The 230,092-nt window shown below is 58.2% G+C and carries 202 protein-coding genes, 2 tRNA genes, 3 rRNA genes and 4 pseudogenes (2 of these 211 running past the window's edge); 119 read left to right on the top strand and 92 right to left on the bottom strand.

What is annotated here, in order from left to right:
* The 21 genes from mtnA to KHO07_RS20245 form a co-directional block, all read left to right on the top strand.
* A protein-coding gene (gene mtnA, locus KHO07_RS20345) for an S-methyl-5-thioribose-1-phosphate isomerase (RefSeq protein WP_150732395.1) crosses the window boundary here: on the top strand, positions 1–450 show its end. The gene continues 627 nt to the left of window position 1, outside the view; 450 of the gene's 1,077 nt are visible here — the last part of the coding sequence; its start codon lies beyond the left edge, outside the window; it ends in the stop codon at positions 448–450.
* 425 nt (positions 451–875) lie between these two features.
* The gene (gene gyrA / locus KHO07_RS20340; RefSeq protein WP_150732396.1) at positions 876–3,530 is read left to right on the top strand and encodes a DNA gyrase subunit A; all 2,655 of its coding nucleotides are present in this window, start codon (positions 876–878) and stop codon (positions 3,528–3,530) included.
* A 249-nt stretch (positions 3,531–3,779) separates the two neighbouring features.
* A complete protein-coding gene (gene serC / locus KHO07_RS20335; protein ID WP_150732397.1) occupies positions 3,780–4,865 on the top strand; it encodes a 3-phosphoserine/phosphohydroxythreonine transaminase in 1,086 nt (361 codons plus the stop codon).
* The gene (pheA, locus tag KHO07_RS20330) at positions 4,865–5,959 is read left to right on the top strand and encodes a prephenate dehydratase (protein WP_016770924.1); all 1,095 of its coding nucleotides are present in this window, start codon (positions 4,865–4,867) and stop codon (positions 5,957–5,959) included. Before serC ends, pheA begins: the two co-directional genes overlap by 1 nt.
* A gap of 13 nt (positions 5,960–5,972) precedes the next feature.
* Positions 5,973–7,085: a histidinol-phosphate transaminase gene (gene hisC / locus KHO07_RS20325; protein WP_212625333.1), complete on the top strand. Its 1,113-nt coding sequence runs from the start codon at positions 5,973–5,975 to the stop codon at positions 7,083–7,085.
* Between the two features lie 28 nt (positions 7,086–7,113).
* Positions 7,114–9,321 carry a bifunctional prephenate dehydrogenase/3-phosphoshikimate 1-carboxyvinyltransferase gene (locus KHO07_RS20320; RefSeq protein WP_244858312.1) on the top strand — a complete coding sequence of 736 codons (2,208 nt, stop codon included), beginning with the start codon at positions 7,114–7,116 and terminating at the stop codon, positions 9,319–9,321.
* On the top strand, positions 9,318–10,007 hold the full coding sequence (cmk, locus tag KHO07_RS20315) for a (d)CMP kinase (RefSeq protein WP_150732400.1): 690 nt from the start codon (positions 9,318–9,320) through the stop codon (positions 10,005–10,007). Before KHO07_RS20320 ends, cmk begins: the two co-directional genes overlap by 4 nt.
* 119 nt (positions 10,008–10,126) lie before the next feature.
* The gene (gene rpsA / locus KHO07_RS20310; protein ID WP_008065216.1) at positions 10,127–11,821 is read left to right on the top strand and encodes a 30S ribosomal protein S1; all 1,695 of its coding nucleotides are present in this window, start codon (positions 10,127–10,129) and stop codon (positions 11,819–11,821) included.
* A gap of 214 nt (positions 11,822–12,035) precedes the next feature.
* Positions 12,036–12,314: a hypothetical protein gene (locus tag KHO07_RS20305; RefSeq protein WP_212625331.1), complete on the top strand. Its 279-nt coding sequence runs from the start codon at positions 12,036–12,038 to the stop codon at positions 12,312–12,314.
* Between the two features lie 134 nt (positions 12,315–12,448).
* Complete coding sequence (ihfB, locus tag KHO07_RS20300) at positions 12,449–12,745, top strand: integration host factor subunit beta (protein ID WP_003369729.1); 297 nt, start codon at positions 12,449–12,451, stop codon at positions 12,743–12,745.
* Between the two features lie 27 nt (positions 12,746–12,772).
* Positions 12,773–13,012: a lipopolysaccharide assembly protein LapA domain-containing protein gene (locus KHO07_RS20295; protein WP_212625330.1), complete on the top strand. Its 240-nt coding sequence runs from the start codon at positions 12,773–12,775 to the stop codon at positions 13,010–13,012.
* Between the two features lie 349 nt (positions 13,013–13,361).
* The gene (locus KHO07_RS20290; protein WP_212625329.1) at positions 13,362–14,783 is read left to right on the top strand and encodes a sugar transporter; all 1,422 of its coding nucleotides are present in this window, start codon (positions 13,362–13,364) and stop codon (positions 14,781–14,783) included.
* Positions 14,784–14,892: 109 nt separating this feature from the next.
* Positions 14,893–16,233 (top strand): hypothetical protein, encoded by a 1,341-nt coding sequence (locus tag KHO07_RS20285; protein ID WP_212625328.1) that lies wholly within the window; start codon positions 14,893–14,895, stop codon positions 16,231–16,233.
* A gap of 107 nt (positions 16,234–16,340) precedes the next feature.
* Complete coding sequence (locus KHO07_RS20280) at positions 16,341–17,552, top strand: glycosyltransferase (RefSeq protein WP_212625327.1); 1,212 nt, start codon at positions 16,341–16,343, stop codon at positions 17,550–17,552.
* A gap of 2 nt (positions 17,553–17,554) precedes the next feature.
* Positions 17,555–18,589 (top strand): polysaccharide biosynthesis protein, encoded by a 1,035-nt coding sequence (locus KHO07_RS20275; RefSeq protein ID WP_212627667.1) that lies wholly within the window; start codon positions 17,555–17,557, stop codon positions 18,587–18,589.
* Positions 18,590–18,592: 3 nt separating this feature from the next.
* The gene (locus KHO07_RS20270) at positions 18,593–19,711 is read left to right on the top strand and encodes a capsular polysaccharide biosynthesis protein CapF (protein WP_212625326.1); all 1,119 of its coding nucleotides are present in this window, start codon (positions 18,593–18,595) and stop codon (positions 19,709–19,711) included.
* 104 nt (positions 19,712–19,815) lie between these two features.
* The gene (wecB, locus tag KHO07_RS20265; protein ID WP_212625325.1) at positions 19,816–20,946 is read left to right on the top strand and encodes a UDP-N-acetylglucosamine 2-epimerase (non-hydrolyzing); all 1,131 of its coding nucleotides are present in this window, start codon (positions 19,816–19,818) and stop codon (positions 20,944–20,946) included.
* 13 nt (positions 20,947–20,959) lie between these two features.
* A complete protein-coding gene (locus KHO07_RS20260; RefSeq protein WP_212625324.1) occupies positions 20,960–22,213 on the top strand; it encodes a glycosyltransferase family 4 protein in 1,254 nt (417 codons plus the stop codon).
* Positions 22,213–23,178: an SDR family oxidoreductase gene (locus tag KHO07_RS20255; RefSeq protein WP_212625323.1), complete on the top strand. Its 966-nt coding sequence runs from the start codon at positions 22,213–22,215 to the stop codon at positions 23,176–23,178. The genes KHO07_RS20260 and KHO07_RS20255 overlap by 1 nt, the downstream gene beginning before the upstream one ends.
* Positions 23,175–24,191: a glycosyltransferase family 4 protein gene (locus tag KHO07_RS20250; protein ID WP_212625322.1), complete on the top strand. Its 1,017-nt coding sequence runs from the start codon at positions 23,175–23,177 to the stop codon at positions 24,189–24,191. The genes KHO07_RS20255 and KHO07_RS20250 overlap by 4 nt, the downstream gene beginning before the upstream one ends.
* A gap of 114 nt (positions 24,192–24,305) precedes the next feature.
* On the top strand, positions 24,306–26,300 hold the full coding sequence (locus KHO07_RS20245) for a nucleoside-diphosphate sugar epimerase/dehydratase (RefSeq protein ID WP_212625321.1): 1,995 nt from the start codon (positions 24,306–24,308) through the stop codon (positions 26,298–26,300).
* 439 nt (positions 26,301–26,739) lie between these two features.
* On the opposite strand, the gene KHO07_RS20240 is transcribed toward KHO07_RS20245, so the two are convergent.
* A complete protein-coding gene (locus KHO07_RS20240) occupies positions 26,740–28,725 on the bottom strand; it encodes an acyltransferase family protein (protein ID WP_212625320.1) in 1,986 nt (661 codons plus the stop codon).
* A 108-nt stretch (positions 28,726–28,833) separates the two neighbouring features.
* Here KHO07_RS20240 and KHO07_RS29245 point away from each other — a divergent pair.
* A pseudogene (locus KHO07_RS29245) lies at positions 28,834–29,035 on the top strand (cell wall hydrolase); the annotation flags it as partial.
* A gap of 124 nt (positions 29,036–29,159) precedes the next feature.
* Here KHO07_RS29245 and KHO07_RS20230 read toward each other — a convergent pair.
* Positions 29,160–29,476: pseudogene (locus KHO07_RS20230) on the bottom strand (transposase); the annotation flags it as partial.
* A 53-nt stretch (positions 29,477–29,529) separates the two neighbouring features.
* Here KHO07_RS20230 and KHO07_RS20225 point away from each other — a divergent pair.
* Positions 29,530–29,891: pseudogene (locus KHO07_RS20225) on the top strand (transposase); the annotation flags it as partial.
* 102 nt (positions 29,892–29,993) lie between these two features.
* Here KHO07_RS20225 and KHO07_RS20220 read toward each other — a convergent pair.
* Entirely contained in the window at positions 29,994–31,640 is a 1,647-nt protein-coding gene (locus KHO07_RS20220) for a hypothetical protein (protein WP_244858235.1), read from the bottom strand.
* 271 nt (positions 31,641–31,911) lie between these two features.
* Between KHO07_RS20220 and KHO07_RS20215 the strand changes: the two genes are divergently transcribed.
* The 3 genes from KHO07_RS20215 to fabF all read left to right on the top strand — a co-directional run bounded on the left by KHO07_RS20215 (position 31,912) and on the right by fabF (position 34,556).
* Positions 31,912–32,247 (top strand): helix-hairpin-helix domain-containing protein, encoded by a 336-nt coding sequence (locus tag KHO07_RS20215; RefSeq protein WP_212625318.1) that lies wholly within the window; start codon positions 31,912–31,914, stop codon positions 32,245–32,247.
* A gap of 208 nt (positions 32,248–32,455) precedes the next feature.
* Positions 32,456–33,250 carry an SDR family oxidoreductase gene (locus KHO07_RS20210; RefSeq protein WP_212625317.1) on the top strand — a complete coding sequence of 265 codons (795 nt, stop codon included), beginning with the start codon at positions 32,456–32,458 and terminating at the stop codon, positions 33,248–33,250.
* Between the two features lie 31 nt (positions 33,251–33,281).
* Positions 33,282–34,556, top strand: a complete 1,275-nt coding sequence (fabF, locus tag KHO07_RS20205) for a beta-ketoacyl-ACP synthase II (RefSeq protein WP_212625316.1) — start codon at positions 33,282–33,284, stop codon at positions 34,554–34,556.
* On the opposite strand, the gene KHO07_RS20200 is transcribed toward fabF, so the two are convergent.
* Positions 34,537–35,109, bottom strand: a complete 573-nt coding sequence (locus KHO07_RS20200; RefSeq protein ID WP_150732423.1) for a TetR/AcrR family transcriptional regulator — start codon at positions 35,107–35,109, stop codon at positions 34,537–34,539. The two genes, fabF and KHO07_RS20200, sit on opposite strands and share 20 nt — an antisense overlap.
* Positions 35,110–35,285: 176 nt before the next feature.
* On the opposite strand from KHO07_RS20200, the gene KHO07_RS20195 reads away from it, so the two are divergent.
* The gene (locus KHO07_RS20195) at positions 35,286–36,137 is read left to right on the top strand and encodes a DUF1989 domain-containing protein (RefSeq protein ID WP_212625315.1); all 852 of its coding nucleotides are present in this window, start codon (positions 35,286–35,288) and stop codon (positions 36,135–36,137) included.
* 125 nt (positions 36,138–36,262) lie between these two features.
* Here KHO07_RS20195 and KHO07_RS20190 read toward each other — a convergent pair whose 3' ends face one another.
* On the bottom strand, positions 36,263–36,430 hold the full coding sequence (locus tag KHO07_RS20190) for a DUF2897 family protein (RefSeq protein ID WP_150732426.1): 168 nt from the start codon (positions 36,428–36,430) through the stop codon (positions 36,263–36,265).
* Between the two features lie 141 nt (positions 36,431–36,571).
* Positions 36,572–37,936 (bottom strand): ethanolamine permease, encoded by a 1,365-nt coding sequence (eat, locus tag KHO07_RS20185; RefSeq protein WP_212625314.1) that lies wholly within the window; start codon positions 37,934–37,936, stop codon positions 36,572–36,574.
* Between the two features lie 462 nt (positions 37,937–38,398).
* On the opposite strand from eat, the gene KHO07_RS20180 reads away from it, so the two are divergent.
* From KHO07_RS20180 to KHO07_RS20155, 6 genes are all read left to right on the top strand, one after another.
* Positions 38,399–38,632, top strand: coding sequence for a phosphopantetheine-binding protein (locus KHO07_RS20180; protein WP_212625313.1), 234 nt, complete (start codon positions 38,399–38,401; stop codon positions 38,630–38,632).
* Positions 38,633–38,770: 138 nt separating this feature from the next.
* A complete protein-coding gene (locus KHO07_RS20175) occupies positions 38,771–39,733 on the top strand; it encodes a lysylphosphatidylglycerol synthase transmembrane domain-containing protein (RefSeq protein ID WP_212625312.1) in 963 nt (320 codons plus the stop codon).
* Between the two features lie 16 nt (positions 39,734–39,749).
* Positions 39,750–40,508, top strand: coding sequence for a class I SAM-dependent methyltransferase (locus tag KHO07_RS20170; protein ID WP_212627665.1), 759 nt, complete (start codon positions 39,750–39,752; stop codon positions 40,506–40,508).
* Between the two features lie 176 nt (positions 40,509–40,684).
* Positions 40,685–41,635 carry a glycosyltransferase family 2 protein gene (locus KHO07_RS20165; RefSeq protein WP_212625311.1) on the top strand — a complete coding sequence of 317 codons (951 nt, stop codon included), beginning with the start codon at positions 40,685–40,687 and terminating at the stop codon, positions 41,633–41,635.
* Positions 41,636–41,637: 2 nt separating this feature from the next.
* Entirely contained in the window at positions 41,638–42,534 is an 897-nt protein-coding gene (locus tag KHO07_RS20160; RefSeq protein WP_212625310.1) for a DapH/DapD/GlmU-related protein, read from the top strand.
* A complete protein-coding gene (locus KHO07_RS20155) occupies positions 42,531–43,163 on the top strand; it encodes a hypothetical protein (RefSeq protein ID WP_212625309.1) in 633 nt (210 codons plus the stop codon). Before KHO07_RS20160 ends, KHO07_RS20155 begins: the two co-directional genes overlap by 4 nt.
* A gap of 131 nt (positions 43,164–43,294) precedes the next feature.
* On the opposite strand, the gene rffA is transcribed toward KHO07_RS20155, so the two are convergent.
* From rffA to rfbB, 4 genes are all read right to left on the bottom strand, one after another.
* Positions 43,295–44,434: a dTDP-4-amino-4,6-dideoxygalactose transaminase gene (gene rffA / locus KHO07_RS20150; RefSeq protein ID WP_212625308.1), complete on the bottom strand. Its 1,140-nt coding sequence runs from the start codon at positions 44,432–44,434 to the stop codon at positions 43,295–43,297.
* 144 nt (positions 44,435–44,578) lie between these two features.
* Positions 44,579–45,448, bottom strand: a complete 870-nt coding sequence (gene rfbD, locus KHO07_RS20145; protein ID WP_212625307.1) for a dTDP-4-dehydrorhamnose reductase — start codon at positions 45,446–45,448, stop codon at positions 44,579–44,581.
* A gap of 55 nt (positions 45,449–45,503) precedes the next feature.
* Positions 45,504–46,385, bottom strand: coding sequence for a glucose-1-phosphate thymidylyltransferase RfbA (gene rfbA / locus KHO07_RS20140; protein WP_212625306.1), 882 nt, complete (start codon positions 46,383–46,385; stop codon positions 45,504–45,506).
* Complete coding sequence (gene rfbB, locus KHO07_RS20135) at positions 46,382–47,464, bottom strand: dTDP-glucose 4,6-dehydratase (protein WP_212625305.1); 1,083 nt, start codon at positions 47,462–47,464, stop codon at positions 46,382–46,384. Before rfbB ends, rfbA begins: the two co-directional genes overlap by 4 nt.
* Before the next feature lie 271 nt (positions 47,465–47,735).
* Here rfbB and kdpF point away from each other — a divergent pair, with 271 nt between their 5' ends.
* The 6 genes from kdpF (at position 47,736) to KHO07_RS20105 (ending at position 55,883) form a co-directional block, all read left to right on the top strand.
* A complete protein-coding gene (gene kdpF, locus KHO07_RS20130; protein WP_007899818.1) occupies positions 47,736–47,825 on the top strand; it encodes a K(+)-transporting ATPase subunit F in 90 nt (29 codons plus the stop codon).
* An 8-nt stretch (positions 47,826–47,833) separates the two neighbouring features.
* Positions 47,834–49,528, top strand: coding sequence for a potassium-transporting ATPase subunit KdpA (gene kdpA, locus KHO07_RS20125; RefSeq protein WP_212625304.1), 1,695 nt, complete (start codon positions 47,834–47,836; stop codon positions 49,526–49,528).
* A 10-nt stretch (positions 49,529–49,538) separates the two neighbouring features.
* Positions 49,539–51,596, top strand: coding sequence for a potassium-transporting ATPase subunit KdpB (gene kdpB / locus KHO07_RS20120; RefSeq protein WP_212625303.1), 2,058 nt, complete (start codon positions 49,539–49,541; stop codon positions 51,594–51,596).
* A gap of 199 nt (positions 51,597–51,795) precedes the next feature.
* Positions 51,796–52,341, top strand: a complete 546-nt coding sequence (gene kdpC / locus KHO07_RS20115; protein WP_150732430.1) for a potassium-transporting ATPase subunit KdpC — start codon at positions 51,796–51,798, stop codon at positions 52,339–52,341.
* A 129-nt stretch (positions 52,342–52,470) separates the two neighbouring features.
* Entirely contained in the window at positions 52,471–55,116 is a 2,646-nt protein-coding gene (locus KHO07_RS20110; RefSeq protein WP_212625302.1) for a sensor histidine kinase KdpD, read from the top strand.
* A 68-nt stretch (positions 55,117–55,184) separates the two neighbouring features.
* Positions 55,185–55,883, top strand: coding sequence for a response regulator (locus tag KHO07_RS20105; RefSeq protein ID WP_150732432.1), 699 nt, complete (start codon positions 55,185–55,187; stop codon positions 55,881–55,883).
* Positions 55,884–56,833: 950 nt separating this feature from the next.
* On the opposite strand, the gene KHO07_RS20100 is transcribed toward KHO07_RS20105, so the two are convergent.
* Positions 56,834–57,874: a patatin-like phospholipase family protein gene (locus KHO07_RS20100; protein WP_150732433.1), complete on the bottom strand. Its 1,041-nt coding sequence runs from the start codon at positions 57,872–57,874 to the stop codon at positions 56,834–56,836.
* 220 nt (positions 57,875–58,094) lie between these two features.
* Here KHO07_RS20100 and KHO07_RS20095 point away from each other — a divergent pair, with 220 nt between their 5' ends.
* The 3 genes from KHO07_RS20095 to KHO07_RS20085 all read left to right on the top strand — a co-directional run bounded on the left by KHO07_RS20095 (position 58,095) and on the right by KHO07_RS20085 (position 60,111).
* A complete protein-coding gene (locus KHO07_RS20095) occupies positions 58,095–58,373 on the top strand; it encodes a hypothetical protein (RefSeq protein WP_150732434.1) in 279 nt (92 codons plus the stop codon).
* A 45-nt stretch (positions 58,374–58,418) separates the two neighbouring features.
* Positions 58,419–59,186 (top strand): CHAD domain-containing protein, encoded by a 768-nt coding sequence (locus tag KHO07_RS20090; protein WP_150732435.1) that lies wholly within the window; start codon positions 58,419–58,421, stop codon positions 59,184–59,186.
* A gap of 127 nt (positions 59,187–59,313) precedes the next feature.
* Entirely contained in the window at positions 59,314–60,111 is a 798-nt protein-coding gene (locus tag KHO07_RS20085) for a thioesterase family protein (protein WP_150732436.1), read from the top strand.
* Here the strand turns inward: KHO07_RS20085 and KHO07_RS20080 are convergent, their stop codons facing one another.
* The 3 genes from KHO07_RS20080 to KHO07_RS20070 all read right to left on the bottom strand — a co-directional run bounded on the left by KHO07_RS20080 (position 60,112) and on the right by KHO07_RS20070 (position 63,071).
* Positions 60,112–60,477, bottom strand: a complete 366-nt coding sequence (locus KHO07_RS20080) for an Mpo1-like protein (RefSeq protein ID WP_075949319.1) — start codon at positions 60,475–60,477, stop codon at positions 60,112–60,114.
* Positions 60,478–60,595: 118 nt separating this feature from the next.
* On the bottom strand, positions 60,596–62,077 hold the full coding sequence (locus tag KHO07_RS20075; protein ID WP_212625301.1) for a methyl-accepting chemotaxis protein: 1,482 nt from the start codon (positions 62,075–62,077) through the stop codon (positions 60,596–60,598).
* Between the two features lie 178 nt (positions 62,078–62,255).
* Positions 62,256–63,071, bottom strand: a complete 816-nt coding sequence (locus tag KHO07_RS20070; protein ID WP_212625300.1) for a TatD family hydrolase — start codon at positions 63,069–63,071, stop codon at positions 62,256–62,258.
* A 235-nt stretch (positions 63,072–63,306) separates the two neighbouring features.
* Here KHO07_RS20070 and KHO07_RS20065 point away from each other — a divergent pair, with 235 nt between their 5' ends.
* From KHO07_RS20065 to KHO07_RS20055, 3 genes are all read left to right on the top strand, one after another.
* Positions 63,307–64,728 carry a transglycosylase SLT domain-containing protein gene (locus tag KHO07_RS20065; protein WP_212625299.1) on the top strand — a complete coding sequence of 474 codons (1,422 nt, stop codon included), beginning with the start codon at positions 63,307–63,309 and terminating at the stop codon, positions 64,726–64,728.
* Between the two features lie 103 nt (positions 64,729–64,831).
* On the top strand, positions 64,832–65,266 hold the full coding sequence (locus tag KHO07_RS20060; RefSeq protein WP_075949315.1) for a DoxX family protein: 435 nt from the start codon (positions 64,832–64,834) through the stop codon (positions 65,264–65,266).
* A 248-nt stretch (positions 65,267–65,514) separates the two neighbouring features.
* On the top strand, positions 65,515–65,823 hold the full coding sequence (locus tag KHO07_RS20055; RefSeq protein WP_075949314.1) for a hypothetical protein: 309 nt from the start codon (positions 65,515–65,517) through the stop codon (positions 65,821–65,823).
* A gap of 8 nt (positions 65,824–65,831) precedes the next feature.
* Here KHO07_RS20055 and greB read toward each other — a convergent pair whose 3' ends face one another.
* From greB to KHO07_RS20040, 3 genes are read right to left on the bottom strand one after another with little or no spacing between them, the layout of a single operon-like run.
* Entirely contained in the window at positions 65,832–66,329 is a 498-nt protein-coding gene (gene greB / locus KHO07_RS20050; RefSeq protein ID WP_034150173.1) for a transcription elongation factor GreB, read from the bottom strand.
* Between the two features lie 34 nt (positions 66,330–66,363).
* Entirely contained in the window at positions 66,364–68,868 is a 2,505-nt protein-coding gene (locus tag KHO07_RS20045) for an ABC transporter permease (protein WP_212625298.1), read from the bottom strand.
* Positions 68,868–69,551, bottom strand: a complete 684-nt coding sequence (locus KHO07_RS20040; protein WP_007955651.1) for an ABC transporter ATP-binding protein — start codon at positions 69,549–69,551, stop codon at positions 68,868–68,870. The genes KHO07_RS20045 and KHO07_RS20040 overlap by 1 nt, the downstream gene beginning before the upstream one ends.
* A 10-nt stretch (positions 69,552–69,561) precedes the next feature.
* Between KHO07_RS20040 and KHO07_RS20035 the strand changes: the two genes are divergently transcribed.
* From KHO07_RS20035 to KHO07_RS20025, 3 genes are all read left to right on the top strand, one after another.
* Positions 69,562–70,167: an arylesterase gene (locus KHO07_RS20035; RefSeq protein ID WP_150732441.1), complete on the top strand. Its 606-nt coding sequence runs from the start codon at positions 69,562–69,564 to the stop codon at positions 70,165–70,167.
* Between the two features lie 56 nt (positions 70,168–70,223).
* Complete coding sequence (locus KHO07_RS20030) at positions 70,224–70,517, top strand: hypothetical protein (RefSeq protein ID WP_003226812.1); 294 nt, start codon at positions 70,224–70,226, stop codon at positions 70,515–70,517.
* Between the two features lie 291 nt (positions 70,518–70,808).
* Positions 70,809–71,780 carry a L,D-transpeptidase family protein gene (locus KHO07_RS20025; RefSeq protein WP_212625297.1) on the top strand — a complete coding sequence of 324 codons (972 nt, stop codon included), beginning with the start codon at positions 70,809–70,811 and terminating at the stop codon, positions 71,778–71,780.
* Positions 71,781–71,904: 124 nt separating this feature from the next.
* Here the strand turns inward: KHO07_RS20025 and oprI are convergent, their stop codons facing one another.
* Positions 71,905–72,156, bottom strand: coding sequence for an outer membrane lipoprotei OprI (gene oprI / locus KHO07_RS20020; protein WP_003183784.1), 252 nt, complete (start codon positions 72,154–72,156; stop codon positions 71,905–71,907).
* 639 nt (positions 72,157–72,795) lie between these two features.
* Between oprI and KHO07_RS20015 the strand changes: the two genes are divergently transcribed.
* Positions 72,796–73,083, top strand: coding sequence for a GNAT family N-acetyltransferase (locus KHO07_RS20015; RefSeq protein ID WP_020800382.1), 288 nt, complete (start codon positions 72,796–72,798; stop codon positions 73,081–73,083).
* 72 nt (positions 73,084–73,155) lie between these two features.
* On the opposite strand, the gene KHO07_RS20010 is transcribed toward KHO07_RS20015, so the two are convergent.
* On the bottom strand, positions 73,156–74,232 hold the full coding sequence (locus KHO07_RS20010; RefSeq protein ID WP_150736017.1) for a 3-deoxy-7-phosphoheptulonate synthase: 1,077 nt from the start codon (positions 74,230–74,232) through the stop codon (positions 73,156–73,158).
* 128 nt (positions 74,233–74,360) lie between these two features.
* Positions 74,361–74,804: a PilZ domain-containing protein gene (locus KHO07_RS20005; RefSeq protein ID WP_212625296.1), complete on the bottom strand. Its 444-nt coding sequence runs from the start codon at positions 74,802–74,804 to the stop codon at positions 74,361–74,363.
* On the opposite strand from KHO07_RS20005, the gene KHO07_RS20000 reads away from it, so the two are divergent.
* The 5 genes from KHO07_RS20000 (at position 74,803) to cysB (ending at position 78,757) form a co-directional block, all read left to right on the top strand.
* The gene (locus KHO07_RS20000; RefSeq protein ID WP_150736019.1) at positions 74,803–75,189 is read left to right on the top strand and encodes a thioredoxin family protein; all 387 of its coding nucleotides are present in this window, start codon (positions 74,803–74,805) and stop codon (positions 75,187–75,189) included. The two genes, KHO07_RS20005 and KHO07_RS20000, sit on opposite strands and share 2 nt — an antisense overlap.
* A complete protein-coding gene (locus tag KHO07_RS19995) occupies positions 75,186–76,139 on the top strand; it encodes a putative 2-dehydropantoate 2-reductase (RefSeq protein ID WP_150736020.1) in 954 nt (317 codons plus the stop codon). The genes KHO07_RS20000 and KHO07_RS19995 overlap by 4 nt, the downstream gene beginning before the upstream one ends.
* A gap of 26 nt (positions 76,140–76,165) precedes the next feature.
* Entirely contained in the window at positions 76,166–77,071 is a 906-nt protein-coding gene (locus KHO07_RS19990) for a 5'-nucleotidase (RefSeq protein WP_212625295.1), read from the top strand.
* Between the two features lie 94 nt (positions 77,072–77,165).
* The gene (locus KHO07_RS19985; RefSeq protein WP_150736022.1) at positions 77,166–77,669 is read left to right on the top strand and encodes a universal stress protein; all 504 of its coding nucleotides are present in this window, start codon (positions 77,166–77,168) and stop codon (positions 77,667–77,669) included.
* 113 nt (positions 77,670–77,782) lie between these two features.
* Complete coding sequence (gene cysB, locus KHO07_RS19980; RefSeq protein ID WP_007899921.1) at positions 77,783–78,757, top strand: HTH-type transcriptional regulator CysB; 975 nt, start codon at positions 77,783–77,785, stop codon at positions 78,755–78,757.
* Between the two features lie 6 nt (positions 78,758–78,763).
* Here the strand turns inward: cysB and KHO07_RS19975 are convergent, their stop codons facing one another.
* Both KHO07_RS19975 and KHO07_RS19970 read right to left on the bottom strand, forming a co-directional pair.
* A complete protein-coding gene (locus KHO07_RS19975; RefSeq protein WP_075949304.1) occupies positions 78,764–79,246 on the bottom strand; it encodes a GreA/GreB family elongation factor in 483 nt (160 codons plus the stop codon).
* A 2-nt stretch (positions 79,247–79,248) separates the two neighbouring features.
* Positions 79,249–79,656 (bottom strand): hypothetical protein, encoded by a 408-nt coding sequence (locus tag KHO07_RS19970; RefSeq protein WP_150736024.1) that lies wholly within the window; start codon positions 79,654–79,656, stop codon positions 79,249–79,251.
* A 124-nt stretch (positions 79,657–79,780) separates the two neighbouring features.
* Here KHO07_RS19970 and earP point away from each other — a divergent pair, with 124 nt between their 5' ends.
* Positions 79,781–80,923, top strand: a complete 1,143-nt coding sequence (earP, locus tag KHO07_RS19965) for an elongation factor P maturation arginine rhamnosyltransferase EarP (protein ID WP_212625294.1) — start codon at positions 79,781–79,783, stop codon at positions 80,921–80,923.
* A 48-nt stretch (positions 80,924–80,971) separates the two neighbouring features.
* Positions 80,972–81,541 carry an elongation factor P gene (locus tag KHO07_RS19960; RefSeq protein ID WP_007943632.1) on the top strand — a complete coding sequence of 190 codons (570 nt, stop codon included), beginning with the start codon at positions 80,972–80,974 and terminating at the stop codon, positions 81,539–81,541.
* Between the two features lie 151 nt (positions 81,542–81,692).
* On the opposite strand, the gene KHO07_RS19955 is transcribed toward KHO07_RS19960, so the two are convergent.
* From KHO07_RS19955 to KHO07_RS19940, 4 genes are all read right to left on the bottom strand, one after another.
* Entirely contained in the window at positions 81,693–82,706 is a 1,014-nt protein-coding gene (locus KHO07_RS19955; RefSeq protein ID WP_212625293.1) for an alpha/beta hydrolase, read from the bottom strand.
* A 34-nt stretch (positions 82,707–82,740) separates the two neighbouring features.
* The gene (locus KHO07_RS19950; RefSeq protein WP_075948184.1) at positions 82,741–83,160 is read right to left on the bottom strand and encodes an organic hydroperoxide resistance protein; all 420 of its coding nucleotides are present in this window, start codon (positions 83,158–83,160) and stop codon (positions 82,741–82,743) included.
* Positions 83,161–83,525: 365 nt separating this feature from the next.
* On the bottom strand, positions 83,526–83,987 hold the full coding sequence (locus KHO07_RS19945) for a MarR family transcriptional regulator (RefSeq protein WP_150736027.1): 462 nt from the start codon (positions 83,985–83,987) through the stop codon (positions 83,526–83,528).
* A 69-nt stretch (positions 83,988–84,056) separates the two neighbouring features.
* Positions 84,057–85,013 carry a LysR family transcriptional regulator gene (locus tag KHO07_RS19940; RefSeq protein WP_212627664.1) on the bottom strand — a complete coding sequence of 319 codons (957 nt, stop codon included), beginning with the start codon at positions 85,011–85,013 and terminating at the stop codon, positions 84,057–84,059.
* A 124-nt stretch (positions 85,014–85,137) separates the two neighbouring features.
* Here KHO07_RS19940 and KHO07_RS19935 point away from each other — a divergent pair, with 124 nt between their 5' ends.
* Positions 85,138–85,872 carry a sulfite exporter TauE/SafE family protein gene (locus tag KHO07_RS19935; protein ID WP_150736107.1) on the top strand — a complete coding sequence of 245 codons (735 nt, stop codon included), beginning with the start codon at positions 85,138–85,140 and terminating at the stop codon, positions 85,870–85,872.
* Here the strand turns inward: KHO07_RS19935 and KHO07_RS19930 are convergent.
* Complete coding sequence (locus KHO07_RS19930) at positions 85,862–86,716, bottom strand: LysR substrate-binding domain-containing protein (protein ID WP_212625292.1); 855 nt, start codon at positions 86,714–86,716, stop codon at positions 85,862–85,864. The genes KHO07_RS19935 and KHO07_RS19930 overlap by 11 nt on opposite strands.
* Before the next feature lie 95 nt (positions 86,717–86,811).
* Between KHO07_RS19930 and KHO07_RS19925 the strand changes: the two genes are divergently transcribed.
* Entirely contained in the window at positions 86,812–87,027 is a 216-nt protein-coding gene (locus KHO07_RS19925) for a DUF1127 domain-containing protein (RefSeq protein WP_212625291.1), read from the top strand.
* Positions 87,028–87,108: 81 nt separating this feature from the next.
* A complete protein-coding gene (locus KHO07_RS19920; protein ID WP_212625290.1) occupies positions 87,109–88,338 on the top strand; it encodes a winged helix-turn-helix domain-containing protein in 1,230 nt (409 codons plus the stop codon).
* A gap of 624 nt (positions 88,339–88,962) precedes the next feature.
* Here the strand turns inward: KHO07_RS19920 and KHO07_RS19915 are convergent.
* Entirely contained in the window at positions 88,963–90,309 is a 1,347-nt protein-coding gene (locus KHO07_RS19915) for a 3-deoxy-7-phosphoheptulonate synthase class II (protein WP_150736031.1), read from the bottom strand.
* 150 nt (positions 90,310–90,459) lie between these two features.
* Here KHO07_RS19915 and KHO07_RS19910 point away from each other — a divergent pair, with 150 nt between their 5' ends.
* On the top strand, positions 90,460–91,215 hold the full coding sequence (locus KHO07_RS19910) for a spermidine synthase (protein WP_150736032.1): 756 nt from the start codon (positions 90,460–90,462) through the stop codon (positions 91,213–91,215).
* A gap of 56 nt (positions 91,216–91,271) precedes the next feature.
* On the opposite strand, the gene KHO07_RS19905 is transcribed toward KHO07_RS19910, so the two are convergent.
* Positions 91,272–92,063, bottom strand: a complete 792-nt coding sequence (locus KHO07_RS19905) for a crotonase/enoyl-CoA hydratase family protein (protein ID WP_212625289.1) — start codon at positions 92,061–92,063, stop codon at positions 91,272–91,274.
* Between the two features lie 420 nt (positions 92,064–92,483).
* On the opposite strand from KHO07_RS19905, the gene KHO07_RS19900 reads away from it, so the two are divergent.
* Complete coding sequence (locus KHO07_RS19900; protein ID WP_075948176.1) at positions 92,484–94,157, top strand: DEAD/DEAH box helicase; 1,674 nt, start codon at positions 92,484–92,486, stop codon at positions 94,155–94,157.
* Positions 94,158–94,254: 97 nt separating this feature from the next.
* On the opposite strand, the gene KHO07_RS19895 is transcribed toward KHO07_RS19900, so the two are convergent.
* On the bottom strand, positions 94,255–95,022 hold the full coding sequence (locus KHO07_RS19895; RefSeq protein ID WP_150736034.1) for a class III extradiol ring-cleavage dioxygenase: 768 nt from the start codon (positions 95,020–95,022) through the stop codon (positions 94,255–94,257).
* A gap of 103 nt (positions 95,023–95,125) precedes the next feature.
* Here KHO07_RS19895 and KHO07_RS19890 point away from each other — a divergent pair, with 103 nt between their 5' ends.
* Positions 95,126–95,782, top strand: coding sequence for a thiopurine S-methyltransferase (locus KHO07_RS19890; protein ID WP_150736035.1), 657 nt, complete (start codon positions 95,126–95,128; stop codon positions 95,780–95,782).
* Between the two features lie 70 nt (positions 95,783–95,852).
* Here KHO07_RS19890 and htpX read toward each other — a convergent pair whose 3' ends face one another.
* Both htpX and KHO07_RS19880 read right to left on the bottom strand, forming a co-directional pair.
* Complete coding sequence (htpX, locus tag KHO07_RS19885; RefSeq protein ID WP_007973520.1) at positions 95,853–96,743, bottom strand: protease HtpX; 891 nt, start codon at positions 96,741–96,743, stop codon at positions 95,853–95,855.
* A gap of 319 nt (positions 96,744–97,062) precedes the next feature.
* Positions 97,063–98,274, bottom strand: a complete 1,212-nt coding sequence (locus KHO07_RS19880; protein WP_150736036.1) for a pyridoxal phosphate-dependent aminotransferase — start codon at positions 98,272–98,274, stop codon at positions 97,063–97,065.
* Positions 98,275–98,499: 225 nt separating this feature from the next.
* Here KHO07_RS19880 and msrB point away from each other — a divergent pair, with 225 nt between their 5' ends.
* From msrB to KHO07_RS19865, 3 genes are all read left to right on the top strand, one after another.
* Complete coding sequence (msrB, locus tag KHO07_RS19875; protein WP_150736037.1) at positions 98,500–98,895, top strand: peptide-methionine (R)-S-oxide reductase MsrB; 396 nt, start codon at positions 98,500–98,502, stop codon at positions 98,893–98,895.
* Between the two features lie 104 nt (positions 98,896–98,999).
* Positions 99,000–99,485: a glutathione peroxidase gene (locus KHO07_RS19870; protein ID WP_075948171.1), complete on the top strand. Its 486-nt coding sequence runs from the start codon at positions 99,000–99,002 to the stop codon at positions 99,483–99,485.
* The gene (locus KHO07_RS19865; RefSeq protein WP_212625288.1) at positions 99,482–99,943 is read left to right on the top strand and encodes a MarR family transcriptional regulator; all 462 of its coding nucleotides are present in this window, start codon (positions 99,482–99,484) and stop codon (positions 99,941–99,943) included. Before KHO07_RS19870 ends, KHO07_RS19865 begins: the two co-directional genes overlap by 4 nt.
* On the opposite strand, the gene KHO07_RS19860 is transcribed toward KHO07_RS19865, so the two are convergent.
* On the bottom strand, positions 99,927–102,248 hold the full coding sequence (locus KHO07_RS19860; RefSeq protein ID WP_212625287.1) for a response regulator: 2,322 nt from the start codon (positions 102,246–102,248) through the stop codon (positions 99,927–99,929). The genes KHO07_RS19865 and KHO07_RS19860 overlap by 17 nt on opposite strands.
* A 164-nt stretch (positions 102,249–102,412) precedes the next feature.
* Between KHO07_RS19860 and KHO07_RS19855 the strand changes: the two genes are divergently transcribed.
* Together KHO07_RS19855 and KHO07_RS19850 are read left to right on the top strand one after the other, a co-directional pair.
* Positions 102,413–103,303, top strand: coding sequence for an ATP-binding protein (locus KHO07_RS19855; RefSeq protein WP_212625286.1), 891 nt, complete (start codon positions 102,413–102,415; stop codon positions 103,301–103,303).
* Positions 103,300–103,782, top strand: coding sequence for a GAF domain-containing protein (locus tag KHO07_RS19850; protein WP_150736040.1), 483 nt, complete (start codon positions 103,300–103,302; stop codon positions 103,780–103,782). Before KHO07_RS19855 ends, KHO07_RS19850 begins: the two co-directional genes overlap by 4 nt.
* Here the strand turns inward: KHO07_RS19850 and KHO07_RS19845 are convergent, their stop codons facing one another.
* The 9 genes from KHO07_RS19845 to KHO07_RS19805 form a co-directional block, all read right to left on the bottom strand.
* Positions 103,783–106,728 carry an HD domain-containing phosphohydrolase gene (locus KHO07_RS19845; RefSeq protein ID WP_212625285.1) on the bottom strand — a complete coding sequence of 982 codons (2,946 nt, stop codon included), beginning with the start codon at positions 106,726–106,728 and terminating at the stop codon, positions 103,783–103,785.
* 48 nt (positions 106,729–106,776) lie between these two features.
* The gene (locus KHO07_RS19840) at positions 106,777–110,418 is read right to left on the bottom strand and encodes a transporter substrate-binding domain-containing protein (RefSeq protein WP_212625284.1); all 3,642 of its coding nucleotides are present in this window, start codon (positions 110,416–110,418) and stop codon (positions 106,777–106,779) included.
* A gap of 8 nt (positions 110,419–110,426) precedes the next feature.
* Positions 110,427–111,053, bottom strand: coding sequence for a response regulator transcription factor (locus KHO07_RS19835; protein ID WP_056856374.1), 627 nt, complete (start codon positions 111,051–111,053; stop codon positions 110,427–110,429).
* A 248-nt stretch (positions 111,054–111,301) separates the two neighbouring features.
* The gene (locus KHO07_RS19830) at positions 111,302–111,688 is read right to left on the bottom strand and encodes a response regulator (protein ID WP_212625283.1); all 387 of its coding nucleotides are present in this window, start codon (positions 111,686–111,688) and stop codon (positions 111,302–111,304) included.
* A 180-nt stretch (positions 111,689–111,868) separates the two neighbouring features.
* The gene (locus KHO07_RS19825) at positions 111,869–113,197 is read right to left on the bottom strand and encodes a deoxyguanosinetriphosphate triphosphohydrolase (RefSeq protein WP_150736044.1); all 1,329 of its coding nucleotides are present in this window, start codon (positions 113,195–113,197) and stop codon (positions 111,869–111,871) included.
* A gap of 109 nt (positions 113,198–113,306) precedes the next feature.
* Positions 113,307–114,470: an EAL domain-containing protein gene (locus KHO07_RS19820; protein WP_212625282.1), complete on the bottom strand. Its 1,164-nt coding sequence runs from the start codon at positions 114,468–114,470 to the stop codon at positions 113,307–113,309.
* 126 nt (positions 114,471–114,596) lie between these two features.
* Positions 114,597–114,941 (bottom strand): hypothetical protein, encoded by a 345-nt coding sequence (locus KHO07_RS19815; RefSeq protein ID WP_150736046.1) that lies wholly within the window; start codon positions 114,939–114,941, stop codon positions 114,597–114,599.
* A complete protein-coding gene (locus KHO07_RS19810; protein WP_150736047.1) occupies positions 114,938–115,327 on the bottom strand; it encodes a phage holin family protein in 390 nt (129 codons plus the stop codon). The genes KHO07_RS19815 and KHO07_RS19810 overlap by 4 nt, the downstream gene beginning before the upstream one ends.
* A gap of 1 nt (position 115,328) precedes the next feature.
* A complete protein-coding gene (locus tag KHO07_RS19805) occupies positions 115,329–115,643 on the bottom strand; it encodes a YqjD family protein (protein WP_008055105.1) in 315 nt (104 codons plus the stop codon).
* A 326-nt stretch (positions 115,644–115,969) separates the two neighbouring features.
* On the opposite strand from KHO07_RS19805, the gene KHO07_RS19800 reads away from it, so the two are divergent.
* A complete protein-coding gene (locus KHO07_RS19800; protein ID WP_150736049.1) occupies positions 115,970–117,178 on the top strand; it encodes an ammonium transporter in 1,209 nt (402 codons plus the stop codon).
* A gap of 1 nt (position 117,179) precedes the next feature.
* On the opposite strand, the gene KHO07_RS19795 is transcribed toward KHO07_RS19800, so the two are convergent.
* Positions 117,180–118,892, bottom strand: coding sequence for a monovalent cation:proton antiporter-2 (CPA2) family protein (locus tag KHO07_RS19795; protein ID WP_212625281.1), 1,713 nt, complete (start codon positions 118,890–118,892; stop codon positions 117,180–117,182).
* 207 nt (positions 118,893–119,099) lie between these two features.
* Between KHO07_RS19795 and KHO07_RS19790 the strand changes: the two genes are divergently transcribed.
* The 4 genes from KHO07_RS19790 to KHO07_RS19775 all read left to right on the top strand — a co-directional run bounded on the left by KHO07_RS19790 (position 119,100) and on the right by KHO07_RS19775 (position 121,203).
* On the top strand, positions 119,100–119,336 hold the full coding sequence (locus KHO07_RS19790; protein WP_150736050.1) for a glutaredoxin family protein: 237 nt from the start codon (positions 119,100–119,102) through the stop codon (positions 119,334–119,336).
* 169 nt (positions 119,337–119,505) lie between these two features.
* The gene (locus KHO07_RS19785) at positions 119,506–119,823 is read left to right on the top strand and encodes a transcriptional regulator (RefSeq protein WP_150736051.1); all 318 of its coding nucleotides are present in this window, start codon (positions 119,506–119,508) and stop codon (positions 119,821–119,823) included.
* 71 nt (positions 119,824–119,894) lie between these two features.
* Positions 119,895–120,785: a pseudouridine synthase gene (locus KHO07_RS19780; protein WP_212625280.1), complete on the top strand. Its 891-nt coding sequence runs from the start codon at positions 119,895–119,897 to the stop codon at positions 120,783–120,785.
* A gap of 139 nt (positions 120,786–120,924) precedes the next feature.
* The gene (locus KHO07_RS19775; protein ID WP_075948089.1) at positions 120,925–121,203 is read left to right on the top strand and encodes a hypothetical protein; all 279 of its coding nucleotides are present in this window, start codon (positions 120,925–120,927) and stop codon (positions 121,201–121,203) included.
* 77 nt (positions 121,204–121,280) lie between these two features.
* On the opposite strand, the gene KHO07_RS19770 is transcribed toward KHO07_RS19775, so the two are convergent.
* Both KHO07_RS19770 and mobA read right to left on the bottom strand, forming a co-directional pair.
* Positions 121,281–121,502 carry a YgdI/YgdR family lipoprotein gene (locus KHO07_RS19770; RefSeq protein WP_150736054.1) on the bottom strand — a complete coding sequence of 74 codons (222 nt, stop codon included), beginning with the start codon at positions 121,500–121,502 and terminating at the stop codon, positions 121,281–121,283.
* A 78-nt stretch (positions 121,503–121,580) separates the two neighbouring features.
* Positions 121,581–122,183 (bottom strand): molybdenum cofactor guanylyltransferase MobA, encoded by a 603-nt coding sequence (gene mobA, locus KHO07_RS19765; RefSeq protein ID WP_212625279.1) that lies wholly within the window; start codon positions 122,181–122,183, stop codon positions 121,581–121,583.
* An 81-nt stretch (positions 122,184–122,264) separates the two neighbouring features.
* Between mobA and moaB the strand changes: the two genes are divergently transcribed.
* Together moaB and glp are read left to right on the top strand one after the other, a co-directional pair.
* On the top strand, positions 122,265–122,804 hold the full coding sequence (moaB, locus tag KHO07_RS19760; RefSeq protein WP_096509798.1) for a molybdenum cofactor biosynthesis protein B: 540 nt from the start codon (positions 122,265–122,267) through the stop codon (positions 122,802–122,804).
* On the top strand, positions 122,788–124,014 hold the full coding sequence (glp, locus tag KHO07_RS19755; RefSeq protein ID WP_150736056.1) for a gephyrin-like molybdotransferase Glp: 1,227 nt from the start codon (positions 122,788–122,790) through the stop codon (positions 124,012–124,014). The genes moaB and glp overlap by 17 nt, the downstream gene beginning before the upstream one ends.
* Positions 124,015–124,076: 62 nt before the next feature.
* Here the strand turns inward: glp and KHO07_RS19750 are convergent, their stop codons facing one another.
* Positions 124,077–124,388 (bottom strand): hypothetical protein, encoded by a 312-nt coding sequence (locus KHO07_RS19750; protein WP_150736057.1) that lies wholly within the window; start codon positions 124,386–124,388, stop codon positions 124,077–124,079.
* Positions 124,389–124,616: 228 nt separating this feature from the next.
* Here KHO07_RS19750 and yegS point away from each other — a divergent pair, with 228 nt between their 5' ends.
* Positions 124,617–125,534, top strand: a complete 918-nt coding sequence (yegS, locus tag KHO07_RS19745; RefSeq protein WP_150736058.1) for a lipid kinase YegS — start codon at positions 124,617–124,619, stop codon at positions 125,532–125,534.
* Here the strand turns inward: yegS and KHO07_RS19740 are convergent.
* From KHO07_RS19740 to KHO07_RS19730, 3 genes are all read right to left on the bottom strand, one after another.
* Positions 125,518–126,174, bottom strand: coding sequence for a response regulator transcription factor (locus KHO07_RS19740; RefSeq protein WP_150736059.1), 657 nt, complete (start codon positions 126,172–126,174; stop codon positions 125,518–125,520). The genes yegS and KHO07_RS19740 overlap by 17 nt on opposite strands.
* Entirely contained in the window at positions 126,171–127,064 is an 894-nt protein-coding gene (locus KHO07_RS19735; RefSeq protein ID WP_150736108.1) for a sensor histidine kinase, read from the bottom strand. Before KHO07_RS19735 ends, KHO07_RS19740 begins: the two co-directional genes overlap by 4 nt.
* Positions 127,065–127,555: 491 nt before the next feature.
* Positions 127,556–128,026 (bottom strand): hypothetical protein, encoded by a 471-nt coding sequence (locus KHO07_RS19730; RefSeq protein WP_150736060.1) that lies wholly within the window; start codon positions 128,024–128,026, stop codon positions 127,556–127,558.
* Between the two features lie 461 nt (positions 128,027–128,487).
* On the opposite strand from KHO07_RS19730, the gene KHO07_RS19725 reads away from it, so the two are divergent.
* Together KHO07_RS19725 and KHO07_RS19720 are read left to right on the top strand one after the other, a co-directional pair.
* Entirely contained in the window at positions 128,488–129,423 is a 936-nt protein-coding gene (locus KHO07_RS19725) for a chemotaxis protein CheV (RefSeq protein ID WP_150736061.1), read from the top strand.
* A 161-nt stretch (positions 129,424–129,584) separates the two neighbouring features.
* Positions 129,585–130,391, top strand: coding sequence for an MOSC domain-containing protein (locus tag KHO07_RS19720; RefSeq protein WP_212625278.1), 807 nt, complete (start codon positions 129,585–129,587; stop codon positions 130,389–130,391).
* Positions 130,392–130,461: 70 nt separating this feature from the next.
* On the opposite strand, the gene KHO07_RS19715 is transcribed toward KHO07_RS19720, so the two are convergent.
* The 8 genes from KHO07_RS19715 to KHO07_RS19680 all read right to left on the bottom strand — a co-directional run bounded on the left by KHO07_RS19715 (position 130,462) and on the right by KHO07_RS19680 (position 139,769).
* Complete coding sequence (locus KHO07_RS19715) at positions 130,462–130,746, bottom strand: pyrimidine/purine nucleoside phosphorylase (RefSeq protein ID WP_150736063.1); 285 nt, start codon at positions 130,744–130,746, stop codon at positions 130,462–130,464.
* Between the two features lie 68 nt (positions 130,747–130,814).
* A complete protein-coding gene (locus KHO07_RS19710; protein ID WP_212625277.1) occupies positions 130,815–131,357 on the bottom strand; it encodes an exonuclease domain-containing protein in 543 nt (180 codons plus the stop codon).
* A 71-nt stretch (positions 131,358–131,428) separates the two neighbouring features.
* Positions 131,429–133,390 (bottom strand): acetyl/propionyl/methylcrotonyl-CoA carboxylase subunit alpha, encoded by a 1,962-nt coding sequence (locus KHO07_RS19705; RefSeq protein WP_212625276.1) that lies wholly within the window; start codon positions 133,388–133,390, stop codon positions 131,429–131,431.
* Between the two features lie 100 nt (positions 133,391–133,490).
* Positions 133,491–134,285, bottom strand: a complete 795-nt coding sequence (locus KHO07_RS19700) for an enoyl-CoA hydratase-related protein (RefSeq protein WP_212625275.1) — start codon at positions 134,283–134,285, stop codon at positions 133,491–133,493.
* Complete coding sequence (atuD, locus tag KHO07_RS19695; RefSeq protein ID WP_150736067.1) at positions 134,282–135,439, bottom strand: citronellyl-CoA dehydrogenase; 1,158 nt, start codon at positions 135,437–135,439, stop codon at positions 134,282–134,284. Before atuD ends, KHO07_RS19700 begins: the two co-directional genes overlap by 4 nt.
* Before the next feature lie 25 nt (positions 135,440–135,464).
* Entirely contained in the window at positions 135,465–137,081 is a 1,617-nt protein-coding gene (atuC, locus tag KHO07_RS19690; protein WP_212625274.1) for a geranyl-CoA carboxylase subunit beta, read from the bottom strand.
* A 3-nt stretch (positions 137,082–137,084) separates the two neighbouring features.
* The gene (locus tag KHO07_RS19685; RefSeq protein ID WP_212625273.1) at positions 137,085–137,954 is read right to left on the bottom strand and encodes an SDR family oxidoreductase; all 870 of its coding nucleotides are present in this window, start codon (positions 137,952–137,954) and stop codon (positions 137,085–137,087) included.
* A 12-nt stretch (positions 137,955–137,966) separates the two neighbouring features.
* Positions 137,967–139,769: an acyclic terpene utilization AtuA family protein gene (locus KHO07_RS19680; protein WP_212625272.1), complete on the bottom strand. Its 1,803-nt coding sequence runs from the start codon at positions 139,767–139,769 to the stop codon at positions 137,967–137,969.
* Positions 139,770–139,931: 162 nt separating this feature from the next.
* Between KHO07_RS19680 and KHO07_RS19675 the strand changes: the two genes are divergently transcribed.
* The 3 genes from KHO07_RS19675 to KHO07_RS19665 all read left to right on the top strand — a co-directional run bounded on the left by KHO07_RS19675 (position 139,932) and on the right by KHO07_RS19665 (position 142,564).
* Positions 139,932–140,555 carry a TetR/AcrR family transcriptional regulator gene (locus tag KHO07_RS19675; protein WP_150736071.1) on the top strand — a complete coding sequence of 208 codons (624 nt, stop codon included), beginning with the start codon at positions 139,932–139,934 and terminating at the stop codon, positions 140,553–140,555.
* Between the two features lie 93 nt (positions 140,556–140,648).
* Positions 140,649–141,455, top strand: coding sequence for an ABC transporter substrate-binding protein (locus tag KHO07_RS19670; protein WP_212625271.1), 807 nt, complete (start codon positions 140,649–140,651; stop codon positions 141,453–141,455).
* A 98-nt stretch (positions 141,456–141,553) separates the two neighbouring features.
* Positions 141,554–142,564 carry a GNAT family N-acetyltransferase gene (locus KHO07_RS19665; RefSeq protein WP_212625270.1) on the top strand — a complete coding sequence of 337 codons (1,011 nt, stop codon included), beginning with the start codon at positions 141,554–141,556 and terminating at the stop codon, positions 142,562–142,564.
* A 93-nt stretch (positions 142,565–142,657) separates the two neighbouring features.
* On the opposite strand, the gene KHO07_RS19660 is transcribed toward KHO07_RS19665, so the two are convergent.
* Complete coding sequence (locus KHO07_RS19660) at positions 142,658–143,206, bottom strand: RNA polymerase factor sigma-70 (RefSeq protein WP_150736074.1); 549 nt, start codon at positions 143,204–143,206, stop codon at positions 142,658–142,660.
* 382 nt (positions 143,207–143,588) lie between these two features.
* Here KHO07_RS19660 and KHO07_RS19655 point away from each other — a divergent pair, with 382 nt between their 5' ends.
* Positions 143,589–156,587, top strand: coding sequence for a non-ribosomal peptide synthetase (locus KHO07_RS19655; RefSeq protein ID WP_212625269.1), 12,999 nt, complete (start codon positions 143,589–143,591; stop codon positions 156,585–156,587).
* A gap of 207 nt (positions 156,588–156,794) precedes the next feature.
* Entirely contained in the window at positions 156,795–157,610 is an 816-nt protein-coding gene (locus KHO07_RS19650) for an alpha/beta fold hydrolase (protein ID WP_212625268.1), read from the top strand.
* 90 nt (positions 157,611–157,700) lie between these two features.
* Here the strand turns inward: KHO07_RS19650 and dsbG are convergent, their stop codons facing one another.
* The 4 genes from dsbG to KHO07_RS19630 form a co-directional block, all read right to left on the bottom strand.
* Positions 157,701–158,468 carry a thiol:disulfide interchange protein DsbG gene (dsbG, locus tag KHO07_RS19645; RefSeq protein ID WP_150736077.1) on the bottom strand — a complete coding sequence of 256 codons (768 nt, stop codon included), beginning with the start codon at positions 158,466–158,468 and terminating at the stop codon, positions 157,701–157,703.
* Positions 158,444–159,298 (bottom strand): TlpA disulfide reductase family protein, encoded by an 855-nt coding sequence (locus KHO07_RS19640; RefSeq protein WP_212625267.1) that lies wholly within the window; start codon positions 159,296–159,298, stop codon positions 158,444–158,446. Before KHO07_RS19640 ends, dsbG begins: the two co-directional genes overlap by 25 nt.
* Positions 159,298–161,040 (bottom strand): protein-disulfide reductase DsbD, encoded by a 1,743-nt coding sequence (gene dsbD / locus KHO07_RS19635; RefSeq protein ID WP_212625266.1) that lies wholly within the window; start codon positions 161,038–161,040, stop codon positions 159,298–159,300. Before dsbD ends, KHO07_RS19640 begins: the two co-directional genes overlap by 1 nt.
* Before the next feature lie 121 nt (positions 161,041–161,161).
* A complete protein-coding gene (locus KHO07_RS19630) occupies positions 161,162–162,112 on the bottom strand; it encodes a sel1 repeat family protein (RefSeq protein ID WP_212625265.1) in 951 nt (316 codons plus the stop codon).
* Positions 162,113–162,305: 193 nt separating this feature from the next.
* Between KHO07_RS19630 and KHO07_RS19625 the strand changes: the two genes are divergently transcribed.
* The 5 genes from KHO07_RS19625 (at position 162,306) to KHO07_RS19605 (ending at position 166,678) form a co-directional block, all read left to right on the top strand.
* Positions 162,306–162,986, top strand: coding sequence for a response regulator (locus KHO07_RS19625; RefSeq protein WP_150736081.1), 681 nt, complete (start codon positions 162,306–162,308; stop codon positions 162,984–162,986).
* Entirely contained in the window at positions 162,983–164,308 is a 1,326-nt protein-coding gene (locus tag KHO07_RS19620; protein ID WP_150736082.1) for an ATP-binding protein, read from the top strand. The genes KHO07_RS19625 and KHO07_RS19620 overlap by 4 nt, the downstream gene beginning before the upstream one ends.
* 117 nt (positions 164,309–164,425) lie before the next feature.
* Positions 164,426–164,908 (top strand): GNAT family N-acetyltransferase, encoded by a 483-nt coding sequence (locus KHO07_RS19615; protein ID WP_212625264.1) that lies wholly within the window; start codon positions 164,426–164,428, stop codon positions 164,906–164,908.
* Positions 164,909–164,965: 57 nt separating this feature from the next.
* Positions 164,966–166,372: an aspartate aminotransferase family protein gene (locus KHO07_RS19610; RefSeq protein WP_150736084.1), complete on the top strand. Its 1,407-nt coding sequence runs from the start codon at positions 164,966–164,968 to the stop codon at positions 166,370–166,372.
* Between the two features lie 81 nt (positions 166,373–166,453).
* The gene (locus tag KHO07_RS19605) at positions 166,454–166,678 is read left to right on the top strand and encodes an MbtH family protein (RefSeq protein WP_075948058.1); all 225 of its coding nucleotides are present in this window, start codon (positions 166,454–166,456) and stop codon (positions 166,676–166,678) included.
* 65 nt (positions 166,679–166,743) lie between these two features.
* On the opposite strand, the gene KHO07_RS19600 is transcribed toward KHO07_RS19605, so the two are convergent.
* From KHO07_RS19600 to soxR, 10 genes are all read right to left on the bottom strand, one after another.
* A complete protein-coding gene (locus tag KHO07_RS19600) occupies positions 166,744–167,643 on the bottom strand; it encodes a zinc ABC transporter substrate-binding protein (RefSeq protein ID WP_212625263.1) in 900 nt (299 codons plus the stop codon).
* Positions 167,644–168,543, bottom strand: a complete 900-nt coding sequence (locus KHO07_RS19595) for a metal ABC transporter permease (RefSeq protein ID WP_033041974.1) — start codon at positions 168,541–168,543, stop codon at positions 167,644–167,646.
* Positions 168,543–169,388 carry a metal ABC transporter ATP-binding protein gene (locus tag KHO07_RS19590; protein ID WP_150736086.1) on the bottom strand — a complete coding sequence of 282 codons (846 nt, stop codon included), beginning with the start codon at positions 169,386–169,388 and terminating at the stop codon, positions 168,543–168,545. Before KHO07_RS19590 ends, KHO07_RS19595 begins: the two co-directional genes overlap by 1 nt.
* Positions 169,385–170,311: a metal ABC transporter substrate-binding protein gene (locus KHO07_RS19585; protein WP_212625262.1), complete on the bottom strand. Its 927-nt coding sequence runs from the start codon at positions 170,309–170,311 to the stop codon at positions 169,385–169,387. The genes KHO07_RS19590 and KHO07_RS19585 overlap by 4 nt, the downstream gene beginning before the upstream one ends.
* A 35-nt stretch (positions 170,312–170,346) precedes the next feature.
* Complete coding sequence (locus tag KHO07_RS19580) at positions 170,347–170,919, bottom strand: DUF6162 family protein (RefSeq protein ID WP_212625261.1); 573 nt, start codon at positions 170,917–170,919, stop codon at positions 170,347–170,349.
* On the bottom strand, positions 170,916–171,245 hold the full coding sequence (locus KHO07_RS19575; RefSeq protein ID WP_150736089.1) for a hypothetical protein: 330 nt from the start codon (positions 171,243–171,245) through the stop codon (positions 170,916–170,918). Before KHO07_RS19575 ends, KHO07_RS19580 begins: the two co-directional genes overlap by 4 nt.
* Positions 171,242–171,784, bottom strand: a complete 543-nt coding sequence (locus tag KHO07_RS19570) for a thiamine pyrophosphate-binding protein (protein WP_150736090.1) — start codon at positions 171,782–171,784, stop codon at positions 171,242–171,244. The genes KHO07_RS19575 and KHO07_RS19570 overlap by 4 nt, the downstream gene beginning before the upstream one ends.
* A complete protein-coding gene (locus KHO07_RS19565; protein ID WP_150736091.1) occupies positions 171,781–172,980 on the bottom strand; it encodes a PepSY domain-containing protein in 1,200 nt (399 codons plus the stop codon). The genes KHO07_RS19570 and KHO07_RS19565 overlap by 4 nt, the downstream gene beginning before the upstream one ends.
* 358 nt (positions 172,981–173,338) lie before the next feature.
* The gene (locus KHO07_RS19560) at positions 173,339–173,797 is read right to left on the bottom strand and encodes a VOC family protein (protein WP_150736092.1); all 459 of its coding nucleotides are present in this window, start codon (positions 173,795–173,797) and stop codon (positions 173,339–173,341) included.
* A 203-nt stretch (positions 173,798–174,000) separates the two neighbouring features.
* On the bottom strand, positions 174,001–174,468 hold the full coding sequence (soxR, locus tag KHO07_RS19555) for a redox-sensitive transcriptional activator SoxR (protein WP_212625260.1): 468 nt from the start codon (positions 174,466–174,468) through the stop codon (positions 174,001–174,003).
* Between the two features lie 94 nt (positions 174,469–174,562).
* Here soxR and KHO07_RS19550 point away from each other — a divergent pair, with 94 nt between their 5' ends.
* On the top strand, positions 174,563–174,928 hold the full coding sequence (locus KHO07_RS19550) for an antibiotic biosynthesis monooxygenase (RefSeq protein ID WP_150736094.1): 366 nt from the start codon (positions 174,563–174,565) through the stop codon (positions 174,926–174,928).
* Here the strand turns inward: KHO07_RS19550 and KHO07_RS19545 are convergent.
* Both KHO07_RS19545 and KHO07_RS19540 read right to left on the bottom strand, forming a co-directional pair.
* Complete coding sequence (locus tag KHO07_RS19545; RefSeq protein WP_212625259.1) at positions 174,925–176,028, bottom strand: sigma-54 dependent transcriptional regulator; 1,104 nt, start codon at positions 176,026–176,028, stop codon at positions 174,925–174,927. The genes KHO07_RS19550 and KHO07_RS19545 overlap by 4 nt on opposite strands.
* A 44-nt stretch (positions 176,029–176,072) precedes the next feature.
* Positions 176,073–176,216: pseudogene (locus KHO07_RS19540) on the bottom strand (FMN reductase); the annotation flags it as partial.
* Between the two features lie 211 nt (positions 176,217–176,427).
* On the opposite strand from KHO07_RS19540, the gene KHO07_RS19535 reads away from it, so the two are divergent.
* The 4 genes from KHO07_RS19535 to KHO07_RS19520 all read left to right on the top strand — a co-directional run bounded on the left by KHO07_RS19535 (position 176,428) and on the right by KHO07_RS19520 (position 180,648).
* A complete protein-coding gene (locus KHO07_RS19535; RefSeq protein ID WP_212625258.1) occupies positions 176,428–176,697 on the top strand; it encodes a hypothetical protein in 270 nt (89 codons plus the stop codon).
* A 101-nt stretch (positions 176,698–176,798) separates the two neighbouring features.
* Positions 176,799–177,413 (top strand): LysE family translocator, encoded by a 615-nt coding sequence (locus KHO07_RS19530; RefSeq protein ID WP_150736097.1) that lies wholly within the window; start codon positions 176,799–176,801, stop codon positions 177,411–177,413.
* A gap of 205 nt (positions 177,414–177,618) precedes the next feature.
* The gene (locus KHO07_RS19525) at positions 177,619–178,776 is read left to right on the top strand and encodes an aminotransferase class V-fold PLP-dependent enzyme (protein ID WP_150736098.1); all 1,158 of its coding nucleotides are present in this window, start codon (positions 177,619–177,621) and stop codon (positions 178,774–178,776) included.
* Positions 178,777–178,839: 63 nt separating this feature from the next.
* Entirely contained in the window at positions 178,840–180,648 is a 1,809-nt protein-coding gene (locus KHO07_RS19520; RefSeq protein ID WP_212625257.1) for an aminopeptidase P family protein, read from the top strand.
* Here the strand turns inward: KHO07_RS19520 and KHO07_RS19515 are convergent.
* Positions 180,641–181,561, bottom strand: a complete 921-nt coding sequence (locus KHO07_RS19515; protein ID WP_212625256.1) for a LysR family transcriptional regulator — start codon at positions 181,559–181,561, stop codon at positions 180,641–180,643. The two genes, KHO07_RS19520 and KHO07_RS19515, sit on opposite strands and share 8 nt — an antisense overlap.
* Before the next feature lie 104 nt (positions 181,562–181,665).
* Here KHO07_RS19515 and KHO07_RS19510 point away from each other — a divergent pair, with 104 nt between their 5' ends.
* Entirely contained in the window at positions 181,666–182,664 is a 999-nt protein-coding gene (locus KHO07_RS19510; RefSeq protein ID WP_212625255.1) for a zinc-dependent alcohol dehydrogenase family protein, read from the top strand.
* On the opposite strand, the gene KHO07_RS19505 is transcribed toward KHO07_RS19510, so the two are convergent.
* Both KHO07_RS19505 and KHO07_RS19500 read right to left on the bottom strand, forming a co-directional pair.
* The gene (locus KHO07_RS19505) at positions 182,661–183,251 is read right to left on the bottom strand and encodes a 2-hydroxychromene-2-carboxylate isomerase (RefSeq protein WP_212625254.1); all 591 of its coding nucleotides are present in this window, start codon (positions 183,249–183,251) and stop codon (positions 182,661–182,663) included. The genes KHO07_RS19510 and KHO07_RS19505 overlap by 4 nt on opposite strands.
* A gap of 36 nt (positions 183,252–183,287) precedes the next feature.
* On the bottom strand, positions 183,288–184,016 hold the full coding sequence (locus KHO07_RS19500; protein WP_150736103.1) for an SDR family oxidoreductase: 729 nt from the start codon (positions 184,014–184,016) through the stop codon (positions 183,288–183,290).
* A gap of 92 nt (positions 184,017–184,108) precedes the next feature.
* Between KHO07_RS19500 and KHO07_RS19495 the strand changes: the two genes are divergently transcribed.
* Positions 184,109–184,669, top strand: a complete 561-nt coding sequence (locus tag KHO07_RS19495; RefSeq protein ID WP_212625253.1) for a TetR/AcrR family transcriptional regulator — start codon at positions 184,109–184,111, stop codon at positions 184,667–184,669.
* Positions 184,670–184,684: 15 nt separating this feature from the next.
* Here the strand turns inward: KHO07_RS19495 and KHO07_RS19490 are convergent, their stop codons facing one another.
* Positions 184,685–184,966, bottom strand: coding sequence for a hypothetical protein (locus tag KHO07_RS19490; RefSeq protein WP_150736104.1), 282 nt, complete (start codon positions 184,964–184,966; stop codon positions 184,685–184,687).
* Positions 184,967–185,132: 166 nt separating this feature from the next.
* Positions 185,133–186,020, bottom strand: coding sequence for a threonine/homoserine exporter RhtA (rhtA, locus tag KHO07_RS19485; protein WP_150736105.1), 888 nt, complete (start codon positions 186,018–186,020; stop codon positions 185,133–185,135).
* Between the two features lie 614 nt (positions 186,021–186,634).
* Between rhtA and KHO07_RS19480 the strand changes: the two genes are divergently transcribed.
* The 6 genes from KHO07_RS19480 to mrdA all read left to right on the top strand — a co-directional run bounded on the left by KHO07_RS19480 (position 186,635) and on the right by mrdA (position 193,968).
* A 16S ribosomal RNA gene (locus KHO07_RS19480) occupies positions 186,635–188,171 on the top strand.
* Between the two features lie 81 nt (positions 188,172–188,252).
* Positions 188,253–188,329: transfer RNA gene (locus tag KHO07_RS19475), tRNA-Ile, on the top strand.
* Positions 188,330–188,359: 30 nt separating this feature from the next.
* A tRNA-Ala gene (locus tag KHO07_RS19470) sits at positions 188,360–188,435 on the top strand.
* 248 nt (positions 188,436–188,683) lie between these two features.
* Positions 188,684–191,575, top strand: a 23S ribosomal RNA gene (locus tag KHO07_RS19465).
* Between the two features lie 154 nt (positions 191,576–191,729).
* A 5S ribosomal RNA gene (rrf, locus tag KHO07_RS19460) occupies positions 191,730–191,845 on the top strand.
* Together the 16S, 23S and 5S rRNA genes with 2 tRNA genes alongside form the textbook arrangement of a ribosomal RNA operon.
* A 230-nt stretch (positions 191,846–192,075) precedes the next feature.
* The gene (gene mrdA / locus KHO07_RS19455) at positions 192,076–193,968 is read left to right on the top strand and encodes a penicillin-binding protein 2 (RefSeq protein ID WP_212625252.1); all 1,893 of its coding nucleotides are present in this window, start codon (positions 192,076–192,078) and stop codon (positions 193,966–193,968) included.
* Between the two features lie 65 nt (positions 193,969–194,033).
* Here mrdA and KHO07_RS19450 read toward each other — a convergent pair whose 3' ends face one another.
* The gene (locus tag KHO07_RS19450) at positions 194,034–194,441 is read right to left on the bottom strand and encodes a lysozyme inhibitor LprI family protein (protein WP_212625251.1); all 408 of its coding nucleotides are present in this window, start codon (positions 194,439–194,441) and stop codon (positions 194,034–194,036) included.
* A 131-nt stretch (positions 194,442–194,572) separates the two neighbouring features.
* Complete coding sequence (locus KHO07_RS19445; protein ID WP_212625250.1) at positions 194,573–195,553, bottom strand: ADP-ribosylglycohydrolase family protein; 981 nt, start codon at positions 195,551–195,553, stop codon at positions 194,573–194,575.
* A gap of 192 nt (positions 195,554–195,745) precedes the next feature.
* Here KHO07_RS19445 and KHO07_RS19440 point away from each other — a divergent pair, with 192 nt between their 5' ends.
* Positions 195,746–196,234 carry an SRPBCC family protein gene (locus KHO07_RS19440; protein ID WP_150733188.1) on the top strand — a complete coding sequence of 163 codons (489 nt, stop codon included), beginning with the start codon at positions 195,746–195,748 and terminating at the stop codon, positions 196,232–196,234.
* A gap of 358 nt (positions 196,235–196,592) precedes the next feature.
* Here the strand turns inward: KHO07_RS19440 and inhA are convergent, their stop codons facing one another.
* Positions 196,593–197,279 carry an isonitrile hydratase gene (gene inhA, locus KHO07_RS19435; protein WP_212625249.1) on the bottom strand — a complete coding sequence of 229 codons (687 nt, stop codon included), beginning with the start codon at positions 197,277–197,279 and terminating at the stop codon, positions 196,593–196,595.
* An 89-nt stretch (positions 197,280–197,368) separates the two neighbouring features.
* On the opposite strand from inhA, the gene KHO07_RS19430 reads away from it, so the two are divergent.
* Positions 197,369–198,340, top strand: coding sequence for a GlxA family transcriptional regulator (locus KHO07_RS19430; RefSeq protein WP_150733190.1), 972 nt, complete (start codon positions 197,369–197,371; stop codon positions 198,338–198,340).
* Positions 198,341–198,461: 121 nt separating this feature from the next.
* Here KHO07_RS19430 and KHO07_RS19425 read toward each other — a convergent pair whose 3' ends face one another.
* Entirely contained in the window at positions 198,462–200,285 is a 1,824-nt protein-coding gene (locus tag KHO07_RS19425; protein WP_212625248.1) for a glycoside hydrolase family 15 protein, read from the bottom strand.
* A gap of 211 nt (positions 200,286–200,496) precedes the next feature.
* On the opposite strand from KHO07_RS19425, the gene KHO07_RS19420 reads away from it, so the two are divergent.
* Entirely contained in the window at positions 200,497–201,672 is a 1,176-nt protein-coding gene (locus KHO07_RS19420; RefSeq protein WP_212625247.1) for an MFS transporter, read from the top strand.
* Positions 201,673–201,723: 51 nt separating this feature from the next.
* On the opposite strand, the gene KHO07_RS19415 is transcribed toward KHO07_RS19420, so the two are convergent.
* Positions 201,724–202,470 (bottom strand): 3-oxoacyl-ACP reductase family protein, encoded by a 747-nt coding sequence (locus tag KHO07_RS19415; RefSeq protein WP_212625246.1) that lies wholly within the window; start codon positions 202,468–202,470, stop codon positions 201,724–201,726.
* A gap of 126 nt (positions 202,471–202,596) precedes the next feature.
* Between KHO07_RS19415 and KHO07_RS19410 the strand changes: the two genes are divergently transcribed.
* The gene (locus KHO07_RS19410) at positions 202,597–203,523 is read left to right on the top strand and encodes a LysR family transcriptional regulator (protein ID WP_212625245.1); all 927 of its coding nucleotides are present in this window, start codon (positions 202,597–202,599) and stop codon (positions 203,521–203,523) included.
* Between the two features lie 131 nt (positions 203,524–203,654).
* Here the strand turns inward: KHO07_RS19410 and KHO07_RS19405 are convergent, their stop codons facing one another.
* The 3 genes from KHO07_RS19405 to KHO07_RS19395 all read right to left on the bottom strand — a co-directional run bounded on the left by KHO07_RS19405 (position 203,655) and on the right by KHO07_RS19395 (position 207,295).
* On the bottom strand, positions 203,655–204,383 hold the full coding sequence (locus tag KHO07_RS19405; protein ID WP_075949104.1) for an aspartate/glutamate racemase family protein: 729 nt from the start codon (positions 204,381–204,383) through the stop codon (positions 203,655–203,657).
* Positions 204,384–204,442: 59 nt separating this feature from the next.
* Positions 204,443–205,981, bottom strand: coding sequence for an NCS1 family nucleobase:cation symporter-1 (locus KHO07_RS19400; protein ID WP_212625244.1), 1,539 nt, complete (start codon positions 205,979–205,981; stop codon positions 204,443–204,445).
* Between the two features lie 573 nt (positions 205,982–206,554).
* Entirely contained in the window at positions 206,555–207,295 is a 741-nt protein-coding gene (locus KHO07_RS19395; protein WP_212625243.1) for a phosphoadenylyl-sulfate reductase, read from the bottom strand.
* Between the two features lie 172 nt (positions 207,296–207,467).
* Between KHO07_RS19395 and thrH the strand changes: the two genes are divergently transcribed.
* Entirely contained in the window at positions 207,468–208,085 is a 618-nt protein-coding gene (gene thrH, locus KHO07_RS19390) for a bifunctional phosphoserine phosphatase/homoserine phosphotransferase ThrH (protein WP_150733196.1), read from the top strand.
* Positions 208,086–208,228: 143 nt separating this feature from the next.
* Here the strand turns inward: thrH and pabB are convergent, their stop codons facing one another.
* The 4 genes from pabB to KHO07_RS19370 form a co-directional block, all read right to left on the bottom strand.
* Complete coding sequence (pabB, locus tag KHO07_RS19385; protein WP_212625242.1) at positions 208,229–209,566, bottom strand: aminodeoxychorismate synthase component I; 1,338 nt, start codon at positions 209,564–209,566, stop codon at positions 208,229–208,231.
* Positions 209,567–209,738: 172 nt separating this feature from the next.
* Positions 209,739–210,725, bottom strand: coding sequence for an alpha-L-glutamate ligase-like protein (locus KHO07_RS19380; RefSeq protein WP_150733198.1), 987 nt, complete (start codon positions 210,723–210,725; stop codon positions 209,739–209,741).
* Positions 210,725–212,260 (bottom strand): inactive transglutaminase family protein, encoded by a 1,536-nt coding sequence (locus tag KHO07_RS19375; protein WP_150733199.1) that lies wholly within the window; start codon positions 212,258–212,260, stop codon positions 210,725–210,727. The genes KHO07_RS19380 and KHO07_RS19375 overlap by 1 nt, the downstream gene beginning before the upstream one ends.
* A gap of 5 nt (positions 212,261–212,265) precedes the next feature.
* Complete coding sequence (locus KHO07_RS19370; RefSeq protein ID WP_075949111.1) at positions 212,266–212,802, bottom strand: ATP-dependent zinc protease; 537 nt, start codon at positions 212,800–212,802, stop codon at positions 212,266–212,268.
* A gap of 391 nt (positions 212,803–213,193) precedes the next feature.
* Between KHO07_RS19370 and KHO07_RS19365 the strand changes: the two genes are divergently transcribed.
* From KHO07_RS19365 to prpD, 6 genes are all read left to right on the top strand, one after another.
* On the top strand, positions 213,194–213,913 hold the full coding sequence (locus tag KHO07_RS19365) for a GntR family transcriptional regulator (protein ID WP_212625241.1): 720 nt from the start codon (positions 213,194–213,196) through the stop codon (positions 213,911–213,913).
* Positions 213,910–214,800 carry a methylisocitrate lyase gene (prpB, locus tag KHO07_RS19360; RefSeq protein WP_212625240.1) on the top strand — a complete coding sequence of 297 codons (891 nt, stop codon included), beginning with the start codon at positions 213,910–213,912 and terminating at the stop codon, positions 214,798–214,800. The genes KHO07_RS19365 and prpB overlap by 4 nt, the downstream gene beginning before the upstream one ends.
* Positions 214,801–214,840: 40 nt before the next feature.
* Complete coding sequence (prpC, locus tag KHO07_RS19355) at positions 214,841–215,968, top strand: 2-methylcitrate synthase (protein ID WP_150733201.1); 1,128 nt, start codon at positions 214,841–214,843, stop codon at positions 215,966–215,968.
* A gap of 203 nt (positions 215,969–216,171) precedes the next feature.
* A complete protein-coding gene (acnD, locus tag KHO07_RS19350; RefSeq protein ID WP_212625239.1) occupies positions 216,172–218,766 on the top strand; it encodes a Fe/S-dependent 2-methylisocitrate dehydratase AcnD in 2,595 nt (864 codons plus the stop codon).
* A 67-nt stretch (positions 218,767–218,833) separates the two neighbouring features.
* The gene (gene prpF / locus KHO07_RS19345; protein WP_212625238.1) at positions 218,834–220,024 is read left to right on the top strand and encodes a 2-methylaconitate cis-trans isomerase PrpF; all 1,191 of its coding nucleotides are present in this window, start codon (positions 218,834–218,836) and stop codon (positions 220,022–220,024) included.
* Positions 220,025–220,217: 193 nt separating this feature from the next.
* Positions 220,218–221,702, top strand: a complete 1,485-nt coding sequence (prpD, locus tag KHO07_RS19340) for a 2-methylcitrate dehydratase (protein ID WP_212625237.1) — start codon at positions 220,218–220,220, stop codon at positions 221,700–221,702.
* Positions 221,703–221,835: 133 nt separating this feature from the next.
* On the opposite strand, the gene KHO07_RS19335 is transcribed toward prpD, so the two are convergent.
* Complete coding sequence (locus KHO07_RS19335; protein ID WP_075949118.1) at positions 221,836–222,654, bottom strand: pyruvate, water dikinase regulatory protein; 819 nt, start codon at positions 222,652–222,654, stop codon at positions 221,836–221,838.
* A 174-nt stretch (positions 222,655–222,828) separates the two neighbouring features.
* On the opposite strand from KHO07_RS19335, the gene ppsA reads away from it, so the two are divergent.
* The 8 genes from ppsA to KHO07_RS19295 form a co-directional block, all read left to right on the top strand.
* A complete protein-coding gene (ppsA, locus tag KHO07_RS19330; RefSeq protein WP_212625236.1) occupies positions 222,829–225,204 on the top strand; it encodes a phosphoenolpyruvate synthase in 2,376 nt (791 codons plus the stop codon).
* A 100-nt stretch (positions 225,205–225,304) separates the two neighbouring features.
* Positions 225,305–226,294 carry an alpha/beta fold hydrolase gene (locus KHO07_RS19325; RefSeq protein ID WP_150733205.1) on the top strand — a complete coding sequence of 330 codons (990 nt, stop codon included), beginning with the start codon at positions 225,305–225,307 and terminating at the stop codon, positions 226,292–226,294.
* A gap of 137 nt (positions 226,295–226,431) precedes the next feature.
* Complete coding sequence (gene rraA, locus KHO07_RS19320; RefSeq protein ID WP_075949120.1) at positions 226,432–226,923, top strand: ribonuclease E activity regulator RraA; 492 nt, start codon at positions 226,432–226,434, stop codon at positions 226,921–226,923.
* A 27-nt stretch (positions 226,924–226,950) separates the two neighbouring features.
* Positions 226,951–227,946, top strand: coding sequence for a zinc transporter ZntB (locus KHO07_RS19315; RefSeq protein ID WP_150733206.1), 996 nt, complete (start codon positions 226,951–226,953; stop codon positions 227,944–227,946).
* A gap of 63 nt (positions 227,947–228,009) precedes the next feature.
* Positions 228,010–228,258: a CrfX protein gene (locus tag KHO07_RS19310; protein WP_150733207.1), complete on the top strand. Its 249-nt coding sequence runs from the start codon at positions 228,010–228,012 to the stop codon at positions 228,256–228,258.
* Positions 228,259–228,260: 2 nt separating this feature from the next.
* Entirely contained in the window at positions 228,261–229,085 is an 825-nt protein-coding gene (locus KHO07_RS19305; RefSeq protein ID WP_034147984.1) for a mechanosensitive ion channel domain-containing protein, read from the top strand.
* Between the two features lie 90 nt (positions 229,086–229,175).
* On the top strand, positions 229,176–229,766 hold the full coding sequence (sigX, locus tag KHO07_RS19300) for an RNA polymerase sigma factor SigX (protein WP_017337463.1): 591 nt from the start codon (positions 229,176–229,178) through the stop codon (positions 229,764–229,766).
* A gap of 107 nt (positions 229,767–229,873) precedes the next feature.
* Positions 229,874–230,092, top strand: the 5' end (the start) of a protein-coding gene (locus KHO07_RS19295) for an OmpA family protein (protein WP_150733208.1). It continues 816 nt past the right edge of the window; only the first 219 of its 1,035 coding nucleotides appear in the window; its start codon is at positions 229,874–229,876; the stop codon falls past the right edge of the window.

The following is a 230,092-nucleotide window of genomic DNA, read 5'->3' as shown; positions in this document are numbered from 1 at the left end:
ACCGCGTGGGAACTGGCCAACGAGGGCATTCCCGTGACCCTCAACGCGGACTCTGCCGCCGCCCACATCATGAAGACCAAGGGCATCACCTGGGTCATCGTCGGCGCTGACCGGATCACCGCCAATGGCGACGTGGCGAACAAGATCGGCACCTATCAACTGGCGGTCAACGCCATGCACCACGGCGTGCGTTTCATGGTGGTGGCGCCGAGTTCGACCATTGACATGCACCTGGCCAGTGGCGACGACATTCCGATCGAAGAGCGTGACGGCCGCGAGTTGCTGGAAGTGGGCGGCGAGCGGGTCGGGGCGGATGTCGATGCCTTCAACCCGGTATTCGACGTGACCCCGGCGGACCTGATCGATGTGATCGTCACTGAAAAAGGCATCGTCGAACGCCCGGATACCGCGAAAATGGCCCAGCTGATGTGCCGCAAGCGCCTGCATTAAAGAATTGTTGTGCCTGAAAGGTCGCCATCGCTGGCAAGCCAGCTCCCACAGGGTTTGCACCCGCCAATAATCCTGTGGGAGCTGGCTTGCCAGCGATGGGGCCTTAAAAGTCAATAAACAACCACAAGCCAGGCCTCAAATCTTCGTACAAAGAAGCTCTAAGCCTCTCTCGTCCCCTTCAAGCCTGTCACCGGTCAACTAACTATGCTCCATGCGCATCAGGGGGATAGGTGCGTGGCGGCTCTTGTGATAACATCCGGCGGTTTCCAAGGTTGCCCCGCGGGGCGATCTTTACTGCGCAGATCCATGGCATAACTCGTTGATTTGTCGTAAGTCGGTGCATGGCACTCAGCCTGCAGCGGCGAGCTTCGTTGGTCCCATATGGATGTGACGAAGTTTCACCAGAAAAAGGAATCAGGCTTCTCATGGGCGAACTGGCCAAAGAAATCCTCCCGGTCAATATCGAAGACGAGCTGAAGCAGTCCTACCTCGACTACGCGATGAGCGTAATTGTCGGGCGGGCACTGCCGGATGCGCGCGATGGCTTGAAGCCCGTGCACCGGCGTGTGCTGTTCGCGATGAGCGAGCTGGGCAACGACTTCAACAAGCCGTACAAGAAATCTGCCCGTGTTGTCGGTGACGTGATCGGTAAGTATCACCCGCACGGTGATACCGCGGTGTACGACACCATCGTTCGGATGGCGCAGCCATTCTCCCTGCGCTACCTGCTGGTAGACGGTCAGGGCAACTTCGGTTCGGTCGACGGCGACAACGCCGCGGCGATGCGATACACCGAAGTGCGCATGACCAAGCTGGCGCACGAGCTGCTGGCTGACCTGCACAAAGAAACCGTGGACTGGGTGCCGAACTACGACGGCACCGAAATGATCCCGGCGGTCATGCCGACCCGTATTCCCAACCTGTTGGTCAACGGCTCCAGCGGTATCGCCGTGGGCATGGCGACCAACATCCCGCCGCACAACCTCGGTGAAGTCATCGACGGTTGCCTGGCACTCATCGACAACCCTGAGCTGACCGTCGACGAGTTGATGCAATACATCCCGGGTCCGGACTTCCCGACCGCTGCGATCATCAACGGTCGCGCCGGCATCATCGAAGCCTACCGCACCGGTCGCGGCCGCATTTACATGCGTGCCCGCTCGATGATCGAAGACATCGACAAGGTCGGTGGCCGTCAGCAGATCGTCATCACCGAACTCCCTTACCAGCTGAACAAGGCGCGTCTGATCGAGAAGATCGCCGAGCTGGTTAAAGAGAAGAAGCTTGAAGGCATCACCGAACTGCGCGACGAGTCCGACAAGGACGGTATGCGCGTCGTGATCGAGCTGCGTCGCGGCGAAGTGCCTGAGGTGATCCTCAACAACCTCTACGCCCAGACCCAGTTGCAAGCGGTGTTCGGTATCAACATCGTTGCGTTGATCGACGGTCGCCCACGGATCCTGAACCTCAAGGACCTGCTGGAAGCCTTCGTTCGTCACCGTCGCGAAGTGGTAACCCGCCGTACCGTGTTCGAACTGCGCAAGGCGCGTGAACGTGGTCACATTCTGGAAGGTCAAGCGGTCGCCCTGTCGAACATCGACCCGGTCATTGCCCTGATCAAGGCCTCGCCAACGCCGTCGGAAGCCAAGGAAGCGCTGGTCAGCACCCCTTGGGAATCCTCCGCTGTGGTGGCGATGGTCGAGCGTGCCGGCGCCGATTCGTGCCGTCCGGAAAACCTCGATCCGCAATACGGCCTGCGCGAAGGCAAGTACTTCCTGTCGCCAGAGCAGGCGCAAGCCATTCTGGAACTGCGTCTGCACCGCCTGACCGGTCTGGAACACGAAAAACTGCTGGCCGAGTATCAAGAGATCCTCAACCAGATCGGCGAGCTGATCCGCATCCTCAACAGCGCCACGCGCCTGATGGAAGTGATCCGCGAAGAGCTGGAAGTGATCCGCGCCGAATACGGCGACGTGCGCCGCACCGAGATCCTCGATGCCCGTCTCGACCTGACCCTGGGTGACATGATCCCGGAAGAAGAGCGCGTCGTGACCATTTCCCACGGTGGCTACGCCAAGACCCAGCCTCTGGCTGCGTACCAGGCCCAGCGTCGTGGCGGTAAAGGCAAGTCGGCGACCGGCGTCAAGGATGAGGACTACATCGCTCACCTGCTGGTTGCCAACAGCCACACCACGCTGCTGCTGTTCTCCAGCAAGGGCAAGGTGTACTGGCTGAAAACCTACGAAATCCCGGAAGCGTCCCGCGCTGCCCGTGGTCGTCCGCTGGTTAACCTGCTGCCGCTGGATGACGGTGAATACATCACCACCATGCTGCCGGTCGAGGAATACACCGAAGGTCACTTCATCTTCATGGCCACCGCCAACGGCACCGTGAAGAAGACCCCGCTGGAATCCTTCAGTCGTCAGCGCAGCGTCGGTTTGATCGCGCTGGAGCTCGACGAAGGCGACGTATTGATCAGCGCGGCCATCACCGATGGCGAGCGCGAAGTCATGCTGTTCTCCGATGGCGGCAAGGTGACTCGCTTCAAGGAATCCGACGTTCGCGCCATGGGCCGTACCGCTCGCGGTGTGCGCGGCATGCGTCTGCCGGAAGGCCAGAAGCTGATTTCCATGCTGATCCCGGAAGAAGGCAGCCAGATCCTCACTGCTTCGGCGCGTGGCTACGGCAAGCGCACGGCGATCACCGAGTTCCCTGAGTACAAGCGTGGTGGTCAGGGCGTTATCGCCATGGTCAGCAACGAGCGTAACGGCCGTCTGGTCGGTGCGGTCCAGGTGCTCGACGGCGAGGAGATCATGCTGATTTCCGACCAGGGCACTCTGGTTCGTACCCGTGTCGACGAAGTCTCCAGCCTGGGGCGTAACACCCAGGGCGTGACCCTGATCAAACTGGCCAATGACGAAACACTGGTCGGCCTGGAACGGGTTCAGGAGCCTTCGGAAGTCGAGGGAGAAGAGCTGGAAGGTGAAGAGGGTGCAGTGTTCGAGGGTGACGTCGTCATCGATGATGTTGCCGAAGACCAGCAGCTCGACGCCGCCGCTGACGAAGAACCACAGGAATAAGCGGGTAAACAGGGGGCGGATGAAAATTCGCCCCCTTGTTGTTTGTCCGTACTGAAATATCGACACCTCTGGAGATCCCTTGTGGGAGCGAGCCTGCTCGCGATGCAGGCGCCACGCTATGTCTGAAGTCTCGCGGTGATGCAATCGCGAGCAGGCTCGCTCCCACAAACCCTTGTGTCAGCAGGGGACCGGTGTCGGCTGTTAATGTGATTTATTGCGTGATACCACCAGATCAGAGCGAGATTGGATGTGAGCAAGAGAGCCTATAACTTCTGTGCCGGTCCTGCGGCGCTTCCCGAAGCTGTCCTGCAGCGCGCCCAGGGTGAACTTCTCGACTGGCACGGCAAGGGCCTGTCGGTCATGGAAATGAGCCATCGCAGCGATGAGTTCGTGTCCATTGCCACCAAGGCCGAGCAGGATCTGCGTGATCTGCTTAATATTCCCTCGAACTACAAAGTGCTGTTTCTGCAAGGCGGCGCCAGCCAGCAATTTGCCCAGATTCCGCTGAACCTGCTGCCGGAAAACGGCTCTGCCGACTATATCGACACCGGTATCTGGTCGCAGAAAGCCATCGAAGAAGCTTCGCGTTACGGCCACGTCAACGTTGCCGCGACCGCCAAGCCTTACGACTATTTCGCCATTCCCGGCCAGAACGAATGGAAGCTGTCGAAAGACGCGGCCTACGTTCACTACGCGCCGAACGAAACCATCGGCGGCCTGGAATTCCAGTGGATTCCTGAAACCGGTGATGTGCCGCTGGTGGCCGACATGTCCTCGGACATCCTGTCGCGCCCGGTGGATATTTCCCGTTTCGGCATGATCTACGCCGGCGCGCAGAAAAACATCGGCCCGAGCGGCATCGTGGTCAACATCGTGCGCGAAGACCTGCTGGGTCACGCCCGTTCGCTGTGCCCGACCATGCTCAACTACAAGGTCGCCGCCGATAACGGCTCGATGTACAACACGCCGCCGACCCTGGCTTGGTACCTGTCCGGCCTGGTGTTCGAGTGGCTCAAGGAGCAGGGCGGTGTCGAAGCCATCGGCAAGCTCAATGAAGTGAAGCAGCGCACGCTGTACGACTTCATCGACGCCAGCGGCCTGTACAGCAACCCGATCAACAAGTCGGACCGCTCGTGGATGAACGTGCCGTTCCGTCTGGCTGACGATCGCCTGGACAAGCCGTTCCTGGCCGGTGCCGACGAACGTGGCCTGTTGAACCTCAAGGGTCACCGTTCCGTGGGCGGCATGCGCGCCTCCATCTATAACGCCGTCGATATCGTTGCGGTCAACGCACTGGTTTCGTACATGGCAGAGTTCGAGAAGGAACACGGCTAATGTCTGAGCAAGAACTCAAGGCACTGCGCGTTCGCATTGATGCTCTGGACACTAAAGTCCTGGAGCTGATCAGTGAGCGTGCGCGTTGCGCCCAGGAAGTCGCGCGAGTAAAGATGGCCTCGCTGGCCGAAGGCGAAGTGCCGGTGTTCTATCGTCCTGAGCGCGAAGCTCAGGTGCTCAAGCGTGTGATGGAGCGCAACCAGGGGCCGCTGGGCAACGAAGAGATGGCGCGGCTGTTCCGCGAAATCATGTCTTCGTGCCTGGCGCTGGAGCAGCCGCTGAAAGTGGCTTACCTCGGCCCTGAGGGCACCTTCACCCAGGCGGCGGCCATGAAGCACTTCGGTCACGCCGTGATCAGCAAGCCGATGGCGGCAATCGACGAAGTGTTCCGCGAAGTGGCGGCCGGTGCGGTGAACTTTGGCGTGGTTCCGGTGGAGAACTCCACCGAAGGCGCGGTCAACCACACCCTCGACAGCTTCCTCGAACACGACATGGTGATCTGCGGCGAAGTCGAGCTGCGCATCCACCATCACCTGTTGGTCGGTGAAAACACCAAGACCGACAGCATCAGCCGCATCTATTCCCACGCCCAGTCCCTGGCCCAGTGCCGCAAGTGGCTGGACGCCCACTACCCGAATGTCGAGCGCGTGGCGGTGTCCAGCAACGCCGAAGCGGCCAAGCGGGTCAAGGGTGAGTGGAACTCGGCGGCGATCGCCGGCGATATGGCGGCCGGCCTGTACGGCCTGACCCGCCTGGCCGAGAAGATCGAGGACCGTCCGGACAACTCCACGCGCTTCCTCATGATCGGTAATCAGGAAGTGCCGCCGACCGGCGACGACAAAACCTCGATCATCGTTTCCATGAGCAACAAGCCGGGCGCGCTGCACGAGTTGCTGGTGCCGTTCCACGATAACGGCATCGATCTGACGCGCATCGAGACCCGTCCTTCGCGCAGCGGTAAATGGACCTACGTGTTCTTCATCGACTTCGTTGGCCACCATCGCGATCCATTGATCAAAGGTGTGCTGGAAAAGATCAGTCAGGAAGCAGTAGCACTCAAAGTGCTGGGTTCCTACCCGAAAGCAGTTCTCTAAGGGGCGGTAGCAAATGAGTGGCAATTTCCTCGCTCTGGCACAGCCGGGCGTGCAACAACTTTCGCCTTATGTTCCGGGCAAACCCGTGGACGAACTGGCGCGTGAGCTGGATCTCGATCCGGCCAGCATCGTCAAACTGGCGAGCAACGAAAATCCGCTGGGTGCCAGCCCCAAGGCGCTGGCAGCTATCCGCGACGCACTGGCCGAGCTGACCCGTTATCCGGACGGCAACGGTTTCGCGCTCAAATCGCTGTTGGCCGGGCAATGCCGCGTCGAGCTGAACCAGGTCACGCTGGGCAACGGCTCCAACGACATTCTCGAGCTGGTGGCGCGCGCCTACCTGGCGCCGGGGCTCAATGCCGTGTTCAGCGAGCACGCGTTCGCGGTTTATCCGATTGCGACCCAGGCGGTCGGCGCCCAGGCCAAGGTCGTTCCGGCCAAGGAGTGGGGGCATGACCTGCCGGCCATGCTCGCTGCCATCGACGCCAATACCCGCGTGGTGTTCATCGCCAACCCGAACAACCCGACCGGGACCTGGTTCGATGCCGAGGCGCTGGACGAATTCCTGCAGGATGTTCCCGAGCACGTGCTGGTGGTGCTGGACGAGGCCTACATTGAGTACGCCGAAGGCAGCGACCTGCCGGATGGTCTGGATTTCCTCGCAGCTTATCCGAACCTGCTGGTCTCGCGTACGTTCTCCAAGGCCTACGGCCTGGCGTCGCTGCGCGTCGGTTACGGCTTGTCCACCGCGGTAGTGGCCGATGTGCTGAACCGTGTACGCCAGCCCTTCAACGTCAACAGCCTGGCCTTGGCCGCTGCTTGCGCGGCGTTGAAAGATGAAGAATACCTGGCAGAAAGCCGTCGCCTGAACGAAGCCGGCATGCAGCAACTGGAAGCGGGTTTCCGTGAACTGGGGCTGGGCTGGATTCCGTCCAAAGGCAACTTTATCTGCGTCGATCTCGGTCAGGTCGCGGCTCCGGTGTTCCAGGGCTTGTTGCGTGAAGGCGTGATCGTGCGTCCGGTGGCCAACTACGGCATGCCGAACCACCTGCGCGTGACCATCGGTCTGCCGGCAGAGAACAGCCGCTTCCTTGAGGCGCTGACCAAGGTTCTGGCTCGTGGTTGATGTCACTGCACTGCAATCTGCTGAACCTATGATCGGGCGCCTGGTGGTGGTCGGTCTGGGATTGATCGGCGGTTCGTTTGCCAAGGGTTTGCGCGAAAGTGGCTTGTGTCGCGAAGTGGTCGGGGTCGATCTCGACCCGCAGTCGCGCAAGCTGGCGGTTGAATTGGGTGTGGTGGATCGCTGCGAAGAAGACCTGGCGGTTGCTTGCCAGGGCGCCGACGTGATTCAGCTGGCTGTGCCGATCCTCGCCATGGAGAAAATGCTCGGCCGTTTGGCGGGCATGGACTTGGGGCAGGCGGTTCTGACCGATGTCGGCAGCGCCAAGGGCAATGTCGTCCGTGCCGCCACTCAAGCGTTTGGCGGCGTGCCACCGCGTTTCGTGCCGGGGCACCCGATTGCCGGTTCCGAGCAGAGCGGGGTGGAAGCCTCCAACTCTGAGCTGTTCCGTCGCCACAAGGTGATCCTGACGCCGCTGGAGCAGACCGATCCGCAAGCCCTGGCCGTGGTCGATCGCCTGTGGCGCGAACTGGGCGCCGATGTCGAGCACATGCAGGTCGAGCGTCACGACGAAGTGTTGGCGGCAACCAGCCACCTTCCGCACCTGTTGGCGTTCGGCTTGGTCGATTCGTTGGCCAAGCGCAATGAAAATCTTGAGATCTTCCGTTACGCTGCGGGCGGTTTCCGCGATTTCACAAGAATCGCCGGAAGCGACCCGGTCATGTGGCACGACATCTTCCTCGCCAACCGCGAAGCTGTCCTGCGCACACTCGATACATTTCGCAGCGACCTCGACGCCTTGCGCGACGCGGTCGATGCAGGGGATGGGCACCAATTGTTGGGCGTTTTCACTCGCGCCCGGGTTGCCCGCGAGCATTTCAGTAAAATCCTGGCCCGTCGGGCCTATGTGGACGCTATGAATTCCAACGATCTGATTTTCCTGGCTCAACCTGGTGGCCGCCTGTCCGGTCGGATTCGCGTACCAGGTGACAAATCGATTTCCCACCGTTCGATCATGCTCGGCTCCCTGGCCGAAGGCGTCACCGAAGTCGAAGGCTTCCTCGAGGGCGAAGACGCCCTGGCGACCTTGCAGGCGTTCCGTGACATGGGCGTGGTCATTGAAGGCCCGCACCACGGTCGCGTGACCATTCATGGTGTCGGCCTGCATGGCCTGAAACCTGCGCCGGGCCCGATCTATCTGGGCAACTCCGGCACTTCGATGCGCCTGCTGTCCGGCCTGCTGGCCGCGCAGGATTTCGACAGCACCCTGACCGGTGACGCTTCGCTGTCCAAGCGCCCGATGAATCGCGTGGCCAATCCACTGCGTGAAATGGGTGCCGTGATCGAAACCGCCGCCGAAGGCCGTCCGCCGATGGTCATCCGCGGTGGCAACAAGCTCAAAGGCCTGACTTACACCATGCCGATGGCCAGTGCCCAGGTTAAATCCTGCCTGCTGCTGGCGGGTCTGTATGCCGAAGGCAAGACCACCGTTACCGAGCCGGCACCGACCCGCGACCACACCGAGCGCATGCTGCGCGGCTTCGGTTACCCGGTCACCGTCAATGGCGCGACCGCCTCCGTCGAGTCCGGCAACAAGCTGACCGCGACCCACATTGAAGTGCCGGGCGATATCTCGTCGTCGGCATTCTTCCTGGTGGCGGCTTCGATCGCTGAAGGCTCGGAACTGGTGCTCGAGCACGTCGGCATCAACCCGACCCGTACCGGTGTCATCGACATCCTGCGTCTGATGGGCGCCGACATCACCCTGGAAAACCAGCGTGAAGTGGGCGGCGAGCCAGTAGCGGACCTGCGCGTACGTGCAGCTAAACTCAAAGGTATCGAAATCCCGGAAGCGCTGGTGCCATTGGCGATCGACGAATTCCCGGTGCTGTTCGTGGCGGCGGCCTGCGCTGAAGGGCGCACCGTGCTGACCGGCGCCGAAGAACTGCGGGTCAAGGAGTCGGACCGTATCCAGGTCATGGCCGATGGTCTGCTCGCCCTGGGCGTCAAGTGCCAACCCACTCCGGACGGCATCATTATCGACGGCGGCCAGATTGGCGGCGGCGAAGTGCATGGTCACGGCGACCACCGGATTGCCATGGCATTCAGCGTGGCTTCGCTGCGTGCGACCGCGCCGATCCGCATCCATGATTGCGCCAACGTCGCGACGTCGTTCCCGAACTTCCTGGCGTTGTGCGCACAGGTCGGTATCCGCGTTGCCCAAGAGGCTCAGTCGTGATCAGCATTGCACCGGTCATCACCATCGATGGGCCAAGCGGCTCTGGCAAAGGCACGGTAGCCGGGATTCTGGCCAAGCGCCTGGGCTGGAACCTGCTGGATTCCGGTGCGCTTTATCGGCTGCTGGCATTTGCCGCGCATAACCACGGCGTTGATCTGACCAACGAAGAGCTGCTGAAAAAACTTGCCGCTCATCTGGATGTTCAGTTCATCGCGGCGACCGAGGGTCAGTTGCAGCGCATCATTCTGGAAGGCGACGAAGTCAGCGATGTGATCCGTACGGAAAGCGTCGGCTCCGGCGCCTCCCAGGTGGCTGCATTGCCCGCCGTACGCGAGGCGCTGCTGCAGCGCCAACGCGCATTTCAGGAAGCGCCGGGCCTGGTGGCTGATGGTCGCGACATGGGCACGGTGGTTTTTCCGGACGCGCCGCTGAAGATTTTCCTGACCGCCAGTGCCGAGGAGCGTGCGCGCCGTCGATACTTGCAGTTGAAGGGCAAAGTCGATGGTGTTAGTCTGTCGAGTCTGCTAGATGAGATACGTGCACGCGATGAGCGTGACACCCAGCGAGCGGTAGCCCCGCTCAAGCCGGCGGCTGACGCCATACAGCTGGATTCCACGGAATTATCCATCGATCAGGTGCTGCAACGCATCATGAGCGAGATCGCCATTCGCGATATCGCCGGGTGACCAAGAAGGCCGCAGGGGACCAGTCATAGTTCTGCGACGCTTCTTTTAAATGAAACTAACCCACACCGTCTGGGGTGTGGAGATGGGCGTATTCTTCGCCCTCATCAACAGGAATTAAAATGAGCGAAAGCTTTGCGGAACTCTTTGAAGAAAGCCTAAAAACCCTGAACCTTCAGGCAGGCTCCATCATCACCGGTGTTATCGTTGATATCGATTACCAAGCTCGCTGGGTAACCGTTCACGCTGGCCTGAAGTCTGAAGCACTCATCCCGCTTGAGCAGTTCTACAACGACGCTGGCGACCTGACTATCAACGTCGGTGACGAAGTTCACGTTGCTCTGGACTCGGTTGAAGACGGCTTTGGTGAAACCAAGCTGTCCCGTGAAAAAGCCAAGCGCGCTGAATGCTGGATTGTTCTGGAAGCAGCCTTCGCAGCCGAAGAAGTGGTCAAGGGCGTTATCAACGGTAAGGTTAAAGGCGGCTTCACTGTCGACGTTAACGGCATCCGTGCGTTCCTGCCAGGTTCTCTGGTTGACGTCCGTCCAGTGCGCGACACCACGCACCTGGAAGGCAAAGAGCTGGAATTCAAGGTCATCAAGCTGGACCAGAAGCGCAACAACGTTGTCGTTTCCCGTCGTAGCGTCCTGGAAGCCGAGAACTCCGCCGAGCGCGAAGCTCTGCTGGAATCCCTGCAGGAAGGCCAACAAGTCAAAGGTATCGTCAAGAACCTCACCGATTACGGCGCATTCGTCGATCTGGGTGGCGTCGATGGCCTGCTGCACATTACCGACATGGCTTGGAAGCGTATCAAGCATCCTTCCGAAATCGTCAACGTTGGCGACGAGATCGATGTCAAGGTTCTGAAGTACGATCGCGAACGCAATCGTGTTTCCCTGGGCCTGAAGCAACTGGGCGAAGATCCATGGGTTGCTATCAAAGCCCGTTACCCAGAAAGCACTCGCGTTACCGCTCGTGTAACCAACCTGACCGACTACGGCTGCTTCGCTGAGCTGGAAGAAGGCGTTGAAGGTCTGGTACACGTTTCCGAAATGGACTGGACCAACAAGAACATCCACCCTTCGAAAGTCGTACAAGTCGGCGACGAAGTGGAAGTTATGGTTCTGGACATCGACGAAGAGCGTCGTCGTATCTCCCTGGGCATCAAGCAGTGCAAATCTAACCCGTGGGAAGATTTCTCTGGCCAGTTCAACAAGGGCGATAAAATCTCCGGCACCATCAAGTCGATCACCGATTTCGGTATCTTCATTGGTCTGGACGGCGGCATCGACGGCCTGGTTCACCTGTCCGACATCTCCTGGAACGAAGTGGGCGAAGAAGCCGTACGCCGTTTCAAGAAGGGCGACGAGCTGGACACCGTTATCCTGTCGGTTGACCCAGAGCGCGAGCGCATCTCCCTGGGCATCAAGCAGCTGGAAAGCGATCCGTTTTCCGAGTACGTTCAAGAGAACGACAAAGGCGCAATCGTTAAGGGCATCGTGAAAGAAGTTGACGCTAAAGGCGCCATCATCACTCTGGCCGACGATATCGAAGCGACTCTGAAAGCCTCCGAAATCAGCCGTGACCGCGTTGAAGACGCGCGCAACGTTCTGAAAGAAGGCGAAGAAGTAGAAGCCAAGATCATCAGCGTTGATCGCAAGAGCCGCGTAATCCAGCTCTCGATCAAGTCGAAAGACGTTGAAGACGAGAAAGAAGCCATCCAGAGCCTGCGCGACAAGCCAGTAGCTGGTGACGCTCCAGTAGCAACCACCCTGGGTGACCTGCTGCGTGCTGCACAAGCGGAAAAACAGAACTAAGTTCTGACTTTCTGTAGAAAAGGGCGACTTCGGTCGCCCTTTTTTTTGCCTGAAATTTGCTGTTCCAGTGACCTGTATCAGGATCGTAGCAACAGCGTGAAACAAATCCCTCTTTCGGGATGTCTCTTTCCTTAACAGGATCAATCGTTTATTTGCAGCTAGTCTTATTCAGAAGCGAACGACGCTCGGCAGGGTGCCTGGCATAAGGAAGTGAATGAACAAGCTCATTGTCGCAATAGCATTACTGACACTGGCGGGTTGCACCACAACTGCCAAGACCCATGCGGTACGTGGAGTCAGCGGTATAGAGGTTGATTGCTCCGGGCTGGGCTCGGGCTGGGAGAAGTGTCACAAGCGCGCAGCGAAGGAGTGCAAGGGGGCTGGCTATAAAGTCGTCACCAGGTCGGATGATGCAAAGGAAGAGGACGAATTCCCGTTCGGCTTCAATCCCGCGGGCTACCTGACACGAACCATGCTGGTGATTTGCAGGTGAGGCAGTAACTGGCAGTGGAACCGACATCGTGTGATGCGTGAAAAGATGTCAAAACTCGGGCTGTTCAAATCCATGCGGGCATGCTAAAACCTCTGGAGCGATTTTCCTAGCTGCTTGAAAAAGAAGGGAAAAATATGACGAAGTCGGAGTTGATCGAACGAATTGTCACCCATCAAGGGCTGCTCTCATCAAAAGATGTGGAGCTGGCCATCAAGACCATGCTTGAGCAAATGTCCCAATGTCTGGCCACCGGTGATCGCATCGAGATCCGTGGTTTTGGCAGCTTCTCCTTGCACTACCGCGCGCCGCGCGTAGGCCGCAATCCAAAAACAGGTCAGTCGGTTAGCCTGGATGGTAAGTTTGTTCCCCATTTTAAGCCGGGCAAAGAGTTGCGAGACAGGGTGAATGAGGATGAGGAGGAAGGTCTTTGATCGTTATTGCAACGCAAGGGGATGCTGATGCGTAATCTTAAGCGCGTATCGCTCGCGGTATTCCTTCTGATGCTGGCGTTGGCGATACTGGTCTTCATACTTGAGAATCAGCAATCGGTTGCATTGCAGTATCTTGGGTGGGCGGGGCCCCGACTGCCGATGTCAGCGATTGCCCTGATTGCATTGCTGATTGGTATGTTGATCGGACCCTGTATCAGCTGGCTATTGGGCCGATCGTCACGAATTCGCCGAAAAAATCTGGCTTAAGTATTGCCTCTGGTTCCTCTCTAGAGAGTTAGGAAGGGCAAAGAATTGCCTGCAAAGGCCGCCTTGCGCAACCTGGTTCGATCCTTGTGTGGCTTAATCAAACATGCGAAGCTCACCGGCTAGCTAGATGGTGCTAAAATTTGAGTTCGCTATCGTGAGTCTGGCGATATGCGCAGCGATTCATATCTAGTGCTCGGACGAATCAGCATGAAATTAAGTCTACAGTGCTTGCCTTTGGTATTTCAGATATCAAAGTGCCTCCATCTCAAGTTTACATTGAGTGCCAGAAGGCTTGAGATCTATAGCAAGTATTTAATAGGGTGCGGAACGGTATGCCTTTGGTCAATAAATGAATAATAACTCATTCTTGTCAAAATTTTTTTTGTATGTGCCTGTGAAGCTGATCCCTGCTTTTATGGGGATCTTTTTCGTTTTTTTTCTGTATAAATTTTTCCCAGATGGACAGTACGTCAGTTATTCCATCTGTGTGACCTCTGCATTGATAGCGGCACAGTTATTTGCAGGATGGGTAGGTAACTCCTTTGTTTATTATTTTTCAGGCAGTGAGGATAAAAGAAGTTTTTTTTCTAGTTGTCTCGCGGTGATTTTTCTTATAGCTCCCGTAGCGGGCTTATTGGCGGCTACGGTTTGTGTTTTTTTTGTTGAAGATGATTTTGTTTTTATCTGTGTCTGGGGGTTATGCGTCAGTCAAATATTATTTTTCTTTCTCTCGTCTGTGTGCCAAGCGGATTTTCTGGTTTGGCAGCAATTGAAGGCTGCTGTCCTTCAGGCTGGGATACAGGCAATATTGATATTTACCTTGTTTGATGTACTGGGCGTTGATTTTCGGTATGCATTAGTTGCGTTGATGGTTGGATATGTTTCTGCATGTTCTATCCTTCTGTATAGCACTGTCAACAAGTATGGCTTTTCTAATCCTTTAGGTTTTTACGAACAATTCAAATCCGTAGTAAGTTCTTTGTATCAATATGGTGCAGCGCTATCTCCTTGGATATTTGGCATGCTGGTTATGGCTGCTGCGGATCGATTTGCGATTGGATATTATGGTATTGAGGGTGGTGATACTTATTTGTCACTGAAAGATTTATTTGCAGGGGGGGCAGGTTTATTAAGCATGCCGCTGCTGATGGTGGTGCACCCATTGGTGATCAAGCGATTCAGGGAGAAGCGCTTCGCAGCAAGTATTTTAGAGACTTCCTTCGGTTTCCTCATAGTCACGTTTTCGCTCCTTTGGTGTGCGTTAAGTTTTGTTGGGTTCGATTTCTTTGAGCGTCTGACTGGCAAATCGATCGACGTATCTTTTTTGATCGTTTTTTTCTCTTTTTTTAGTGTGTTTCTTAACTCATCTTCCGTGTATGTGCAGAAGAGGTTGGAAGTGCATCGCAGAATGAAGTTGTTGGCGGTGTTTTCTGTAGGTTCGGCGCTGGCTTCAGTCGTCTTCTCTCATATTGGGGGGAAGTTCTGGGGGCTTTACGGGATTTCAATGGGTCTAATGCTTGCCCAGTGTCTATATTTTTTTCTGGTGGCTTATAGCATTCTTAAGAAAATAAATATCTACCGCTGCGTGGTAATGCCGCTAATCGTTTCTCTTTTGACTGCTGTAATAGGAGCTGTCTATTATTACGCATTGAATAAGTGGTTTGGCTTTAGTGATTGGCGTGTCGCATCACTATTGTGGTTGGTCGGGTTTGCTGGTATGAGTCTCGTAGCTCTCTGGAAAGGAGTTCGGTGGAGTGAGTTTGCTCGGTGAAATGTTTGGTGAACGCTAATATAGGTCCAGGCCTCGTCAGAATCAGTAGTGAATATGCGGTTTGAACGAGAATCGTTAGTTAATTGTGTTAGGCAGGCAGGTAAAAATAATGACGTTATTAAATAAATTTAGAGTGTGGGTATCAAGAAACTTAGCTCCGATTATATTTCTTATAGCTTATTTTTTTACCGTTGTTCTGGGTAATATAATTTATAGTTTTCCTTTCGGGAAAACGCAGTTATTAAGGAGTGAATATACCGCAGATATATTGGGTTTCGATACCCTGTTCACTCCTGGGTACTGGGCGTTGCTATTTCTGCCGTTCGTATTAACACCTTTAGTCGTGATATTGGTGAAGAGGGGGGCGGGAAAGATAGTTTTAGATTTGTCCCGCTTTGTGGCAGAGTTTACTAAGGTAGAATATTCTTTCATATTGGCTGTGTGCTATGGCATTGTGTTATATGCGTTAGTGAAGGCCGATGCATTTACTCTGTTTTTAAATGGTGCTGATGCTGTGGCGTCAGTGGTGGCGCGTTTCAAGATTAGAAGTCAGGTTGGTTTTTTTCCATTGATGGTCCTGATGTCGCTCCTTCACTTCTTGTCTATTTACTCTTTAGTGCGATGGATGCGGGAGAGAAGTTGGTTTTGGGTTGGGGCTAGCATCTTTAATGGTATAGTCATGTCCGCATTTTTGATCATGCTGAATATGAAATGGCCTATCCTTATTTTTTATGCAGGCTTGGTCCTAACTATTTTTGTCTACGCTAAACGATATGCTTATTTGAAAACTGCGCTTGGAGGGATCCTGCTAATTGCCGTTTATCTATTGATCTCGGCATTTGTATTTCGTCTAGCCGCAACAGACCCTAATCAGGCGGCCGCGCTTGAATCGTCAGCAGTTCCAAATGTTTCACGTACTCAGGTCGCGAATGTTGGCGCGGCAGCAACGAAAAATGCACCAATGTTAATATTTGCTGCAGTTAACCGCATGGCAATAATTTATCCCTATTACTATCAAGTGTTTACAACGGAAGGTGCAGTGTGTGGCGGCGTTCTAGCGCAGGCTAAAGTTGGACCTGCATGTCGTCCAAGTACATTTATTTATACCAGGATGTTTAATGATGGTTTCAATGGGCGAGGTACTGCTCCTGCTGCTGTTCATATTTCCGGATATGCATTGGGGGGATGGCCGGTAGCCATTGGTTTTCTCGTTTTTGGTTCTTTTGTGCTCGCGTTGTTTACGTGCCTGCCACTACATGCGAATGCCGTGACGGGAGCGCTAGCAATTACAGGGGGCATAGCTGGGTATCATTACTCTCAATTACCCTTGGAAGGCCCAATTATTTATGATCATGGATTACTTTGGGTTTTTCTGATGTTGTTTGTTTTTACTGGGTATCGTTATCTGTTTGGATTCTATAAAGGCTCGCTAGTGGTCGCAAGAAAATAATATCAGTAGGCAATCGGTGCGCTCGTAGGGCGCACTTTTTGCGTGAGTCATCAAAGCATGTCTCGGCTACATAAGCATCGTTTCAGGGAGTCGCAAGGGAGGGGCGGATGAGCAAGCGGGTGGCTTTGTTAGGTTTCTATGTCGGGGATCAATATTTTGAGCAATTTTCAAAGGATGATCCTTTTCCACAGGTGGCGGCTTATAAGTTAGAATGCCGGTTTAGGCAGGCCTTGAATGTAGGTGGTGTTAACGTCGAGTCGGTTGCCAGTATTGCTGTTTCAACTTACCCGCGAAACAAAAAGATATACTTTCCAGGCTCGCACTTTATTGATGCGATGGGTAAAGGTGTCGTGACGCCCCTATTGAATTTGCCAATTCTCAAGCTGGTTTCTAGATTCTTGGGTGCGATTTTTGAACTTGGCCGGATTAGACGCGGTGGCGTCGATGCGGTGTGTGTGTATGCTGCGCATACTCCAAATTTGTTGGCGGCTTATCTGTTCAGAAAATTTTTCAATATTCCTTTTTTCGTATATGTACCGGACTTGCCTTCCTTTATGGATATGGGGATGAGAAGGTCGTGGCTTTTGAAATTCATGAAAAAAGTTGATGGTGGTATTATTGATCACCTGATGAGTGCATCTTCAGGGTTGTTTGTAGTTAGTAAACATATGGTGGAGGATAATAAAGCATGGTCCGGAAAGCCCTATCTGGTTCTTGAAGGCATCGCAGGGGGGGCGAACTCCGCCAGTGATACAATTTCCTACGAACGGGAAATGCCAGCCAAGAAAGTGATTTTCTACGGCGGAGGGTTGAATAGAGCTTACGGTATTGCCGAGCTTGTTGAGGGCTTTATTCAATCTAATCTCGATTATGAGCTTTGGCTTTGCGGGCGTGGAGATCTGGAAGAGTTTATTGTCGAGGCTACGAAGCGATGCCCTGCCGTTAAATACCTTGGGAATATTAGTCCAGCAGAGGTTTCATCGATTCAATCTCGTTCAGCACTTCTGGTTTTGACTCGTGATCCAAAAGAGACTTATACCCGCTACTCGTTCCCCTCCAAGTTGCTGGAGTATCTGGTAAGCGGCGTCCCGGTGTTAACCACTCGTTTGAGTGGGATTCCTGACGAATACTTTGAATTTTTTAATGTGATCGAGCAATTTTCAGTTTCCGGTATCAGTGATGCCTTGAAGGCGATTGATAACGCGGACCAGCAGCTTTTGTTGCGGAAGGCGGCGTGTGGTAAAATTTGGGCTTTGGAACGCAAGTCTAGCGCCGCCGTCGGTCGAAAAATTGTAAATTTTATGGAGAATTATAGTTGACTATTTTTAGCGATAAGAAATTGTTGATCACTGGCGGTACCGGATCATTTGGCAATGCGGTGCTGAAGCGCTTCCTCGACTCTGACATCGCTGAAATCCGGATTTTCAGTCGCGACGAAAAAAAGCAAGATGACATGCGTAAGCATTACGCCAGTTCGAAGCTTAAGTTCTACATCGGCGACGTTCGCGACTATCAAAGTGTCCTCAATGCGACAAGGGGGGTCGACTACATTTTTCACGCGGCGGCACTCAAGCAGGTACCTTCCTGCGAGTTTCACCCTATGGAAGCGGTCAAAACCAACGTGATCGGTACCGAGAATCTGCTTGAGGCTGCTATCCAGAACGAGGTCAAGCGAGTTGTCTGTCTGAGTACCGATAAAGCGGTTTATCCAATCAACGCTATGGGCATCTCCAAAGCGATGATGGAAAAGGTCATGGTCGCAAAGTCTCGCAATGCAGACGACAATAAAACCGTTATTTGCGGGACTCGCTATGGCAATGTGATGGCGTCACGGGGTTCTGTCATTCCTCTGTTAATTCAGCAAATTCGTGATGGAAAGCCATTGACGCTGACCGATCCGAACATGACTCGTTTCATGATGACGCTGGCTGACGCGGTCGATCTGGTTCTTTATGCCTTCGAGCATGGTAGTAATGGTGATCTTTTCGTGCAGAAAGCGCCTGCTGCCACTGTTGAGGTCTTGGCCAAGGCACTGACACAAATGCTCAAGAAGCCAGATCACCCAATACAGGTGATAGGTACCCGCCACGGAGAGAAGCTCTTTGAAGCGCTTTTGAGTCGTGAAGAAATGGCGTGTGCCGAAGATCGTGGCGAGTACTATCGTGTACCACCAGATTTGCGCGATTTGAATTACTCGAAATTCGTCGAGCAAGGTGAAGAGAAGATTTCTAGAACTGAAGACTACAACTCCCATAATACAGAACGCCTGGATGTTGAAGGCATGAAGCAGTTGCTGTTGAAACTTGAGTTCATGCGTGCCATCCAGCGTGGCGAGTATGCGACTCCGGAGGAATGATCAATGAAAGTATTGATCACGGGGTCGAATGGTTTTTTAGGAAAAAATCTTATTTCTCACTTGAGTGAGCGAGCGGATGTGGAAGTTGTGCCTTTCACTCGTGCAGACGATATCTCACTGCTACCCGAACTAGTGCGGGACGCGGACTTCATATTCCATCTTGCAGGTGTGAACCGTCCTAAAAGTCCGGAGGAGTTCATAAGTGGAAACACAGATTTAACCAAGGTTTTGTGTGATGCAGTTGCCGCTAGTGTAAAGCCGGTTCCTGTGCTTTACACCTCGTCCAGTCAGGCCGAGTTGGATAATCCTTATGGTATTAGTAAGCGCAATGCTGAAGAAGCTTTGCTCGCATTGACGCAGCAAACGAAATCTCCAGTATATTTGTTTCGCTTGCCGAATGTATTTGGAAAATGGGCTCGGCCTAACTATAACTCGGCTGTCGCTACCTTTTGCCATAATATTGTTCATGACTTACCAATTCAGATCAACGATCCGCAGGCACTTATCAATCTTGTTTATATTGATGATGTGGTTGCGAAGTTCGTCACGGTTATGGATGGGCTGCTGTCTGACGAGAGTTTTGCAACTGTCGAACCGCAGTACAGTATTAGTGTAGGTGCATTGGCCGATCAGTTGCGTGCGTTTCGTGATAGTCGCGCCAGTCTGATTACTGAGCCAGTTGGTACGGGGCTGGTTCGCGCTCTTTACTCAACCTATGTCAGCTATCTACCCCCGGAAAAGTTCACCTATTCCGTGCCTAAATATGGAGATCCCCGCGGAACATTCGTGGAGATGCTCAAGACGCAGGATAGCGGCCAGTTCTCCTATTTTACGGCTCATCCAGGCGTCACTCGTGGTGGGCATTACCATCACTCGAAAACAGAAAAATTCTTGGTTATCCGGGGGAAGGCATGCTTCCGGTTCCGGAATATCTTGTCTGGTGAGTTCTATGAGCTTTTCACCACTGGAGAGCAGCCTGAGATCGTTGAGACTGTGACGGGTTGGACTCACGACATCACGAATGTTGGGGATGACGAGATGATTGTGATGCTTTGGGCAAATGAGGTTTTTGATCGCGAGCGCCCTGACACGTATGCGCGTCCGGTAGGGGCTCAGCCGTAAATAGCACGATTTTGGTTAGTGTCGGATTCAGGCAGGACGCTTCAGCTTTAGAAGCAAGCGTCCGAAGCTTGCGTTCCGTTTTGATAGATTAGGTAGAGTTTACAATGAAAAAAATGAAGGTTGTCACGGTTGTAGGTACCCGTCCAGAAATCATCCGCTTGTCACGTGTGATGGCCAAGCTTGATCAATATTGTGATCATGTACTGGTTCATACAGGTCAGAACTATGACTATGAACTGAACGAAATTTTCTTTCAGGACCTGGGTATCCGCAAACCTGATCACTTTCTTAACGCGGCGGGTGCGACCGGTGCGGAAACTATCGGTAACGTGATCATCGCTGTTGATCGGGTATTGGCCGAGGTACAACCCGAAGCATTGTTGGTTTTAGGTGATACCAATAGCTGCATGGCGGTGATCCCTGCCAAACGCCGTAAGATTCCAACTTTTCATATGGAAGCTGGCAACCGCTGCTTCGATATGCGCGTACCGGAAGAGATCAATCGCCGCATTGTCGATCACACCGCAGACATTAATCTTACTTACAGTTCGATTGCTCGTGATTACCTGCTCCGTGAAGGGCTGTCTCCCGATATGGTTATCAAGACGGGTAGCCCGATGTTTGAAGTACTCGATTTTTACCGTGATGGTATTGAGGCGTCGGACGTACTGGTGCGTCTAGGTTTGGAAAAGGGCAAGTTTTTTGTTGTAAGTGCCCATCGCGAAGAAAATATCGATTCCGATGTAAACTTTAAAAAACTGGTAGATGTGCTAAATACTGTTGCAGAGCATTATGGTTGTCCGGTCATTGTTTCAACTCATCCACGCACACAAAAACGTGTCGATGCTATGGGTGTGACTTTTCACAAAAATGTAAAGCTGCTCAAACCGTTGGGTTTCAAGGACTATAATAAACTGCAAGTTGAGTCTAAGGCTGTACTGTCTGATAGCGGCACAATTAACGAAGAGTCTTCTATTCTAAACTTTCCAGCGTTGAATATTCGGGAAGCGCACGAGCGTCCAGAAGGTATGGAGGAGGCTGCTGTAATGATGGTCGGCTTGGAAGTGGAGCGTGCAATGCAAGGCTTGCAGATTTTGGAAGGGCAGGCTCGGGATGAGGAACGCGGCCTTCGCCTGGTGGCAGACTACAGCATGCCAAACGTGGCTGAAAAGGTGGTGCGGATCGTCCACAGTTATCGTGATTATGTAAATCGGGTTGTCTGGAAAAAGTACTAGTTGAGTTACGGGGATGATGGAGAGTAAATTAAGGATTTTAGTTGTTACTCAATATTTTTGGCCAGAAAATATGCGGATTAACGATTTAGTTCGTGATTTTGCTGAAGCTGGCCATGAAGTCACTGTGCTTACGGGTTTTCCAAATTATCCTGAGGGCAGCGTTTTTCCCGAATATAAAGCAAACCCTGATGATTTCAAGGAATACGTTGGTGCTCGTGTTGTCAGAGTTCCGCTTATGCCGAGAGGTAAGCGAAGTCTAAATCTGATTTTAAATTATCTTTCGTTCTTTATCAGCGCCTCAACGATAGGTGCTATAAAACTCCGTGGGCAGAAGTTTGATTCTGTTTTTGTCTATGCAGTCTCTCCTATAATGGCGGCTATACCGGCAGTCATCATAGGTCGAATGAAAAACGCACCCGTATTCATCTGGGTTCTCGATCTTTGGCCGGAAACACTTCGAGCCGTTGGTGTACTTCGACAACCCAATTTGTTGGCAATGGTTGGGCGAGTGGTTTCGTGGATATATAATCGCGCGGATTATTTGCTATTACAATCTAAAGGCTTCGTAGACAATGTAAAGCTATATTGCACCAAAGAGATCTCTCCAGACCGGCTTGTCTATTTCCCGAGTTGGGCAGAAGACGACTTTTCATCTCCATCACCAGTATCATCTAGTTTGCTTGAGCGCGATAACTCCGTTTTTACTGTTGTTTTTGCCGGAAATTTGGGGGAGGCACAGGACTTCCCAGCAGTGTTGGATGCAGCAGAATTGTTAAAAGGCAGAGTTCCTGTCCGTTGGGTGATTGTAGGGGACGGGCGCATGAGCGAATGGCTGAGCGAGCAAGTCGAGTCAAGACGCCTGGATAATGTCCTGCTTTTAGGGCGCCATCCACTGAGTGCTATGCCGAGTCTATTTGCTTGTGCCGATGCGCTATTGGTTTCTTTGAAAACCAACGATGTGTTCGAGAAAACTATTCCTGGCAAAGTCCAGGCTTATTTAGCTTCGAGCAAACCCATATTGGGAATGATTAATGGTGAGGCTGCACGGATAATCGAAGAGTCCGGTGCCGGTTTCGCCTGTTCCTCCGGTGATACCCAGGGTCTTGCAAGCATCACTCTAAAGTTAGCAACTACTGACGTCGCTCAGCGGGAACTAATGGGGCAAGCCGGCCGTTCCTATTATTTGCGCCACTTTTCGAAATCGACGCTTATGCTCCGTCTGGAAAAACTATTTCGCGAAGCGACTTTACGAAGGGCTGTCAAATAATGTCGCAATCTATATTTCTAACCGGTGCAACCGGTTTCGTGGGCGGGGCAATACTAAAGCGTTTGGTTGCCGAAAAATACACGGTTGTTGCGGCTTTACGTAACGGGCCTCAATTACTCGAAGATAATATCAAGATTGTCCACGTTGAAAGTTTTGATGATGCTACATCCTGGGAGGATAGCCTTGACGGTGTAGATGTTGTTATACATGCCGCGGCTCGCGTTCATGTTATGAATGATGCGGAGGCTGATCCTTTGGGGGCCTTTCGAAGGGTCAATGTGGAAGGTACGCTGAATCTGGCGCGCCATGCCCTCAAAGCCGGTGTCCGCCGCTTTGTTTTTATTAGTTCCATTAAAGTCAATGGAGAGGGCACACCTGCGGGTGTCGCCTATTCGCCGCAAGATGTTCCAGCGCCAGCAGACCCGTATGGGGTCTCAAAAATGGAAGCGGAACGGGGACTGCGCGAACTTGCCGCTGAGTCCGGGATGGAAGTCGTCATCATTCGACCAGTCTTAGTCTATGGTCCTGGGGTCAAAGCCAATTTTCGGAGTATGATGAATTGGCTCGATAAAGGCATCCCTTTGCCTTTTGGCTCTATCCATAACAAGCGCAGTCTTGTGGCGTTGGATAATCTCGTGGATTTGATTATCACCTGCATCAGTCATCCAGCGGCGGCTAATCAGACTTTCCTTGTCAGTGATGGTGACGATCTTTCTACAACCCAGCTTCTGCGGAAAATGGCATCAGCTCTCGACCGACCCGCGCGACTTTTGCCAATCCCCGCCAGGGCTTTAAGCGGTGTCGCTATATTATTGGGTAAGAAGTCACTATCAAACCGACTGTGTGGCTCATTGCAAGTAGATATCAGCAAGACGCGCTCACTGCTCGGATGGTCTCCCATTGTTTCTGTGGATGACGCTTTGAAAGCCACGGCACAAAATTTTCAGGAACGTAAAAAGCAATGATCTATTGGTGGCTGATCCCGGCGGTGGTTGGTATTTCGTTCGCATTGACCGCAGCTTTGCGACGCTATGCTTTGGCTCGCAGCATTATTGATATTCCAAACGCACGAAGCTCTCACTCTATCCCTACTCCTCGCGGAGGTGGTGTTTCCATAGTTCTTGCGTTTTTGCTGGTGTTGCCAGTGCTTGCATGGGCAAAATTGGATACCCTACCGGCACTAGTGGCAATAGGTGGCGCAGGGGCATTGGTAGCTGTTATCGGTTTCATGGATGATCATGGTCACATAGCTGCCCGTTGGCGTCTGCTTGGTCACTTTTGTGCCGCGGCCTGGGCATTGTTCTGGTTGGGAGGTTTTCCGCCGATTGCCATGTTCGGCATGAGCATCGATTTTGGTTGGGTGGGTTGTATTTTGGCCGCTTTCTACCTTGTCTGGATGCTTAACCTTTACAACTTCATGGACGGCATCGATGGTATTGCCAGTGTAGAGGCGATCTCTGTCTGCTTCGGCGCTTGTCTCATTTATTGGCTCAGCGGTTTCGAAGGTCTGATGTGGATTCCAGCGTTGTTGGCCATGGCAGTTGGCGGGTTTTTATACTGGAACTTCCCTCCCGCACGCATTTTCATGGGCGACGCAGGAAGCGGGTTTTTAGGCGTAGTGCTCGGTGCGATTTCGATTCAGGCAGCCTGGGTGTCGTCGCAGCTGCTCTGGGCCTGGTTGATCCTGCTAGGTGTATTCATTGTTGACGCGACCTATACCCTCATTCGGCGCCTTATCCGGGGCGATAAAGTTTATGAAGCGCATCGCAGCCATGGCTATCAGTTTGCCTCACGTAAAGTCGGGCGACATCTGCCGGTGACGCTCGGTGTAGTGGTCATTAATATGGTTTGGTTGCTTCCGATTGCTCTGTGTGTTGGAGTCTTTGGCCTCAATGGTTTGCTTGGTCTGGTATTAGCCTATGTTCCCCTCATTTCGCTCGCTATCAAGTTTCACGCCGGCGAACTGGAGAAAGCCTAAAGTGCATTTCTTTCCAGTTGATGGGGTTATAACCGCTGTTCCAGTGTTCAAATATCTGAATATCTGACATTAGTTATTCAGAGCTAGAAGCGTTCAGGAGTGTGAAATAGGCTTATGGATAATATACGGGCATATTTGTTAAGCCTTCCGCGGCGACGTAAGCGCATTTTACAAGTCATCACCGATTGCCTGCTTGTCTGGCTATCCTTGTGGATGGCGTTTATCGTTCGCTTGGGTATTGACGAAATGGTCAATCCCTTTACTCAGCACTTTTGGTTGTTTGTGTCTGCGCCAATTGTATCCATACCTCTTTTCATCCGATTCGGAATGTACCGCGCGGTCATGCGGTACTTCGGTAACGATGCGCTCATAGCGATTATCAAAGCAGTTACCCTGTCTTCGCTAATCCTTGGGGTTGTCGTGTATTGGTACAGCAACCATCAATATGTTGTACCTCGTTCAATAATTTTTAACTACTGGTGGCTAAGTCTGATTATGGTCGGCGGGTTACGCCTGGCCATGCGCCAATACTTTCTCGGGGATTGGTTTGCAGCTGCTCAGCATGTGCCATTTACCAATCGGAACGACGGACTGCCTCGTGTCGCGATCTATGGTGCCGGCGCCGCAGGTAATCAGTTGGTTGCTGCCTTGCGTATGGGGCGGGCGATGCGCCCGGTAGCATTTATTGATGATGATAAAAGCATTGTAGATCGCGTGATTTCTGGCTTGCAGGTTTATAAACCCAAGCATATTCAACGCATGATAGACGACACTGGAGCTCAGGAAATACTGTTGGCGGTGCCGTCGGCCAATCGTGGACGACGTCGTGAAATTCTTGGCTTTCTGGAAAGATTCCCGCTACACGTACGCAGCGTTCCTGGTTTTATGGACCTTGCCAGCGGCCGGGTAAAGGTAGATGACATTCAGGAAGTCGATATCGCCGATTTGCTCGGTCGGGACACAGTGCCAGCGCAGGCCGATTTGCTTGAACATTGCATCAAAGACCAATCGGTTCTTGTCACTGGAGCCGGCGGTTCTATTGGTTCTGAGCTTTGTCGTCAGATTCTGTCATTGCAGCCTACTACGCTTTTATTATTCGAACACAGTGAGTTCAATCTTTACAGCATTCTGGCGGAACTGGAACAACGTATCGCACGTGAATCTCTTTCGGTGCGTTTGTTACCGATTCTCGGTTCTGTTCGTAATCAGGGCAAACTACTGGATGTTATGAAGACATGGCATGTGAATACGGTGTATCACGCAGCAGCGTACAAACATGTCCCGATGGTCGAACATAACATCGCTGAAGGAGTATTGAACAACGTTATTGGTACATTGAATACTGCTCAGGCAGCTCTTCAAGCGGGTGTATCGAACTTTGTGCTGATTTCTACAGATAAGGCTGTTCGTCCCACTAATGTTATGGGTAGTACCAAACGGTTGGCGGAACTTACGCTGCAAGCTTTGAGCCGAGAAGTAGCACCGGTAATGTTTGGCGATAAGACTAACGTGTCTCAGGTGAACAAAACTCGTTTTACAATGGTTCGCTTTGGTAATGTGTTGGGATCTTCTGGGTCGGTTATACCGCTGTTCCATAAGCAGATAAAATCAGGTGGGCCTTTGACGGTAACCCATCCTAAAATCACCCGTTATTTCATGACAATTCCGGAAGCTGCGCAATTAGTGATTCAAGCCGGCTCAATGGGGCAGGGCGGGGATGTGTTTGTGCTAGATATGGGCGAACCCGTTAAAATCGTCGAGCTCGCAGAGAAAATGATCCATCTCTCCGGTTTAAGTGTTAGGTCGGAGAAGAACTTGCAAGGTGACATTTCCATTCAGTTTACTGGGCTACGTCCAGGCGAGAAACTTTATGAAGAGCTGCTTATTGGTGATAACGTAGCGGCTACTCAGCACCCGATGATCATGACCGCCAACGAAGACTATCTAAACTGGGAGGTACTGAAAGCGAGGCTTAGCGAGCTGTTGAAGGCCGTTGAGCAAGACGACTATTCTCATGTACGACAGTTATTGCGAGAGACCGTCAGTGGTTATACCCCCGATGGAGATATCGTTGACTGGATCTACCAGCAACGTCGCCTCGAACCTTGATTGATTGAAAGATCGCAATAATACGGTTACTGATGTCTTACATCCACTGACAACATTGAAGGCAGCTTTGAATGAAGCTGCTTTTTCAATTGATTGATGCGACGTCATTTAGATGCATTATTTTTCGCTTTGTTTAGCAGGAACTCTGGTGTCCCGACGCAAAAGTCGAAAAATTTACCTCTACCCCCAAGCCCGTCGACTTTCGTAAATCCATCGATGGCTTGCACCCCTTTAAAATATGGAATTCATGGAAAGATTGAAATTGTTTTTATTTTACCTCAAGACCCATATGTAGGGTCGGACCTTGAAGAGCTTTATGAGTAAAACTTAGAGATTGAAAGCGTTCTAGAGTCGAAACGGGTAAAGTGACGCATCATATTATGTTTATGTACGGAGGTCGGACGCCAGTGACGGTAGCTGGCGTCCTAATGCGTTAAGCCTAGTCTAGTTTAACTCCGTTTTTCTCAGCCCATTTGATGAAGTTTTTACCAACTTGGTCGCTGGCGTATTCAGAGTAGTGGAAATACTCGTCCCGATAGGCAGGCATTCCATCAATAACCATTGAGCATCCGCTGTTGGAGCAAAAAGTTTCGTTTTGGTCATAAAACAAAACGTTTGGATTGTGTTTGGTTATTTTCGCTGCAAGTCCATTAAAAATATGTAGCAAGCGCTCTCGAACTACAAGGCCGAATTTGCAGTCCTTCTCGGGTGATTTGAATGGGCGTGCAAAACAAGCTCTGGGATTATATCCAAGTGTGAAATGTGGCACGAAAATTACTACTTTTATTCCCAGTTTATCCATGTAGGATATCCGAGAGGAAAGCTTCTCAGCATAACTTTCATCGTCTACTAGAGTGATCCCACTGATAATTACAGTTTTTACAGTTCCGGACGATTTTATTATGTTATCAATGTATTCATTTTGCCGCTTCGGGCTATCGAGCGAGCAAGGGTTCCCAGGGAACTCGGCATTTACAATATGACCAGCATCGCAAGTGCCCATGGATAAAACAGTGGCATCAGGAGTTGCATGGATAATTCCTGGGTATAGGTGGTTTGCATAGGAGTTACCGATGATCACGGTCGTTGGAGGTTGATCCCTATTGGTAGAACAGAACCACCATGGAAGTGTTTTAGCGTACTCAAAATTGTAACGAGTTAGGCATGTATCATTTTTTGCATATTTCCATCCAGTGGTGGCCACAAACTGTTCGTTAATGGCCTTTGAATTTTGCACCGTAGGCCGGCTGGTCAATCCCCCGCTTGTGAACGTGATATAACCTATGGTTCCAACCGCGCCCATGAAGGCAAGAAAAAAAACCACCCGAACTTTCGATGAAATATTTCTAAGCGGTAGCTCTATCAGTCGATAGGTTAACCAAGACAGTACAATGGCAATTACAATCGCACTACAGCGCATTTCTATTGATGGGGTGCCACTGTTAATGATTCTAGCAAAAGTCAAAAGCGGCCAGTGCCACAGATAAAGCGGGAAGCTGATCAGCCCGAACCAGACAAACAGTCGACTGGATAGCACATTTTTGTTGAGCCATGCGGATGGTCCGGCACTGATGATCAGTGCGGCACCGAGCGTTGGCAGCACCGCCCACCAGCCGGGAAATTGATTGCTCTTTGTGGTCAATGCGAAGGCGGTGGCAAGAAGCGTCAACCCTGTTATAGACAAGATGTTTCGGGCCGTCTGGCCGCTTATTTCTCTCCAGATTTGGAAGTGTTGATGCTTGTGCAGGGTAACGTAAGCCAGCAACGAACCTACTAGCAATTCCCAGAAACGTGTTTGAGGGGAGTAGAAGGTCCCAACGGAATCGGAGTGCACGTTTAAAATGTTCAGGGCAAATGATATTCCGCCTACAAGGACGATCAGGATTAACGCGTTGACTCGTATTTTCCATGCTGCCCAAACCATCAGTGGCCAAACGAGATAGAACTGTTCCTCGATACCGAGCGACCACAAGTGCAAAAGCAGTTTGGTCTCAGCACTATTATCGAAGTAGCCGGCTTCCCCCAATAGCACAAAGTTCGATACGAACGCAGCTCCGCCGGCAATGTGTTTGCCCAGCTGTGTGTACTCATCAGCGAGCAGGCTGAACCACCCGAATCCCCATGTTGCAGCGAGCATAAGTAAAAGCGCGGGGAAAATTCGGTTAACTCGACGGGTGTAAAAGTCTAAAAAACTGAACCTGTTTTTTTCAAGACTTCCGAAAATTATGCTCGAGATAAGAAATCCGGAGATCACGAAGAATACGTCTACGCCAACAAAACCACCCTGTATTAGGGATGGGAAAGCGTGGAACGCGACCACAGATAGAACCGCGATCGCGCGCAGTCCGTCAATGTCGGGCCGGTATTTCGGGTGTATGGGCTGTTTGTCTAGCGCCGGCAGGGGCGCTTCAGAAAGGGCGGTCATTGTTGAGATATCCATTTAAAAAAAAGCCCCGCTTGGGCGCCGCGCATCGTACCAGCACCACCAACGTTTCCCGCCATTGATCGGGTGTTTTTTTTCTGGAGAAAAGTGATGGCAGTTACCGGAAAAAATCGCGGCATCCTCGCGCGGACCATATGGGGCGAAGCCCGCGACGAAAATGTAGTCATTCAGATCGCCATAGCTTGGACCATCCGCAACTGGCTGTTTGACGGCAGACCCAAGTCCTGGTGGCGAAGAATATGCCAGCGTTTGCCAGGTGCCGTACCAGTTCAGTTGCTGGAACAAAACCGATCTGACCGACTGTGCAACCGAAGCCGCTCAACGTCTGGAGTTCCGCGCCTGAGGAGTTGGGCTTAGTAAGACGAACGGGTGACATCAAGGACTGCGCAAAGCCAATCGACCCTCTCTTGGGTATTCAGTTGATCAATCAGCGCGTGCGCTTGTACTCTTCTGACATCAAGAGCGCGGTAGCCTTTTTTAAAATGGATTTCTCCCGCTCAGTGCGGGCGATTCGAGCTTCCAGTTCCTATATTTTCTGCCGCTCAGGCGTCAGCGCTTTGTTTTGCGGAGTGACGCCATTGCGCTCCTGCTGCAGCTGATTGACCCAGCGACGCAAAAGCTGACTCGACTATTCGAGCGAGCAGCAGGCTTCGATATGGCTATAGCTTTGATCGAGCACGAGGCCGGCGGCCTCGCGTTTGAATTCAGCAGAAAAGGAACGGTATTTGGTCATCAGACTCCTCTATGGCGAGCATTCTCGCCTAAATGAGTGTTCAGTTTCATTTCGAAAAAAGCATAGCCAGGCCTAGAGTGTTAGCGATGTTGCTCACAACCAAATACGACGACGGTTTGCCACTTCAGCGCTTCGAAAAAGTCCTCAGTCGCCACGGCGTCGATACCTTGGGCGCTGGATTATCCAGTGCAGTGAACACCAGCAGCCCTTGCTTAATTTGATGCGCGACCGGCTATTGGAGAGCCACGTCAACCACTGCGATGAAACGCGTGTCCAGGTAATGAAAGAGCCAGATCGAGAGCCCACCAATCAATGGTGGATGTGGGTGCAAACCGGTGGGCCACCGAATCATCCCGTTATCTTGTTTGACTACTCGACCAGCAGGGCGCAGAAGGTTCCGTCGCGGCGTCTGGATGCATCTTGAGCTGCTGGCTCCAGAAGAGATCGGGAGCACAGCATCGGTTTTCAACTGACGGCTTCAAATGTGGGCTTCATGGAGCAATTACGTTGTTTCTAGCTACTGATTGTTTAAGTTTATGCAGCAGTAACCACGATCGTTTTTTTGTTGGTTATTCTTAAAGTCTTTAGGCATCCATTCACACCTGGTTATTATGCCCGGGCTATTTTGTTTTTTTAAGAAGGGCAGTAATTTTCCGTCGGTAAGATCGCCGCCGTATCCTAACTCTGATACGTATAGAACATGCGTAGGACTTTTGTCTTTCAGGTAATGAAAGTAAGTCATATGATCGACTACTACGTGCTTCGCATTGCTTTCTGGTATATGGCAAAGTTTGCCTAATTCTTGAATTGATTTGATGTGGTTCTCCACTCCCATTACGGGTATAGATAAAGGTTGCCCGGGGATGGATGCGTATTCATAATCAGAATTTTTGATTAATGTTGGGGTTATTGAATAAAATAAAATGAATAGAGATGTGAGCGACAGTCCGGTTATAAATACGTGAGCTATTCGAATGCCTGTATTGAATGTTGCGTACTTTGATGTTTCTAATATTTTTGGAAGTAGTAATGCTAGTATTATTATCGAGATCGGTATGTATTGGGTCCCAGCATAAAAATTTTGAAGCTTGAAAAGCATAATGTTTATGAGGTCAGCCGCGGCTAACAGTGCGGCTAAAAGAGTGGCGCTTGATATGTTGCGCTGCACTAGAGATTTTAGAGCTATCCCTAGTGCGAATAAATGGGTGCCTATCACCAACAGGAAAAGAGTGTAATAGATAAGCGGGTTGATCCATCTTAATAACGCGTTGTCATCGGATAATGGCGGTAGCCAACCCGATTGGAAGTCTGGGGTGAAGGTGAGGTGTACAAGCAGGCGATGGGGGAACTGTATGGTGTTTTCCCAGATCAGGGAGAAAAAAGTATAAGGATCCTTCAATAATTGACTTGGCATTAAACTGTTTGCGTTTAGCATTGCCTGAATGGCAGGTGCATCGGTGCACCCACCTAGTAAACTTGCATTGCGCAATACTTGTACGCTCAAAGCTATAATGTAAATAATCAGTGCGGTACGAAGAAATACGTTAAAATTTCTTGTGCTAATCCATGCGGATGCTAAGAAAAAGGGTGTGAAAAAAATAGTTTTAGAGTGTGCATAGAAAAATACTGATCCAAGCACCGCCAGTGCAATGGTGCCGCCTACCTGTTGCCACCTCCCAACATTTATCGGCGGGTGCATCGCAGCGATGCAGAAAATTAGAATGGGCAGGAACATGAACTGTTCGGGGCGGGATAGCACCCAAAGATACGGTAATACGCCGAGTGAACCGAGGGCTGCCAGCAGTGTAAAGTGTCCACTCCAGCTATTTTTCGACTGCCTTAAGCACCAGTACGCCAAAAGTGCGAACCAAATTAACGCAAGTGCAATTCCGCTAATTCGTAAACCTAACGGGCCCAAATAGGCGTAAATAGAAGAAATCAAAGCTGCGGCTGGATAAAAAACCCATGCTACTTCGTGGCCGACAGTAGTCGTGCATTGTGGGAAAAATGATAGCATTTGCCCTTCTTCTAGAAAAAAGCGTGCAATCTTAAATTTCGTTACCACTTCATCTGAGTAAATTGGTAAGAATATTCCACTAAGCAAGGCGCAGATAAACACCATAGGCATTAGAAGTTGAAAGTGTTCCTTTAACGCTTTGTTCATGGAGAAGTCCGGCTTGCACGACAAAAAAGTGGGTAAAGCTACCACTACTTGAGGACTTAGTGAAGTACGTGGATGGGACTAGTGTCTGTCTTTCGTGCGGCCTGTCACCCTATATGGCTCAATGTGAGAGAAGGAGAGATCAACTTTTTGACGCTCGCTGATTCCTCACACTCTGTTACCACCTCAATTTTGACAACGCTCATCCAGTGCCTAAATTAAGGAAGCAGCTTCGGAAAGCTGCTTCCAAAATCAATGTCATGGAGCGTCATTTATGCGTACAGGCTTTATCTCTTCCTTGGTTTTTGCCCTACTCACCACTCTCTCAGCTGCAGGGATTGCAGCGCCTGCGGCAAAGTCGGAGGGTGAAACTGCTCCGATGGCACATCAGGTGTCAACAAAAGAGCAAATCGGTAAGATTAATTTGAATTCTGCCGATGCACCCACCTTGCAACGCGAGTTGGCCGGTGTGGGAGAGGCCAAGGCCAAGGCGATTGTTGCGTATCGTGAAACCAATGGACCTTTTGCGTCCATTGACGAACTGCTCGAGGTGAAGGGAATTGGCAAAGCCATTCTGGATAAAAATCGCGAGAAGCTAGAGGTGAACTAAGCTTGTAAGTCAGCGCCAGGGGCCGGTCATTGATCGGCCTTTTTGCATTCTGGCCACAGCTGCGAGGATTTGCCTTTTGTCGGCTCTATTTAAATTATGGCTATCATACGCTGCTTAAATTATGCCTATAATTAATTCGATTTCCGTCGAAGCGTCCTGAGCCTCAGGCGCTTGGCTTTCCCTTCAAGCATTTCCCTGGAGCATAGTCATGACTTCTACTCAGTCCCAAGGCACGGCCCTCGTCACTGGTGCATCTTCCGGTATCGGCGCGGTGTATGCGCAGCGTCTGGCGGCGCGTGGTTTTGATCTGTTGCTGGTCGCTCGCGATCAGCAGCGGCTGGAGGAAGCGGCGAGCACGTTGCGGGATGAGTACGGTGTTCAGGTCGAAGTGTTGAAAGCGGACCTGACGCAGAAGGACGACGTGCTCAAGCTTGAGCAGCGTCTGCGCAGCGATTCCAGCATCAGCCTGCTGCTGAACAATGCGGGTGTCGCGGCGGATGGCTTGTTGGCCAATGCCGATACCGACCTGCTGGAGCGAATGATTCAGCTGAACGTCACGGCGGTCACTCGTTTGGCCTCGGCGGCAGCAGCCAGTTTTGCCAAGGCTGGCCGCGGCACGATTATCAATATTGCGTCGGTGGTGGCGTTGTTCCCCGAGCGTTTCAATGCCACTTACAGCGCCAGCAAGGCTTATGTGTTGAGCCTGACTCAATCCTTGAACGCCGAGCTCGATGGCACCGGGGTCAAGGTTCAGGCTGTGCTGCCCGGCGTGACGCGTACCGAAATCTGGGAGCGCTCCGGAATCGACGCTACGCAGATTCCGGCGGAGATGGTCATGGAAGCGGGTGAAATGGTCGACGCGTCGTTGTCGGGCCTGGATCAAGGTGAGCTGGTGACCATTCCGTCACTGCCAAATGCTGCCGACTGGGATGCTTTTGTCGCGGCACGTCTGGTCATGGCACCGAACCTTTCCAAAAGCCAGGCCGCTGCGCGTTACAAATGAGCGCCGTCAATCGGCATGAGGTAGTTGCGGTATGAGTGATCGTCGAGTGGTTGTAACGGGGATGGGCCTGGTGTCTCCGCTGGGTAACGGGGTCGAAGCGGTCTGGGCACGCCTGTTGGCCGGGCGTTCCGGGTTGCGCAACCTGCCGGATGCGGTGGTCGCCGATTTACCGGCCAAGGTCGGTGGTGCGGTGCCGACTGTGGCGGACGATGCCGAAGCGGGGTTCGACCCGGACCGGGCAACGCCGCCCAAAGAACAGAAGAAGATGGACCGTTTCATTCTGTTCGCCATGGAAGCGGCGCGTCAGGCGTTGGAGCAGGCCGGTTGGCAGGCGCAGACTGCCGACGCCCAGGAACGTACGGCGACCATTATCGGCTCGGGTGTGGGTGGTTTCGGTGCGATTGCCGATGCCGTGCGCACAACAGACAGCCGTGGCCCACGGCGTTTGTCACCGTTCACCATTCCATCGTTTCTGGTCAACCTGGCAGCGGGGCACGTGTCGATTCAGCACGGTTTCAAGGGGCCGTTGGGTGCGCCGGTGACGGCGTGTGCCGCCGGGGTGCAGGCGATCGGCGATGCGGCGCGATTGATTCGTTCCGGTGAAGCGGATATCGCGGTGTGTGGTGGTACCGAAGCGGCGATCGACCGGGTCAGTCTTGCCGGCTTTGCAGCGGCGCGTGCGTTGTCCAGTGGTTACAACGACACCCCGGAGCGCGCCTCGCGGCCGTTCGACAGTGGGCGCGATGGCTTCGTCATGGGGGAGGGCTCGGGCTTGCTGGTGATCGAGTCACTGGAACACGCCTTGGCCCGAGGTGCCCAACCGCTGGCGGAGCTGGTGGGTTACGGCACCACCGCAGATGCGTATCACCTGACCGCAGGCCCGGAGGATGGCAGTGGTGCACGTCGCGCGATGTCGCTGGCGTTGGCTCAGGCCGGTATCTCGCCGGAACAGGTTCAGCATCTGAATGCCCATGCGACCTCAACACCGGTTGGGGATCTCGGAGAGTTGGCGGCGATCAAGTCGTTGTTCGGTGCGGATAACAAGATTGCGGTGACATCGACCAAATCGGCAACCGGGCATTTGCTTGGTGCGGCGGGGGGGATTGAAGCGATCTTCACCCTGTTGGCAATTAGGGACCAGATCGTACCGGCGACCCTGAATTTCGATAATCCGGACCCTGCCGCCGAAGGCGTGGACATTGTTCACGGTAAAGCCAGGCCGATGAACATCGAGTACGCATTGTCCAACGGCTTTGGCTTTGGCGGGGTGAATGCCAGCGTGTTGTTCAAACGCTGGAAGGACTAGTCTCGGACTGGTTCAAGTGGGTGCGCGTGACGTCGAGAATCTGCTGGGCCAGCTCGCGGTTCTCGACACTGCGCGAAAGCAGCAAAGCACCCACCAGTGTCGACATGATGACGATGCTGCGCTCTACCGTGTTTTCACCCGCAAGCGTGTCCTGAATTTGTTGAAGGCGCGCATTCAGCACCACATCGGAAGTGGGACTCGGCTGCCCGCGCATGCCGAGTTCCGACGACATGGTCGGCAGCGGGCACCCTTCATGGGGCGAGGTCTGGTGCCATTCGGACAAGTAGGTATTGATGAATACTTCCAGCGGGCGATCCGAAGCGAATATCTGGGCACATAACCCATCCACCTGTTTGCCTGCTTCTTGCAGCGCCTTTTCCACCAGTTCGTCCTTGGACTTGAAGTGCGAATAAAAGCCACCGTGAGTCAAGCCCAGCGCCTTCATCAATGGTTGCAGGCCGGTCGCGCCGATACCGTCACGGCGAAAGCGTTCTGAAGCTTCCTTGATGATGCGTTGGTGGGTCTGGGCTTTATGGTCCTGCGAGTAACGCATCTGATATCTCCACATCAATGCCCCCCATAGTAACCAATGAAAATTGGATGGTGACTGTACTTCTACTTCTAAAAAGCATGCAGATGCGTGGATCTTGGTTCGAACGCGTTCGAGTCCTGGCACGAATAGTGATTACTCTGGTTGCATCTTCACATCACTGATCGAGGGGTACTTGCATGTACAAAGACTATCCGGCGGCCTATCAAGTGAGCAAAGGTTCGGCCCTGCAGGTGGACAAAGCGTTCTATGAGCGGGTGCGCGATGCGAAGGACGCACGCACGCTGATCGAGTCGTTCGAAGTGCCGATCCGCACCGGTCGCGCCTGGAAGGTTCCCGCCGGGCATGTGTTCAGGGTCACGACGCCTGTTGGCCCGCAAGTGGGTGACTTCAACGTCTGGAATGCCCACGATCCCCGCGAACGGTTGTGGGCGTCACGTACCCGGCAGCTGCAAGGCGCCCATGTCAGCACTCACGATCGACTGTGGTCGAACCTGCCGTTTCTGCGACCGTTGGTAACCATCACCGATGACAGCCTGGCCGGCTATGGCATCGATGAACACGGCGGTCGCCTGCACGATTTGCTCGGCACGCGCTGTGATCCCTATGTGAATAAAATGCTCACTGGCGAAGACTTCCATCATCACTGTCACTCCAACCTGACCCGTGCGGTATTGCCCCACGGCCTGACCGAATTCGATGTGCATGACGTGCTGAACATTTTCCAGTGCACGGGCCTGAACCACGACGACATGTACTTCATGAAAGCTTGTCCGGCGCAGAAGGGTGACTATCTGGAGTTTTTTGCCGAGATCGATCTGCTGTGCGCGCTCTCGACCTGTCCGGGCGGAGACTTGTCACTGGCGATGTGGGGGCCGGACGCGCAGGATCCGCTAAGCGTGTGTCGCCCGCTTGGGGTGGAGATTTATCGGTTGGAGGATTCGTTGCTTAAGGGCTGGAGTCAGCCGGAACGCGCGGCCTATAAAGGACTCCATGGCTTGCACATTGCCAAGGCCGATTGGGAGAAATAGAAACGCTTTTGTGGCGAGGGAGCTTGCTCCCGCTCGACCGCGCAGCGGGCGCAAAAAATGTGCGAGGGACTTCAAGGGCCGCTGCGCGACCCAGCGGGAGCAAGCTCCCTCGCCACAGTTGTTTGTCAGCGGTCCTGCGCTTCCTTGGCGTCCGCTTCCGCGTTGCGTTCGGCGACGCGTTTGCGCTGTTCATCGGTCAGCTCAACCTTGTTGGCGGTGTCACGCAGCATCATCAAACCGCCAACGATAGAGCCAATGGCTATCACCAGAATTAACCAGGCATACCAGGGCATGGGACTCTCCTTGAAGGCAGGTCACATGGCGAAGGTTTCGCCATGTGCTCGTGCATATCATTTTGAGCGATGTGATTTCCCAAGGGTTCCATCGCAATGACTCCATTCTATGCCTGATATGCCAGGATCACCCGTGCTGCATCACAGACCGGTCAACATCGCATCCGCCGGTGCGTCCGCACGCAGTTGCGCCGTGAGCATGAAGTACACGAAACCCACCGCCATGAACGCGAGGAAGATCAGCCCGATCAGCGTGTTGAACCAGGCCATGGCCACCAGGCACACCACTGCCAGCAGCAGTGCAATGAACGGCACCAGTGGGTAGCAGGGCGCGCGGAATGTGCGCTCCAGGTTCGGTTCGGTTTTACGCAGTTTGAACAGGCTGAGCATGCTCATGATGTACATCACGATGGCGCCGAACACCGCCATGGTGATCATCGCCGCCGTCAGCGTCATGCCGCCGAGATTGATCAGGCCATCGCTGTAGATCGCCGCGATGCCGATCACGCCGCCGGCAATGATCGCCCGGTGCGGTGTCTGGAAGCGTGACAACTTGGCCAGCGACGCCGGCAAGTAACCCGCGCGGGCCAGGGCGAAGAATTGCCGCGAGTAACCGAGGATGATTCCGTGGAAGCTTGCGACCAGGCCGAACAGGCCGATCCACACCAACATGTGCAGCCAGCCGGAGTTTTCACCGACCACGGTTTTCATTGCTTGTGGCAGCGGGTCGTTGATGTTCGACAGGGTGCGCCAGTCGCCGACGCCGCCGGCAAAGAACATCACGCCCATGGCCAGCACCACCAGTGTCAGGATGCCGCTGATGTAGGCCTTTGGAATGGTGCGCTTCGGGTCCTTGGCTTCTTCGGCAGCCATGGCCGCGCCTTCGATGGCAAGGAAGAACCAGATCGCAAACGGGATCGCCGCGAACATTCCGGCAATCGCCGGTGCGCCGAACACATCGGACCCGGCCCAGCCGTTGAGGGCAAAGTTGCTGAAGCTGAAGGCCGGCGCCACCACGCCCATGAACACCAGCAACTCCGCCACGGCCAGTACACAGACCACCAGTTCAAAGGTTGCCGCCAGCTTCACACCAAGAATGTTCAGCCCCATGAACACGATGTAGGCACCGACCGCCGCGTGCTTTGGGTCGAGGGCGGGAAATTGCACATTGAGGTAGGCACCAATGGCCAACGCGATGGCCGGCGGGGCGAAGACGAATTCGATTAGGGTGGCCAGCCCGGCGATCAATCCGCCTTTCTCGCCAAAGGCCCGACGACTGTAGGCAAACGGCCCGCCCGCATGGGGAATGGCGGTGGTCAGCTCGGTAAAGCTGAAGATGAAACAGGTGTACATGGTGGCGACCATGAATGAGGTCACCAGAAAACCCTGCGTGCCGGCAACGCCCCAGCCATAACTCCAGCCGAAATACTCCCCGGAAATCACCAGCCCGACCGCAATGCCCCACAGGTGTAGCGTTCCCAGCGTGGGTTTGAGTTGTGTGTTCATGCGTTTGCTCCCTGAACGGATTGGAAAGCTCGGGGGAGGGCGTTTGCAGTGGGCGTGCCAGTGTTGTGATGGCAGTCGTAAAGGGCTTAAAGCTGTCGTATCAAGGATGATAGACTCTAATTTTCTACATTTCGCGCACTAGTTGAGGGCAGGGCGGAGGGGCGTGCCATGTGCCCGTGCAGGTTCCAGTCGTTGGCTGCAAGTATCTATGACCCGCGGTTTACCCGACAGGAGGAAACTATGCATTTGAGCGGCGAACAAGGTGGGTACCAATCAATCGGAATGGTCAATTCGTAATTGACGATCAATGATGGTTTGATTAAGGGATAGCCATTGCATTTTTCTCCCGGTGTTCCTCGAACGGAAAATGTGGCAAAATCCTTCCAAAAACAAGCTGTCATCATGTTTGTTAGTATTAAATAGTTCTCAACATGCAAAAAAATCAATTAGGAGTGGGCTTGCGTGGTCGATATTAAGAAAATTGTTATTAAAGCTATTTCCGATGCGTCGGTGCCGAATGCTGAAAAGCTTCGCGAGGATATAAGCCTTACGGATCAAGGTGTTGATTCCTTGGGGATGTTTACCATTGTGATGAATGTCCAAGATTCATGCGGAATTGAAATTCCAGACAGTGATCTTGATAAGGTTAGGTCAATTAATGAGTTTGTTGATTATTTAAGTGATAGGCTTGTCTGAAAGAATGGTATAGGCCAGTGCATGCTGGCTTATACTACGTACTATCTCTAATGGTGGTCTAGTTTTGCTTTTTTATTTTGTCCATGTTTGGGGCTTAATTCCGCCCGTCGATGATGTCTGCACTCTTGAGCATTCATAATGCCTGCAATTATAGCCAAATTATTTGTCGCCCTTGCCATTGGCATTTTTTTGATCTTCAGGTTTGATATAAAGCTCGAAAGTTTAGTTGCAGAGATTTCTAATTGGTATTTTATTTTGGTTGCGGCTGTGATCCCGCTGACGTTAAGTACTTTTCTCTCCGTCCATCGATGGCAAGTTTTTTTGCGGCTTAATGGAATACATGAACGCCTGATTACGCTTTGGAAAATTAACCTTCTATCCCAGTTTCAGGGTTTGATTCTGCCTTCATCGCAAGGGGCTGATGCTTTTCGAATTTTCTACATAGAGCAACGGAACCCGCAAAAACGTGGTGCTGCGGGTAGCACGGTTGTAGTGGAGAGAATGATGGGGCTGCTTGTGCTCTGTGCATTCACTATTGTAGCGCTGCCATTTCTACCGGTGTCAGGCGATTATTCATTACTTGTAACTCTCGTTGCGATTATAAGTTTGGGCGCGGTAACAGCGCAGTTCATTCTAGTAAGTGAGAGGATTCACTGCTGGTACAGCGGTTTTCAGTCTCGATATCAAATTATCCAAAAGATAATGAGTTATGCTGAAAAGCTTCACGCCGGAGCAATTAACTTTCCTTACAAAAAAGCGCTGTTGCCCTCTATTGTTCTGATAAGTTGTTATCAAGGTTCGCTTATCTCCGTGGTTTACTTTGTTTTTCGTGCCTACGGCTACGATATTCCTTTTATGCAACATTTTGCCCTTTATCCGGTTATCGCTATTTTGACATTAGTCCCGATTACCATCGGTGGTCTTGGGGTTCGCGAAGGTTTTTTTGTTTATTTTTACTCAATGATAGGCGTTCCTCCTCACATTGCTGTCGGCGTTTCGCTTGTGAACTACTCACTTATGGCCCTTCTCCCGGCAGTATTCGGTGCCGTTGTTTACTTGTGGAGTGGCTTCCGGGAAAATCATCGCTATAAATCAAATTGAATAGAGAGTGGATACGATGAACTCTGGACACAAACCATTCCCCAAGGTTGCTTTTGATTCGCTGGCGTCTTCGGAGGCACGGCACTGGTGGTTTCGAGCCAGAAATCGGCTGATTCTCTGGGTTCTGAAGTCCCGAAACGTCAAATTCCAGAATTTCCTGGAGATTGGTTGTGGTACCGGTTTCGTGTTGGATGGCATCTCTCGAGAGTTTCCAGACGCTGATCTGTTTGGTACGGAGTATTTTGAAGAAGGCTTGGCTCATGCACGCCGACGCATTCCATCGGCTAGCTTTGAACAGATGGACGCTCGACTCATGAGCGATGCCGATCGCTACGATATGATTGGCGCGTTTGATGTGATAGAGCATATCGATGAAGATGAAACGGTACTCACCAATATTTCTCGAGCCCTTCGAAAAGGGGGGCACCTACTGATTACTGTGCCGCAGCATCGTTGGTTGTGGTCAGAGGCGGATGAGCGGGCTTGTCATGTGCGCCGTTACACTCGCAAAGAGTTGGTTGACAGGGTTCATAAAGCAGGACTGGACGTGCAGTACGTAACGTCGTTCGTGAGCTTGCTGGTACCTTTGATGTGGCTATCACGCCAGAGAGGCGGACAAAAAAACGCGGAAAAGAACAGCGAATTTGATATTTCCGATACAACCAATCGGATACTGGAGTTTGTTATGAAGGTGGAGCTTAAGTTAATACAATTAGGCATTCGCCTACCATTTGGTGGATCGGTTTTGTTACTGGCGAAAAAAGTCACCTCTTAGGTCGGAAGTATATTGGCAAGATTCCGTTCCGGGACTTTTGCCGACCGACTGGGGGCGTGCGCGCAGAACAAAGTCAGCCCTTCTACAGAAGCAATATCCATTACAATGACTCGGTTTTGAACTGAGGTGGCCAGCCTAATCAGTGACAAAATCGGAACATCGAGATGAGGCCTAACGTGGTAAACAATGTCGTTTCTATCAGCCTCGTTGTACCCGTTTTTCGAAGCGGGAGCACGCTGGCTATCTTTTACGAGAGAGCCAGCCAGGTGCTGCAAAAAATTTGCAACGACTGGGAAATAATTCTTGTTGATGATGCTAGCCCGGATGAAACATGGTCAGTTGCGTTGGCGCTACGGGAGCAAGATTCGCGTGTCAAAGTTATTCGTTTTGCAAAAAACAAGGGGCAGCAGCACGCTACGCTTTGCGGCTTGGGTTATGCTAGCAAACGCTATGTTGTAACCATTGATGACGATTTACAATGTTATCCAGAAGACTTGCCTTTATTTATTGAGCAATTAGTTGCTGGTAAACACGTTGTTATTGGGAAAATTCCAGTCGCTGAGAAGAAACACAGTGTATGGCGCAATGTGGCTTCCCAACTTAATCAAAAATTAGTCAGCCGGATAATGGGAAAACCAACCGGCTTTTCACTTTCCAGCTATCGAGCAATGAGCTTGGCGGTGGTCAGGCAATTAGTGAAATACCAAGGGTCGCATCCGCATATTGCCGCGATGATTTTCAATTCGGTGCCGGTTTCGATGATGGCCAATGTATCTATTCGCCATTCTGCTCGGGCAGATGGAGAATCCAGTACTTACACATTTGGGAAGTTGTTCAAGACAATTTCTTTTTTGATCGTGAATTATTCATTATTGCCACTGCGTTACGTTTCGATTTGGGGTTTTATCGTAAGTATCTCGAGCATCTTGTTTGCTGTTTTCATAACACTGAGAACTCTATTTACAGATCATGCTGTTCCGGGATGGGCCTCGTTGGCAATTTTGATCTCATTCCTGACGGGAAATATATTATTGGCATTGGGTATTCAGGGGGAATATCTAGGCAGGCTTGTAGAGAATGCGACGAATCTTAGTCAGTTTCCGATTATCGAAGAACACTTGGAATGATCATGAAATCCAGATATCAAGCACATGATTACTTTTCGAGCGAAAGCGTCCTCAATAGCGGCGGATTTGTATATCTAGATGAAATTGATGCCGTACTTCCTGAGTCGCTTGTTTACTGCCAAAATTTGCACTATCTACAAGTCGCGCTAGCTACCAGTAACGTCTCATGTATTTTATGCCCAAACTCTCTCAGGGGTGAAAGCCTGACGACGGAAAAAACATTAATTTTTTGTGATGACCCACGGACGGAGTTCTTCCGTCTTTATCAAAAAATGGCTCTGGTTATCGACGGTAGAGCGACAGATCAGCCAGTCATGGGAGAAAATTGTAAAATTCACCCGAGCGCGGTTATCTCTCCTCGCGCACGACTCGGCGATCATGTCGAAGTGTCGGCCAACGCGGTTATTGAAGACAATGTGGTCATTGAGGACAATGTTTACATTGGGTCTAATGCAGTCCTCGGTGCAGAAGGGCTTATCACGCTGCGTGACGATTGCGGCGTTCTGATGACTGTTAAACACCAAGGTGGTGTGAAGATTGGAGCAGGCTGCCAGATCTTGGCAGGTGCGGTAATTGCTAAAGCGCTGTTTCAAACGCCTACGACGATCGAAGAAAATTGTCAGATTGGAATAATGACCAATATCGGCCATGGCGCTGTCATCGGAAGAAACTCTGTAATTTCTGGCAATACGGTTATTGCCGGTAGGACCCGAGTGGGAACGGGAGTATGGATGGGAACATCTTGCTCCGTGGCCCAAGGGCTGATCATTGGTGATGGCGCACAAATAAAGATGGGCTCCGTAGTCATCAACAATATAGGGGATGGGGCTGTCGTTTCCGGAAATTTTGCCATCAGTCACCGGGCTAATATGACCGCGCATCTAAGGAAATTACAGTGATTACATCTAAAGAATTGTCGCTATGCTTAAAAGGTAGTAGAGAATATATTCAGGGTGCGAATATGTTAATTGCTTCGATGGAAGCTGTCGCACAAAGGGCGCAAGGAAAGTCAATTCAAAATTTGAATTTTTCCATTAACAAAATGACGGCAAAAAATCTTGTATTTAGTTGGTGGGAGAAAGGCCAGCCTTTGGCCGTACACAGAGAACCTATCGCCACCTGCTTTTTTGATTTAGAAGGCGTTCCTTATGAGGGTGGGCTTGTTGAGAATAAAGATAGCGTCAAAATGCGAGTTCCTTTTGATGAATCTTTGATTACTAGTCGCTGCGAAATTTCCCCAATTGAGAAAGTGATTAGGCTCATTGATACACCCTCAGGTATTTCTCCGATCGAGATATTAGTTTCAATGAATAAGGCATTGCACTATCAGGTATACACAATACCCGGTGACAGTCAGTGGGTGTTTTGCCGTTGGGAGAGTGCCGCTTGGCCGATAAATGATGAAATGGCTGGTATCACTATCACCCTGGAGCAAAGCTTGGGTACGCGTTTGACGAGAGCTCGTGTTGAGTTGAAAAAAGAGCTGATTGGCAGGATTTACTTCAGTGCTCGTAACTCAGGGACTTAACCCAGATCCTATCGGTCTCCTATTCAGGTATGCATAGTATTTTTGTTTGTGGTTCCGAATCGGACTTCTCTACGCCCGGTGCCTAGTTTTGTATGGGCACCGGAAGCAGAGGCCTTTTTTTAATCAGCGAATTATTTAGCAGCCTCCAGTAAGCATTCTATGATTTTGTCTTGTTGCACATCGCTTAGGCCTACCCATAACGGCAGTCTAATTAAACATTCCGACTGCCGATGGGTAACGGACAACGAATCATGTGCCCGTCCATAGCGTCGACCGGCCGGTGAAGAATGCAGCGGTACGTAATGAAAAACAGCATCAATCTCATTTTGCTTCAATCTGTTCAGTACCGCTTGCCGATTAGTTTCCGGGTTTAGCAAAACATAATACATATGAGCGTTATGTTTGCATTCTGTGGGAATGATTGGGCGACGCAAGGTGCCTTTGTTTTCGGCCGCGGCCAGCAAACGATGATAACGGTCCCAGCTCGCCAGGCGCCGTGAAGTTATATTTTCCGCCTCTTCCAGTTGAGCCCAAAGAAATGCTGCAATCAGTTCACCCGGTAGGTAAGAAGAGCCCACTTCCTGCCAAGTGTACTTATCGATCTCTCCACGAAAAAATCGACTACGGTCCGTTCCTTTTTCACGAATGATTTCAGCACGCAATGCCAAGGCAGGATCTTTGACCAATAGGGCCCCACCCTCGCCAGAAATCACATTCTTGGTTTCGTGAAAGCTGAAAGCCCCCAGATCACCAATACTTCCCAATGCCTGTCCTTTATAGCTCGCCATGACACCTTGGGCGGCATCTTCCACAACTTTCAAGCCATGACGACGGGCGATCTCGAGAATGGCGTCCATCTCGCAAGCGACCCCGGCGTAATGGACGGCGACAATTGCTCTTGTGCGAACTGTAATGGCTGCCTCAATCAGTTGCTCATCGAGATTCAAAGTGTCTTCCCGTATATCCACGAATACAGGAACTGCGCCCCTTAAAACAAAAGCGTTTGCAGTGGAGACAAAGGTATAAGAAGGCATGATGACTTCGTCACCGGGCTGAATATTTAGCAGTAAAGCGGCCATTTCGAGCGCTGCAGTACATGAATGCGTAAGTAGGGCTTTTGCTGATCCGGTGTTTTCTTCTAGCCAGCTGTGGCACTTCTTCGTGAAGGGGCCGTCCCCTGCCAATTTATTGCCTAGCTTTGCTTGTTCAATGTAATCAAATTCCCGGCCAGTCATATAAGGTCGGTTGAACTGGATCTTTTCGATGCTCACGTAACGCTCCGGGCCGCTAAAATTTTTGACGTTATAAACAGTTGACAGTTGCGTAGATTCTGAAGGCTAGCAATTCAGGCTTTAATCACAATGGCGATCAAAGGCAAGTTTTTAAGGGCAGTTCTCAGCTTCTTCAATCATATACTAGGCTTGCGCTGCCAGACACTCGTGCAACGCGTCCTGCCATTTAGGTTGACCTACGCTCCATTCACGCTGCAAGCGACTGCAATCGAGGTGCGAGTTAAGCGGTCGAACGGCCGCGGTCGGATACTCGCTGGAAGGAATGGGAAGCAAGTTCGCGCAAGGTTTGCCCTGTTGGCGCAAAGCTTCGCCAATGGCTTGAGCGAAGCCGAACCAAGAGGTTTCTCCGCGTGCGGTCAGGTGATACGTACCCCATTTACCGGCGCCACCCGTCTGCCAGCGCTCAATGATCTTGTGAGTGCTATCGGCTACAGTACCTGCCCAGGTCGGTGACCCGATCTGATCGGAAACAATGCGCAACTCTTTTTCTTCTTGCATCAGGCGCTGCATCGTCAGCAGGAAATTGCGCCCATGTGTTGAATAGACCCAACTGGTACGCAGGATAAGGTATTTTCCAGCCACCTCTGTGATAGCGAGCTCACCAGCCAGTTTGCTTGTGCCATAGACATTCAATGGGTGGGGAATATCATCCTCTGTGTATGTCCCTGCCTTACTGCCGTCAAAGACATAATCCGTAGAGTAGTGAATGAGCGGTATGTCGAGTACTCGTGCTTCTTCGGCAAGGATGCCGGGTGCAACAGCGTTGATGGCAAAGGCGGTTTGCGGTTCGCTCTCAGCCCGATCCACCGCTGTGTAAGCCGCGGCGTTGATGATCAGGTCAGGACACAGGCTGCGAATCTGCTGGCGAATTTGCTCTGGCTGCGCTAGATCGAGCTGATCACGACCAGGTGCAAACAGCTTGTTTGATGGCGCGAGTCGCAGCTGAAGTTCGCGAGAGACTTGGCCAGTTTGGCCGCAAATGAGAATTTTCACGTCAGTGGATCAGCTCAATTCAAGCGTTTTTAACGCAATGGTCCACGTATTGTAATCAATCACGTGACTGTTCTTCTCCTGCCAGCCTCGCGAGATACTGACCGTAGCCAGTCTTGCCGAAGTAACGGGCACGCTCCAACAACATTTCACGGCTGATCCATGTATTCATGTAAGCAATTTCTTCGAGGCAGGCAATTTTGAGTCCCTGGCGGTGCTCAATCGTCTGCACATATTGAGAGGCCTCGAGCAAACTGTCGTGAGTCCCGGTATCGAGCCAAGCAAAACCGCGCCCAAAGCGTTCGACTTTGAGGTCGCCACGCTTTAGATAGGCATTGTTGATATCAGTGATTTCCAACTCGCCACGCGGTGAAGGTTTGACTGACTTGGCGATTTCGACCACATCGTTGTCGTAAAAATACAAGCCAGTGACCGCATAGCTAGATTTTGGGTTTACCGGCTTTTCTTCAATCGAAACAGCGCGTCCCTCCCGATCGAAATCGACTACGCCGAAACGTTCCGGGTCTTTGACCCAATAGCCGAATATGGTTGCGCCGGATGAGCGCTTGGCTGCATTTTTTAACTGCCCACCAAAGTATGAACCATGGAAAATGTTGTCACCCAGAATCAGGCAAACCGAATCATTGCCTATGAAGTTTTCACCGATGAGAAATGCTTGGGCGAGACCATCTGGTGACGGCTGTTCAGCATAACTAAAACTCAAACCGAACTGGCTGCCGTCACCCAATAAATTCTGGTACTGAGGCAGATCCTGGGGGGGCGAGATCAATAAGATGTCTCGGATCCCGGCTAGCATCAGTACCGAAATCGGATAGTAGATCATCGGTTTGTCGTAAACCGGCAAGAGTTGTTTGGACACGCCCAGGGTTATGGGGTGTAGGCGTGTTCCAGAGCCTCCCGCTAAAACAATACCTTTCATGCGAGCATTTCCTTTGGGTTCAACGCGCCGAGTCGCTCACCTTTGTAACTTCCATCCTGAACTCGGCGACACCATTCCAGATTATTTAAATACCATTGCACTGTCTTGCGCAGGCCGCTGTTGAACGTTTCTTCAGGAACCCAACCCAGTTCGCGTTCGATTTTTCCGGCATCGATTGCGTAACGCAGGTCATGACCAGGGCGATCCTGGACGAATGTGATCAGGTCGGCGTAATGCGCCACACCTTCAGGTTTTTCAGGTGCCAGTTCTTCGAGCAGGGCGCAGATCCCTCGCACCACGTCGATATTCTTTTGTTCGTTGTGCCCTCCGATGTTGTAGGTCTCGCCGACGCTACCCTCGTTGACCACTTTAATCAGCGCCCGGGCATGATCTTCTACGAACAACCAATCGCGTACTTGGAGGCCGTTGCCATATACCGGCAACGGCTTGCCCGCCAAGGCATTGAGTATCACTAGCGGAATCAACTTTTCGGGGAAATGAAAGGGACCGTAGTTGTTCGAGCAGTTGGTCAGTATGACCGGCAGGCCATAGGTGCGGTGCCAGGCACGGACCAAGTGATCGGAAGCGGCTTTGCTGGCGGAGTACGGCGAGCTAGGCGCGTAGGGTGTCGTTTCCGTGAACAGGTCATCCACCCCGTGCAAGTCGCCATAGACTTCGTCGGTGGAAATGTGATGGAACCGGAAGGCGCTCTTTTCTGGCTCGGCAAGCGTATGCCAATAGGCACGTGTCGCCTCCAGAAGGCTGTAGGTGCCAACGATGTTGGTCTGGATGAAATCCGCGGGACCGTCAATGGAACGATCGACGTGCGATTCCGCAGCCAGGTGCATGATTGCATGTGGCTGGAAACTTTCTAACACGGCACTGACGGCTGCCTGATCGATGACATCTGCCTGGACGAATTCATAGCGAGTGTCGTGGGCAATACTGGTCAAGGATTCGAGATTGCCAGCGTATGTCAGCTTGTCCAGATTAAGTACTTCATGGCTGGAGTGGCGAATCAACTCCCGAACCAAAGCAGAGCCAATGAAACCGGCACCGCCGGTGATGAGGATACGCATGTGGACCAGCCTTTTGCAGTGAGCCTATGACACAGAGGTACATAGCTTGTCGGCATGCGTGGGGGAGTGCAATAGAAGCCGTAATCTGATTTTGCCCTTTCAGCCATTATGCCGGCTCCGCGAATAAGGTCCGACATCCTGTAACCCCCGCATAAACCCACTCTTTACGCATTCTTTATGCCCCGCCAACACCCTCGGTCTCGTTCCTTTACACCCTCCCTCCCGACAATGACTCCACACGCGGCAATACGCCGTAACACGGAGAACTTCCATGAGCGTTCTGGACGGGGTGTCACTGCTGTTGGCAGTGGGGCTGTTCATTTATCTGTTGGTTGCGCTGTTGCGCGCGGACCGGAACTAGGAGCGGATATGCACAGTTATGACTATTGGCTGATCCTCGCGTTTTTTGCGGTGGTGTTGGTCCCGGCGCCGTTTCTCGGGCGCTTCTACTACAAGGTCATGGAAGGCCAGCGCACCTGGTTGACGCCGGTTCTCGGCCCGGTGGAGCGCGGCTGCTATCGCGTGGCGGGTGTCGATCCGCAGGCGGAGCAGAGCTGGCAGAAGTACGCGCTGGCCTTGCTCGCGTTCAACCTCGCGGGCTTTTTGCTGTTGTTCGCGATTTTGCTGTTCCAGGATCACTTGCCGCTCAACCCGCAGAATCTGCCGGGCCAGGAGTGGACGCAGGCGTTTAACACTGCCGTCAGTTTCATGACCAATACCAACTGGCAGTCCTACAGCGGTGAAGCATCGCTGAGCTACCTGAGCCAGATGGCCGGCCTCACCGTGCAGAACTTCGTCAGCGCCGCCACCGGCCTCGCCGTGCTGGTTGCGTTGTGCCGCGGTATCGGTCGCAAGTCCAGCCAGTCCCTGGGTAACTTCTGGGTCGACATGACCCGCGCCACCCTCTATGGCCTGCTGCCTCTGTGCCTGCTGCTGGCGCTGTACCTGGTGTGGCAAGGCGTGCCGCAAACCTTCGCGCAATACGTGAATGCGGTGACGATGCAGGGCGTTGATCAAGTGATCCCGCTCGGCCCGGCGGCCAGCCAGATCGCGATCAAACAACTGGGTACCAACGGTGGTGGCTTCTTCGGCGTCAACTCGGCGCATCCGTTCGAGAACCCGACGGCGTGGAGCAACCTGTTCGAGATGGCCTCGATCATCCTGATCCCTGCCGCGCTGGTGTTCACGTTCGGCCATTACGTGAAGGATCTGCGTCAGAGCCGCGCAATCATCGCCTGCATGCTGGCGCTGTTCCTGATTGGCGGCGCGACTTCCATGTGGGCCGAGTACCAACCGAACCCGACCCTGAACAACGCCGCCGTCGAACAGACCGCGCCGCTGGAAGGCAAGGAAGCGCGTTTCGGCACCACCGCCACCGTGCTGTGGTCGGTAACCACCACCGCGGCATCGAACGGTTCGGTCAACGGCATGCACGACAGCCTCAACCCGCTGAGCGGTATGGTCGCACTGGTCAACATGATGGTCGGCGAGGTGATCTTCGGCGGTGTCGGCGCCGGGCTCTACGGCATGTTGCTCAACGTGCTGATCGCGGTGTTCCTCGCCGGGCTGATGATTGGCCGCACGCCGGAATACCTCGGTAAAAAACTGCAAGCCAGGGAAGTACAGTTGTTGGTGGTGACCTTGATGGTCATGCCGATTGGCGTACTGGTGCTGGGCGCAATTGCCGCCAGCCTGCCTGGTCCGGTGGCCTCGGTAACCAATCCCGGCGCCCACGGTTTCAGCCAGTTGCTCTACGCCTACACCTCGGCCGGTGCCAACAACGGTTCGGCGTTCGGTGGCTTCGGCGCCAACACCCCGTTCCACAACCTGATGCTGGGCCTGGGCATGTTGATCGGTCGTTTCGGCTACATCCTCCCGGTACTGGCATTGGCCGGCAGCCTGGCGATGAAGAAACCCGCACCGATCAGTCAGAACAGTTTCCCGACCCACGGCCCGCTGTTCGTGACCCTGCTGACCGTGACCATTTTGCTTGTGGGTGGTTTGACCTTCCTGCCGACTTTGGCACTGGGTCCTATCGCTGAACATTTGAGCATGGGCTTCTAAGGAATCCATCATGAATATGCCTGCAATCAAACCCGCCGCCGCCAAGGCGCCGGAGCAACCGAAAACCGCGTTCTCGGCCTTATGGCGCCCGGCGCTGGTGCAAGCCTTCGTCAAACTCGACCCGCGGCAATTGCAACGTGCGCCGGTGATGCTGGTGGTCGAGCTGACCGCGATCCTGACCACCGTGCTGTGCTTCATTCCCGACACGGCGGTGCCGACGTTCGTCGCCGTGCAAATCGCCGTGTGGCTGTGGTTCACCGTGTTGTTCGCCAACTTTGCCGAGGCCTTGGCCGAAGGGCGCGGCAAGGCCCGCGCCGACAGCCTCAAGGCCGGCAGCGAAGGCTTGAGCGCCCGGCGCAAAACCAGCAGCGGCAGCTTTCAAGTGGTGCCCGCCGCCAGCCTGCGCAAGGGCGATGTGGTGCGCGTCGAAGCGGGGGAAATGATTCCCGGCGACGGCGAAGTGATTGAAGGTATCGCGGCCGTCAACGAAGCGGCGATTACCGGTGAATCGGCGCCGGTGATTCGCGAGTCCGGCGGCGACCGCTCGGCCGTCACCGGTAACACGCGACTGGTGTCTGACTGGCTGCTGGTGAAAATCACCGCCAACCCCGGTGAGTCGACACTGGACCGCATGATCGCCTTGGTCGAAGGCGCCAAACGCCAGAAAACCCCGAACGAAGTGGCGCTCGACATCCTGTTGATCGGCCTGACCCTGATCTTCCTGCTGGTAGTTGTCACGCTGCAACCGTTCGCCCACTTCGCCAACGGCAGCCTGCCGCTGGTGTTCCTGGTGGCGCTGTTGGTCACGCTGATCCCGACCACCATCGGCGGTCTGTTGTCGGCCATCGGGATTGCCGGTATGGACCGTTTGGTGCGCCTGAACGTGATCGCCAAGTCGGGACGTGCGGTGGAAGCGGCGGGTGACGTGCACGTGCTGCTGCTGGACAAGACCGGCACCATCACCTTCGGTAACCGTCGTTGCACTGCAGTGGTTGCGGCCCCGGGTGTGAGCAGCCAGGAGCTGGCTGAAGGTGCGTTGTTCGCCTCGCTGGCCGATGACACCGCGGAGGGCAAATCCATCGTCGAGTACCTGCGTGTTACTCAACCACAGCCTGAACCGGCCGCCGAGTTGTTGACCGCCGTGCCGTTCAGTGCCGAGACGCGTTTGTCCGGTGTCGATTATCACGGGCGCGTCTACCGCAAAGGCGCGGTGGATTCGCTGCTGACCTTTGTCGGCATGAAACGCGCTGATCTGGCCCCGGCCCTGTCGCGGGAAATCGACAAGATCGCGCAAAGTGGCGGTACCCCGTTGCTGGTCTGCGCCGACGGTAAGTTACTGGGGGCGATCCACCTCAAGGACGTGGTCAAGCCCGGTATTCGCGAGCGTTTCGCCGAGTTGCGCAAACTGGGGATTCGCACCGTCATGGTCACCGGCGACAACCCGCTGACCGCCGCCGCCATTGCCGCCGAGGCGGGCGTGGACGATGTGTTGGCCGAAGCCACGCCGGAGAAAAAACTGGCGCGCATCCGTCACGAGCAGAACGACGGTCGCCTGGTCGCCATGTGCGGCGACGGTGCCAACGACGCCCCGGCCCTGGCCCAGGCGGACGTCGGCATGGCGATGAACGACGGCACGCAAGCGGCCCGCGAAGCGGCAAACATGGTCGACCTCGACAGCGATCCGACCAAGCTGCTGGACGTGGTGCAAATCGGCAAGGAATTGCTGGTGACCCGCGGCGCGCTGACCACGTTCTCGATCGCCAACGACGTGGCCAAGTACTTCGCGATTTTGCCGGCGCTGTTTGCGGCGATCTACCCGCAACTCGGTGTCTTGAACGTCATGCACTTGAACAGTCCGCAGAGCGCGATTCTCTCGGCCATCGTGTTTAACGCGCTGATCATTGTGGTGCTGATTCCGTTGGCGCTGCGCGGTGTGCGGGTGCACGCAGCCAGTGCGGCGGCGTTGCTGCGGCGCAATCTGCTGATCTATGGGCTGGGCGGGATTTTGGTGCCGTTCGTGGGTATCAAGGCGATCGACATGCTGTTGACGGCGTTGCATCTGGTTTAGTGGGTAGCGGGTGGCTGGAGAGGGGCTTTTTGTGGCAAGGGAGCTTGCTCCCGCTGGGCTGCGAAGCAGCCCTAACCCAGACACCGCATTTGTTCAGGCGCATCACATTTACCAGGTTTACGACGGCTGCGCAGTCGAGCGGGAGCAAGCTCCCTCGCCTCAGGTGATGTGTGTTTTTAGAGAATTCGAGGATTTTGAAATGTCCACAATGATACGTCCGGCCCTGAGCCTGCTGGTCCTGATGACCCTGATCACCGGCGTCGCTTATCCGCTGGTGGTGACCGGCGTGGCTCAGGTCGCCTTCCCGGACCAAGCCAACGGCAGCCTGCTACGCGATGCCGACGGCAAGGTCCGCGGCTCGTCACTGATCGCCCAGGATTTCGTCGGCGACGCCTGGTTCCATCCGCGGCCTTCGGCCGGCGCTTTTGCCACGGTGTCGAGCGGGGCAAGTAACCTGTCGCCGAGCAACCCGGCGCTGGCGACTCGGGTGATCGACGACGCCAACAAGCTGCTGGTGCCCGGCCAGGGGGCGGTGCCGTTGGCCATGCTCACCACCTCCGGCAGCGGTCTCGACCCCCACTTGCCACCGGCCGCGATTACCTATCAACTGGCGCGTGTTGCGGCGGCCAGGAATGTGCCCGTGGCAACCCTGCAGAACCTGCTCGACGCTCATATCGAGCAGCCGCTGGTGGGGCCACCGGTAGTGAATGTGCTTGAGTTGAATCGGGCACTGGAAAACCTGTAGATCGGCGGCGATCCCATTCGCGAGCAGGCTCGCTCCCACATGGGCATGCGTCCCCCTGTGGGAGCGAGCCTGCTCGCGAAGACGGCAGAACAGCCACTACATGAACATCTAAAAAAGAGATTCCCGAACATGAGCAACTCCGGCCGCGCCGACGCGCTGTTAGCAGACCTGCCCCGCAATGGCCGTGGCCGGCTCAAGGTATTCCTCGGTGCCGCGCCCGGTGTGGGTAAAACCTACGCCATGCTGCAAGCGGCCCACATCCAGCTGCGCCAGGGTGTGAAAGTCATTGCCGGCGTGGTCGAAACCCACGGCCGGGCGGAAACCGAAGCGCTGCTGGGCGGCTTGCCACAGCAACCCTTGGTGCGCTCGGAATACCGTGGCGTGATGCTCGAAGAGATGGACCTCGATGGTTTGCTGGCCGCCAAACCGAAGCTGGTGCTGGTGGATGAGTTGGCCCACACCAATGCGCCCGGCAGCCGCCATGAAAAACGCTGGCAAGACATTCAGGAACTGCTTGCCGCCGGCATCGACGTGTTCACCACCGTCAACGTCCAGCACCTGGAAAGCCTCAACGATCAGGTGCGCGGCATCACCGGTGTACAGGTCCGTGAAACCCTCCCGGACTGGGTGCTGCAAGAAGCCTTCGAGCTGCTGCTGATCGACTTGCCGCCACGGGAACTGCTTGAGCGTCTGCGCGACGGCAAGGTCTACGTGCCGGAGCAGGCGAGGGCGGCCATCGACGCGTTTTTCACCCAGACCAACCTCACAGCCCTGCGCGAACTGGCGATGCAGACCGCCGCCGCACAGGTCGATAACGACCTGACCCTGGGCTATCGCCAGATGGGCCAGGCGGCGCCGACGGTGCGCGGTCGCTTGTTGGTCGGTGTCGATGGCGATGCCCAGGCCGAACGACTGGTGCGCCATGCCAGCCGTGTTGCCCAGCGTCGCCATCTGCCCTGGAGCCTGGTGCATGTGGACAACGGCAGCGTGCGGGACGAGCAATCGCGCCTGCGCCTGCAAAGCGCCCAGCAACTGGCTGAACGCCTGGGCGGCGAAGTGGTATTGCTGCGGGCCGGCGAGGTGGCGAAAACCCTGATCCAGCATGCCGCCGAACGTCGAGCCAGCCTGGTGTTGGTCGGCCAGTCGCGGCCACGTTGGCGCCGACGCGTGTTCGGCGGCGGGTTGGCGGCGCGTTTGTTGCGCAATGCCCGCGGGCTGGAAATCAACGTCCTCGACAGCGATCACGAACAGCATCAACCACGCCAGCGTTCCATGCAGGCGCTGGTGTGGTTCGACTATGCCCTGGCCGTGGTCGCGACGGTGTTGGCCACTGCCTTGGCCTGGGCGGTGGCGAGCGTTTTGCCGCTGCCGAATATCTCCCTGGTGTTCCTCGCCGCGGTGCTGCTGGTGGCGGTGCGCAGCAGTCTCGGCCCGGCGCTGGTCTGTGCGGCGCTGTCGTTTCTGACCTACGACTTTCTGTTCATCCCCCCGAATTTTTCCTTCAGCATCCAGCGCGAAGAAGACGTGCTGACTCTGCTGTTTTTCCTGTTGATGGCCGCGCTCACCGGCAACCTTGCGGCGCGGCAACGGCGACAACTGCAGGCGCTGCGCGACACCCAGGAAGAAACCACTGAGCTGCTCGACCTGTCGCGCAAACTGACCGCCGCCACCGACCGTCAGGCCGTGGTCAGCGCGGCCGCCCAGCACCTCGATGGCTGGAGTGATTTGCAGCTGTGCCTGCTCAATCGTGACGGTCAAAGTGGCTGGAAAGTCGAAACCGGTGGCCCGTTGGAATTCACCGAAGCCGAGCGCGCCGCCGCCGATTGGGCCTGGCAACACGATCAACCCGCTGGCGCCGGCACCGGTACGTTGCCGTTCGGACGTTGGTGGTGGTGGCCATTGTCGGTGGAGGACGGACCGCTGGCGTTGCTGGGCGTGTGTGCGAAAGAAGGCCAGACCCTCAGTGGCCAGCGCCGCCGTTTGTTGACGGCGCTGAGCCAGCCACTGGCGCAGGCGTTGGCGCGCGCACAACTGGCGGATGATCTGGAAGCGGCGCGGCTGCACGGTGAAACCGAGCAATTGCGCAGTGCCTTGCTGGCGTCGGTGTCCCACGATTTGCGTACGCCGCTGACCTCCATGCGTGGCAGCATCGACAGTCTGCTGGCGCTCGGCGAAGCGATCCCGTTGGAGGATCGCCGGGAATTGCTCGAAGGCACCCGCGATGAAGCCGAACGTCTCGACCGCTACATCCAGAATCTGCTGGACATGACCCGGCTCGGGCACGGCGCCCTGAAGCTGGCGCGGGACTGGGTGTCGCCGGCTGACATCGTCGGCAGTTCGCTGAGTCGCTTGCGCGCGGTACTCGCACCGTTGCAAGTCAGCACTGATGTTCCGGCGCAGTTGCCGCTGCTTTACGTCCACGCCGCGCTGATCGAGCAGGCGCTGATCAACGTGCTGGAGAACGCCGCACGCTTTTCACCGGCCCACGGTCGTTTGCAACTGCGCGCCGGGGCGGACGACAAGGAGCTGTTTTTCTCGGTCAGCGACGAAGGGCCGGGAATTCCGGAAGCGGAGCGGGCAAAAATTTTCGACATGTTCTACACCGCTGCGCGCGGTGATCGTGGCGGGCAGGGCACCGGGCTGGGTTTGGCGATCTGTCAGGGCATGGTGGGCGCCCATGGTGGGCGGATCAGCGTGGCCGATGGCATCGAAGGGCGCGGCACCTGCATCACCTTGCACTTGCCGTTGCAGGAGCAACCAGCCTTTGAAAGTTAACAGCCGAAAGTGAAGCCTGATCGTGCTTGCGTTACTCTCTTGCCACTTCTTTGTGTTGATGTGAACTCATGAGCCAGACCGCGACCATCCTGGTCATCGACGACGAACCGCAAATCCGCAAGTTCCTGCGCATCAGCCTCGCTTCCCAAGGCTATAAAGTGCTGGAAGCCGGCACCGGTACCGAAGGGTTGGCGCAGGCCGCGTTGAACAAGCCGGACCTGCTGGTGCTCGACCTCGGTTTACCGGACATGGACGGCCAGCAGGTTTTACGCGAGTTTCGCGAATGGTCGACGGTGCCTGTGCTGGTGCTGTCGGTGCGTGCCAGCGAGGGGCAAAAAGTCGAAGCGCTGGATGGCGGCGCCAATGACTACGTGACCAAGCCCTTCGGTATTCAGGAGTTCCTGGCGCGGATACGTGCGCTGTTGCGTCAGGCACCGGCGGGCGAAGCCCAACAAGCGGCGCTGACCTTCGGCCCGCTGACGGTGGATCTGGCGTATCGCCGCGTGCTGCTCGAAGGCATCGAAGTGGCGCTGACCCGCAAGGAATACGCCGTGCTGGCGCAACTGGCGCGCCATCCCGGGCGGGTCATTACCCAGCAGCAGTTGCTCAAGGATATCTGGGGGCCGACCCATACCGACGACAGTCATTACTTGCGGATTGTGGTTGGGCATTTGCGGCAGAAGCTGGCGGATGATCCGACCGCGCCTCGGTTTATCGTGACCGAGGCGGGTGTTGGGTATCGGTTGTTGAGTGAGGGCAGCCTCTGATTTTGTGTAGTCTGAATATGCCCCATCGCTGGCAAGCCAGCTCCCACAGTGTTTTGTGGTGACCACACATCCAGATTTCACGCACATCCTGTGGGAGCTGGCTTGCCAGCGATGAGGCCCTCTCGTGCACTCGAGAACTCAGGAATCGCGCTCACTCTCCCACAGTGTTTTGTGGTGACCACACATCCGGATTTCACGCACATCCTGTGGGCGCTGGCTTGCCAGCGATGAGGCCCTCTCGTGCACTCGAGAACTCAAGAGTCCCGCTCACTCTCCCACAGTGTTTTGTGGTGACCACACATCCGGATTTCACGCACATCCTGTGGGTGCTGGCTTGCCAGCGATGAGGCCCTCTCGTGCACTCGAGAACTCAGGAATCGCGCTCACTCTCCCACAGTGTTTTGTGGTGACCACACATCCGGATTTCACGCACATCCTGTGGGAGCTGGCTTGCCAGCGATGAGGCCCTCTCGTGCACTCGAGAACTCAGGAATCGCGCTCACTCTCCCACAGTGTTTTGTGGTGACCACACATTCGGATTTCACGCACATCCTGTGGGAGCTGGCTTGCCAGCGATGAGGCCCTCTCGTGCACTCGAGAACTCAGGAATCGCGCTCACTCTCCCACAGTGTTTTGTGGTGACCACACATCCGGATTTCACGCACATCCTGTGGGCGCTGGCTTGCCAGCGATGAGGCCCTCTCGTGCACTCGAGAACTCAAGAGTCCCGCTCACTCTCCCACAGTGTTTTGTGGTGACCACACATCCGGACTTCACGCACATCCTGTGGGAGCTGGCTTGCCAGCGATGAGGCCCTCTCGTGCACTCGAGAACTCAGGAATCCCGCTCACTCTCCCACAGTGTTTTGTGGTGACCACACATCCGGATTTCACGGACATCCTGTGGGAGCTGGCTTGCCAGCGATGAGGCCCTCTCGTGCACTCGAGAATTCAGGAATCGCGCTCACTCTCATACCGGTCCAGCGTATCCCGCGCAATTTCCCGCCCCAGCGCGATCAATTCCGGCGCTTTGTAGAATTCGAAAAACCGGCATACCCGCTTCGGCACGTTGATCAGAATGTCCGGTGGATAACCGGCAATCTTGTACTGCGCCAACGACGTCTGCATGACCTCGAAACTCTGGTTGATCAAGTCCAGCAAAGACGCCGGACCGACGTTGTCGATGATGAACGATCCGGTCGCCGACTTTGGCGCGCCGGCACGCTCCGGCGCCGCTGCCGGTTGTTGCGCTTCGGGTTCGGCAGATTCGATCCAGGGATTGATCTCGGCCGCTTGGGCCATCAACGCTTCCTTCTCCAGCCGCAGTAACTGCTCGGCCTGAGTACGCCGGAACGGCATTTTCGAACCGAGAGAACTGATCAGACTGTTGAAACGGCTCTTGAACGCGGCGGGGCGCTCGATCACCGGCAACTGATAGTGACGCTGGTTGGTGGAGTTGAGGTTGACCGCGATGATCAAATCGCAATGGCTGGAGACCACCGGCACGATCGGCAGCGGGTTGAGAATGCCGCCATCCACCAACATGCGATTGCCCTGCATCACCGGGGTGAACAGGCTGGGAATTGCCGCCGAGGCGCGCATGGCCTGATGCAGACAACCCTCCTGGAACCAGATTTCCTGCTGGTTGGTCAGGTCGGTGGCCACCGCCGTGTAGGGGATGCGCAAGTCTTCGATATTGATCTCGCCGACGATCTTGCGGATCTGCCCGAAGACCTTTTCCCCACGGATCGCCCCCAGACGAAAACTGACATCCACCAGGCGCAACACATCGAGGTAATCCAGTCTCTCGATCCAGTCGCGATATTCATCGAGCTTGCCAGCGGCGTAGATCCCGCCAACCACCGCGCCCATGGAACACCCGGCGATGCAGGCGATGTCGTAGCCACGCCGTTCGATTTCCTGGATGACGCCGATATGCGCATAACCCCGGGCTCCACCCGAGCCCAACACCAGTGCGACACGCTTTTTCATTGATCGCCCTCGTTTGAATGGTTCAACAATGCACCCATCCGGGGGCACGCTTCAATCGGCAAAGTCGCTCGGGGCGGCGAACGCGTCGTTTTTTCGACACTCCGTGGTGGCAGATGGTTATTCTCGCTCAGCTATAGTTTGCGCTGGCGATGGACGGCACTTTTCCCGTGCCAGACCGTCCTACCAGCATGACTGTTTTCCTATCTCTGAGGTGTGTGTGATGAAAGCCTGGATTTGTGTGCCATTGATTGCCCTGGCACTCGCCGGTTGCGCCGGTAAAACTGCCTATCGCGACAGCTGCGGTAGCAACCTCGACGCCGCCTGGCGTGAGCTGGACCTGGCCAAGGCCGAGGGCTTCGCCGGGACCGTCAGTTATTCCAAGGCCCTGTCGCTGCTGACCGCGGCCAAGACCCAGCAACAATTCGAAGGGTTCGAAGGCTGCACCAAGAAGGCCCAGAAGGCGCGCTTCTATATTGGTGAGTCACGCGCCGGCCGTTGAGGCATGATGTAGGACTACGGGGGCATTCAAGTCAGGGAGCAAGTGATGTCGGCATTGGTTGATCGATTGGTGGCTCATGTTCTGGGTCTGGAAGTTCGTCTGCTGGCCTGTCAGGCGCGCTTGACTGCCCGGACTGACCCTGAGGCCTTGCACGACCTGCGCACCACGGTGCGCCGTCTGCGCAGCCTTCTGCGACCGTTACGCGGATTGCCCGGCGTCGAGCAGCTGGAAACGGCAGCATCGGGCGTCGGCGACCTGACCACGCCCTGGCGTGATCGCGAAGTGTTGGCCGCGTACTTGGTCCAACACGATCAACCCGAAGCGGCACAACGGCGTCTGGTGCAGATGGCGGTGGCTTATCCGGCGGTGGCGAGCAGTACCGAGCTGGCGCAATTACTGGTCATCCTTGATGCGTTCCCACGTTTTCTGCGGGCCTCCCAGCGTCAGGGTTTGCTCAAGGGGTTGGGCAAGCGCATTGAGAAACGCCTGGGCAAGCAATGGAAGAAACTCGACCAGGCCCTGCACGATCCCGCCCATGACCGCCATCGCCTGCGCTTGCTGATCAAGCGCGTGCGCTATGGCATCGACGCTTACCCCGAACTGGATCGCTTGCCGAAAGCGGCCATGCCCCGATTGAAATCGGCGCAAGGTGCGTTGGGCGACTGGCACGACTGCCTGCAATGGCTGGCCATTGCAGAGCAGGAAGCGGATTTGCGCCCTTGCGTCGCCGGTTGGCACACCGCCATGGCCAAGGCCGAACAGCGCGCCGACCGCGTGCTGGACAAGCTCAGCGCGGACTGCTTCAAACCCTGAACTCCCCTGCGGTCGCTCCTATAGGGGCGACGGCCCATCTGTCAGTCAATTTGGCCGGAATGCGCGCTGTACAGCCTCCGCCGGCTGGTTAATATCCCTGCATCTTTTTCCTGCTTGCGAGGTTTTCATGCGCTTTTGCGACCTGCTCGACGCCGTCCGCCGTCAACCACTGGAGCTGACCATCCCGGCCGGTTGGGCTCAGGGACGTGCCAGTTTCGGAGGCCTGGTGGCGGCCCTGCAGTACGAAGCCATGCGCGCAAAGGTTCCGGCGGATCGGCTGGTGCGCTCGCTGGCGATTACGTTTGTAGGCCCGGTCGAACCGGAAGTCCCTGTCAGTTTTGAAGTCGACGTGCTGCGCGAAGGCAAGGCTGTCAGCCAGGTGCTGGGGCGTGCGATGCAGAAGGGGCAGGTGGTGACGTTGATTCAGGGCAGCTTCGGCGCCTCGCGTCCCTCTGAAGTGGCGGTACAGGCCGAACCGGCGCCCGAGATGAAGCACTGGGACGAATGCCAGGAGCTGCCGTTCATCGCAGGCGTCGTCCCGGAGTTCATGCGTCATCTGGCGATGCGCTGGAGCGTCGGCGGGCTGCCGTTCAGCGGTAGCACATCGCGCCAGATGGGTGGCTGGGTGCGCTTGCGGGGGGACGTGAAGGAAGAGGCGATCACTGAATCGCACATTCTGGCACTGGTGGACGCCTGGCCACCGGCCGTGATGCCGTTTCTGAAAAAACCGGCAATGGGCAGCACGCTGACCTGGACCATCGAGTTCGTCCAGCCGTTGCTTGAGCTGAGCACCCTGGATTGGTGCAAGTACCTGGTCGAAACCGAATATGCCGCCAACGGCTACGGCCACGCCGCCGCGACAATGTGGGACGCGCAAGGTCGATTGATCGCCATGAGCCGGCAAACGGTGACGGTGTTCGCCTGATCAGTGACGACGGTGGCGTTCACGCCAGGCACGCCACCAGCCGCCACTGAGGAAAAATCGCGGGAAGGTCAGGAACTGCTCGACCAGCAGACGCGAGACGGCATCTTTGCGATCACTGAACGGTTCCGATGCCTGGTTTTCCAGGCTGTGACCGTGGCGTTGCAAGCCGAGTGCCGCGATCACCCCGATGATGCCGATGGCAACGTTCGCCAGATTGAGGCCGAACACGCCGGACACGATCAACAGAAACGCCACGATGAACAGCGGCACGGCAATCAGGTGCAGCACCAGGTTGGTCGGGTGCTGGTGATTGTTCGGGTAGGCACGCCATTGCCAGGCGGGAAGGTTGGGGTGACGTTTGCCCATGATGCTAATCCTCGATCCATGTTGAACACATGCTTGAAGAATAGGCCCGGCCGAGGCGGGCGGCGAATCAAGGATGGCTATGGCCACGATAGGTGTAATGGGCAGCGATCTTTTGACCTCAAAGCTTCAACTGCCCGATAGCCTTGCTCAACTCTGCGGCCAGCGCCGCCAGTTGATGACTGGTCGTCGCCGAACTGACCGTCTGCTGCACGGTGTTTTCGGTCACATCGCGGATGCTCACCACCGCCCGGTTCATTTCCTCCGCTACCTGACTCTGTTGTTCCGCTGCCACGGCGATCTGCGTATTGCTTTCACGCATCTGCGCTACGGCGCCGGTGATTTGCGCCAACGCAGCGCCAGCCTCCTGGGCCTGTTGCACGCAATCGTCAGCCCTGAACGAGCTTTCCTGCATGAAGTCCACGGCATCCCGCGTCCCGGCCTGCAATGCCGAAACCATCACGGTGATTTCATCCGTCGACGCCTGCACGCGCTTGGCCAGGTTGCGCACTTCATCGGCGACCACCGCAAACCCACGGCCCATTTCACCGGCCCGGGCTGCTTCAATCGCCGCGTTGAGCGCCAGTAGGTTGGTCTGCTCGGCAATGCTGTGAATCACATTGACCACACCGTTGATTTTCTGACTGTCCTCGGCCAGCCGCTGAATCATCTCGGCGGTCTGCTGGACCCCGGTGGACAACCCGGCAATCGACTTCTGCACACGCATGACCACCGCCTGTCCGCTGCCGGCCAGGGTGTCGGCCGATTGCGACAAATCGCGGGTGGCACCGGCGTGTTGGGCGATGTGGTAGACGGTGGCGGTCATTTCATTGATGGCGGTGGCGGCCTGATCGGTTTCACTCTGTTGACCCAGCATGCCGTGCTGCACTTCGTTCATGCTTGTTGCCAGTCGTGCGGCGCCGTCATCGAGTTGGCGTGCGGTGCTGGCGACGGTATTGACCACCCGTTGATAACCGGCCTGCATGGCATTGAAGGCATTCGCCATCTGCCCGACTTCGTCGCTGCCGGCCAGCGGAACGCGGGCCGACAGGTCGCCGGTTTTCTCCACGTGAAGCATCACGTCTTTCAAGGTATTGAGCTGACTGAGCAGGAAGCGGATCAACAGCTGCGAGGCGCCGAGCATGGCCAGCATCAACACGAACACCGCCACCGCATAGTTGGCCAAACGCTCGCTGAACACCTGGCTCAGACTCGGCCCATGGGCAATCACGGCGACCTGTTGGCCATCCGCGCGCGTGAATACCTCAGCGCCAATCAACAGGTTGTCACCGAACAACGGCATCGCGTTGATCTCGACCCAGCCCTTGGCATCGGCCAGCTCCAGCACCGGCTGGCCGTTGAGCAACGGTGCCTGACCGCGACTGAATGTCAGCAGATTTTCGGTTTGGGGCAGCGGTTGACCGACGGGCCATGCACTCAGTAATCGCGCCTGTGCCTGAGCCGATAGCTGCGCGGCATGGTTGCGGGCCTGTTGTTCGAGCTGCACGGCGTAGAGCACCAGCAGCAACGTGGTGACGAAGGCGACGGCGTTCACCGCCCAGAATTTGTATTTCAGCGAGATATTGCTAAGCCAGGCACCCATGGAGGTTTTCTCTGATAGCGGAAACAGCATTGGCAAGGTGCCATTATTGTGCCGCTATGCAGAAACGGGGAGTTGATATGGATCAATGTGGGAGCGAGCGTGCTCGCGAAGGCGGCGTTTCAGTCGATATTGCGTCGACCGGTGTACCGCTATCGCGAGCAGGCGCTCGCACAGGGGATTATGCTGACTGGGAAATGGAGGGCAGTCCGTAAAACGCCCGTGCACACGCGGTCGTGTGCGCCGCCAGATCTTCCTCACTCTCCCCACGATGCAACGCCACTTCACGCAACACCTCGGTCAGATACGCCGGCTCATTGCGGCCGTTCTTCGGCTTCGGCCGCAAACTGCGCGGCAGCAGGTACGGGGCATCACTCTCGAGCATCAAGCGTCCGCGCTTGATCTCTTTGACCAGTGGATGCAAATGCGTGCCCCGGCGTTCATCGCAAATCCAGCCAGTGATGCCGATGTGCAAATCCAGATCGAGGTAGCTGAACAGCGCAGACTTTTCCCCGGTGAAGCAGTGCACCACGGCAGCGGGCAGTTGATCACGATAGTCGCGCAGGATGTCCAGAAGACGCTGACTGGCATCGCGCTCGTGCAGGAACACCGGCATTTGCAGTTCAACCGCCATCGCCAGGTGCTCTTCCAGTACTTTTTCCTGCTGTGGGCGCGGAGAGAAATCGCGATTGAAATCCAGGCCACATTCACCCACGGCGACCACATTCGGCTCTTTGAGCAGGCTGCGCAGGCGACGGGCGCTGTCGGCATTCCAGTCACTGGCCGAATGGGGGTGAATGCCGGCGGTGGCGAACAGCCGTTGCGCGCTTTCGTCCAGCTGCCCGCACAGCTCAAGCGCCTGCTCGCTGCCTTCGACACTGGTGCCGGTCAATACCAATTGGCACACGCCAGCGGCATAGGCGCGGTCGAGTACAGCCTGGTGTTTGTCGGCAAAACTGGGGTTGGTCAGGTTGACGCCGATATCGATGAGTTGCATGGTGCTACCTCGGACCAAAGGCCGGAAAGCATATCAGAGCTGTAGATTTATAAGAAAAATCAAGAACTACAACGAGTTATAGCTGTCATTTGATTCCGCGGGAGTGGGCAGGGTGGTCAAGGTGCCATCACTGTGCCAGTCTTTCGCACTTTGCCAGCGCTCAGGCGCTCTGTTGTTGTCGTTTGATTTCATGAAAAAACTCATGCGATCAACCCGAATTCTTTCCGGAGAGTGGATGATTCGTCCCTCGGTTTTGCTATTGCTGTGTGGTGCGCTGCTGCTGCCGATGTCGGCGGTCGCGCGTCTGCCCGGCCCGCTGCAAGCCGTGCCGGCCGCCAAGGTCCGAGACCTCACGGAAATCCGCAGCAGTCGAGTGCTCCGGGTGCTGGTCAACCAGAGCCGCAACAGCTCCGGTGAAGTCCAGGGCCAGGCCATCGGCGTCGAATACCATCGTTTGCGCGCCTTTGAGCAATACCTCAATGGTCACGCCCGTGACGGTCAGGAAATCAGCCTCAAAATCATTCCCAAAGCCAAGGATCAACTGCTCGGCGCGTTGCAGCGCGGGGAAGGTGATCTGGTTGCGCCTGGGGAATTACTCGACCTGCAACCGGGTTACGCCGTCAGCAGCAGCGAACCGGTGGCCAGCAACATTCCGTTGGTGCTGGTAGGCATCAAAGGCGAGCGCCGTTACACCCGGCTCGAACAGCTGTCAGGTAAAACCCTGGCGTTGCCGACGGGCAGTGCCGCCGGGGATGCCATCAGCCAGATCAATCAAAAGCTCGCGCTGCACAAACTGCCACCGATCATCATCGAATGGGTCGACCCCAGTCTGGCGGTCGAAGACGTGCTGGAGATGGTGCAGGGCGGGATCTTTCACCTGACCATCGTCGAACAACCGATCGCCGAGCGCTGGGGCAAGATCCTGCCGAAATTGCGTGTCGATCGACAGGTGCTCATCAGCGAGCCGGGCGAAGAGTTCTGGTTCGTGCGTCGCGAGGCATCCATGCTGCGGGCCAGCATTGATCGCTTTCTTACCGGTTACAAAAAACCATCGGATCAGGATGCGGCCTTCCTGCGGATCTATCGACGCCTGTATCAGGTTCACTATCCACTGGCCAAGGCTGACCGACAGCGTCTGGAGAAACTTCGCCCGGTACTGCAAAAACATGCTGACGCCCAAGGCATGGACTGGCTGAACCTGGCAGCGCTGGCGTTCAAGGAGTCCGGCTTGAAACCCACGGCCCGCAGCGGCGGTGCGCCGACGGGGCTGATGCAGATCACGCCTTCAGCGGCCCAGCGGGTAGGGGTCAGCAACATTCAGGACCTCGATGCCAATGTGCAGGCCGGGGCCAAGTATCTGGCGATGATTCGTCGCAAGTTCTTCGCCAGCCCCAAGCTCAACGAGCGCGAGCGCATGGCGTTCGTGCTGGCGGCCTACAATATCGGCCCGGAGCGGGTTCAAGGGATGCGTGCCGAGGCGCGGCGACGGGGCTTGAATCCGAACCAGTGGTTTTTCCAGGTCGAGCGCGTTGCCATGGAGCAGGTGGGAATGGGGCCTGTCAGCTATGTTAATAGCGTGAACAAGTATTACCTGGCGTTCGATCGGGAGAGGGAGTCGTTGGAGCCCCGGGGGCAAAAAGTTGCCCTTCGTAAGTGATCGAATAAACTGATTGTTAGGGTGGATTTTTTGCGCTTTTAACATGAAATTTACTGATTAATATAGCGGCCAACCAACACACACAAACAATGGATGACACAGCATGAGCACATTGATCAACAAGGTCCTGTTTACCCGCGCTGGCTACGGCCTGACTGTTTTGCGGATTGTCGTCGGCATCATCTTCGCTGCCCACGGCTCGCAGAAACTGTTCGGGGCATTTGGTGGCTATGGCCTGGCCGGCACCGCGCAATACATGGAAAGCATCGGCCTGGCGCCGGGCTACCTGATGGCGACATTGGCCGGTGGTACGGAGTTCTTCGCCGGGCTGGCGCTGATCATTGGCCTGCTGGCTCGTCCGGCAGCGCTGGGCCTGACCTTCCTTTCCCTGGTGGCGATTTTCTCGGTGCATATCAGCAACGGTTTGTTCATGGCCAACAACGGTTATGAGTTCGCCCTCGCCCTGCTCGGCGGCAGCATCGCGGTGCTGATCGAAGGCGCCGGCAAGCTCTCGGCAGACCGTGCCATCGCGGGCTGACCGCTCTGGCTCAACGAAAAGGCCCGCATTGTGCGGGCCTTTTTTGTTGTGCGTCATTCTTGACACTGTCCGGTCAGCTTCTCTAGGATGCTGCCCATGCGCCGATTTAAACAGCTACTTGCGGGGCGCCAGGTGACTCATTCCGTTGCCGATAGAAGCTTGAAGCAAGCTTCGAAATACCGCTAAAGCGCTGGTTCGGTGTTGCCTCTCACCTGCCATGCAGACTTTTGAGGCAGAGACACGACACGATGAATGCACTAAGCCCTGTAGTACGTCCCGCGCCGATCACGGCACATCTCACCCAGCGCAACCCAAAAATCCTGCTTGGCGGCAAACATCAGCCAACGCTTTTGCGTTATCTCGATGGCTGGCCACGTCGTACCGGCGGTCCGGCTGCGTTCCTGATCCAGTTCGTTGAAGACGGCGAATCCCTGGCCCGTTTTGCCAGCGACAGTTTTGATCTGGCGGTGATTCAATCGCCGAGCCTTGAAGACGCCCATGAAGTCATCAAGCAACTGACCCGTGTCGCCCGGCAAGGGCTGATTACCCGTCGCTGAGCGGCGACTTACGGATAATCGATCGCCACGATATACACGCATTGTTCGCCGGTCGGCGTCTGGACCCGTACTTCGGCGTCCAGTGCCTTGCCGATCAAGGCGCGGGCCAGCGGCGAGTCGATGCTGATCAAGCCTTGCTTCAGGTCCAGTTCATCCGGCCCGACGATGCGATAGCGTGACTCTTTGCCATCCTCGTCCTCAATGGTGACCCACGCGCCGAAATAGACTTTGTTCGGGTCGCTGGGTTTTTCGCTGACAACCTTGAGCGCTTCCAGGCGTTTGGTAAGAAAACGCACACGACTGTCGATTTCCCGCAGCATCTTTTTGCCGTAGGTGTATTCGGCGTTTTCCGAACGGTCGCCCTGTGCCGCCGCCTCGCTGACAGACTGCGTGACTTGCGGACGACGCACGTGCCAGAGCTCATGAAACTCGGCACGCATCCGCGCTTCACCTTCGGGGGTGATCAGCGCGGTGCCGGCGGTGCGGGGAGGGCGGTAACGGCTCATGGCGACTTCTTGTGGTTAAGAGCGCTTGAGTTTATCAACCCTCGCGCAAAACTGTCAGCGGGCTGGCATTCAAGGCGCGGCGGGTGCCAAACACCCCGGCGCCGCCGATCAGCACTGCACCGATCAATGGCAGGATCAGGAGCCACGGATGCGGGTGCCAGGGCAGGTCGAACGCATATCGGTAGAGCACCAGGCTCACCACTTCCGAGCCCAGCGCTGCCAGCAAGCCGCTGACCGCGCCCAGCAGACCGAACTCGATCCGTCGTGCCTTGACCAGCAATTGCCGCTCAGCACCCAACGCTCGCAACAAAGCGCCCTGGCGAATGCGTTCGTCCAGTGTCGCTTGCAGGCCGGAAAACAACACCGCCATCCCCGCCGCCAGCACGAACAACAGCACGTACTCCACCGCCAGGGTGACTTGGGCAAGGATGCTGCGCAGCTGCTCCAGCAGCGCCTCGACTTGCAAAATGGTCACGGCCGGGAAAGACCGGGACAGATCGACGATTTGCTGGTCATGCCCCGGTGCCAGATAGAAGCTGGTCAGGTAAGTCGCCGGCAGGTCCTTCAAGGTGCCGGGCTGGAAGATCATGAAGAAGTTCGGCTGGAAGTTATCCCAATTGATGTCCCGCAAACTGGTGACTTTGGCTTCGCGATTAACCCCGCCGACGGTGAAGATCAGATGGTCGCCCAACTTGAGCTTCAGGCTTTCGGCGACTTTGCCTTCCACCGAGACGCCGGGAATGTCATCCGGCGCCTGCTCGGGCCACCAGTTGCCGGCTGTGAGTTTGTTGCCGGCGGGCAGGTCTGCCGCCCAGGTCAGGCTCAGGTCACGCTGGATCGCCCGGTCACCTGCGGATTCCTTGGTGACGAGTTGCTGCACCGGCTCACCGTTGATACTGATCAGGCGTCCCGGTACCACCGGATACAGCGGCGCCGATTGTGCCGACAGTTCCATCAGGCGATCGGCGAAGGCCTGTTTGTCGCCTGGCAGAATGTTCAAGGCAAAATAATTCGGGGCGTTTTTCGGCAACTGGTTCTGCCAGGTATCCAGCAGTTCTCCGCGCAGCAACGCGATCAAGGCCATCGACAGCAGGATCAGGCCGAATGCCAGCGATTGTCCCGCCGCCGCCAGGGGGTGACGCAACAGTTGACCCAGGCCCAGCCGCCACGGCAGGGACGCACGGGCGAGCATCCGTCGCAGGCTTTTGAGCAACAGCAATAACAAACCACCCAGCACCAGCGCGGCAACGACGCCACCACCGAGCAGGGCGAAGGTCAGTAACAGGTCCAGGCTCAGCCGCCACATGATCAGGCCGAGGGCGCCCAGTGCAGCGCCGTAGACCATCCAGGTGCTGGTGGGGATCGGCAGCATGTCCCGGCGCAGTACCCGCAGCGGTGGAACCCGACCCAGCGCAGCCAGTGGCGGCAAGGCGAAACCGGCCAGCGCCACCAGGCCAGTACCGATCCCGGCGAGGGCCGGAAACAGGCCGCCGGGCGGCACATCAGTCGGTAACAAATCATGCAGCAGGGCGAACAGCCCCAGTTGCGCAAGCCAGCCGATAACGGCACCGCTGATGCTGGCGAGCAGACCGAGCACGGTCAGTTGCAGGCTGAACAGCACCAGGGTTTCCCGGCGGGACAATCCCAGGCAGCGCAACAGCGCACTGGCATCAAAACGGCGGGTGGCGAAGCGCGTCGCCGAGAGTGCCACGGCGACACCGGCCAACAGTACCGCGACCAGGCTGGCCATGTTCAAGTAGCGCTCAGCCTTGCCCAGCGCGCCGCCAATTTGCCGGTTACCGTCGCGGGCATCCTGGATGCGCTGGTTGGCGGCCAGGCCGGGTTTGATCAGTTGTCGATAAGTTTCCAGTGTCTCGGCGTTGCCGCGCCAGAGTTCACGGTAACTGACCCGGCTGCCGGGCTGCACAACGCCGGTGGCATCGAGGTCGCTGAGGTTGATCAGTACGCGCGGCGTCAGGCTGTAGAAGTTGCCGGCGCGGTCGGGTTCGTAGGTCAACACGCGCGCCAGTGTCAGGGTTTTCATGCCGACATCGATGCTGTCGCCGATCTTCAGGTTCAGCGCCGTCAGCAATCGGGCTTCGACCCAGGCTTCGCCGGGTTTCGGGCCGCCTCCGGGTTCTTCCGGGGCGAAGGGGGCAGGGGCGCTTTTCAGTTCGCCGCGCAATGGATAAATGTCGTCGGCAGCCTTGATGCTGGACAGTTGAATGCCATTATCGGTGGCGATGACGCTGGAGAACTCCACCACTTGCGCATGTTGGAGACCCAGTTCGGTGCCGCTTTTGATCTGTTCCGGGCGCGCCGCAGAACTGCCTTCCAGCACCAGGTCGGCCCCCAGGAATTCGGTGGCGCGCAGCATCATGGCGCCGTTCAGGCGAGCGCCGAAGTAACCGATGGCAGTACTCGCGGCCACGGCCACCAATAGCGCGAAAAACAATACGCGCAATTCACCGGCGCGAGCGTCGCGCAGCAGTTGGCGGAGGGCGAGGCTGAACAGGCGCAACAGCGGCAGACGTGCCATCAAGGCTCCAGAGGGGCGACCAGCAGGCCGGCTTCAAGACGGATCAGGCGCCGGCAGCGATGTGCCAGGCGTTCATCGTGGGTTACCAGCACCAGTGTCGTGCCGCGTTCCTTGTTGAGTTCGAACAACAGATCGCTGATGCGCTCACCAGTATGGCTGTCGAGGTTGCCGGTGGGCTCGTCGGCGAAGAGCACATCGGGCTCGGCGGCAAATGCCCGGGCAATCGCTACACGCTGCTGTTCGCCGCCGGAGAGCTGGCGGGGCGAGTGGGTCAGGCGTTGGCCCAGGCCGACGCGTTGCAGCAGCTCGGTGGCGCGGCTACGGGCGTCCTTGCGGCCATCGAGTTCCAGCGGCAGCATGACGTTTTCCAGGGCGTTGAGGCTGTCGAGCAACTGGAACGACTGAAAAACAAAACCGACATGTTCGGCGCGAATGCGCGCGCGCTGGTCTTCGTCAAGGTTACTCAGGCCCTGGCCGGCGAGGGTGACTTCACCGCTGCTGGGCAGGTCGAGGCCGGCCAGCAGGCCGAGGAGGGTGGATTTGCCGGAACCGGACGCGCCAACGATGGCCAGGCTGTCGCCCTTGTTCAGTTCCAGGCTAAGTTCGTGCAGGATAGTCAGTTCACCTTCCGCGCTGGGAACCACTTTGCTGAGGTTCTTCGCGGTGAGAATGCTTGCGCCCATGGAGAATCCGATGCGTGTGTGGTTTTTGAGTGCTGGCCTGGCCTTGATGTGCATGGCCCAGAACGCAGCGGCGGGTACTGTCCTGATCGTTGGCGATAGTATCAGCGCCGGTTTCGGACTGGATACCCGGCTGGGGTGGGTGTCATTGCTTGAGCAGCGGCTCAAGCGCGAAGGTTTTGACGATAAAGTGATCAATGCGTCCATCAGCGGCGACACCAGTGCCGGAGGCCAGGCGCGGCTGCCCGCGCTGCTTGCAGAGCATAAGCCGGAGTTGGTTATCCTCGAGTTGGGCGGCAATGACGGACTGCGTGGATTGCTGCCAACGCAATTGCAACAAAATCTTGCGTCGATGATCGACAGCTCCCGAGCCAGTGGTGCCAAGGTGTTGCTGCTCGGCATGCAATTGCCACCCAATTATGGCGCTCGTTACACCAAGGCTTTCGCCGATGTTTACAGCAACCTGGCCGACGAGAAAAACATCCCGCTGGTGCCGTTTTTTCTCGACGGCGTGGGCGGTCATCCCGACCTGATGCAGGCTGATGGCATACACCCGGCGGCCGGGGCTCAGGACAAGTTGCTGGAAAATGTCTGGCCTACTCTAAAACCGCTGTTATGACACTTTTCTAGCGGCAGGCTTTCGGCTAAGGTGGCGCCCCCGATTTGGAGCCCCCGATGCCGCGTCCTGCCTGGTCACTTTTTGCCTATCAACTGATCGAGCCTGACGAACAGCTGGATCTGTTCGCCTGCCAGGAAGTGCGGGTGCATCTTGTGACGCGTCAGCTGGAGCTGGGTGGTTCGGCTGACCGGACGTTGTGCGGCAGTCTGTTGCCGGCGCAGCCGCGTTGGTCGAGTGTTGATCGCCGGGTGTTTCAGGATCAGCGTCTTTGTTCGCTGTGCCGGGCTATTTTGGAGTCGCAGAAGCGAGGGACTTCGCCGATCTGGCCTGAGTTGCGGTTTGAGCTTTAGCCTGTTTTTTGCTGTAGATACCCTTTACCGCTTGCTTTGTTCGCACACATTCCAAACTTGTAGGAGCCGGCTTGCTGGCGATAGCTGTGTGTCAGGCACAGCGATTTCGACTGGACGGCCGCCATCGCCAGCAAGCCGCCTCCTACAGAGGAAATGTGTATGCACTGGCGACCAGACAAGCCGGTAGGCCGACTCGCGCCACCAGCAATCGGGGCATCTCCCCGAAATAACAGACGGCGGTGTACAATCGCCTTCTTATACCCTCTGTTGATCATGCGAAGGATTTTCCGGATGTTGCCGCGCTTTCCCGCCGTCACCCGCTGCCTGACACTTGCCGCCCTTTGCGTGGCGGGTCCCGTCGCAGCATTGGAGCTGCCACTACCACCGCCTGGAGAAGACATCGTCGGCCAGGTGCAAGTGATCAAGGCCAAGTACGAAGATACCTTCGCTGACCTTGGCACCACCTACGACCTGGGCTACACGGAAATGGTCGCGGCCAACCCGGGCGTCGACCCATGGTTGCCGGGCGCCGGCACCGAAATCGTCCTGCCGACCCGTTTCATCCTGCCGCCGGGCCCGCGTGAAGGCATCGTCATCAACCTGGCCGAATACCGCCTCTACTACTATCCGAAAGGCAAGAACACGGTATACACCTTCCCGCTGGGTATCGGTCGTGAAGGCTGGGGCTCGCCGATTGCCCACACCAGCATCATCGCCAAGACGCCGAACCCGACCTGGACGCCTCCAGCGTCGATCAAGGCCGAGCACGCCGCCGATGGCGATCCACTGCCGAACGTAGTGCCGGCTGGCCCGGACAACCCGTTGGGGCCGTTCAAGTTCACCCTGGGCACGCCTGGCTACCTGATCCACGGTTCGAACAAGAAATTCGGCATCGGCATGCGCACCAGCCACGGTTGCTTCCGCATGTTCAACAACAACGTGCTGGAAATGGCGGGCATGGTGCCGGTCGGGACGTCGGTGCGTATTATCAACGACTCCTACAAGTTCGGCATGAGTGGCGGCAAGGTTTACCTGGAAGCCCACACGCCGCTGGACGACAAGGGCGACCCGTCGGTGGTCGACAAGCACACCGCGGTGATCAACGCGATGCTCAAGCGTGAAGACATCACCAACAACCTGCGCATGAACTGGGATGTGGTGCGTGATGTTGTCGCGGCTGAAGATGGCCTGCCGGTGGAAATCGGCGTACCGAGCGCTGCTGCTCCGATGGTCTCGAGTGCACCGCTCGACCCACTGCAGTAATGCTTGAAAGGAACCCGTCGATGCGGCTCGCATCGACGGGTTTTTTATTGCCTGCAATAAACGCCGGGCAATAAAAAAGCCGACCCAAAAAATGGGTCGGCTTGATAACAATCCCGAAGGACTATTACTTGCGGCTAGCTTTTTCCAGCATGCGCAGAGCACGCTCGTTAGCTTCGTCAGCAGTCTGTTGTGCTTTTTGAGCAGCAGCCAGAGCTTCATCAGCTTTACGGTAAGCTTCGTCTGCACGAGCTTGGGAGCGAGCTGCTGCGTCTTCAGTAGCGGTCAGACGTGCTTCGGTTTCTTTCGATGCGCTGCTGCAACCGGTAGCCAGAACTGCGGCCAGAGCCAGAGCAGAGAATTTCAGAACGTTGTTCATCGTGTTCCCCTTCAAGGACTTTCAATTAAGTAGCTGTCTCCTCAGATTGAGGAAATAGCCGGCGTACATACTACCTATAACTTGAACTAAGTAAAACTGACGTGAAGCAAGAAGCAAAAAAAATTGTAGGCGTTGATTCTTTTTCGAGCAACTTTTAACTGCGTTGTTTAAAAAATATCCAGCTACAAGGCCCGAGCTGAGCGAGCCGGAGAAGAAAAGTTCCCGACGCTTACGGCTCTTTTTCCAGTCTTGGCTAAAGTCTGGCTAGATGGATTCGTCTACACTTTTGTTCGGATTTTGCGCAGCGTCTCTCAATATCTTTCTGCGTATTCAGGTGACTTTAACAACGGGCGCTCGTCTTAAGTCTCAACATCCGGCAATGTTCAGGCTTTCGACCTTCGAGGATCTTTGGTCGAGCCAGTCCTGCGTGACCCGGAGCGGCACCTGCCAACCTGCATGATGACGAGCGTACCTTGAGCATTTCTGCCAATGGTGCCTACTATTTGTACGTGCTCGGTTGCGCGAGATCGGTGTAGCTCTTCTCGGTGTCCATTCAGGCACGGGGTGGCGTAGATGTTCCTTCGCCGGAAAAACATCGGTAAGGTAGGGGTCGAAATCCAAGACCCGCGAGGAGTAGTGATGAGCGAGGCGTTGTCCATCCACCATGACCAGGCTGGTCATCAGTTCGAGACCAATGTGGACGGTCATCGTGCCTACCTGACTTATATGGATCTGGGAAAACAGACCCTGGATATCTATCGCACGTTCGTGCCTAACGCACTGCGTGGTCGCGGCATTGCTGCGGCATTGACCGAGCAGGCATTGCAGTACGCCGAGGAGATGGGCTACACGGTCATCCCGTCGTGCTCCTACGTCGAACGCTACATGGAGCGTCACCAGCGGCATGCGGCCAAGCTGAGTCAGTGACCTTCAACAAAACGAACGCATAAAAAAACGCCGGGTTGAGCCCGGCGTTTTTTTGTCTGGCGAAAAGCGCGATCAGGTACGGGCGCGTTTCGGCAGCACTTCCTTGAGCTTGGCATGCATGCTGCGCAAGGTGTTTTCGGTAGCGGTCCAGTCGATGCAGGCATCAGTGATCGACACGCCGTATTGCAGGTCGGCAAGGTCTTTCGGGATCGACTGGCAGCCCCAGTTCAGGTGACTCTCGACCATCAGGCCGATGATCGACTGGTTGCCTTCGAGGATCTGGTTGGCGACGTTCTCCATCACCAGCGGTTGCAGGGCCGGGTCCTTGTTGGAGTTGGCGTGGCTGCAATCGACCATGATGTTCGGCTTGATCTTCGCTTTGTTCAGCGCTTGTTCGCACAGGGCGACGCTGACCGAATCGTAGTTCGGCTTGCCGTTGCCACCGCGCAGCACGACGTGACCGTAGGCGTTGCCCTTGGTGGTCACGATCGACACGCCACCTTCCTGGTTGATCCCCAGGAAGCGGTGCGGGCTGGAAACCGATTGCAGGGCGTTGATCGCCACGGTCAGGCCGCCATCGGTGCCGTTCTTGAAGCCGACGGCCGAGGACAGGCCGGACGCCATTTCACGGTGAGTCTGGGATTCGGTGGTGCGCGCGCCGATGGCCGACCAGCTGATCAGGTCCTGCAAATATTGCGGGGAGATCGGGTCGAGGGCTTCGGTAGCGGTTGGCAGGCCTTTTTCGGCCAGGTCCAGCAGCAGTTGACGACCGATGTGCAGGCCGTCCTGGATCTTGAACGAGTCGTCCAGGTACGGGTCGTTGATCAAGCCTTTCCAGCCGACGGTGGTGCGCGGCTTCTCGAAATACACGCGCATGACCAGATACAGGGTATCGGACACTTCCGCGGCGAGAACCTTCAGGCGCTCGGCGTATTCGTGGGCTGCCTTGATGTCGTGGATCGAGCAAGGCCCGATAACGACGAACAGGCGATGGTCGGTGCCATCGAGAATGTTGCGAATGACTTCGCGGCCCTTGGTCACGGTGCGCAGCGCAGCGTCGCTCAGGGGAATATCGCGCTTGAGCTGATCGGGGGTGATCAGTGTCTCGTTGGAGGCGACGTTTAGGTCGTTGATCGGTAAATCAGCCATCGTTTACTCGTCAGGTCACGGGTGCCGGCCGCCAGCGAACCCGCGCGGCGGAGCACAGCAAATTAAGCGCGTCGGGGAGCCGAACCTTAGCGCGTTACACCGTGGCTAGACAATGGGCTGGCAGCGCTTTAATCCAGTGCAGGCTGTGCAAATGCCTTGCGAACCGTTTCGTGGGAGAACTCGTCGGCGTGTTCCTGGACCCACTCCAGCGCCAGCGCCTGAATTTCCTGCAGATCATTGTGGGTGTCGTGCTCACGGCAGTAACGCTCGATCTGGCACACCTGCTCGCCCATTCGGGCGCTGAACAGCGTCTGCTCGTCGACGAAAGCAATGCCCACCAGGTAGCCGTGTTTACGTCGCAGACACCAGGCCACATAGCCCAGAAAGCGCATGTCGGGGTTCAGCGTCGGCATGCGCACTTCGAGCGCCGTGCCGTGGCGCCAGGCGCGGTGATAATTGCAAGCCATGCCCCCGAGGCTGATAGTGTGCAACTGTCGTCGCGAAATACACTCAGGTTTGAGCAACGTTAATTCCACGGGCACATCGTCAGGATGAGGAATAAATCGTCCCATGAACACGGACTCCATGTGTCGGCCATCTGACATTGTTTCCCCCAGTATAGTGGTCGAATCGGAACTGACCGATTTCGACGCCGACCAACGGCTGCTGGCGATGAACGGCGTGTCGCTGGTGATTTTCACCAGTGTCGGCTGTTCCAGCTGCCGTTTTGCCCGTGAGCAATTACCGGCACTCGATCTGGCAATCGATCGGCTGTGCTGGATCGATGCCGGGAACAATGGCGGGGTGGTCGAGCGATATCAGGTTTTTCATTTGCCGGCGCTGTTCCTGGTACGCGACGGTGAGTTCTTCGGGGCATTGCATTCGCGCCTGACCGGCACCGAACTGAATCGGGCGATACGTCAGGCGTTGAGTCGAACAGCAGAGGAGTTGCCATGATGGGGGCAGTTGCCAAACCGACGATCGGTATTATCGGTACCGGTGCAATCGGTGGTTTCTACGGGGTGATGCTGGCGCGTGCCGGTTTCGATGTGCACTTTCTGCTGCGCAGCGAGTTTTGCGCGGTGGCCGAAAACGGGTTGCAAGTGAACAGTGCACCCCATGGTTCGCTGACGTTGAATCCGGTGCAGGCCTATTCGGATGCGCAAGACATGCCGCCTTGCGACTGGTTGCTGGTGGGCGCCAAGACCACCAGCAACGCGGATTTGGCGCCGGCGATCCTGCGAGCCGCCGCGCCGAACGCCAAGGTCCTGTTGTTGCAGAATGGCCTGGATGTCGAAGACAGTCTGCGCGGGCTGCTTCCTGACTCGCTGCATCTGCTGGGCGGGCTTTGCTACATCTGCGTTCATCGCGAAGGGCCGGGGGTCGTGACCCATCAGGCGCTGGGTGCGGTGCATGTCGGCTACCACAGTGGCCCCGCCGATGAATCGACGCGCACGGCGATCGTCGAGGAGGGTGTCGGGCTGTTCCGCACCGCCGGCGTCGACTCCCAGGCCATGGCGAACCTGCATCAGGCGCGCTGGCAGAAACTGGTCTGGAATATCCCTTACAACGGTCTGTCGGTGTTGCTCGGGGCGAGCACCACACCCTTGATGGCCGATGCCGACAGCCGCGAAATGGTCAAGGCACTGATGGCCGAAGTGGTGCAGGGCGCAATCGCCTGTGGTCACGATGTGCCACCCGGTTATGCCGAGCACTTGTTCATGATGACCGAGAAAATGCCTGCCTATTGGCCGAGCATGTACCACGATTTTCTGCACAAGCGACCGCTGGAATTGCAGGCCATCTACGCCCGGCCTCTGGCCGCGGCCAAAGCGGCGGGCTGTGAAATGCCGCGAGTCGAGGCGTTGTATCGCAGCTTGAGTTTCATCGATCGACGTAATGCTTGAGTCGATCAAGGCAAGGGGGGAAGGGGATGCCAAAGGCAATTGACGACAAACTGGTGCTGGCGATTTCGTCGCGAGCGTTGTTCGACCTGAGTGAAAGCCACAAGGTCTACCTGTCGAGTGGCGTCGAGGCTTATCGGCAGTATCAGATCGAGCACGAAGACGAAATCCTCGAGCCCGGCGATGCGTTTCCGTTGGTGCAGAAACTCCTGAACCTTAACGCCAGCCTCGGGCGCGCCCGGGTCGAAGTGATCCTGGTGTCGCGCAACAGCGCCGACACCGGCCTGCGCGTTTTCAACTCGATCCATCATTACGGGCTGGCGATTTCCCGCGCGGCATTCGTGGGCGGCCGTAGCCCTTATCCGTACCTCAAGGCGTTTGGCTGCGACCTTTTTCTTTCGACCCACGCCGAAGATGTGCGCAGTGCCCTGGATGCCGGTTTCGCCGCGGCGACCATTTTGTCCGGCGGTGCCAGCCGTGCGGCCAGCGACGAACTGCGCATCGCGTTCGACGGGGATGCGGTGCTGTTTTCCGATGAATCGGAGCGCGTCTATCAGGCCGGGGGGCTGGAGGCGTTTCAGGCCAGCGAACGCGAAGCGGCGCGCGAGCCCTTGCGTGGTGGGCCGTTCAAAGGTTTTCTCGCGGCCCTCAATGTGTTGCAGCGCGAGTTCCCGGACGGCGAGTGTCCCATCCGCACGGCGCTGGTGACGGCGCGCTCGGCGCCGGCCCATGAGCGGGTGATCCGCACGTTGCGCGAATGGGACATTCGTCTGGATGAGTCGCTGTTCCTCGGTGGCCTGGCCAAATCGGCGTTTCTCGAAGCCTTTGCCGCCGACGTTTTTTTCGATGATCAGGCCGGCCACTGCGAATTGGCCCGTGAAGTCGTCGCCACCGGTCATGTGCCCCATGGCATAAGCAACGAGCAAAAGGTTTAAGCCCGCCGTTCAACGCGTTACGCAGGGCGTCGTACTCGCCAAGGCGCTGCTAAGCTGAATCAATCTCCGCCATGTTGGCATTCGAGGAGGTCATATGATTCGTTCGATGCTGTACGCCACTGACCTCGGCCTGTACGCCCCTGTGGTGATGCAGCACGCCCTGGAAATGGCTCGGACATTCAATGCCGACTTGTATGTAGTGCATGCGGTGGAACCCATGGGGCTGTTCGCCGAATCAGTGCTGCAGAGCTACCTTGACGAGCAGGCGTTGAACGAGTTTCACAGCCAGGGTCTGAGCACAGTCATCGCCAGTATCGAGCAGCGGGTGCTGGACAGTTTTCGTGAAGAGCTGGGGGAGGAGGGGGCGCTGGACCTGAAAAGAATCCAGGCGGTGCGGGTGCTGCAGGGCGATCCGTCGCAGGTGATTCTCGACCAGGCGCAGAAACTCTCCGTGGATTTGTTGATCGTAGGTAGTCACAGCCATGGTGCTGGCGCGGAAACGCCGCTGGGTCGCACGGCTGCGCGTGTGCTGCAGTTGTCCAAGGTGCCGGTTTATCTGGTGCCGCTGGTGCAACGTCGTCGCCAAGGGGATCGCTAGAGCGCGAATGGTGGCGCTTCGATAAAAAAGTTCTAGATTTATTCTTCAAGCCATTAATATAGTTATATACCGTCGCTGATGCCCGTGGCGTCTATCTGCTTTGAGGGATTCATATGAAGCTTCAACAACTGCGCTACATCTGGGAAGTGGCGCACCACGACCTCAACGTTTCCGCTACAGCCCAAAGCCTCTACACCTCGCAACCGGGTATCAGCAAACAGATCCGCCTGCTGGAAGACGAATTGGGCGTCGAAGTGTTCGCCCGCAGCGGCAAGCACCTGACCCGCGTTACTCCGGCCGGGGAGCGCATCATCACCACCGCTGGCGAAATCCTGCGCAAGGTTGAAAGCATCAAGCAGATTGCCCAGGAATTCTCCAACGAGAAAAAAGGCACCCTGTCGATCGCCACCACCCACACCCAGGCGCGTTATGCATTGCCGCCGGTGATCAGCAACTTCATCAAGCAGTACCCGGACGTTGCCCTGCACATGCACCAGGGTTCACCGATGCAAATCGCCGAAATGGCGGCTGATGGCACCGTGGATTTCGCCATCGCCACCGAAGCGCTGGAACTGTTCGGTGATTTGGTGATGATGCCTTGCTACCGCTGGAACCGTTGCGTGGTCGTGCCTCAGGGCCACCCACTGACCAAGCTGTCGAAGCTGACCCTCGAAGCCCTGGCCGAATACCCGATCGTGACGTACGTGTTCGGTTTCACTGGCCGTTCGAAACTCGACGAAGCTTTCAGCCATCGTGGCCTGACACCGAAAGTGGTGTTCACCGCCGCCGACGCCGACGTGATCAAAACCTACGTTCGCCTGGGCCTGGGGGTAGGTATCGTGGCGAAAATGGCCGTCGACACCAAACTCGACAGCGACCTCGTGGTGCTCGATGCCAGCGAACTGTTCGAGTCCAGCATCACCAAGATCGGCTTCCGTCGTGGCACCTTCCTGCGTGGTTTCATGTGCGACTTCATCGAGAAATTCGCCCCGCACCTGACCCGCGAAGTGATGGCCAAGGCCATTCAGTGCCACAACAAACAGGAACTGGAAGAGCTGTTCGACGGCGTCGAACTGCCGGTCCATTAAGCCTTTCTAGATGACCTCGGTAACAGCGAACTGTTGCCGAGCGCCCGCCACCAGAATCTCCACCTCATCACCTTCGAACTTGCCCAGCAGGCTTTTGCCCAGCGGTGAGCGCGGGGTGATGACGGTTATCAACTGCCCCACCAGGTCGACTTTCAGGCCCGCCGCATCAGGCGCCAGGAACAGCCATTGCTCACGGCCCTTTTCGTCCTCCAGGCCGAGCAATGCACCGATCTCGATGCCCCGTTGATCGTCATACGCACGCAACGCCAGGTTCTGACAAAGCGTCAGTGACTGGCGAATCTCTTCGACCCGTTTGGCCTGCCCGGCAGCCAGATAGGAGGCCTCCAGCCCCAGCGTGTCGTACTTGTTTTCGGCGATGTTTTCTTCATGGGTCGCGGTTTCGTAAGCGGTTTGCGCGGCCCGTTCAGCGATGTCGAGATCGACTCGCAGCTTGTCGAGAATCAGTTGGTGGACAGTTTGTTTGTTCATGATCAATCGCAGAATTGCAGGACGTTGGCGCGGCTTTTTTCGCTAGGTGCCGTCTGGTCCTGTTGCAGCCAGAACTGGCATTTGGCGTTCGACAGATTGCGGTTGCTGCCGCGGGCCTGATCGAGTCGTTGCGCCTGCTCGTTCTTGCGCAGGTTCTCTTCATACTGCTCGAACAGAGGGCTCTGTGGCGGGATATCCGGAACCTGTTGCACCACCGGCGGGTTCGCCAGTTGCTGCACCGCCTGGGCCACCGGGGCCAGTTGTTCGCTGAAGAACAGGCGCGAGGCGAGCCAGCAGGTCAGCGCGATGGCGAGAAAGCCCAGCCACAAACCGAGGGCGATGCTGCCGGTCAGTTGCACGGCATTGAGCTGGATCGGCAACGGGCGGCGCGGTGTGGGACGGTGGGGCATGACGGCCTCCTGGCGGTGAGTCGCGGGCGAGTGTCGATTGTCGCACGAAGATTAATCGTCGTCGGCTCTTCTGCGCAGGGTAATTTATGCGGACAATCGCTGCCTTTGCCAACGGGAACCTGGAATGTCTGAATTGAAAACCCGCTGGGATATTTTTTGCACCGTGGTCGATAACTACGGCGACATCGGTGTGACTTGGCGTCTGGCTCGGCAACTGGTGGCCGAGCATTCGCTGGCGGTGCGTTTATGGGTCGATGACCTGCGTGCTTTCGAGCGCATGTGCCCCGAGATCGATATCCATGTCGCGCAGCAATGGCAGCAGGGTGTCGAGGTCCGTCAGTGGCCAGCCGAGTGGTTGCCGACCGAGGCCGCGGATGTGGTGATCGCCGCATTCGCCTGCCAGTTGCCCGCTGCCTATATGGAGGCGATGGCCGAGCGCAAACAACCGCCGCTGTGGATGAATCTCGATTACCTGAGTGCCGAGGACTGGGTGATTGGGTGCCACGGTCTGCCATCGGTTAAATACAGGCACGTGCAGAAGTTCTTCTTCTTTCCGGGGTTCCAGAAAGGTACGGGCGGCTTGTTGCGTGAAAGCGGCTTGCTGGAACGACGTCGGCAGTTTCAACAGGATCCACAGGCTCAGCGAACATTCCTGCAAGGCCTGGGGGTCGATCGAGCGCCGGATGCGCAGTTGATTTCGCTGTTTGCCTACGAAAACGCCGGGCTGGCCAGTTGGCTGGATGCGTTGGCCGGCGATTCGACGCCCACTCATGTGCTGGTGCCTGAGGGGCGGGTGCTCGGCGATGTCGAGCGCTGGCTGGGCGTGAACGATCTGAAGGCCGGCGCGCTGCACGTGCGCGAAGCCGTGACCGTGCAGGTGCTGCCGTTTGTCCGTCAGGACCAATATGACCAGTTGCTGTGGTGCTGTGATTTCAACGCCGTGCGCGGCGAAGATTCCTTCGTGCGTGCGCAATGGGCGGGTCGGCCGTTGCTCTGGCATATCTATCAGCAGGAAGAGGATGTCCACCTGGACAAGCTCGAAGCCTTCCTTGCGTTGTATGTCAAAGGGCTATCGGAGCCTGCCAGCGACGCGATCAGCAGTCTTTGGCGGGCGTGGAACGCCGGGGAAAAAATGACCGACCACTGGCATTCCACCCGTAAACACTGGCCGGAGCTGGAAAAACACGCCGAGACGTGGTGTCTGGAACAGGCCTTGCAGGCCGATCTTGCCACGGCGCTGGTACAGTTTTATGGAAATTGGATATGATACGCGGCCTAGATTTTTGTAAATCCCATCCAAATTCGGATATTCGCAATGAAAACTGGTAAAGAACTGAAACCCGGTACCGTGATCCGTCTCGAAAACGATCCTTGGCTGGTTCAGAAAGCTGAATTCACCAAGTCGGGTCGTAACAGCGCGATCATGAAGACCAAGCTGAAAAACCTGCTGACCGGTTACAAGACCGAGATCGTTTACAGCGCCGACGACAAACTGGACGACGTAATCCTCGACCGTAAAGAAGCGACCCTGTCCTTCATCAGCGGCGACACCTACACGTTCATGGACACCACTGACTACACCATGTACGAGCTGAACGCTGAAGACATCGAAGCCGTTCTGCCTTTCGTTGAAGAAGGCATGACCGATGTTTGCGAAGCGATCTTCTTCGAAGAGCGTCTGGTTTCCGTAGAACTGCCGACCACTATCGTGCGTCAGGTTGACTACACCGAAGGTTCCGCTCGCGGTGACACTTCCGGCAAGGTAATGAAGCCTGCCAAACTGAAGAACGGTACCGAGCTGTCGGTTGCTGACTTCATCGAAATCGGCGACATGATCGAGATCGATACCCGCGAAGGCGGTTCCTACAAAGGCCGTGCTAAATAAGCACTGCTTCAGGAATGAAAAAGCCCGACCATTGAGTCGGGCTTTTTTGTGTCCATCGATTGAGCCGCAGCGCAAACCCGTAGGAGCCGGCTTGCTGGCGATGACGTCTTCGAGATCGCTATCGCCAGCAAGACGGCTCCTACAGGTGGTGTCATTTCTTCAGATGTTCCTTGAGCTCTTGCGACGCCTGCAGCATCGCCGAACGCACCGCCGGCACCTGACTCACCACATTGAGCAAACCGTAATCGTGGATCATGCCGTTGTAGCGAACCGAGGTCACCGGCACGCCGGCTTCATCGAGTTTGCGGGCGTAGGCTTCACCTTCATCGCGCAGCACGTCGGCACCCGCCGTTTGTACCAGCGCCGGTGGCAGGCCCTTGAGTTGCGCAGGGGTTGCCCGCAGCGGTGAGGCATAGATCTCGTTACGCTGTTTGGCGTCGGTGGTGTAGTTGTCCCAGAACCACTTCATCATGTTTTTAGTGAGGAAGTGCCCCTCGGCATACTGGTTGTAGGATGCCGTCTCGAAGTTGGCATCGGTCACCGGCCACAGCAATACCTGGAACTTGATCGCTGGTGTGCCTTTGTCTTTGGCCATCAGGGCAACCACGGCCGCCATGTTGCCGCCGACGCTGTTGCCGGCCACGGCCAGGCGTTTGCCATCGACGTTGATGTCTTTACCGTGTTCAGCCACCCATTTGGTCGCGGCGTAGGCCTGGTTGATCGCCACCGGGTAGTGAGCTTCGGGTGACGGCGTGTAGTTGACGAAAACCGCTGCTGCACCCGAACCGACAACCAGATCACGAACCAGTCGTTCGTGGGTTGGGAAGTCTCCCAGCACCCAGCCCCCGCCGTGGAAGAACATGAACACCGGCAGCTCACCCTTGACCCCGGCCGGCCGGACGATGGTCAGGCTCAGCGGTTGGCCGTCGACCTGAATGGTCTTCTGGCTGACATCGGCTTTTGGCAGCGTCAGCTTGACCCCGGCCTGCGCACCCACCAGCACGGCGCGGGCTTCGGCCGGCGTCATTTGCTCGATCGGTTTGCCGGTGCCGGCATTCAACACATCGAGGAATGCCTGGGTGTTGTGTTCAACATCACCGGCGAACGCGTTGCTGATGGACAGCGCGAGGAGGGTACCGGTCAAGACTTTGCTGAAAGCGTTCATGTTCATTTCCTGTTCGGTCTGAGTGGCTCAGTGATTAGACGGTGACGTGCAGGCGCACTTCAACGTTGCCGCGGGTGGCGTTGGAGTACGGGCAGACCTGGTGGGCCGCATCGACCAAGGTTTGCGCATCGGCTTGTTCCAGGCCTGGCAGGCTGATGTGCAAGTCGATGTCCAGACCGAAACCGCCAGGGATCTGGCCGATGCCGACGTGGGCGGTGATCGACGCATCGTTCGGGATGCTGCGCTTGGTTTGGCTGGCAACAAATTTCAGGGCGCCGATGAAGCAGGCGGAGTAACCGGCAGCGAACAGTTGTTCCGGGTTGGTCGCCGCGCCGCCAGCGCCGCCAAGCTCTTTAGGTGTGGCGAGTTTGACGTCGAGAATGTTGTCGCTGGAGATTGCACGACCGTCACGGCCACCGGTGGAAGTTGCAACTGCGGTGTAGAGAGTTTGCATGGTGAAATCCTCGTTCGGGCTTGATTGTTTGCGCTAAATGTTTGCGCGCCAAGTAAGTGCGAGGTGAATGTATCGCGCTAATGTTTAGCGCGCAAGATAAATTTATGAAAAAAGTTGAAAAAAATGAGAGAGAGGTGATGATCCCCGCTTGAAAGGCTTGAATTAGAGCGTTCGAAAGGAATTTTTTTCAGCGGGATTTTTTCAGTGGAAGGGCGCGACCCTGATTTTCGCTTTCTTTAACGCAGAACGAACTGTGGGAGCGAGCCAGCTCGCGATGGCGGCGTGTCAGCCAACACACAGGCTGAAGGTCACACCGTTATCGCGAGCAGGCTCGCTCCCACAGGGGATTTGCGCTTGCAGGAGCGTTAGAGGCTGTCTTGCAGGTGCTTGCGCAGCGCTTGCAGCTCCGCCTGCAGTTTCTGCAATCGCTCCAGGCTCATGCCGCTGGCACCGAGGATGCATTGGGGGATGCCTCGGGCCTTGTCGCGCAAGGCACGACCTTTTTCGGTGAGTTCGATGATCACCACCCGCTCGTCTTCACGGCTACGGGTGCGGCTGAGCACACCTTCGGCTTCCAGGCGCTTGAGCAGCGGGGTGAGCGAGCCGGGATCCGTCAGCAGGCGCGTGCTGATTTCACCTACGGTCAAACCGTCCTGTTCCCACAACACCATCATCGCCAGGTACTGCGGATAGGTCAGGCCCAACGCCTGCAACAACGGCTTGTAGACCTTGGTCATCATCAGCGAAGTGGAGTGCAAGGCGAAGCATGCCTGGTTGTCCAGCAGCAGGTCATCGCAGTTGTCCGGGGTGTTGCGTTCGGTGGTCATTTTGAAGCCTTCGATCAGTGATCGTCATGAATCTAGCGGGCAAATCTTTAACGCGCCAGATAATTTGGACTAGCGGTGGGCCAGATGGGTCTGCAGGACCAGATCCCACGGCGGAATAGGGCTGAAGCGGGTTTTCAGGTATTCCAGCAGCAGGCGACTGCGGGAATTGGGTTGTTGTTGCAGGCGCAAGGCATAGATCCCGGTGATTTCCGGTCTGGGCAGGCCCTTCTCGCAGAACAGCGGCACCAGTTCACCGCGCAACAGGTATTCGCTGGCCAGCCATGTCGGCAAATGCGCGATACCCAGCCCGGCCAGTGCGCCGCAGACCAGGGCTTCAGCGTTGTTGGCGCTCATGCGGATGCGCGAGGGGCGGTGCAAGTGCATCTGGCCTTCGCGTTCGAAGCGCCAGGCGAAGGGGGGCGCCAGGCCATCCCAGTCGAGACCGTCGTGTTCGATCAGCTGCGCCGGATCGGTTGGTACGCCACGGCGCTGCAAGTAGTCCGGGCTGGCGCAGGCGATACGCACCATGCTCGCCAGCGGTGTGGCCACCAAACGGGTGTCGGCCATTTGCCCGGCGCGCAGCACCAGGTCAACCTTGCCCAGGTTCAAGCCTTGCATGTCAACGAAGCTGTCGATCAGGTGAAGCTGCACATCGAGGCCGGGATAGAGCATCAGAAAATCGGCAATTACCGGCGCCAGGTGCCGTCGGCCAAACGCGGCCGGGGCATCGATACGAATCAGGCCTTCGGGTGCGCTGCTCAAAGACACCGCCTCGGCCCGGGCCAAACGCAATTCCGCGACGATGCGCCGCGCGCGCTCGGCAAACGCCAACCCCGCAGGGGTAGCGCGTACCGCGTGCGTACTGCGAAAGAACAACTGACTGCCGACCGCGCTTTCCAGGCTATCGATACGCCGGGCTACCGCTGAAGGGGTCAGCGGATGACGACGAGACGCTGCGGAAAAACTACCGGTTTCCAGTACGTCCAGAAACAGGCCCAGTTGTTCGGTCAGTTGATTCGGATTCATGGCGAGTTTGCGCTTGTGCGAGTTTGGCAAAGCCATTGTGCGTTGCTGTGCGTTTCCGCGCCATAACCAACTGCGTAGGATGAGCGGTCTGATGTGAGAGGAAATCGCGGTGATTGAATTTTTGATGTATCTGGTCTTCGGCGCTGCCTTGGGCACGCTCGGCGGAATTTTCGGTATCGGCGGTGGCTTGATCGCCATCCCGCTGCTGGGCGTGTTGTGCGGTCTCGATCAGCAAATCGCCCAAGGCACGGCGCTGGTGATGGTGGTGCCGAACGTGATGCTGGCGTTGTGGCGTTATCACCAGCGTAACAAGATCGAGTTGCGCCACGCGCTTCCGCTCGCTTCGATGGGGTTCTGCTTCGCCTGGATCGGTTCGATCTGGGCCGTGGGCATTGACGCGCAAACCATGCGCATCGGCTTCGTCGCCTTTCTGGTCGCGCTATCGGCCTACAACCTGATGCGAATGTTCTTCGCCAGTGCACCGGCCTCTTCGCAAATGAATTATTCGTGGCCCTGGCTGGGTGTACTCGGTGCGGCATCCGGCACCATGGGCGGTTTGTTCGGCGTGGGCGGGGCAGTGGTGGCAACGCCCGTGCTGACAAGCCTGTTCGGTACCACTCAAGTGGTCGCGCAGGGATTGTCGCTGGCGCTGGCATTGCCAAGCACCGGCGTCACGCTGGTGACCTATGCCGTGCATCATCAGGTGGACTGGATGGTTGGTGTGCCGCTGGCGATCGGTGGATTGTTGAGTATCAGTTGGGGCGTGAAAATCGCCCACGCCATGCCGGAGCGCCTGTTGCGCGCACTGTTCTGCGGTTTTCTGGTGCTCTGTGCGGTGATGCTCGCGTTTAAAGTTTGAAGCCTTCGACGATGTGTTCGGCCAGGCATTCAGTGATAGGCGACGGACTGTGCAGGTTTCGCACGAGCATGATGCTGGCTTCAGGTAGCAGCGGGAGGTCTTCGGCTTCACCGAGGATGCGCATGTCCGGAGTGATCAGGCTTTCCAGTTGCGCAGTGATCGCCAGGCCAGCGCTGACCACCGCCATGATTGCCGAGAGGCTGTCACTGTTATACGCCACGCGATAATCGCGGCCCTGTGCATCAAGGGCATTGCAGGCCCACATCCGGCAGAAGCAATCACTGTTGAACATTGCCAGCGGCAGCGGCGTTTGTTCGTGGGCGCTGTAGCATTGAGCTTCGGCCCAGACAAACCGCTCCTTGCGCAACAACTGGCCTATTTCGCTGCCCGGTTCGCGGGTGACGATGGACAGGTCCAGATCCTGACGCATCAGCAATTGTTTTGATGATTCGCAATGCACTTCGATCTGGATCAGCGGATAGGACTGGGCAAACCGCCGCAGAATCCCCGGCAGAAAACGCATCACGTAGTCGTCCGGCGTGCCGATGCGCACCGTGCCGATCATGTCCGGCTCGCGCAATGTATTGAACACTTCACTGTGCAACTTGAGGATGCGCCGCGCGTAGCCCAACAGCACCTGGCCTTCGGCGGTGAGGCGCACCTGGCGTCCGTCGCGCTGGAACAACTGGCGCTGCAACACATCTTCTTCCAGCCGTTTCATCTGCATGCTGACGGCTGACTGGGTGCGATGGACCAGCTCGCCGGCGCGGGTAAAGCCACCCTGGTCGGCAATCGCGACAAAGGTGCGCAGCACTTCGGTATCGATCGTCGGGTAGCTCGACATACATCAATCTCCGAGATGGTTGCCATCAGAAACATTTGTTGGATTGATCTTAGACCCGGCGCGAGACTGGAGCCATCCAAACGGAGGGCAACAAGATGAAAGGTCAACATGAGTTCCAGGGTTCAGAACATCATTCGGTTCACCTGATATCCGATCTGCTGCACAAGATCAGCCGCTGGTATGAGTTGCATCGCGAACGCGAACTGCTGGCAAGCTTGAGCGACGAAGCACTGAAGGACATTGGCATGAGCCGGGCGGATGTCGAGCACGAGTCGATCAAGCCGTTCTGGAACGACCCGATGCATAAATGATCCCGACCAATAAATGATGAGTGCGAAGCTACACAAACCCCTTACCGGTGAGGTAGGTTGCGAGCAGACAAGGAGATGCTCATGCCCGCAACGTTGTCCTTTACCCTCAAACAAGCTCGGCGTCTGGCACTGGCCGCCCAAGGGTTCAACGGGCGCCAGCCGCCAGCGGCGATCAAGGCTGTGCAGCTCAACCGCTTGATCGAGCGGCTGGGTATCCTGCAAATCGACTCCGTCAACGCCGTGGTGCGCTCGCACTACCTTCCACTGTTTTCCCGTCTGGGTTCCTATTCTTGCGACTTGCTCGACCAGGCTGCCTGGAGTGCGGGGCGACGTCGCACGCTGTTTGAATACTGGGGCCACGAAGCGTCGTTGCTGCCGATGTCGATGTACCCGCTGATGCGCTGGCGAATGCAACGTGCGGCCCGTGGTGAAGATATTTATCAACAGCTGGCGCGTTTCGGTCGTGAGCAGCCAGACACCATTCGCCGGGTGCTGGCTTCGGTTGAAGAACTGGGGGCGTTGGGCGCTGGCAGCCTGTCGACCCGCCAAGAGCGAGCTGGCCCCTGGTGGGACTGGAGCGCGGAAAAGCATGCGCTGGAATGGTTATTCGCCGCTGGTGAAGTCACCGTGGCTGGCCGGCGCGGATTCGAGCGGCTTTATGACTTGCCGGAACGGGTCATTCCTTCGCAGGTACTGGCGCAGCCGTTGGTCAATGAAGCCGAGGCTCAGCGGGGCTTGCTGCTGCATGCCGCGACAGCCTTGGGCGTGGGCACCGAAAAGGACTTGCGTGACTACTTCCGTCTGAATCCCGCAGACAGTCGTCCACGTCTGGCGGAGTTGGTCGAGGCGGGCGAATTGCTCACTGGCGAAGTTCAGGGCTGGAAGCAGCCAGCCTATTGCCTGCCCGAGCCCAAGGTGCCGCGCAAGGTTGAGGCCAGTGCGTTGCTTTCACCGTTTGATTCGCTGATCTGGGAGCGCAGCCGCACCGAGCGTCTGTTCGACTTTCGCTATCGGTTGGAGATTTATACGCCGCAGGACAAACGGGTCTACGGCTATTACGTCTTGCCGTTTTTGCACAACGAACGCATTGCCGCGCGGGTCGATCTGCGTGCCGAGCGGGCGGTGGGGCGGTTGGCGGTGCATGCGGTGCATGAGGAGGAAACGGGACTGGACGAGGAGGGGATGCTGGCGTTGGCGGTGAATCTGCGGCGGATGGCGGATTGGATGGGGCTGGCGCAAGTTCAGTTGAACTGCCCGCGGGCGAGTGCAGACCGGTTGCGGGTGGCATTGGCTCAGTTTGCTGGTGACTGAGCTGACGCCATCGCTGGCAAGCCAGCTCCCACAGTGATCGCTTCGGACATAAATTATGTGTACGGCGCAAATTCTGTGGGAGTGCGGACCGGTTGTGGGTGGCATTGGCCCGGTTTGCTGGTGACTGAGCTGACGCCATCGCTGGCAAGCCAGCTCCCACAGTGACCGCGTCGGACATAAATTATGTGTACGGCGCAAATTCTGTGGGAGTGCGGACCGGTTGTGGGTGGCATTGGCCCGGTTTGATGGTGACTGAGCTGACGCCATCGCTGGCAAGCCAGCTCCCACAGTGACCGCGTCGGACATAAATTATGTGTACGGCGTAAATTCTGTGGGAGTGCGGACCGGTTGTGGGTGGCATTGGCTCAGATTGATGGTGACTGAGCTGACGCCATCGCTGGCAAGCCAGCTGCCACAGTGACCGCGTCGGACATAAATTATGTGTACGGCGTAAATTCTGTGGGAGTGCGGACCGGTTGCGGGTGGCATTGGCCCAAATCGGTGTGGACTGAGCTGACGCCATCGCTGGCAAGCCAGCTCCCACAGTGACCGCGTCGGACATAAATTATGTGTATGGCGCAAATCCTGTGGGAGCTGGCTTGCCAGCGATTGTCTTCACGCGATTTAGCGTCGAACCTGCTTCAAGGTTTCAGCAATCAAAAACGCCAGCTCCAGCGACTGATCGGCATTCATCCGCGGGTCACAATGGGTGTGATAGCGATCCGACAATCCATCTTCGGTAATCGGTCGCGCACCGCCAATGCACTCAGTGACGTTTTGCCCGGTCATTTCGATGTGGATACCGCCGGCGTAGGAACCTTCCGCTTCATGCACCTGGAAGAACTGCTTCACCTCACCCAGAATCTGCGCAAAATCGCGGGTCTTGTAGCCGCTGCTGGCCTTGATGGTGTTGCCGTGCATCGGGTCGGAACTCCACAGCACTTGCCTGCCTTCACGCTGCACCGCGCGAATCAGCTGCGGCAAGTGATCGCCAACCTTGTTCGCGCCCATCCGTGCGATCAGGTTCAGGCGGCCGGGATCGTTGTCCGGGTTGAGCACGTCGATCAGGCGAATCAGGTCTTCAGGATTCATGCTCGGGCCGACCTTGACCCCGATCGGGTTGTTCACTCCGCGCAGGAATTCGACGTGGGCGCCGTCGAGTTGACGGGTGCGATCGCCGATCCACAGCATGTGCGCCGAGCAGTCGTAGTAATCGTTGGTCAGGCTGTCGCGACGCACGAAGGCTTCTTCGTAGTTCAGCAGCAGCGCTTCGTGGGCGGTAAAAAAACTGGTTTCGCGCAGTTGCGGCGAGCTGTCCATGCCGCAAGCGCGCATGAAGGCCAGGGTTTCATCGATGCGGTCGGCCAGGTGGCTGTACTTTTCCGCCAGCGCCGAGTTGGCGATGAAGTCGAGGTTCCACTTGTGCACTTGATGCAGGTCGGCAAACCCGCCCTGGGCGAAGGCGCGCAACAGGTTCAGGGTCGCAGTGGACTGGTGATAGGACTGCAGCAAACGTTCCGGGTCCGGCACGCGGCTTTTTTCGTCGAAACCGATACCGTTGACGATGTCACCGCGGTAGGCCGGCAGGGTCACACCGTCGATGGTTTCGTCATTGGCCGAACGCGGCTTGGCGAATTGCCCGGCCATGCGCCCGACCTTGACCACCGGACAACCGGCCGCGAAGGTCATGACAATCGCCATTTGCAACAATACTTTGAAGGTGTCGCGGATTTTCGCGGCGGAGAACTCGGCGAAACTTTCGGCACAGTCACCGCCCTGCAACAGAAATGCGCGGCCCTGGGTCACTTCGGCAAACTGACGACGCAATTCCCGGGCTTCACCGGCAAACACCAGCGGCGGATAGCTGGCCAGCGTTTGCTCGACCTGCTGCAAATGCGCCGCGTCGGGATATTGAGGTTGTTGCTGGATCGGCAGGGCGCGCCAGCTGTCAGGACTCCAGGGTTGGCTCATCATCATCTCTAGTGTTTTACGCTCGGGCGTCCATGTTATCAGCAATTAGTGCGTGACCTGTTCCCGTCGCTTCGCGGACAATCGCGCCTTTGCCGCAGCCTGTTCGCGGTGTTATTGCGTTGCCGGCTACGGTGACGATCGGGAGACGAAATGACTGAGGAGCGCGTCGAGCATTTGCTCGCCGAGGTGCAGGACGAATTTGGCGTGATTCGCGTGCTGGAAGTGGCCGATTACCGTTTTCTCGAATTCGGTGATGCCATCGAGCAAAGCTGCGTGTTCACCGCCGATCCGAGCTGGCTCGAGTATGACTACACCCGGGCGATGCTGATTGGCGCGCTGTGCCATGAACAGCCGGAATCCGCGCTGTTCCTCGGCCTCGGTGCCGGCACGTTGACCCAGGCGTGCCTCAAGTTCCTGCCGCTCGAAGATGTCGAAGCCATTGAGTTGCGCCCGGATGTGCCGCGCCTGGCCATCGAATACCTCGGGCTGGATGACGATCCGCGCCTTTATATCCGTGTGGGCGATGCGCTGGAGTTGCTGGATACCGCCGAGCCCGCGGACCTGATTTTCGTCGACCTTTATACCGATGTCGGCCCGGGTGTCGGGCATCTGGCGTGGACCTTCCTGGAGAACTGCCAGAAACGATTGAATCCCGGTGGCTGGCTGGTGATCAATCAATGGGCCACCGATGATGGCAAACCGTTGGGCGCTGCGTTGCTCCGTGGGCTCTATCATCGGCATTACTGGGAGCTGCCGGTGAAGGAGGGCAATGTGATTCTGATCGTGCCGTCGGACCTGGATCAGGAACTGGACATGGATGGCCTGGTAGCCCGTGCTGAAGGCCTGGCGCCGCGGTTGGGGTATTCGTTGCAGTCGTTGATCAAGTGCATCCGTCCGGCGACTTGATTCGGCAAGGTGATTAACTGTGCCGAGGGAGCTGGCTCCCTCGGCACAAAGGTAAGTCAGCAGCCTTTGAAGATTCCCGGCCGCCGCTCCACCAGTGACCGCACACCTTCCTGCGCATCCTCAGTGACCAACAGTTTTTTCACCAGCGCCGGCAAACCCTGCGCTGCCGCCGTTTCCCCTTCATAGCGCGCCTGCCGGGCCGACATCAGCGTCGCCTGAACCCCCAGCGGCGCCTGGCGGGCGATCCGCTCGGCCAACTCAATCGCCCGTGGCAGCAAGTCCTCGCTGGCCATGACTTCCTGGACCAGGCCCAGATGCAACGCATCGCGGGCATCGAACTCGTCGCCCGTCAGCATCCAGCGCATCGCATTGCCCCAACCGGCGACCTGATGCAGGCGCAATGTGGCGCCGCCGAAGGGGAAGATCCCGCGCTGTACTTCCATTTGCGCGAAGCGGGTATTGCTGGCGCACAGGTTGATATCGGCGGCCAGCATCAACTCGATGCCGATGGTCAGGCAATACCCCTGTGCAGCGACAATCACCGGTTTGCTCACCCTCGGGCCGGCGAATACACCCCACGGATCACAACCGCCGGGCGGGGCCTGCCAGCCTTCGGTCAGCGCCGCACTGGCATTGACCAGATCCAGGCCGGCGGTGAAATGCTCGCCATGGCCGAAGACCACTGCAACACGGGCATCGCTGTCGGCTTCGAACTCACCATAGGCCAGGCTCAGCTCATTGAGCAGGTCGAGGTCGAAAGCATTGCGCTTGGCTACCCGATCCAGACCGATCAACAGGACATGACCGCGCTTTTCACGGCTCACACGGTGGGTGTTGAGCTCTTTCATGGTGCATTTCCTCGGGCGGGAAAGGGTGTCAGACCAGCGGTCCGGGTCTTCAAGGTGAACCGATTTAGCGCCATCACCCGCAGGGCCGGGCCTTTGAAAAATAGACGCTTGCACGATTATCCGCAAAGCCTGTGACAGAACGCCGTACGCGGGAGTTTTGCGATAAAAAAAGCTCCCTTTTTCGGCAAATTCCGGTATAGTGCGCGCCGGCCTTTAGCCGGGCCGCGTTTAGGTAGAGCAATTCCCCGAAGTCAGCTTCGGCTGCACGTCCGTACTGCGGACTCTCCCTTGACGATTCTTTTCATTCATTCGTTTTCGCAAATCCCCGCCGACAAAGCTGCCAGGGCGACTCTTGAGTCTCAACACGGCACGCGCAGCTTTGGAGCATGGGTCTTTGCGGATGCACTTAGAGGCAGACCCATGACCCAGGAAACCGGCGGCTTCGCCGCTTTTAATCTTAATCCGAATATTCTCGCAGCCGTCACCGCGACTGGCTACGAAGAGCCATCGGCTATTCAGCAGCAATCGATCCCGATCATCATGGCCGGTCACGACATGATTGGTCAGGCGCAAACCGGTACGGGTAAAACCGCTGCGTTCGCCCTGCCGATCCTGCATCGCATCGATCCTGCAAAGCGCGAGCCGCAAGCCCTGATCCTGGCACCAACTCGTGAGTTGGCGCTACAAGTTGCAACCGCTTTCGAAACCTACGCCAAGCAAATGCCGGGCGTCACTGTTGTGGCTGTCTACGGCGGCGCGCCGATGGGCCCACAACTGAAAGCAATCCGTAATGGCGCACAGATCGTTGTCGCCACTCCGGGCCGTCTGTGCGACCACCTGCGTCGTGACGAAAAAGTACTGGCGACCGTGAACCACCTGGTTCTCGACGAAGCCGACGAAATGCTCAAGCTGGGCTTCATGGACGACCTGGAAGTTATCTTCAAGGCTCTGCCAGCAACCCGTCAGACCGTCTTGTTCTCGGCCACCTTGCCGCAGTCGATCCGTGCCATTGCCGAACGCCACCTGCGCGATCCGCAACACGTGAAGATCCAGACCAAGACCCAGACCGTTACCGCGATCGAACAGGCTCACCTGTTGGTTCACGCTGACCAGAAGACTTCTGCCGTTCTCAGCTTGCTGGAAGTGGAAGACTTCGACGCCCTGATCATGTTCGTGCGCACCAAGCAAGCGACCCTGGACCTGGCCAGTGCCCTTGAAGCCAAAGGCTACAAAGCCGCTGCGCTGAACGGTGACATCGCCCAGAACCAGCGTGAGCGCGTAATCGACTCCCTCAAGGATGGCCGTCTGGACATCGTTGTGGCGACCGACGTTGCTGCTCGTGGCCTGGACGTTCCGCGCATCACTCACGTATTCAACGTTGACATGCCGTACGACCCGGAGTCCTACGTTCACCGTATCGGCCGTACCGGCCGTGCCGGTCGCGAAGGTCGTGCACTGCTGCTGGTGACTCCGCGTGAGCGCCGCATGCTGCAAGTGATCGAGCGTGTAACCGGTCAGAAGGTTGCTGAAGTTCGCCTGCCGGACGCTCAAGCCGTTCTGGATGCGCGCATCAAGAAACTGACCAACAGCCTGTCGCCGCTGGTGGCTGATGCCGAATCGACCCACGGTGATCTGCTTGATCGCCTGACCGCCGACATCGGTTGCAGCCCGCGTGCCCTGGCCGCAGCCCTGCTGCGCAAGGCCACCAACGGCCAAGCGCTGAACCTGGCCGCTATCGAGAAAGAGCGTCCACTGGTGCCGAACAACGCACCGCGTGGCGATCGTCCAGAGCGTTCCGGTGACCGTCCTGAGCGTGGTGACCGTGAGCGTCGTGCTCCGATGCCGCTGGGTGAAGGCCGTGCTCGTTGCCGTACCGCGCTGGGCGCGCGTGATGGTATCGCTGCCAAGAACCTGCTGGGCGCCATCCTCAACGAAGGTGGCCTGGCTCGCGAAGCAATCGGTCGCATCCAGGTGCGTGACAGCTTCAGCCTCGTTGAGCTGCCGGAAGATGGTCTGGAGAAGTTGCTGACCAAGCTGAAGGACACTCGCGTTGCCGGTAAGCAGTTGAAGCTGCGTCGCTATCGCGAAGATTGATCCGCCCTTGGGCTGATTGATCGAACATAAAAAATCCCCGACTGGTTCGGGGATTTTTTTTGCCTGATCGTTCCCACGCAATGGGAATGATCAAGTGTCAGCCAAAGCGATAAATGTCCATCCCCAGCGCCCCCATGGTGAACCCCTGATGCGCAATGCTGAACTCACCCCCAGCCGCGCGGGCGAAGTACAGCGGCAGCAGGTGTTCATCACTCGGATGGTTGCGCACAGCATTCGGAGCTTGCTGACGATAGTCATGCAGCGCGGCTTCGTCGTCGGCAGCCAGTTTTTCGATCATCCAGTCGCGGAACGTCCGGGCCCAGGGCTCAACGCTTTCCGGACCGGCATGCCAGTCCAGTTCCCGCAGGTTGTGCGTGATGCTGCCGGAGCCGATCAGCAACGCGCCGTGCTCGCGCAGGCTGGCCAAGGCATGGCCAACGCGGGTTTGCAGGGCGGGGCCGCCACGGGTGGGCAGGGACACCTGAACGATCGGGATGTCCGCCTGCGGATACATCAACGACAACGGTACCCAGACCCCATGGTCAAACGGGCGCTGAGGGTCAATGCGCGCGGGAAGGTCGCTGGCCTTCAACAACTCGACGACTTCTGCCGCCAACTGGGGATTGCCGGGCGCCGGGTATTGCACTTCAAACAGGGCTTTGGGGAAACCGCCGAAATCATGCCAGGTGTCAGGTTGCGGGTTGCCGCTGACCAGCAATTCGTTGCTTTCCCAATGCGCAGAAACAATCACGATGGCTTTTGGCTTCGGCATTTCCGCCGCCAGACGCGCGAGAGCTGGCCCACTGGCACCAGGTTCCAGGGCCAGCATCGGGGAGCCATGGGATATGTACAGGCTGGGGAACATGTATGAGCTCCTGAGGGTTAAGATGGCGCCATCTTCAATCAGATCATTGATCTAAATCTAATATAAGTTTTAGGGTGTTTTGATCGAATTTTCGGGGTTATTTATGCAACCGGAGTTTTGGCACAAGAAGTGGGCGTCGAATCAGATCGGCTTCCATCTGCCGCAGGTGAACCCTTATCTGCGCCGGTTCTGGCCGGCGTTAAGTCTGGAAGAGGGCGCTCGTGTGCTGGTACCCCTGTGTGGGAAGAGTCTGGATTTGTTGTGGCTTGCCCACCAAGGGCATGAGGTTCTGGGAGTCGAACTGTCGGAAAAGGCCGTGGAGGACTTCTTCAGCGAACACGGTTTTGATCCCGCTGTTAGTGAGCAGGGGCCATTCAAGGTTTACCGGGCGGGTACGATTGAGTTGTGGTGCGGTGATTTCTTTGCACTGACCGCCGGCGATGTAGCTGATTGTTCTGCGCTCTATGACCGTGCCGCCTTGATCGCGCTGCCACCGGCGATGCGGGAGCAGTATGCCGACCATTTGAAGCGGATACTGCCGAAGGAATTCCTTGGGTTGCTGATTACGCTGGACTACGACCAGGCACAAATGCCTGGCCCGCCGTTTGCCGTGGTCGATGATGAGGTGCAGCGGTTGTTTGGGGCTTCGTGGGCGCTGAAGATCCTGGAGGATCAGGACATTTTGAGCGAGAGCGGGAAATTCATAGAGGCGGGTGTTACTCGGCTTGAAGAGCGGGTTTATCGCCTGATGGGCCGTTAAAAGCAAAAGATCTTCAAGGCAAAAAAAACGGGGCGATCAGATCGCCCCGTTTTTTGTTGCCGCAGAATTATCAGCCCCGACGACGAGCCAGCGCGTCAATACGCTCTTCCAGCGGCGGGTGGCTCATGAACATACGAGCGAACCCTTGCTTGATGCCACCGTTGATGCCGAAGGCGTTCAGGGTGTCAGGCATGTGCACCGGCAGGCCTTGTTCCGCACGCAGGCGTTGCAGGGCGCCGATCATCGCGGCGGTACCGGCCAGGTTTGCACCGGCTTCGTCTGCGCGGAATTCGCGTTTGCGCGAGAACCACATCACGATGGCGCTGGCCAGAATACCCAGGACCAGTTCGGCGAAGATGGTTGCCACGTAGTAGGCAATACCCTGGCCTTCTTCATTCTTGAAGATCACCTTGTCGACAAAGTTGCCGATGATCCGAGCGAAGAACATCACGAAGGTGTTCACCACGCCCTGGATCAGCGCCAGGGTGACCATGTCGCCGTTAGCCACGTGGCCGATTTCGTGGGCCAGAACGGCTTTCACTTCATCCGGCGAAAAGCGCTCGAGCAAGCCCTGGCTGACTGCGACCAGTGCGTCGTTCTTGTTCCAGCCGGTGGCGAACGCGTTCGCCTCGTAGGCCGGGAAAATCCCGACTTCGGGCATCTTGATCCCGGCTTCACGGGACAGTTGCTCGACGGTTTGCAGCAGCCATTGCTCGTGACGCGTGCGTGGCTGGGTGATGATCTGGGTGCTGGTGCTCATCTTCGCCATCCACTTGGAGATGAACAGCGAGAACAGGGAACCGGCGAAACCAAAGACCGCACAGAAAATCAGCAGCTGATTGAGGTTGAGATCAACCCCGTTGGCCGCCATGAACCCGTTGAAGCCAAAAAGGCTCAGGGTGATGCTGGCAATCAGCACGACCGCCAGGTTAGTGGCCAAAAACAGCAGGATGCGCATCATGGTTGTAGAAATCTCCTTATGCTAAAGATGTAGCGTACTGCGGGGTATATAAGGTGCTGCACCGGGGTATTCAACCGGGTGACTATTTCAAACTGTGTCCTACGGCAAAAGCTTAGCTGCTTGCAGGGCATTTCCGACATTTATGAAGGAAGCGTTTGTAGGCCGGCAGATCTCATTCACCCCGTCGGCATTGGGCCAGAGCAGGCAGTGCAGTTACGGTATGGGGTAGAGGTGTCAGCGTTCTACAGGGCGCAAACATGTGTTGCTGAATGAATCACCGTGCGATTCGGCAAGCGCCGTCGCACGGTGATCCGCTCGTTCACTGGCGATAGGATTTGAGGAAGTTGCCGATGCGGCCGATGGCCATCTCCAGGTCATCGACGCGAGGCAGGGTCACGACACGGAAGTGGTCCGGCCATGGCCAGTTGAAGGCGGTGCCTTGAACCACCAGCAGTTTCTCGGAAAGCAGCAGGTCGAGGACGAATTTCTCGTCGTTGTGGATCGGGCAGACTTTCGGGTCGATGCGCGGGAATGCATACAGCGCGCCCATCGGCTTGACGCAACTGACGCCCGGGATGTCGTTGAGCAGTTCCCACGTGCGGTTGCGCTGTTCCAGCAGGCGTCCTGGCGGCAGCACCAGGTCGTTGATGCTCTGATAGCCACCCAGCGCGGTCTGGATCGCGTGCTGGCTCGGTACGTTGGCACACAGGCGCATGTTGGCCAGCATGTCGATGCCTTCGATGTAGCTCTGGGCGTGGTGTTTTGGCCCGGAAATGGCGATCCAGCCGGAGCGGAAACCGGCGACGCGATAGGACTTGGACAGACCGTTGAAGGTCAGGCACAGCAAGTCCGGCGCAAGGGAAGCGGTGCAGATGTGTACGGCATCGTCGTACAGGATCTTGTCGTAGATCTCGTCGGAGAACACCACCAGGTTGTGCTGGCGGGCCAGTTCCAGCATGCCCAGCAGGACTTCCCTGGAGTACACCGCACCGGTCGGGTTGTTCGGGTTGATGATCACCAGGGCCTTGGTGTTCGGGGTGATCTTGGCCTTGATGTCAGCCAGGTCCGGCCACCAGTTGGCTTGCTCGTCACACAGGTAGTGCACCGGGTTGCCGCCGGACAAACTGACGGCGGCGGTCCACAGCGGATAGTCCGGAGCCGGCACCAGCACTTCGTCGCCGTTGTTGAGCAGGGCCTGCATCGACATCACGATCAGCTCGGAAACGCCGTTGCCCAGGTAGATGTCTTCAATGCCGACGCCTTCCACCTGCTTTTGCTGGTAGTACTGCATCACGGCCTTGCGCGCGCTGAACAGGCCCTTGGAATCGCTGTAGCCCTGGGCGGTCGGCAGGTTGCGGATCACGTCCTGGAGGATTTCATCCGGCGCTTCGAAACCAAAGGGCGCCGGGTTGCCGATATTCAGCTTGAGGATGCGATGGCCTTCCTCTTCCAGGCGTTTGGCGTGCTTGAGCACTGGGCCGCGAATGTCGTAGCAGACGTTGGCGAGCTTGTTCGATTTGCTGACCTGCATGGCGATGTGTTCCCGAAAATGAACGATCCAGGCGGCGTGTGAACAACCGTACTGGGAATCCTGCGTAATCACACAGGCCTGACGCCTTGGAGGCAGCACCCATAAATCTGTTTGAATGCGCGTGGTCTGGCTGCCAGACTGGCGTTTGACGAGGCGCAATCATACGTGCCGCCCGATCCGTGGAAAAGGTACAGATCGGGCTTTTTCAGCCGCCGAGGTGTGATGATGGAAAAGTTGGAAAAAACCCTGGAAGAATGGAAGGCCATGCTCGATCCGGAGCAGTACAACGTGTGCCGCCTCAAGGGGACGGAACGGCCGTTTTCCGGCAAGTACAACGACAGCAAGGTCGATGGTGTCTACCACTGCATCTGCTGCAACGAGCCGCTGTTCGATTCCAGAACCAAGTTCGATTCCGGCTGCGGCTGGCCGAGTTTCTACGCGCCGATTGGCGACAATGCCATGACCGAAATCCGCGATGTCAGCCACGGCATGATCCGCACCGAAGTGGTCTGTGCTAAATGCGATGCGCATTTGGGCCACGTGTTCCCTGATGGTCCACCGCCGACCGGGCTGCGCTATTGCATCAACTCCGTGTGCCTGGACCTGGTGCCACGCGAATAAAATCCCGAAAGCGGTCAATCGATCGCTTTCCGTTTATTTGAATTGCACACAATTCAATTGCTCGCTATGTTTGGCTGATCTTCCTGAATCCGGAGCCCCTCGTCATGAGCGACAACCTGCTGAACATCCCTTGCACCACCATCAAGGGCGAGCAAAAGACCCTGGCGGATTACGCCGGAAAAGCCGTACTGGTGGTCAATACGGCCAGCAAATGCGGTTTCACCCCGCAGTACAAAGGCCTCGAAGAACTGTGGCAGACCTACAAGGATCAAGGCCTGGTGGTGTTGGGCTTTCCCTGCAACCAATTCGGCAAGCAAGAGCCGGGTAACGAAGGCGCGATCAGCGAGTTTTGCGAACTGAACTTCGGTGTCAGCTTCCCGCTGTTCAAAAAAATTGAAGTCAATGGCGCCGGTGCCCATCCGCTGTTCGTGCAGTTGAAAAAGCGTGCCCCGGGCGTGCTCGGCTCCCAAGGCATCAAGTGGAACTTCACCAAATTCCTGATCGGCAAGGACGGCCAGTTGGTCAAGCGCTTTGCTCCTGCCACCAAGCCGCAGGACCTTAGCCGCGAGATCGAAGCCCTGCTCAAATGAACAGCTTGTCAGTCGATTCCCTGAATCTCGACAGTCAGCTCTGCTTCAAGCTGTACGCCGCGTCCCGCGCAGTGATCCGGGCCTATAAGCCGATGCTCGATCAATTGGGCCTGACCTACCCGCAATACCTGGCAATGCTGGTGTTGTGGGAGTGGCAGGAGACGGCCCCGGAGCAGCCGACCGTCAAGGCACTGGGCGAGCGCCTGGCGCTGGATTCCGGCACGCTGACGCCGTTGCTCAAGCGCCTGGAGCAACTGCAACTGGTTCAGCGTCAACGCTCGGCACGGGATGAGCGCGAAGTGCACCTGAGCCTGTCACCTGCCGGGACGGCATTGCGCGATCAAGTCGGACCGCTCAAGGCCCGGTTGTTATGCGACAGCGGCGTGGACCTCGATCACCTGAATGACTTGCGTGATGGGCTGGACCATCTCCTGGGGCAGATCAGGGCACTGTCGTAGCGGGTACCCACAAGTCCAGCAGCGCGGCCAGTTCTTCGCGGCGGAAGGGTTTGGCCAGGTAGTCGCTCATCCCCGCCGAACGGCAGCGCTCGCGCTCTTCCGACATGGCGTTGGCGGTCAGGGCGACGATCGGCAACTGTGGCCAGCGTCCGCTGCGACGGATCTGCCGACTGGCTTCGTAGCCATCCATCACCGGCATGTTGCAATCCATCAGCACCAGATCGAATTCATCGCTCTCCAGCCGGTCCAGCGCCTCGACACCGTGGGCCGCGACCGTGACGTCGCAGCCGAGTTTGCCGAGCATGCCCTTGGCCACCAACTGATTGACCGGGTTGTCCTCGACCAACAATACCCGCGCGCGGCGCTGCGGGCTGAGAGTGTCGATGGGTGTATCGCTGATGATGTGGGTTTCCGGTTGCAGGATGCGGCGCAAGGTCTGATGCAGTGCGTTGCGTGCCAGGGGCCGGGCTTGCTGCTGCAACGGGGCGAGGGCGTTGGCTTGTTCGCTGGGCATGAAACTGCCGTAAGCGGTCACCAGCAGAATCGGTGCGGTCAACGTCGGGCGCAGGTTGAACAGGCACTCGGGGCAATCGGTGATCAGTACATCGGGATGCAAGCCGAACAAAGGGTCGTCTATGGAGCGTTGCTGATACTCCAGCCCCCAAACGGGCAACACGCTGCCGAGCAATTCCGCCAAGCCACTGCTCGCGGCAGTGATGGCGAGAACCTTGCCTTGCAATGGGGCTGGAACCAGGGCCCGGGTGTGGCGGGGCAGCGGCAGTTCTGCGCAGAACTGACTGCCGAAACCGGCCTCCGAGCTGATGGTCAGGCGCCCTTGCATCGCTTCACAGAGGTTGTAGGTCAGCGCCAGCCCCAACCCGGTCCCGCCGAACTGCCGGGTAATGCCGGCACCGGCCTGGGTGAACGGCTGGAAGATCTTGACCTGGGCATCCTGAGGAATACCGATGCCGGTGTCACACACCTCAATCCGTACGCCGTCACCGGCACTCGACAGGCGAACGTCGACCCGCCCGAAGCGGGTGAACTTGAGGGCGTTGGACAGCAAGTTACTGACGATTTGCCGGACCCGCGTCGGATCGCCGAGCACCAGCGCCGGGAAGTGTGGATCGATCAGGCACGTGAGCTCGACACTCGGTGCAGCGTTTTGCGACAACAGGTTGGCCGTGTCTTCCACCAGCGCGCCAAGGTCGAACGGGATGTGTTCGAGTTCAAGCTGGCCGGCATCGAACTTCGACAGGTCGAGAATATCGTTGAGCAATTCCACCAGCACTTTGCCCGAGTCGTGGGCGATGGACAGCTGTTGCTGCTGCTCGGCGGTCAACGGTCCGTCCAGCGATAGCGCGATCATGCCCAGCAGGCCATTGAGCGGCGTACGGATTTCGTGGCTCATGTTGGCCAGGAACACCGAGCGGGCTTCGGCCATGTCCAGCGCCGTGCTGCGAGCCAGCTCCAGCTCCTGATTGGATTGGCTGAGTCGGGCGTTGATTGCCTTGAGTTCCGCCGTGCGCGCCGAGACGATGTTTTCCAGCTGGCCGAGGTAATCGGTCAGGCGGTTTTCGGCATTGCGTCGCTGCTGGATTTCGGTGGTGACGTTTTCAAACTGCTGGTTGGCAACCTTCACCAGGACGCCGATTTCATCGTTGGCATGCCCGGTCGGACATTCCAGCGGCGTGGGTTCGCCGCTACTTGGATCTCGACGACTGAGTTCATGGATAAGCCGCACCAATGGCTTGGTCAGCATCATATAGAACAGCGTCAGCAGAATGCCCGTCAGGATCAGGCTGCGGGCGAAGCCGTTGAGCAAGGTCACTTCGGCCCGACGCAGGAAGCGGTAGCCGAACGAATAGGTGTCGACATCCAGTTGCAGGGTGCCAAGGGATTCGCTGGGCAGGTGGTCGAGATAGAGGCGGTCTTCGAATTTTCGCTCGGCACCGAACAACAGGTCACTGATCACGCGATAGCCGCTTTGCAGGCCGGGGCGCTTGACGTTGGCCAGCACGTTGCCGTTGTTGTCGATCAGCCGGGCGCCGATGATTGCCGGAGAACGCAACAGACCCATGGTCAGTTCCTGGGCGAGTTCGGCGTCAATGTTGTAGGCGATGCGCGAGGCGGGGTTGTGGCTGATTTCAAGTAAAGAAACTATTTCACGGTTGATGGAGGCATCTTCACTGGCATAATCGATGCCTATTTGCAGCAGGCTGAGCAGCATGCCCAGAATGAAACCAACCAGCACGGTAAGCCGGGCTTGCTTGTAAGACAGCCGGTTGGTGAACTTGATATCCATGGGGTGTTGAACCACTTCCGTTTTCCCTTCGCTGCTCAAGCATAGTCGATCATGCCTGTATACCGATGTTCTCGCGAGCCTTGTAAGGGTGGGAATCGCTGATCGAACGCTATGTTCCGTTGCTGTAACGCCATCATTACTGTGAACGTGCCCGAGGATAAGACGTGGACTCCCGATTGAATGCTTTTCTTGAACGCGCCGATGCCGTTCTGGCTCGAATCGAACCGTTGCTGCCTGCAGCTCGGTCAGCTATTGACTGGAGCCACTGCCTGGCCGCGCGCTGGCAGCGCGAGGGGCGCAGCGGGTTCCTGTTGCCGCTGGAAGTCAGCCTCGACATGCGCCTGTCCGACCTGATCGGCGTTGACCGGCAATTGGAACAGCTGGGTCGTAACACCCGGCAGTTCCTCGATGGCATGCCAGCCAACCACGCCTTGCTCTGGGGTTCGCGCGGTACCGGCAAGTCGTCGCTGGTGCGTGCCTTGCTGGCCGAGCATGCCCAGGGCGGATTGCGCCTGATCGAGATCGAGCGCGATCACCTGGCCGACTTGCCGCGAGTGGTCGAACAGATCGCTAAATTGCCACAACGTTTTGTGTTGTTCTGCGATGACTTGTCGTTCGAATCGGGCGAAGGCGATTACCGCGTGCTCAAGAGCGTGCTCGACGGTTCGCTGGAACAAGCGCCGGACAACGTTTTGTTGTACGCCACTTCGAACCGTCGCCACCTGGTGCCGGAGAAAGAAAGCGACAACGAAAACTGGAAACGCGTCGACGGTGAACTGCACCCCAGCGAAGCGGTGGAAGACAAGATCGCGCTGTCGGACCGCTTCGGTCTGTGGCTGTCGTTTTATCCATTTACCCAGGAACACTATCTCAACGTGGTCGAACACTGGATCGGCCAACTGGCTGCCAAGGCCGGCCTCAAGTGGCAACGGGACGAGGAGCTGGACATCCTCGCGGTGCGTTGGGCCACGGGGCGCGGCAATCGCAACGGACGTTGCGCGTATCAATTTGCCCGCTATTGGGTCGGGCTGAAACTGTTGGAGCACAATGCATGATCGATTTACAAAAGAGCGGCCAGGGCCTCGAAGGCTACGGCATGCTGCACGCGCAACTGGAATCGCTGCTGGCGGACGAGCGGGATTTCATTGCCAACGCCGCGCAATTTTCGGCGTTCCTGTTCAATCAGCTCGATGACTTGAACTGGGCAGGTTTCTACCTCAATCGCAACGAAGAACTGGTCCTGGGTCCGTTCCAGGGGCAGATCGCCTGTGTGCGCATCCCGTTCGGCCGTGGCGTATGCGGAACGGCGGCGGCGACCTTGCAGACGCAACGGGTCGAAGACGTGCACGCGTTCCCCGGGCATATCGCCTGTGACAGTGCGTCAAACAGTGAACTGGTGGTGCCCCTGGTCAAGGATGGCCGACTGATCGGCGTGCTTGATCTCGACAGCCCGAAACTGGCGCGTTTCACTGCACAGGATCAGGCCGGAATCGAGCAGCTGGCCGCGATTTTCCTGCGCCTGACCGATTGCTGATCATGCCTTGAGGCCTGCCTTGATCAGCAGGCCCGCCGGGTCCACCGCATCAATTTGTTGCGGGTCGAGATAGCGCTCGGCGTAGAGCAGATAGATGCGGGCGTTGATGAACAGTCCAAACAGTTGCGGGTCGATGTGGGCGTCCCGGCACATGAATGCCATGATGCCCAGTGCTTCGCTCAAGGACTTGGCTTTCTTGTAGGGGCGGTCGGCGGCGGTCAGTGCTTCGAAAATATCGGCAATCGCCATCATTCGCGCCGGCAGGCTCATCTCCTCGCGTTTCAGCCGTTTCGGGTAGCCGGTGCCATCCATTTTTTCGTGATGACCACCGGCAATCTCCGGGACGCTGCGCAGGTGTTCGGGGAAGGGCAGGTGGTTGAGCATCAGGATCGTCTGCACCATGTGATGATTGATGATGTAGCGCTCCTCGTTCGTCAGGGTGCCGCGGGTAATGCTCAGGTTGTAGAGTTCGCCGCGGTTGTACTTGTAAGGCGGCACATCGAGCTTGAAGCCCAGGGGGTTGTCTGGCGCGATCAGTTCAGCGACGGGGCGCTCGAACAGGTGCTCGGGTTTGTCGGCCAGCAGCGACTCAATGACTGGCAGCGTCGCCGCCGGGGTGCGCGACTGACGCCGGTTCTCTTCCCATGAAACGCCCAAGCGGTCATCCAGGGTTCGCGTCCAGGCACGTTGACCGATGCTGCGCAGGCGTTGCAGATCGGCTTCGGCCATGGCCTCGCCACCGAGGTTGCAGCGAGCGATGAATGCAAAGTCATCATCGAGTTCCGCCAGCGCCGCATCGCGCAGTGGCGCCAGCTGTTGCTCGTCGCCACCCAGGGCAATGCCTTGCCAATAACTGATCCAGACGTCGCGCTTGAGCACTTCGACGCGGGTGCGGATTTCGTGGATGCGGTCGTTCAGCGTTTCCAGTTTCGTGGCTTTGTCGACGACGTATTCCGGGGTGGTGATCTTGCCGCAATCGTGCAACCAGGCAGCGATGTGCAACGCCTCCCATTCATCGTCCGTGGGGTTGTAGCCGACGAAGTCCGGGTCGTGGCTGGCCGCAGCCGCCTGGGCGAGCATCAGGGTCAACGCCGGGACGCGCTGGCAATGGCCACCGGTATAGGGACTTTTCGCGTCAATCGCACCGGCCAGCAGTTTGATGAAAGCGTCAAGCAACTGCTTTTGCCTGGCTTGGAGGCGCTGACTCTCGATACTCACAGCGGCCGCGCCAGACACTGCCTGTAGAAACGCAATGCGATCCGGACGCAGTTTTTCCAGATCACTGCGATCGCCGCTATCCGCCAGCAAAAACAGCAGTAGCCCCACGGTTTCGTTGTGGCGATTGTGCAAGCGGATGCCGATCAGATGCACCCGCGGGCAGGCCATCGCCAATAGCACTTTCTGCAAGTCCCCGGCCTGTTCGAAACCAAGGTTGGTCACGACGTTGTTGGCGCCCGCCAGCTGCTGCATCCACGCAGGGCTTTGCGCGCCTTGCAGCTCGTGCGCCTGGATGTCGAAGGACGACAGGGGCCGGGCGACATCGTGAATGACCAGGCCATGGGGCTCCATGCGGTCACCGTCACCTTCGCGCAGGTAAATCAGACCCGCCTGGGCCTGGCCGATTTTTACCGTTTCAAACAACACCCGTTGCAGCAACGGCGCAAAACGGGTTTCGGCGCTCAGGCTGTCGGTGATCCGGAAGAAGCTCGCCAGGGTGTCTTTCATCCGCGCCATTGACACGCTCAGTTGATCGACCTCTAGCACCGGAGAGCGGCGGGACAGCGGAAAGTTGAAATCGAAGCTGCGTATCGCATCGGCTTCCTGCACCAGTGCACGCAGCGGCTTGACCAGAATTCTCGACGTCAGCCAGCCCAGCGGCAGGCACAGCAACAAGGTTGCCAGGGTTATCAGTGCGCCCTGCCAGCGCATGCGGTAGGCGTCGACGAGCAATTCATCTTCCGGCACCAGCATCGCCAGTTGCAGGCCTTGGGGGCCGCCTTCCTGCATGCTGCTGCGGGCCACGATCCACTCGCGGCCGGCGGCATTCAGGCGATTGCCTTGCGTCGGGTTGTTGAGCAACGCGCCTAGGCCGGGGCTCAGGTCTGCAGCCTTGATCAAGCGTGCGGACTGATCGTCGATGATCAGTCGATTGCTGTCGGGATAAGCAATGGCGTTGCCCTGGGCGTCGAACAGCACGATTTCGGTGGCCGGCGTCACCACATGCTTGGCCAGGGTTGCGCTGAGGGCGGCCAGGGTCAGGTCGGCGCCCATCACCACATTTTCGCCACTGCGCCGAGCGAGGGTAGTGCCGACGTTGTGGGTGGAGAAAAAGACGTAGGGTTCGGTGGTGATCTGATCGTTGTCGTGGCTGGCGCTGGAAAACCAGGCGCGGCTTCGCGGATCGTAGGTATCGCCGGGGTTGTCGTGGCGACTGATCAGCAACAGGTTCTGATCGAAAAACAAAGACTGGGAATGAACCTGTCCGCTGGCGTTACGCTCGATGCTCCATACCTGATAGGCCGCTGTGTCCGGCGCTTTGAGCAGGGTTTTCAGCGGCTCGCTGCGCAACGGCCGAACCATGAAAAAGTCACCGTTGTCGTAGCCCAGGTACAGTGAGGCGAGGTCGGGATTGTCCTTGAGTGACTGGCTGAAGGACGGCAGTAAGGTCAGGCGCTGTTCCAGGTCCGGCGCCTGGACCGCAGGCGTGTGCACCAGCAGGCTCAGCAAGTGACGAATCGGTTCGTAGGTCGCGTGCAGGTCCAGGCGCACGTCCTGTTCGATTCGATTGAAAAGCTTCTCGCTGCTCGACAGGATGATCTGCGTGGTCTGTCGATAATTGAAAATGCCCAGCACCACCCCGGTCAGCGAAAGCAGCAAGGTGAACATCACGCTGATATGCACGTGCAGGGGAAACCGGCGTGGATCCGGGCGCAGTGGGCTGGGCATGCAGGTTTCTCCATGATGGTTAACACACTGCTCAGCGTCCAAGCATAGTTAAGCCCTGTTCATCCTGCCTTGGTCCTTTTTGTCGATTTGGCGTAGCAATGCCTGGTCCAGTTCGAGCATGGCGTGTTCCAGGTCCGTGCAACGATCGGCCACGTCGCCGGGCTGAAATTTGTCGTGGCACGATGCTTCGAGCGCCTCGCAGCTGTCGATCAATCGGCTGGCCTGGACGATTCGCGCGGCCCCTTTGATTTTGTGGGCAATGTCGAGAAAAGCCTGAGGGTCCGTTGACCCGGCCAGCGCCAATAGGGCCTGGCGATCCAGCCGGTTGCTGTTGAGCAACTCGTCCAGCAATCGCTGATTGAGCAGCGGGTTTGTTCCGGTGAACTGTTGCAACGCTTGCATGCTGAAGGCGGGTGCGACATGAGCAGGCGTCAGGCCTTTGACCCATTGGCTCAGGGCGGTCAGCGTCAGGGGTTTGAACAGGCAATCATCCATTCCCGCCTGTTTGCAGCGTTGCACTTCTTCCGGCTGTGCGTTGGCGGTAAAGCCCAACACGGTGCAGGGCGGCAACTGCATGTGGTGTTCGTGCCGGCGAATGGCGCGCGCCAGTTCGTAGCCATTCATGACCGGCATGTTGCAATCGGCGATCACCAGATCGAATGTGTCGCTTTTCCACGTTTCGAATCCGGCCTGACCATCCTCTGCAACGCGGAAACGATGACCCAGAAATTCCAGCTGCTGACACATCAGCAGGCGGTTGGCGGCGTGGTCGTCGACCACCAGGACATGCAACGGGGCGGCAGTGGTCTCGAGCGGCGTTTCGGCCTTGCCCACCTGCGGCTCGCGCGGCAGTGTGGTCAGGCGAAGCGACATTCGCACTTGAGTGCCCATCCCGGGCTGACTGCTCAATTGCAGCTCACCGCCCATCATTTCGCACAGGCTGCGGCTAATCACCAGGCCAAGCCCGGCACCGCCTCTGCCAGATTGCCCGGTGGTTTCGGTCTGGGCGAAGGGCGCAAACAGGCGCTGCTGGTCGGCTTCACTGATCCCTATGCCGCTGTCTTCAACCCGTAGCATCATCTGCACCTGATCGGGTTCGGTGCCGGGTTGCAAGCTGACGACAATTCTGACCTGGCCTTGCTCGGTAAACTTGATGGCGTTGCTGACCAGGTTGGACAGCACCTGTTTGAAACGCAGCGGATCCAGCAGAACATCGACTGCCGGATCAGGCGAATCGAACTCCAGCAGCAGTTCCAGCGCTTTCTGCCGGGCGAGTCCGTCGAAGATTCGCACCACCGACGCCACGATCTCTTCGGGATTGACCCGTTCTGGGCTCAGGCTCAAATGCCCGGATTCGATACGCGCAATGTCGAGTATGTCGCCGATCAACTCCAGCAGGTCTTTGGCCGAGTGGTACGCCACATCGATTGCCGGCCGATCGGGATGGTTGTGTTCGATACGCTTGAGGGTCAATTCGAGCATGCCGATCACCGCATTCATGGGCGTGCGGATCTCGTGGCTCATGGTGGCCAGGAATGTGCTCTTGGCCCGGTTGGCTTCATCGGCGCGCTCTTTCGCGCAACGCAGATCATCGAACAGTTGCCGCCGTTCGCTGATGTCGATCCAGCCACCGATGATGCCTTGCACCTCACCACTGGAGTCACGGTACGGAAGAATCCAGTGATAGATCGTCAACCGGCGGCCGCCGATGTGCAGCGGCCGGTCCAGGATCAGCGGCGTGCCTTCGGTGACGACACGCCGGTAATCAGCCTGAAACTCCCGGGCTTCGAACGCATTGCTCATCGTGCCCTGGATCACGCTTTTGCCAATGACGTCTTCGCGTTTTGCGTTGAAGGCTTGCAAGTAACTGTCATTGCAACTTTGCAGCAAGCCCTGACGGTCGCGCACATAGATCGGGTGAGGCGTGCCGTTGACCAGCGAGCGCATGAACTCGAACTGATCGTTCAGCGCTCGCTCGGCCGCCTTGCGCTGGTTGATCTGGCGCCGCATGTAAGCATTCCATGTCACGGAAATCATCAGCAACACGCCGGCCCCAATGACGATGTTGTAGAAGAGTCGGTGCAAGGTGCGCCAGGTGTTTTGCGTGGACTCCGAGTAGCCCCGCCAGCGACTGTTGATGATGCCCAGTTCTTCCGGGGCGATGCTCAGCAATGCTTTGTTGAGGATGTCGTTGAGTTCCTTGGCCTCCCGGCCGGTCGCCAGGGAGAAGGCGGCCTGCTCGGTGCCGATGGTGGTACTGATCTGTAGCGAGTGCTCAAACAGGCGCGAAGAAATGAAATAGTTGGCAATCACCAACGAATTGACCGCACCTTCGGCCAAACCTTCGGCCAGCATTTCCACGGCGCTGAAGGTGTCCGGGGTTTCGATGAGTTTTATCCTTGGAAACTCTGTGCGCAGATACGTCATCAACGGATTGCCTTGGGCGATGGCCAGACGTTTTCCTTGCAGCTGCTCAAGATTGACCGGGCTGTCCGCCTCCCTTCGCGTCAGCAGGACATAGGAATTTTGCAGATAGGGGCGGCTGAAATGGAGCAGGGTGTCCCGTTGCGCGCTGGGGAGCAGGGCGGCAATCAGGTCGACCTGGTTGTTCTTGATTCGCTGGATCATGTCGGTGTCGCTGCGACTGCGCTGGATGTCGAAGCGCAAGCCGGTACGCAGGCGGATCAGTTCCAGTAAATCCGCGGCCACGCCACGGAAGTTGCCGGCGCTGTCGAAAAACGTCAGGGGTGCGAACGCTTCATTGACCACCACTCGTACCACGGGGTGTTGCGCCAGCCAGCGCTCCTCACTGTAACTGAGCTCCAGTTTGTGATCGGTGAGCAAAATGTCGCTGCCGGCACTCCAGCGTTTGGCAATGTTTTCCCGAACGCTGACGGGGATCGCCAGCAACATGGCATTGATGATGCCGAGCAGTTGTGGATTTTTTTTGTTCACCGCGAAACTGAAACCGTGGGCTTCGTGCTTGCCGAAGTTGGCCATGCGGATGTTGTTGAGGTAGCCCTTGTTGATCATGTAATGGGTGGAAATGGTATCGCCAAGAAACACATCGGCCTGGTCGAAGGCCACGGCGTTGATCGCATTCTGATAGGACGGATAGGAGGTGATGATTGCCTTCGGGTACAGCGCCTTGACTTCCTCCAGCGGCAAATAGTGATAGACCATGCTCAAGCGCATGCCGGCGAGGCCATCGGTCAACGACCTGGTTTCACCTTCACGCGTCACCAGAACCGGCTGATCTACGGCATAGGGCGCGGAAAGGACGATTTTGGCGTTGTGGGCCTCAAAACCGTTGGCCGTCCCGAGAAGGTCAACCTCGCCATTCTCAAGCGCTTCGATGGCCGCTCCCCGGGATGCGAAGCGCTGGACCCTGACCGGCAAACCGGTGGTGGCGCCGAGGATGCCGGCGTAATCGGCAGTGAAACCTTCATAGTCCTTGCCACTGAGTGTCAGGTCAAAGGGTGGATAATCCGGTGCAGATGTACCCAGGACCAGCTCGCGCTTGTCCTTGAGCCATTGCCGTTGTGTGGCATCGAGGCGGATATCCAGTTGCCCGGCCGTGGAGCGACTCAGCAGGGCGAAATTTTCACTGCTCGGTGCTGCGAACAATGAGGTGCTCAGGCACAGGCCTGCGATCATCAATATCAGATAGTCCGTCAGGCGGCTGCGCATCGTCGTCCTCACACCAATGCGTTGCGCTTGGCCATTTCGATGAGCTCGACCAGGGATTTGGCTTTGAGCTTTTGCATCAGGCGTTTCTTGTAGGTGCTGACAGTCTTGTTGCTCAGGAACATGCCTTTGGCAATTTCCTTGTTGGTACGACCTTGTGCAAAAAGTTGCAGTACCATCAACTCCCGGTCGTTGACTGATTTGAATAGCTCCAGTTCGGCCCAACGAATGTCATCACTTCGTACAGGGTTCAACGCTTCGCTCGGGAAATAGTTGTAACCCGACAATACGGCTTTTATTGCGCTGACCAACTCACTGAGTTCTTCCTGTTTGCACACATAGCCCGAGGCACCGGATTGCATGCAGCGAATACCAAAAAGTGTCGGGCATTGCGCCGTTAATACCAATGTTTTCAGCGGGGTGCTCATGGCGTTGAAACGGGCGAGCACTTCCAGTCCATCAAGTTTGGGAATGCTGATATCGAGAATGACCAGGTCAGGCATGCACTCGCGAACCATCTGCATGGCGTCCACCCCGTTATCGGTTTCACCAACGACTTTAAAACCTTCGTGTTCCAGCAACATGCGAACGGCAAGTCGGATGACAGGGTGATCGTCGACGATAAAAACGGAGTTCATAATCAAATCCCATGCGAGCTCAAATAAAGCGCGCACCTTAGCTCAGATAGTTGAGGGGACGTACGAACGGGTGTGCCTGTAGCTGTAATATAGGAATGGTCCTACAAATGATAAGGAATAGGCTTACGTATCAACTAGGTTTTTAATGGGGATGAATAAAAGTTGTGTTTGTTTGTTTACAGTTGTGTTGGGTGTTTTTGAGGTTGTTAATTTTTGTCTGCGCTTGAATTTTTATGGCGGTCCAATAATCAGGGTAAGGTCAACAGGTGTGTGAATTCAGATTGTTTCAATGGTTTTATCAAGTAGCCCAGTAACGGTAGGTCATGAATGTTTGCCGTGCTTTCTATGCCGTCCAGCTCTGCGGAAGTCAGGCTGCTCAGTAAAATTGCTTTCCTGATCATTCCAAGTTGACTGGCAAGTTTGACCAGGTCAATCCCGAGCATATCGGGCAGACATTGGTCACACAAAAGAATATCGAACGGTTGTTCAGCGCGAAGCATTTCCTGCAAAGCGCCATGAGCACTGTCGCTTGTAATTAATCGGCAAAAACCGAAACTCTCGAGTAAATATTGTGTTGCCTTAAGCTGAAATGGATGGTCTTCCACCAGCAAGATGCGCAGATTGTCCTTGATCATGTTATTCACGCTTATTTTGTTGTAAGAAAATAGTCGTGATTGTTTCGCGACAACACAGAGCAATCGATCAGTTCACTCGACTTCAGCTGTAGGGATATTCCGCGAAGGTTGAATGCACTTGTGTTGCTTGTGGTTAATCGGCCATTACAGACGACGTAATGGCCGATCAGCCAATTGGGTTCAGTGACTGGAACGTCCGGTCATTTCCAGCGCCATATCGCTGGCGTAGCTGTCGGTCATGCCGGCGATGAAGTCGATCATCCGTAGAAAAGAGGTGTGTAACGGGCCGTTCGGGTCCGGCGCATTATTGCCCAGCAGATCGAGGATCCGCCGACTTTTGAACGAGGGCGTTCGACCGCCATGCTGCTCGAGTGCCGCACCGCAGAAGGCGTTAAGCAAGATCTCCAACGTGGTGTAGGCGCCTATTTCGTGCAAGGTCTTGCGTTTGTCCTGGAAGATTTTTTTACGCGCCATGTCTTTTGCGTTCAGGACGCAACGTTTGGCCGGGCCGTGCATGTGCTCAACCAGATCCCCAGGCAGCGTACCGGCCAGCAATGTGTCCTGCTGTTCGACAAAGGCGCGGGCAGCGGCATTGGTCAGGTGCTCGATGGCCTTGCCGCGCAGGATCGCCAGTTTGCGTCGACGTGAATCCCTGGGGCCGAGCTGGCGATAGGTTTCCGGCAGATCGTCACCCACCAGGTCCAGCAACAGCGACTCGACTTCGGCGTATTCCAGCAACTCCATTTCCAGGCCGTCTTCAAGATCGATCAACGCGTAGCAGATGTCATCGGCGGCCTCCATCAGGTACACCAGCGGATGGCGCGCCCAGCGTTGCTCATCAAGTTGTGGCAAGCCTAGTTTCTGAGCGATCTGCTCGAGCAGCGGCAGCTCACTCTGGTAGCAGCCGAATTTGTGTTTCTTGTATCCCAGCGAATCGGCATGCTTGGCCGTCCACGGGTATTTCAGGTACGTGCCGAGCGTCGCGTAGGTCAGTCGCGTGCCACCATCGAACTGGTGGTATTCCAGCTGAGTCAGGACTCGAAAGCCTTGGGCGTTGCCCTCGAAATTAAGGAAGTCATTGCGCTCGGCTTCGCTCATCGCGTCCAGCCAGCCACGGCCGGCAGCCTGCTGGAACCAGTGACGAATCGCATCTTCGCCAGAGTGTCCGAACGGCGGGTTGCCGATGTCATGGGCCAGGCAGGCCGATTGCACGACCATGCCCAGATCACTGGGTTCGCACCAGTCGGGCAGGGCGCTGCGGATGGTTTCGCCGACGCGCATACCCAGCGACCGGCCGACGCAACTGACTTCCAGCGAATGCGTCAGGCGTGTGTGGATGTGGTCGTTGCTCGACACCGGATGAACCTGGGTTTTGCGTCCGAGGCGGCGGAATGCACCTGAGAAGATGATCCGGTCATGGTCTTTGTGAAAAGGGCTGCGGCCGAGTTCTTGCGGGCTGTGCAGGGGCTTTCCAAGGCGTTCGCGGGTAAGCAGGGTAGGCCAATCCAAGGCTGGTTCTCTCCGTCAGGTGACTGAGGGCCTAGCTTCCCGGTTCGCACCACGACCTGCAAGGGGCAAGAGGGGGTTTGGCGCACAGGGAAACCTATTGAAACCTCTCCTACAGTCCAACGGCGTCGATATCGATAAGCAGCAAGCGTTCGCCATTGTCAAAAAACTGCCCCGCGGTCAGGCAGTACTGGTTGCTGGTGGCATCGCGATAGGTGTTGGACAGAGTCAGTCGGCGCTCGTCCCAACCTTCTGCGAGCAGGTGATAGAAGTAGGGGCGCCAGGACCAGTTATGGCCGAGATAACGGCTGTCGGCGACCCAACCGTTGTTGCGCCATTCCAGGTTCGGCGTCAGTTGTGTGCCGTGGCGGTCACATTGGTAGAAGCGCAATAGCCAGGGAAAAGCATCCAGTTGCGGCAGGGCGCTCAAGGGCGCGCGGGTCTGCGCCCAGGCTTGCAGGATTGCCATCAGTTCACCCAGTTGTTGGCGCATGATCATCAGGCGCCCGCGTTCTGTGAGTTTTTGCTGAACGTAGCGTTGTCGCAGTTGAGCAAATTGTTCGACGAAGGCCCCGGTGGCGAAGAATTGTTCTTGCGCCCCGGCGAACAGAAAACCCTGCACATAACGCGATCCGCATTCCAGGGCAAAGTGGAGCTGAGCTTCGGTTTCCACGCCTTCGGCGATAATCCAGCAACCGGTTTTCTCGGCCATTTGCGCCAGGGCCTTGACCACGTCGCTACTCGGCCCGCCCAGCGCGGCAGCCTGGAACAGGCGCATGTCGAGTTTGAGGATGTCCGGTTGCAGCGCCAGGACGCGATCGAGTTGCGAGTAGCCGGCGCCGAAATCATCAATGGCAATCCGCGCCCCGGCCAGTCGGTAGCGGGCGACTACTTGCGCCAGGCGCTGGATGTCGCCACCCAGTTCGGTGATCTCGAAAACGATTCGCCGTGGGTCGACGTCATGCCTTGCCAATTGCTTGAGGCTTGGAAGCGGTTGATCCGGTCGCAGGCGGCTGATCCAGCGCGGGGATATGTTCAGGCTTAGAAACCAGTCCGGCGGTGCCTCATGTAACCGGCTCAAGGCGTTATCGCGCAGCTGGCGGTCCAGACGACGAAGCGAAATAGCGTTGGTTCTGGGGTCGGCGAACAGGGGGCCCACGGAAGCCATTTGCCCATCGGCGAGACGCAGTCGTCCCAGTGCTTCGACGCCAGCGATACGGCCGGTCGCGGTATCGATGAACGGCTGAAAGCAGGCAAGCGGTTGCCCGTCGATCACAAGGCCTCCTTAGTAGATCTTGTTTTTGAGTTTGGGCTGGGCACCGGGTAGGCACGCAGGATCGAACCTCTCGATAAAGAGGTTCATCCCGCGGGTATTGCAAGAATGCAGCCAGATAGTGGCCGTCTAGTTTTTGCGTGAGGAGCCCTGCATGACCAACTTGATCAGCGGCCCCAACGTGGTGCCCAGTCGAACCAGGCGCGTCAGGCTGCTGACCCCGCCGCCATGTTTTGCACCCTTGCCTGTCAGAAAGCCAAGCAAGGTCACGGCGGCCACGCCCCACAGCGGGGCATGCTTGATGCCGAAGCCGTCTTGCAGGTTCTGCGTCATCCCGCGAACACGCTGCAGGGGTTGCAGCAGTTGCGCGGATTCGTGACGGATTTCCTGGCGATGCATTTCCATGCGCAGGCGGATCAACGCCTTGCGCATTTCCGTGCGCGAACTGTTGCTCGGGAGTTCAGGCAGGTTCATGGCAGCAGGCGCTCCCGATCATTGGCCAGTTCTTCCAGAGTGCCATGGAAGGGCGAGGATTCATCGAAAATGGCTGCTCTGAGGCGCATGCCGCAGAAGACCGCCGCCAGGGTATAGAACACGCAGAGCCCGATGATGGCCGCCAGTCGATAGGTGTCCCAAAACAGGATCAGCACCAGCGTCGACAGCCCCACCAGCAACAGCAAGGCAAATACCAACGCCAGGCCTGCGAATAACAGCAGGCTTACCGTGCGGGCCTTTTGCTCCTGCAATTCAATGCCAAAGAGTTCGACATGACTGTGCAGCAAACCAAGGAATGCGGCGCCCAGGCGCCGCGATGAGGAGCTTGTGCCTGTCTCGGACGAGCCGGATTCACCGATTGCCATATCAGCGCCGTGTCGCCAGCAGACCGATCAGGAAGCCCACGCCCGCCGCAATCCCGACCGATTGCCAAGGGTTGGCCTGGACATAATCCTCAGTGGCGGTAACGGCAGCCTTGCCGCGTTCACGCAGGGAGTCCTCGGTCAATTTCAAGGTTTCGCGTGCGCGCAGCAGACTGTCGTGGATCTGGTCTCGCAGCTCATCGGCCTGGTCACCGGCCAGGGAAGCGGTGTGCTCCAGCAACCGTTCGGTGTCGCTGACCAGTGTCTGAAAATCGCTCATCAGGATTTCTTGAGCAGTCTTTGCCTTGATGCTGGCCATTGGTGATCTCCATAGGTGGCTTTCTGAATCGTTCGAGTATGAGCCTTGCGCGAAGGTTCAGTACAAATGACTGGTACAACTTTTGCTGTGTCGTGGTGCGCCCGCCTGCGCGGTTGCGCTGTTGCCGGGCACGATTTGCGTAAAACCTTAACTCAAACGAGCGAAACCCGCGCCATTGTCCGGTATCGATCGGTTTTAACGAACCCTGTGCGCCAAAGCGGTTCATCGGGAGTGATCGACTCGATTCGAGAAGTCACTACTTGGTGCATGGATTGCCCGCGTGAACTGCTTTGGTGCTTTTTTCAGCCTTTAGGTCTGCCAAATCCATGGAAAATATACAAAGCGCTGTGGACAGCCTGGTCCATAGTTCCAACACGTTGTTCATCCTCATCGGCGCAGTCATGGTGTTGGCCATGCACGCCGGTTTCGCCTTCCTCGAAGTCGGAACGGTCCGGCAAAAAAACCAGGTCAACGCATTGTCGAAGATCCTCAGCGACTTTGCGATTTCGACATTGGCTTACTTCTTTATAGGCTATTGGATTTCCTACGGCGTCACCTTTATGCAACCGGCAGCGGTGATCAATGCCGATCACGGTTACGGTCTGGTGAAGTTTTTCTTTTTGCTGACCTTCGCCGCGGCGATCCCGGCAATCATCTCCGGTGGTATCGCCGAGCGTGCACGGTTCGTTCCGCAGCTGTGCGCGACAGCCCTGATCGTGGCGTTCATCTACCCGTTCTTCGAAGGCATGATCTGGAACGGCAACTTTGGTCTGCAGGCTTGGTTGCTGGCGCAGTTCGGTGCCGCTTTCCATGACTTTGCCGGCTCGGTAGTGGTCCATGCCATGGGCGGCTGGCTGGCGCTGGCTGCGGTGTTGTTGCTGGGGCCACGCAATGGGCGCTATCGCGAAGGGCGGTTGGTTGCGTTCGCGCCGTCGAGTATTCCGTTCCTGGCATTGGGCTCGTGGATTCTCATTGTCGGCTGGTTCGGATTCAACGTGATGAGTGCGCAAACCCTGCAAGGGGTGAGCGGTCTGGTGGCGGTCAATTCGCTGATGGCCATGGTCGGCGGCACGGTGGCGGCCCTGATTGTCGGCCGCAACGACCCCGGCTTTCTGCACAACGGCCCATTGGCCGGACTGGTGGCGATCTGCGCCGGTTCCGACCTGATGCATCCGGTGGGGGCGCTGGTGACCGGTGCCATTGCCGGGGCATTGTTTGTCTGGTGCTTTACGGCCGCGCAGGTCAAATGGCAAATCGACGATGTGCTGGGTGTCTGGCCGTTGCACGGCTTGTGCGGGGTGTGGGGCGGCATTGCCTGCGGCATCTTCGGCCAGAGCGCGCTGGGCGGTTTGGGCGGTGTGAGCCTGATCAGCCAGTTGATAGGCACCGCGTTGGGTGTGGTGGTGGCTTTGGCCGGCGGCTTTGCGGTGTATGGCACGATCAAGGCGTTCCACGGTTTGCGTTTGAGTCAGGAAGAGGAGTACTACGGCGCGGATCTGTCGGTGCACAAGATCGGCGCGGTCAGTCAGGATTGATTCAGGCCTCATCGTCTTCGGCGCCGGGATAAAAACCGTGCAACAGGCGATAGCGATCACGCCGCACCCGATCAACCCGGTCCTGTACTTGCGGGCCAGTCAAGCCCAGCAAGGTCAGCGCATGTGAAGCCAGCATCAGGCTGGATTCGAGCAATTCCGGCACCACCTCGCTGGCGCCGGCGGCCTTCAGCTCACTTAGCTGACTGTCATCGTGGGTCCTGACAAGGATCGGCACATCGAGATTGTAGCGGCGCGCTTCCTTGAGGATCATCAGGGCGATATCGGTATTGTCCACTGCGATCACCAGCAGTCTTGCCCGCTCAAGTCCAACCGCGACGAGGAGTTCGCCTCGTCGTGAGTCGCCGTAATGCACGCAGCTTTCATTGGCGGCCGCTTCCTGGATGCGCACTGGATCATTATCCAGCGCGATATAGACTTGTTGCTCGTGGTTGAGAAAACGGCCGATGGTTTGGCCTACGCGACCGTATCCGCAAATCACCACATGGTCGCGCAGGCTCGCATTGAGTGCGCTGATCTCTTCGAGTTTCGCTTCTTCATTGGGTTTGCGGTGCAGACGCATCGCAATGTGTGGTGCGGCGCGCAACAGTAATGGCGTAACCAGCATCGAACAGAACGTCGCCGCCAGCAGCAACCCTCCAAAGCTTTCGGGCATTAGCCGGTTTTGCTGCATTTGCGCAATCAAGGCAAAACAGAACTCACCGCCCTGGGCCAACGCCAGGCCACTGCGCCACGCGGTTTCACTGTCGCTGCCACCTCCCTTGACCAGTAGCGCGATGACGCAGCCCTTGATCAGCAATAATCCGAGGGTCATCGTGAAGATCAGCAAGCCATGGCTGGCAAACAGCTTCACATCGATCAGCATGCCGATGCTGACGAAAAACACGCCGAGCAGGATATCGCGAAACGGGCGTAGATCAGCCTCGATCTGGTGTCGGTAATGACTTTCGCCCAGCAACATGCCGGCCAGGAATGCCCCCAGCGCGGGGGAGAGACCGAGCATGTGCGTTAATGATGCAGTCATCAGTACGATAACCAGCGCCAGTAAGACGAACAGTTCGGCAGAACGGGCTGCCGCTACCTCATGGAATAATCGCGGCAGGAGCCAACGACTGGTCAATAGCAGACCGAAAAACAACGCGGCGGTTTTACCCAGTGTCAGCGGCACCGCCCAGTACCAGGCCTGTTCGCTGTTACCGGCGAACACCGGTACAAGGGTCAAAAGCAATACCGCGACAATGTCCTGAAACAGCAACACAGCGATAGCATTCTGGCCGTGGCTGCTGAAAATTTCACCGAGACTGCCCAGTTCCTTGCTGACGATTGCGGTAGACGACAGCGACAACCCGGCACCCAGTAACATTGCTGGCAAGACGGGCATGTCAAACACCAAAAGCAACCCGCCCAGGACAATCGCGCAGGCCAACACTTGCAGGCTTCCGAGACCAAACACCACCCGGCGCAGGGTCAGCATTTTCGACAACGAGAACTCCAGCCCCAGGGTAAACAGCAGGAAAACCAACCCAAGTTCGGCGAGGTCCGGCAGCTGTTCATTTTCGTTGACCCAGTTGAAAGCGGTCGGCCCGATCATCAACCCGACACACAGGTAGCCCAGTACGGGGGGGAGTCGCAGTCGCTGGAACAGAGCGATGACCACCAGGGAGGAGGCGAGGATGATCAGCAGGCTGGCGAACACGGAAAGCTCCTGGGCGGTCAAGGCTTTTCAAGCGTAGAAGGCAAACATACTGTCAGTATCGGGCAACTGCCGATGAAGACGACTGATATGCGTCAGGTTGTTGCAGCAACCCTCATGCTCCTTGGCTACAGCCCAGAGAATTCAATGGCTCGACGGTTTTCCAAGGCAGGCCTAAAATGAGCACTTAATTTTATCGGTTGAGCGCTCATGCTTCCTGAATGTCAGTTGTTCGGCACCTTGGGGTGCCATCTCTGTGAAGTAGCCGAAGCCATGCTGATGGAATTCGTCGAGCGTGGCCTGTTGGTGGAACTGGTGGATATCGCTGAAGACGAAACCTGGTTCGCGGCTTACAGTCTGCGCATTCCGGTATTGCGACGCGTCGACACAGGGGCTGAGCTGGGCTGGCCTTTCAGTCCCGATGAAGTGGTGGCATTCCTGCGGTAACGATTTTCACGGCAACGATGTTCCCGCCTGTCGAACTTTACGATTGATCCTCTTGGCTTAAAGGTTGGTATTCGGATACTGTATGCGCATACAGTTATTCGCAATGCGGTCTTGCCGCTGCCGGTTACCCGGCGAAAGTGTGCATGTTCAGGCGTGAGAGGGAAAAATCGTGGTCAATGTCGAGCAATTGAAAAGCAGCGTTAACCGGATGTCGGTGGACGTGGTACGCGAGGCAGTCCTCGAGTTGCGCCTGGACGGACTGGTGACGGAACGAAAAACCCCTTTTAACAAAGTCCACTTCAATACCTGTTTTGCAGAAATCGAAGCCTTGTTCCAGCGTGCTGGCTTTCACCGGCAACTGGACGTCGTGGGTTATCAGGGTTTGTTGTATGCGATTTATGATCCGGGACGCTGGGAAGCGGTCGACGTACTGCGCTGGTTGAAGGAGTACACCGAAGCGGCGGCGCGTACGCAGATTCCAGCCTGAAGAATCTCCGCTAGGTTCGACCCCGTTGCTATTGGATAATGCCGCCCTGCATTGAGGGTCAGAACGATCGTATGTCCACTTCATCTTTTTCCGCCGCACACAGCCAGGCCAGCACGCTCTATTTACCGGCTGGCCCGTGGCAGACCGTAATCGACTGTCTGTGCGAGCACTTCAGCGCCATCAGTCGTGAGCAATGGCTGGACAGGGTCGCCCGTGGGCGCGTTCTCGATGGACACGGCATGCCAATCGCGCTTGATCTGCCGTACAAGGAAGGTTTGCGGATTCACTATTTTCGCGAAGTGCCGGACGAAAAACCCATCCCGGTGACTGAGTCGATCCTGTATGCAGATGAACATCTGGTGGTGGCAGACAAGCCACATTTTCTCCCGGTGACACCGGCCGGTGAGTACGTGGAGCAGACTTTGCTCAGGCGGCTGATCCGCCGTCTGGATAATCCGCACCTTGTGCCGCTGCATCGCATCGATCGCCATACCGCTGGCCTGGTGCTGTTTTCCGCCAACCCGCAAAGTCGCTCGGCGTATCAATCCCTGTTCCCAACCCGGCAGATTGAAAAGCGCTACGAAGCCATTGCCCGGGCATTACCTGATCTGTCTTTTCCGCTGGTCCATAAAAGCCGACTCATTGATGGCGAGCCATTCTTTCGCATGCAGGAAGGTCCGGGCGTCAGCAATACCGAGACGGCGGTGGAGGTCAGGGAGAAAAATGGCGATCTGTGGCGTTACGGCCTCTATCCGGTGACGGGCAAGAAGCATCAGTTACGTGTGCACATGACAGCCTTGGGCGCGAGTATCTGCAACGACCCGTTTTATCCGCAGGTACTCAGGGACGCGGAAGATGACTACGCCAATCCTTTGAAACTGCTGGCGCAAGGGTTGAAGTTTGTCGATCCGGTGACCGGGGAGGAACGAGAGTTCGAGAGCGCAATCACTCTTCAGTGGTGATCGCGGTACGGAAAAAATCGAATTTCCACGCTGGTTTACAGTCATTTGAACAGGCACCACGAATGTGGCGTTCAATGATCTCGGTACCGCCAGTGAGTTTCCCGGGCAGTGCCGAGGCTTTCCAAGCCAGGAGATACTCATGAAACGTACCGTTTTTGCTGGAATGTTCATTTGCGCTGCGATGTTGGCCTCTCCCGCATTTGCTGCGGACAGCGATCTTTGCACCATCAAGCTTCAGGAACTCAAGGACAAAGTCACCAGCCTGCCTGCGACGTCCGAAAATACCACGATGGAAATCAAGCGGATGCAGGCAAGTGCTGAAGCGGCCCGGGCTGCCAATGATGACAAGAAGTGCATCACCGAGGCCACTCAGGCGCTGACTCGGGCGGATAAACTGAACAGCGAGCCGAATCCGTAGCCTCCGGAACTTAAACAGCAAACAAAAAAATGCCCCGACTGATCGGGGCATTTTTGTATCCGGTGGTGCCGTCAGGATTACAGCTCTTTGACGGTGCGAACCTGATCCTTGTTGATGCGGGTCTGCTTGCCATCCAGCTGTTCGAATTCGTAGAAGCCCGAATCGTCATCGTAGTTTGGCGTGTCGACGGCCTGGATTTCGCGACCGTCATTCAAGGTGATCACTGTAGGCGATGCGCAGCCGGCGAGGGTAGCGAGGCCCAGTGCGAGCATGAAAGTGGCGAGGGTCCGTTGAGTCATGGGTGTGTCTCCGAAAATGAATTCTTTTGGTTACTGAGCTTGAGACGTAAACAGCGCCCGCAAGTTCCTTGGGTAGTGTCAGTCTGACACAGTGTTGTGCGTGCTTAACAGTTCTGGCGTGTTCAGGTTGGCCAAGCGCGGGTCATTGTCGGGACACTGCAGGGCAATCGCGCCCAGCTTGCGCATCACTCGCCCCGGGCTGCGCTCACCCTCGTGCCAGGCGCTCTCAAAGTCCGCAAGAAGGGCCACAGGGATAACGCATAGCAACGGTTCCCAGTGCTCGTCATGCCACAACATCAAGGGTTTGTCTGGATGCTGGCTGGCGGTTTCGCGCATGTTGGCAAGCAGGACAGCATCGATGCGAGGCACGTCACAAGGCAATACCAACAGATGCGTATGCCGCGCAGCTTTCAGGCCAGCACGAATCCCGGCCAGAGGCCCTGGAAAGTCACCTTCATCGTCATGCACCAACTGGTCGGCGTAGGCGGCGTACTTTTCCTGATTGCGGTTGCAGGAAATGATCAGGTCATCGCTCAGGGGACGCGTCTTGCGATGCAAATGCGCAATCAGCGGCTCGCCGTGCCATTCCAGCAACCCCTTATCCTGTCCGCCCATGCGCTGGCCGCGCCCGCCTGCCAGGAGCAGAATCGAGCAAGGTGGCAATTGTGCATTCGATGTCATGGCAGTTCTCCATGGGGGCGGCGAAAAAAGGGAGCGCTGTGATATAACACCGGGCTGTTTCTCCTACAACTGGACGAGCCTATGAAAGCCAAGGCTGATGTACCTTTCGCACCGCTGAACATTGCGGTTTTGACGGTCAGCGATACCCGTACCCTGGAAACCGATACCTCAGGCCAGGTCTTCGTTGACCGATTGACGGCGGCCGGCCATAACCTGGCTTCCCGTGTACTGTTAAAAGATGATCTCTACAAAATTCGTGCGCAAGTTGCCAACTGGATTGCCGACGATGTCGTGCAGGTCGTGTTGATCACGGGCGGCACCGGTTTTACCGGCCGCGACAGTACTCCGGAGGCGGTGAGCTGCCTGCTCGACAAACAAGTCGATGGTTTTGGCGAACTGTTCCGGCAGATTTCCGTGGCTGACATCGGCACGTCGACGGTCCAGTCCCGTGCCCTGGCTGGCCTGGCGAATGGCACGCTGGTCTGCTGCTTGCCAGGTTCGACCAATGCAGTACGGACCGGCTGGGACGGCATTCTTGCCGAGCAGTTGGATTCACGCCATCGCCCTTGCAACTTCGTCCCTCATTTGAAACAGGCAGCGCCTTGTGAATCCCGTGGGTAAGCCGGGCAAGACCGGCAGCCTGATGCCGGTCGAGACAGCGCTGGCGCGGTTACTGGAAATGGCGGACGCCACACGGGTTCTTGAGCGTGAACGCTTGCCGTTGGCCCAGGTTCAGGGCCGTGTGTTGGCGGATGATCTGCTGTCGACGCTGGATCTGCCGCCATGGCCTAACAGCGCCATGGACGGCTATGCGCTGCGTACAGCTGACTGGACCGGTGAGCCGCTGGTTGTCAGCCAGAAGATTTTTGCCGGTCAGGCTCCGGAACCTTTGAAGCCAGGCACCTGTGCCCGGATTTTCACAGGGGCACCTGTTCCAGCCGGAGCCGATTGTGTCGAGATGCAGGAAAACGCTGAAGTCCTGGCGGACGAGCGAGTCGCATTTATCGAAGCCATCAAACCGGGGCAGAACATTCGTCCACAGGGCCAGGAAACGACTGTCGGTGAACTGGTTTTGCCGGCGGGTACGCGCTTGGGGCCGATCGAGCAAGGTTTGGCTGCGTCGTTGGGTTGCGCCGAGCTGGATGTGGTTCGCAAGGTCCGTGTTGCGGTTCTGTCCACCGGCGATGAATTGATTGAGCCAGGCCAGGCGCTGGGCCCGGGGCAGATCTATAACAGTAACCGTGTGCTGCTCTGCAGTTGGTTGCAGCGTTTGGGTTGTGATGTGGTCGATGCCGGGATTCTGCCTGACGATCTGGACACCACGCGTACGCGACTCGGCGAACTGAAAGATGTCGATCTGATTCTCTCCACCGGTGGTGTATCGGTGGGTGAGGCTGATTTTCTGGGCATTGCCTTGCGTGAAGAAGGTGAGTTGAGTTTGTGGAAGCTCGCCATCAAGCCGGGCAAGCCGCTGACATTCGGACATTTTCGTGGCGTTCCGGTCATCGGCCTGCCCGGTAATCCGGCATCGACACTCGTGACCTTTGCCTTGTTGACCCGGCCTTATCTTTTGCGTCGTATGGGCGTCAGAGATGTCGAGCCATTGAAGGTGCAAGTGCCGTGCGGGTTTGACTGGCCCGTTGCCGGCAACCGGCGTGAATACTTGCGGGGTCGCCTTGAGAACGGCCGGGCGATCATTTACAAAAATCAGAGTTCTGGCGTGCTGCGTAGTGCCGCCTGGGCTGACGGACTGGTTGAAGTATTGGAGGGGCGAACGCTGGTTGCAGGTGACAGCGTCAGCTTCATCCCTTTGAGTGAAGTTCTGGTCTGATTCCTACAGCGGTGAAGTCTCGCAAACCCGGTTGTTGAACCGGGTTTTGCGTTTTCGGCTGCTTAATGTGCCAGCAGCAACGTGACAAGCTGATCGAAACGGCTGTTGGCGATCCAGCCAAGCAGCCCCAGCACCACGGCCGTTCCGCCCGCGGAATAGGCCAGCCTGTGTTTGATGGACTTGACGTCACTGCGCACTTCTTCCATGTCCTTGCGAATGTATTTGAGGTGTGTCTCCAGCTCAATGACGCGCGGTTCCATATCAACTTCTCCCTTGGTTTTTTTGCTGCTTGCGAAATCTGCCTGATGATCGGCCCATTTTTCAGTGATCGGTACAACCGGCATCACTGGCAACCTGATGTCATGGTTTTGCATGGCACGTCCTTGTGTTTGTCCTGCTGATGACTGAAATCCGTGGCCCCCAAGGTGTACCAATCACGAATATTGGTCAATTGAGCCGATTCCTCAGGTTATGTAAGAAAAATCCCGTCCTTGTAGGACGTGCAGGACGCCCCCTGGAAAAAAATCAAATTCGTGCGACTTTTAAGAGGGGCGGCGAGGTCAACATCTCCTGTACGCCATTCAATTCCGGGAGTGAACACCATGAGCGAACGCAAGGCGCTGTTGATTCTGCATGGCAAGCAGGCGCTCAACGAGGAGGTGCGCGCGGCTGTCGAAAGCAAGCGCGAGCAAGGCTGGGAGCTCGCCGTTCGGCTGACCTGGGAGGCTGGCGACGCACAGCGCCTGGTGGAAGAGGCATTGGCCGCGGGCTACCCACATATAATTGCCGGCGGGGGGGATGGTACGTTGCGCGATATTGCCGAGGCCATGGCAGCGCAATCGGCGCAGGCGAGCCTGGTGCTGATGCCCTTGGGAACCGCCAATGATTTTGCACGCGCTGCCGGCGTCCCGCTGGAGCCTGCAGAGGCACTGAACCTGCTGGACGTTGCATCGAGCGCCATCGATCTGGGAGAGGTCGGCGGGCAGGTGTTTCTGAACATGGCCACGGGTGGATTTGGCAGCCAGGTCACCGCCAATACCTCCGAGGACTTGAAAAAGGTGCTCGGTGGCGCGGCGTATCTGTTCACCGGCCTGTCACGGTTCAGTGAACTGCACGCGGCTTACGGTGAATTACAGGGGCCGGACTTTCACTGGAGCGGCGAGTTGCTGGCCTTGGGCATCGGCAATGGCCGACAGGCGGGTGGTGGGCATGTGTTATGCCCGCAGGCGCTGGCGGACGATGGATTGCTCGATATCAGCATCTTGCCGGCCCCGCAGGAAGTGGTCGGGACTTTGAAAAACCTGCTGGCGGACGGATTCGGCATCGATAGCATGTTTGTCCGGGCCAGGCTTCCATGGGTCGAGATCAAGGTGGCTGAAGGTTTGTACATCAACCTCGACGGCGAACCGCTGGAAGGGGACAACCTGCGGTTTTCGGCGCGGCCCGGAGCGCTGCGGGTGCATCTGCCCGCAGATTCTCCAGTGTTGAGCGCAAATGAGGCGGTCAATCGTCCAGACTGATGATCTGCTCGCGCACGGCGAACAGCACCAGGCCGGCCACATCGTAGATCTGCAAACGTTTCATGATTTGCGAGCGATGGGTTTCGACAGTCTTGACGCTCAGGCCCAGGCCGGTGGCAATCTCCCGGGTGGATTTTCCGCGCACGATCAAGCGCAGGATTTCCAGCTGGCGGGCGGTCAGGTTGTGCGAATCTGCGGGCTCCGGGTGTTTCTGGTTTCGGGTCAGCGCCTGGTTGATCACCGTATGGGCGATGGCCGGGCTGAGGTAACGTTCATTGTTGCGCAAGGCTTCCAGCGCATGTTCCAGCTCGGTGGCGGTGGTGTCCTTGAGCAGGTAGCCGTGGGCGCCGGATTCCAGCGCCTGCATGATCAGCGCCGGGTCGGTGTGCATCGACAGGATCAGAACCTTGCTCTGCGGGCGGATCTTTTTCAGTTGCTGCAAGGCATCGATGCCGCCGGTCTGCTTCATGGAGAGATCCAGCAGCACGATGTCCGGAGATAGATGCTCGACCATCGCGAGCAATTGTGAGCCGTCATTGGCCTCGCCAATGACCGCATAGCCAGGAAGGTCCATCACCAGGGCGCGCACGCCAGCCCTGATCAGCGAGTGGTCATCCACCAGAAGTAAGTTACAAGTCAATGCATAACCTTATTCGTACTGGCCCGTTCAAGCGCGCGGGGCGCCCACGGGAAGAGTGCTTCGATTTGGGTGCCTTTGCCCGGCTCGCTGGTAACAGTCAATGTTCCGCCGAGTTGGTTGATCCGTTCCGACATGCCGGCCATACCACGCTGCCCCTCGCGACCCGGATCAGTGGCCGGCGCAAAACCCTGACCATCGTCACTGATTTGCAGGCGCAGCCCCTTGGGCAATCGCGTCAGGCAGACCAGCAGATTCTTTGCCTCGGCATGCCGCAGAATGTTGGTGACCGCTTCCTGAGTGATGCGAAACGCGGCGACGGCCATTTCTTCCGGTATTCCGGTCAGGCGTTGATGGCATTCCAGACTCCAGTTCACCGGAGCGTTGGCCAGCGTTTTAAGCAAATGAGCGCGCAGACTGGCTTCCAGTCCCAGGCTGGTCAATTGCCGGGGATTGAGGATGGCCGATACATCGCGGACTTTGGCGAGGGTTTCTTCCAGCGTGTCGCACAGTACCGCGCATTGTCCCTGAAGCTCTTCCGGCATTCGGCGTTTGAGCCAGTCACTTTGCAGCTTTGCTGCGGTGAGTAACTGGCCGATGTCGTCGTGCAACTCCCGACTGAGTCGGTGACGCTCGTTCTCCTGGACCTGCAGCAAGCGATCGGCCAGTTCTTGCGGCTGAAACTTGATCGACTTGCGGGACAGGCGATATTGCACCCACACACAAGCAAGTGACGCGACATTAAGGATCAGCAAGCCCAAAGGCAGGTGAGTGGACAGGCCATAGATAAGCAGGCTGCCGAGCGTCGAGCAGGCACACAGCAATAGGGTGAACCGGCGAGCGTTTTCTCGTGAGGGTGGCCACATGGTGATCGACTTGAGGCTGGCGTACATAGCGGATGGAGCCAATGGAGGTTCGCTGCGGGCAGACCGGTCATGCTGTTTGACGGATCTCTGTTTTGTAGTGTTATGCATCGACTTCAACGGTGCGTACTTCCGATGAGAAATCCGGCCTGGAACTTGATCGTTGCAGTCACCCACAATCACATTGCTATTAATTGACGTCAACTAATGGGCGGCATAATAGCACCGAACATACCGTTGGTCGCGTCGTGATATATGTCCATGTAGTCAGGAAACAAGGCGTTTTGGACGGTAGTTCCACAATGCAAAAGTGTGGGGGCTATCGTCAGCAAGATACCCTTGGTCACAGGGGTTTGGCCCCGTTAGCGCCAGGTAAAACCCTGGTCAGGCGAGGAGGGGAAGTGAGACAAAAAGTTTGAAGGTGTCGTAAATGGATATGTAATGTTCAATTACGACCTGAGCATGCCCAAGTAATTAGCAGTCATGACCTAAATGATGGAGCGCGGCTAAATTCATTGAAATTAAGCCTGGCGCTCCATGTAGGAGACGAGCGTGAACGGCCGGGAATTAACCGGAGGCTGGAAATGCCGTTGCCCGACCTGGAAGGCGAAGGCTTCGATCAGGGTTGTCTGTTCGCTTTCGTCGAGACTGAGCTGGCCGGTCTTCTGATCGATCAGCTCCAGTTGCCAGGCGATCAACGTCAGGCAGTCCTTGAGCGCGCCCAACGCTTCGTCGTGCAGGTCCATGTGATGCTGCGCATGATTGAGCAAACCATGGATGTGCAATGAAAACTCTGAAACGGCTGCCAGCGCGAGGGCATCCGCCTTGCTGGCGAGCTTGAGAAGGGTACTGAGCATGCAGTCGATGGCGTCCTTGTCATTGCTGATCAGTTGCAAGTGACTGAGGCATTCCTCGGTTTTGGCCAGCAGTGTTTCGGCTTCGACGAGAAACTCAGGGACCCGCTTCGCCCACTCTGTGCGATTGTTCGGCATGCTTATCTCCACAACGTCATGTTAAGTGAGGGGATGTCGTGTGTGTCGACGAGGACGACAGTCGTCCCGACGTAACCGGTTCGTCGTGAGATCGCGCTCTGGCCGGCTGGAGTGCAGGCTGGGTAAGTCAAAAGGGTGACTGGCCACGTACTTGCGATCGCACACAAAAGCCTGACTCCATTCATGCAATGAGAATGGCGTCACATTAATGGCTATTGGATATCGCGAATATCAGGTTGCACCTGATTGTTGCTAGGGGAATCCCTTACGCAACGGAACCTCACGCGCAAACGATTGTCGCGGCGCAGGAATATAGCAGATGAAATTACAGCGCCAGTAAAGCATGATGTTAATGTGACATCAATGGTAGAGCGCGGCATTTTACAGGGGGTCAAGGTCCGGCAAGAACAGCCGATAACCCTCTATTAGTGAATTCATCAGTACAAGCCCAGGAGTGATTGATGGCCGGCATTCTCGATACGGTAGACCAACGTACGCAATTGGTGGGTGAGAATCGCCTGGAAATTTTGATGTTCCGGCTTGCCGGGCGGCAGTTGTTCGCCATCAACGTGTTCAAAGTGCAGGAAGTCCTGCAACTGCCGAAGCTGACCTTGATGCCCCAGCGTCATCCGTTTGTGTGCGGTGTGGTCAATTTGCGAGGTCAGACGCTGCCGGTGATCGACCTGTCCCAGGCGATCGGCATGCGGCCGCTGGTGCCGGGCCCGGGCAGCACGATCATCGTCACTGAGTACAACCGCTCGGTGCAGGCCTTCCTGGTCGGTGGCGTGGATCGCATCGTCAACATGAACTGGGAAGCAATTCTGCCGCCGCCGACCAGCGCTGGTCGCCAGCACTACCTGACGGCCATCAGCAAGGTCGACGATCAATTGGTGGAAATCATCGACGTCGAAAAAGTCCTGGCCGAAATCGTCCCGTACAACGCCAAGGTGTCCCGCGACAAACTTGAAGATCCGGTGCTGGAACGCGCCCGTGGTCGTGAAGTGCTGTTGGTGGATGACTCCAATGTGGCGCTGGCACAACTGCGCGATACGTTGGGGCAGTTGGGCGTGAAAATGCACATCGCCAGTGACGGTTTGAAGGCGCTGAACATGCTCAAGGCCTGGGCCGATAGCGGTGTGAACATGACCGACAAGCTGCTGATGGTCTTCACCGATGCCGAAATGCCGGAAATGGACGGCTATCGCCTGACCACCGAAATCCGCAACGATCCTCGCTTGCGCGGCCTGTATGTGGTGCTGCACACGTCGCTGTCCGGCAGCTTCAACGACTCGATGGTCAAGAAGGTCGGTTGCGACAACTTCCTCTCCAAATTCCAGCCGGACAAGCTCGTCGATGTGGTGCGCCAGCGCCTGATGCTCGACGCCGTGCCGGCGTGATCATGACCCACCTGCAGGGGCCGGTTTGCCAGCGCGATCTCACCGATCGCATCGCCAGCAAGCCGGCTCCTGCAAGAACTGCGCGTGCTTCAGTCTTCAGCCTTTGATTCAGCGCTCAAGCTCGTATAGGGTGGCGTTTTTGGCCCACCAGGGAGCTGGCTATGCTGCGTCTGAGCGCGCTTTATCGTTATCCGTTGAAATCCGGCAAGGGCGAGATCTTGCAACAGATCAGCCTCGACAAGCTCGGGCTGGACGGGGATCGACGCTGGATGCTGGTGGACGAGGGTAGCGGGCGTTTCCTGACCCAGCGAGCGGTAGCAAAAATGAGTCAGCTGTCGGCGCTGTGGAATGCCGAGGGCGGCTTGACCCTTCAGGCTCCTGGCCTCGCTGCTATCGATATCGCCTTGCCTGGCAGCGACGCCGAACTGCGCGGTGTAACCATCTGGCGCGATACTTTGCGCGTGCCCGATGCCGGTGATGCGGCGGGTGCCTGGGTCAGCGAGTTCATCGGCAAGCCGACGCGCCTGGTGCAAGTGCCGCTCGATCGTGCGCGTACGACTCAGGCCGGTTATGGCAAGGACGATGATCAGGTGGCGTTCGCGGACGGTTTTCCGTTGTTGTTGATCGGGCAGGCATCCCTGGAAGATCTGTCGGAGAGAGTCGGGCGGCCCATGGAAATGTTGAGATTTCGGCCGAACCTGGTGATCGAAGGCAGTGATGCGTTTGCCGAGGATGACTGGAAGCGCGTTCGCATTGGTGATGTCGAGTTCCGCGTGGTCAAGCCGTGCTCACGGTGCATTCTGACCACCATCGACCCACAGACCGGCGAACGCAGCGCGGATCGTGAACCGTTCGCTACCCTGCAAGCCTATCGATCCAAAGCGGATGGCGCGATGTTCGGGCAAAATCTGGTCAACGACAGTAACGGCCGGCTGGAAGTCGGCATGCCGGTGACTATCCTTGAATGAAAGCCGCTGAATGAAAAAATGCCCGTGTCCTTGGACACGGGCATTTTTTTGCTTTGTGAAACCCAGGGTTTTAGCCGCGGTATTCGCACAGATAAGCGGTATCGACAGATACTTTCAGTTTGAATTTGCTGTTGGCAGGCACGTTGAACTGGCTGCCGGCGGCGAAGGTTTCCCATTCTTCGCTGCCGGGTAGCTGGACGGTCAGGGCGCCGGATACCACGTGCATGATTTCACGCTGGGAAGTGCCGAATTCGTAGTCGCCTGGAGCCATGACGCCGATGGTCGCCGGACCTTCAGCGGTGCCGAAGGCGATCGACTTGACGGTGCCGTCGTAGTACTCATTGACTTTAAACATGGCGATTCCTCGAAAAGGGCTAAAAATGGCCGGCCAGTATGCACAAGGCCTTTGTTGGCGTCACCTGTCTAAAGCGGCAGAACCAGGGGTAACAATCGTGCGGTATTGCGCGCGTCTTCCAGTGCCCGGTGCTGCTGGCCGGTAAACTGCAGACCGGCCAGTTGCAGGGCGCCATTGAGCCCCAGCGGGCGTTCCAGCCGTCGGGCCTTGGCAAAGCGTTGCTTGAGGTTCATGTGCTGTACACGACTCAAGACGCTGTCGAGTTGCAGGCGCTGCCACTCCTGCAACAGTTGCTTGCGGTCGTAATCACCCCAACTGGCCCAGCCTTCAAGGCGGCTGTGATGTTGGGCGAGCCAGCGCTCGAACAATGGCCAGACCTCGCCCAAAGGTTGCGCGCTATCGATGTTGGCCTGGGTGATATGCGTCAGGTCTCGGCAAAATGGGGTCAGCAACGGTCGCCGCAACGGGCGGACGAACCGCTGGAAGTGATCCAGTTCCCGTCCCTTGCGATCGACCAGGGTGGCACCGATTTCGATGATTTCCATCTCTGTTACTGGCCAACCACCCTCGTCGGTGGTGGCTTCCAGATCAATGACCAGCCAATGAGGCATCGCAGGGTTCCTGGTATCCGCGTCCTGATAGGTTTTGAGCGTAGCCAAACCCGACGGATCCGCCTAGCGGCTTATTCGACCTCCAGCAGAATCTGCCGATTTTTTACCTGATCACCGACCCGCACCTGCAAGCGCTTGAGCACGCCGTCGATACCGGATTTAAGCGGATGCTCCATCTTCATGGCCTCCAGCACCACCAGCAGCTGGCCTTTGCTGACGGTGCTGCCCTCGCTGACCAGCACGTCGACAATCGCGCCGTCCATCGGCGCCTTGAGCGTGCCTGAGCTGACGTTGGCCTGGCTGCTGACCAAGGCCTGGGTTCGGTCCTGCAGTGTCAGGCTGCCCGGTCGGGTAAACAGGCACAGGTGTCCACCCTCGAGTCGATAGGCATGGCGTTGGCGGATTCCGTTGATTTCCAGGGTGGCCCAGTGTCCGTCGCTGTGGATGACTTTCACTTCAAGCGTGCGGTGGGCGACTTCAATCCGGAACGCCTCGCCCGGTACCGCGTTCACGACCACCGACCACTCCTGATCTTCCAGGCCTAGACGATAGTGCAGCCGCACACTTGCGTTATTGCGCCATCCGGACAATGGGGCACGATGCGTCTGGGCCGAGGCCTGATAGAGCAGGGTCGCGGCAATCGCCAATTGCTCGTGAGTAGGCGCATAAGGTTGCAAACAATGATGTTCGGCAAATTCCTGGGCGATCAGGCCGGTGCTGAATGCTCCACGAATGAATGCCGGGTGTTGCAACAGGCTGGCGAGCAGGCGCTGGTTGCTTTGCACGCCCAGCAGCACGCTGTCCTGCACCGCCCGCAGCAGTTTGCGCCGGGCTTCTTCGCGGGTAGCACCATGGGCGATGATCTTGCCCAGCATCGGGTCATAGAACGGGCTGATGCGCTGACCTTCGATCAGGCCGTGGTCGAATCGCACGCCGTCCTGCAAACCGGGTTCCCAGCCGGCAATGCGTCCGGTTTGCGGGAGGAAACCCTGGGCCGGGTCTTCAGCATATAAACGCACCTCCATGGCGTGGCCGGTGAGCTGCACTTGCTCCTGACGCAATGGCAGCGGTTGTCCATCGGCAATGTTCAACTGCCAGGCCACCAGATCGAGCCCGGTGATCAGCTCCGTCACCGGATGCTCCACTTGCAGGCGCGTGTTCATTTCCAGAAAGTAAAACTGCCCACGTGCATCGAGCAGAAACTCCACCGTGCCGGCACCGACGTAGTTCACTGCACGCCCGGCCTTGAGCGCCGCTTCGCCCATGGCCTGGCGCAATTCGCCGGTCATTACCGGGCAGGGGGCTTCTTCGATGACTTTCTGGTGCCGACGCTGGATCGAGCAATCGCGTTCACCGAGGTAGATCAGGTTGCCATGTTGGTCGCCGAACAGCTGAACCTCAACATGCCGTGGCTCGATCAACGCCTGTTCAAGAATCAGTTCACCGCTGCCAAACCCGTTCAACGCTTCAGAGCGCGCCGTGCGAATCTGCTCAAGCAAAGCCCCGGCGTCTTGCACCAGGCGCATGCCGCGCCCGCCACCGCCGGCGCTGGCCTTGATCATCAACGGATAGCCGATGCGTTCGGCTTCGCGGTTCAGAGTCGCGTCATCCTGTTCGGCGCCTTGATAACCCTGGATGCAGGGCACACCCGCTTCAATCATGGCGATTTTCGACAGGCGTTTGCTGCCCATCAGTTCGATGGCTTCAGGACTGGGACCAATAAAGGTGATACCGGCCTGCTGGCAGGCGCGGGCGAAGCCGGCGTTTTCCGAGAGGAAACCGTAACCGGGATGGATGGCATCGGCGCCCGTGCGCCGGGCGGCGTCGATGATCGCCGGGATGTTCAGGTAGGACTGTTGGACCGGGGCCGGGCCGATGTTGACGGCTTCGTCGGCCATTTCTACGTGCAGTGCATCGGCATCGGCATCGCTGAACACGGCGACAGTGCGATAACCCAGCGCCTGGGCCGTGCGCTGGATGCGGCAGGCGATTTCACCGCGGTTGGCGATGAGGATTTTGCTGAATCCGGGCATGTTCTGTTCCCTGGGTTTTTGCGGTGAATGTGATGGCCCCATCGCTGGCAAGCCAACTCCCACACAAAACCTTGCGGGAGCAGGCTTGCCAGCGATGCTTTTAAGAGGCCCACCCCGGTTTACGCTTCTGCACAAAGGCCATCGTCCCCTCGACGCCTTCAGTCCCGGTCACCGCGTCGCTGAACCACTCGGCGGCTTGGTCGAGTAGCGCATCCGAAGGTTGCCCGGCGCTGGCCAGCAACAGTTTTTTGGTCGCCGCATTTGCTTCGGGGGCGCAGCAAAGTACATGGGCCAACACCTCATCGAGACGCTCGGCCAGGGCTTGCGGGTCATGTTCGACAAAGTGCACCAGGCCCATTCGCCGCGCCTGGTTGCCATCGAAGCGCGCCGCCGTCAGCGCCAGTCGCCGGGCTTGGGTCAGGCCGATGCGCTGGACCACGAAGGGCGCGATTTGCGCCGGCAGCAGGCCGAGGCTGGTTTCCGGCAGGCCGAATTGCGCCGAATGATCGGCCATGGCGATATCGCTGACACAGGCCAGGCCCAGGCCTCCGCCAAGCACGGCACCTTGCAGCACGGTGATGACCACTTGCGGTGCGTGTTGCACCTCTTGCAGCGCACCGAACACCCGGTTCAAATCGCGGTGCGCGCTGGTGCCTTGGGCGCGGGCGTTGGCCATGTCCTTGATGTCGCCACCCGCGCAAAAATGCCCACCGGCACCGCCGATGACCAACGCCCGAATAGCGCGGTCATCGTGAATCGCCGCCAGTACTGCGCGCAGTTCGCTCACCATCTGCAAGCTCATGGCATTGCGGCTGTCCGGGCGATTGAGGGTGATGTGCAGCACGCCGTTGTGCAGTTCCAACAGCAGCGTCTGGCAATCGGGTAGCGTGCTCATTTCTTTTTCCCCGGCAGGATGCCCATCAATTTGCAGATGATCCCCAGCATGATTTCGTCGGCACCGCCGCCAATCGACACCAGCCGCACGTCGCGGTAGGCGCGGGCCACCGGGTTGTCCCACATGAAACCCATGCCGCCCCAGTATTGCAGGCAACTGTCGCTGACTTCGCGGCCCAGTCGACCGGCCTTGAGTTTGGCCATGGACGCCAGGCGCGTGACGTCCTGGCCTTTGATGTATTGCTCGGTGGCCTGATAAACCAGCGCCCGCAGGCATTCGATTTCGGTTTGCAGTTCGGCCAGGCGGAAGTGGATTACCTGATTGTCGATCAGCGCGTTACCGAAGGTTTTACGCTCCTTGCAATACTCGATGGTGCTGTCGACACAGTACTCCAGGCCCTTGATCATATTGGCCGCGCCGAACAGGCGTTCCTCCTGGAACTGCAGCATCTGCATCATGAACCCCGCGCCTTCGTGGCCGATGCGGTTGCGCTGCGGCACGCGCACGTTGTCGAAAAACACCTGTGCGGTTTCCGAACTGCGCATACCGAGTTTGTCCAGGTGCGAGCTGAGGCTGATGCCCGGCGTGTTCATCGGCACCATGATCAATGATTTGTTGATGTGCGGTTTGTCGTCCGACGTGTTGGCCAGAAGGCAGATGAAATCGGCGCTCGGCGAGTTGGTGATCCACATCTTGCTGCCGTTGATCACGTAGTCGTCGCCATCCTTACGGGCAGTGGTTTTCAACCCGGCCACATCGGAACCGGCGCCGACTTCGGAGACGCCAATGCAGCCGACCTGCTCGCCGCTGATGGCCGGGCGCAGGAACTCGTCACGCAGTTCATCGGAGCCGAAGCGGGCGAGGGCCGGGGTGCACATGTCGGTCTGCACGCCGATGGACATCGGAATGCCGCCGCAATGAATGGTCCCGAACTCTTCGGCGGCGACGATCGAATAGCTGTAGTCCAGGCCCATGCCACCGAATTTTTCCGGTTTGGAAATGCCCAGCAGGCCAAGGTCGCCAGCCTTGCGGAAGATATCGTGGATCGGAAAGCGCCCGGCCTTTTCCCATTCCTCGACATGGGGGTTGATCTCGTGCTCGACGAACTGGCGGACGGTGCGGCGCAGTGCTTCGTGTTCCTGGGTGAAGATCATTTTTATTGTTCTCCTCTGATCGCCCTTAGAAGCGGGCTACACCAAAACTGTTGGCTTGCAGCGGCCGCACTTCGGCCTCCTGACAGATATCCAGCAAGTAACCGAGCAAGGTCCGGGTATCGCGCGGGTCGATCAAACCGTCGTCCCACAGGTTGGCGCTGCCGTAGAGTGCCGTGGACTGGCTGTCGAGCTTCTGCGCGGTGACCTGTTCAAGCATGTCGAGCATTTTCGGATCAGGCACCAGCCCGTCCTTGGCCTGTTTGGCTTCGGTGACGATGCGCAACACTTTGCCCGCCTGCGCGCCGCCCATCACCGCGGTGCGGCTGTTGGGCCAGGCAAAGATGAAACGCGGGTCCAGGCCGCGACCGCACATCGCATAGTTGCCAGCGCCGTAGGACCCGCCGACAACGATAGTCAGTTTCGGCACACGGGCATTGGCCACGGCCTGAATCATCTTGGCGCCGTGCTTGATCACACCTTGCTGCTCCGATTCGGTGCCGACCATGAACCCGGTGGTGTTATGGAAAAACAGCAACGGCGTCTGGCTCTGGTCGCACAGCTGAATGAACTGCGCTGCCTTGCTTGCACCCTTGGGCGTGATCGGGCCGTTGTTACCAATGAAGCCGCAGGCGCGGCCCTGGATTTTCAGTTGCCCGCAGACGGTTTGCTGATCGAACTCGGCCTTGAATTCGAGGAAGTTCGAACCGTCGGCGATGCGCGCGATGATTTCGCGTACGTCGTAAGGTTTTTTCGGATCATCCGGAATGAGCCCCAGCAGTTCGTCGACGGGGTAGAGCGGTTCTTCCCAGCGCAGTTCGGGTAACCATTGCAGTTGTTCGTTCCAGGGCAGCATGCCGACGATTTCGCGCACCTGACGCACGCCATCGGCATCGTTTTCCGCCAGGTATTCGGCGGTGCCAGCTGTTTGTGCGTGCATCTCGGCGCCACCCAGTTCTTCATCCGTGGCGACTTCCCCGGTCGCCGCTTTCAACAGCGGCGGCCCGGCGAGAAACAACTTGGCCTTGCCGCGTACCACCACCACGTAGTCCGACAGCCCGGGCTGATAGGCGCCACCCGCGGTGGCTGAACCGTGCACCACGGTGATCTGCGGCAGGCCCATGGCCGACATCCGCGCCTGGTTGGCGAAGCTGCGCGCGCCCTCGACGAAAATCTCCGCCGCATAGTTGAGATTGGCGCCGCCGCTTTCGGCGAGGGTGATCACCGGCAGTTTGTTTTCCATGGCGATCTGTTGCAGGCGTAGGGATTTTTTCAAGCCGCTGGGGGAAATGGTCCCGCCCTTGATGGCGCTGTTGTTCGCCACCACCAGCACCCGCACCCCGGACACGTAACCGATGCCGGCGATCAAGCCGCCGCCGGCCGAACTGCCGTCCTTGTCATCGTGCAGTTTATAGCCGGCCAGGCTCGCCAGTTCGAGGAACGGCGCACCCGGGTCGAGCAGCAGATTGAGGCGTTCGCGGGGCAACAGCTGGCCGCGTTTATCGAACTTGGCTTTGGCTTCGGCAGCCTTGTCCAGCAGGTTTTGTTCGAGGGTGCGGACCTGTTCGACAGCGCTGAGCATCGCCGCACGGTTGCAGGCGAACTGTTCGCTGTTGGCATCGAGTTGCGACTGGATCACCGGCATGGGTTATTCCTTGTCCTTGAGGACGTCAGGAAGGTAGGCGCGGTGGAAGCCGTTATACGATTGGCTGTTGGTCGCCTTGTGAATCGGCCATGCCCGTCCGCCAAGGCTGGCGGCACCGTCGATACGCAAAGTGCTGCCGCTGATGAACGCAGCGGCCGGGCTCAGCAGGAATACGATGGCGGCGCTGACTTCCGATTCAGTACCGATACGCTTGAGCGGCACGTGTTCGCGCAAGGTTGGAATGACTGCCTTGAACGCACCTTCGTAGGTGTCCATGCCGCTGGAGGCAATCCAGCCCGGCGCCACGGCGTTGACCCGTACGCCGGCATAACCCCACTCGAACGCCGACGTCTTGGTCAGGTTGTCCATGCCTGAGCGCGCCGCTCCCGAATGCCCCATGCCCGGCATGCCGCCCCACATGTCGGCGAGCATGTTGACGATGGCACCGCCGTGTTGACTCATGGACTGGTTGAACACTTCCCGGGCCATCAGGAAACCGCCCACCAGGTTGGTGCGCATCACGGTTTCGAAACCCTTTTGATTGATCGAGGCCAGCGGAGACGGATATTGCCCACCGGCATTGTTGACCAGACCGTGAATCGGGCCGTGTTGACGGATCAGTTCGCTGACCAGGTGCGTTACCGCTTCTTCGTCGCGAATATCGCAGGTGCTCCAGTCAGCCTTGCCGCCATCCTCCACAATTTCGGTGGCGACGGCTTTCAGCTTGTCGGCCTTGCGCCCGACCAGAATCACATGGGCGCCGAGGGCCGCCAGTTCGTGCGCAGTGCAGCGGCCGATGCCACTGCCGCCGCCGGTGACGATGATGTTTTGGCCGGCAAACAGATCAGTTCTGAATATCGAATCGTAGGCCATGGCGGCAGTCCTCTATTTGACCTGGTCGGCGATGCGCTGCGGCACCGGAATCTGGATTTCCAGCAACTGCTGGGCGAAGGCCTTGCCTTGTGGATCGATCCGCAGGCTGGCGATGCCACCGCCGCCGAGGGCGTTTTCCAGCAGGAAATTCAGGCTCTGGCTGGCAGGCAAATACCATCGCTCGACGCGCCCGTGCACCGGGTCGAGGACGTGGCTCATCCAGTCGACGATCACCTCGGGGGTCAACGCCTCGGCGATCCACGGCAGGTACTCTGGATCGCGGGCCATGACGCCGATATTGCTGTGATTGCCCTTGTCGCCCGAACGCGCCACCGCGAGTTTGACCAGCGCCACGCTGGCATCGGCCAGCCCCGTGGGCTTCGGAGGTTCCAGCGGTGCCGGCAAGTCCGCACTGTCGAGGACATCGAGGGCGGGCAGGGCGCACGGGTGGCGCTGGCCTATGAAATCAATCTCCAGTGAACAGGTGCTTTTGTCGATCAGGAACGAGAACAGCCGGATCAACGGATAGACCGTCGGCCGTCCGCCGACAATTCCGGTCAGCCCCGGCGCCATGCCCGTGGCGGCCTGGGCGATTTCCCGGGAGAACACGATCAACGCCTGTTTGTTCGGGTGACGCACGGCAAGCTTGATCACCACTTCGCGGCTGTCGTGCCGTTGCCCATGGGGACCGTAGGTGGCCTCGCTGCCGAGCAGTTCGATGTTCACGTCGCTGTAGGGTGGCCAGCCGCGCTGGGTGAATATTTCCGAGGTCTTGTTGATGATCGCTTCACTGACGCGCCGGGCCTTGTCCACCGCATCGATGCCGGCCATCAGGCAACTGGCGGTGCATCGGAACCCATCCGGGTAGGTGGCACTGACCTTATATTGATCCGTTGGCGGCAGGCCTTTCGCGCCGTGCACCTGCACGGCATTCTTGCCTTGCTGATGCAGTTTGACCTGAGTGAAATCGCAGACCACATCGGGCAGCCGATAGGCCCTTGGATCGCCGATTTCATAGAGCATCTGCTCACCCACCGTCAGCGGTGTGACCAGGCCACCGGAGCCTGCGGGTTTGCTGACGACGAACTGGCCGTCGGCGCTGACTTCGACGATGGGGAAACCGATGTGTTCATAGTCGGGTACATCGCGCCAATCGGTGAAGTTGCCGCCAGTGCACTGGGCGCCGCATTCGATGATGTGCCCGGCCAGTGCCGCCTGGGCCAGTTTGTCGTAGTCGTGCCACGACCAGCCGAACTCATGCACCAGCGCGGCGCTGACCACCGCGCTGTCGACCACGCGTCCGGTGATCACGATGTCCGCTCCCAGCCGCAAAGCCTCGACGATGCCCGGTGCGCCGAGATAGGCGTTGGACGAGACGCACATCGGTGGCAGCGGCGCGCCGCTGAACATTTCATGGATGCCCAGGGTGCTCAATTGTTTGAATTGCGGTTGCAGGTCATCGCCCAGCAGCACGGCGATCTTCAAGGAAACGCCGGCCTTGTCGCAGGCTGCTTGCAGGGCGGCGCCACAGGCTTGCGGGTTGACCCCGCCGGCATTGCTGATGACCCGGATGCTGTGATCGGCGAGTTGCGGGAGCAGGGGGCCGAGTACTTCGATGAAGTCGCTGGCATAACCGGCCGCGGGGTCTTTCATGCGTGCGCCAGCCATGATCGACAGGGTGATTTCGGCCAGATAGTCGAAAACCAGATAGTCCAGGCAACCGCTTTCCACCAGTTGCGCGGCGGCAGTCGAGGTATCGCCCCAGAAGGCGCTGGCGCACCCAATGCGAATTGTTCTTGGTGCAGTCAAATCCATAACCACCTCCAACAGAGTGCATCGAGACTACCAAGCAAGCGCTTGGTTTGTAAATGACAGAAATATCTTCTGCCCGAGCGCTTGCTTGGTTCGGGCCGTCAGCTTAAATTGCCCGCGCAACCCCGCTGTTTTAGCGGTGATCACGACTGTAGGAGAGATCGGGTGGATGAGCAAAAAGCCCTGGGGGTCATGCGCGAACTGGTCGACAGCGGCCAGTTGACCGATCCGGACAGTGCCCGTGGCAAGTTGCTGCAAGTGGCAGCTCACCTGTTTCGCAATAAAGGCTACGAGCGCACCACCGTGCGCGACCTGGCCGGTGCCGTGGGCATTCAGTCGGGCAGCATTTTTCATCACTTCAAGAGCAAGGATGAAATCCTGCGCGCGGTGATGGAGGAGACCATTCGCTACAACACCGCGTTGATGCGTGCGGCCATTGCCGAAGCGGGCAGTGTGCGCGAGCGCGTACTGGCGCTGATCCGTTGCGAATTGCAGTCGATCATGGGTGGCAGTGGCGAAGCCATGGCGGTGCTGGTCTATGAGTGGCGGTCGTTGTCCGAGGACGGCCAGGCCCAGGTGCTGGCGCTGCGGGACATTTATGAAGACATCTGGCTGCAGGTGTTGGGTGAAGCCAAAAGCGCCGGTTTTATCCGGGGCGATGTGTTCATCACGCGACGCTTTCTGACCGGGGCGCTGTCCTGGACCACTACCTGGTTTCGTGCCGGTGGCAGCATGGGCCTGGATCAACTGGCCGACGAGGCACTGATTCTGGTACTGGAGGAGAAGTGATCGGCTGGATTGGTTGGCAGGAAACTGGCTAACTGGGCGAAACCGCCTAGCTTGAATGCATTGATGCAGTACTTTGGGGAGTGGCTTGTCTTGATGTCTTCGCCAATTCGGACGGCTTCGCGGCTTTTGCTGGCGACGCTCGTGGCGTTATGGTTGCTACCGTCCCAGGCTGCGCAACTGGTGCGAATCGGTGCCGCGCACTTTCCGCCGTACACCGTACGCCCGGAATCCGGTGCCGACACCGGCTTGCTGCCGCAACTGGTCGAGGCGCTGAACACCCTGCAAAGCGACTATCAGTTCGTGCTGGTGCCGACGTCCATTCCTCGACGCTTTGGTGACTTCAAGCAGGGGCGGATCGACATGGCGATCTTCGAAAACCCCGACTGGGGCTGGAAAGACATTCCCCACATGGATGTCGACATGGGCCTGGAAGACGCCGAGATTTTCGTCGCACAACGCCAACCCGAGGGCCGTGCGGTTCGCCAGCAAGACTATTTTGCAAACCTGACTGACAAGCGTCTGGCGCTGTTCAGCGGCTACCACTATGAATTCGCCAACTTCAATGCCGAGGCCCGATACCTCGCCAAAAACTACAACGCCACGCTGACCTATTCCCACGACAGCAACCTGTTGATGGTGTTGCGCGGCCGGGCCGACATCGCGCTGGTCACGCGCTCCTACCTCAACGACTATTTTTTGCGCAATCTGAATGTGGCCAATGAGTTGCTGGTGTCCGATCGCATCGATCAGATCTATCACCATTACGCCATCCTGCGGCCGGCGGCGCCGATCAGTGGCGAAGCGTTCGGCAAGCTGCTGCAAGGCTTGCGGGACAATGGCCAGATGCTGAAGATTTTCGAGCCTTACAAGATTGCGGTGGTGCCTGTCCCGGGCAGCTGAGATCGTCTCTTCAGATCAGCTAATGACCGGATTTTCTTAAATTTCCCGCTGCGGCTGACGTCACATGGTTGAACTGTCGACGATCGTGAGCCCGACCCATGTCCAATCTGAATGACCTGACTGCCCTGGCGTTACCCTCAGGCAGTCGTCTTGAAGCCGATGAAACCGAAAACCGCCTGAGCCTCAGCCTTGACGGCCAATCGCTGGTCCAGCTGCGGCTCAGTCGCGACCCCGAGTTGAAGGTGCAACGAGAGGAAGGCGGTCACCTCGACACCTCGGCTGTGTGGGCTGCCTGTTACTGGCTGTTCGCCCGTGATCCGGCCTGCCAGCGCCTGATCTGGCAACTCGATGAAGCTCCGACCGAGGCTCTGCTCAGCGGTTTGTTGATCCCCACGCAAACGGCCAGTCAGTTCCGCTGCGAGCGCACGCTATTCTGGCAGTTGCCGCAGCCGTGGCTTGTGCAGTCGTTGACCAACAGCTATCCCCAGCAAATGATCATCAGTGGCGGCAAGCGCCATCCCTTGCGGCCGCCCCAGCCACGCGGCGAGATTTACCGGCGTTTCGATGCGCGACTGGGGATGTGGATTTCCCTGCGCACGGTGGACATTGATGCCGATCTGGCGCGTTTCAATCGGTGGCAGAACAGCGCGCGCGTCGCGAGTTTCTGGCAGGAGGAGGGCAGCCTCGAACAGCATCGCGAGTACCTGGGCAAACTCGAAGCCGACCCCCATACCCTGACGCTGATCGGTTGTTTCGACGATCAACCGTTTGCCTATTTCGAAGCCTACTGGGCCAAGGAAGATCGCATCGCACCGTTCTACGATGCCGGCGATTATGACCGTGGCATTCACATGCTGGTGGGCGAGGAACATCACCGTGGCCCGCACAAGGTCGCGAGCTGGTTATCGGCGTTGGTGCATTACCTGTTTCTTGATGAGCCGCGCACTCAGCGGGTGGTTGCCGAGCCTCGCGCCGACAACGCCAAGATGATCGGGTACATGCAGGATCAACGGTTTTTCCGCGAGAAAGAGTTCGACTTCCCGCACAAGCGTGCTGCTTTGATGGCGCTGGGGCGTGAGCGGTTTTTTGATCGGTGCGGGTTGGTGTGACGGCAAGGCTCAAGGTCGGTATGGGGCTTGAGTCCGTCATCGCGAGCAGGCAGCTAGCCTGCTAGCGATTAGTGGCGACGCAAACTTCAGTTCTTAACGACGAGCAATGCTGTCCGCCCGAGTGCCCGACACCTTGCGGCAGTGCACCAGCGCATCGCGAATCATGAAGTTCACCAGGGTCGGCGAGACGCCGAGTTCCTTGGCGATGTCCTTCTGCGGCACACCGTGCAAGCGATACATCTCGAAGGCGTAACGGGTGCGGCTTGGCAGCTCTGTCAGCGCATCGGCGATGTTTTCCAGGGTCGAGAAATTGATGTGCGACGTTTCCGGCGAAGCTCCCTGGATGACCACGTTCAGGCCTTCCTCTTCAGGTCCGGAATACTTCTGCTCCAGTGCCTGCTTGCGGTAGTGATCAATCGCCAGGTTGCGCACGATCTGGAACAGATAGCTGAGCTGAGCCTTGAACGAGGACGTGATTTGCGGCGCGGATTGCAGCCGGAAAAACGCGTCCTGCACCACGTCTTCAGCGCGAGATCGGCAGCCGGTGATGCGGGCTGCAATCTTGACCAGAATCAGTCGATTGTCGACGAATGCCTGAAGTAGCGGCGAATCGCACCTGCTTGTGGAGACTTGTTCCGTCATGGAAATCACCCTGCTGCCAAAAGGTTAGTGGGACGACGAGAAGTCCTGGGCCGCCCTACACATCGAGCGACAAATTATGTTGAATGATAATGATTGTCAATTGAGAAAGAGAACTAATGCTCCTTGAGGGTGCAGAGTGCGAACTGCGACACGCTGACGCACGTTCGCAGCTCCCCGGCCTGGTTGGCGCTCAAGCCTGGCGACTAATTATTTCGAGATGCCATCCGTTCTCATTGGTGAATGGCTCCGGGCAGTAGCCCCGGCACAACCGTATTCCCAATGCCTTGCGCGGTCGGCAAAGACCGCGCCCTGCGCGCCCTCGAAGGGGCGTGACGTCAGAAAACCGATTCCATTTGCAAGCCGAATTCAGGCAGGAAACCTCATGACCGACGCGTTCGAACTCCCCAGCACACTGGTCCAAGCCCTTCAGCGCCGCGCGGCCCTGACGCCGGATCGTGTGGCCTTGCGTTTTCTCGCCGAAACCCGGGATCAGGCTGTGGTGCTCAGCTATCGCGAACTGGACCAGCGTGCGCGAACCATTGCCGGCGCGCTGCAGGCCGAGGCTGATTTGGGGGATCGCGCGGTGCTGCTGTTTCCCAGCGGCCCGGATTACGTCGCGGCGTTTTACGGTTGCCTGTACGCCGGCGTGATCGCCGTGCCGGCTTATCCGCCGGAGTCGACGCGCCGTCATCATCAGGAGCGCCTGCTGTCGATCATCAGCGATGCAGAGCCGCGCCTGCTGCTGACCAGCGCCGGTTTACGTGATGCGTTGCTACAGATCGAAGGTGCGCCGCCGTTGCTGTGCGTCGATACCCTCGACAGCGCATTGGCCGAGCGGTGGGTCGCGCCGGACCTGCAAGGCGATCACATCGCATTCCTGCAATACACCTCCGGCTCAACCGCGTTGCCCAAAGGCGTGCAAGTCAGCCACGGCAACCTGGTGGCCAATGAACGGCTGATTCGCCACGGTTTCGGTATCGACCTCAACCCCGACGACGTGATCGTCAGCTGGCTGCCGCTGTACCACGACATGGGCCTGATCGGCGGCCTGCTGCAACCGATTTTCAGCGGGGTGCCGTGCGTGCTGATGGCGCCGGCGTATTTCCTCGGCCGGCCGCTGCGCTGGCTCGAAGCGATCAGTGACTATGGCGGTACCATCAGCGGCGGGCCGGACTTTGCCTATCGGCTGTGCAGCGAGCGGGTCAGCGATTCGGCGCTGGAGCGCCTCGACCTGAGCCGCTGGCGCGTCGCGTATTCCGGCTCCGAGCCGATCCGTCTCGACACCCTGGAGCGCTTCACCGAGAAGTTCGCCGCTTGCGGTTTCACGGACGACAGTTTCATGGCCTCTTATGGTCTGGCTGAAGCCACGCTGTTCGTCGCCGGCACACCGCGCGGCCAAGGTATCGGCAACCTGCGGGTGGACGATCAAGCGCTGACGCAGAACCGCGCCGAGCCGGGTGAGGGCAGCGCGATCATGAGCTGCGGCATCAGTCAGCCGGATCACGCGGTGCTGATTATCGATCCGGCATCGCTCACTGAACGGGACGACAACGCCGTCGGCGAAGTCTGGGCGGCTGGCCCGAGCATCGCCCACGGTTACTGGCGCAATCCCGAAGCTTCGGCCAAGACGTTCGTCCAGCACGCCGGCCGCACCTGGCTGCGTACCGGTGACCTGGGTTTCATGCGCGGCGGTGAGCTGTTCATCACCGGCCGCTTGAAGGACATGTTGATCGTGCGCGGCCACAACCTTTATCCACAGGACATCGAGCAGACCGTCGAGCGAGAAGTCGAGGTCGTGCGCAAAGGTCGCGTCGCGGCGTTCGCGGTCAGTGTGGACGGTCAGGAAGGCATCGGCATCGCGGCGGAAATCAGTCGCAGCGTGCAAAAAATCCTGCCGCCCGAAGCGCTGATCAAAGCGATTCGCCAGGCTGTCGCCGAAGCCTGTCAGGAAGCGCCAAGCGTGGTGGTGCTGCTCAATCCGGGCGCACTGCCCAAGACCTCCAGCGGCAAACTGCAGCGCTCGGCGTGCCGCAATCGCCTGGCGGATGGCAGCCTCGACAGTTACGCCGTGTTCCCGTCGGCAACCAGCGAAAGCGCAGGCGCTACCGAAATTGGCTCCGGGCTGCAAAGCCTGATCGGGCGAATCTGGTGCGAGCAGTTGCAGCTCAACGAGGTGGGCGCCGACGATCACTTCTTCCTGCTCGGCGGCAACTCCATTGCGGCGACACAGGTGGTGGCGCGTTTGCGCGAAGAGTTGGGCCTGGAGTTGAACCTGCGCCTGCTGTTCGAAGCGCCGACCCTCGGCGCATTCGCCGAGGTGGTGGCCCGTCAGCAAGAGGAGGGTGGGCTGGCCCAAGGGCCGATCACTGTGCTGTCACGCCATCAACCGATGCCGCAATCCCTGGCACAAAACCGTTTGTGGATCACCTGGCAACTCGACCCGCTGAGCAGTGCCTACAACATTCCCGGTGCCTTGCGTTTGCGCGGTGAGCTGAATGAAGACGCGGTGCGCGCCAGTTTCCAGCAGTTGATCGAGCGCCACGAATCCCTTCGCACGCGGTTCTTCGAACGTGACGGCGTGGCCCTGCAACAGGTGGTTGCGGCTGACGAATTCAGCCTGCAAGTGATCGATATCAGCGACCTTGCGCCCGCCGAGCGTGAGGCGCGCGCGCAGCAAATCCGCGAAGACGAAGCGCGGACCCAGTTCGATCTGGAGAAAGGCCCGCTGTTCTGGGTGACGCTGGTGCGCCTTGACGACGAAGACCATCAACTGTTGCTGACGATGCACCACATCATCGCCGACGGTTGGTCGCTGAACGTGTTGATCGACGAATTTGCACGGTTGTACGCGGCGGCTTCCCAAGGGCAGCAGGCAACGCTCGCGCCTTTGCCCACTCAGTACGCCGACTACGGCAGTTGGCAGCGGCAATGGCTGGCGCAAGGCGAGGGCGAGCGGCAACTGGCTTACTGGAAAGACCGGTTGGGCGATGAGCATCCGAACTTGAGCCTGGCCACCGACCATCCGCGTTCGGCGCAACACCTGAACAGCGCCGAACGCCACACCGTGCGCCTGGACGCCGCCCTCAGCGATGCCATTCGCCAGACCGCGCAGGCCCATCAATCGACCCCCTTCATGCTGCTGCTGGCCGCGTTCCAGACCCTGTTGCATCGCTACAGCGGCCAGCGTGACATCCGCATCGGCGTGCCGAACGCCAACCGTCCGCGCCTGGAAACCCAAGGCCTGATCGGCTTCTTCATCAACACTCAGGTGCTGCGCGCGCAAGTGGACTCACGGCTGCCGTTCACCGACCTGCTGGCGCAAACCCGGCAGGCGGCATTGGGTGCGCAGGCGCATCAGGATTTGCCGTTCGAACAACTGCTCGAAGCCTTTGCGCAAGCCCGTGAACAAGGGCTGTTCCAGGTCATGTTCAACCATCAGCAGCGCGACCTCAGCGCCTTGAAACGCCTGCCGGGGTTGCTCGCCGAAGAATTGCCGTGGCACAGCCGCGAAGCCAAGTTCGATTTGCAGTTGCACAGTGAAGAGGATCGCAACGGTCGCCTTAGTCTGTCTTTCGATTACGCCAGCGAGCTGTTCGAGGCGGCGACCATCGCGCGTCTGTCCGGGCACTTCAGCAACCTGTTGCAGGCCATTTGCGCGCAACCGCAAACCGCCATCGGCGACCTGCAAATGCTGACCGGCGCCGAACTCGATCAGCAAGCCGACTGGTCCGTCGCGCCCGGCGCGCCGGCCCAGCAGTGGCTGCCTGAACGGCTCAACGAACAGGCCCGTCAGACTCCGCAGCGCACTGCGCTGTTGTGGGAGGGTGGCCAGATGGACTTCGCCGAATTGCACACCCAGGCCAATCGCCTGGCCCATTACCTGCGCGACAAAGGTGTGGGGCCGGACGTTTGCGTAGCGATCGCGTGCGAGCGTTCGCCGCAACTGCTGATCGGCCTGCTGGCAATCATCAAGGCCGGTGGCGCTTATGTGCCGCTCGATCCGGATTACCCGGCCGAGCGTCTGGCCTACATGCTCAGCGACAGTGGCGTGGAATTGCTGCTGACGCAAAGCCCATTGCTGCAGCGTCTGCCGGCAACTGACGGCGTCAGCGTGATCGCCATGGATGCCCTGCATCTGGAGCGCTGGCCGAGTCACGCGCCGGGCCTTCACCTGCACGGCGACAACCTCGCCTATGTGATTTACACCTCCGGCTCCACCGGCCAACCGAAAGGGGTCGGCAACACCCACGCGGCCCTTGCCGAACGCCTGCAATGGATGCAAGACACCTATCGCCTGAACGACACCGATGTGCTGATGCAAAAAGCGCCGATCAGTTTCGACGTATCGGTGTGGGAGTGCTTCTGGCCGCTGATCACCGGTGCCCGCTTGCTGATCGCCGCCCCTGGTGAGCACCGCGATCCGCATCGCATCGCGCAACGGGTCCAGCAATATGGCGTGACCACGCTGCACTTCGTCCCGCCGCTGCTTTCGCTGTTCATCGACGAACCTCTGACGGCTGAATGCACCAGCCTGCGCCGGGTGTTCTGCGGTGGCGAAGCGTTGCCCGCCGAATTGCGCAACCGCGTGCTGGAGCAATTGCCGGCAGTGCAACTGCACAACCGCTACGGCCCGACCGAAACCGCGATCAACGTCACCCATTGGCACTGCACTCGCGCCGATGGCGAGCGCTCGCCGATTGGCCGGCCATTGAGCAACGTGATTTGCCGCGTGCTCGACAGCGAGCTCAACCCGGTTCCGGCTGGCGTGCCGGGTGAGTTGTGCATCAGCGGCATCGGTTTGGCGCGCGGTTATCTGGGCCGTCCGGGCCTGACCGCCGAACGCTTTGTGGTCGATCCGTCTGGCGAGCAGGGCGCGCGTCTGTACCGCACCGGTGACCGTGCGCGCTGGACCGCCGATGGCGTGATTGAATACCTCGGCCGCCTCGATCAGCAGGTCAAGCTGCGCGGCTTCCGCGTCGAGCCGCAAGAAATCGAAGCGCGGCTGCTGGCCCAGGATGGCGTCGCTCAAGCCGTGGTATTGGTGCGCGAAACCTCAGCCGGGGGGCAACTGATCGGTTACTACACCACGACCGATTCCAGTGAATCCATCGACGCGCAAACCGCACGGCTGAAAACCACATTGGCGACGCAATTGCCGGAGTACATGGTCCCGGCACAGCTGATGCGGCTGGACGAAATGCCCCTTGGCCCGAGCGGCAAACTCGACCGTCGTGCCTTGCCGGAACCGCAGTGGCAGGTGCGCGAACACGTCGAACCGGTGACCGAACTGGAGCAACAGCTCGCCGGTATCTGGCGCGAAGTGCTGGGCCTGGCGCAAGTCGGTCTGCGCGACGACTTCTTTGCCCTCGGCGGCCACTCGCTGCTGGCCACGCAAATCATTTCCCGCACTCGCCAGGCCTGTGACGTCGAGTTGCCGCTGCGTGCGCTGTTCGAGAACAGTGAGCTGGGCGCCTTTGCCGAGCAGGTCCGCCTGATCCAGGCCAGCGGCAGTACCAACAAACAGCCGCCGATCGAGAAAGTCGACCGCAGCCAACCGGTGCCGCTGTCCTATTCCCAGCAGCGCATGTGGTTCCTCTGGCAAATGGAGCCACACAGCCCGGCCTACAACGTCGGCGGCATGGCGCGGCTGCGCGGGGTGCTGGATGTCGGGCGTTTCGAAGCCGCGTTGCAAGCGCTGATCCTGCGCCACGAAACCCTGCGCACCACGTTCCCGAGCGTCGATGGCGTGGCGCGTCAGCAGGTGCATGCCGAGACGGGTGTGCGCATGGACTGGAAGGATTTCACTGCGCTGGCAGCCGATGTTCGCAGGTGGCAAGTCCAGCAACTGGCCGACGCTGAAGCGCACCAGCCGTTCGATCTGGAGAGCGGACCGCTGTTGCGCGCCTGCCTGGTCAAGACAGCCGAGCAGGAACATTACTTCGTGCTGACCCTGCACCACATCGTCACCGAAGGCTGGGCGATGGATATTTTTGCCCGCGAGTTGAGCGCGCTGTACGAAGCGTTCATCGATGACCGCGAGTCGCCGCTGACGCCGCTGCCGGTGCAGTACCTCGACTACAGCGTGTGGCAGCGTCAGTGGCTGGAGTCCGGTGAGCGCCAGCGTCAGCTCGACTACTGGACCGGGCAACTGGGCCGTGAACATCCGCTGCTGGAGTTGCCCGCCGACCGACCGCGTCCGCCGGTGCAAAGCCATCAAGGTGAGTTGTACCGTTTTGACCTGAGCGATGACCTCGCCGCACGTGTCCGCGCCTTCAACGCGCAAAACGGTTTGACCCTGTTCATGACCATGACCGCCGCCCTGGCCACGCTGTTGTACCGCTACAGCGGCCAGACCGATTTGCGCATCGGCGCACCGGTGGCCAACCGGATTCGTCCGGAAAGCGAAGGGCTGATCGGTGCGTTCCTCAACACGCAGGTACTGCGTTGCCAGCTCGACGGGCAGATGTCCGTGGGCGAGTTATTCGAGCAGGTTCGCCACACGGTAATCGAAGGCCAGTCCCATCAGGACCTGCCGTTCGATCATCTGGTGGAAGCCTTGCAGCCGCCACGCAGCGCTGCTTACAACCCGCTGTTCCAGGTGATGTGCAACGTGCAGCGCTGGGAATTCCAGCAGAGCCGCACCTTGGCCGGCATGAGCGTCGAGTACCTGGCCAACGATGCCCGTGCGACCAAGTTCGACCTTAACCTGGAAGTCACCGACCTCGACCATCGCCTCGGTTGCTGCCTGACCTACAGCACCGATCTGTTCGACGAACCGCGCATTGCGCGCATGGCCAGGCATTGGCGCAACTTGCTGGAAGCGTTGATTGCCGATCCGCAACAACGCCTCAGTGAATTGCCGCTGCTCGAAGCCGGCGAACAACGCCATCTGCTTGATAGCCTCGGTGTCGAAGCGGGTGAGCATCGCCTCGATCAGTGCATCCATCATCTGTTCAGCGAGCAGGCACTGGCGCGTCCCGATGCGCCGGCACTGACCTTCGCCGGGCAGACCCTCAGCTACGCCGAACTCGACAGCCGCGCCAATCGCCTCGCATGGATGCTGCGCGAACGCGGTGTCGGGCCGCAGGTTCGCGTGGGTCTGGCATTGCAGCGTTCGCTGGAAATGGTCGTCGGCTTGCTGGCGATCCTCAAGGCCGGCGGCGCCTATGTGCCGCTGGACCCGGAATACCCACTCGATCGCTTGCACTACATGATCGAAGACAGCGGCGTCGGATTGCTCTTGAGCGATGCGGCGATGTTCAAGGCCCTCGGCGAATTGCCGTCGACGGTTGGCCGTTGGTGCGTCGAAGAGGACGCCGCAAAACTGGCCGATTACCCGGCCAGCGAACTGCCATTTATCAGCCTGTCGCAACATCAGGCGTACCTGATCTACACCTCGGGTTCCACCGGCAAGCCGAAAGGCGTGGTGGTGTCCCACGGCGAAATCGCCATGCACTGCCGCGCCGTGATCGAGCGTTTCGGCATGCGCCCGGACGATTGCGAATTGCATTTCTATTCGATCAACTTCGACGCCGCTACCGAGCGGTTGCTGGTGCCGTTGTTGAGCGGTGCGCAAGTGGTGCTGCGTGCGCAGGGCCAATGGGACGCCGAAGAAATCTGCGGCCTGATCCGCACTCATCACATCAACGTCCTCGGTTTCACCCCGAGTTACGGCAGCCAGTTGGCGCAATGGTTGGCGACTCGCAACGAGATCCTGCCGGTGCGCATGATCATCACCGGGGGGGAAGCGTTGACCGGCGAACACCTGTCGCGCATTCGCGCGGCGTTCAAACCGAGCCTGTTCTTCAACGCCTACGGCCCGACCGAAACCGTGGTCATGCCGCTGGCCAGTCTGGCCCCGCACGTCCTCGAGGAAGGCCTGGGCAGTGTGCCGATCGGCAGCGTCATTGGCGACCGCGTGGCGTACATCCTCGATGCCGATCTGGCGTTGGTGCCGCAAGGCGCGACCGGTGAGTTGTACGTCGGCGGTGCCGGTCTGGCCCAGGGTTATCACCAGCGTGCGGGCATGACCGCTGAACGCTTTGTGGCTGATCCGTTTGCCGACAACGGTGGGCGTATCTACCGCACCGGCGACCTGGTGCGTCAGCGGGCCGATGGCCTGGTGGAGTACCTCGGGCGTATTGACCACCAAGTGAAGATTCGTGGTTTCCGTATCGAGCTGGGGGAAATCGAAACCCGTCTGCTGGAACACGATTCGATCCGTGAAGCCGTGGTGTTGGCGCTGGATGCACCGAGCGGCAAGCAGCTGGTTGGCTATCTGGTGAGCGACGTCGCGGAAACTGGCGAAGCGCAACAGGCTGAACTGCGCGAGGCGCTCAAGGCGCATCTCAAATCGCAACTGCCAGATTACATGGTACCCACGCACCTGATCCTGCTGGCCAGCATGCCGCTGACCGCCAACGGCAAACTCGACCGTCGCGCCTTGCCGGCACCGGACCCGGAGCTGAACCGCCAGCAATACGTCGCGCCGGGCAACGAGCTCGAAATCACGCTGGCGCAGATCTGGTGCGAAGTGCTGAACGTCGCGCAGGTCGGTCTCAACGACAACTTCTTCGAACTGGGCGGCGACTCGATCCTGTCGATCCAGGTGGTCAGCCGCGCACGGCAGCAAGGCATCCATTTCAGCCCGCGTGACCTGTTCCAGCACCAGACCGTACAGACCCTCGCCGCCGTGGCGACCCGCACAGAGCAGGTCAGCGCCGAGCAAGGTTTGCTCAGCGGTGAGTCACACCTGACGCCGATCCAGCACTGGTTCTTCGACACCGATATTCCACAGCGCCAACACTGGAACCAGGCGTTGTTGCTACAACCGACGGCACCGCTGGAGCCTCATCGTCTGGAGCAGGCGCTGCTGGCGGTGATCGAACAGCACGACGCCTTGCGTTTGCGTTTCAGCAACGTGGCGGGCCAATGGCATGCCGAACATCAGGCGATTTCCGATGCGCCGGAGCTGTGGCAGGTGCGCGTTCCGTCGATGGACAAATGCGCCGCGCTGTTCGCCGACGCCCAGCGCAGCCTGGACCTCGCCGAGGGGCCGCTGATGCGCGTGCTGCTGGTCGATGGTCCCGAGGGCCAGCAGCGCTTGTTCATCGCGATTCACCACTTGGTGGTCGATGGCGTTTCCTGGCGCGTGCTGCTGGACGATCTGCAAACCGTGTACCGCCAACTCGACGGGCGGCAATCGGTGAAACTGCCGGCGAAAACCAGCGCGTTCAAGGACTGGGCCGCACGCTTGCACGCCTATGCCGGCAGCGAATCCCTGCGTGAAGAACTGAGCTGGTGGCAGGCGCAACTGGCCGGGCCGAGCGCCGAATGGCCGTGTGATCGTCCCGACGGTGGACGGCAAAACCGGCATGCGCAAACCGTCAGCGTACGCCTCGACCGCGAGCGAACCCGGCAGTTGCTGCAACAGGCGCCGAGCGCTTATCGCACCCAGGTCAACGACCTGCTGTTGACCGCACTGGCCCGTGTGCTGTGCCGTTGGAGCGGTCACGCCTCGACGTTGATTCAACTGGAAGGCCATGGCCGCGAAGCACTGTTCGACGAGATCGACCTGACCCGCACCGTCGGCTGGTTCACCAGCGCTTACCCGCTGCGCCTGACCCCGTCGAACATTGAAGAGGCGGCCGGGCAGGGCGCTTCGATCAAGGCGATCAAGGAACAGCTTCGCGCCGTGCCGCACAAAGGTCTGGGGTATGGCGTGCTGCGCTATCTCGCCGATGACCTGTGTCGCCAGAGCATGGCCGGGTTGCCGGTGGCACCGATCACCTTCAACTACCTGGGGCAGTTCGATCAGAGTTTCGGTGCCGATGCGCTGTTCCATCCGCTGGATGAAGCCATCGGCGCGGCCCACGATGCCAATGCACCGTTGCCCAATGATCTGAGCATCGACAGCCAGGTGTACGCGGGTGAACTGGTACTGCGCTGGACTTTCAGCGCCGAACGCCACGATCCACAGACCATCAACGAGCTGGCAGACGCTTACCTTGGCGAGCTGCAAAGCCTGATCGAACATTGCCTGCGTGATGACGTCGGTGGCCTGACACCGTCGGATTTCCCGCTGGCGCGGCTCAATCAGACGCAACTCGATGCGCTACCGGTCCCGGCGGCGGTGATCGAGGATGTCTACCCGCTGACCCCGATGCAGGAAGGCATGCTCCTGCACACCTTGCTGGAACCCGGCACCGGCCTGTACTACATGCAGGATCGCTATCGCATCAACAGCGAACTCGACCCGCAGCGTTTCGCCCAGGCCTGGCAAGCGGTCATCGCCCGTCACGAAGCGTTGCGCGCGTCGTTTTGCTGGAACATCGGCGAAGACATGTTGCAGGTTATCCACAAGCCGGGCAGCACGCCGATCGAGTACCTGGACTGGAGCGATATCGCCGAAGCCGAGCAGGAACCCAAGCTGCAAATCTTGCTCAAGACCGAGCGCGAGGCTGGCTTCGATCTGCTCAACCAGGCACCGTTCCACTTGCGCCTGATTCGTGTGGGCGCGGCGCGCTACTGGTTCATGATGAGCAACCATCACATCCTCATCGATGCCTGGTGCCGTTCGCTGTTGATGAACGATTTCTTCGAAATCTACAGCGCCCTCGGCGAGGGCCGGGACGCGCAACTGGCCGTGCCGCCGCGTTACCGCGATTACATCGGCTGGCTGCAACGCCAGAGCCTGGCCGAAGCGCGACAATGGTGGAAAACCAATCTGCAGGGCTTCGAACGCACCACGCCGATCCCGAGTGATCGACCGTTCCTGCGTGAACACGCCGGCGACAGCGGCGGCATGACCGTCGGTGACCGCCATACCAGGCTCGACGCCCGTGACGGTGCACGACTGCGTGAGCTGGCCCAGGCCCATCAGCTGACCATCAACACCTTCGCCCAGGCGGCGTGGGCGCTGGTGCTGCGCCGCCTGAGCGGTGATCGTGACGTGTTGTTCGGCGTCACGGTGGCCGGGCGACCGGTGGACATGCCGCAGATGCAACGCACCGTTGGCCTGTTCATCAACAGCATCGCGCTGCGGGTGAAGATGCCGCAGGACGATCAGCGTTGCAGCGTGCGCCAGTGGCTCAGCGGTTTGCTCGACAGCAACATGCAACTGCGCGAGTACGAATACCTGCCGTTGGTGAACATCCAGGAACAAAGCGAACTGCCGAAGGGCCAGCCACTGTTCGACAGCCTGTTCGTGTTCGAAAACGCGCCAGTGGAAACTTCGGTACTGGACCGCGCCCAGAGCCTGAACGCGACCTCCGACTCGGGCCGCACCCACACCAACTTCCCGCTGACGGCGGTGTGCTATCCGGGCGATGACCTGGGCTTGCACCTGTCCTACGACCAGCGCTACTTCGATGAAAACACCGTCGAGCGCATGCTCGGTGAGTTCAAGCGTTTGCTGCTGGCGTTGGTCGAAGGTTTCCACGGCGACATGGCCGAGTTGCCGTTGTTGGGTGCCGAGGAGCAGGACTTCCTGATCCACGGCTGCAACCAGAGCGAGCATGCCTATGCGCTGGAGCAGAGTTACGTTGAATTGTTCGAAGCGCAGGTTGCCGCGCATCCACAGCGGATCGCCGCCAGTTGCCTCGCGCAGCAGCACAGCTACGCCGAACTGAACCAACGCAGTAACCGTCTCGGTCATGCGCTGAGGGCTGCCGGTGTCGGGCTGGATCAACCGGTGGCCTTGCTGGCCGAGCGCAACCTCGATCTGCTGGGCATGATCATCGGCAGCTTCAAGGCCGGGGCCGGTTATCTGCCGTTGGACCCGGGGCTGCCGAGCCAGCGCCTGAGTCGCATCATCGACCTGAGCCGTACGCCGTTGCTGGTCTGCACCCAGGCCTGCCGCGAGCAGGCGGTTGCGCTGCTGGACGAATTCGCCTGCGCCCATCGGCCTCGATTGCTGGTCTGGGAAGAGGTGCAGGCGAGTGGGGTGTCGAGCCATAACCCGGGGATCTACAGCGGCCCGGATAACCTGGCTTACGTGATCTACACCTCCGGTTCCACCGGTTTGCCCAAGGGCGTGATGGTCGAACAGCGCGGCATGCTCAATAACCAGTTGAGCAAAGTACCGTACCTGAACCTGAGCGACACCGACGTGATCGCGCAGACCGCTTCGCAAAGCTTCGACATTTCGGTCTGGCAGTTCCTCGCCGCGCCGTTGTTCGGTGCGCGAGTGGACATCGTGCCGAACACCATCGCCCACGATCCGCAGGGCTTGCTGGCGCATGTTTCGAATCAGCGCATCAGCGTGCTGGAAAGCGTGCCGTCGCTGATCCAGGGCATGCTTGCCCAGGAACGCATGAGCCTCGACGGTTTGCGCTGGATGCTGCCGACCGGTGAAGCGATGCCGCCGGAACTGGCGCATCAGTGGTTGCAGCGTTACCCGGACATCGGCCTGGTGAATGCCTACGGTCCGGCGGAATGCTCGGACGACGTGGCGTTCTTCCGCGTCGATAGAGCCTCTACTCGCGGCAGCTACTTGCCGATTGGGATGCCGACCGACAACAACCGTTTGTACCTGCTCGACGGTGCCTTGGAACTGGTGCCGCTGGGTGCGGTGGGCGAGTTGTGCGTCGCCGGCACTGGCGTCGGGCGCGGTTACGTCAGTGATCCGCTGCGCACCGCACAGGTGTTCGTGCCCAACCCGTTTGGCGCGCCGGGTGATCGGTTGTATCGCACTGGCGACCTGGCCCGCCGTCGCAGCGATGGGGTATTGGAATACGTCGGGCGCATTGATCATCAGGTGAAGATTCGCGGCTACCGCATCGAACTGGGTGAAATCGAAGCGCGCCTGTACGAACAGCCGGAAGTCCGCGATGCGGCGGTCGGTGTGCAGGAGGGCGTAAACGGCAAGCACCTTGTTGGTTATCTGGTCGCGGCGGATTCCACGCTCAATCCGGCTGAACGCCTCGCGCGCATCAAGCAACGCCTGCGTGCCGAACTGCCGGAATACATGGTGCCGCTGCACTGGCTGTGGCTGGACAGGTTGCCGCTCAACGCCAACGGCAAACTGGACCGCAACGCCTTGCCGACGCTGGAAATCGGCCAGTTGCAAAGCCAGGACTTTGTAGCGCCGCGCAATGAACTGGAACAGACCCTGGCAGATATCTGGGCCGAAGTGTTGAAGGTGGATAAGGTCGGTGTTCGCGACAACTTCTTCGAGTTGGGCGGGCATTCGCTGCTGGCCACGCAGATCGCCTCGCGGGTGCAGAAAACCCTGCAGCGGGATGTGCCGCTGCGGGCGATGTTCGAATGCAGCACGGTTGAGGAGCTGGCGGGGTACATCGACGGTTTGGCGGCCAGCGAGATCACCGGGGACAAGGCGGAGCGGTTGAATGATTTGATGGCGGCGCTGGAGGGGCTTTGATTCTCTAGCGGCTGGGCTGGACTCATCGCTGGCAAGCCAGCTCCCACAAGGTGCAGTGGTGGACACATAAACTGTGAACAACATTGATCCCTGTGGGAGCTGGCTTGCCAGCGATGGCGGTTGTACAGACGCATACAATCGTGTGATTGACTACGCACCGTCAGCCGCTCAGTCTTCATGCTCCATTTTTCACGGCGGAGACACTTGATGCCTTTCGTAACGATAGACGGCCAACCCCTGCACTACATCGATCAAGGCACCGGCCCGGCAGTCCTGCTGGCCGGCAGCTACCTGTGGGACCAGGCCATGTGGGCGCCACAGATTGCCGCACTGTCGCAACAGTATCGAGTGATCGCGCTGGACCTGTGGGGCCACGGTGAATCGGGGCCACTGCCTGCAGGCACTGCATCGCTGGACGATGTGGCGCGCCAGGCCTTGGCGCTGCTCGATCATCTGGATCTCGCCCGCGTGACGCTGATCGGCCTGTCGGTTGGCGGCATGTGGGGCGTGCGCCTGGCATTGTCGGCACCGCAGCGGCTCAACGGGCTGGTGTTGATGGACACCTATGTCGGTGTCGAACCGGAGCCGACCCGCCAGTATTACTTCTCGCTGTTCAAGATGATCGAAGAAAGCGGTGTGATCGCGCCGCAACTGCTCGACATCGTGGTACCGATTTTCTTCCGCCCGGGGATTGATCCGCAGTCGGCGCTGTATCAGGACTTCCGTGCCAAACTCGCGGCATTAGCGCCGCAACGGCTGCGCGAAAGCATCGTGCCGATGGGGCGGATTACGTTTGGGCGCGATGATCTGTTGCCGCGTCTGGGTGAACTGGATGCCGCCAGTACGCTGGTGATTTGTGGTGATCAGGACAAGCCGCGTCCACCGTCGGAAGCCCGTGAGATGGCGGAGTTGATTGGTTGCCCGTGTGTGCTGGTGCCGGAGGCGGGGCACATTTCCAATCTGGAAAATCCGGGGTTTGTGACTGCCGAACTGTTGAAGTTTATCGCTGCAAGAAATCATTAACCCTAACGACGCCATCGCGAGCAGGCTCGCTCCCACATTGGAATGCATTCCCCTGTAGGAGCGAGCGTGCTCGCGATGAGGTGAGTGAAGTCACTTTGGCCCGAGAATTTTCGCCAACTTGTCCGGCGACGGCGCGCCTTGTTGCTGTTGCAGCTCACCCTTGCTGTCCATGTAGAAAATCGCCGGGGTGGCTTGCAGCTCCAGGTCTTCCATCAGCTGCATGTTGGCCGCGAGTTTCGCCTGGATCGCCGGTGGCACTTCCTTCAAGGCTTTGAGCGTACTGGCCTTGCCGGCGGATTCGTGGTCTTGCAGGGCTTTTTGCGGGTCTTTGGCGGCGAGCAGCGCGGCGGACTTGCCGGGGCTGTCTTCACGGATGATGCCGACCATGATGTGCCGCAACTGCACTTTGCCGGCCTTGACCCATGGCCGCGCCTGTTCCCAGAACATGTTGCAGTAGGGGCAGTTCGGGTCGCTGAACATGTAGACGATGCGCGGCGCATCCTTGTTGCCATCGGCGATCCAGTTGCTCGCTTCCATCTTGCCCCAGACTTCCTTGGCCATTGGCGCGTACACCAGTTTCTGCAACGGCGCGCTGCTCAGGTCGTTGCCCTCGGCGTCATACAGATTGCCCAGCAGCACGTGCTTGCCGTCCGGCGTCAGGTACAGCGCCATGCCTCGGTTCTGGTATTGCGCGGCGTAACCGCGCAAGCCGTCAGGGGCATCGAACTGGCCGACGATCTTCGCGCCTTTGGCTTCGATCTTCTTGATCGCCTCGGGTAGCTCTTCGGCCTGCACCGATGGCAGGTGCAGCAGGGCGGCACCGAGGCTCAGGGTCAGCAGGTGGCGGAGGCGGGGCATGGCAGTTTCCTTGCAGAGGTGGCAGGTACGGAGTCGAAGTTTTCCAGGGCGCGGGCCAGGCTGGCGTGTGACAGTTCACCCAGATGACTGCCCAGCAAGCGACCGTCGGTGTTATAGAACAGCGTAGTTGGCAATGCCATGGAACCCACGGCCTGGCCCAGGCGGCCACTGCCGTCGAACAGCACGTTGGACAGACTCAGGCCTTGGGTTTCCAGAAACGTAGCAACGCTTTGCATGCTTTCGGCCTGATTGACGAACAGAAAGGTCAGGTCCGGGCGTTGTTGTTGAGCGTTTTCCAGCACCGGCATTTCCCGACGGCAGGGCGGACACCAGGTGGCCCACAGGTTGATCACCAGCGGGCCGCCCTTGTAGTCGGCCAATTGCACGGTTTCACCGGCGGCATTGCGCAGGGTGATTTCCGGCAGGCGTGTGCCTTGCTCGTAGATCGTCAGCGAAAACGTCGCCAGGAGCCAGAACGCCAGGCCGCTGGCCACGCCAAAGCCCAGCGGGCGGCGCAGGCCTGGCCGACGCCAGCCCCGGTATACGCTGGCGAGCACCAGCGCGATCACGCCCGGCCAGGCGAGGAAACCGCCATCGCGCAGATCAATGACCTGCCAGGGATCATTGCGATAGTGACTCCAGTAAACGGCAACGAAACCGATCCGCGCCGCGAGCATGCCGATCAGGAACAGGCTGAACAGCACCGACTCGGGGTTATCGCCTCCGCGCTTGGCCACCCGCCAACCGACAAAGGTCGCCAGTGCCAATGCACTGATCAGCAGCAGGTGGTTAAGCGCGATGGCAAAGGTGCCGAGGGTAAAGGTCAGCATTAGCGGGCGTCTCGGGTGGTGGTCCAGCGTTGCAGGAACGTCTCGGCATCGACTTCGCCAGTGATGCGCTGACTGCGACGCTCAACGCCGTCGGCACCGATCCACAACAGGCTCGGCGGCCCCGGCACTTTATAGCGACCGAGCAATTCGCGGCTGGCGGCATTGTCGGCGGTGACGTCCAGTCGGAGCAAGCGCACATCGCTCAAGGCGTCGAGCACTTTGGTTTTACCGAACACCTGTTTTTCCATGACCTTGCACGACACGCACCAGTCGGCATAGTAATCGAGCAATACCCACTGGCCCTGCGCTTGCGCGGCGTCGAGCTCCCGTTGCAGGGCTTGCGGATCCTTGATGGTGGTGAAAGCGTCGTGACCCGCCGGAACAGCAGCAACGGCCGAACTCGACGCGCGGAAAACCTGCAACGGCTTGAACACGTCATCACTGCCCCCCGCCGCACCGATCAGCAACAGACTGCCCCACAAACCGAGCAGCAACGATGTGGCTCCGAACAGATGCGCCACGCGACCAAAACCCTCTGATTGCTTCCACGCGCTATAGGCCGCGATTACCAGCAACGCGCCGCACAAACCGACCCACAGGCTTTCGTCCAGCACCGGGCGCAGCATCAGCAACGCAGTGGCGAGGAACAGGAAGCCAAAAATGCCTTTGACCAGGTTCATCCAGGCGCCAGGCTTGGGCATGAAGCGGTTGCCGACAGTCACCAGCAACAGCAGCGGCACACCGATGCCGACGCCCATCGCGAAGAGGATCAGCCCGCCGTGCAAAGCGTTGCCGCTTTGTGCGATGTAGAGCAGGGCGCCGGCCAGCGGTGCGGTCATGCACGGGCCGACCAGCAGACCGGACAAGGCACCCAGCACACCCGCGCCGATCAGGCTGCCGCCGCGCTGGTTGCGCGAGACATTCTCCAGACGATCACGCACCGCTACCGGCAGTTGCAGTTCAAAGAAACCGAACATGGGCAGCGCCAACAAGACGAAAATCGCCGCAAAACTCCCCAGCAGCCATGGGTTTTGCAGCCAGGCTTGCAGGTTCGCTCCGAGGGAGGCCGCCAACACACCCATCGCCGCATAGACCAGCGCCATGCTCACCACATAACTGCCGGCCAGCGCCACGCCACGTTTGGGGCTGGCGCCGCTGCCGACGATCAACCCGGCCAGGATCGGCAGCATCGGTAATGAACAAGGGGTGAAGGCCAGCAACAGGCCCAGACCGAAGAACACCAGCAGGCTCCAGCCCAGCGCCCGTTGTTGCAGGTTGCTGGCCAACGCTTGATCCGGTGCTTCGTTTGTCACAACGGTTGCCACATTCTTGCCCAGATCGACAACCTGGGTCTGCGGCGGATAACACAAACCCGCATCGGCACAGCCCTGGAAACCCACCTTGATCTGGCCACTGGCCCCGGCCGGGATCTTCAGTTCCAGACCTTGTCGATAAACCTGCTGCTCACCGAAAAACTCATCACTGTGCGCTTCGCCCTGCGGCAACGCTGGATGCTGATCGGCAGGCAATCCGTCGAACTTCAGCCGTTTCTGATACAGGTAATAGCCGTCGGCAATCTGCCAGAACAACTGGGTTTCACCGGAGTCCAGGCGTTCAGAAGTAAAAACGAAGGCTTTGCTGACCGGAAGAAAGTCCGGTTTGGAATCGAATGGATTGCTGCCAGCCTGGGCTATACCCAGGCTGGCAAATAATGCCAGCAACAAGAAAACGACGTAACGCATCGACAACACCTGGGGCTTCATGATTTGCCCACGATGATGGTCGTCGATTAACCGGGTGTTAAAGCAAAAAAGCCCGCGAGCGCATTGATTGAGACGACATCGCGTGACTGGCCAAGCCGAGTTAACTGATATCGCTGTAGGTCAACCTGTACTCGGACATTGGCGGATGATCCGCCTCCCACTGCCGGGCAAAGACTTTGGCCGCGGCGATCTGATCGGCTGTCATGTCTGTGGCTACGGACCGGAGGTCTTGCGCTGCCAGGTTATGCACAGACAACTCCCGGGTGGTTTGAGTGATCAGCCAGAATAAGCCGTAACTTTTGACCGGATCTTCCGTGAAGCCATATTCATCAGTGCCATCTTCAGCGGTATAGAAACCACCGAGGGCGCGGGCATAGTTCAGCAGGGAGTGGACATTATTCATTTGGGCGCGTTTTTCCAGCCACTGACGCCTGACAGGCAGATCCTGCTTGATGGGAGGACGATTGGCGTACCAACTCATCGCCTGCGAAAGGCCGCCCTCTGCGGCTTTTTTCAGCAATGCGTCAATCGTCGATTCCCGTTCGATGCTGTCGGTAATGAGATTCGGGTCCGACTCGTACTTGACTGCGAGAATGTACTGGGCCTCCAGCGATCCGGCGTCGGCCGCTTTTTTAAGCACCGCAATATCCTGATCCATTTCGTACAGCGCCAGCATGGCGTCGGCATTGCCCTTATCGGCTTCTGCCTGAGCCAGCCCCCGTGCTTTGGTCAATGAGTCAGCGTCACCCAGCCGCAACAGGGCGTACACGTGATTTTGCGCCGCAGCCAGTTGATACCACTTTTTAGCGTCATCGTTCAGGCCCCGTGCGCGACGCCTGAAAACCTCGCCCAATGCGTATTGTGACGCGCGGTCTCCGGCGGTGGCGCCGATTGTCAGATAAGGTTGCGACTGGGTGAACTCACCCAGGTCATACAAGGCCAGGCCCTTGGTTGTGGCTTCCACTTGCTGATCGGTCACTTGGCCAACGTGGATGCTGATTGCCTCGCGCAGATTGAATAAGCTCCTTAACGCTGTTTCATGGGTATACATAGTTAATCCCTGTGTTGAGTTGAATTTAAGTGCTACCCGACACAGGCTATTGGGAAAGATCGGCGCGGATGCGGTAGATATGTATTGCACTGAGCCAACGTTGCCGCGTGTTATTGGACCGTTGTGGACAGCAGGCATAATCTCGGGTTAATCGATCTGTTGCCTAATCGGCTTTATTTTTACGAGGCTTTCCATGCACGTACTGGTTTGTGAAGACGATGAGCTGATCGCCAGCGGCATCGTCGCCGGCCTGACCGCTCAGGGGCTGACCGTGGAGCACGTCGCCACGGCGTCCGCCGCCCGGGCGATGCTCAAGGTCGCAGCGTTCGACGTGATGGTGCTCGACCTCGGGTTGCCCGACGAAGACGGCCTCAAGTTGTTGCAGCAGCTGCGCCACAACGGTCTGGAACTGCCGGTGCTGATCCTCACCGCCCGGGACTCGGTCACCGACCGCGTCGATGGTTTGCAGGCTGGCGCCGACGACTACCTGCTCAAGCCTTTCGACCTGCGCGAACTGGCCGCGCGCCTGCACACGCTGTTGCGACGCGTGGCGGGGCGCAGTGTCAACCTGATTGAACACGGCGCCCTGACTTACGACCCGAGCAGTCGTGAAACCACGCTCGCCGGTCAACCGGTGGATTTGTCGCGCCGCGAACAGTCGCTGTTGCAGGCCCTGCTGCATAACCGTGGCCGGGTGCTGTCCACCGAGCAACTCAAGGACAGCGTCTACGGCTTCAACGACGAACTGGAAAGCAACGCCCTCAACGTCCATATCCATCACCTGCGCAGCAAACTGGGAAAAGGCATCGTCGAAACCGTGCGCGGTCTGGGCTATCGCCTGGGGCCGGCTGACGGCGGAGATCAATCGAAGTGATGAGTTTGCGTTTGCGCCTGAGCCTGACGCTCGGCGCCGCGTTTGCACTGATCTGGGCGCTGGCTGCGGCCTGGATGCTCAGTGACCTGCGCAACCAGATGATGTTCTCCCTCGACCAGCGCCTGGTGGCCTCGGCGCGGATGGTCGCCGGGCTGATGGAGCAACTGCCGCCGGTACCGAGCAAGGGTGAGGGCACGCATTTCAGCGCCGAACAGCTGAACATTCCCGGAGGCATGGCGTGCCAGGTCAGTTCGTTGCGCGGGGAAATCCTCGCCCGCAGTCACACCGATCCCGGACAAACCCTGGAAGCCGAAAAAATGGGCTTCCACGACCAGATGATCGACGGCGCGCCGTGGCGCAGTTTTACCCTGGCTCGCGGCGATCTGCGCATCACCACGGCGGACCGGCAAATCGAGCGTGAGGCCTTGAACATGTCGATCCTGCTGGCCGCTTCGGTGCCGGTGGGTGTGGCGTTGCTCGGTTGCCTGTGCCTGCTGTGGCTGGGGATCGGCCAGGGGCTGGCGCCGCTCAACCGTATGCGCGATGCCTTGATGCGTCGCAGTCCCGACTCTCTGGAACCGTTGCAGGTCCAGCCATTGCCCAGCGAACTGCAACCGCTGCTCGACACGCAGAACCAGCTGTTCCAGCGAATCGGCAAGACCATCGAGCGTGAGCGTCGGCTGACCGGCGACGCTGCCCATGAATTGCGCAGCCCGCTGACCGCGATCAAGACCCACCTGCAGGTGGCGCGCATGACCGATGGCGTGGCTCGGGACCAATCCCTGGCCCGGGCCGAGGAGGGCGCCGACCGCCTGCACCGCACGCTTGAACAATTGTTGTTGCTGGCCCGGGTCGAGGGCAGTTTGTCGTTCGATGACGGTGTGCAGTGCAGCGCCGAGCAAGTGGCGAAACTGGCGATTCAGGACGCGGCGGGCGGCGATCGTCAGCGCATAAAGTTCCAACCGCCGACCAAGGCCTCCCAGGCGCCGGTGCAAATGCCCGCAGTGCTGTCGATTGCGGCGCTGCGCAACCTGCTGGACAACGCTTTGCGTCATACGCCCGGTGAAGGGCAAGTCGAGCTGAGTTTGCAGACCAGCGGCAACCGTGTGCAATTTGTGGTGCGCGATCACGGGCCGGGCATTGCCGAAGACGACCTGCAGCACCTGACCCAACGATTCTGGCGCAACGGTCAGAGCACCGGATGCGGTCTTGGCCTGGCGATTGTCCAGGCCATCGTCCAGCGCTGCGGCTGCACGTTGCATTTCGACAGCCGACCGGACGGGTTGCGGGTTGAGCTGACCATGCCGTTGCAATCGGTCTGATAAACACAACAAGACCCTGTAGGAGCGGGTGCACATCAAAAGTAACGTCTCTCCATTGGCTGCCCGGACCTCCCACGACTATCGTTCCTCAAACTCAACGGATTGAGGAACAGCGCCATGGACGACCCCATACACACCTGTAAGGCTACCCCGGGCGACGCCGGCATCATCAGCCGCATCATCGAGCGTTCCATCCGCGTCGGTTGCGCGCTCGACCATCGCAACCAGCCGCAAACCGTCGCGGCCTGGACCCGGAATCAAACCCACGAACATATCCGCCTTTGGCTCACGGACCCGCGTCTGTACCTCAACGTCGGCCTGTTGCAGGACAAACCGGTCGGTGTGGCGATGGCGTCGAACGAGGGGCAGGTTGCGTTCTGCTATGTACTGCCGGAGTGGTTTCGGCGCGGGGTGGGTCAGGCGTTGGTGGGTGATCTTGAAAACTGGTTGATTGACCAGGGCCTGCGCCAGTCACGACTCAACAGCACGCGGACCGGCGAAGCCTTTTATCGGCGCCTGGGTTACCAGCCGCACGCCGGAACGTTCACGGTGGCGGGGCTTCCTGCCATCCCCATGCACAAAGCCTTGTCGAAGGTGTAAATCCTTGAGCCCCTGATGCGTTTCCAGAACAGGAAAACCTTATTGAGGGGTCGAGAGATGTCAGTCGCTACCAGCCTTATCGAAGATCAGCCGGCCCGGGTCGCCCCGACCGAGACGCTTTATCAATTCACTGAATCGCCGTTACTGGCCCGTCAGAACCAGCAGGAATCCAACGCGCGCAGCTATCCGCGACGCATTCCCCTGGCACTCAAGCGCGCCAAGGGCATCCATGTCGAAGACGTCGAAGGTCGCACGTTCATCGACTGCCTGGCCGGTGCGGGCACTCTTGCGTTAGGGCACAACCATCCGGTGGTGATCGAGGCCATTCAGCAGGTGCTGACTGACGAATTGCCACTGCACACGCTGGACTTGACCACGCCGGTCAAGGACCGGTTCGTTCAGGACCTGTTCGCCCTGTTGCCGCCAGCACTGGCGGCCGAGGCGAAGATTCAGTTCTGCGGCCCCACCGGCACCGACGCTGTGGAAGCCGCGTTGAAACTGGTGCGCACTGCCACCGGTCGCAGCACCGTGTTGTCGTTTCAGGGCGGTTACCATGGCATGAGCCAGGGCGCGTTGAGCCTGATGGGCAGCCTGGGGCCGAAAAAGCCCCTGGGTGCGTTGCTCAGCAACGGCGTGCAATTCATGCCATACCCTTACGATTACCGCTGCCCGTTCGGCCTGGGCGGCGCGCAAGGGGTCAAGGCCAACCTCAATTACCTCGAAAATCTGTTGAGCGACCCGGAGGCCGGCGTGCAATTGCCGGCGGCGGTGATCGTTGAAGTGGTGCAGGGCGAGGGCGGGGTGATCCCGGCCGATCTGGACTGGCTGCGTGGCTTGCGCCGGATTACCGAAAAGGCGGGTGTGGCGCTGATCGTCGATGAAATCCAGAGCGGTTTCGCCCGTACCGGCAAGATGTTTGCCTTCGAACATGCCGGGATCATTCCGGACGTGGTGGTCCTGTCCAAGGCCATCGGCGGCAGTCTGCCGCTGGCAGTGGTGGTGTATCGCGACTGGCTCGACACCTGGCTGCCGGGCGCCCATGCCGGGACGTTCCGCGGCAATCAGATGGCCATGGCTGCCGGGTCCGCGGTGATGCGTTATCTGGTTGAGCACAAGGTGTGCGAACACGCCGCCGCCATGGGCGAGCGCTTGAGCGAACATTTGCGCATCTTGCAGCGCGACTTCCCGCAACTGGGTGACATTCGCGGTCGTGGCTTGATGCTGGGCGTCGAACTGGTCGATCCGACCGGGGCGCTGGACGCTTTGGGTCATCCGCCTGCCTTCGCCCGTCTGGCGCCACTGGTGCAGCGCGAGTGCCTCAAGCGCGGCCTGATCCTGGAGCTGGGTGGCCGGCACGGCGCGGTGGTGCGTTTCCTGCCGCCGTTGGTGATTACCGCCGCAGAAATCGACCGCGTCGCCGAGATTTTCGGCCGGGCATTGGCCGCCGCCACCACCGGGCTTTAAATTTTCCGGCCGCCGGAACGTTCCTTCTACATAGCGGCTGCACATCGCGTACAGCCCACCCTACAGTGATGGAGAAACAGCATGACTTCAGTTTTCGACCGCGAGGACATCCTCTTTCAGGTCGTGGTCAACCACGAAGAGCAATACTCGATCTGGCCCGACTACAAAGCCGTGCCTGAAGGCTGGCGGACCGTGGGCAAGAGCGGACTGAAAAAGGAATGCCTGGCTTACATCGAGGAAACCTGGACTGACATGCGCCCGTTGAGTTTGCGCCGGAAGATGGATGAGCAGGCTGTCGCTCACTGATCATTGACGCAAAAAAGCCCGCTGGACCGGTGACGGTCAGCGGGCTTTTTTGTGGCCAGCGGTGATCAGCCACTCAACCCCTTGATCACCAAATCCACATCCCCCTCCAGCTCGGCCACCGGATCAGTCGCATCGACGCTCAACACCACCAAGCGACTGCCGGCTTCGGCGATCACCGTTTTTACCGCATCGGAAGGCTGACGATGGTGCAACACCACCGCGACGTCATTGTCCTTGAGCGTCGTCCCCAGGGCCTTCAAGGCCTCCGGCGTCCACTCGGCATCCGGTCTTGCATCCTGGCCAACCAGCTCAAGATTGAGCCCGCCAATCAGATAGCCGAAATGATCGCTCAGGCTCATGACACTCAAATTGTCGGCAGCCGCCAGGCGCGCTTCGCTGTCTGCGCTGAGTTTGAGCAGGCGCTGTTTCAGTGCCGCCAGATTGGCCTCGATCGCAGGCTTGGCCTTGGGCGCCAGGCGCACCAGGTCTGCCGCCATCACGTCCGCCATGCGCCCCATGTTGTTGCTGGCCAGCCACGGCTGGCTGTTCAACCCATCGACCTTGCTGCCAGGTTGTACGGCAATGCCGGGCAGGGCGCCGTCCACCGGGCGGGCGGCGTCGACTTCGATGATACGGATATTGCTGCGCCGTGAGATGGGATACAGCGGATCATCCGGCCACAACGAACGCAGGCCGATGACCGCATCGGCGTCGGTCGCCAGTTTGGCCAGCGCCGGCGCACCGCGGCCGGTGAAGTAAGCGGTCTGACGGCTGCCGGGCAGATTGTCGGGGGCCGCGCGTTGCAGATTGACGTCGGTACCCTTGAGCAGCACTTCGCCCAGCCCGTAGGTGATTGGCAACGAGGCCAGTACGCGCAGCGGTTTGCTGTCGTCAGCGGCGAAGGACGTTGTGGCCAGCCCGCACAGGGCGACCGCCAGGGTCAGTTGTCGCAGAGAAAAAGTCATTTATCCAAGGTTCCCTTTCAGGCTGGGGACGACGCCGCGCGCGATGGCGGCCAGGGCGAAAGCGATACCAGCCACCAGAATGATCGCGGCACCGGAGGGGATCGGCAGGTCGAAGACGATCGGCGCGAGAATCCCGCACAGTGTGCTGACCGTGGCGATCAGCACCGAACACCAGAAAAAGCCCTTCAACGATTGGCTGAGCAAGCGCGCCGCAGCGGCCGGAATCACCAGCAGTGCACCGACCAGAATCGCACCGATGACTTTCACCGCGGCGACGGTGATCAGCGTCACCAGAATCACGAACAGATAATCCAGCGACTTCACCGCCACGCCGCGCACCGCCGCCAGTTGCGGGTTGAAACTGGCGAGCATGATGCGGTTGTACAGTGGCAAGGCCAGGGCCATCACCAGGGAACCGACGATGGCCAGCACCAGCAGGTCATTGCCATTGACCGTCAGCACCGAGCCGAACAGCACGTTTTCCAGAATGTGTACGTTGATCTTGCCCGCCAGAATCAGCAGCAGGCTCGCGCCCAGTGCCAGGGACACCGAAAGGAATACGCCAATCAAGGTGTCTGGTGCCAGGCCAGTGCGGTTGCGCAGGTAGTTGAGCAGGATGCCGAACAACAGGCAGTAGCCGAACAGGCTGCCATAGGGACCGGTGTAGGGTTCGCCAAGCAGAATGCCGATGGCCACGCCAGTCAGTGCCGCGTGACCCACCGCTTCGGAGAAAAACGCGAAGCGCTTGACCACCACCAGCGTGCCCAGACCGCCCAGCACCGGGCCGATCAACAAACCGGCGAGTAGCGCGTTGACCACAAAACCATAGGCCAGCGCTTCAGGCAGGTACCCGGACGAGGCCCAGCCTTGGACCATCAAACGAAAGGCTTCGTAACTCATCAGGCAGCGCTCCGTGGATGGGTCGAAAACAGTGTCAGCAGTCGATCCGGGGTCAGTGCCTGTTTCGGCGTGGCATCGAACAATACCCGGCGATTGAGGCCGGTGACGTGATCGGCCAGTCGCCCGACGGCTTCCAGATCGTGCTCGATCCACAACACGGTGATGCCCGCCGCGCGCCAGTCGCCGAGCAAGCGCTCGAACACCTGTATCCCGGCTTCATCCAGCGCCGACATCGGTTCGTCCAACACCAGCAATTGCGGCGCCGGAATCAGCCCTTGTGCCAACAACACCCGCTGACGCTCGCCACCGGACAGCGCGCCCATGCGCCGCTTGCGCTTGTCCTGCATGCCGACTCGCTCCAGCGCCTCGCCAATCGCCGCGGCGTAATGCTTGCTCAGGCCGAGGAATGCCGGGCGCCGTTGACACATGGCAGCCATGAAATCGTCGACGGTCATCGGCAGGCCGCGATCAAACTCCAGGGCCTGCGGCACATAGCCGATGATCCCCGGCTCGCCCGGCCATTGCAGGCTCAGGCGACCCTGATGCGGCATCTGCCCGAGCAAAGTCTTGATCAACGAACTCTTGCCGCCACCGTTGGGCCCGACCAGCGCATGCACGCTGCCGGGACGGACCTCAAAGGTGACCTTGTCGAGAATTGTCGTACGACCCAGCGTCAGGCTGACCTCCGAAAAATCCAGCGTCGGCCCCGAAACCTGTAGAAGCGAGCTTGCTCGCGATTGCGGTGTGTCATTTGGCAAGGACACTGACTGGCCCACCGCATTCGCGGGCAAGCCCGCTCCCACAGGGGACTCGGTGTCGGCCAGGATGGTTTCTTTCGATGTCATTTACCCGACTCCTGAATCGCCCGGACGACCGTATTGAGGTTGCCGGTCATTTCCTTTTCGTACTTGTCGGCGGTGTATTCGCCGTAGGAAATATGCGACAGCGGATACAGCTTCACCCCGGATTCACGCTGAATGGTGTCGACGTAGGAAGACGGGAAGTCCATCTCCGAGAAAATCACCTTCACATCCAGCTCACGCAGTTGGTCGATGGTTTTCTTCAGCTGGCTTGGGCTCGGTTCGATGCCGTGGGCCGGTTCGACCACGGCGGTGACTTCCAGGCCGAACTCGCGCAGCAGGTAGTCGTAAGCCGCGTGCACCGTGGCCACTCGCAATTCGGCGTTGGGTGCCTGGGTCAGTTTGGCCAGGGCATCGGCGCGCATCTTGCGCAGGCGTTTGCCATAGGCGCGGGCATTTTCGGTGTAGGTCCTGGCGTTGGCCGGATCGAGTTTGCCCAGCTCCCGGGCGATGTTGTTGACTTGGGCAATCGACGCGCTGATCGACAGGAAGGTGTGCGGGTTCACCACCTTGCCGGCACCGCGTGCGGCTACGCCGGTGGCGGCCAGCAGCGGCACGTTTTCGTTGGCTTCGATCACCGGCACCTTCGGCGTCTCGCTGGCGGCGATCATGCGGTCGGCAAAGTCGTCATGACCCACACCGTTGAGCACAATCACGTCGAGCCCGCTGATGCGCTTGATGTCTTCCGCGCGGGGTTCGTAGGCATGCGGGTTGAAACCAGCCGGAATCAGCGGCACCACCTCGGCCTTGTCGCCGACGATGTTGGCCACGTAGCTGTAATACGGATGCAGGGTGATGCCGATGCGCAGGCGCTTGGCCTCGTCGGCACTGGCCAGGGGTGTCAGCAGGCAGGCCAGCAGACCGACCAGTGTCAGGCGCAGAACAGAGCGTAGAGATGAAATAGGCATGGGAAAGCGGTCTTCTCTCGGGTGAGGGCGAGGGTTCAGTGCCGGTGCTGGCGGGTCACGCCGGCATCGAATTGCGCGACGATCTGCTGCCAGCCGGCGCTTTCGAGCGCGGCGTCGCTGAGGTCGGCAGGGGCCTTGAGGTCGGTGGCGCGGTTGAGCCAGATGTCGGGGGCGTCGTCCTCAACGGTCAAACGCATCAGAAACGAGCCGGCCACACTGGCGGTCTGGCTCTGGCCGAAATAAGCCTTGGCATCGAGCAACTGCCAGGCATGGCCGCCACGACTGACAGCGCTGGCGTCCTGGGCGAACGGCGCGAAGCCTTCATCGGCGAGGGTTGCAGGTGTCGGCAGGGTTTGTTGTTCCTGGCGCAGCAGATGAATTTCGTCCAGCGTTACCCGCAGATCGGCGTAGATGCCTTGCTCGGATGCGCTGAGGTCGCGGCGGGCATCCAGCTGATGGCTGTTGACGCTGCTCACCTCCTGAGACTCGCCGCGCCAGGCGACCACCGAACCGGCCACTGTCAGAATGATCAGGCACAACAGCAATACGTAGAGGGTTTCATGGCCGGCACCGGCCGGGCGGACGACTTGGGTGGTGGGCGTACTCATGGGGTCTCGATGTCCGCTTGATCGATTTCGACCACATGGCCGGGGCCTGCGTCGAACAGCACGTAGAACTCGGCGCCGGGTTTCTTGAAGGTCAGGGTCGAGTCGGCCCCGAGCTTGCCTGGCACCAGAATGGTTTCGTCGTAGCCGATCACGTCCAGCGTTACGCCCGGTGCACCGCTGCCATCGGAGAAGCCGCCGGTGCATTTGATCTGTTCGGCGTCGATCGCCTTGCACTCGCACATCGGGTTGTGGGCCAGGGCGCTGGTGCTGAAACCGGCGCAGAGCAGCAGCATCGCGGCGCTGAGAGGGCGAATAAGGTTGTTCATGGTTTGCCTCCTTGAGTGCTCAGCCAGGCAAGGGTGGCGGGGGAGGCCTGGCTCAGAGGAATGGATGCCTGATGCATGGAGCCGTCCCAGCCTTCCATGGTGATCCACAGTTCGGCGTCGGCCTTGGTTTTTTCCGGGATCGGCAACATGGCGCCCATGCGGTACGGCGTGCCAAAGAAAATCACCCCGGCGGCGCGCAGGCTGCGGGGTTTGCCGATGCGCAGGTAAGTGGCCTTGACCTGCTCGCGGCAGCTGTCGCACAGCGCGGCGTTGAAGCTTTTCATATAGCCGGCCGGGCCATCGGGGCGCGGTGCTTCATTGCGCAGCTCGGCAAGACGCACGCTCCACGGGCCGACCTGGACTTCGCCGATTTCCCGTTCGCCGAGCCCAGTGTCACCGCGAAACAGCGCGGCGTCGGCGAAGTACTTGGGCATAAAACCCAATGGCACCAGCAACAGCAGGACGTTGATGTGGAAACGCCATTTGTGCCAGAAGCGGCTCAGTTTCGAGGCTGGTTTTTCCGCAATGAACAGGCTCATTGGCTGACCTCCGTGGTTTCACGGCCGGTCACCGGGATATTTTCGTTGCGAGGGCGTTTGTTGCTGCGCTTGAGGGCATTGGCGGTGGCCAGGGCGGTGCGCTTGGTCCAGATCAACAGGCCGCTGAGCACCATCATGCTCAGCAGCAGGCCGAAGAAGAACCAGATCAACTTGATCCAGAGTCCGCCAAAATCACCGGTGTGCAGCGGACGCATGGACTCGGTCACGAACTCCAGGCCCGAGCGGTCCGACAGCAGGCGCGTGGCGGCAACATCGCCGGTGTACGGGTTGATTTCGGCGGTCTGGAACATCAGTGGATACCAGCTGCGCCCCCCCACCGACAGGTAGCTGTAGGCGTTGGCCGGCATGCTGACAAAGCTTTCGTCCAGACCGGGAATGCGCGCCTTGGCTTCGCGGATCGCCGCTTCCAGGCTGATCATCGGTGCCGCCGAACCGTCGGCGGTGAGCGGCACGCTCTCACGGGGCACCACGAGCGCCACCGGAGCGGTGGAGATGGAAATCTGGTTGTCGAACATGAACGCTTCGATCAGGAACCAGGTGCTGGTCACGGAAATCACCGCGATGAACCAGATTGACCAGATGCCACTGAGACGGTGGAAATCGCCCCAGAAAATCCGTGCGCCGTGGCGAATGCGCAGGGTCGGGCGCAAGAAACCTTTCCAGAAGCGTTTGTACACCACCAGCCCGGTGATCAAAGAGGCCAGCAGCGGCAGGCTGAGGAATGACACCAGATACCAGCCCCAGCTGTAGCCATTGGTGAACGGCACCAGCCACCAGCCATGCAGGGCGCGGGTGAACGCCTTGAAGTTGAATTGCGGAGCGGGGCCTTGAATGGCGCCGGTGTAAGGGTTGACGTAGACCGTCAGCGCCCGCCCGTCGGGGTAGTTGACCCCGACGTCCAGGGCAAAGTGCGACTCGTCGGGACGACTGATGCTGTCAATGATGATATCGGGCTCGGCCTTTTTGATCGCGCTGACGATCTGGTCGTAGTTGAGCCGCGGCGTATCGTCCGAAGGCTGGCTGGCGCGCATTTGCGGGTTGGCCAGCCAGACGATTTCCTGGCTCACCACGGCCAGGGTGCCGGTCACACAGACGATCAGGACGAAAAACCAGATCGGCAGCGCCAGCCAGCTATGGACCAGGAACCAGAGTTTTGAACGGGATTTCTTCGACATGATTAGGGCGTCTTATATCGATGAAAGGCCTCTACTACGGGCTTCGCAGCGATGAGGTCCATGAAAGGCCCGGCCGTGGCTTTTGCCTACGCGACAGGACTGCATCTATATAGGACGGATGAGCACCCGAAATCCCGAAGGGTGATATGAAAGAAAATGTTTCGTGTTTTCTTTTCGTTCTCTGGCTTGGGCAAAATGCCCCTCAGGAACCGGGTTGCTGGCGATAGGCACCACGGGTTCAACATCGCCAGCAAGCGGGCTCCGGCAGGGATGATTGGTATACACAAGACCTGTGAACAACCGGATTCCTGTGGGAGCTGGCTTGCCAGCGATGACGGCAAATCAAACACCTCGGGACTCAACCCTGCTGAAACATTTCCCTGGCCCGCTGCTCAATCTGCTCCTGAGTCAGATCTTCTTTACGCGTGGCCAGAAACCAAAGATGCCCATAGGGATCCTTCAACGTCCCGGAGCGGTCGCCATAGAACTGATCCTTGACCTCCGAGACCACGGTGCCACCGGCGTCGATCGCCTGTTTGTAGGATTTATCCACATCGGTCACATACAAATGAAGGCCCACCGACGGTGAACTGTCCGGGTTGCTCAACGGCCCCTGATCGCATGGCGTGCCGAGCATGATCGGGCAGTCGCCGATACGCAGTTCGGCGTGACCGATGCCGCCGTCGGGCATGGACAGGCGCATGACTTCGATGGCGCCGAAGGCTTTTTTGTAGAAGTCGATGGCTTCGGTGGCTTTTGCGATGCCCAGATACGGGGTGATGCTGTGATAACCCTCTGGAATGGGTTTGACGCTCATGATCGTTCTCCTTTTTTATTGTGAGACGAAGATCGTTCTCCAGCCGAATCAGTGTAGGAGTTGCCGAAGAGTGCGATCTTTAGATTTTGATCTTCGGCAGTCTTCGAGTTCACAAAAAGATCGCAGCCTGCGGCAGCTCGGGGGAGCCGACTGCCGGAATGCAAGTCTCTGTGGGAGTGAGTCTGTTCGCGGTGGCCGCACCACTATTTCGGATCAACCCCCGATTCCAGCAGCCGCGCCCCCGGCCCTCGATCCCCAAGCACATCGCCAAAATTGCGCAACGGGCAAGCCTCCATCGACAGACACCCGCAGCCAATGCAGCCATTGAGCTTGTCACGCAGCAAGGTCAATTGATTGATCCGCTCATCCAGATCCCGGCTCCATTGCGCCGACAGTACTTTCCAGTCCGCCGCTGTTGGCGCGCGGTTATCCGGTAAAGCCTTGAGCGCCTCGCCAATTTCCGCCAAGGGAATGCCCAGGCGTTGAGCCACTTTGATCAAAGCCACACGGCGCAACACTTCCCGTGGATATCGCCGCTGGTTGCCCTGATTGCGATTGCTTTTGATCAGCCCTTTGGACTCGTAAAAGTGCAACGCCGTGACCGCCACGCCGCTGCGGGCAGCCAATTGGCCCACGGTCAGTTCCTTGTGCAGTTTTTCCGGGGTGATCATTTGAAAAAGCCTCTTGACCTCTAGTTAACTTGAGGTTTTACCCTGCACACCTTCGGATCGCAAGATTCGTCTTACCAATGAGTGGGGACATTTCATGCCAGTGTCTGAGAAAAATCGCAGCTTCACCCAATTGATCGAATTCGAAATCGAGCCTTGTCAGCAACCGGCACTGGTGTCGGCACTGTCACGGCAGACCGAGCGCCTGGCCCAGCACCACAGTGGGTTTCTGAGTGCGAGCATCCAGGCCAGCGACGATGGCCGGCGGGTGCTCAATTATCTGCAATGGCAAACCCGCGAGGCCGGGGAAGCTGCGTTTCAGGGTTTTGAAAGCGGCGAACAGGATTTCTGGCAACTGATCCGCACCCATCAGGCGAAGACCGTGACCTTCGGTTCGTTCCAGGTGCTGCACAGCCTGGAACTCAGTCACGACCAGGCACTGCACTGCAATCTGGTGGGTTAGATCGACAGTTGCATCAAACGCTCGCCCTGTACGTTTTCCGTTGGGCGGCGCTTGTTCACCGCCAGTTCGCCAATCTTGATCAGGCGTGTGCGCGTCACGTTGCGGCTCAGCCCCAGCAGCGCGGCGGTGTGCACCTGGTTGTAATGGCAGAAACGGTAGGCTGCGCGCAGCAACGCGTCTTCGACTTTTTCGTGCAGCGCGCCGGCCTGATGTTCGAACAACTTTTGAAAGGCCCGATCAAGCAGCGCTTCGGCGGAGTCGTCGGCTTGAACGTGATGGTCGTCCTGACGCTCGATGCGCATGTTCGACAGGCGCAGGTCATCGCGTTCGATCACGCCGTTGCGGCAAATCAACAGGGTGTGGTGAATGACGTTTTCCAGTTCGCGGATATTGCCCGGCCAACTGTAGCTGCGCAGTTTCAGCTCGGCTTCTTTGCTGATGGTGATGCTGCCGTAACCTAGGCGCTGACTGTAGGCGTCGATGAAGTGGCGGGTCAGCGGCAGGATGTCGCCAGGCCGATCGCGCAACGGGCTCAGTTCCAGGCTGACCACGTCGAGCCGGTAATACAGGTCCTCGCGAAAATGCCCGGCGTTGATGGCTTTCTCCAGTTGCACGTTGGTCGCCGCGAGCACCCGCACATCGATGGGAATGCTCCTGCGCGACCCCACGCGCACCACTTCACGCTCCTGCAGGACCCGCAACAACTTGACCTGGATAGCCATTGGCAAATCGCCGATTTCATCGAGGAACAAGGTGCCGCCGTCAGCCTCTTCGAACCAGCCGGCCTTGGCGCTCAGGGCGCCCGTGAAGGCGCCTTTCTCATGCCCGAACAGCTCGGCCTCGACCAGGGATTCGGAGAACGCGCCGCAGTTCACCGCCACGAACGGCCGGTTGCGCCGGGCGCTGAGGTTGTGGATATGTCGCGCCACCAACTCTTTGCCGGTGCCGGTCTCACCAATGATCAGCACGCTGGCTTCGCTCGGCGCGACTTGTTGCAGGTGCGCAAGCAAGGCCTGGGATTTCGGGTCTTCGAACACTTGCGCGGTGGCGCGGATCGACGTGGCCAGAGCGGGCGAGGGCGGTAAGGTCAGCAATTGCATGAGGCACGCTCCATGTAGGGCAGCTTATGACCATGAATAAATCCTTAAGCGATTTTCAGCCGATTGTCGGGGTGCACGCCGAACAAAGGCGCGGCGCGTTTTGCAGCAAGGCGTATGCGGGCCTTCAACGGGTCACTGGTTATCTGGTAATTGGCGAAATCGGCTTCGGTGGCGTGTACGCCAATCGGCGGCAAGCGATGCAGTTGTTATAAAGGTCGTTTGTTATTCCTCAAAAGATCATTGATTGATATTTATAGATCATTAAGAGATATACGAGCCTCCTGCAGGTCATAGCGAGCAAATCTCGATACCCACTATCGAGAGCGATGATTTCTGCCCGTCCAAACGCGCGAGTAGCCTGTGTTCATTGCCCCGAACCCAGATGCCAGGACGCCGAACATGAAAACTCTAATCGCCACCTTGATGCTGCTCGCGGTCTCCGTTCTCGCCGGATGTGCCAGCCATGTTTCTCCGGAATTGCGGCCCTACACCGCCGAAGAAACCCGGGAGCTGGCGCTGGAAGCGTTGAACCGTCGCGGCTTGTCCTTCGACGAATACCACGCGAAAAAAGCCGAATTGCTCGGCCAGCCACAGAAGACGTTCGGCTTCGACAAACAAGGTGAAATGAACGCCGAGCGAGCTATACAGCTGCACGGTCGTCCAAGCTGAGCGAAGACTGTACTGCTGTAAGTTTTACCCAACTGTCCGTGGGTTTCCTGCGGGGTGTGCGATAGGGTCAACACCTGACCGACCCTGATGGATTGCCACCCATGACACTCTCGCTTGATCTGCTGCTGGGCTTCGCCCTGTTTGCTCTCGTGACCTCAATCACGCCCGGCCCGAACAACACCATGTTGCTGGCATCCGGCGTGAACTTCGGCTTTAACCGCACGATCCCCCATATGCTGGGCATTACCTGCGGCTTTTTCGTGCTGGTGGTGGCGGTCGGTTTCGGCTTGGGCGCGGTGTTCCAGACGTATCCCTTGCTCTATACCGTGTTGCGTTACGTCGGCGCGGCGTATTTGTTGTACCTGGCATGGAAAATCGCCCACTCCGGGCCGGTCTCGGACAGTGCCAAGGGTGAGGCGAAACCGATCAGCTACCTCGGCGCCGCCGCGTTCCAATGGGTCAATCCCAAAGCCTGGATCATGGCCATCGGCGCAATCAGCACCTATACGCCGATGCAAGGCTACTTCACCAACGTGATTGTGATTGCGGCGGTTTTCGCCCTGATCAACCTGCCCAGTGTCGGCGTCTGGGCGGCGTGCGGCACGTTGTTGCGCAACGTTTTGAAGGATCGCCGCTGGTTGCGCCTGTTCAACTGGGGCATGGCGGCATTGCTGGTGGCGTCGCTGTATCCGATCCTGCTCGAAAGCTTCAGCTGACGCATTGCTTCAACCGATTGCCTGATGCCTGTTAAGCTCACTTTTCAGGAGCGTTCCTACGCACTTTTAAATGAAGTTGTGCTTCTTTAACGGCATCCGATCAGGTATTGGTAACGTTCTGAAAACCGGACGCAGCTCATAAGGTTGCGTTTCGCTGTTGCAGTCATGAGCCTCCTGATCCCGGAACACGCTCTGCGAGTTTTTTATGAATAAACGTCCGCTGTATTTCGACTACGCCGCCACCACCCCGGTGGATGAGCGAGTCATCCAGGTCATGGTCGAGTGTCTGGGCTTTGACGGCAACTTCGGTAATCCCGCCTCCAGCTCCCACGCGTTCGGCCAACAGGCCCGGCAAACGGTCGAGCAGTCGCGAAGGCAGGTCGCCGAACTGGTCGGCGCCCAGGCTGAGCAAATTGTCTGGACCTCCGGCGCCACTGAATCCAACAACCTGGCCCTCAAGGGCGTCGCCCAGGCGCGCGGCGTTGCTGGCGGTCACATCATTACCAGTCAAATCGAACACAAGGCGATCCTCGACACTGCCCGGCAGTTGCAGGACGCGGGCGTCGAGGTTACCTATCTGGTTCCGGACGCCGATGGCCTGATCACCGCGCAAGCCGTCAGCGATGTCATGCGCGATGACACCTTCTTGGTGTCGCTGATGTTGGTCAACAACGAGTTAGGCACAGTCAATGACATCCCGGCCATCGGCCAGGTGGTGCGCGAGCGCGGCGCGTTGTTTCATGTCGACGCGGCGCAGGGCGCGGGCAAAGTGAAGATCGACCTGGCCGAGTGGCCGGTAGATTTAATGTCGTTTTCGGCGCACAAGCTCTACGGCCCCAAAGGCATCGGCGCTTTGTACGTTGGCCCTCGGGCGCGGCCGCGTTTGTTGGCACAGATCCACGGTGGCGGACACGAAGGTGGCCTGCGCTCCGGTACCCTGGCGACCCACCAGATTGCCGCCATGGGCGCGGCCTTCGCCTTGGCCGCGGCTGTGTTCGACGAAGAAAAAGCCTTGATCGTGCGCCTGCGTGAACGCTTGCTCGATCCATTGCTGGGCATGCCCGGCGTGCGCCTCAATGGCAGCCCGACCCGACGCATTCCGCACACCCTGAGCCTGACCTTCAGTGAAGGCGAGTTCAATTCAGCGGCCTTGCTCGCGTCGATCGCGTTTTCCGCGACCTCGGCGTGCAATTCCGCGAGCAATGCTCCGTCCCACGTACTGCTGGCGCTGGGGCATGACGCCCGCTCGGCAAGTCGCACCATTCGCTTGAGCCTGGGACGTTTCACCACCGAGCAGGATATCGATCAGGCCGTACAACTGATTAAAACAGCCTGCGCCAGTGCCCCGGCATTCTGGCAGTAAGGCGCAAAGCGCCGGCGTCGATCGGCACTGAACAATAATGATGAGTGGTTAGCAGGAGTCATGATGAATACGCAGGTTTCAATTACCGGATCGGTGCCTCAGCGCCTGGCGCATACCCGTGAGCTGATGAGCCGGGAGGGCATTCACGCCTTGCTGGTGCCGTCGGCCGATCCGCACTTGTCCGAATATCTGCCGGGTTACTGGCAAGGGCGTCAATGGTTGTCGGGTTTCCACGGTTCGGTCGGCACGCTGATCGTCACTGCGGATTTCGCCGGTGTCTGGGCCGACAGCCGTTATTGGGAGCAGGCGACCAAGGAACTCAAGGGCAGCGGCATCGAACTGGTCAAGCTGCAACCGGGCCAGCCGAGCCCGCTGGACTGGCTCGCCGAGCAAACCCCGGAAGGTGGCGTGGTCGCAGTCGATGGTGCGGTGATGGCCGTGGCCTCGGCGCGTACCCTGAGCGGCAAACTCGAAGAGCGCGGGGCACGACTGCGGACTGACATCGACCTGCTGAGCGAAGTCTGGAGCGATCGCCCGACGCTGCCGAACGCGCCGATCTACCAACATTTGCCTCCACAGGCGACCGTCAGCCGTGGCGAAAAACTCGCCAAACTGCGTGAAACCCTGCAGGTACGTGGCGCCGACTGGCATTTCATCGCCACCCTCGATGACATCGCCTGGCTGTTCAACCTGCGCGGCGGTGATGTCTCGTTCAACCCGGTATTCGTTTCCTTTGCCTTGATCAACCAACAACAGGCCACCCTGTTTGTGGCGTTGAGCAAGGTTGACGCCGAGCTGCGCGCGGTACTGGAGCAGGATGGCGTGACCTTGCGTGATTACAGCGAAGTGGCCGATGCCCTGCGCGCAGTGCCGAACGGTGCAAGTCTGCTGGTCGATCCGGCGCGCGTCACTGCCGGTTTGCTGGATAACTTGAACGATGGCGTCAAACTGGTCGAAGGCCTGAACCCTACGACGCTGGCCAAGTCGCAGAAAAGCCTGGCCGACGCCGAACACATCCGTCAGGCCATGGAGCAGGACGGCGCGGCGCTGTGCGAATTCTTCACCTGGCTGGACTCGGCCTGGGGCCGCGAACGCATCACTGAACTGACCATCGACGAAAAACTCACCGCTGCCCGTGAACGTCGTCCGGATTATGTGTCGCTGAGCTTCAATACCATAGCCGCATTCAACGCCAACGGCGCCATGCCGCATTACCACGCCACCGAAGAAGAACACGCGGTGATCGAAGGCGACGGTCTGTTGCTGATCGACTCCGGTGGTCAGTACCTCGGCGGCACCACCGACATCACGCGGATGGTCGCGGTGGGAACACCGACTGCAGAACAGAAACGCGACTGCACCCGCGTGCTCAAGGGCGTGATTGCCTTGTCCCGTGCGCAGTTCCCGAAAGGCATCCTGTCGCCGCTGCTGGACGCCATCGCACGTGCGCCGATCTGGGCCGAAAACGTCGATTACGGGCACGGCACCGGTCACGGCGTCGGCTACTTCCTCAATGTTCACGAAGGCCCGCAGGTCATTGCCTACCAGGCTGCCCCGGCCCCTCAGACCGCGATGCTGCCGGGCATGATCACCTCCATCGAGCCAGGTACGTACCGTCCGGGTCGTTGGGGCGTGCGCATCGAAAACCTGGCGATGAACCGCGAAGCAGGCAGCAGCGAATTCGGTGAGTTCCTGAAGTTCGAAACCCTGACCCTGTGCCCGATCGATACCCGTTGCCTGGAAACCTCGTTGCTCAGTGAAGAGGAAAAACAATGGTTCAATGCCTACCACGCCGAAGTGCGTGAGCGCTTGAGCCCGTTGCTCGACGGCGCGGCCCTTGAGTGGCTGAACACGCGTACCGCGGCTATTTGATGGCTTGCAGCTCGGGCGCTGTTTCCAGCGCCTGACTCATGTAATCGACAAAAGCCTTGACCCTGGCCGATTGGCGACGATTCGCCGGGGACACGGCATGTATCGGCAGCGGCTGCGCGGTGTAGTCACGCAGCAACGCTGTCACTCTCCCGGCTTTCAGATCCTCGCTGAACAGCCACACCGGCGACAACGCCACCCCCAATCCCCCCAGGACCAGCTCGCGAATCGCTTCGGAGTTGTTGCTCTGCGCATTGCCCTTGATTCGCACTTCATGACGCTGTGCGCCATGGTTGTAAATCCACAAGTTTTGACTGGTCAGCAGATTGAACTGCAGGCAGTTGTGCCCGCGCAGATCTTCCGGCGTTTGCGGCTCGCCGTGTTGCGCCAGGTAATGCGGTGCCGCCACGGTCATCCGGTGGGTGGTGCCGATGTGGCGAGCTATCAGGCTGCTGTCATTCAACGCGCCAATCCTGAACGTGACGTCCAGACCTTCACTGACCAGGTCCTGATTCTGATCACTCAGTTGCAAGTCAATCTGAATCCCGGGATAGCGCCTGAGAAATGCCGGCAGACGCGGGGCAATCTGCAGGCGCCCGAAACTCACGGAAGAACCGATTCGCAGTGGACCGGCAATGGTCTCCCGGCCAGACTGGAAGCTGTGTTCGGCGGCGTCCACGGCAGCGAGGATGTGCCGGCATTGGTCGTAGTAGCGCTGGCCTTCATCGGTCAGCGATAACTTTCGGGTGCTGCGGGTAATCAGCTTGCCGCCCAGTTCGCTTTCCAGTGCCTGTAGCACTTTGCTGATGGTTGGCTGACTGGTCTGCAACTCCCGGGCGACGGCGGAAAAACTGCCGCGTTCAACCACTCGGACGAAAATCGCCATTGCGTTTAATTTGTCCACGAGGCGTCTCATTGATGCTGTCAGGGCATAGTCACTATAGCGATATGGCGTCTTATCGGCATGAGTAGGTTGGTTGAAGATCATTCCTACAACCACCTCTGACGGGAGTATGCGAAATGACTGACTCATTGCAAATGCGTGCGCTGATTGTTGACTCGGCTAATGCGCCGCTACGCTTGGCTTGTATTCCTCGGCCGACTCCAGGCGTGGGACAGGTTCTGGTGCGGGTAGCGGCCAGCGGGTTGAATCCATTGGACGGGAAGATTCGGTCGGGCCAGGCCGCCCACGCGCGGCAGCCGTTGCCGGCAGTGTTGGGCATGGATCTGGCGGGGACAGTGGAAGCGTTGGGGGAGGGGGTAAATGGCTGGAAGCCGGGTGATCAGGTCTATGCGATGGCGACGGGGATTGGCGGAGTTCAGGGTTCACTGGCTCAGTACGCGGTGGTCGATGCGCGGCTCTTGGCGCATAAACCGGGCAATCTGGACATGCGCGAAGCGGCCGGTTTGCCGTTGGTGCTGATTACCGCGTGGGAAGGGTTGGTCGATCGGGCGCGGGTGCGGGCGGGGCAAAAAGTCTTGATTCACGGTGGTGCAGGAGGGGTCGGGCATGTAGCGGTGCAGATCGCCCGTGCATTCGGCGCAGTGGTGTTTGCCACGGGGTCTGCGCGCCATCAAGCGGTTATAGAGGACTTGGGGGCAACGTTTATCGATTACCGCCAGTCTTCAGTCGAGGCTTATGTGGCGGAGCACACGGATGGGGTGGGCTTCGATATCGTTTATGACACGGTGGGCGGTGAAGTACTGGACGCATCATTCAAGGCCGCGCGGGTTTATCACGGCCATGTAGTGAGTTGTCTGGGATGGGGGCAGCACAGTCTCGCGCCGCTTTCATTTCGCGGGGCAAGCTATTCCGGCGTATTCACGTTGCTGCCATTGCTGACGGGCGAGGGACTTGAGCATCACGGGGAGATTCTTCGGCAAGCGGCGCGTTTGATCGAGGCCGGCAGAGTTAAACCCATTCTCGATCCGCGCCGGTTCACCTTGCAAACCGCCGATGCCGCCCATGAACTGCTGCAATCGGGAGCAGCGCAGGGGCGGTTGGTGGTCGAGGTTTAACGCAGGGCTTCTAGGACGAAGTCCAGTCGATCCTGGCCGAAGAACAACTGGTCATCCACAAACATGCTTGGAGCACCAAACACGCCGCGCTGCACCGCTTTTTCGGTATTGGTCTTGAGCGCGGCTTTGACCTCTTCGTCGGCGGTCAGGGCGAGTACTTCATTAGGGTCGAAGTTGTTTTGGGTCAGCACGGCGCCGACGGTGGCCGGTTCATCGAGGCTGCAGCCGTCAACCCACAGCGCTTTGAACAGGCAGTCGATAAACGCCAGAAAACGCTCGGGGTGGCGCATCTGTATGCCAGTGACGGCACGCATCAACATGAGGGTGTTGATCGGGAAATGCGGATTGAACTTCAGCGGCACGCCATAACGTTTGGCAAAGCGGTCGAGGTCTTGAAACATGTAATGCCCCTTGGCTGGAACATTCGCCGGGGAAGCATTACCGGTGGCTTTGAAGACCCCGCCAAGCAGGATCGGGATGTAGAGGAGTTGGCTGTCGGTTTGCTCACAGATCTTGGGTAGCTGTGTGTATGCCAGGTAAGTGGCGGGGCTGCCCAGGTCGAAGTAGAACTCCACGGTTTTGCTCATGGTCGTTGCGCTCTGTTGTTGTTATAGGGGGAGGGCTTACCAGCGTTCGCTCCAGGGACGCAGGTCCAGCTCGAAGGTCCAGGCGTCGCGAGGCTGGCTGTGCAGGTACCAGTAGTTCTCGGCGATGTGTTCGGGGTTGAGAATGCCGTCCTGATCTTTGGTTGCGTACTTCTCGGGAAAACTGTCGCGAATGAAGTCGGTATCGATGGCACCGTCGACGATGATATGGGCAACGTGAATGTTCATCGGCCCCAGCTCACGCGCCATGCTCTGCGCCAGGGCACGGATGCCGTGCTTGGCGCCGGCGAACGCGGCAAATCCTGCGGCGCCTCGCATGCCGGCGGTTGCGCCAGTGAACAGTATCGTTCCGCGCTGACGCTTGGCCATGCGAATGGCCACTTCACGGGCGTTGAGAAAACCCGAGAAACAGGCCATTTCCCAGATCTTGAAATACTTGCGGGCGGTTTCTTCCAGAATGCTGCAAGGCACGTTGGCGCCGATGTTGAAGACGAAAGCTTCGATGGGGCCGATCTCGCTTTCAATCTGCTCGACCAATGCCACCACATCGTCCTCTTTGCGCGCATCGCAAGCAAAGCCGTGGGCTTCACCGCCGTCGGCCAGGATTGCGTCGACTAGCGGCTGGAGTTTGTCCGCGCTGCGGCGGGTGACGCAGGCGACGAATCCTTCTTGGGCAAAACGCTTGGCAATGGCGCCACCGGTAGAATCACCCGCACCAACGACCAGTACGACCTTCTTGTTATTCATGGGTAGATCCCTTTAGTAAACGATCGTTAACTAAACGAACGTTATGCTACGATTTGATCAGCGTCAAGGCGATCAATCCTGAGGGAAAGGCAATGCGTTACTCGGCCAGTCACAAGTTGGAAACCAGAGAAAAACTCCTGCAAAGCAGTGCGGTATCGGCAAAGCGATCCGGGTTTTCGACGGTGGGTGTGGACGGCTTGATGAAGGCGATCGGCTTGAGTGGCGGGGCTTTCTACAGCCACTTCTCTTCAAAGGACGAATTGTTTGCTTCAGTTGTCGAAAGTGAGTTGAGGCAAAGTCTGGAACGATTGGGGGCCGAGCAGGATCGCGACAAGCTTGAGCGGTGCCTGAAGCAGTACTTGAGCATGTCCCATGTCGAACATCCGGAAACGGGTTGTGCACTGCCGGCGCTGGGCGCCGAGATCGCGCGTTCTGACATCGCGATTCGTCAGCAGGCGGAGCGCTGGATTTGTCAGTTGCAGGAGAGTTGGGCGCAGGTGCTGGAGAGCGACAGTTTGGCTTGGGCCATTCTGTCGCAATGTATCGGGGCGTTGGTAGTGGCGAGGATGTTGGCCACTACGGAGCTTCAGCATAAGGTGCTGAAGTCCAGTTACGATGAGATCGGACGGCAGATCGCAGGCCCTGGAGCCTGACGACGAGGTCGCAAACTATTTGCAGATGACAATCATGCTGCGACTGGTGTAGCCCGCTGGATTGAGGCCAAACGGATAGTCGCCCGGTTCCTCTACGGCATCCCCTGACTTGGCGATGACCTTGTATCCCTTCGGTGCGCACGAGTTGGCGGCACTGGCGTAGCACTGATCCCAGGATGACGACAGGCCTGAACAGTTGATGTGCAGCCCTTTCCTGCCGTGCTTGACCTGGGTCGTCGATGTCGCCGCGCAGCCCGCAATTGCAAGTACGGCGATCATTATCAAAATTCGTTTCATTGCTGTCCTTGTTGCTTTCCCGGATCTGACGCCCGGTCTGGCAGTATTCGCTTTCGCATGAAGCGTGCTGATTTCCCTGTCTTGAAAAGTCCATGTCTGACATCGGATTGCGGGCTAAACATGGCCTAAATGAGCGGCAAATACCAGAGTCTCTTCAAATCTTGCATCAATCCGCCGCAATCGCTGGCTTGGCTGAGCTCCCCATGGTCATGGTCGCGCCGACCGAAGCCAGGATGATGCACAAGATAGCCATCCATTGTGACAGGGACAGGTATTCCTGCAGGAACAGTAAGCCGGATAGCGCACCAATAGCGGGTTCGATGCTCATCAATGTTCCGAATGTCCTGGCTGGCATGCGGGTGAGGGCGACCATCTCCAGCGTATAGGGGAGGGCTGTGGACAGAATGGCAACTCCAAGGGCAATCGGGATCAGTGATGGGGTCAGCAGCGCGGCTCCAGCATGAACAATGCCTATGGGAGCTACGAACAGGGCGGCAATCATTACCCCCAGTGCGGCTGTCTGCACGCCATTGTCGGCACCGGCCTTTTGGCCAAATAGAATGTACAGCGCCCAGCATACCCCGGCGCCCAATGCGTAGCCGGCACCTACCAGGTCAATACCTGCGGTCGTTGCACCCGTAGGTATCAGTAGGAGCAAGCCGAGAGCTGCAAGTGCGATCCACAGGAAATCGATTGCTCGTCGTGAAGCGTAAATGGCGACTGCCAATGGCCCGGTGAACTCAAGGGCCACCGCGATACCCAGAGGCACTGTGCGCAAGGACATATAGAAGAGGAAGTTCATGCCGCCCAGAGCCATGCCGTAGACGATAACGGTTCGCAGGGACTTCGCCGTAAGCTTTGCGCGCCATGGGCGCAAGAGCAGCAGCATGATTACGCTGGCAAAAATCAGGCGCAGAGTGGTGGTCCCTTGGGCGCCAACAATGGGGAACATGCTTTTGGCCAGGGAGGCTCCGGACTGGATCGATGCCATGGCTATTATTAGCAGGCCGACCGAGAACAGGGTCGAGGCAAGGCTGCGAGGTTGGTCATTCATTGAGAGGCATCGTCCAAAGTGGGTGGAACTGGAGCGCTATTGTTGTGTTGAGCAATATACTGCGCATTCCTTGGTGGCGCGTCTATATATAAGCAGCGATTTTGCGCATCCTGATAGAAAAACCAAATCAGTGCTTGACGGCAGATTTCAGGTGTCTATAATTCGCCCCACTTCCGGCGCAGTCGAAACGGAAAACTCCTTGGTAAACAACGAGTTACGCAGTTTTCGGCAGCAAGTTGCTTCAGGTCATCGAAGCCAAAAGGAAGTTGAAAAAGAGGTGTTGACAGCAGCGTGTAACGCTGTAGAATTCGCCTCCCGCTGACGAGAGATCGAAAGCGCAAGTGGTTGAAGTTGTTAAGGAAATCCTTGAAAACTTCTGAAAATAACCACTTGACAGCAAATGAGGCTGCTGTAGAATGCGCGCCTCGGTTGAGACGAAAGATCTTAACCAACCGCTCTTTAACAACTGAATCAAGCAATTCGTGTGGGTGCTTGTGGAGTCAGACTGCTAGTCAACAGATTATCAGCATCACAAGTTACTCCGCGAGAAATCAAAGATGTAACCAACGATTGCTGAGCCAAGTTTAGGGTTTTCTCAAAACCCAAAGATGTTTGAACTGAAGAGTTTGATCATGGCTCAGATTGAACGCTGGCGGCAGGCCTAACACATGCAAGTCGAGCGGATGACAGGAGCTTGCTCCTGAATTCAGCGGCGGACGGGTGAGTAATGCCTAGGAATCTGCCTGGTAGTGGGGGACAACGTTTCGAAAGGAACGCTAATACCGCATACGTCCTACGGGAGAAAGCAGGGGACCTTCGGGCCTTGCGCTATCAGATGAGCCTAGGTCGGATTAGCTAGTTGGTGAGGTAATGGCTCACCAAGGCGACGATCCGTAACTGGTCTGAGAGGATGATCAGTCACACTGGAACTGAGACACGGTCCAGACTCCTACGGGAGGCAGCAGTGGGGAATATTGGACAATGGGCGAAAGCCTGATCCAGCCATGCCGCGTGTGTGAAGAAGGTCTTCGGATTGTAAAGCACTTTAAGTTGGGAGGAAGGGTTGTAGATTAATACTCTGCAATTTTGACGTTACCGACAGAATAAGCACCGGCTAACTCTGTGCCAGCAGCCGCGGTAATACAGAGGGTGCAAGCGTTAATCGGAATTACTGGGCGTAAAGCGCGCGTAGGTGGTTTGTTAAGTTGGATGTGAAATCCCCGGGCTCAACCTGGGAACTGCATTCAAAACTGACAAGCTAGAGTATGGTAGAGGGTGGTGGAATTTCCTGTGTAGCGGTGAAATGCGTAGATATAGGAAGGAACACCAGTGGCGAAGGCGACCACCTGGACTGATACTGACACTGAGGTGCGAAAGCGTGGGGAGCAAACAGGATTAGATACCCTGGTAGTCCACGCCGTAAACGATGTCAACTAGCCGTTGGGAGCCTTGAGCTCTTAGTGGCGCAGCTAACGCATTAAGTTGACCGCCTGGGGAGTACGGCCGCAAGGTTAAAACTCAAATGAATTGACGGGGGCCCGCACAAGCGGTGGAGCATGTGGTTTAATTCGAAGCAACGCGAAGAACCTTACCAGGCCTTGACATCCAATGAACTTTCCAGAGATGGATTGGTGCCTTCGGGAACATTGAGACAGGTGCTGCATGGCTGTCGTCAGCTCGTGTCGTGAGATGTTGGGTTAAGTCCCGTAACGAGCGCAACCCTTGTCCTTAGTTACCAGCACGTAATGGTGGGCACTCTAAGGAGACTGCCGGTGACAAACCGGAGGAAGGTGGGGATGACGTCAAGTCATCATGGCCCTTACGGCCTGGGCTACACACGTGCTACAATGGTCGGTACAGAGGGTTGCCAAGCCGCGAGGTGGAGCTAATCCCATAAAACCGATCGTAGTCCGGATCGCAGTCTGCAACTCGACTGCGTGAAGTCGGAATCGCTAGTAATCGCGAATCAGAATGTCGCGGTGAATACGTTCCCGGGCCTTGTACACACCGCCCGTCACACCATGGGAGTGGGTTGCACCAGAAGTAGCTAGTCTAACCTTCGGGAGGACGGTTACCACGGTGTGATTCATGACTGGGGTGAAGTCGTAACAAGGTAGCCGTAGGGGAACCTGCGGCTGGATCACCTCCTTAATCGACGACTCAGCTGCTCCATGAGCTCCCACACGAATTGCTTGATTCATTGAAGAAGACGATAAGAAGCAGCCCGAAATTGGGTCTGTAGCTCAGTTGGTTAGAGCGCACCCCTGATAAGGGTGAGGTCGGCAGTTCGAATCTGCCCAGACCCACCAATTTTGTGTGGGAAACGCCTGTAGAAATACGGGGCCATAGCTCAGCTGGGAGAGCGCCTGCCTTGCACGCAGGAGGTCAGCGGTTCGATCCCGCTTGGCTCCACCACTACTGCTTCTGACGTTTGAAAGCTTAGAAATGAGCATTCCATCAAGGTGATGGTGAATGTTGATTTCTAGTCTTTTGATTAGATCGTTCTTTAAAAATTTGGGTATGTGATAGAAAGATAGACTGAACGTTACTTTCACTGGTAACGGATCAGGCTAAGGTAAAATTTGTGAGTTCTCTTAGTTGAGAAATTCGAATTTTCGGCGAATGTCGTCTTCACAGTATAACCAGATTGCTTGGGGTTATATGGTCAAGTGAAGAAGCGCATACGGTGGATGCCTTGGCAGTCAGAGGCGATGAAAGACGTGGTAGCCTGCGAAAAGCTTCGGGGAGTCGGCAAACAGACTTTGATCCGGAGATGTCTGAATGGGGGAACCCAGCCATCATAAGATGGTTATCTTGTACTGAATACATAGGTGCAAGAGGCGAACCAGGGGAACTGAAACATCTAAGTACCCTGAGGAAAAGAAATCAACCGAGATTCCCTTAGTAGTGGCGAGCGAACGGGGACTAGCCCTTAAGTGGCTTTGAGATTAGCGGAACGCTCTGGAAAGTGCGGCCATAGTGGGTGATAGCCCTGTACGCGAAAATCTCTTGGTCATGAAATCGAGTAGGACGGAGCACGAGAAACTTTGTCTGAATATGGGGGGACCATCCTCCAAGGCTAAATACTACTGACTGACCGATAGTGAACTAGTACCGTGAGGGAAAGGCGAAAAGAACCCCGGAGAGGGGAGTGAAATAGATCCTGAAACCGTATGCGTACAAGCAGTGGGAGCAGACTTTGTTCTGTGACTGCGTACCTTTTGTATAATGGGTCAGCGACTTATTTTCAGTGGCGAGCTTAACCGAATAGGGGAGGCGTAGCGAAAGCGAGTCTTAATAGGGCGTCTAGTCGCTGGGAATAGACCCGAAACCGGGCGATCTATCCATGGGCAGGTTGAAGGTTAGGTAACACTGACTGGAGGACCGAACCGACTACCGTTGAAAAGTTAGCGGATGACCTGTGGATCGGAGTGAAAGGCTAATCAAGCTCGGAGATAGCTGGTTCTCCTCGAAAGCTATTTAGGTAGCGCCTCATGTATCACTGTAGGGGGTAGAGCACTGTTTCGGCTAGGGGGTCATCCCGACTTACCAAACCGATGCAAACTCCGAATACCTACAAGTGCCGAGCATGGGAGACACACGGCGGGTGCTAACGTCCGTCGTGAAAAGGGAAACAACCCAGACCGTCAGCTAAGGTCCCAAAGTTATGGTTAAGTGGGAAACGATGTGGGAAGGCTTAGACAGCTAGGAGGTTGGCTTAGAAGCAGCCACCCTTTAAAGAAAGCGTAATAGCTCACTAGTCGAGTCGGCCTGCGCGGAAGATGTAACGGGGCTCAAACCATACACCGAAGCTACGGGTATCACTTAGGTGATGCGGTAGAGGAGCGTTCTGTAAGCCTGTGAAGGTGAGTTGAGAAGCTTGCTGGAGGTATCAGAAGTGCGAATGCTGACATGAGTAACGACAATGGGTGTGAAAAACACCCACGCCGAAAGACCAAGGTTTCCTGCGCAACGTTAATCGACGCAGGGTTAGTCGGTCCCTAAGGCGAGGCTGAAAAGCGTAGTCGATGGAAAACAGGTTAATATTCCTGTACTTCTGGTTATTGCGATGGAGGGACGGAGAAGGCTAGGCCAGCTTGGCGTTGGTTGTCCAAGTTTAAGGTGGTAGGCTGGAATCTTAGGTAAATCCGGGATTCTAAGGCCGAGAGCTGATGACGAGTGTTCTTTTAGAACACGAAGTGGTTGATGCCATGCTTCCAAGAAAAGCTTCTAAGCTTCAGGTAACCAGGAACCGTACCCCAAACCGACACAGGTGGTTGGGTAGAGAATACCAAGGCGCTTGAGAGAACTCGGGTGAAGGAACTAGGCAAAATGGCACCGTAACTTCGGGAGAAGGTGCGCCGGTGAGGGTGAAGGACTTGCTCCGTAAGCCCACGCCGGTCGAAGATACCAGGCCGCTGCGACTGTTTATTAAAAACACAGCACTCTGCAAACACGAAAGTGGACGTATAGGGTGTGACGCCTGCCCGGTGCCGGAAGGTTAATTGATGGGGTTAGCTAACGCGAAGCTCTTGATCGAAGCCCCGGTAAACGGCGGCCGTAACTATAACGGTCCTAAGGTAGCGAAATTCCTTGTCGGGTAAGTTCCGACCTGCACGAATGGCGTAACGATGGCGGCGCTGTCTCCACCCGAGACTCAGTGAAATTGAAATCGCTGTGAAGATGCAGTGTATCCGCGGCTAGACGGAAAGACCCCGTGAACCTTTACTATAGCTTTGCACTGGACTTTGAATTTGCTTGTGTAGGATAGGTGGGAGGCTTTGAAGCGTGGACGCCAGTTCGCGTGGAGCCATCCTTGAAATACCACCCTGGCAACTTTGAGGTTCTAACTCAGGTCCGTTATCCGGATCGAGGACAGTGTATGGTGGGTAGTTTGACTGGGGCGGTCTCCTCCTAAAGAGTAACGGAGGAGTACGAAGGTGCGCTCAGACCGGTCGGAAATCGGTCGTAGAGTATAAAGGCAAAAGCGCGCTTGACTGCGAGACAGACACGTCGAGCAGGTACGAAAGTAGGTCTTAGTGATCCGGTGGTTCTGTATGGAAGGGCCATCGCTCAACGGATAAAAGGTACTCCGGGGATAACAGGCTGATACCGCCCAAGAGTTCATATCGACGGCGGTGTTTGGCACCTCGATGTCGGCTCATCACATCCTGGGGCTGAAGCCGGTCCCAAGGGTATGGCTGTTCGCCATTTAAAGTGGTACGCGAGCTGGGTTTAGAACGTCGTGAGACAGTTCGGTCCCTATCTGCCGTGGACGTTTGAGATTTGAGAGGGGCTGCTCCTAGTACGAGAGGACCGGAGTGGACGAACCTCTGGTGTTCCGGTTGTCACGCCAGTGGCATTGCCGGGTAGCTATGTTCGGAATAGATAACCGCTGAAAGCATCTAAGCGGGAAACTAGCCTCAAGATGAGATCTCACTGGGACCTTGAGTCCCCTGAAGGGCCGTCGAAGACTACGACGTTGATAGGTTGGGTGTGTAAGCGCTGTGAGGCGTTGAGCTAACCAATACTAATTGCCCGTGAGGCTTGACCATATAACACCCAAGCAATTTGATTACTCGAAAGAGCATCAGATTGCGGTGTGTGAAGACGCAATGAACCGAAAGTTCGTACCGTTCACAAAACCGCAAAATCTATCGCATACCCAATTTGCTGAAGCGTCGAAAGACGAGTCGGCACACCGAATTTCTTGACGACCATAGAGCATTGGAACCACCTGATCCCATCCCGAACTCAGCAGTGAAACGATGCATCGCCGATGGTAGTGTGGGGTTTCCCCATGTGAGAGTAGGTCATCGTCAAGATTAAATTCCGAAACCCCAATTGCGAAAGCAGTTGGGGTTTTGTTTTGCCCGCAGGAAAATCTGTCTTGCTCGATTTCTATGCAATTGCTCGAAGCGTGGCCAGCGATCGTCGTTAGAGGAAAACGCACTAAAGTGACCGGGCAGTTTTTGGTATGGTGCAGCTCTTTTATTAACGGACTGTTTTGAAGCCCACGGATCGGCGCTTCCCTTTTCAAAGAGTTGCTACAGAAATGCCCCAACCGATTCCGATCAAAGACCACGAAAAAGAAACCCGCCTGGTCAACAAAAGACTCATGGCTTGCGCGTTGTTCGTCGTCGCCATTACTTGCGCGCTGGTGGTGCGCCTGTACGTTCTGCAAGTCGTCGAATTCGACTATCACTCCACGATTTCTGAAAACAATCGCGTGCATGTCCTGCCGATCACGCCTACCCGTGGCTTGATCTATGACCGCAATGGCGTGGTGCTCGCAGACAATCGGCCTAGCTACAACCTGACCATCACCCGCGAACGCGCAACCGACGTCAATGAAGAGCTGGATGAGGTGGTCAGTCTCCTGCATTTGCCCGCAGAAAACCGCACGCTGTTCGACAAGGCCATGAAGCAGGCACGCCATCCGTTCGTACCCGTGACGCTGTTCTATGAGCTGAGCGAAGAGCAGATCGCGGTGCTCGCGGTCAACGAGTTCCGTTTGCCGGGCCTGGATGTCGAGCCGCAGTTCGTTCGGCACTACCCACTGGGGGAGCATTTCGCTCATTCGGTTGGCTACGTCGGACGCATCAACGAAAAAGAATCCAAAGTCCTGGATTCGGTCGAGTACCGCGGTACCCAATCCATCGGCAAGACCGGGATCGAGAAATTCTACGAGTCGCAGCTACACGGCCATGTCGGTTACGAGGAAGTCGAAACCAATGCCCAGGGCCGCGTATTACGCGTGCTCAAGCACACTGATCCGGTGCCGGGTGAAAACATTGTCCTGAGCCTCGATATCAAGCTTCAGGAGGCTGCCGAACACGCCTTGGGTGATCGCCGTGGTTCGGTCGTCGCGCTCGATCCGTCGACCGGCGAAGTGCTTGCCATGGTCAGCAATCCAAGTTTCGATCCAAATCTGTTCGTCACCGGTATCAGCTCCAAGGAATACTCGACGCTACGCGATTCCATCGACCGGCCACTGTTCAACCGTGTGCTGCGCGGTCTCTACGCGCCGGGTTCGACCATCAAGCCCGAAGTGGCGATTGCCGGGCTCGACGCCGGCGTTGTCACGCCACAGACCCGAGTGTTCGACCCGGGTTATTACCAATTGCCGGACTTCGATCACAAGTACCGCAACTGGAACCACAGCGGCGATGGTTGGGTGGATATGGACGCGGCGATCATGCGCTCCAACGACACCTACTTCTATGACCTGGCACACAAGCTGGGCATCGATCGCCTGCACGACTACATGGCGATGTTCGGCCTGGGTGAGAAAGTCTCGCTGGATATGTATGAAGAGTCGTCGGGTCTGATGCCATCCCAGGCGTGGAAGCGCGCCACGCGCCGTCAGCCGTGGTTCCCAGGTGAGACGGTGATCCTCGGCATCGGCCAGGGCTACATGCAGGTCACGCCGCTGCAATTGGCTCAGGCGACGGCCCTGATCGCCAACAAAGGGGTGTGGAACCGCCCGCACCTGGCCATGACCGTGGACGGTGTCGCGCCGGTGGATGAGCACCCGATGCCAAACATTCTGCTCAAGGACCCGCGAGACTGGGAGCAGGTCAACCACGGCATGCAAATGGTGATGCACGATTCCCGCGGGATTGCCCGAGCCGCAGCGGCAGGCGCGCAATATCGTATTGCCGGCAAGAGCGGCACCGCGCAAGTGGTGGCGATCAAACAGGGCGAGCGTTACAACCGCGAGAAAACCCGCGAGCGCAACCGCGACAATGCCTTGTTCGTAGGGTTTGCCCCGGCCGAACACCCGAAGATTGTGATTTCGGTCATGATCGAAAACGGTGAAGCCGGGGGGCGGGTCGCAGGACCGGTAGTGCGGCAGATCATGGATGCCTGGCTACTCGATCAGGACGGTCATCTGAAGCCGCAATACGCGGCGCCAAGCAAATCCCCCGGCGATCCTCACGTCTGACTCATCAAGACGGGCCTGAGGCGTGGGCACGCTGATAATCAGAGTGCCTGTAAAAAAGATCGCACTTAAGGGGCTGATGGCACCGGACACCCCAAATCCCCCTCCTGACACTTCAGGTACGTCTTGAGCGTCTCAACTCGCGCCCGGGTCAACTCCGTCACGCAAGTTCTGTAGATCAGCGGATAAACACTGCCGCCTTCCACGCCCGACGCCGAAAACTTGCACTCGGCATCGCGAAATGCAATCCACGAGCGCTGCGCGCCCAACAGCAGCTTCTTGCGGTCGGGGTCGCCCTTGAGGCGATTGGTAATCTGTTGGTAAAGCGCATTCAACACTTTGTCAGCCGCTGCATGCTGCTGCGATGCACACTGGTTCATCGTCGCCTGGTCAGTGGCGTTGTCGCAGTTCACGGCGGCGTAGGTCTGGGAGGTGAGTATCAATGGTGTCAGCGCCAGAAAAAAGCGTGAGTACATGGGAAATGGTTCGCTATTGCAGGAAAAATTGAGCTTAAGTGTAGCGAAGACAAGTGAGTAAGTTTGTAGTCTCGCGCAAACCTGTGGTGACGGAGCTTGCTCCCGCTGGGGAGGGCGAAGCGTCCTTCGAATCAAATGCTGCGCAGCCGAGCGGGACGCTGCGGGGATCCGACAAGTTCCCTCGCAACAGTCGACTGCGGGGGGGGAAAGGGAGTGCTGTCCATCAAGGCGTCAGCCATGGCCTCGATGCCTTCGCGCAGGTGCAGCTTTTCCAGCCAATCTTTGCGGATGCCCTTAGCGCCATAATGGGCCCCGGCCAACTGGCCGACGATAGCCGCAGTGGTGTCAGCGTCGTCGCCCAGATTGGCAGCTTTGAGGATGGCGGCTTCAAAATTGTCCGTGTGATGAAAACACCACAGGGCTGCTTCGAGTGAGGCAACGCAGTATCCACTGCCCTGGATACTACTTTCAGGTTTTGCGAGGTAATCGCCTCGGGCGATGGCGGCGACTTTTGGCTCGTGAAATTGCGTCTCCGATATGTTGAGCAACTTATGCTTGGGTAACCCTCGCAGGGCATTAAAGATCAGCTCGGTGAACAACAGACAGCATTCGACTGCTTCCGGTGCGGCGTGCGTCGTCCGTGAACTCTGTGCGGCAAATGTCCTCCCCCGCTCGCGATCCGGAAAGTAATACAGCACCACGGGCACCAGTCGCATCAGTGAACCATTACCGGCCGTATAGGGATCGCTGGAGCCGGCGAAGGGGTCCCCTGTTTCCTGAAATCGGGCGAGGGCGTCACTGACGGTCATACCGATGTCGAAGCATTCTCCGGTCGAACTCAAGTGCCCGTGTTGCCACCAGTCGACATAGCGATTCATTTGGTCGCCTGCATCGAATCCACTTGTCGTCAGCAGACTTTCGGCCAGGCACAGCGCCATCGAGGTGTCGTCGGTCCATTGCCCCGGCTTGAGCTTGAAGGGGCCGCCGCCCACCATGTCATTCAGGATCGGGAATGAACCGCGCGGCCGGAACTCGACACTGGTGCCAACAGCATCGCCGCAGGCCAGACCCAAGAGGGCTCCTCGATATCGTTCCGTGAGTGAAAGCTGCATAAATATTCCTTTGTCGGGGGACGGTCAGGATGTAAACGTTAGCAGTTCCGGTTCCGTTGCCACTGCTCTCCAGCCCAGAACGGATCGCCAGAAATGCAGCCGGATATTTCAGGAAAAGTTACTCGTCACACAACTTTCGGGTTGGACTTGTGGTCTTACAGGCCTACTGTTGTCCAGTACAGGAGGTGACAAATGAAACCAGTACCCAATAGTTTTGAGCGCAAAATCACGCTTAAATCGCCGCGCTCCCATGTTTGGCGTGCATTGGTCGATGCAGAGGCGTTCGGACAATGGTTCGGCGTAGCGCTTGAAGGCAGGCGCTTCATTGCTGGCGAGTGGACGCAGGGGCAGGTGACATATCCCGGATACGAACACGTGCTGTGGAATGTGCTGGTCGAGCGGGTCGAGCCGCAGCAGTTGTTCTCCTTTCGCTGGCACCCTTACGCGGTGAATCCGAAGATCGACTACTCCCAGGAGCCCACCACGCTGGTGAAATTCGAACTGGAAGACTTTGAGGACGGCACGCTGCTCAAGGTTTCCGAGTCGGGGTTCGCGCACATTCCCGACGTCCGCCAGAAAGAGGCGTATTACATGGACAGCCGTGGCTGGGAAGAGCAGTTGAGCAGGCTCGAACAGTTTCTTGTTGAAAATGCCAAGGCCCGCGAGCGTGAGGGTGACTGACGGCTATGCCTTGAGCCTTGGCTGAAACGCTGGACGCTGGTGTCGGACGCCTGCAGGTCATGAAACTCATGGCTTCGAGGCTGGATACCTGAGGCATCTAAGGGTTTTCGGAAGGGGTGCTATGGCGAATGTCTTACACGCTGTAACAACTATGTCGTCTATTGCAGATTGGATCCGATGCGTATTCTGGCCCCATCCACTGAAGCACAAGGAGTGCTCAGGATCATGGATGATCGGCCATTTGCATGGATTGCTCACGACAGGGAGTCGTAATGGTCTTGGAAGAACCCGCTTCGGCGGGTTTTTTTATGGGCGCAAGAAAAGTCTGGCTGCGAGATGTTCATCTCGCAGCCATTTTTTATGGGCGGTCGAGTTTCGCGGCCGCGCGTTCGGTAATGTCTGCGCGCAATTGTAACGAACCAGCGGCACGTTTGCGGGCCTCTTCCAGTACGCTGGCCGGCGCGGTTTCCGGGCTGCCTGCCTGAAACGGCGGAGCCGGGGCGTATTCCAGCTGCAACTGCACCAGCTCCGCGGTGGCTTGATCGAACAGCTCAGCGGCCAGGGTCAGGGCAAAATCGATACCGGCGGTGATGCCGCCACCCGTCAGCAGATTGCCGTCGCGCACCACCCGATCATTCACCGCAATCGCTCCCAGCGGCGCCAGCAGTTCGTGGTAGGCCCAGTGGGTGGTGGCGCGTTTGCCTTTGAGCAGGCCCGCCGCACCGAGCACCAGCGCGCCGGTGCAGACTGACGTGACGTAACGCGCGTTCGCCGCCTGAGCCTTGATGAACGCCAGCGTTTGCTCATCTTCCATGAGCGGCCCGACGCCACTGCCACCGGGAACACAAATCACGTCCAGTGTCGGGCAGTCGTCGAAGGTGACGGTCGGTTTCAGCATCAGGCCGGTGCTGGCGGTGATGGGCATCAAGTCCTTCCAGATCAGATGCACCTTCACACCGGGTAACGAGGCCAAGACGTCGTAAGGGCCGGTGAGGTCGAGTTGTTGCACCTGTGGAAACAACAGAAAACCGATCTGCAAGGTCATGAGGTTTTTCTCCTGAAGTGGGTGGACGCCTTCACTGTAGGCGCCTAGGATTTGGCGAATACGCCAATCAGCCCACGAATTACGCCAATATGCCGAAAACCATTCACGTGCTCGCATTCGCCAATGTGCAACTGCTCGACGTCACCGGGCCGTTGCAGGTGTTCGCGTCCGCTAATGACATCGCCCGCCAGCAAGGCGCACCTGCACCTTATGCGCCGTCGGTGATTGCCAGCGGCGGCGGGGCGGTGATGTCATCAGCGGGCCTGGCATTGTTGGCCGAGCCGTTGCCCGAGCAGGGCAGTGACACCTTGATCATCGCCGGTGGCTGGGGTGTTTACGCGGCGGCGCAGGATCAGCCATTGGTGGCCTGGGTACGCGAGCATGCAGCAGGATGCCGTCGGGTCTCATCGGTGTGCACCGGCGCATTCCTGTTGGCAGCCAGCGGCTGGCTCGATGGTCGTCGTGTGGTCACCCACTGGACCCGCTGCGAACAGCTGGCGCAGCAGCATCCGCAATTGCGGGTGGAGCCCAATCCGATTTTCATTAACGACGGCCCGGTCTGGACCTCAGCCGGAGTGACCGCCGGTATCGATCTGGCGTTGGCGATGGTGGAAGCCGATCTGGGTCGTAACATGGCCCTGGAAGTCGCCCGGCAACTGGTGGTGTTTCTCAAACGCCCCGGTGGACAGTCGCAATTCAGCGTGACCCTGTCTCTGCAAAAAGAAGGCAGTCGCTTCGACGAACTTCACGCCTGGATCAGTGAAAACCTCACCAAAGACCTCGGCATCCCGACCTTGGCCCAGCAGGCGGGCATGAGCGAACGCAGCTTCGTGCGCCACTACCGCGCCGAAACCGGCCAAACGCCGGCCCGGGCCATCGAATTGATCCGCGTCGAGACCGCACGACGCCTGCTCAGCGATACCGGCGTGCCGATCAAGCGGGTCGCCGTGCAATGCGGATTCGGTAGCGAGGAAACACTGCGCCGCAGTTTTCTGCGGGCGATGGGCGTGACGCCGCAAGCTTATCGTGAGCGGTTTTGCGTCAGCCTTGCAGGTGGCTGACGCCACCTGTCCAGTCCAGCACCGGCAGTTCGACGATTGAGGCCGGTTCGAAGAAGTTCATGCTGCGGGGCCGGCCGTTTTGTTGAAAACGTATGGGCAGTGGGCTGCGCCGAACCCACACTCAAGGCTGCCAAAAACTCTTCTCGCCACTCAATTTCCGATCGAGAAAACACGCCGCGCTGATCAACGCCAGGTGCGTCAGCGCTTGCGGGATATTGCCCATGTGCCGGGCGTGGCTGTCGAACTCTTCGGCGTACAACCCCAACGGGTTGGCGTAGCGCAGCAGTTGCTCGAACTCCAGATGAGCCTTCTCGACCCGGCCGGCGCGGGCCAGGCATTCCACGTACCAGAAGGAACACGCGGCGAACGCGCCTTCGGTGCCCGGCAGGCCGTCGATGTGGGTGTGTTCGTTGCGGTAGCGGTAAACCATGCCGTCGCGCACCAGGCTTTTTTCGATGGCGTCCAGGGTTGCCAGCCAGCGCGGGTCCTTGGCACTGACGAAACGCACCAACGGCATCAGCAACATTGAACCGTCGAGGCCGGTGCCGCCGATGTGCTGGACGAAATGGCCAAGCTCTTCGTTCCAGAAGTTGTCCCAGATGTCGGCGTAAATGGCCTGCCGCGTCTGGTCCCAACGGGCGAACGGGGCGGGCAGCGAGCGTTTCGAGGCGAGTCGGATCGCCCGGTCCAGCGCCACCCAACACATCAGGCGCGAGTGCAGAAAGTGATGTTGCTCGCCGCGCATTTCCCAGATGCCAACGTCCTCCTGATTCCAGGTTTCGCAGACCTGATCGATCACTACCACGGTGTGTTTCCAGCCTTCGTGGGAGATGGCTTCGCCGTACTTATTCACCAGATACACCGCATCCATCAGCTCGCCGAAGATGTCGAGTTGTACCTGCGCATAAGCCAGGTTGCCGATGCGCACCGGTTTTGCGCCGCCATGCCCGGACAGGTGCGTGAGTTCGATTTCCGGCAGCTCCTGACGGCCATCGATGCCATACAGAATATTGAGTTTCATCGGCTGGCCCCGGCAGTCGCTGACCCGTCCGCGCAACCAGCGCATGTAGGCGTTGGCCTCTTCGACGAAGCCCAGGCGCATGAAGGCATAAACGGTGAACGAGGCGTCACGGATCCAGGTGTAGCGGTAATCCCAGTTGCGTTCACCACCGACGGTTTCCGGCAGGCCGAAGGTTGCGGCGGCGAGGATGGCGCCATGTTTACGCGAGGTCAGCAGCTTCATCGCCAGGGCCGAACGGTTGACCATTTCCCGCCAGCGGCCGCGGTAGTTGGACTGGCCGATCCAGTCACGCCAGAACTTCAGAGTGCGCTCCAGGCACATCGACGCGGCGCCTTCCTTGAAGCGCGGATCGTCGACGGCGCCAAGCAGGAATTCGGCGTTCTGGTCCTGTTCGAGGGTGAATTCGGCGACGGCGGCATCGGCGTCTATGCGTAACGCCTGATCTGCAGACAGGCGCAGGGACGGCTGATTGTCCGCTTCGAAAATCACGGTTTTTTTATCAAGGCGGGCGCGGGTCGTGGCGCGGGCATAGTCGTGTCGAACGGCGCAGCGCAGGTGAAAGGTTGCCTTGCCACTGACCACCCGGACCTGGCGCATCAACACCGGCAGATCATCCTCGCTGTCACCAATGGGCAGCAGGTCGGTGACTTCGACCACGGCGCGATCGCTGAGCCAGCGGGTTTGCAGAACATTGGTGTCCGGCAGGTAAATCTGTTCGCGACGGGCGTCGGGCAAATCTGGCGACAACTGAAAAATCCCGGCCTCGGGACTGTCCAGCAGCGAACAGAAAATCGACGGGCTGTCGAATTCCGGCCAGCAGAAAAAATCCACGCTGCCCTTGTCATTGACCAGCGCAGCACTGCGCATGTCACCGATGATGCCGTGGGCGTCGATGGGGCTTTGGCGTTCGGGTTGATCAGCCATTGTCGCGAAACTCCGGGAAACTGAGACCTAAGTAGCTGACTGGTCTGGATGGGCTGGAGTTCATTTGTGCGGTGACTGTTCTGGCCTCTTCGCGGGCAAATATGGGCGCGAGCTTGCCCGCGACAGGACCTTCACATTCAACCAACAATTCCAGCCTTTCCCCCCATTCAGCCTTATGGCAACGTGCAGGCCCCTGACGAGACCTGCATCCATGGCCAACCCCTATCGCGAACTGTTCAACGCCCCCGGCGCCCGGGCCTTCGTGCTGGCCGGGATGATTGCGCGCATGCCGATTTCCATGACGGGCATCGGCCTGATCACCATGCTTTCGCAGCTGCAGGGCGGCTACGGTTTGGCCGGTGCGGTGGCGGCGACGTTTGCGTTGGCCACGGCGTTTTGTGCGCCGCAGGTGTCGCGGCTGGTGGACCGTTTTGGGCAGCGGCGGATTTTGCCGGTATCGGCACTGATCGGTGGCGGGGCGTTGTTGCTGGTGTTGTTGTGCACGCGTTTGCAGGCGCCAAACTGGACGTTGTTTGTGTTCGCCGCCATCGCCGGGTGCATGCCGAGCATGTCGGCGATGGTGCGGGCGCGCTGGACCGAGTTGTATCGCGGTCAGCCGCAACTGCAAATGGCCTATGCGCTGGAGTCGGTGCTGGACGAAGTCTGCTTTATTGTCGGGCCGCCGTTGTCGGTGGGCTTGTGCATGGTGGCGTTTCCCGAGGCAGGCCCCTTGGCGGCCTTATTGATGCTGGCGATCGGCGTCACGGCGTTTGTGTCGCAACGCAGCACCGAGCCACCGGTGCATCCCCATGAGGAACATCATGCGGCGTCGATCATTCGCTCCGTCGACATCCAGTTGCTGATGTTGTTGATGGTGGCGATGGGCACCATCGTCGGCGTGGTGGACGTGGTCAGCGTGGCCTTCGCGCAACAGCAGGGCCAACCGGCGGCGGCGAGTATTGTGTTGTCGGTGTACGCCATTGGTTCCTGCATGGCCGGTCTGGCGTTCGGTGCCTTGCGCTCGAAAGTGCCGTTGCCGCGCCTGTTTCTCTACGGCGGGATCGCCACGGCGGTGACGACGTTGCCGCTGTTGCTGGCGGTGAACATTCTCGGGTTGTCACTGGCGGTGTTCGTTGCCGGGCTGTTTTTCGCGCCGACGTTGATTGTCGCCATGGCGCTGGTGGAACAGATCGTGCCACCGGCCAAACTCACCGAAGGCCTGACCTGGCTGGTCACCGGATTGAGTATCGGGGTGGCGATCGGTGCGGCGGGGTCGGGCTGGCTGGTGGATGCATTCGGAGCGAGAAGCGGGTTTTGGCTGGCGATTGGCGCGGGTGCGGTAGTACTCGGTTCTGCGGTACAGAGTTATCGTCACTTGAAGGATTGACCCTGTGGGAGCGGAGAGGACCGCTCCCGGGCCAGCATCGCATTTAAACCGTCAGGCGCCAAAGCCGCCGTCGATGGTCAGGCTCGCGCCGGTGATGTAACCCGCTTCGGGTCCGACCAGGTAGGCGACGAAACTGGCGATCTCTTCAACCTTGCCGTAACGACCGACCGCCATCAGCGGGATCAGGCTGTCGGCGAAGTCACCCTCGGCCGGGTTCATGTCGGTGTCGACCGGGCCCGGCTGCACGTTGTTAATGGTGATGCCTTTCGGGCCGAGGTCTCGGGCCAGGCCTTTGGTCAGGCCGACCAGTGCCGACTTGCTCATTGCATACGGGCCGCCACCGGCGAAGGGCATGCGGTCGGCGTTGGTGCTGCCGATGTTGATGATGCGGCCACCTTCGGTCATGTGCCTGGCGGCGGCCTGGGTGGCAATGAACACGCTGCGCACGTTGATGGCCAGGGTCCGGTCGAAATCTTCGAGTGTGAAATCTTCCAGCGGCGCCACCGCCAGCACGCCGGCGTTGTTGACCAGGATATCCAGGCGACCAAAGGTTTCTACCGTCGCGTTCACGGCGTTGTGGATGGCTTCGGCGTCGGCGCTGTCGGCCTTGATGGCGAGGGCTTTGCCGCCGTCGGCGATGATGCCGTTTTGCAGTTCTTCGGCCTTGGCTGTGGAGCTGACGTAGGTGAAGGCTACTGTCGCGCCTTGCGCGGCCAGGCGTTTGACGATGGCCGCACCAATGCCGCGGGAACCGCCTTGAATCAAAGCCACTTTGCCGTTGAGGTTCTGAGTAGTCATTTCGTTCTCCAAAGTCCCGAGGCGAGATGTCCCGGTTGATGGAGACTAGTATCGATTGAGGATTGCAACCTGAGTAGACGGTAATTGCTATAGTCTGTGTAAACCAGAAGTTTATAGTGATGCACCATGGAAACCTTTAGCAGTATCGAATGCTTTGTCCGCAGTGCTGAAGTCGGCAGCTTTGCCGAAGCCGCGCGGCGCTTGAGCCTTACGCCGGCGGCGGTGGGTAAAAGCGTCGCCAAGCTGGAGGCGCGGTTGGGTGTGCGGTTGTTTCAGCGCAGCACCCGCAGCCTGACGCTGACCGAGGCCGGTCAGCTGTTTTTGGGGCAGGTCAGTGCCAGCCTGACGACCATCCAGAACGCGGTGGCCCATCTGGCTAACGCCGAAGGCCAGCCGGCGGGGACTTTGAAGGTCAGCATGGGCACGGTGTTCGGGCGGCTGTATGTCGTGCCACTGCTCGGCGAGTTTCTGCGGCGCTATCCGGCGATCAATCCGGACTGGCATTTCGACAATCGCCAGGTCGACCTGATCGGTCAGGGTTTCGATGCGGCGATTGGTGGCGGCTTTGAGCTGCCCCAAGGCGTGGTCGCACGCAAGCTGGCACCGGCGCATCGGGTGTTGCTGGCCTCGGCAGACTATCTGAAGCGACATGAAGCGATCACGGAGCCGGACGATCTTCATCATCACGACGGCATCCTGATCCGGTCGCCGCAAACCGGACGCGTGCGTTCCTGGCAGTTGACCGGCCGCAGCCCTCAACACTGCCGACCGTTGATGCTCAAGGCGCGAATGACCATGAGTGATTCGGATGCCGCTTGCGCCACAGCTGCCCAAGGCTTGGGCATTGCGTTGGTGAGCATGCCGTTTGCAGTGAATTATCTGGAAGCGGGCACGTTACAGCGGGTGTTGCCGGACTGGTACATCGATGACGGCAATATTTCGATCTACTACGCCGAGCACAAATTGTTGCCGGGCAAGACCCGGGCGTTTGTCGATTTCATTATTGAGCAGTTTGCGCAGCGGGGGTTGGCGCAGAGGTTCAGTGCGGTTTGAGCATGGCTGTAGACCGAGGCGTGGCCATCGCGGGCAAGCCCGCTTCCACAGGTTCTGTACCGGCCTCAAATGATGTAAACGACGCAGATCCTGTGGGAACCGGGCTTGCCCGCGATGAACGATCACGCGGTCTACCGCATGAACTTCTGCGGCCAGCCAATAATGTTCTTCGGCCGTGGTGTCGCATACGTGCGCACCTTCGACGTCGACAGGCCCAATCGCACCAGCGACTCGGCAATGGTCACTGCCGCGGTCACGCCATCGATCACCGGCACACCGGTACGCTGGCGAATCTGCTCATCAAGCCCGGCCATGCCGCCGCAGCCGAGGCAGATGACTTCCGCTTTGTCTTGGGTCACCGCCAACTCGGCTTGATGCACGATGGCCTCGAGTGCGCGTTGCGGCTCGTGTTCCAATTCCAGCACCGCCAACCCGCTGGCGCGCACCGACGCGCAGCGATCCCAGAGACCCGAGAGTTTCAGGCGATCCTCGATCAGCGGTACGGTGCGGTCGAGGGTCGTGACCACCGAGTAAGCATGACCGAGGAACATCGCGGTGCTGGCCGCTGCATCGGTGATGTCCACCACCGGCACGTTGAGCAGCTCCTGCAAGCCTTCGCGGCCGTGTTCGCCGTAACCGGCCTGAATCACCGCATCGAAGGGCTGGTCGTAGGACATCACTCGGTCCATGACCGCGATGGCGGCCAGGTAGCTTTCGAAATTGCCTTCGATGGAGTCGGCACCGAAGTAGGGCGTCAAGCCAACGATTTCGGTGCCGGGCGCGGCCACGGACTGGGCCGAGCGGGCGATGGCCTGGGTGATGGATTCGGTGGTGTTGACGTTGACCACGAGAATTCGCATGGGAAGTCCTTATAGCGGGTGGTTCCGCGGCCCGACGCTACTGCCGGGCCGCGATGGAGTTAATGGCTGACATTGTCGACCGCGATCGCTTCGCCGCTGACGTCGGTGTAATGCGGTTGGCGTTTGGCGATGATCAGGTAGAGCAACCCTGCAATCGCGGCGCCAATCAGCCAGGAGAACGGCGACACCAAGTGGAAACCCGGTACCAGCGCCAGGACGATGGCGATCAAGGCTGCGGGAATGAACGCCGCCACCGCGCGCAAATTGACCCCGCGGCTGTAGTAATAAGCACCGTTCGGGTCTTCGCTGTACAACTGCGGCACATTGACCTGACCTTTTCGTAGCAGCCAGTAGTCGACCATGATCACGCCATACAGCGGGCCGAGCAGGGCGCCGAGGCCCGAAAGGAAGTACACGATCACCAGCGGGCTGTTGTAGAGGTTCCACGGCAGGATCAGCACGGCGATGGTCGCGCTGATGAGGCCGGCACGCCGGAACGTCAGGTACTTCGGCGCCAGGTTACTGAGCACGAAAGCCGGGGCGACGAAGTTGGCCATGATGTTCACGGCCACGGTGACGATCAGGAACGCCAGGCAACCGAGGACCAGGAAGAACGTGTTGGGGATCGAGGCGATGATTTCGGTCGGGCTTTCGATGATCCGGCCGTTGATCTGAAATTGCGCGCCGCACAGCAGGACGGTGATGACGGCGAACACCAGAATGTTCACCGGCAGGCCCCAGAAATTTCCGATCTTGATGGTTTTTCGGCACGGCGATGAACGGGCGAAGTCGCAGAAATTCAGGATCAGCGTGCCGTAGATCGCCAGCCACAGCGCGCCACCGGCAAAGATGTTGCGCCACATTTCGCCACCGGTGAGCGGTTCGCGGATCGACCAGGCAATGGTCGCGTCGGCCTGAAAGTACATCCAGGCGGCGAGGGCGGCGACGGTCAGCAGAATCACCGGCCCGGCAAATGCTTCATAGCGGCGCACCATTTCCATGCCGTAGGCGAGGATCGCCAGTTGCACGAACCAGATTGCTACGAAGCATATCCAGCCGAGGGTCGACAGGCCGAGGATGGCGTCGTGGTCGTAGTCGGCAAAACCTGGATGGACGGCCGTCAGCAAGACGCGAAAGACCACCGAGGCCAGGTACGTCTGAATGCCGAACCAGGCAATGGCGATCACGGCTCGGATCAACGCCGGAATCTGCGCCCCGTGAATGCCGAAACTGATCCGGCTGATGACCGGAAACGGCACACCGGTCTTCTGGCCCATGTAGCCCGACAGGTTCATGAAAAAGTACACCAGCGCCGCGCCAATCCCCAGGGACAGGAGAATTTGCCAGCCACCCAGGCCCAACGCATAAAGACCGATGGCGAAGGAGTAGTTGGCGATGTTGTGCACGTCATTGGTCCACAGCGCGAAAATACTGTAGCGACCCCAGCGTCGCCCTTCGACCTTGGTCGGCGCGAGGTCTTTGTTGTGCAGGCGGGGGCTGAGGACCACGGGAGATTCAAGCGTTTGATCAACAGTCTGTGTGGTGTGGGAGGAGGGGAGATCCAGCGCAATATTGTTGTTTGAGAGACTTGTACGCATTCCGGCAGGCTCCTGATGCTCGACGCCGCGATGACTGTGCATGAGCGTTGGCTCGACAAATCTTCGTCGCGGTGTAGCGAATATCATTGGTTACGGGGCATCTGCAGCCTGTACGGGATAGGGCGCTTCAGGCTTGCGGATCTAGAGTGTGTGTATGTCTTGATATGATTGTATACAAAACATGTATGCACTTAAGCCAGATCCATGCCAGCCGGCCGTTCTATGAATGGCGCTGCTCATTTCGTTTTGTTATGGATTTGCGCCAAGCTGCTGAAAAATCGGAAATATAAACTGACCGTTCGAGCAGGTTTTTATTTTCGCGGGGGAAGGCTCGAGGACGTAGCGGCGCAAGGGCGGAGAAGGAATGTAACTTTTAGGGGCGTGGAAACGAAAAAGTGCACACATAAATGGCACCGATGGTGACATTCGTGTGTACACATTTTTTTGTTCGATGACTGACTTTGTAGGAGCCGGCTTGCTGGCGATAGCGGTGGTCCGGTCACAGTTTCAATGACAGAAAGATCGCTATCGCCAGCAAGCCGGCGCCTACAGGGGATATCGCCGGGCTGGGAATCAGGTGTTGGACTTGCTGATGATATTGCCCGCATGCAACCCACATTCTTTCTGGGTTGCTTCTTCCCACCACCAGCGGCCTTCGCGCTCATGCTGGTTCGGCAGCACCGGACGGGTGCAGGGTTCGCAGCCGATGCTGATGAAGCCGCGCTCGTGCAGGCTGTTGTACGGCAGTTCCAGCATGCGGATGTAACCCCAGATCTCTTCGCTGGTCATTTGCGCGAGCGGGTTGAATTTGTACAGGGGGCGTTCCGGGGTGGAGAACGCGGTGTCGATCTCCATCACCGCGACGGCGCTGCGGGTGCCCGGGCTCTGGTCGCGGCGCTGGCCGGTGGCCCAGGCTTTCACGCCGGAGAGTTTGCGGCGCAGCGGCTCGATTTTGCGGATACCGCAGCACTCGCCATGGCCATCCTTGTAAAAACTGAACAGGCCTTTTTCCTTCACGAACGGTTCGAGTTTGGTGTAGTCCGGCGACACCAGTTCGATGTCGATCTTGTAGTGCTCGCGCACCTGATCGATGAAGCGATAGGTCTCGGGATGCAGACGGCCGGTGTCGAGGCTGAACACTTTGACGTTCTTGTTCAGCTTCCAGGCCATGTCCACCAGCACCACATCCTCGGCGCCGCTGAAAGATATCCACAGTTCGTCACCAAACTCGGCAAAGGCGAGTTTCAGGATGTCCTGGGCGGATTTATTGGCATAGGTCGTGGCGAGTTCCACGACGTCGAACGTTGGGCTCATCAGGGCGGCTTCCTACAGGTCGGTGGCGCTGGGCGCTCTATATGGGGCCGATGGTAACAAAAAGCGGCGTTGCTCGGGGCGTCCTGTGCGTTGCGCGGTGGGGGAGGAATCGCTAGAGTTCGGCAGTCTTTTAGCTCGCTCGACCAATAAACAATATAAATGGGAGTGTCTTGTGGAAATTGCCTGTCTGGATCTTGAAGGTGTGCTGGTTCCGGAAATCTGGATCGCCTTCGCCGAAAAAACCGGGATCGAATCCCTCAGGGCCACCACTCGGGACATTCCCGACTATGACGTGCTGATGAAGCAGCGCTTGCGGATTCTCGACGAGCACGGCCTGAAGCTTTCGGACATTCAGGAAGTGATCGCCACCCTCAAGCCGCTGGACGGCGCGATTGAGTTCGTCGACTGGCTGCGTGAACGCTTCCAGGTGGTGATTCTGTCGGACACGTTCTACGAATTCTCCCAGCCGCTGATGCGTCAACTGGGTTTCCCGACCTTGCTTTGCCATCGTCTGATTACCGACGACACCGGGCGTGTGACGAGCTACCAGTTGCGCCAGAAAGATCCCAAGCGTCAGTCGGTCCTGTCGTTCAAGAGCCTTTACTACCGGGTGATTGCGGCGGGGGATTCCTACAACGACACGACGATGCTGGGCGAAGCGGATGCGGGGATTCTGTTCCATGCGCCGGATAACGTGATCCGCGAATTCCCGCAATTCCCGGCGGTGCACACGTTTGAAGCGTTGAAGCAGGAATTCATCAAGGCTTCGAATCGGGCGTTGAGTTTGTAAATGACCTGTGGCGAGGGAGCTTGCTCCCGCTCGGCTGCGCAGCAGTCGCAACCCGGTGCATGCATTCTATCTGACGGTATGCGGTGTCTGGTTTTGGGGGCGCTTCGCACCCCAGCGGGAGCAAGCTCCCTCGCCACAAAAGGCTAGAGGTCCTGCAGGGTATCGAGCAGCACTTTCACCTTGGTGATCGATTCCTGATACTCGGCCTGCCACTCCGAATCCGCGACGATCCCGCCACCACCCCAGCAACACACTTGCCCATCCTTGACCAACAAGCTGCGAATCGCGATGGAGCTGTCCATTTCGCCGCGCACGTCCAGATACAGCAACGAACCGCAATACAGTCCGCGTCGAGTCGGTTCCAGCTCATCGATGATTTGCATCGAGCGGATTTTCGGTGCGCCGGTGATCGAGCCACCCGGAAAACTGCCGGCGATCAGGTCCAGTGCATCCCGATCATCCGCCAGCTCGCCGGTCACGCTGCTCACCAGGTGATGCACGTTCGGGTAGCTTTCGAGGCTGAACAACTCCGGCACCGCTACCGAACCGGTACGGCAGGTGCGGCCCAAGTCGTTGCGCAGCAGGTCGACGATCATCAGGTTTTCCGCGCGGTCCTTGGGGCTGGCCAGCAGTTCGGCAGCGTGGGCAGAGTCTTCGGCAGGCGTCAGGCCGCGCGGGCGGGTGCCTTTGATCGGGCGGGTTTCGACATGGCCTTCGCTGACTTTGACGAAACGCTCCGGCGACAGGCTGAGCACGGCGCCCCCGTCAGGCAGGCTCTGGAACCCGGAAAACGGTGTCGGGCACGCCAGACGCAACGCGCAATAAGCGGTCCACGGGTCACCCTCGCACGGTGCGCGGAAGCGCTGGGCGAAGTTGACCTGATAGCAGTCACCGGCCTGGATGTATTGCTGAATCCGCTCGATTGCCTGGCGATACTGATCGGCACTCAGGTCGGCATTCATCGGTGCTTGCAGGTTGAACGGAATGACCGCCTCGGTAGTCGGTTGGCTGAACAGCTGGATCAGGCGCTGACGTTCGCTGTCGGCCAATGTCGGGTGAAACACCAACTGGCTGGTCATCTGCTGGTGATCGCTGATCAGCGCCCAGTCGTACACACCAAAACGCGCATCCGGCAATTGCAGGTCGTCCAGCGCCTGGCTTGGCAGAATCTCCAGATGTCGGCCGAAGTCATAGCTGAGGTAACCGATCAGACCGCCGGCGAACGGCAGCTCATGGGGAACAGTCGCTTTACCGAGCCGCGTCAGATTATCGCGAAGGCGTTGCAGGAAATCGCCGCCATTTTCGTCGGGCGCAACCGTGAGTTGTTCCAGCGGCCACGCGCTGAGCAAGTCGTAGCGCCCGCGGTCGGCGCTGGGGCGGCCGCTGTCGAGCAGCACGGCGCCAGGGGCATGACGAATGGCCGCGAAGTACTCGGCGGGGTTGGCGCGATAGGGCAGCGGGTGTACGGAGCAGGTCAGCATGGGCGGGTTGGATCAGCCATCGAGGCGGGGTGGCGATTGTAGTCCCCTCGGGAGTTTGCTCCTAGAGGGGATGTCGGGGATTGGCAGGTTGGAAGCGTCGACGTGAAACCTGTGGCGAGGGAGCAAGCTCCCTCGCCACAAAAAGCAGAGGTCAACTGTCAAAGAACAGGGATCAACCCTCGACCGGCGGAATATGCCCAAACATTTCCTGTACGAACGCCACGCGCTCTTCCACGGTTTCGGTCACGCCACGGGCCTTCAACTCTTCCAGACGTGCCTCGACGGCATGGGTGCGCAGCGTCAGCCCGCAATCGTTGGCAATCTGAATGTTCAAGCCGGGACGGGCGTTGAGCTCCAGAATCAGCGGGCCTTTTTCCTGGTCGAGCACCATGTCGACACCGATGTAACCCAGCCCGCACAGCTCATAACAACCGGCGGCGAGTTTCATGAAACCGTCCCAGTAGGGCAGTTGCACGCCGTCCACCGCGTTGGTGGTGTCCGGGTGCTTGGTGATGATGTTGTTCAGCCAGGTGCCGCGCAGGGTCAGGCCTGTGGCGAGGTCGACACCGACGCCGATCGCGCCCTGGTGCAGGTTGGCCTTGCCGCCGGACTGACGGGTCGGCAGGCGCAGCATCGCCATCACCGGGTAGCCCATCAGCACGATGATGCGGATGTCCGGCACGCCTTCGTAACTGATGCTCTTGAAGATCTGGTCCGGGATCACGCGGTATTCGATCAGCGCGCGATCACGGTGCCCGCCGAGCGAATACAGGCCAGTGAGGATGCTGGAAATATGATGCTCGATCTCTTCGTGGGCGATGATTTTACCGGACACCGTGCGATAGCGGCCCTCGAAGCGGTCGGCGATGACAATAATGCCGTCGCCTCCCGCGCCCTGCGCCGGTTTGACCACGAAGTCAGTACGCCCGCCGATGATCTCGTCGAGCTTTTCGATTTCTTTCTCCGTGGAGATCACACCATACAGTTCCGGCACATGAATGCCGGCGGCGATCGCACGTTCCTTGGTGATGATCTTGTCATCGACGATCGGGTACAGGCTGCGCTTGTTGTACTTGAGCACGTAGTCCGCGTTGCGCCGATTGATGCCCATGATGCCCCGGGCTTCCAGGGCCTTCCAGGTTTTCCAGAAGCCGAACATCAAGCGTCCGCCTTTTTCAGGAAGGCCTTGAAACGCACCAGTTCGGTCAGGCGATAACCGCGATAGCGTCCCATCGCCAGCATGAAGCCCACCAGGATCAACAGGATCGCCGGGAAGGTGAACACGAAGTACACCAGTTCCGGCACGCTCATGATCAGGTGCGCCAGGGAGGCGGCGAACAGCGTGCCGATCGCCACTTTCATGGCATGGCCACCGCCACGCTCTTCCCAGGTGATCGACAGGCGTTCGATGGTCATGGTCAGAATCACCATCGGGAACAGTGCAACCGACAGCCCGCGTTCCAGGCCGAGTTTGTGGCTGAACAGGCTGATAGCAGCTATCAATACCACCACAAACGTCAGCACCACCGACAGCCTCGGCAGCATTTGCAGCTTGAGGTGTTCAAGGTAGGAGCGCAGCGACAGCCCCAGTGCCGTGATGATGGTAAACAGTACGATGCCGAAGCCGAGCTGGGTTTCGCGGAAGGCCAGGGCAATCAGCACCGGCGTGAACGTGCCCAATGTCTGGATGCCGATCAGGTTGCGCAGGATCAGGATCACCAGCACGCCGATCGGGATCATCACCATGATCATGAAGGTCTGCTGGGTCTGCAGTGGCAGGCCGTACAGCGAGTATTCGAGGAAGTTGGCGTCGGTGTTTTCATCCGTCAGCTTGGCCAGGCGAATGGCGTTCATTTCGCTGTTGTTCATGCTGAAGGTGACAGTGGCCTTCTTGCCGCCATCGACGGTGATCAGGTTTTCGTCGCCGGTCCACCACAGCAGGCGGTCGGTCGGCAGGCCCTGTTCGCCGGATTCCGGGTTGAAGTACAGCCAGTCGGTTCCGTTGAAGCTGCGCAACCAGAGTTCAGGGGTTTGCGGTTGGTCGGCCACCAGGCGCACGGTGTGGACCTTTTCCACCGGGACGTGGGCGATGGAGAGCAGCAGTTCGACGATCTTCGCCTTGTGCGCCGGGGTCGGGTCGCCGGCCAGCAGCATCTTGGCGTTGTCATCGTTGCTGTTGTTGACGCGCTTGATGGCTTCGCTGATGAAGGTCTCGACGTCAGCCGAGTGCTGGCGGATCGGCGCGAGCAGGGCTTCGGCGGCGATTTTCTCAGGGCCTTCGATGGCGATGCTGTCGCGGAAGGTCGGGCCTTTGATTTTGGCTTTTTCAGCGGTGTAGCGCTTGGTCAGCACCAGACGGTAATACAGCGTCTGGTTACCCTTGGCCCGACGCGCCGACCAGGTGACCTTGCGGTTGCCGTCGACGCGGTTCACGGCCACGCCGTAGTTATTGGAGATGAAGCTCTCGTTAAGACTGACGTAGTCGCGGCTCAATGGCGGCACGAACATCTGGATCTTGACCGGGTCTTTGGCACTGGCGACGAACTCGACCTTGGCGTCGATGTTCCACAGGTCGTCGGTGGCGTCTTCGGTCACGGGAATGCCCAGCACGAAGATCTGATAGGCCGTAACTGAAATGCCCAGCACCACGAGGATGGCAATCAGCATTTTCAGATGAAGGGTAAGAGAGCGCATTGGAATTACTCTGCGGTATGAGCGTCGGTAGCGCAGGCGGGTTTGCCGGCAGCGTATTTAAGACTTGGATCGACCAGCGCATCGAAGCGTTTGAGTGCTTCGGAGCCAATCAAGAGCGGATATTGGAAGGCACTTCGGTCGGTAAGGTTCACTTCGATGGTGCGTAAAGCCGAACCCATACAGATATCGAGCTCGATCACCGGACGGGCGGTGTACTTTTTGCCTTCTTCCGGATCGTAGTCGCCGGCCCGGCGCTTGATCTTGCTGACACGGGCCAGCGGTCGTTCAATCGGGTGTGAGTGGGCGGCGTCGATGGCCAGGTAGAAGCGCACCCAGGACTCGCCATTGCGCTTGAAGCGCTTGATGTCGCGGGCACTCAGGGAGGCTGTCTTCGCCCCGGTGTCGAGTTTGGCCGCCACTTCCAGGTCGATGCCACCCAGGGAAGCGTACTCATTGAGACCGTACACGGTCTTTTCCCCCGCCGCTGCAAACCCCGGCAGGCAAAGAAGATAAAGGAAGGTGGGAAAAGGCTTGAGTCTCATAAATCCTGGTGCGCAGCGGGCCATACTTCGATTCAAGACCCTGGCATTACTGCGCAAGCTCCTTCGTATGCCTATCAGTGTTTTATGACAGACAGTGCAGATGTGACAAACAAATGCGGGCGGCATTCTAGCACGGTGGTTTGTTGGCGCCAGCGCTGGCCGGCTGCTATGAGGCACGCTGCAGGTCGCGCTGTCTTCGTGGAAGCCGGCTTGCTGGCGATAGCGCCTGTCCCGTCGCCAAATCCATTGCCGACCCTGCGCCATCGCCAGCAAGCAGGCTCCTACCAGGAATGTGGTTATTAGACGATTGTCGACAATATCTAATTATCCTTTGACTATGTCCGGCGTATTCGCTAGTTTTTGCGGCATTGGCTTTCAAGGTGTCGACAATATGCTGGGTCAACTCGATCCCCCGGTTTCTACCCAAGACGATTCGGAGACGCTTTCCGAGAACGTCTTCCGCCGTATTCAAGCGGCCATCGTCAAAGGCGATATCGCGCCGGGCAGTAAAATCTCCGAACCAGAGCTGGCCCGCACCTACGGCATCAGCCGCGGCCCGCTGCGCGAGGCCATCCACCGTCTGGAAGGCCAGCGCCTGCTGGTGCGCGTGCCGCACGTCGGGGCGCGGGTGGTGTCGCTCAATCATGCCGAGTTGATCGAGCTTTACGAAATCCGCGAATCCCTGGAAGGCATGGCCTGTCGCCTGGCCGCTGAACGCATGAGCGTAGAAGAAATCGACGAACTGCGTCGGGTGCTCGAAACCCACGAGCGCGACGAGGCGTTCCAGGCTGGGCGGGGCTATTACCAACAGGAAGGCGATTTCGACTTTCACTATCGGATCATCCAGGGCAGCGGCAACCGCACGCTGACCCAAATGCTGTGCGGCGAGTTGTATCAACTGGTGCGCATGTATCGCATCCAGTTCTCCACCACGCCCAATCGCCCGCACCAGGCCTTTGCCGAACACCACCGAATTCTCGATGCCATCGCCGACCGTGACGGTGAGCTGGCCGAGTTGTTGATGCGCCGCCACATCGGCGCCTCCAAACGCAACATCGCCCGTCATTACCAGGACGGCGTTAACCCGACAGCCAAACGAGGTGAGTCATGAGTTCCAACAAGAGCACTCCAGGCCAGCGTTTCCGCGATGCGGTCGCCAGCGAGCATCCATTGCAAGTGGTCGGCGCAATCAACGCCAACCACGCGTTGCTGGCCAAGCGCGCCGGTTTCAAGGCGATTTACCTCTCGGGTGGCGGGGTGGCTGCCGGCTCCCTCGGCGTGCCGGACCTGGGCATCACTGGCCTGGATGACGTGCTGACGGACGTGCGCCGCATTACTGATGTTTGCGATTTACCGCTGCTGGTGGACGTGGACACCGGTTTCGGTTCCTCGGCGTTCAACGTTGCACGCACCGTGAAGTCGATGATCAAGTTCGGCGCGGCGGCGATTCACATCGAAGACCAGGTCGGCGCCAAGCGCTGCGGTCACCGTCCTAACAAAGAGATCGTCTCCCAGCAGGAAATGGTCGACCGTATCAAGGCAGCCGTCGATGCCCGCACCGATGACAGCTTCGTGATCATGGCCCGTACCGACGCCCTGGCGGTGGAAGGCCTGGAGTCTGCCCTGGATCGCGCTGCCGCGTGCATCGAGGCCGGTGCCGACATGGTGTTCCCGGAGGCCATCACCGAACTGGACATGTACAAGCTGTTCGCCAACCGCGTGAAAGCACCGATCCTGGCCAACATCACCGAATTCGGCGCGACGCCGCTGTACACCACCGAGCAACTCGCCGCAGCCGACGTGTCGCTGGTGCTGTACCCGCTGTCGGCCTTCCGTGCCATGAACAAGGCAGCGGAAAATGTCTACACCGCGATCCGTCGCGACGGCACGCAACAGAACGTCATCGACACCATGCAGACTCGCATGGAGCTTTACGATCGCATCGACTACCACACCTTCGAGCAGAAGCTCGATGCGTTGTTTGCGGCGAAGAAGTAAGTCGAATAACTCCCTAATAAATTCAAGATTGGAGACAGCAATGGCCGAAGCAAAAGTACTCAGTGGCGCCGGGCTCCGTGGCCAGGTTGCCGGGCAAACCGCACTGTCCACCGTGGGCCAGTCGGGTGCCGGTCTGACCTATCGTGGTTATGACGTTCGTGAACTGGCGGCTGACGCACAGTTCGAAGAAGTCGCTTACCTGCTGCTGTACGGTGAACTGCCGAGCAAGGCGCAACTGAACGCCTACATCACCAAGCTGAGCAAGCTGCGCGACTTGCCGCAAGCGCTGAAAGAAGTGCTGGAGCGCATCCCCGCCGACGCCCACCCGATGGACGTGATGCGCACCGGCTGCTCGTTCCTGGGCAACCTTGAGCCGGAGAACAACTTCTCCGAGCAGCACGACAAAACCGACCGTCTGCTGGCCGCGTTCCCGGCGATCATGACTTACTGGTATCGCTTCAGCCACGAAGGCAAGCGCATCGAGTGCGTGAGCGACGAGCAGTCCATCGGCGGCCACTTCCTGCACCTGCTGCACGGCAAGAAGCCGAGCGAGTTGCACGTCAAGGTGATGAACGTTTCGCTGATCCTCTACGCAGAGCACGAGTTCAACGCATCGACCTTCACTGCACGTGTTTGCGCGTCGACCCTGTCCGACCTGTATTCCTGCATCACCGCCGCCATCGGCTCGCTGCGCGGTCCGTTGCACGGTGGCGCCAACGAAGCGGCGATGGAAATGATCGAGCGCTTCTCTTCGCCTGAAGAGGCGGTCGAGGGCACCCTTGGCATGCTGGCGCGCAAGGACAAGATCATGGGCTTCGGCCACGCGATCTATAAGGACAACGATCCGCGTAACGAAGTGATCAAGGGCTGGTCGAAAAAGCTTGCTGACGAAGTGGGCGACACAGTGTTGTTCCCGGTGTCCGAAGCCATCGACGCCACCATGTGGGAACAGAAAAAACTGTTCCCGAACGCCGACTTCTACCATGCCTCGGCGTACCACTTCATGGGCATCCCGACCAAGTTGTTCACGCCGATCTTCGTCTGCTCGCGCCTGACCGGCTGGGCGGCCCACGTCTACGAACAACGCGCCAACAACCGCATCATCCGCCCGAGCGCCGAATACACCGGCGTCGAACAGCGCAAGTTCGTGCCAATCGAACAACGCTGAATGGTGAGTGCCGAGCACTGATCCAGAAATTCACCGAAAGCCCTGTGGGAGCTGGCTTGCCAGCGATGGCTGAGTCACATCCAACATTGATGTTGACTGACCCACCACTATCGCTGGCAAGCCAGCTCCCACAGGGTTCAGTGTGAATTTCAAGGTCGGAATCTGGCCCACCTTTTGAAACTACCGTGACTGAGTCCTGACCGATGAACACTGAATTCCGCAAATCGCTGCCCGGCAGCAAACTGGATTACTTCGACGTCCGTGCGGCCGTCGAGGCCATTCAGCCCGGCGCCTACGACACCCTGCCTTACACCTCTCGCGTGCTGGCGGAAAACCTTGTGCGTCGTTGCGACCCGGCCACGCTCACCGAATCCCTGAAGCAATTCATCGAGCGCAAGCGCGACCTCGACTTCCCGTGGTTCCCGGCCCGCGTGGTGTGCCACGACATTCTCGGCCAGACCGCCCTGGTCGACCTCGCCGGCCTGCGTGACGCCATCGCCCTGCAAGGCGGCGACCCGGCGCAAGTCAACCCGGTAGTGCCGACGCAGTTGATCGTCGACCACTCCCTGGCCGTCGAGCGCGGTGGCTTCGATCCGCAAGCGTTCGAGAAGAACCGCGCTATCGAAGACCGTCGCAACGAAGACCGTTTCCACTTCATCAACTGGACCAAGAAGGCGTTCAAGAACGTCGACGTGATCCCGCCAGGCAACGGCATCATGCACCAGATCAACCTGGAGAAAATGTCTCCGGTGATCCAAGTGCGCGACGGCGTGGCATTCCCTGACACCTGCGTCGGCACCGACAGCCACACCCCGCACGTCGATGCGCTGGGCGTGATTGCCATTGGTGTCGGTGGCCTGGAAGCCGAGAGCGTGATGCTCGGCCGCGCATCGTGGATGCGTCTGCCGGAAAGCGTCGGCGTCGAACTGACCGGCAAGCTGCAACCGGGCATCACCGCCACCGACATGGTGCTGGCGCTGACCGAGTTCCTGCGCAAGCAAAAAGTGGTTGGCGCATGGCTGGAGTTCTTCGGTGAAGGCGCAGCGGCACTGACCCTGGGTGACCGCGCGACCATTTCCAACATGGCCCCGGAATACGGCGCCACCGCGGCGATGTTCTACATCGACCAGCAGACCATCGACTACCTCAAACTCACCGGCCGTGAAGACGAGCAGGTGCAGTTGGTCGAGAACTACGCCAAGACCACCGGCCTCTGGGCTGACAGTCTGAAAGGCGCACAATACGAGCGCGGCCTGACGTTCGATCTGTCTTCGGTAGTACGCAACATGGCCGGCCCGAGCAACCCGCACGCTCGTGTGGCGGTGTCGGATCTGGCGGCCAAAGGCATCTCCGGTCAGTGGGACGATGTACCAGGCCAAATGCCCGACGGCGCGGTGATCATCGCGGCCATCACCAGCTGCACCAACACCAGTAACCCGCGCAACGTGATCGCTGCCGGCCTGCTGGCGCGCAACGCTAACAAGCTGGGTCTGACCCGCAAGCCATGGGTCAAGTCGTCCCTCGCACCGGGTTCGAAAACCGTTGCCCTGTACCTCGATGAAGCCGGCCTGACCGATGAGCTGGAACAGCTCGGTTTCGGTGTCGTGGCCTTCGCTTGCACCACTTGCAACGGCATGTCCGGCGCACTGGACCCGGTGATCCAGCAAGAGATCATCGACCGCGATCTGTACGCCACTGCCGTGTTGTCCGGCAACCGCAACTTCGACGGCCGGATTCACCCGTACGCCAAGCAAGCGTTCCTCGCGTCGCCGCCATTGGTGGTCGCTTACGCCATCGCTGGCACCATCCGTTTCGACATCGAAAAAGATGTGCTGGGCGTGGTAGATGGCAAGGAAATCCGCCTGAAAGACATCTGGCCGAGCGACGAAGAAATCGACGCCATGGTGAAAGCTTCGGTGAAGCCGGAGCAGTTCCGTCAGGTCTACATCCCGATGTTCGCCATCCACGAAGACACCGGCCCGAAAGTCGCGCCGCTGTACGACTGGCGCGAAATGAGCACCTACATCCGCCGTCCGCCGTACTGGGAAGGCGCACTGGCCGGCGCGCGTCCGCTCAAGGGCATGCGCCCGCTGGCGGTACTGCCGGACAACATCACCACCGATCACCTGTCGCCATCCAACGCCATCATGCTCGACAGCGCCGCTGGCGAATACCTGGCGAAAATGGGCTTGCCGGAAGAGGACTTCAACTCCTACGCGACTCACCGTGGCGACCACTTGACCGCACAGCGCGCTACCTTCGCCAACCCGAAGCTGTTCAACGAAATGGTTCTGGAAAACGGCAAGGTCAAGCAGGGTTCGCTGGCTCGCGTCGAGCCGGAAGGCCAAGTGATGCGCATGTGGGAAGCCATTGAAACCTACATGGATCGCAAGCAGCCGCTGATCATCATTGCCGGTGCCGACTACGGTCAGGGTTCGTCCCGCGACTGGGCGGCCAAAGGCGTGCGCCTGGCCGGTGTCGAAGCGATTGCCGCCGAAGGTTTCGAACGCATCCACCGCACCAACCTGGTGGGCATGGGCGTGTTGCCGCTGGAGTTCAAACCCGGCACCAACCGCCACACCCTGGCGATCGACGGCAGCGAAACCTATGACGTGATCGGCGAACGCACGCCACGCGCCGAGCTGACATTGGTGATCCATCGCAAGAACGGCGAGCGCGTCGATGTGCCGGTGACCTGCCGTCTCGACACCGCCGAAGAAGTGTCGATCTACGAGGCCGGCGGCGTGTTGCAACGCTTCGCCCAAGACTTCCTCGAAGAATCGGCGGTAGCCGTTTAACACTTGCTGCGCAGACACGGGACTTTGAGTCCCGTGTCTGTTTTCTAGCTAAGGAGTAAGCAACACCATGGCTCATGCACCGCAAATCAAAATTCCAGCGACTTACATGCGCGGCGGCACCAGCAAAGGCGTGTTCTTCAGCCTGACCGACTTGCCAGAAGTCGCCCAGGTGCCCGGCCCGGCCCGCGATGCGTTGCTGCTGCGCGTAATTGGCAGCCCCGACCCGTACGACAAACAAATCGACGGCATGGGCGGCGCGACCTCCAGTACCAGCAAAACCGTGATCCTGTCGAAAAGCATCAAGGCCGATCACGACGTCGATTACCTGTTCGGTCAGGTCGCCATCGACAAGCCATTCGTAGACTGGAGCGGCAACTGCGGCAACTTGTCGGCGGCGGTCGGTTCGTTCGCGGTCAGCAATGGCCTGGTGGACGCCAGCCGCATCCCGCACAACGGCGTTGCCGTGGTGCGCGTGTGGCAGGCCAACATCGGCAAGACCATCATCGCCCACGTGCCGATCACCAATGGTGAGGTGCAGGAAACCGGCGATTTCGAACTCGACGGCGTGACCTTTCCGGCGGCAGAAGTGCAGATCGAGTTCCTCGATCCGGCGGCGGACGAAGAGGGCGGCGGCGGTTCGATGTTCCCCACCGGCAACCTGGTGGACGACCTCGAGGTACCCGGTGTAGGCACTTTCAAGGCCACCATGATCAACGCCGGCATCCCGACAATTTTCGTCAATGCCGAAGACATCGGCTACAAGGGTACCGAGCTGCAAGGCGCGATCAACGGTGATCCGAAAGCCTTGCTGATGTTCGAAACCATCCGTGCTTACGGCGCATTGCGCATGGGCCTGATTTCGAATGTCGACGAAGCGGCCAAGCGTCAGCACACGCCAAAAGTGGCGTTCGTGGCCAAGCCTGCGGACTACGTATCGTCCAGCGGCAAAGCGGTTGCGGCGGGCGATGTCGACCTGCTGGTGCGTGCGCTGTCCATGGGCAAGCTGCACCACGCGATGATGGGCACGGCAGCTGTCGCCATCGGCACTGCGGCAGCGATTTCCGGCACGTTGGTCAACCTTGCGGCGGGCGGCGTCGAACGCAACGCCGTGCGCTTTGGTCATCCGTCGGGCACCTTGCGCGTCGGCGCGCAAGCCAGCCAGGTCAACGGCGAATGGACCGTGAACAAAGCCATCATGAGCCGCAGTGCGCGGGTATTGATGGAAGGGTTTGTGCGAGTGCCGGGTGATTCGTTCTGATTCGCTCCCTGTATGAGCCGGCTTGCTGGCGATGGCGTCCTTGAAATCGCCATCGCCAGCAAGCCGGTTCCTACAGAAGACACCGCCTCCTTGTAGGAGCTGGCTTGCCAGCGAAGAGGCCGTCAAATTCAACATCATTGTTTTGTGTGACACCGCTATCGCTGGCAAGCCAGCTCCTACAGGTGAATCGAACATGAGCGCCAACGTCGACCTGAACAACCGCCCTGACTACGACAAGGTCCTGCAGGACATTGCCGATTACGTGCTCAGCTACAAGATCGAGTCCAAAGAGGCGCTGGAGACCGCGCGCAACTGTCTGATCGATACCTTGGGTTGCGGCCTGTTGGCCTTGCGTTTTCCCGAGTGCACCAAGCATTTGGGGCCTGTGGTCGAAGGCACCGTCGTGCCGTTCGGTGCCCGCGTGCCCGGCACCAGTTACCGGCTCGATCCGGTGAAGGCGGCGTGGGACATCGGTTGCATCGTGCGCTGGCTCGATTACAACGACACCTGGCTCGCCGCCGAGTGGGGGCATCCGTCGGATAACCTCGGCGGTATTCTCGCGGTGGCCGACCATTTATCACAAAAGCGCCTGGCCAATGGCGAAGCACCGCTGACTGTTCGTATAGTTCTTGAAGCGATGATCATGGCCCACGAGATTCAAGGCGTGATCGCCCTGGAGAACTCGTTCAACCGCGTCGGCCTCGATCACGTCATTCTGGTGAAAGTCGCCTCGACGGCCGTGACGGCGAAACTGATGGGCGCCAATCGCGAGCAGTTGTTGTCGGCGTTATCTCACGCCTTTGCAGATGGTCAGGCGCTGCGCACGTACCGGCATGCACCGAATGCCGGTTCGCGTAAGTCCTGGGCAGCGGGGGATGCGTCCAGTCGTGGCGTGCGCCTGGCGGACATGGCGATGCGCGGGGAGATGGGTATTCCGGGTGTTTTGAGTGCCAGGCAGTGGGGTTTTTACGACGTGTTGTTCAGCCACACCAATAATGATCTGGCGCTAAAACCCGAAGACAAGCGGGCGTTCGGTTTTTCCCGCACCTACGGCAGTTATGTGATGGAAAACGTCTTGTTCAAAATCAGTTTCCCTGCCGAGTTCCATGCGCAAACGGCGTGTGAAGCGGCAGTCACCTTGCATCCGCAGGTGCGCAATCGCCTGCACGAAATCGACAGGATCGTGATCACGACCCATGAGTCGGCGATTCGCATCATTTCCAAGGTCGGCCCGTTAGCCAATGCCGCTGATCGCGATCACTGCATCCAGTACATGACCGCTGTGCCATTGGCCTTCGGCAATCTGGTGGCCGAGTATTACGAGGACGAATTCCACAAGGCGCATCCGATCATCGATGTGCTGCGCGACAAAATGGAGATTGTCGAGGACCCGCGTTTCACCCGCGAATATCTTGAGGCCGACAAGCGCTCGATCGCCAATGCCATCCAGGTGTTTTTCAAGGATGGGACCAGCACCGAGAATGTGCTGGTGGAGTATCCGATCGGCCATCGTCGGCGGCGTGCCGAGGGCATTCCGCTGTTGGAGGAGAAATTCAAGACGAACCTGCTGACACGATTCACCGGGCAGCGTAGCGAGGAGATTCTTGCGTTGTGCAAGGATCAGCAGACGCTTGAGACGACACCGGTGAACCGGTTTATAGACTTGTTTGTTATCTAGCAGATCGCGTTATCGTTCAACGCGGGCAAGCCCGCTCCCACAGGGTTTTGTTGTGAATGCGTCATTCACGAACACCCCAAAATCCTGTGGGAGCGAGCTTGCTCGCGATGAGGCCGGAGCAGGCACCGAAAAACTATTTGAAGCGCCGCTCGACGCCTTTCTCCACAAGGATTTTCGCGGAGATTTCTTCGACGGAAAAATGCGTGGAGTTGATGTGTGGAATGTTTTCGCGGCGGAACAGGTTTTCCACCTCGCGCACTTCAAATTCGCACTGGGCGTAGCTCGAATAGCGGCTGTTGGGCTTGCGCTCGTTGCGGATCGCAGTGAGGCGGTCGGGGTCGATGGTCAGGCCGAACAGCTTGTGTTGGTGGGCGCGCAGGGCGTTTGGCAGTTGCAGGCGCTCCATGTCGTCTTCGGTCAGCGGGTAGTTGGCCGCGCGGATGCCGAATTGCATCGCCATGTACAGGCACGTCGGTGTCTTACCACATCGCGACACGCCCACTAGTATCAGGTCGGCCTTGTCGTAATAGTGCGTGCGGGCGCCGTCGTCGTTGTCGAGGGCGAAGTTGACGGCCTCGATACGCTCCATGTAATTGGAGCTGGTGCCGATGGAGTGGGATTTGCCCACGGTATAGGAAGAATGCTCGGTCAGTTCCTGTTCAAGGGGTGCCAGGAATGTCGAGAAAATGTCGATCATGAAACCATTCGAGGTAGCGAGAATCTCACGAATGTCCTGATTGACGATGGTGTCGAAGATAATCGGACGAAAGCCGTCAGTTTCGGCGGCTTTGTTGATTTGTTGTACCATGGCCCGCGCTTTGTCCACGTTGTCGATGTACGGCCGCGTGACTTTGCTGAAGGTAATGTTTTCGAACTGCGCCAGGAGGCTTTGACCCAGGGTTTCGGCCGTAATGCCGGTGCCATCGGAGATAAAGAAAGCAGATCGTTTCATTTGCACCTTGGGCCTTAAGCTAGTAACGAATCTTGGATATGATAGGCGCGATTTGTCGGCCGCCATTGGCCCGCATTCTCACTTATTTTCCAGGTCCAGGCCATATAGCCGGCAAATGCCCATTCAAGCAGCCGGTTTCTGAGCTTTTCCAACACAGTTAGTGGAGAGATCACCTTGGTAGAGTACGTAGTTTCCCTCGATAAGCTCGGCGTCCATGATGTAGAGCATGTGGGGGGCAAGAACGCATCCCTGGGCGAGATGATCAGCAACCTTGCAGGTGCCGGTGTATCGGTGCCCGGTGGCTTCGCCACGACCGCTCAGGCATATCGTGATTTCCTGGAACTGAGCGGCCTGAACCAGCAGATTCACGACGCCCTCGATGCCCTGGACGTCGACGACGTGAATGCCCTGGCCAAGACCGGTGCCCAGATCCGTCAATGGATCATGGAAGCCGAGTTCCCGGAAAAACTGAATGCCGAAATCCGCACCGCGTTCGCCACGCTGTCCGCCGGCAATCCTGACATGGCCGTGGCCGTGCGCTCTTCCGCTACCGCCGAAGACCTGCCGGACGCTTCCTTCGCCGGCCAGCAGGAAACCTTCCTGAACATCCGTGGTGTCGAAAACGTCATTCGCGCCGCCAAAGAAGTGTTCGCTTCGCTGTTCAACGACCGCGCCATTTCCTACCGCGTGCACCAGGGCTTCGACCACAAGCTGGTCGCCCTGTCGGCTGGCGTGCAGCGCATGGTCCGTTCCGAAACCGGCACCGCCGGCGTGATGTTCACCCTCGACACCGAGTCGGGCTTCCGTGACGTGGTGTTCATCACCGGCGCCTACGGCCTGGGTGAAACCGTCGTACAAGGCGCGGTGAACCCGGATGAATTCTACGTCCACAAAGGCACCCTGGCCGCTGGTCGCCCGGCCATCCTGCGCCGCAACCTGGGCAGCAAGGCCATCAAGATGATCTACGGCGACGAGGCCAAGGCCGGTCGTTCGGTCAAGACCGTCGATGTGGACAAGGCTGATCGCGCTCGTTTCTGCCTGAGCGACGCCGAAGTCAGCGAGTTGGCCAAGCAGGCGATGATCATCGAAAAGCACTACAAGTGCCCGATGGACATCGAATGGGCCAAGGACGGTGACGACGGCAAGCTGTACATCGTGCAGGCCCGTCCGGAAACCGTTAAGAGCCGCACCCAGGCTAACGTCATGGAACGTTACCTGTTGAAAGAAACCGGCACCGTGCTGGTTGAAGGCCGCGCCATCGGCCAGCGCATCGGCGCCGGCAAGGTCCGCATCATCAAGGACGTGTCCGAAATGGACAAAGTCCAGCCAGGCGACGTACTGGTCTCCGACATGACCGACCCGGACTGGGAACCGGTCATGAAGCGCGCCAGCGCCATCGTCACCAACCGTGGCGGTCGTACCTGCCACGCGGCGATCATCGCTCGTGAACTGGGCATCCCGGCCGTTGTGGGCTGCGGTAACGCCACCCAGCTGCTGAAAGACGGCCAGGGCGTAACCGTTTCCTGCGCCGAAGGCGACACCGGTTTCATCTTCGAAGGCGAACTGGGCTTCGACATCAAGAAGAACTCCGTGGACGCCATGCCGGATCTGCCGTTCAAGATCATGATGAACGTCGGCAACCCGGACCGCGCCTTCGACTTCGCGCAGCTGCCGAACGCCGGTGTCGGCCTGGCCCGTCTGGAGTTCATCATCAACCGCATGATCGGCGTGCACCCCAAAGCACTGCTGAACTACGACGGTCTGCCGCTGGACATCAAGGAAAGCGTCGACAAGCGCATCGCCGGTTACGACGATCCGGTCGGCTTCTACGTCGAGAAACTGGTTGAAGGCATCAGCACACTGGCTGCAGCGTTCTGGCCGAAAAAGGTCATCGTGCGTCTGTCGGACTTCAAGTCCAACGAATACGCCAACCTGATCGGCGGCAAGCTGTACGAGCCGGAAGAAGAGAACCCGATGCTGGGCTTCCGTGGCGCTTCGCGTTACATCAGCGAATCGTTCCGTGACTGCTTCGAGCTCGAATGCCGCGCCCTCAAGCGCGTGCGCAACGAGATGGGCCTGACCAACGTCGAAATCATGGTGCCGTTCGTCCGTACTTTGGGCGAAGCGAGCCAGGTTGTAGACCTGCTGGCCGAAAACGGCCTGGCCCGTGGCGAGAACGGCCTGCGCGTCATCATGATGTGCGAACTGCCGTCCAACGCCATCCTGGCTGAAGAGTTCCTCGAATTCTTCGACGGTTTCTCCATCGGTTCCAACGACCTGACCCAGTTAACCCTGGGCCTGGACCGTGACTCCGGGATCATCGCGCACCTGTTCGATGAGCGTAATCCGGCGGTCAAGAAGCTGCTGGCCAACGCGATTCAGGCCTGCAACAAGGCCGGCAAGTACATCGGCATCTGCGGTCAGGGTCCTTCGGACCACCCGGACCTGGCCAAATGGTTGATGGAACAGGGCATTGAAAGCGTTTCGTTGAACCCGGACTCCGTACTGGAAACCTGGTTCTTCCTGGCTGAGGGTCAAGCGCAGGCTTGATCCGGTGTGAACGGGCCGTTCTTTCTGTAGGAGCGGCCCGTTTTGAGATTCAAGTAGGGCGGGCTCCATCTGGATGCCGCCCTTTTTTGTGCAAGAGATTATGCAAAGCAGCAGCAACCTATTTCCTGTCGCCCTGATCAGCGCCGAGCGGCGCGGCGATCTGAGCGAAGACGTTTATCGTTTGAAACCGGCCAACAGCCCGGACCCGAGTGTCGAGCTGGCGGTCACCCGCCTGGGCATGGCCGATGAGCCTGCCGTGCGTGGCGTGCCAGTGATCCTGCTGCACGGCAGCTTTTCCAATCGACGCTTCTGGTTTTCCCCCAAGGGCCTGGGCCTTGGGGCGTATCTGGCGCGCCTGGGGTTCGACGTATGGATCGCGGAAATGCGCGGTCACGGCCTGTCGCGGCGCAACCAGAACTATCGCAAGAACCGCGTCGCCGACTATGCGCGCTACGATCTGCCGGCCATTGGTGCGTTCGTGCGTGAGCAGAGCGGCCAGGTCCCTCACTGGATCGGCCATTCGCTGGGCGGAATCACCCTGGCGGCGGCGCTGGGCGGCGAGTACATCGGTGAGCCGGTGGTGGCGTCTGCCGCGTTCTTTGGCACCCAGGTCAGCCGCACCTATTGGCCGCTGAAGATTCCACCGGTGGAGTGGGGCGGGCGCTTCATCCTCAAGCGTTTTGCCCAGCTCTCGGGCTCACGGCTCAAGCGCGGCCCGGAGGACGAGCCGATTGGCCTGGCCCTGGAAAGCATGCGCTGGTATGGCTTGTTCGGCCGCTTCGGTGACGCTGACAAGGACTGGTGGGCGGGGCTCGCCGAACTGAAAATGCCGGTGCTCGCGGTGAGCGCGGCGGGTGATCATCAAGATCCTGCCTGGGCGTGCCGCAAGTTGTTTGAGCAAGTGGGTTCCGAGCACAAGCAGTTCATCAATCTGGGCCGCGAGCAGGGTTTCGGCGACAATTTCGGGCACGTCGAAATGCTCGTCAGCAAAGCTGCACAGGTTGAAGTCTGGCCACTGGTGGCGCGCTGGCTGGCGGATCCGCACACGCCGTTGCTCGCTGACAAAGCGCAACTGGCCAAGGCGATCTAAGCTGGGCGCTCTATCAAGGGCATTTCGCTCTGATCGGCTTGCGGCTAAGATATGACGCATTGAGCTGTTCTGGTCATTTTCGATGACTGATTCATCAGTGATGTTCGTGCTGTCTCCCTTATTACAGGAGTTTCTCGATGAACCATTACCTCACGCCTGACCTGTGCGACGCCTACCCGGAGCTGGTCCAGGTGCTGGAACCGATGTTCAGCAATTTTGGCGGCCGTGATTCCTTCGGCGGCGAAATCGTGACCATCAAATGCTTCGAAGACAACTCGCTGGTCAAGGAACAAGCCGAACTCAAAGGCAACGGCAAGGTGCTGGTGGTTGATGGCGGTGGTTCCCTGCGTCGTGCGCTGCTGGGTGACATGATCGCCGAAAAAGCCGCAAAAAACGGCTGGGAAGGGCTGGTGATCTACGGTTGCATCCGTGACGTCGACGTCATCGCCCAGACCGATCTGGGGGTCCAGGCCCTCGCCAGCCACCCGATGAAGACCGACAAGCGCGGGCTCGGCGACCTCAACGTAGCCGTGACCTTCGCCGGGGTGACTTTCCATCCTGGCCACTACCTCTACGCGGACAACAACGGCGTGATCATCTCGCCGAGCCCGCTGAAAATGCCTGAATAAAATCCCCGATTGACTGAAGGAATGCGGATGTTCGAGGAAGAAAACGCGCAATGGGGGCTGGTACATGCCCTGGTGCTGGACGGTAAAGGTGGTGCGCGTTCGATAGCCCGGACTGAACTCGATGAACTGCAGCTGCAGGCCCATGAAAGCCTGTGGCTGCACTGGGATCGCAGTCATCCGCAAACCCAGACCTGGTTGCGTAAATACAGCGGTTTGAGTGAGTTCAGCTGCGATCTGCTGCTGGAAGAAAATACCCGTCCGCGGCTTTTACAGCTTCCCGACAGCGAACTGCTGCTATTTTTGCGTGGGGTCAACCTCAATCCGGGTGCCGAGCCTGAAGACATGGTCTCGGTGCGGATCTTCGGTTCTGCCCAGCGGGTCATTTCCTTGCGCTTGCGGCCGCTGCGCGCCACTGAAGAGCTGCTGGTGCAACTGGAGGAAGGCAAGGGGCCGAAAACCGCCTCCGAGCTGATTCTCTACATGGCGCAGTACCTCACCAACAAGGTGCAGGATCTGGTCAGTTGCCTCTCGGAAGTGGTCGATGAGGAAGAAGAAAAGCTCGATGCCGACGAACGGTATACGCCCGAGCATGGATCGATCTTGCAGATCCGTCGCCGGGCCGCTGCGTTGAAGCGGTTTCTCGCTCCGCAGAGGGATATTTTCGGTCAACTGACACGGATCAAAGTGCCCTGGTTCGTCGAGGACGATGGTGATTACTGGAACGAATTGAACAACAGCCTGACCCGCTATCTCGAAGAGCTCGAATTGACCCGAGAGCGCGTGGGGCTTGTGCTGGAGGCTGAAGACCGGCGATTGAGCGTGCGCATGAATCGCACGATGTATCGCTTCGGTGTCATCACCGGGATCTTTCTGCCGATGAGTTTTTTGACCGGGCTTTTGGGGATCAACGTGGGTGGCATTCCATTCTCTGCGAGCCCGTATGGTTTCCTGATCGCATGCCTGTTGGTGGTTTCGGTGGCATTGGGGCAGTGGTGGTTATACCGACGTTTGCGCTGGGTCTGAGGGAGCGCCATGTGACCCGACCAAATTTCACCGCGTCTTTCACAGACATCACGAGAGGTGCGTATGCACGATCCGTTTGAACAGTCTTTGCGTGACATGCTCAAGGCATCACCGTCCACCCGGGACGACGATGCATGCCTGGGGCGTGTACTGAAAACCGCCAACCGTCAGGTCGGCGCCGGTGATTTGTTCAGCCTGCTGGGCCGTTGGTTGCCAGCCCTGATGATCGCCCTGAATAATGGATCGGCCCACGTGGCGCCGGTGTCCCGTCTTCGTAAATCTACCGCTCGCACTGCTGATAAGGCTGATTGAATATGGAACTTGATCTCTGGACACAGAGCCTCGTCACTGCAATGACTGCGTTATGGACCAAGATTGCCAACTTCATTCCGAACCTCTTCGGCGCACTGGTTGTGCTGCTGTTGGGTTTTGTCGTGGCCAAACTGCTGGACACGCTGCTTTCCAAATTGCTCGCCAAGCTGGGCCTCGATCGTCTGATGGGCGGCACCGGCCTGACCAAGCTGCTGTCACGCGCCGGCCTGCAAGTACCGATCTCGACACTGATCGGCAAGATCGTCTATTGGTTCGTTCTGCTGATTTTTCTGGTTTCAGCCGCAGAATCCCTTGGACTTGAGAGAGTTTCAGCTACGCTGGATATGCTAGCGCTGTATTTGCCGAAGGTATTTGGCGCCGCGCTGGTGTTGCTGGTGGGTGTTTTGCTGGCGCAACTGGCCAATGGGCTGGTGCGCGGAGCGGCAGAAGGCGTCGGCCTGGACTACGCTTCGGGGCTGGGGCGAATTGCCCAGGGCCTGGTGATCATCATCAGCATCTCGGTGGCGATCAGTCAGTTGGAGGTCAAGACTGACCTGCTCAACCACGTGATCGTGATCGTTTTGATTACCGTTGGTCTGGCAGTTGCGCTGGCCATGGGTTTGGGAAGCCGGGAAATTGCCGGTCAGATTCTTGCGGGAATCTATGTGCGTGAGTTGTATCAGGTTGGGCAACAAGTGCGAGTTGGAGAGGTCGAAGGGCAGATCGAAGAGATCGGCACGGTTAAAACCACATTGCTGACCGATGAGGGTGAGCTAGTCTCTCTCTCCAATCGGATCCTACTTGAGCAGCATGTGAGTAGCCGCTAACCCGGCAAACCCTGCTAATGTATGCCGCCGCAAAATGCCGCCTGATGCTGGCTGCGGCGGACATTGACCTGACTGTCGGCCCGACTTGTTTTGAATAAAGCCCAATCGCTATCCACGCGCTACGACCCCCGCGAGCTCTCTGATGAGGAGTTGGTCGCGCGCTCGCATACCGAGCTGTTTCACGTAACGCGCGCCTATGAAGAATTGATGCGACGTTACCAACGAACATTATTTAACGTCTGTGCACGATATCTCGGGAACGATCGCGACGCAGACGATGTCTGTCAGGAAGTCATGTTAAAGGTGCTGTACGGCCTGAAGAACTTCGAAGGTAAATCGAAGTTCAAGACATGGCTATATAGCATCACGTACAACGAGTGTATAACGCAGTATCGGAAGGAACGGCGAAAGCGTCGCTTGATGGACGCATTGAGTCTTGACCCCCTTGAGGAAGCGTCTGAGGAAAAGGCGCCGAAACCCGAGGAGAAGGGCGGACTTGATCGCTGGCTGGTGTATGTGAACCCGATTGACCGTGAAATTCTGGTGCTACGATTTGTCGCAGAGCTGGAGTTTCAGGAGATCGCGGATATCATGCATATGGGTTTGAGTGCTACAAAAATGCGGTACAAACGCGCTCTAGATAAATTGCGTGAGAAATTTGCAGGCATTGCTGAAACTTAGTTCGGCGCAAATATCTCTTACGTGTAGGCAAGTTCTGATAGACTTGTCGCCGAGTTGTCCCCCGGTTTGCGGGACTGCTTCACAATCACCAGATGGGGATTTAACGGATGAAACTGAAAAACACCTTGGGCTTGGCCATTGGTTCTCTTATTGCCGCCACTTCGTTCGGCGCTCTGGCACAGGGCCAAGGCGCAGTTGAAATCGAAGGCTTTGCAAAGAAAGAGTACTACGACAGCACTCGTAACTTCAAAAACGACGGCAATCTGTTCGGTGGTTCTGTTGGTTACTTCCTGACCGACGACGTTGAACTGCGTCTGGCTTACGAC

Source organism: Pseudomonas sp. PP3, from assembly GCF_905336995.1.
Lineage (GTDB): Bacteria > Pseudomonadota > Gammaproteobacteria > Pseudomonadales > Pseudomonadaceae > Aquipseudomonas > Aquipseudomonas reinekei.
This window is presented reverse-complemented; position numbering and strand designations above follow the sequence as displayed.

What these genes read in the sequence shown, in the direction of transcription:
- KHO07_RS19585 (WP_212625262.1), bottom strand. Translation starts at nt 170,311, where the DNA reads ATGCCTATTTCATCTCTACGCTCTGTTCTGCGCCTGACACTGGTCGGT.
- KHO07_RS19405 (WP_075949104.1), bottom strand. Translation starts at nt 204,383, where the DNA reads ATGCGAATTCTCGTGGTCAACGTCAACACCACCGAATCCATCACCCAG.
- KHO07_RS19735 (WP_150736108.1), bottom strand. Translation starts at nt 127,064, where the DNA reads ATGTACGCCAGCCTCAAGTCGATCACCATGTGGCCACCCTCACGAGAA.
- KHO07_RS20025 (WP_212625297.1), top strand. Translation starts at nt 70,809, where the DNA reads ATGTTGCCGCGCTTTCCCGCCGTCACCCGCTGCCTGACACTTGCCGCC.
- KHO07_RS19625 (WP_150736081.1), top strand. Translation starts at nt 162,306, where the DNA reads ATGCACGTACTGGTTTGTGAAGACGATGAGCTGATCGCCAGCGGCATC.
- KHO07_RS19905 (WP_212625289.1), bottom strand. Translation starts at nt 92,063, where the DNA reads ATGAAAGAGCTCAACACCCACCGTGTGAGCCGTGAAAAGCGCGGTCAT.
- KHO07_RS19900 (WP_075948176.1), top strand. Translation starts at nt 92,484, where the DNA reads ATGACCCAGGAAACCGGCGGCTTCGCCGCTTTTAATCTTAATCCGAAT.
- KHO07_RS20080 (WP_075949319.1), bottom strand. Translation starts at nt 60,477, where the DNA reads ATGGGCAAACGTCACCCCAACCTTCCCGCCTGGCAATGGCGTGCCTAC.
- KHO07_RS20060 (WP_075949315.1), top strand. Translation starts at nt 64,832, where the DNA reads ATGAGCACATTGATCAACAAGGTCCTGTTTACCCGCGCTGGCTACGGC.
- fabF (WP_212625316.1), top strand. Translation starts at nt 33,282, where the DNA reads ATGAGTGATCGTCGAGTGGTTGTAACGGGGATGGGCCTGGTGTCTCCG.
- greB (WP_034150173.1), bottom strand. Translation starts at nt 66,329, where the DNA reads ATGAGCCGTTACCGCCCTCCCCGCACCGCCGGCACCGCGCTGATCACC.
- KHO07_RS20260 (WP_212625324.1), top strand. Translation starts at nt 20,960, where the DNA reads ATGATGGAGAGTAAATTAAGGATTTTAGTTGTTACTCAATATTTTTGG.
- KHO07_RS20305 (WP_212625331.1), top strand. Translation starts at nt 12,036, where the DNA reads ATGAACAAGCTCATTGTCGCAATAGCATTACTGACACTGGCGGGTTGC.
- KHO07_RS20190 (WP_150732426.1), bottom strand. Translation starts at nt 36,430, where the DNA reads ATGCCCTGGTATGCCTGGTTAATTCTGGTGATAGCCATTGGCTCTATC.
- KHO07_RS19665 (WP_212625270.1), top strand. Translation starts at nt 141,554, where the DNA reads ATGTCCAATCTGAATGACCTGACTGCCCTGGCGTTACCCTCAGGCAGT.
- KHO07_RS19505 (WP_212625254.1), bottom strand. Translation starts at nt 183,251, where the DNA reads ATGAGCAAAACCGTGGAGTTCTACTTCGACCTGGGCAGCCCCGCCACT.
- KHO07_RS19750 (WP_150736057.1), bottom strand. Translation starts at nt 124,388, where the DNA reads ATGCAAAACCATGACATCAGGTTGCCAGTGATGCCGGTTGTACCGATC.
- KHO07_RS19960 (WP_007943632.1), top strand. Translation starts at nt 80,972, where the DNA reads ATGAAAACTGGTAAAGAACTGAAACCCGGTACCGTGATCCGTCTCGAA.
- KHO07_RS19705 (WP_212625276.1), bottom strand. Translation starts at nt 133,390, where the DNA reads ATGCCCGGATTCAGCAAAATCCTCATCGCCAACCGCGGTGAAATCGCC.
- KHO07_RS19770 (WP_150736054.1), bottom strand. Translation starts at nt 121,502, where the DNA reads ATGACTCAACGGACCCTCGCCACTTTCATGCTCGCACTGGGCCTCGCT.
- KHO07_RS20010 (WP_150736017.1), bottom strand. Translation starts at nt 74,232, where the DNA reads ATGGCTGATTTACCGATCAACGACCTAAACGTCGCCTCCAACGAGACA.
- KHO07_RS20220 (WP_244858235.1), bottom strand. Translation starts at nt 31,640, where the DNA reads ATGAACAAAGCGTTAAAGGAACACTTTCAACTTCTAATGCCTATGGTG.
- KHO07_RS19600 (WP_212625263.1), bottom strand. Translation starts at nt 167,643, where the DNA reads ATGACTTTTTCTCTGCGACAACTGACCCTGGCGGTCGCCCTGTGCGGG.
- KHO07_RS19380 (WP_150733198.1), bottom strand. Translation starts at nt 210,725, where the DNA reads ATGTTCGGCTTCTGGAAAACCTGGAAGGCCCTGGAAGCCCGGGGCATC.
- KHO07_RS19495 (WP_212625253.1), top strand. Translation starts at nt 184,109, where the DNA reads ATGCGTTACTCGGCCAGTCACAAGTTGGAAACCAGAGAAAAACTCCTG.
- KHO07_RS20000 (WP_150736019.1), top strand. Translation starts at nt 74,803, where the DNA reads ATGAACACGGACTCCATGTGTCGGCCATCTGACATTGTTTCCCCCAGT.
- KHO07_RS19930 (WP_212625292.1), bottom strand. Translation starts at nt 86,716, where the DNA reads ATGTCGAGCTACCCGACGATCGATACCGAAGTGCTGCGCACCTTTGTC.
- KHO07_RS20270 (WP_212625326.1), top strand. Translation starts at nt 18,593, where the DNA reads ATGAAAGTATTGATCACGGGGTCGAATGGTTTTTTAGGAAAAAATCTT.
- gyrA (WP_150732396.1), top strand. Translation starts at nt 876, where the DNA reads ATGGGCGAACTGGCCAAAGAAATCCTCCCGGTCAATATCGAAGACGAG.
- KHO07_RS19725 (WP_150736061.1), top strand. Translation starts at nt 128,488, where the DNA reads ATGGCCGGCATTCTCGATACGGTAGACCAACGTACGCAATTGGTGGGT.
- mrdA (WP_212625252.1), top strand. Translation starts at nt 192,076, where the DNA reads ATGCCCCAACCGATTCCGATCAAAGACCACGAAAAAGAAACCCGCCTG.
- KHO07_RS19560 (WP_150736092.1), bottom strand. Translation starts at nt 173,797, where the DNA reads ATGAGCGTCAAACCCATTCCAGAGGGTTATCACAGCATCACCCCGTAT.
- KHO07_RS20170 (WP_212627665.1), top strand. Translation starts at nt 39,750, where the DNA reads ATGAACTCTGGACACAAACCATTCCCCAAGGTTGCTTTTGATTCGCTG.
- KHO07_RS19910 (WP_150736032.1), top strand. Translation starts at nt 90,460, where the DNA reads ATGACTGAGGAGCGCGTCGAGCATTTGCTCGCCGAGGTGCAGGACGAA.
- KHO07_RS19985 (WP_150736022.1), top strand. Translation starts at nt 77,166, where the DNA reads ATGATTCGTTCGATGCTGTACGCCACTGACCTCGGCCTGTACGCCCCT.
- KHO07_RS19815 (WP_150736046.1), bottom strand. Translation starts at nt 114,941, where the DNA reads ATGAACCTGCCTGAACTCCCGAGCAACAGTTCGCGCACGGAAATGCGC.
- KHO07_RS20095 (WP_150732434.1), top strand. Translation starts at nt 58,095, where the DNA reads ATGAAAGCCTGGATTTGTGTGCCATTGATTGCCCTGGCACTCGCCGGT.
- dsbD (WP_212625266.1), bottom strand. Translation starts at nt 161,040, where the DNA reads ATGCGTTACGTCGTTTTCTTGTTGCTGGCATTATTTGCCAGCCTGGGT.
- KHO07_RS19680 (WP_212625272.1), bottom strand. Translation starts at nt 139,769, where the DNA reads ATGGATTTGACTGCACCAAGAACAATTCGCATTGGGTGCGCCAGCGCC.
- KHO07_RS19655 (WP_212625269.1), top strand. Translation starts at nt 143,589, where the DNA reads ATGACCGACGCGTTCGAACTCCCCAGCACACTGGTCCAAGCCCTTCAG.
- KHO07_RS19615 (WP_212625264.1), top strand. Translation starts at nt 164,426, where the DNA reads ATGGACGACCCCATACACACCTGTAAGGCTACCCCGGGCGACGCCGGC.
- KHO07_RS19810 (WP_150736047.1), bottom strand. Translation starts at nt 115,327, where the DNA reads ATGGCAATCGGTGAATCCGGCTCGTCCGAGACAGGCACAAGCTCCTCA.
- KHO07_RS20015 (WP_020800382.1), top strand. Translation starts at nt 72,796, where the DNA reads ATGAGCGAGGCGTTGTCCATCCACCATGACCAGGCTGGTCATCAGTTC.
- rfbA (WP_212625306.1), bottom strand. Translation starts at nt 46,385, where the DNA reads ATGAAAGGTATTGTTTTAGCGGGAGGCTCTGGAACACGCCTACACCCC.
- wecB (WP_212625325.1), top strand. Translation starts at nt 19,816, where the DNA reads ATGAAAAAAATGAAGGTTGTCACGGTTGTAGGTACCCGTCCAGAAATC.
- pabB (WP_212625242.1), bottom strand. Translation starts at nt 209,566, where the DNA reads ATGCTGACCTGCTCCGTACACCCGCTGCCCTATCGCGCCAACCCCGCC.
- eat (WP_212625314.1), bottom strand. Translation starts at nt 37,936, where the DNA reads ATGAACACACAACTCAAACCCACGCTGGGAACGCTACACCTGTGGGGC.
- KHO07_RS19305 (WP_034147984.1), top strand. Translation starts at nt 228,261, where the DNA reads ATGGAACTTGATCTCTGGACACAGAGCCTCGTCACTGCAATGACTGCG.
- KHO07_RS19520 (WP_212625257.1), top strand. Translation starts at nt 178,840, where the DNA reads ATGAATACGCAGGTTTCAATTACCGGATCGGTGCCTCAGCGCCTGGCG.
- KHO07_RS19660 (WP_150736074.1), bottom strand. Translation starts at nt 143,206, where the DNA reads ATGACGGAACAAGTCTCCACAAGCAGGTGCGATTCGCCGCTACTTCAG.
- KHO07_RS20245 (WP_212625321.1), top strand. Translation starts at nt 24,306, where the DNA reads ATGGATAATATACGGGCATATTTGTTAAGCCTTCCGCGGCGACGTAAG.
- kdpA (WP_212625304.1), top strand. Translation starts at nt 47,834, where the DNA reads ATGCACAGTTATGACTATTGGCTGATCCTCGCGTTTTTTGCGGTGGTG.
- KHO07_RS19775 (WP_075948089.1), top strand. Translation starts at nt 120,925, where the DNA reads ATGAAACGTACCGTTTTTGCTGGAATGTTCATTTGCGCTGCGATGTTG.
- KHO07_RS19800 (WP_150736049.1), top strand. Translation starts at nt 115,970, where the DNA reads ATGGAAAATATACAAAGCGCTGTGGACAGCCTGGTCCATAGTTCCAAC.
- KHO07_RS19335 (WP_075949118.1), bottom strand. Translation starts at nt 222,654, where the DNA reads ATGAAACGATCTGCTTTCTTTATCTCCGATGGCACCGGCATTACGGCC.
- KHO07_RS19425 (WP_212625248.1), bottom strand. Translation starts at nt 200,285, where the DNA reads ATGGCTGATCAACCCGAACGCCAAAGCCCCATCGACGCCCACGGCATC.
- KHO07_RS20045 (WP_212625298.1), bottom strand. Translation starts at nt 68,868, where the DNA reads ATGGCACGTCTGCCGCTGTTGCGCCTGTTCAGCCTCGCCCTCCGCCAA.
- acnD (WP_212625239.1), top strand. Translation starts at nt 216,172, where the DNA reads ATGAACACTGAATTCCGCAAATCGCTGCCCGGCAGCAAACTGGATTAC.
- KHO07_RS20175 (WP_212625312.1), top strand. Translation starts at nt 38,771, where the DNA reads ATGCCTGCAATTATAGCCAAATTATTTGTCGCCCTTGCCATTGGCATT.
- KHO07_RS19440 (WP_150733188.1), top strand. Translation starts at nt 195,746, where the DNA reads ATGAAACCAGTACCCAATAGTTTTGAGCGCAAAATCACGCTTAAATCG.
- KHO07_RS19325 (WP_150733205.1), top strand. Translation starts at nt 225,305, where the DNA reads ATGCAAAGCAGCAGCAACCTATTTCCTGTCGCCCTGATCAGCGCCGAG.
- KHO07_RS19975 (WP_075949304.1), bottom strand. Translation starts at nt 79,246, where the DNA reads ATGAACAAACAAACTGTCCACCAACTGATTCTCGACAAGCTGCGAGTC.
- KHO07_RS19510 (WP_212625255.1), top strand. Translation starts at nt 181,666, where the DNA reads ATGACTGACTCATTGCAAATGCGTGCGCTGATTGTTGACTCGGCTAAT.
- ihfB (WP_003369729.1), top strand. Translation starts at nt 12,449, where the DNA reads ATGACGAAGTCGGAGTTGATCGAACGAATTGTCACCCATCAAGGGCTG.
- htpX (WP_007973520.1), bottom strand. Translation starts at nt 96,743, where the DNA reads ATGATGCGCATCCTGCTGTTTTTGGCCACTAACCTGGCGGTCGTGCTG.
- KHO07_RS19315 (WP_150733206.1), top strand. Translation starts at nt 226,951, where the DNA reads ATGTTCGAGGAAGAAAACGCGCAATGGGGGCTGGTACATGCCCTGGTG.
- KHO07_RS19880 (WP_150736036.1), bottom strand. Translation starts at nt 98,274, where the DNA reads ATGCAGGTCAGCAAATCGAACAAGCTCGCCAACGTCTGCTACGACATT.
- KHO07_RS19430 (WP_150733190.1), top strand. Translation starts at nt 197,369, where the DNA reads ATGCCGAAAACCATTCACGTGCTCGCATTCGCCAATGTGCAACTGCTC.
- KHO07_RS19365 (WP_212625241.1), top strand. Translation starts at nt 213,194, where the DNA reads ATGCTGGGTCAACTCGATCCCCCGGTTTCTACCCAAGACGATTCGGAG.
- KHO07_RS19575 (WP_150736089.1), bottom strand. Translation starts at nt 171,245, where the DNA reads ATGAACAACCTTATTCGCCCTCTCAGCGCCGCGATGCTGCTGCTCTGC.
- inhA (WP_212625249.1), bottom strand. Translation starts at nt 197,279, where the DNA reads ATGACCTTGCAGATCGGTTTTCTGTTGTTTCCACAGGTGCAACAACTC.
- KHO07_RS19395 (WP_212625243.1), bottom strand. Translation starts at nt 207,295, where the DNA reads ATGAGCCCAACGTTCGACGTCGTGGAACTCGCCACGACCTATGCCAAT.
- earP (WP_212625294.1), top strand. Translation starts at nt 79,781, where the DNA reads ATGTCTGAATTGAAAACCCGCTGGGATATTTTTTGCACCGTGGTCGAT.
- kdpC (WP_150732430.1), top strand. Translation starts at nt 51,796, where the DNA reads ATGTCCACAATGATACGTCCGGCCCTGAGCCTGCTGGTCCTGATGACC.
- KHO07_RS19670 (WP_212625271.1), top strand. Translation starts at nt 140,649, where the DNA reads ATGTCTTCGCCAATTCGGACGGCTTCGCGGCTTTTGCTGGCGACGCTC.
- rfbB (WP_212625305.1), bottom strand. Translation starts at nt 47,464, where the DNA reads ATGCGTATCCTCATCACCGGCGGTGCCGGTTTCATTGGCTCTGCTTTG.
- KHO07_RS20295 (WP_212625330.1), top strand. Translation starts at nt 12,773, where the DNA reads ATGCGTAATCTTAAGCGCGTATCGCTCGCGGTATTCCTTCTGATGCTG.
- KHO07_RS19925 (WP_212625291.1), top strand. Translation starts at nt 86,812, where the DNA reads ATGAAAGGTCAACATGAGTTCCAGGGTTCAGAACATCATTCGGTTCAC.
- prpF (WP_212625238.1), top strand. Translation starts at nt 218,834, where the DNA reads ATGGCTCATGCACCGCAAATCAAAATTCCAGCGACTTACATGCGCGGC.
- KHO07_RS20055 (WP_075949314.1), top strand. Translation starts at nt 65,515, where the DNA reads ATGAATGCACTAAGCCCTGTAGTACGTCCCGCGCCGATCACGGCACAT.
- KHO07_RS19525 (WP_150736098.1), top strand. Translation starts at nt 177,619, where the DNA reads ATGAATAAACGTCCGCTGTATTTCGACTACGCCGCCACCACCCCGGTG.
- KHO07_RS19730 (WP_150736060.1), bottom strand. Translation starts at nt 128,026, where the DNA reads ATGCCGAACAATCGCACAGAGTGGGCGAAGCGGGTCCCTGAGTTTCTC.
- KHO07_RS19590 (WP_150736086.1), bottom strand. Translation starts at nt 169,388, where the DNA reads ATGACATCGAAAGAAACCATCCTGGCCGACACCGAGTCCCCTGTGGGA.
- KHO07_RS20280 (WP_212625327.1), top strand. Translation starts at nt 16,341, where the DNA reads ATGAGCAAGCGGGTGGCTTTGTTAGGTTTCTATGTCGGGGATCAATAT.
- prpD (WP_212625237.1), top strand. Translation starts at nt 220,218, where the DNA reads ATGAGCGCCAACGTCGACCTGAACAACCGCCCTGACTACGACAAGGTC.
- KHO07_RS20090 (WP_150732435.1), top strand. Translation starts at nt 58,419, where the DNA reads ATGTCGGCATTGGTTGATCGATTGGTGGCTCATGTTCTGGGTCTGGAA.
- KHO07_RS20320 (WP_244858312.1), top strand. Translation starts at nt 7,114, where the DNA reads ATGATCGGGCGCCTGGTGGTGGTCGGTCTGGGATTGATCGGCGGTTCG.
- KHO07_RS20290 (WP_212625329.1), top strand. Translation starts at nt 13,362, where the DNA reads ATGAATAATAACTCATTCTTGTCAAAATTTTTTTTGTATGTGCCTGTG.
- KHO07_RS20195 (WP_212625315.1), top strand. Translation starts at nt 35,286, where the DNA reads ATGTACAAAGACTATCCGGCGGCCTATCAAGTGAGCAAAGGTTCGGCC.
- oprI (WP_003183784.1), bottom strand. Translation starts at nt 72,156, where the DNA reads ATGAACAACGTTCTGAAATTCTCTGCTCTGGCTCTGGCCGCAGTTCTG.
- KHO07_RS19805 (WP_008055105.1), bottom strand. Translation starts at nt 115,643, where the DNA reads ATGGCCAGCATCAAGGCAAAGACTGCTCAAGAAATCCTGATGAGCGAT.
- KHO07_RS19650 (WP_212625268.1), top strand. Translation starts at nt 156,795, where the DNA reads ATGCCTTTCGTAACGATAGACGGCCAACCCCTGCACTACATCGATCAA.
- KHO07_RS19970 (WP_150736024.1), bottom strand. Translation starts at nt 79,656, where the DNA reads ATGCCCCACCGTCCCACACCGCGCCGCCCGTTGCCGATCCAGCTCAAT.
- KHO07_RS19605 (WP_075948058.1), top strand. Translation starts at nt 166,454, where the DNA reads ATGACTTCAGTTTTCGACCGCGAGGACATCCTCTTTCAGGTCGTGGTC.
- KHO07_RS19850 (WP_150736040.1), top strand. Translation starts at nt 103,300, where the DNA reads ATGATCGATTTACAAAAGAGCGGCCAGGGCCTCGAAGGCTACGGCATG.
- KHO07_RS20085 (WP_150732436.1), top strand. Translation starts at nt 59,314, where the DNA reads ATGCGCTTTTGCGACCTGCTCGACGCCGTCCGCCGTCAACCACTGGAG.
- KHO07_RS19915 (WP_150736031.1), bottom strand. Translation starts at nt 90,309, where the DNA reads ATGAGCCAACCCTGGAGTCCTGACAGCTGGCGCGCCCTGCCGATCCAG.
- KHO07_RS19500 (WP_150736103.1), bottom strand. Translation starts at nt 184,016, where the DNA reads ATGAATAACAAGAAGGTCGTACTGGTCGTTGGTGCGGGTGATTCTACC.
- KHO07_RS19420 (WP_212625247.1), top strand. Translation starts at nt 200,497, where the DNA reads ATGGCCAACCCCTATCGCGAACTGTTCAACGCCCCCGGCGCCCGGGCC.
- KHO07_RS20250 (WP_212625322.1), top strand. Translation starts at nt 23,175, where the DNA reads ATGATCTATTGGTGGCTGATCCCGGCGGTGGTTGGTATTTCGTTCGCA.
- KHO07_RS19310 (WP_150733207.1), top strand. Translation starts at nt 228,010, where the DNA reads ATGCACGATCCGTTTGAACAGTCTTTGCGTGACATGCTCAAGGCATCA.
- msrB (WP_150736037.1), top strand. Translation starts at nt 98,500, where the DNA reads ATGGAAAAGTTGGAAAAAACCCTGGAAGAATGGAAGGCCATGCTCGAT.
- cysB (WP_007899921.1), top strand. Translation starts at nt 77,783, where the DNA reads ATGAAGCTTCAACAACTGCGCTACATCTGGGAAGTGGCGCACCACGAC.
- yegS (WP_150736058.1), top strand. Translation starts at nt 124,617, where the DNA reads ATGAGCGAACGCAAGGCGCTGTTGATTCTGCATGGCAAGCAGGCGCTC.
- KHO07_RS19995 (WP_150736020.1), top strand. Translation starts at nt 75,186, where the DNA reads ATGATGGGGGCAGTTGCCAAACCGACGATCGGTATTATCGGTACCGGT.
- KHO07_RS19870 (WP_075948171.1), top strand. Translation starts at nt 99,000, where the DNA reads ATGAGCGACAACCTGCTGAACATCCCTTGCACCACCATCAAGGGCGAG.
- KHO07_RS20215 (WP_212625318.1), top strand. Translation starts at nt 31,912, where the DNA reads ATGCGTACAGGCTTTATCTCTTCCTTGGTTTTTGCCCTACTCACCACT.
- KHO07_RS19450 (WP_212625251.1), bottom strand. Translation starts at nt 194,441, where the DNA reads ATGTACTCACGCTTTTTTCTGGCGCTGACACCATTGATACTCACCTCC.
- KHO07_RS19375 (WP_150733199.1), bottom strand. Translation starts at nt 212,260, where the DNA reads ATGCGCTCTCTTACCCTTCATCTGAAAATGCTGATTGCCATCCTCGTG.
- soxR (WP_212625260.1), bottom strand. Translation starts at nt 174,468, where the DNA reads ATGATCACCCCGGAAAAACTGCACAAGGAACTGACCGTGGGCCAATTG.
- dsbG (WP_150736077.1), bottom strand. Translation starts at nt 158,468, where the DNA reads ATGCCCCGCCTCCGCCACCTGCTGACCCTGAGCCTCGGTGCCGCCCTG.
- KHO07_RS19490 (WP_150736104.1), bottom strand. Translation starts at nt 184,966, where the DNA reads ATGAAACGAATTTTGATAATGATCGCCGTACTTGCAATTGCGGGCTGC.
- KHO07_RS20070 (WP_212625300.1), bottom strand. Translation starts at nt 63,071, where the DNA reads ATGCAACTCATCGATATCGGCGTCAACCTGACCAACCCCAGTTTTGCC.
- KHO07_RS19940 (WP_212627664.1), bottom strand. Translation starts at nt 85,013, where the DNA reads ATGAATCCGAATCAACTGACCGAACAACTGGGCCTGTTTCTGGACGTA.
- KHO07_RS19720 (WP_212625278.1), top strand. Translation starts at nt 129,585, where the DNA reads ATGCTGCGTCTGAGCGCGCTTTATCGTTATCCGTTGAAATCCGGCAAG.
- KHO07_RS19840 (WP_212625284.1), bottom strand. Translation starts at nt 110,418, where the DNA reads ATGCGCAGCCGCCTGACGGACTATCTGATATTGATGATCGCAGGCCTG.
- moaB (WP_096509798.1), top strand. Translation starts at nt 122,265, where the DNA reads ATGAAAGCCAAGGCTGATGTACCTTTCGCACCGCTGAACATTGCGGTT.
- KHO07_RS19845 (WP_212625285.1), bottom strand. Translation starts at nt 106,728, where the DNA reads ATGCCCAGCCCACTGCGCCCGGATCCACGCCGGTTTCCCCTGCACGTG.
- KHO07_RS19920 (WP_212625290.1), top strand. Translation starts at nt 87,109, where the DNA reads ATGCCCGCAACGTTGTCCTTTACCCTCAAACAAGCTCGGCGTCTGGCA.
- KHO07_RS20105 (WP_150732432.1), top strand. Translation starts at nt 55,185, where the DNA reads ATGAGCCAGACCGCGACCATCCTGGTCATCGACGACGAACCGCAAATC.
- KHO07_RS19640 (WP_212625267.1), bottom strand. Translation starts at nt 159,298, where the DNA reads ATGCTGACCTTTACCCTCGGCACCTTTGCCATCGCGCTTAACCACCTG.
- KHO07_RS20040 (WP_007955651.1), bottom strand. Translation starts at nt 69,551, where the DNA reads ATGGGCGCAAGCATTCTCACCGCGAAGAACCTCAGCAAAGTGGTTCCC.
- KHO07_RS20030 (WP_003226812.1), top strand. Translation starts at nt 70,224, where the DNA reads ATGCCGCGTCCTGCCTGGTCACTTTTTGCCTATCAACTGATCGAGCCT.
- KHO07_RS20210 (WP_212625317.1), top strand. Translation starts at nt 32,456, where the DNA reads ATGACTTCTACTCAGTCCCAAGGCACGGCCCTCGTCACTGGTGCATCT.
- KHO07_RS19410 (WP_212625245.1), top strand. Translation starts at nt 202,597, where the DNA reads ATGGAAACCTTTAGCAGTATCGAATGCTTTGTCCGCAGTGCTGAAGTC.
- KHO07_RS19835 (WP_056856374.1), bottom strand. Translation starts at nt 111,053, where the DNA reads ATGAACTCCGTTTTTATCGTCGACGATCACCCTGTCATCCGACTTGCC.
- KHO07_RS19565 (WP_150736091.1), bottom strand. Translation starts at nt 172,980, where the DNA reads ATGTCGAAGAAATCCCGTTCAAAACTCTGGTTCCTGGTCCATAGCTGG.
- hisC (WP_212625333.1), top strand. Translation starts at nt 5,973, where the DNA reads ATGAGTGGCAATTTCCTCGCTCTGGCACAGCCGGGCGTGCAACAACTT.
- KHO07_RS19700 (WP_212625275.1), bottom strand. Translation starts at nt 134,285, where the DNA reads ATGAGCACGCTACCCGATTGCCAGACGCTGCTGTTGGAACTGCACAAC.
- KHO07_RS19515 (WP_212625256.1), bottom strand. Translation starts at nt 181,561, where the DNA reads ATGAGACGCCTCGTGGACAAATTAAACGCAATGGCGATTTTCGTCCGA.
- KHO07_RS19595 (WP_033041974.1), bottom strand. Translation starts at nt 168,543, where the DNA reads ATGAGTTACGAAGCCTTTCGTTTGATGGTCCAAGGCTGGGCCTCGTCC.
- KHO07_RS19865 (WP_212625288.1), top strand. Translation starts at nt 99,482, where the DNA reads ATGAACAGCTTGTCAGTCGATTCCCTGAATCTCGACAGTCAGCTCTGC.
- rpsA (WP_008065216.1), top strand. Translation starts at nt 10,127, where the DNA reads ATGAGCGAAAGCTTTGCGGAACTCTTTGAAGAAAGCCTAAAAACCCTG.
- KHO07_RS19890 (WP_150736035.1), top strand. Translation starts at nt 95,126, where the DNA reads ATGCAACCGGAGTTTTGGCACAAGAAGTGGGCGTCGAATCAGATCGGC.
- KHO07_RS19945 (WP_150736027.1), bottom strand. Translation starts at nt 83,987, where the DNA reads ATGACCACCGAACGCAACACCCCGGACAACTGCGATGACCTGCTGCTG.
- KHO07_RS20065 (WP_212625299.1), top strand. Translation starts at nt 63,307, where the DNA reads ATGATTCGTCCCTCGGTTTTGCTATTGCTGTGTGGTGCGCTGCTGCTG.
- mobA (WP_212625279.1), bottom strand. Translation starts at nt 122,183, where the DNA reads ATGACATCGAATGCACAATTGCCACCTTGCTCGATTCTGCTCCTGGCA.
- KHO07_RS20110 (WP_212625302.1), top strand. Translation starts at nt 52,471, where the DNA reads ATGAGCAACTCCGGCCGCGCCGACGCGCTGTTAGCAGACCTGCCCCGC.
- KHO07_RS19370 (WP_075949111.1), bottom strand. Translation starts at nt 212,802, where the DNA reads ATGAGACTCAAGCCTTTTCCCACCTTCCTTTATCTTCTTTGCCTGCCG.
- atuC (WP_212625274.1), bottom strand. Translation starts at nt 137,081, where the DNA reads ATGCCGGTGATCCAGTCGCAACTCGATGCCAACAGCGAACAGTTCGCC.
- KHO07_RS19895 (WP_150736034.1), bottom strand. Translation starts at nt 95,022, where the DNA reads ATGTTCCCCAGCCTGTACATATCCCATGGCTCCCCGATGCTGGCCCTG.
- kdpF (WP_007899818.1), top strand. Translation starts at nt 47,736, where the DNA reads ATGAGCGTTCTGGACGGGGTGTCACTGCTGTTGGCAGTGGGGCTGTTC.
- KHO07_RS19580 (WP_212625261.1), bottom strand. Translation starts at nt 170,919, where the DNA reads ATGAGTACGCCCACCACCCAAGTCGTCCGCCCGGCCGGTGCCGGCCAT.
- rraA (WP_075949120.1), top strand. Translation starts at nt 226,432, where the DNA reads ATGAACCATTACCTCACGCCTGACCTGTGCGACGCCTACCCGGAGCTG.
- pheA (WP_016770924.1), top strand. Translation starts at nt 4,865, where the DNA reads ATGTCTGAGCAAGAACTCAAGGCACTGCGCGTTCGCATTGATGCTCTG.
- prpC (WP_150733201.1), top strand. Translation starts at nt 214,841, where the DNA reads ATGGCCGAAGCAAAAGTACTCAGTGGCGCCGGGCTCCGTGGCCAGGTT.
- KHO07_RS20100 (WP_150732433.1), bottom strand. Translation starts at nt 57,874, where the DNA reads ATGAAAAAGCGTGTCGCACTGGTGTTGGGCTCGGGTGGAGCCCGGGGT.
- atuD (WP_150736067.1), bottom strand. Translation starts at nt 135,439, where the DNA reads ATGATCTTCACCCAGGAACACGAAGCACTGCGCCGCACCGTCCGCCAG.
- KHO07_RS19530 (WP_150736097.1), top strand. Translation starts at nt 176,799, where the DNA reads ATGACACTCTCGCTTGATCTGCTGCTGGGCTTCGCCCTGTTTGCTCTC.
- KHO07_RS19545 (WP_212625259.1), bottom strand. Translation starts at nt 176,028, where the DNA reads ATGCAATTGCTGACCTTACCGCCCTCGCCCGCTCTGGCCACGTCGATC.
- KHO07_RS19400 (WP_212625244.1), bottom strand. Translation starts at nt 205,981, where the DNA reads ATGCGTACAAGTCTCTCAAACAACAATATTGCGCTGGATCTCCCCTCC.
- KHO07_RS19610 (WP_150736084.1), top strand. Translation starts at nt 164,966, where the DNA reads ATGTCAGTCGCTACCAGCCTTATCGAAGATCAGCCGGCCCGGGTCGCC.
- KHO07_RS20005 (WP_212625296.1), bottom strand. Translation starts at nt 74,804, where the DNA reads ATGGGACGATTTATTCCTCATCCTGACGATGTGCCCGTGGAATTAACG.
- KHO07_RS19535 (WP_212625258.1), top strand. Translation starts at nt 176,428, where the DNA reads ATGAAAACTCTAATCGCCACCTTGATGCTGCTCGCGGTCTCCGTTCTC.
- KHO07_RS19780 (WP_212625280.1), top strand. Translation starts at nt 119,895, where the DNA reads ATGTCCACTTCATCTTTTTCCGCCGCACACAGCCAGGCCAGCACGCTC.
- KHO07_RS19790 (WP_150736050.1), top strand. Translation starts at nt 119,100, where the DNA reads ATGCTTCCTGAATGTCAGTTGTTCGGCACCTTGGGGTGCCATCTCTGT.
- KHO07_RS20160 (WP_212625310.1), top strand. Translation starts at nt 41,638, where the DNA reads ATGAAATCCAGATATCAAGCACATGATTACTTTTCGAGCGAAAGCGTC.
- KHO07_RS19570 (WP_150736090.1), bottom strand. Translation starts at nt 171,784, where the DNA reads ATGAGCCTGTTCATTGCGGAAAAACCAGCCTCGAAACTGAGCCGCTTC.
- KHO07_RS20285 (WP_212625328.1), top strand. Translation starts at nt 14,893, where the DNA reads ATGACGTTATTAAATAAATTTAGAGTGTGGGTATCAAGAAACTTAGCT.
- KHO07_RS19445 (WP_212625250.1), bottom strand. Translation starts at nt 195,553, where the DNA reads ATGCAGCTTTCACTCACGGAACGATATCGAGGAGCCCTCTTGGGTCTG.
- KHO07_RS19550 (WP_150736094.1), top strand. Translation starts at nt 174,563, where the DNA reads ATGCCAGTGTCTGAGAAAAATCGCAGCTTCACCCAATTGATCGAATTC.
- KHO07_RS19955 (WP_212625293.1), bottom strand. Translation starts at nt 82,706, where the DNA reads ATGAACGCTTTCAGCAAAGTCTTGACCGGTACCCTCCTCGCGCTGTCC.
- KHO07_RS19935 (WP_150736107.1), top strand. Translation starts at nt 85,138, where the DNA reads ATGTATCTGGTCTTCGGCGCTGCCTTGGGCACGCTCGGCGGAATTTTC.
- kdpB (WP_212625303.1), top strand. Translation starts at nt 49,539, where the DNA reads ATGAATATGCCTGCAATCAAACCCGCCGCCGCCAAGGCGCCGGAGCAA.
- KHO07_RS19715 (WP_150736063.1), bottom strand. Translation starts at nt 130,746, where the DNA reads ATGTTTAAAGTCAATGAGTACTACGACGGCACCGTCAAGTCGATCGCC.
- rhtA (WP_150736105.1), bottom strand. Translation starts at nt 186,020, where the DNA reads ATGAATGACCAACCTCGCAGCCTTGCCTCGACCCTGTTCTCGGTCGGC.
- KHO07_RS19710 (WP_212625277.1), bottom strand. Translation starts at nt 131,357, where the DNA reads ATGCCTCATTGGCTGGTCATTGATCTGGAAGCCACCACCGACGAGGGT.
- KHO07_RS19990 (WP_212625295.1), top strand. Translation starts at nt 76,166, where the DNA reads ATGCCAAAGGCAATTGACGACAAACTGGTGCTGGCGATTTCGTCGCGA.
- KHO07_RS19415 (WP_212625246.1), bottom strand. Translation starts at nt 202,470, where the DNA reads ATGACTACTCAGAACCTCAACGGCAAAGTGGCTTTGATTCAAGGCGGT.
- KHO07_RS19830 (WP_212625283.1), bottom strand. Translation starts at nt 111,688, where the DNA reads ATGATCAAGGACAATCTGCGCATCTTGCTGGTGGAAGACCATCCATTT.
- KHO07_RS20255 (WP_212625323.1), top strand. Translation starts at nt 22,213, where the DNA reads ATGTCGCAATCTATATTTCTAACCGGTGCAACCGGTTTCGTGGGCGGG.
- KHO07_RS19685 (WP_212625273.1), bottom strand. Translation starts at nt 137,954, where the DNA reads ATGGCCTACGATTCGATATTCAGAACTGATCTGTTTGCCGGCCAAAAC.
- KHO07_RS20075 (WP_212625301.1), bottom strand. Translation starts at nt 62,077, where the DNA reads ATGGGTGCCTGGCTTAGCAATATCTCGCTGAAATACAAATTCTGGGCG.
- KHO07_RS20200 (WP_150732423.1), bottom strand. Translation starts at nt 35,109, where the DNA reads ATGCGTTACTCGCAGGACCATAAAGCCCAGACCCACCAACGCATCATC.
- prpB (WP_212625240.1), top strand. Translation starts at nt 213,910, where the DNA reads ATGAGTTCCAACAAGAGCACTCCAGGCCAGCGTTTCCGCGATGCGGTC.
- KHO07_RS19950 (WP_075948184.1), bottom strand. Translation starts at nt 83,160, where the DNA reads ATGCAAACTCTCTACACCGCAGTTGCAACTTCCACCGGTGGCCGTGAC.
- KHO07_RS19860 (WP_212625287.1), bottom strand. Translation starts at nt 102,248, where the DNA reads ATGGATATCAAGTTCACCAACCGGCTGTCTTACAAGCAAGCCCGGCTT.
- KHO07_RS20035 (WP_150732441.1), top strand. Translation starts at nt 69,562, where the DNA reads ATGCGTGTGTGGTTTTTGAGTGCTGGCCTGGCCTTGATGTGCATGGCC.
- KHO07_RS20240 (WP_212625320.1), bottom strand. Translation starts at nt 28,725, where the DNA reads ATGACCGCCCTTTCTGAAGCGCCCCTGCCGGCGCTAGACAAACAGCCC.
- KHO07_RS19630 (WP_212625265.1), bottom strand. Translation starts at nt 162,112, where the DNA reads ATGTATACCCATGAAACAGCGTTAAGGAGCTTATTCAATCTGCGCGAG.